220 protein-coding genes, 4 tRNA genes and 1 pseudogene (2 of these 225 only partly in view) are annotated in these 230,686 nt (G+C 44.8%); 110 read left to right on the top strand and 115 right to left on the bottom strand.

Annotated features, from left to right (window positions below):
- The 10 genes from V513_RS07585 to V513_RS07540 form a co-directional block, all read left to right on the top strand.
- Positions 1-104, top strand: the 3' end of a protein-coding gene (locus V513_RS07585; protein WP_257212010.1) for an S-layer homology domain-containing protein. Its footprint begins 1,627 nt before the window's first position; the window shows 104 of its 1,731 coding nt (coding positions 1,628-1,731); its start codon lies off the left edge, out of view; it ends in the stop codon at positions 102-104.
- An 87-nt stretch (positions 105-191) separates the two neighbouring features.
- Positions 192-1,490 carry an asparagine--tRNA ligase gene (gene asnS, locus V513_RS07580; RefSeq protein ID WP_099772223.1) on the top strand — a complete coding sequence of 433 codons (1,299 nt, stop codon included), beginning with the start codon at positions 192-194 and terminating at the stop codon, positions 1,488-1,490.
- An 8-nt stretch (positions 1,491-1,498) separates the two neighbouring features.
- Positions 1,499-2,548: a Holliday junction branch migration DNA helicase RuvB gene (ruvB, locus tag V513_RS07575; protein ID WP_099772222.1), complete on the top strand. Its 1,050-nt coding sequence runs from the start codon at positions 1,499-1,501 to the stop codon at positions 2,546-2,548.
- A gap of 147 nt (positions 2,549-2,695) precedes the next feature.
- On the top strand, positions 2,696-3,514 hold the full coding sequence (locus V513_RS07570; RefSeq protein ID WP_257211995.1) for an NAD(+)/NADH kinase: 819 nt from the start codon (positions 2,696-2,698) through the stop codon (positions 3,512-3,514).
- Complete coding sequence (locus V513_RS07565; protein ID WP_099772220.1) at positions 3,504-4,205, top strand: phosphate signaling complex PhoU family protein; 702 nt, start codon at positions 3,504-3,506, stop codon at positions 4,203-4,205. The genes V513_RS07570 and V513_RS07565 overlap by 11 nt, the downstream gene beginning before the upstream one ends.
- A gap of 9 nt (positions 4,206-4,214) precedes the next feature.
- A complete protein-coding gene (locus V513_RS07560) occupies positions 4,215-8,564 on the top strand; it encodes an LptF/LptG family permease (RefSeq protein WP_257211994.1) in 4,350 nt (1,449 codons plus the stop codon).
- Positions 8,565-8,575: 11 nt separating this feature from the next.
- Positions 8,576-9,193, top strand: a complete 618-nt coding sequence (locus tag V513_RS07555; RefSeq protein WP_099772218.1) for a uracil-DNA glycosylase — start codon at positions 8,576-8,578, stop codon at positions 9,191-9,193.
- A 9-nt stretch (positions 9,194-9,202) separates the two neighbouring features.
- Positions 9,203-10,147, top strand: coding sequence for an SDR family oxidoreductase (locus V513_RS07550; RefSeq protein ID WP_099772217.1), 945 nt, complete (start codon positions 9,203-9,205; stop codon positions 10,145-10,147).
- Positions 10,110-11,423 (top strand): replication-associated recombination protein A, encoded by a 1,314-nt coding sequence (locus V513_RS07545; RefSeq protein WP_099772216.1) that lies wholly within the window; start codon positions 10,110-10,112, stop codon positions 11,421-11,423. Before V513_RS07550 ends, V513_RS07545 begins: the two co-directional genes overlap by 38 nt.
- A complete protein-coding gene (locus V513_RS07540) occupies positions 11,420-11,980 on the top strand; it encodes a macro domain-containing protein (RefSeq protein WP_014730744.1) in 561 nt (186 codons plus the stop codon). The genes V513_RS07545 and V513_RS07540 overlap by 4 nt, the downstream gene beginning before the upstream one ends.
- Here V513_RS07540 and V513_RS07535 read toward each other — a convergent pair.
- The 7 genes from V513_RS07535 to V513_RS07495 form a co-directional block, all read right to left on the bottom strand.
- Positions 11,964-12,638 (bottom strand): thioredoxin family protein, encoded by a 675-nt coding sequence (locus tag V513_RS07535; protein WP_099772215.1) that lies wholly within the window; start codon positions 12,636-12,638, stop codon positions 11,964-11,966. The genes V513_RS07540 and V513_RS07535 overlap by 17 nt on opposite strands.
- 3 nt (positions 12,639-12,641) lie before the next feature.
- The gene (locus V513_RS07530; RefSeq protein ID WP_099772214.1) at positions 12,642-13,376 is read right to left on the bottom strand and encodes a cytochrome c biogenesis CcdA family protein; all 735 of its coding nucleotides are present in this window, start codon (positions 13,374-13,376) and stop codon (positions 12,642-12,644) included.
- A 3,045-nt stretch (positions 13,377-16,421) separates the two neighbouring features.
- Positions 16,422-17,291, bottom strand: a complete 870-nt coding sequence (locus V513_RS07515; RefSeq protein ID WP_014730741.1) for a sugar phosphate isomerase/epimerase family protein — start codon at positions 17,289-17,291, stop codon at positions 16,422-16,424.
- A 15-nt stretch (positions 17,292-17,306) separates the two neighbouring features.
- Complete coding sequence (locus V513_RS07510; RefSeq protein WP_099772211.1) at positions 17,307-18,239, bottom strand: sugar phosphate isomerase/epimerase family protein; 933 nt, start codon at positions 18,237-18,239, stop codon at positions 17,307-17,309.
- Positions 18,236-19,261 carry an ABC transporter permease gene (locus tag V513_RS07505; RefSeq protein WP_099772210.1) on the bottom strand — a complete coding sequence of 342 codons (1,026 nt, stop codon included), beginning with the start codon at positions 19,259-19,261 and terminating at the stop codon, positions 18,236-18,238. Before V513_RS07505 ends, V513_RS07510 begins: the two co-directional genes overlap by 4 nt.
- A gap of 23 nt (positions 19,262-19,284) precedes the next feature.
- On the bottom strand, positions 19,285-20,775 hold the full coding sequence (locus tag V513_RS07500; RefSeq protein WP_099772209.1) for a sugar ABC transporter ATP-binding protein: 1,491 nt from the start codon (positions 20,773-20,775) through the stop codon (positions 19,285-19,287).
- 80 nt (positions 20,776-20,855) lie between these two features.
- On the bottom strand, positions 20,856-21,863 hold the full coding sequence (locus V513_RS07495; protein ID WP_099772208.1) for a sugar ABC transporter substrate-binding protein: 1,008 nt from the start codon (positions 21,861-21,863) through the stop codon (positions 20,856-20,858).
- Between the two features lie 436 nt (positions 21,864-22,299).
- Here V513_RS07495 and V513_RS07490 point away from each other — a divergent pair, with 436 nt between their 5' ends.
- Positions 22,300-23,169, top strand: coding sequence for a proline iminopeptidase-family hydrolase (locus V513_RS07490; protein WP_099772207.1), 870 nt, complete (start codon positions 22,300-22,302; stop codon positions 23,167-23,169).
- A gap of 53 nt (positions 23,170-23,222) precedes the next feature.
- Here V513_RS07490 and V513_RS07485 read toward each other — a convergent pair whose 3' ends face one another.
- Both V513_RS07485 and V513_RS07480 read right to left on the bottom strand, forming a co-directional pair.
- A complete protein-coding gene (locus tag V513_RS07485; RefSeq protein WP_099772206.1) occupies positions 23,223-24,953 on the bottom strand; it encodes a 5'-nucleotidase C-terminal domain-containing protein in 1,731 nt (576 codons plus the stop codon).
- A gap of 77 nt (positions 24,954-25,030) precedes the next feature.
- Positions 25,031-25,516, bottom strand: coding sequence for a ferritin (locus tag V513_RS07480; protein ID WP_014730734.1), 486 nt, complete (start codon positions 25,514-25,516; stop codon positions 25,031-25,033).
- A 244-nt stretch (positions 25,517-25,760) separates the two neighbouring features.
- Between V513_RS07480 and V513_RS07475 the strand changes: the two genes are divergently transcribed.
- The 7 genes from V513_RS07475 (at position 25,761) to V513_RS07445 (ending at position 33,381) form a co-directional block, all read left to right on the top strand.
- Positions 25,761-26,813 carry a BMP family ABC transporter substrate-binding protein gene (locus V513_RS07475; RefSeq protein ID WP_373561607.1) on the top strand — a complete coding sequence of 351 codons (1,053 nt, stop codon included), beginning with the start codon at positions 25,761-25,763 and terminating at the stop codon, positions 26,811-26,813.
- A gap of 53 nt (positions 26,814-26,866) precedes the next feature.
- Positions 26,867-28,393 (top strand): ABC transporter ATP-binding protein, encoded by a 1,527-nt coding sequence (locus V513_RS07470; RefSeq protein ID WP_099772204.1) that lies wholly within the window; start codon positions 26,867-26,869, stop codon positions 28,391-28,393.
- Positions 28,390-29,505 (top strand): ABC transporter permease, encoded by a 1,116-nt coding sequence (locus tag V513_RS07465; RefSeq protein WP_099772203.1) that lies wholly within the window; start codon positions 28,390-28,392, stop codon positions 29,503-29,505. The genes V513_RS07470 and V513_RS07465 overlap by 4 nt, the downstream gene beginning before the upstream one ends.
- Positions 29,498-30,436 (top strand): ABC transporter permease, encoded by a 939-nt coding sequence (locus V513_RS07460; RefSeq protein WP_099772202.1) that lies wholly within the window; start codon positions 29,498-29,500, stop codon positions 30,434-30,436. Before V513_RS07465 ends, V513_RS07460 begins: the two co-directional genes overlap by 8 nt.
- 257 nt (positions 30,437-30,693) lie before the next feature.
- Complete coding sequence (locus V513_RS07455; RefSeq protein WP_099772201.1) at positions 30,694-31,665, top strand: ABC transporter substrate-binding protein; 972 nt, start codon at positions 30,694-30,696, stop codon at positions 31,663-31,665.
- Between the two features lie 4 nt (positions 31,666-31,669).
- Positions 31,670-32,683 (top strand): ABC transporter permease, encoded by a 1,014-nt coding sequence (locus V513_RS07450; protein ID WP_014730729.1) that lies wholly within the window; start codon positions 31,670-31,672, stop codon positions 32,681-32,683.
- Complete coding sequence (locus V513_RS07445; protein ID WP_099772200.1) at positions 32,662-33,381, top strand: ABC transporter ATP-binding protein; 720 nt, start codon at positions 32,662-32,664, stop codon at positions 33,379-33,381. Before V513_RS07450 ends, V513_RS07445 begins: the two co-directional genes overlap by 22 nt.
- Here the strand turns inward: V513_RS07445 and V513_RS07440 are convergent.
- The 4 genes from V513_RS07440 to V513_RS07425 all read right to left on the bottom strand — a co-directional run bounded on the left by V513_RS07440 (position 33,370) and on the right by V513_RS07425 (position 39,892).
- Positions 33,370-34,488 (bottom strand): lycopene cyclase family protein, encoded by a 1,119-nt coding sequence (locus V513_RS07440; RefSeq protein ID WP_099772199.1) that lies wholly within the window; start codon positions 34,486-34,488, stop codon positions 33,370-33,372. The genes V513_RS07445 and V513_RS07440 overlap by 12 nt on opposite strands.
- Positions 34,478-35,644, bottom strand: coding sequence for an MFS transporter (locus V513_RS07435; protein WP_014730726.1), 1,167 nt, complete (start codon positions 35,642-35,644; stop codon positions 34,478-34,480). Before V513_RS07435 ends, V513_RS07440 begins: the two co-directional genes overlap by 11 nt.
- Positions 35,645-35,739: 95 nt before the next feature.
- Positions 35,740-37,887 (bottom strand): sodium-translocating pyrophosphatase, encoded by a 2,148-nt coding sequence (locus tag V513_RS07430; protein WP_099772198.1) that lies wholly within the window; start codon positions 37,885-37,887, stop codon positions 35,740-35,742.
- A 46-nt stretch (positions 37,888-37,933) separates the two neighbouring features.
- Positions 37,934-39,892, bottom strand: a complete 1,959-nt coding sequence (locus tag V513_RS07425) for an ATP-dependent helicase (RefSeq protein WP_099772197.1) — start codon at positions 39,890-39,892, stop codon at positions 37,934-37,936.
- 83 nt (positions 39,893-39,975) lie between these two features.
- On the opposite strand from V513_RS07425, the gene V513_RS07420 reads away from it, so the two are divergent.
- Together V513_RS07420 and V513_RS07415 are read left to right on the top strand one after the other, a co-directional pair.
- Positions 39,976-41,010: a potassium channel family protein gene (locus tag V513_RS07420; RefSeq protein ID WP_257211991.1), complete on the top strand. Its 1,035-nt coding sequence runs from the start codon at positions 39,976-39,978 to the stop codon at positions 41,008-41,010.
- A gap of 133 nt (positions 41,011-41,143) precedes the next feature.
- Positions 41,144-41,503 (top strand): cupin domain-containing protein, encoded by a 360-nt coding sequence (locus tag V513_RS07415; RefSeq protein WP_099772196.1) that lies wholly within the window; start codon positions 41,144-41,146, stop codon positions 41,501-41,503.
- Positions 41,504-41,997: 494 nt separating this feature from the next.
- On the opposite strand, the pseudogene V513_RS14330 reads toward V513_RS07415, so the two are convergent.
- From V513_RS14330 to V513_RS07360, 13 genes and pseudogenes are all read right to left on the bottom strand, one after another.
- Positions 41,998-42,120 (bottom strand): annotated as a pseudogene (locus V513_RS14330) (hypothetical protein); the annotation flags it as partial.
- A 148-nt stretch (positions 42,121-42,268) separates the two neighbouring features.
- Complete coding sequence (locus V513_RS07410; RefSeq protein ID WP_099772195.1) at positions 42,269-43,987, bottom strand: acyl-CoA dehydratase activase; 1,719 nt, start codon at positions 43,985-43,987, stop codon at positions 42,269-42,271.
- Positions 43,984-45,243, bottom strand: coding sequence for a 2-hydroxyacyl-CoA dehydratase subunit D (locus V513_RS07405; protein ID WP_099772194.1), 1,260 nt, complete (start codon positions 45,241-45,243; stop codon positions 43,984-43,986). The genes V513_RS07410 and V513_RS07405 overlap by 4 nt, the downstream gene beginning before the upstream one ends.
- Positions 45,244-45,409: 166 nt before the next feature.
- Positions 45,410-46,924, bottom strand: a complete 1,515-nt coding sequence (locus V513_RS07400) for a B12-binding domain-containing radical SAM protein (RefSeq protein ID WP_099772193.1) — start codon at positions 46,922-46,924, stop codon at positions 45,410-45,412.
- 417 nt (positions 46,925-47,341) lie between these two features.
- On the bottom strand, positions 47,342-49,450 hold the full coding sequence (locus tag V513_RS07395; protein WP_257211990.1) for a glycosyltransferase family 4 protein: 2,109 nt from the start codon (positions 49,448-49,450) through the stop codon (positions 47,342-47,344).
- A gap of 352 nt (positions 49,451-49,802) precedes the next feature.
- Positions 49,803-49,878, bottom strand: a tRNA-Ala gene (locus V513_RS07390).
- A gap of 51 nt (positions 49,879-49,929) precedes the next feature.
- Positions 49,930-50,490 (bottom strand): pyruvate kinase alpha/beta domain-containing protein, encoded by a 561-nt coding sequence (locus V513_RS07385; RefSeq protein ID WP_099772192.1) that lies wholly within the window; start codon positions 50,488-50,490, stop codon positions 49,930-49,932.
- Positions 50,491-50,494: 4 nt separating this feature from the next.
- Positions 50,495-52,501, bottom strand: coding sequence for a urocanate hydratase (locus V513_RS07380; RefSeq protein WP_373561611.1), 2,007 nt, complete (start codon positions 52,499-52,501; stop codon positions 50,495-50,497).
- A 181-nt stretch (positions 52,502-52,682) separates the two neighbouring features.
- Complete coding sequence (locus tag V513_RS14180; protein ID WP_257211989.1) at positions 52,683-52,841, bottom strand: hypothetical protein; 159 nt, start codon at positions 52,839-52,841, stop codon at positions 52,683-52,685.
- Between the two features lie 26 nt (positions 52,842-52,867).
- Positions 52,868-53,125 carry a DUF6512 family protein gene (locus V513_RS14175; RefSeq protein WP_257211988.1) on the bottom strand — a complete coding sequence of 86 codons (258 nt, stop codon included), beginning with the start codon at positions 53,123-53,125 and terminating at the stop codon, positions 52,868-52,870.
- Positions 53,126-53,140: 15 nt separating this feature from the next.
- Positions 53,141-54,244 carry an aldo/keto reductase gene (locus V513_RS07370; protein ID WP_099772190.1) on the bottom strand — a complete coding sequence of 368 codons (1,104 nt, stop codon included), beginning with the start codon at positions 54,242-54,244 and terminating at the stop codon, positions 53,141-53,143.
- A gap of 268 nt (positions 54,245-54,512) precedes the next feature.
- The gene (locus tag V513_RS07365; protein WP_257211987.1) at positions 54,513-54,740 is read right to left on the bottom strand and encodes a hypothetical protein; all 228 of its coding nucleotides are present in this window, start codon (positions 54,738-54,740) and stop codon (positions 54,513-54,515) included.
- Between the two features lie 66 nt (positions 54,741-54,806).
- Positions 54,807-55,643: a DegV family protein gene (locus V513_RS07360; protein WP_099772188.1), complete on the bottom strand. Its 837-nt coding sequence runs from the start codon at positions 55,641-55,643 to the stop codon at positions 54,807-54,809.
- Positions 55,644-55,828: 185 nt separating this feature from the next.
- On the opposite strand from V513_RS07360, the gene V513_RS07355 reads away from it, so the two are divergent.
- Together V513_RS07355 and V513_RS07345 are read left to right on the top strand one after the other, a co-directional pair.
- Complete coding sequence (locus tag V513_RS07355; RefSeq protein ID WP_099772187.1) at positions 55,829-57,205, top strand: protein O-GlcNAcase; 1,377 nt, start codon at positions 55,829-55,831, stop codon at positions 57,203-57,205.
- Positions 57,206-57,761: 556 nt separating this feature from the next.
- Positions 57,762-58,034, top strand: coding sequence for a hypothetical protein (locus V513_RS07345; protein WP_039883013.1), 273 nt, complete (start codon positions 57,762-57,764; stop codon positions 58,032-58,034).
- Positions 58,035-58,036: 2 nt separating this feature from the next.
- Here the strand turns inward: V513_RS07345 and V513_RS07340 are convergent, their stop codons facing one another.
- From V513_RS07340 to murJ, 4 genes are all read right to left on the bottom strand, one after another.
- Positions 58,037-58,567 carry a cob(I)yrinic acid a,c-diamide adenosyltransferase gene (locus tag V513_RS07340; protein WP_099772186.1) on the bottom strand — a complete coding sequence of 177 codons (531 nt, stop codon included), beginning with the start codon at positions 58,565-58,567 and terminating at the stop codon, positions 58,037-58,039.
- 66 nt (positions 58,568-58,633) lie between these two features.
- Entirely contained in the window at positions 58,634-58,822 is a 189-nt protein-coding gene (locus tag V513_RS07335) for a hypothetical protein (protein ID WP_014730711.1), read from the bottom strand.
- A 186-nt stretch (positions 58,823-59,008) separates the two neighbouring features.
- Complete coding sequence (locus V513_RS07330) at positions 59,009-60,244, bottom strand: NAD(P)/FAD-dependent oxidoreductase (protein ID WP_099772185.1); 1,236 nt, start codon at positions 60,242-60,244, stop codon at positions 59,009-59,011.
- A gap of 70 nt (positions 60,245-60,314) precedes the next feature.
- Positions 60,315-61,811: a murein biosynthesis integral membrane protein MurJ gene (gene murJ / locus V513_RS07325; RefSeq protein ID WP_099772184.1), complete on the bottom strand. Its 1,497-nt coding sequence runs from the start codon at positions 61,809-61,811 to the stop codon at positions 60,315-60,317.
- 301 nt (positions 61,812-62,112) lie between these two features.
- Between murJ and V513_RS07320 the strand changes: the two genes are divergently transcribed.
- Positions 62,113-63,252 (top strand): hypothetical protein, encoded by a 1,140-nt coding sequence (locus V513_RS07320; RefSeq protein WP_257211986.1) that lies wholly within the window; start codon positions 62,113-62,115, stop codon positions 63,250-63,252.
- 91 nt (positions 63,253-63,343) lie between these two features.
- Here the strand turns inward: V513_RS07320 and V513_RS07315 are convergent, their stop codons facing one another.
- A complete protein-coding gene (locus V513_RS07315; RefSeq protein WP_099772182.1) occupies positions 63,344-63,682 on the bottom strand; it encodes an MGMT family protein in 339 nt (112 codons plus the stop codon).
- Between the two features lie 128 nt (positions 63,683-63,810).
- Between V513_RS07315 and V513_RS07310 the strand changes: the two genes are divergently transcribed.
- From V513_RS07310 to uvrB, 4 genes are all read left to right on the top strand, one after another.
- A complete protein-coding gene (locus V513_RS07310) occupies positions 63,811-66,414 on the top strand; it encodes a valine--tRNA ligase (protein ID WP_099772181.1) in 2,604 nt (867 codons plus the stop codon).
- A complete protein-coding gene (locus tag V513_RS07305) occupies positions 66,411-67,730 on the top strand; it encodes a bifunctional folylpolyglutamate synthase/dihydrofolate synthase (RefSeq protein ID WP_099772180.1) in 1,320 nt (439 codons plus the stop codon). The genes V513_RS07310 and V513_RS07305 overlap by 4 nt, the downstream gene beginning before the upstream one ends.
- Positions 67,714-68,307, top strand: a complete 594-nt coding sequence (gene ruvA, locus V513_RS07300) for a Holliday junction branch migration protein RuvA (RefSeq protein ID WP_099772179.1) — start codon at positions 67,714-67,716, stop codon at positions 68,305-68,307. Before V513_RS07305 ends, ruvA begins: the two co-directional genes overlap by 17 nt.
- Before the next feature lie 298 nt (positions 68,308-68,605).
- Positions 68,606-70,600 carry an excinuclease ABC subunit UvrB gene (uvrB, locus tag V513_RS07295; RefSeq protein WP_180274850.1) on the top strand — a complete coding sequence of 665 codons (1,995 nt, stop codon included), beginning with the start codon at positions 68,606-68,608 and terminating at the stop codon, positions 70,598-70,600.
- A gap of 578 nt (positions 70,601-71,178) precedes the next feature.
- On the opposite strand, the gene pth is transcribed toward uvrB, so the two are convergent.
- The 8 genes from pth to V513_RS07255 form a co-directional block, all read right to left on the bottom strand.
- Positions 71,179-71,748, bottom strand: a complete 570-nt coding sequence (pth, locus tag V513_RS07290) for an aminoacyl-tRNA hydrolase (RefSeq protein WP_099772177.1) — start codon at positions 71,746-71,748, stop codon at positions 71,179-71,181.
- Positions 71,749-71,750: 2 nt separating this feature from the next.
- Positions 71,751-72,395 (bottom strand): 50S ribosomal protein L25, encoded by a 645-nt coding sequence (locus V513_RS07285; RefSeq protein ID WP_099772176.1) that lies wholly within the window; start codon positions 72,393-72,395, stop codon positions 71,751-71,753.
- Positions 72,396-72,408: 13 nt separating this feature from the next.
- Positions 72,409-73,356, bottom strand: coding sequence for a ribose-phosphate diphosphokinase (locus V513_RS07280; protein ID WP_099772175.1), 948 nt, complete (start codon positions 73,354-73,356; stop codon positions 72,409-72,411).
- Entirely contained in the window at positions 73,356-74,705 is a 1,350-nt protein-coding gene (gene glmU / locus V513_RS07275; protein ID WP_099772174.1) for a bifunctional UDP-N-acetylglucosamine diphosphorylase/glucosamine-1-phosphate N-acetyltransferase GlmU, read from the bottom strand. The genes V513_RS07280 and glmU overlap by 1 nt, the downstream gene beginning before the upstream one ends.
- 113 nt (positions 74,706-74,818) lie before the next feature.
- Positions 74,819-75,946 carry an aldo/keto reductase gene (locus tag V513_RS07270; protein ID WP_099772173.1) on the bottom strand — a complete coding sequence of 376 codons (1,128 nt, stop codon included), beginning with the start codon at positions 75,944-75,946 and terminating at the stop codon, positions 74,819-74,821.
- A 91-nt stretch (positions 75,947-76,037) separates the two neighbouring features.
- The gene (locus V513_RS07265) at positions 76,038-77,228 is read right to left on the bottom strand and encodes a DUF438 domain-containing protein (RefSeq protein ID WP_099772172.1); all 1,191 of its coding nucleotides are present in this window, start codon (positions 77,226-77,228) and stop codon (positions 76,038-76,040) included.
- A 711-nt stretch (positions 77,229-77,939) separates the two neighbouring features.
- Positions 77,940-78,614 (bottom strand): DUF6062 family protein, encoded by a 675-nt coding sequence (locus V513_RS07260; protein ID WP_099772171.1) that lies wholly within the window; start codon positions 78,612-78,614, stop codon positions 77,940-77,942.
- Between the two features lie 15 nt (positions 78,615-78,629).
- Positions 78,630-80,201: a hypothetical protein gene (locus tag V513_RS07255; protein ID WP_099772170.1), complete on the bottom strand. Its 1,572-nt coding sequence runs from the start codon at positions 80,199-80,201 to the stop codon at positions 78,630-78,632.
- 150 nt (positions 80,202-80,351) lie between these two features.
- On the opposite strand from V513_RS07255, the gene V513_RS07250 reads away from it, so the two are divergent.
- The 4 genes from V513_RS07250 to V513_RS07235 all read left to right on the top strand — a co-directional run bounded on the left by V513_RS07250 (position 80,352) and on the right by V513_RS07235 (position 83,955).
- Positions 80,352-80,555, top strand: a complete 204-nt coding sequence (locus tag V513_RS07250; protein ID WP_099772169.1) for a hypothetical protein — start codon at positions 80,352-80,354, stop codon at positions 80,553-80,555.
- Between the two features lie 463 nt (positions 80,556-81,018).
- Positions 81,019-82,182 carry an ABC transporter substrate-binding protein gene (locus V513_RS07245; RefSeq protein ID WP_099772168.1) on the top strand — a complete coding sequence of 388 codons (1,164 nt, stop codon included), beginning with the start codon at positions 81,019-81,021 and terminating at the stop codon, positions 82,180-82,182.
- Between the two features lie 58 nt (positions 82,183-82,240).
- Positions 82,241-83,125, top strand: coding sequence for a carbohydrate ABC transporter permease (locus tag V513_RS07240; protein WP_006492701.1), 885 nt, complete (start codon positions 82,241-82,243; stop codon positions 83,123-83,125).
- Entirely contained in the window at positions 83,122-83,955 is an 834-nt protein-coding gene (locus tag V513_RS07235; RefSeq protein WP_006492700.1) for a carbohydrate ABC transporter permease, read from the top strand. Before V513_RS07240 ends, V513_RS07235 begins: the two co-directional genes overlap by 4 nt.
- A gap of 74 nt (positions 83,956-84,029) precedes the next feature.
- On the opposite strand, the gene V513_RS07230 is transcribed toward V513_RS07235, so the two are convergent.
- The 5 genes from V513_RS07230 to V513_RS07210 form a co-directional block, all read right to left on the bottom strand.
- Entirely contained in the window at positions 84,030-85,271 is a 1,242-nt protein-coding gene (locus V513_RS07230; RefSeq protein WP_006492699.1) for a glycerate kinase type-2 family protein, read from the bottom strand.
- 280 nt (positions 85,272-85,551) lie between these two features.
- Positions 85,552-85,920 carry a hypothetical protein gene (locus V513_RS07225; RefSeq protein WP_006492698.1) on the bottom strand — a complete coding sequence of 123 codons (369 nt, stop codon included), beginning with the start codon at positions 85,918-85,920 and terminating at the stop codon, positions 85,552-85,554.
- Between the two features lie 129 nt (positions 85,921-86,049).
- Complete coding sequence (locus V513_RS07220; RefSeq protein ID WP_006492696.1) at positions 86,050-86,478, bottom strand: hypothetical protein; 429 nt, start codon at positions 86,476-86,478, stop codon at positions 86,050-86,052.
- Positions 86,479-86,518: 40 nt separating this feature from the next.
- Positions 86,519-86,977 (bottom strand): hypothetical protein, encoded by a 459-nt coding sequence (locus V513_RS07215; RefSeq protein WP_006492695.1) that lies wholly within the window; start codon positions 86,975-86,977, stop codon positions 86,519-86,521.
- Positions 86,978-87,069: 92 nt separating this feature from the next.
- On the bottom strand, positions 87,070-88,641 hold the full coding sequence (locus tag V513_RS07210; RefSeq protein WP_006492693.1) for a 4Fe-4S binding protein: 1,572 nt from the start codon (positions 88,639-88,641) through the stop codon (positions 87,070-87,072).
- 106 nt (positions 88,642-88,747) lie between these two features.
- Between V513_RS07210 and V513_RS07205 the strand changes: the two genes are divergently transcribed.
- From V513_RS07205 to V513_RS07185, 5 genes are all read left to right on the top strand, one after another.
- Entirely contained in the window at positions 88,748-89,359 is a 612-nt protein-coding gene (locus V513_RS07205; RefSeq protein ID WP_257211984.1) for a deoxynucleoside kinase, read from the top strand.
- A gap of 255 nt (positions 89,360-89,614) precedes the next feature.
- Positions 89,615-90,382, top strand: a complete 768-nt coding sequence (locus tag V513_RS07200) for a transporter substrate-binding domain-containing protein (protein WP_006492689.1) — start codon at positions 89,615-89,617, stop codon at positions 90,380-90,382.
- Positions 90,383-90,392: 10 nt separating this feature from the next.
- The gene (locus V513_RS07195) at positions 90,393-91,127 is read left to right on the top strand and encodes an amino acid ABC transporter permease (RefSeq protein WP_099772167.1); all 735 of its coding nucleotides are present in this window, start codon (positions 90,393-90,395) and stop codon (positions 91,125-91,127) included.
- Positions 91,124-91,870 carry an amino acid ABC transporter ATP-binding protein gene (locus V513_RS07190; RefSeq protein ID WP_099772166.1) on the top strand — a complete coding sequence of 249 codons (747 nt, stop codon included), beginning with the start codon at positions 91,124-91,126 and terminating at the stop codon, positions 91,868-91,870. The genes V513_RS07195 and V513_RS07190 overlap by 4 nt, the downstream gene beginning before the upstream one ends.
- 155 nt (positions 91,871-92,025) lie before the next feature.
- Entirely contained in the window at positions 92,026-92,970 is a 945-nt protein-coding gene (locus V513_RS07185; protein ID WP_099772165.1) for a S66 peptidase family protein, read from the top strand.
- Positions 92,971-93,027: 57 nt separating this feature from the next.
- On the opposite strand, the gene trxB is transcribed toward V513_RS07185, so the two are convergent.
- From trxB to rpsF, 10 genes are all read right to left on the bottom strand, one after another.
- The gene (trxB, locus tag V513_RS07180) at positions 93,028-93,987 is read right to left on the bottom strand and encodes a thioredoxin-disulfide reductase (RefSeq protein WP_099772164.1); all 960 of its coding nucleotides are present in this window, start codon (positions 93,985-93,987) and stop codon (positions 93,028-93,030) included.
- Between the two features lie 11 nt (positions 93,988-93,998).
- Entirely contained in the window at positions 93,999-94,643 is a 645-nt protein-coding gene (gene pdo / locus V513_RS07175) for a protein disulfide oxidoreductase (RefSeq protein ID WP_099772163.1), read from the bottom strand.
- Positions 94,644-94,704: 61 nt separating this feature from the next.
- The gene (locus tag V513_RS07170; RefSeq protein ID WP_099772162.1) at positions 94,705-95,256 is read right to left on the bottom strand and encodes a hypothetical protein; all 552 of its coding nucleotides are present in this window, start codon (positions 95,254-95,256) and stop codon (positions 94,705-94,707) included.
- A 5-nt stretch (positions 95,257-95,261) separates the two neighbouring features.
- The gene (locus V513_RS07165) at positions 95,262-96,194 is read right to left on the bottom strand and encodes an SPFH domain-containing protein (RefSeq protein WP_099772161.1); all 933 of its coding nucleotides are present in this window, start codon (positions 96,192-96,194) and stop codon (positions 95,262-95,264) included.
- 21 nt (positions 96,195-96,215) lie between these two features.
- Positions 96,216-96,659 (bottom strand): NfeD family protein, encoded by a 444-nt coding sequence (locus V513_RS07160; protein WP_099772160.1) that lies wholly within the window; start codon positions 96,657-96,659, stop codon positions 96,216-96,218.
- 33 nt (positions 96,660-96,692) lie between these two features.
- On the bottom strand, positions 96,693-97,544 hold the full coding sequence (locus V513_RS07155) for an MBL fold metallo-hydrolase (RefSeq protein ID WP_099772159.1): 852 nt from the start codon (positions 97,542-97,544) through the stop codon (positions 96,693-96,695).
- Between the two features lies 1 nt (position 97,545).
- Positions 97,546-98,001 carry a 50S ribosomal protein L9 gene (gene rplI, locus V513_RS07150; protein WP_099772158.1) on the bottom strand — a complete coding sequence of 152 codons (456 nt, stop codon included), beginning with the start codon at positions 97,999-98,001 and terminating at the stop codon, positions 97,546-97,548.
- A 49-nt stretch (positions 98,002-98,050) separates the two neighbouring features.
- On the bottom strand, positions 98,051-98,284 hold the full coding sequence (gene rpsR, locus V513_RS07145; RefSeq protein WP_006492673.1) for a 30S ribosomal protein S18: 234 nt from the start codon (positions 98,282-98,284) through the stop codon (positions 98,051-98,053).
- Positions 98,285-98,299: 15 nt separating this feature from the next.
- Complete coding sequence (locus tag V513_RS07140) at positions 98,300-98,761, bottom strand: single-stranded DNA-binding protein (protein ID WP_099772157.1); 462 nt, start codon at positions 98,759-98,761, stop codon at positions 98,300-98,302.
- A 3-nt stretch (positions 98,762-98,764) separates the two neighbouring features.
- A complete protein-coding gene (rpsF, locus tag V513_RS07135; RefSeq protein WP_099772156.1) occupies positions 98,765-99,238 on the bottom strand; it encodes a 30S ribosomal protein S6 in 474 nt (157 codons plus the stop codon).
- Between the two features lie 199 nt (positions 99,239-99,437).
- On the opposite strand from rpsF, the gene V513_RS07130 reads away from it, so the two are divergent.
- Both V513_RS07130 and V513_RS07125 read left to right on the top strand, forming a co-directional pair.
- Complete coding sequence (locus V513_RS07130; protein WP_306556636.1) at positions 99,438-99,941, top strand: flavodoxin domain-containing protein; 504 nt, start codon at positions 99,438-99,440, stop codon at positions 99,939-99,941.
- A 52-nt stretch (positions 99,942-99,993) separates the two neighbouring features.
- Positions 99,994-100,395: an FMN-binding protein gene (locus V513_RS07125; RefSeq protein ID WP_099772296.1), complete on the top strand. Its 402-nt coding sequence runs from the start codon at positions 99,994-99,996 to the stop codon at positions 100,393-100,395.
- Between the two features lie 15 nt (positions 100,396-100,410).
- On the opposite strand, the gene V513_RS07120 is transcribed toward V513_RS07125, so the two are convergent.
- The 5 genes from V513_RS07120 to V513_RS07105 form a co-directional block, all read right to left on the bottom strand.
- Entirely contained in the window at positions 100,411-101,241 is an 831-nt protein-coding gene (locus V513_RS07120; RefSeq protein ID WP_099772154.1) for a carbohydrate ABC transporter permease, read from the bottom strand.
- Between the two features lie 16 nt (positions 101,242-101,257).
- The gene (locus V513_RS07115; protein ID WP_099772153.1) at positions 101,258-102,139 is read right to left on the bottom strand and encodes a carbohydrate ABC transporter permease; all 882 of its coding nucleotides are present in this window, start codon (positions 102,137-102,139) and stop codon (positions 101,258-101,260) included.
- Positions 102,140-102,202: 63 nt separating this feature from the next.
- The gene (locus V513_RS07110) at positions 102,203-103,153 is read right to left on the bottom strand and encodes an extracellular solute-binding protein (RefSeq protein WP_257212008.1); all 951 of its coding nucleotides are present in this window, start codon (positions 103,151-103,153) and stop codon (positions 102,203-102,205) included.
- Between the two features lie 8 nt (positions 103,154-103,161).
- Positions 103,162-103,497, bottom strand: coding sequence for an extracellular solute-binding protein (locus V513_RS14170; protein ID WP_257211983.1), 336 nt, complete (start codon positions 103,495-103,497; stop codon positions 103,162-103,164).
- Between the two features lie 264 nt (positions 103,498-103,761).
- Complete coding sequence (locus tag V513_RS07105) at positions 103,762-104,892, bottom strand: MFS transporter (protein WP_099772152.1); 1,131 nt, start codon at positions 104,890-104,892, stop codon at positions 103,762-103,764.
- 70 nt (positions 104,893-104,962) lie between these two features.
- Between V513_RS07105 and V513_RS07100 the strand changes: the two genes are divergently transcribed.
- Complete coding sequence (locus tag V513_RS07100) at positions 104,963-105,889, top strand: glycerophosphodiester phosphodiesterase family protein (RefSeq protein WP_099772151.1); 927 nt, start codon at positions 104,963-104,965, stop codon at positions 105,887-105,889.
- A 127-nt stretch (positions 105,890-106,016) separates the two neighbouring features.
- Here the strand turns inward: V513_RS07100 and V513_RS07095 are convergent, their stop codons facing one another.
- Positions 106,017-106,940 carry an ABC transporter ATP-binding protein gene (locus V513_RS07095; protein ID WP_099772150.1) on the bottom strand — a complete coding sequence of 308 codons (924 nt, stop codon included), beginning with the start codon at positions 106,938-106,940 and terminating at the stop codon, positions 106,017-106,019.
- 210 nt (positions 106,941-107,150) lie between these two features.
- Here V513_RS07095 and V513_RS07090 point away from each other — a divergent pair, with 210 nt between their 5' ends.
- The 15 genes from V513_RS07090 to surE all read left to right on the top strand — a co-directional run bounded on the left by V513_RS07090 (position 107,151) and on the right by surE (position 123,916).
- Complete coding sequence (locus V513_RS07090) at positions 107,151-108,356, top strand: YgeY family selenium metabolism-linked hydrolase (protein WP_180274841.1); 1,206 nt, start codon at positions 107,151-107,153, stop codon at positions 108,354-108,356.
- A gap of 16 nt (positions 108,357-108,372) precedes the next feature.
- Positions 108,373-109,362: an ornithine carbamoyltransferase gene (locus tag V513_RS07085; RefSeq protein WP_006492658.1), complete on the top strand. Its 990-nt coding sequence runs from the start codon at positions 108,373-108,375 to the stop codon at positions 109,360-109,362.
- The gene (locus V513_RS07080; RefSeq protein WP_099772148.1) at positions 109,359-110,741 is read left to right on the top strand and encodes a dihydroorotase; all 1,383 of its coding nucleotides are present in this window, start codon (positions 109,359-109,361) and stop codon (positions 110,739-110,741) included. Before V513_RS07085 ends, V513_RS07080 begins: the two co-directional genes overlap by 4 nt.
- Positions 110,732-112,030 carry an amidohydrolase family protein gene (locus V513_RS07075; RefSeq protein WP_099772147.1) on the top strand — a complete coding sequence of 433 codons (1,299 nt, stop codon included), beginning with the start codon at positions 110,732-110,734 and terminating at the stop codon, positions 112,028-112,030. The genes V513_RS07080 and V513_RS07075 overlap by 10 nt, the downstream gene beginning before the upstream one ends.
- A gap of 11 nt (positions 112,031-112,041) precedes the next feature.
- Positions 112,042-113,121, top strand: a complete 1,080-nt coding sequence (locus tag V513_RS07070) for a 4Fe-4S binding protein (protein WP_099772146.1) — start codon at positions 112,042-112,044, stop codon at positions 113,119-113,121.
- On the top strand, positions 113,118-114,374 hold the full coding sequence (thrC, locus tag V513_RS07065) for a threonine synthase (protein WP_099772145.1): 1,257 nt from the start codon (positions 113,118-113,120) through the stop codon (positions 114,372-114,374). The genes V513_RS07070 and thrC overlap by 4 nt, the downstream gene beginning before the upstream one ends.
- A complete protein-coding gene (locus tag V513_RS07060; protein ID WP_014730663.1) occupies positions 114,346-114,822 on the top strand; it encodes a (2Fe-2S)-binding protein in 477 nt (158 codons plus the stop codon). The genes thrC and V513_RS07060 overlap by 29 nt, the downstream gene beginning before the upstream one ends.
- Positions 114,812-115,387, top strand: coding sequence for a nucleotidyltransferase family protein (locus tag V513_RS07055; RefSeq protein ID WP_099772144.1), 576 nt, complete (start codon positions 114,812-114,814; stop codon positions 115,385-115,387). Before V513_RS07060 ends, V513_RS07055 begins: the two co-directional genes overlap by 11 nt.
- 60 nt (positions 115,388-115,447) lie before the next feature.
- Positions 115,448-116,287 (top strand): FAD binding domain-containing protein, encoded by an 840-nt coding sequence (locus tag V513_RS07050; protein ID WP_006492650.1) that lies wholly within the window; start codon positions 115,448-115,450, stop codon positions 116,285-116,287.
- On the top strand, positions 116,277-117,113 hold the full coding sequence (locus tag V513_RS07045) for an FAD binding domain-containing protein (protein ID WP_099772143.1): 837 nt from the start codon (positions 116,277-116,279) through the stop codon (positions 117,111-117,113). The genes V513_RS07050 and V513_RS07045 overlap by 11 nt, the downstream gene beginning before the upstream one ends.
- The gene (locus tag V513_RS07040) at positions 117,110-117,583 is read left to right on the top strand and encodes a (2Fe-2S)-binding protein (protein WP_006492646.1); all 474 of its coding nucleotides are present in this window, start codon (positions 117,110-117,112) and stop codon (positions 117,581-117,583) included. Before V513_RS07045 ends, V513_RS07040 begins: the two co-directional genes overlap by 4 nt.
- A complete protein-coding gene (locus V513_RS07035; protein ID WP_099772142.1) occupies positions 117,576-119,888 on the top strand; it encodes a xanthine dehydrogenase family protein molybdopterin-binding subunit in 2,313 nt (770 codons plus the stop codon). Before V513_RS07040 ends, V513_RS07035 begins: the two co-directional genes overlap by 8 nt.
- 1 nt (position 119,889) lies before the next feature.
- Positions 119,890-120,993 (top strand): sugar ABC transporter substrate-binding protein, encoded by a 1,104-nt coding sequence (locus V513_RS07030; protein WP_006492642.1) that lies wholly within the window; start codon positions 119,890-119,892, stop codon positions 120,991-120,993.
- Between the two features lie 70 nt (positions 120,994-121,063).
- The gene (locus tag V513_RS07025; protein WP_257212007.1) at positions 121,064-123,028 is read left to right on the top strand and encodes an ABC transporter permease; all 1,965 of its coding nucleotides are present in this window, start codon (positions 121,064-121,066) and stop codon (positions 123,026-123,028) included.
- A 69-nt stretch (positions 123,029-123,097) separates the two neighbouring features.
- On the top strand, positions 123,098-123,916 hold the full coding sequence (gene surE / locus V513_RS07020) for a 5'/3'-nucleotidase SurE (RefSeq protein ID WP_099772140.1): 819 nt from the start codon (positions 123,098-123,100) through the stop codon (positions 123,914-123,916).
- A gap of 18 nt (positions 123,917-123,934) precedes the next feature.
- Here the strand turns inward: surE and V513_RS07015 are convergent, their stop codons facing one another.
- From V513_RS07015 to V513_RS06970, 10 genes are all read right to left on the bottom strand, one after another.
- Positions 123,935-125,323, bottom strand: a complete 1,389-nt coding sequence (locus V513_RS07015; protein WP_099772139.1) for a hypothetical protein — start codon at positions 125,321-125,323, stop codon at positions 123,935-123,937.
- Between the two features lie 155 nt (positions 125,324-125,478).
- Positions 125,479-126,768 (bottom strand): hypothetical protein, encoded by a 1,290-nt coding sequence (locus V513_RS07010; protein ID WP_099772138.1) that lies wholly within the window; start codon positions 126,766-126,768, stop codon positions 125,479-125,481.
- A gap of 154 nt (positions 126,769-126,922) precedes the next feature.
- Complete coding sequence (locus tag V513_RS07005) at positions 126,923-128,236, bottom strand: hypothetical protein (protein ID WP_099772137.1); 1,314 nt, start codon at positions 128,234-128,236, stop codon at positions 126,923-126,925.
- 42 nt (positions 128,237-128,278) lie between these two features.
- Positions 128,279-129,361: a DUF362 domain-containing protein gene (locus V513_RS07000; protein WP_099772136.1), complete on the bottom strand. Its 1,083-nt coding sequence runs from the start codon at positions 129,359-129,361 to the stop codon at positions 128,279-128,281.
- A 13-nt stretch (positions 129,362-129,374) separates the two neighbouring features.
- On the bottom strand, positions 129,375-129,746 hold the full coding sequence (locus V513_RS06995) for a DMT family transporter (RefSeq protein WP_006492632.1): 372 nt from the start codon (positions 129,744-129,746) through the stop codon (positions 129,375-129,377).
- Between the two features lie 13 nt (positions 129,747-129,759).
- Positions 129,760-130,644: a decaprenyl-phosphate phosphoribosyltransferase gene (locus V513_RS06990; RefSeq protein ID WP_099772135.1), complete on the bottom strand. Its 885-nt coding sequence runs from the start codon at positions 130,642-130,644 to the stop codon at positions 129,760-129,762.
- Positions 130,645-130,760: 116 nt separating this feature from the next.
- Positions 130,761-133,136: an HD domain-containing phosphohydrolase gene (locus tag V513_RS06985; RefSeq protein ID WP_099772134.1), complete on the bottom strand. Its 2,376-nt coding sequence runs from the start codon at positions 133,134-133,136 to the stop codon at positions 130,761-130,763.
- Between the two features lie 97 nt (positions 133,137-133,233).
- A complete protein-coding gene (locus V513_RS06980; RefSeq protein WP_099772133.1) occupies positions 133,234-134,211 on the bottom strand; it encodes a 2-hydroxyacid dehydrogenase in 978 nt (325 codons plus the stop codon).
- Positions 134,208-134,645 (bottom strand): GNAT family N-acetyltransferase, encoded by a 438-nt coding sequence (locus V513_RS06975; protein ID WP_099772132.1) that lies wholly within the window; start codon positions 134,643-134,645, stop codon positions 134,208-134,210. The genes V513_RS06980 and V513_RS06975 overlap by 4 nt, the downstream gene beginning before the upstream one ends.
- Positions 134,646-135,037: 392 nt before the next feature.
- Complete coding sequence (locus V513_RS06970; RefSeq protein WP_099772131.1) at positions 135,038-136,255, bottom strand: MFS transporter; 1,218 nt, start codon at positions 136,253-136,255, stop codon at positions 135,038-135,040.
- Positions 136,256-136,766: 511 nt separating this feature from the next.
- Between V513_RS06970 and V513_RS06965 the strand changes: the two genes are divergently transcribed.
- Entirely contained in the window at positions 136,767-137,228 is a 462-nt protein-coding gene (locus V513_RS06965) for a GNAT family N-acetyltransferase (protein ID WP_006492621.1), read from the top strand.
- Here V513_RS06965 and V513_RS06960 read toward each other — a convergent pair.
- The 4 genes from V513_RS06960 to mnmA form a co-directional block, all read right to left on the bottom strand.
- Positions 137,225-138,010: a hypothetical protein gene (locus V513_RS06960; protein ID WP_051070386.1), complete on the bottom strand. Its 786-nt coding sequence runs from the start codon at positions 138,008-138,010 to the stop codon at positions 137,225-137,227. The two genes, V513_RS06965 and V513_RS06960, sit on opposite strands and share 4 nt — an antisense overlap.
- Before the next feature lie 31 nt (positions 138,011-138,041).
- Entirely contained in the window at positions 138,042-139,958 is a 1,917-nt protein-coding gene (locus V513_RS06955) for a vWA domain-containing protein (protein ID WP_006492619.1), read from the bottom strand.
- Between the two features lie 160 nt (positions 139,959-140,118).
- Positions 140,119-140,194: transfer RNA gene (locus V513_RS06950), tRNA-Pro, on the bottom strand.
- 14 nt (positions 140,195-140,208) lie between these two features.
- On the bottom strand, positions 140,209-141,282 hold the full coding sequence (mnmA, locus tag V513_RS06945) for a tRNA 2-thiouridine(34) synthase MnmA (RefSeq protein ID WP_006492618.1): 1,074 nt from the start codon (positions 141,280-141,282) through the stop codon (positions 140,209-140,211).
- Positions 141,283-141,555: 273 nt separating this feature from the next.
- Between mnmA and V513_RS06940 the strand changes: the two genes are divergently transcribed.
- The 5 genes from V513_RS06940 to hutH all read left to right on the top strand — a co-directional run bounded on the left by V513_RS06940 (position 141,556) and on the right by hutH (position 145,949).
- A complete protein-coding gene (locus tag V513_RS06940) occupies positions 141,556-142,278 on the top strand; it encodes a basic amino acid ABC transporter substrate-binding protein (RefSeq protein ID WP_014730645.1) in 723 nt (240 codons plus the stop codon).
- A 49-nt stretch (positions 142,279-142,327) separates the two neighbouring features.
- Entirely contained in the window at positions 142,328-142,975 is a 648-nt protein-coding gene (locus V513_RS06935; RefSeq protein ID WP_041928078.1) for an amino acid ABC transporter permease, read from the top strand.
- On the top strand, positions 142,972-143,727 hold the full coding sequence (locus V513_RS06930; protein WP_006492615.1) for an amino acid ABC transporter ATP-binding protein: 756 nt from the start codon (positions 142,972-142,974) through the stop codon (positions 143,725-143,727). The genes V513_RS06935 and V513_RS06930 overlap by 4 nt, the downstream gene beginning before the upstream one ends.
- 1 nt (position 143,728) lies before the next feature.
- Positions 143,729-144,400 (top strand): amino acid ABC transporter permease, encoded by a 672-nt coding sequence (locus V513_RS06925; RefSeq protein ID WP_257211982.1) that lies wholly within the window; start codon positions 143,729-143,731, stop codon positions 144,398-144,400.
- 64 nt (positions 144,401-144,464) lie between these two features.
- Positions 144,465-145,949, top strand: coding sequence for a histidine ammonia-lyase (hutH, locus tag V513_RS06920; RefSeq protein WP_099772130.1), 1,485 nt, complete (start codon positions 144,465-144,467; stop codon positions 145,947-145,949).
- A gap of 125 nt (positions 145,950-146,074) precedes the next feature.
- Here the strand turns inward: hutH and V513_RS06915 are convergent.
- A tRNA-Leu gene (locus V513_RS06915) sits at positions 146,075-146,162 on the bottom strand.
- Between the two features lie 49 nt (positions 146,163-146,211).
- Here V513_RS06915 and V513_RS06910 point away from each other — a divergent pair.
- Positions 146,212-146,955, top strand: coding sequence for a type 1 glutamine amidotransferase (locus tag V513_RS06910; protein ID WP_099772129.1), 744 nt, complete (start codon positions 146,212-146,214; stop codon positions 146,953-146,955).
- Between the two features lie 196 nt (positions 146,956-147,151).
- On the top strand, positions 147,152-147,484 hold the full coding sequence (locus V513_RS06905) for a GNAT family N-acetyltransferase (protein WP_099772128.1): 333 nt from the start codon (positions 147,152-147,154) through the stop codon (positions 147,482-147,484).
- 199 nt (positions 147,485-147,683) lie between these two features.
- On the opposite strand, the gene V513_RS06900 is transcribed toward V513_RS06905, so the two are convergent.
- From V513_RS06900 to obgE, 6 genes are all read right to left on the bottom strand, one after another.
- On the bottom strand, positions 147,684-148,649 hold the full coding sequence (locus V513_RS06900) for a calcium/sodium antiporter (protein WP_257211981.1): 966 nt from the start codon (positions 148,647-148,649) through the stop codon (positions 147,684-147,686).
- A 71-nt stretch (positions 148,650-148,720) separates the two neighbouring features.
- On the bottom strand, positions 148,721-149,905 hold the full coding sequence (locus V513_RS06895; RefSeq protein WP_006492608.1) for a glycine C-acetyltransferase: 1,185 nt from the start codon (positions 149,903-149,905) through the stop codon (positions 148,721-148,723).
- 23 nt (positions 149,906-149,928) lie between these two features.
- Positions 149,929-150,975 (bottom strand): L-threonine 3-dehydrogenase, encoded by a 1,047-nt coding sequence (tdh, locus tag V513_RS06890; protein WP_099772126.1) that lies wholly within the window; start codon positions 150,973-150,975, stop codon positions 149,929-149,931.
- A gap of 115 nt (positions 150,976-151,090) precedes the next feature.
- Positions 151,091-152,029, bottom strand: a complete 939-nt coding sequence (locus tag V513_RS06885; RefSeq protein ID WP_099772125.1) for a tRNA dihydrouridine synthase — start codon at positions 152,027-152,029, stop codon at positions 151,091-151,093.
- On the bottom strand, positions 152,022-152,594 hold the full coding sequence (gene nadD, locus V513_RS06880) for a nicotinate (nicotinamide) nucleotide adenylyltransferase (protein ID WP_173362783.1): 573 nt from the start codon (positions 152,592-152,594) through the stop codon (positions 152,022-152,024). The genes V513_RS06885 and nadD overlap by 8 nt, the downstream gene beginning before the upstream one ends.
- The gene (obgE, locus tag V513_RS06875; protein ID WP_099772124.1) at positions 152,578-153,897 is read right to left on the bottom strand and encodes a GTPase ObgE; all 1,320 of its coding nucleotides are present in this window, start codon (positions 153,895-153,897) and stop codon (positions 152,578-152,580) included. The genes nadD and obgE overlap by 17 nt, the downstream gene beginning before the upstream one ends.
- Before the next feature lie 66 nt (positions 153,898-153,963).
- Here obgE and V513_RS06870 point away from each other — a divergent pair, with 66 nt between their 5' ends.
- The 16 genes from V513_RS06870 to V513_RS06795 all read left to right on the top strand — a co-directional run bounded on the left by V513_RS06870 (position 153,964) and on the right by V513_RS06795 (position 171,507).
- Positions 153,964-154,203 (top strand): DUF370 domain-containing protein, encoded by a 240-nt coding sequence (locus V513_RS06870; RefSeq protein WP_006492598.1) that lies wholly within the window; start codon positions 153,964-153,966, stop codon positions 154,201-154,203.
- Between the two features lie 8 nt (positions 154,204-154,211).
- The gene (gene clpP, locus V513_RS06865) at positions 154,212-154,829 is read left to right on the top strand and encodes an ATP-dependent Clp endopeptidase proteolytic subunit ClpP (RefSeq protein ID WP_006492597.1); all 618 of its coding nucleotides are present in this window, start codon (positions 154,212-154,214) and stop codon (positions 154,827-154,829) included.
- 68 nt (positions 154,830-154,897) lie between these two features.
- A complete protein-coding gene (gene mutS, locus V513_RS06860) occupies positions 154,898-157,351 on the top strand; it encodes a DNA mismatch repair protein MutS (RefSeq protein WP_180274848.1) in 2,454 nt (817 codons plus the stop codon).
- Positions 157,352-157,386: 35 nt separating this feature from the next.
- Positions 157,387-158,463 carry a M24 family metallopeptidase gene (locus V513_RS06855; protein WP_099772122.1) on the top strand — a complete coding sequence of 359 codons (1,077 nt, stop codon included), beginning with the start codon at positions 157,387-157,389 and terminating at the stop codon, positions 158,461-158,463.
- 21 nt (positions 158,464-158,484) lie between these two features.
- Positions 158,485-159,042 carry an elongation factor P gene (gene efp / locus V513_RS06850; protein ID WP_006492591.1) on the top strand — a complete coding sequence of 186 codons (558 nt, stop codon included), beginning with the start codon at positions 158,485-158,487 and terminating at the stop codon, positions 159,040-159,042.
- 19 nt (positions 159,043-159,061) lie between these two features.
- On the top strand, positions 159,062-159,523 hold the full coding sequence (locus tag V513_RS06845) for an Asp23/Gls24 family envelope stress response protein (protein WP_099772121.1): 462 nt from the start codon (positions 159,062-159,064) through the stop codon (positions 159,521-159,523).
- Between the two features lie 37 nt (positions 159,524-159,560).
- Positions 159,561-159,974 carry a transcription antitermination factor NusB gene (gene nusB / locus V513_RS06840; RefSeq protein WP_039882997.1) on the top strand — a complete coding sequence of 138 codons (414 nt, stop codon included), beginning with the start codon at positions 159,561-159,563 and terminating at the stop codon, positions 159,972-159,974.
- A gap of 11 nt (positions 159,975-159,985) precedes the next feature.
- Positions 159,986-161,653, top strand: a complete 1,668-nt coding sequence (locus V513_RS06835) for a formate--tetrahydrofolate ligase (RefSeq protein WP_099772120.1) — start codon at positions 159,986-159,988, stop codon at positions 161,651-161,653.
- Between the two features lie 11 nt (positions 161,654-161,664).
- Positions 161,665-162,486, top strand: coding sequence for a bifunctional 5,10-methylenetetrahydrofolate dehydrogenase/5,10-methenyltetrahydrofolate cyclohydrolase (locus tag V513_RS06830; protein ID WP_006492586.1), 822 nt, complete (start codon positions 161,665-161,667; stop codon positions 162,484-162,486).
- 3 nt (positions 162,487-162,489) lie between these two features.
- Positions 162,490-164,370, top strand: a complete 1,881-nt coding sequence (dxs, locus tag V513_RS06825) for a 1-deoxy-D-xylulose-5-phosphate synthase (protein ID WP_099772119.1) — start codon at positions 162,490-162,492, stop codon at positions 164,368-164,370.
- On the top strand, positions 164,345-164,692 hold the full coding sequence (locus V513_RS06820) for an Asp23/Gls24 family envelope stress response protein (protein WP_006492584.1): 348 nt from the start codon (positions 164,345-164,347) through the stop codon (positions 164,690-164,692). The genes dxs and V513_RS06820 overlap by 26 nt, the downstream gene beginning before the upstream one ends.
- 15 nt (positions 164,693-164,707) lie before the next feature.
- Positions 164,708-166,372 (top strand): DAK2 domain-containing protein, encoded by a 1,665-nt coding sequence (locus tag V513_RS06815; RefSeq protein WP_099772118.1) that lies wholly within the window; start codon positions 164,708-164,710, stop codon positions 166,370-166,372.
- A 24-nt stretch (positions 166,373-166,396) separates the two neighbouring features.
- Positions 166,397-167,251: a glycine--tRNA ligase subunit alpha gene (locus tag V513_RS06810; RefSeq protein ID WP_099772117.1), complete on the top strand. Its 855-nt coding sequence runs from the start codon at positions 166,397-166,399 to the stop codon at positions 167,249-167,251.
- Positions 167,244-169,280, top strand: a complete 2,037-nt coding sequence (gene glyS, locus V513_RS06805) for a glycine--tRNA ligase subunit beta (RefSeq protein WP_099772116.1) — start codon at positions 167,244-167,246, stop codon at positions 169,278-169,280. Before V513_RS06810 ends, glyS begins: the two co-directional genes overlap by 8 nt.
- Before the next feature lie 7 nt (positions 169,281-169,287).
- Positions 169,288-170,184, top strand: coding sequence for a GTPase Era (gene era, locus V513_RS06800; RefSeq protein ID WP_099772294.1), 897 nt, complete (start codon positions 169,288-169,290; stop codon positions 170,182-170,184).
- A 15-nt stretch (positions 170,185-170,199) separates the two neighbouring features.
- The gene (locus V513_RS06795) at positions 170,200-171,507 is read left to right on the top strand and encodes an MFS transporter (protein WP_180274839.1); all 1,308 of its coding nucleotides are present in this window, start codon (positions 170,200-170,202) and stop codon (positions 171,505-171,507) included.
- 199 nt (positions 171,508-171,706) lie between these two features.
- Here V513_RS06795 and V513_RS06790 read toward each other — a convergent pair whose 3' ends face one another.
- Entirely contained in the window at positions 171,707-172,399 is a 693-nt protein-coding gene (locus V513_RS06790) for an N-acetylmuramoyl-L-alanine amidase (protein ID WP_099772115.1), read from the bottom strand.
- A 386-nt stretch (positions 172,400-172,785) separates the two neighbouring features.
- Between V513_RS06790 and rbfA the strand changes: the two genes are divergently transcribed.
- Genes rbfA through ribF form a run of 3 tightly spaced genes read left to right on the top strand, consistent with a single transcriptional unit; the run spans position 172,786 to position 174,971 of the window.
- Complete coding sequence (gene rbfA, locus V513_RS06785; RefSeq protein ID WP_099772114.1) at positions 172,786-173,157, top strand: 30S ribosome-binding factor RbfA; 372 nt, start codon at positions 172,786-172,788, stop codon at positions 173,155-173,157.
- Entirely contained in the window at positions 173,150-174,070 is a 921-nt protein-coding gene (gene truB, locus V513_RS06780; RefSeq protein WP_099772113.1) for a tRNA pseudouridine(55) synthase TruB, read from the top strand. The genes rbfA and truB overlap by 8 nt, the downstream gene beginning before the upstream one ends.
- Before the next feature lies 1 nt (position 174,071).
- Positions 174,072-174,971: a riboflavin biosynthesis protein RibF gene (gene ribF, locus V513_RS06775; RefSeq protein WP_257212005.1), complete on the top strand. Its 900-nt coding sequence runs from the start codon at positions 174,072-174,074 to the stop codon at positions 174,969-174,971.
- On the opposite strand, the gene V513_RS06770 is transcribed toward ribF, so the two are convergent.
- Positions 174,945-175,736: an alpha/beta hydrolase gene (locus tag V513_RS06770; protein ID WP_014730607.1), complete on the bottom strand. Its 792-nt coding sequence runs from the start codon at positions 175,734-175,736 to the stop codon at positions 174,945-174,947. The two genes, ribF and V513_RS06770, sit on opposite strands and share 27 nt — an antisense overlap.
- An 83-nt stretch (positions 175,737-175,819) precedes the next feature.
- On the opposite strand from V513_RS06770, the gene V513_RS06765 reads away from it, so the two are divergent.
- A tRNA-Glu gene (locus V513_RS06765) sits at positions 175,820-175,894 on the top strand.
- A 543-nt stretch (positions 175,895-176,437) separates the two neighbouring features.
- On the opposite strand, the gene V513_RS06760 is transcribed toward V513_RS06765, so the two are convergent.
- Entirely contained in the window at positions 176,438-177,853 is a 1,416-nt protein-coding gene (locus tag V513_RS06760) for an HD domain-containing phosphohydrolase (RefSeq protein WP_099772111.1), read from the bottom strand.
- Between the two features lie 187 nt (positions 177,854-178,040).
- On the opposite strand from V513_RS06760, the gene V513_RS06755 reads away from it, so the two are divergent.
- The 13 genes from V513_RS06755 to V513_RS06695 all read left to right on the top strand — a co-directional run bounded on the left by V513_RS06755 (position 178,041) and on the right by V513_RS06695 (position 189,877).
- Positions 178,041-180,116, top strand: a complete 2,076-nt coding sequence (locus V513_RS06755; RefSeq protein WP_099772110.1) for a PAS domain S-box protein — start codon at positions 178,041-178,043, stop codon at positions 180,114-180,116.
- 2 nt (positions 180,117-180,118) lie between these two features.
- Positions 180,119-180,586: a response regulator gene (locus V513_RS06750; RefSeq protein ID WP_099772109.1), complete on the top strand. Its 468-nt coding sequence runs from the start codon at positions 180,119-180,121 to the stop codon at positions 180,584-180,586.
- A 375-nt stretch (positions 180,587-180,961) separates the two neighbouring features.
- Complete coding sequence (gatA, locus tag V513_RS06745) at positions 180,962-182,362, top strand: Asp-tRNA(Asn)/Glu-tRNA(Gln) amidotransferase subunit GatA (RefSeq protein ID WP_099772108.1); 1,401 nt, start codon at positions 180,962-180,964, stop codon at positions 182,360-182,362.
- Entirely contained in the window at positions 182,362-183,804 is a 1,443-nt protein-coding gene (gene gatB, locus V513_RS06740) for an Asp-tRNA(Asn)/Glu-tRNA(Gln) amidotransferase subunit GatB (protein WP_099772107.1), read from the top strand. Before gatA ends, gatB begins: the two co-directional genes overlap by 1 nt.
- Complete coding sequence (locus V513_RS06735; RefSeq protein ID WP_014730599.1) at positions 183,801-184,622, top strand: hypothetical protein; 822 nt, start codon at positions 183,801-183,803, stop codon at positions 184,620-184,622. The genes gatB and V513_RS06735 overlap by 4 nt, the downstream gene beginning before the upstream one ends.
- On the top strand, positions 184,622-185,761 hold the full coding sequence (hemW, locus tag V513_RS06730; RefSeq protein ID WP_099772106.1) for a radical SAM family heme chaperone HemW: 1,140 nt from the start codon (positions 184,622-184,624) through the stop codon (positions 185,759-185,761). The genes V513_RS06735 and hemW overlap by 1 nt, the downstream gene beginning before the upstream one ends.
- Positions 185,745-186,194: a ferritin-like domain-containing protein gene (locus tag V513_RS06725; RefSeq protein WP_099772105.1), complete on the top strand. Its 450-nt coding sequence runs from the start codon at positions 185,745-185,747 to the stop codon at positions 186,192-186,194. Before hemW ends, V513_RS06725 begins: the two co-directional genes overlap by 17 nt.
- Positions 186,194-186,697, top strand: coding sequence for a deoxycytidylate deaminase (locus V513_RS06720; protein WP_041928414.1), 504 nt, complete (start codon positions 186,194-186,196; stop codon positions 186,695-186,697). Before V513_RS06725 ends, V513_RS06720 begins: the two co-directional genes overlap by 1 nt.
- Before the next feature lie 13 nt (positions 186,698-186,710).
- Positions 186,711-187,547: a 2-oxoacid:ferredoxin oxidoreductase subunit beta gene (locus V513_RS06715; protein WP_014730595.1), complete on the top strand. Its 837-nt coding sequence runs from the start codon at positions 186,711-186,713 to the stop codon at positions 187,545-187,547.
- A complete protein-coding gene (locus tag V513_RS06710; protein ID WP_014730594.1) occupies positions 187,544-188,155 on the top strand; it encodes a 2-oxoacid:acceptor oxidoreductase family protein in 612 nt (203 codons plus the stop codon). Before V513_RS06715 ends, V513_RS06710 begins: the two co-directional genes overlap by 4 nt.
- Entirely contained in the window at positions 188,152-188,583 is a 432-nt protein-coding gene (locus V513_RS06705) for a diacylglycerol kinase family protein (protein WP_014730593.1), read from the top strand. Before V513_RS06710 ends, V513_RS06705 begins: the two co-directional genes overlap by 4 nt.
- Positions 188,580-189,428 (top strand): M23 family metallopeptidase, encoded by an 849-nt coding sequence (locus tag V513_RS06700; protein WP_099772104.1) that lies wholly within the window; start codon positions 188,580-188,582, stop codon positions 189,426-189,428. The genes V513_RS06705 and V513_RS06700 overlap by 4 nt, the downstream gene beginning before the upstream one ends.
- Positions 189,425-189,877, top strand: coding sequence for a DUF523 domain-containing protein (locus V513_RS06695; protein WP_014730591.1), 453 nt, complete (start codon positions 189,425-189,427; stop codon positions 189,875-189,877). The genes V513_RS06700 and V513_RS06695 overlap by 4 nt, the downstream gene beginning before the upstream one ends.
- Here V513_RS06695 and V513_RS06690 read toward each other — a convergent pair.
- From V513_RS06690 to V513_RS06660, 7 genes are read right to left on the bottom strand one after another with little or no spacing between them, the layout of a single operon-like run.
- A complete protein-coding gene (locus V513_RS06690) occupies positions 189,861-190,481 on the bottom strand; it encodes a hypothetical protein (RefSeq protein WP_014730590.1) in 621 nt (206 codons plus the stop codon). The genes V513_RS06695 and V513_RS06690 overlap by 17 nt on opposite strands.
- Before the next feature lie 6 nt (positions 190,482-190,487).
- Complete coding sequence (locus V513_RS06685; RefSeq protein WP_014730589.1) at positions 190,488-190,946, bottom strand: hypothetical protein; 459 nt, start codon at positions 190,944-190,946, stop codon at positions 190,488-190,490.
- 15 nt (positions 190,947-190,961) lie between these two features.
- Positions 190,962-192,062, bottom strand: a complete 1,101-nt coding sequence (locus tag V513_RS06680) for an NADH:ubiquinone reductase (Na(+)-transporting) subunit F (RefSeq protein ID WP_099772103.1) — start codon at positions 192,060-192,062, stop codon at positions 190,962-190,964.
- A 13-nt stretch (positions 192,063-192,075) separates the two neighbouring features.
- On the bottom strand, positions 192,076-192,669 hold the full coding sequence (locus V513_RS06675) for an electron transport complex protein RnfA (protein WP_099772102.1): 594 nt from the start codon (positions 192,667-192,669) through the stop codon (positions 192,076-192,078).
- Between the two features lie 12 nt (positions 192,670-192,681).
- Entirely contained in the window at positions 192,682-193,281 is a 600-nt protein-coding gene (locus tag V513_RS06670; protein ID WP_006492535.1) for an NADH:ubiquinone reductase (Na(+)-transporting) subunit D, read from the bottom strand.
- Position 193,282: 1 nt separating this feature from the next.
- Positions 193,283-193,903, bottom strand: coding sequence for an FMN-binding protein (locus V513_RS06665; protein WP_014730586.1), 621 nt, complete (start codon positions 193,901-193,903; stop codon positions 193,283-193,285).
- Positions 193,900-194,823 carry an RnfABCDGE type electron transport complex subunit D gene (locus tag V513_RS06660; RefSeq protein WP_099772101.1) on the bottom strand — a complete coding sequence of 308 codons (924 nt, stop codon included), beginning with the start codon at positions 194,821-194,823 and terminating at the stop codon, positions 193,900-193,902. Before V513_RS06660 ends, V513_RS06665 begins: the two co-directional genes overlap by 4 nt.
- 66 nt (positions 194,824-194,889) lie before the next feature.
- Between V513_RS06660 and V513_RS06655 the strand changes: the two genes are divergently transcribed.
- Positions 194,890-195,150 (top strand): type II toxin-antitoxin system Phd/YefM family antitoxin, encoded by a 261-nt coding sequence (locus tag V513_RS06655; RefSeq protein WP_006492531.1) that lies wholly within the window; start codon positions 194,890-194,892, stop codon positions 195,148-195,150.
- Positions 195,151-195,162: 12 nt separating this feature from the next.
- Positions 195,163-196,302 carry an ABC transporter ATP-binding protein gene (locus V513_RS06650; RefSeq protein ID WP_099772100.1) on the top strand — a complete coding sequence of 380 codons (1,140 nt, stop codon included), beginning with the start codon at positions 195,163-195,165 and terminating at the stop codon, positions 196,300-196,302.
- 61 nt (positions 196,303-196,363) lie between these two features.
- Here the strand turns inward: V513_RS06650 and rpsT are convergent, their stop codons facing one another.
- From rpsT to speE, 16 genes are all read right to left on the bottom strand, one after another.
- Positions 196,364-196,642 carry a 30S ribosomal protein S20 gene (rpsT, locus tag V513_RS06645; protein ID WP_006492528.1) on the bottom strand — a complete coding sequence of 93 codons (279 nt, stop codon included), beginning with the start codon at positions 196,640-196,642 and terminating at the stop codon, positions 196,364-196,366.
- 44 nt (positions 196,643-196,686) lie between these two features.
- Positions 196,687-197,868, bottom strand: coding sequence for a methionine adenosyltransferase (gene metK, locus V513_RS06640; protein WP_099772099.1), 1,182 nt, complete (start codon positions 197,866-197,868; stop codon positions 196,687-196,689).
- 22 nt (positions 197,869-197,890) lie between these two features.
- A complete protein-coding gene (locus V513_RS06635; protein ID WP_006492526.1) occupies positions 197,891-198,196 on the bottom strand; it encodes a hypothetical protein in 306 nt (101 codons plus the stop codon).
- Between the two features lie 5 nt (positions 198,197-198,201).
- Positions 198,202-199,215 carry a hypothetical protein gene (locus V513_RS06630; protein ID WP_014730582.1) on the bottom strand — a complete coding sequence of 338 codons (1,014 nt, stop codon included), beginning with the start codon at positions 199,213-199,215 and terminating at the stop codon, positions 198,202-198,204.
- Positions 199,212-200,459: a GTPase HflX gene (hflX, locus tag V513_RS06625; RefSeq protein WP_257212004.1), complete on the bottom strand. Its 1,248-nt coding sequence runs from the start codon at positions 200,457-200,459 to the stop codon at positions 199,212-199,214. Before hflX ends, V513_RS06630 begins: the two co-directional genes overlap by 4 nt.
- 7 nt (positions 200,460-200,466) lie before the next feature.
- Positions 200,467-200,709 carry an RNA chaperone Hfq gene (gene hfq / locus V513_RS06620; RefSeq protein ID WP_006492522.1) on the bottom strand — a complete coding sequence of 81 codons (243 nt, stop codon included), beginning with the start codon at positions 200,707-200,709 and terminating at the stop codon, positions 200,467-200,469.
- Positions 200,702-201,622, bottom strand: coding sequence for a tRNA (adenosine(37)-N6)-dimethylallyltransferase MiaA (gene miaA / locus V513_RS06615; protein ID WP_014730580.1), 921 nt, complete (start codon positions 201,620-201,622; stop codon positions 200,702-200,704). The genes hfq and miaA overlap by 8 nt, the downstream gene beginning before the upstream one ends.
- Positions 201,619-202,401 (bottom strand): class I SAM-dependent methyltransferase, encoded by a 783-nt coding sequence (locus V513_RS06610; protein WP_099772097.1) that lies wholly within the window; start codon positions 202,399-202,401, stop codon positions 201,619-201,621. The genes miaA and V513_RS06610 overlap by 4 nt, the downstream gene beginning before the upstream one ends.
- The gene (locus V513_RS06605; protein ID WP_041928075.1) at positions 202,398-202,610 is read right to left on the bottom strand and encodes a hypothetical protein; all 213 of its coding nucleotides are present in this window, start codon (positions 202,608-202,610) and stop codon (positions 202,398-202,400) included. Before V513_RS06605 ends, V513_RS06610 begins: the two co-directional genes overlap by 4 nt.
- A gap of 35 nt (positions 202,611-202,645) precedes the next feature.
- Positions 202,646-205,057, bottom strand: coding sequence for a carbohydrate ABC transporter permease (locus V513_RS06600; protein WP_099772096.1), 2,412 nt, complete (start codon positions 205,055-205,057; stop codon positions 202,646-202,648).
- A gap of 9 nt (positions 205,058-205,066) precedes the next feature.
- Positions 205,067-206,395 carry a carbohydrate ABC transporter permease gene (locus V513_RS06595; RefSeq protein WP_099772095.1) on the bottom strand — a complete coding sequence of 443 codons (1,329 nt, stop codon included), beginning with the start codon at positions 206,393-206,395 and terminating at the stop codon, positions 205,067-205,069.
- A 1-nt stretch (position 206,396) separates the two neighbouring features.
- A complete protein-coding gene (gene folP / locus V513_RS06590; RefSeq protein ID WP_099772094.1) occupies positions 206,397-207,242 on the bottom strand; it encodes a dihydropteroate synthase in 846 nt (281 codons plus the stop codon).
- Positions 207,239-208,822, bottom strand: a complete 1,584-nt coding sequence (locus tag V513_RS06585) for a CTP synthase (protein WP_099772292.1) — start codon at positions 208,820-208,822, stop codon at positions 207,239-207,241. The genes folP and V513_RS06585 overlap by 4 nt, the downstream gene beginning before the upstream one ends.
- A 16-nt stretch (positions 208,823-208,838) precedes the next feature.
- Positions 208,839-209,690: a deoxyribonuclease IV gene (locus V513_RS06580; RefSeq protein WP_180274838.1), complete on the bottom strand. Its 852-nt coding sequence runs from the start codon at positions 209,688-209,690 to the stop codon at positions 208,839-208,841.
- A gap of 13 nt (positions 209,691-209,703) precedes the next feature.
- Complete coding sequence (lepA, locus tag V513_RS06575) at positions 209,704-211,515, bottom strand: translation elongation factor 4 (protein ID WP_099772093.1); 1,812 nt, start codon at positions 211,513-211,515, stop codon at positions 209,704-209,706.
- A gap of 167 nt (positions 211,516-211,682) precedes the next feature.
- Positions 211,683-212,558, bottom strand: a complete 876-nt coding sequence (speE, locus tag V513_RS06570; protein WP_006492510.1) for a polyamine aminopropyltransferase — start codon at positions 212,556-212,558, stop codon at positions 211,683-211,685.
- A 272-nt stretch (positions 212,559-212,830) separates the two neighbouring features.
- On the opposite strand from speE, the gene V513_RS06565 reads away from it, so the two are divergent.
- The 4 genes from V513_RS06565 to V513_RS06550 are packed head-to-tail and all read left to right on the top strand — an operon-like array spanning position 212,831 to position 216,639.
- Complete coding sequence (locus tag V513_RS06565) at positions 212,831-213,850, top strand: rod shape-determining protein (RefSeq protein ID WP_006492509.1); 1,020 nt, start codon at positions 212,831-212,833, stop codon at positions 213,848-213,850.
- A gap of 14 nt (positions 213,851-213,864) precedes the next feature.
- Positions 213,865-214,563, top strand: coding sequence for a hypothetical protein (locus V513_RS06560; RefSeq protein ID WP_099772092.1), 699 nt, complete (start codon positions 213,865-213,867; stop codon positions 214,561-214,563).
- On the top strand, positions 214,560-214,940 hold the full coding sequence (locus tag V513_RS06555; protein ID WP_099772091.1) for a hypothetical protein: 381 nt from the start codon (positions 214,560-214,562) through the stop codon (positions 214,938-214,940). The genes V513_RS06560 and V513_RS06555 overlap by 4 nt, the downstream gene beginning before the upstream one ends.
- On the top strand, positions 214,930-216,639 hold the full coding sequence (locus tag V513_RS06550; protein ID WP_099772090.1) for a penicillin-binding transpeptidase domain-containing protein: 1,710 nt from the start codon (positions 214,930-214,932) through the stop codon (positions 216,637-216,639). Before V513_RS06555 ends, V513_RS06550 begins: the two co-directional genes overlap by 11 nt.
- Here the strand turns inward: V513_RS06550 and V513_RS06545 are convergent.
- From V513_RS06545 to V513_RS06520, 6 genes are read right to left on the bottom strand one after another with little or no spacing between them, the layout of a single operon-like run.
- Positions 216,594-217,223, bottom strand: coding sequence for an IMPACT family protein (locus tag V513_RS06545; RefSeq protein ID WP_099772089.1), 630 nt, complete (start codon positions 217,221-217,223; stop codon positions 216,594-216,596). The genes V513_RS06550 and V513_RS06545 overlap by 46 nt on opposite strands.
- Positions 217,223-218,080, bottom strand: a complete 858-nt coding sequence (hflC, locus tag V513_RS06540) for a protease modulator HflC (protein WP_099772088.1) — start codon at positions 218,078-218,080, stop codon at positions 217,223-217,225. The genes V513_RS06545 and hflC overlap by 1 nt, the downstream gene beginning before the upstream one ends.
- The gene (gene hflK, locus V513_RS06535; protein WP_014730571.1) at positions 218,080-219,057 is read right to left on the bottom strand and encodes an FtsH protease activity modulator HflK; all 978 of its coding nucleotides are present in this window, start codon (positions 219,055-219,057) and stop codon (positions 218,080-218,082) included. Before hflK ends, hflC begins: the two co-directional genes overlap by 1 nt.
- Positions 219,057-219,974 (bottom strand): UDP-N-acetylmuramate dehydrogenase, encoded by a 918-nt coding sequence (murB, locus tag V513_RS06530; protein WP_014730570.1) that lies wholly within the window; start codon positions 219,972-219,974, stop codon positions 219,057-219,059. The genes hflK and murB overlap by 1 nt, the downstream gene beginning before the upstream one ends.
- Positions 219,956-220,573 (bottom strand): HEAT repeat domain-containing protein, encoded by a 618-nt coding sequence (locus tag V513_RS06525; RefSeq protein WP_014730569.1) that lies wholly within the window; start codon positions 220,571-220,573, stop codon positions 219,956-219,958. The genes murB and V513_RS06525 overlap by 19 nt, the downstream gene beginning before the upstream one ends.
- Positions 220,574-220,584: 11 nt before the next feature.
- On the bottom strand, positions 220,585-222,174 hold the full coding sequence (locus V513_RS06520; protein ID WP_099772087.1) for a DNA repair protein RecN: 1,590 nt from the start codon (positions 222,172-222,174) through the stop codon (positions 220,585-220,587).
- A gap of 197 nt (positions 222,175-222,371) precedes the next feature.
- On the opposite strand from V513_RS06520, the gene rpmH reads away from it, so the two are divergent.
- The 7 genes from rpmH to V513_RS06485 are packed head-to-tail and all read left to right on the top strand — an operon-like array spanning position 222,372 to position 225,808.
- A complete protein-coding gene (rpmH, locus tag V513_RS06515; RefSeq protein WP_014730567.1) occupies positions 222,372-222,506 on the top strand; it encodes a 50S ribosomal protein L34 in 135 nt (44 codons plus the stop codon).
- Entirely contained in the window at positions 222,503-222,931 is a 429-nt protein-coding gene (gene rnpA, locus V513_RS06510; protein WP_099772086.1) for a ribonuclease P protein component, read from the top strand. The genes rpmH and rnpA overlap by 4 nt, the downstream gene beginning before the upstream one ends.
- The gene (yidD, locus tag V513_RS06505; RefSeq protein WP_099772085.1) at positions 222,876-223,118 is read left to right on the top strand and encodes a membrane protein insertion efficiency factor YidD; all 243 of its coding nucleotides are present in this window, start codon (positions 222,876-222,878) and stop codon (positions 223,116-223,118) included. The genes rnpA and yidD overlap by 56 nt, the downstream gene beginning before the upstream one ends.
- A complete protein-coding gene (yidC, locus tag V513_RS06500; protein ID WP_099772084.1) occupies positions 223,115-224,461 on the top strand; it encodes a YidC/Oxa1 family membrane protein insertase in 1,347 nt (448 codons plus the stop codon). Before yidD ends, yidC begins: the two co-directional genes overlap by 4 nt.
- 31 nt (positions 224,462-224,492) lie before the next feature.
- Positions 224,493-225,200: an RNA-binding cell elongation regulator Jag/EloR gene (gene jag / locus V513_RS06495; RefSeq protein ID WP_014730563.1), complete on the top strand. Its 708-nt coding sequence runs from the start codon at positions 224,493-224,495 to the stop codon at positions 225,198-225,200.
- Positions 225,166-225,528: a cupin domain-containing protein gene (locus tag V513_RS06490; RefSeq protein WP_099772083.1), complete on the top strand. Its 363-nt coding sequence runs from the start codon at positions 225,166-225,168 to the stop codon at positions 225,526-225,528. The genes jag and V513_RS06490 overlap by 35 nt, the downstream gene beginning before the upstream one ends.
- A 46-nt stretch (positions 225,529-225,574) precedes the next feature.
- Positions 225,575-225,808: an FmdB family zinc ribbon protein gene (locus tag V513_RS06485; RefSeq protein ID WP_014730561.1), complete on the top strand. Its 234-nt coding sequence runs from the start codon at positions 225,575-225,577 to the stop codon at positions 225,806-225,808.
- On the opposite strand, the gene tsaD is transcribed toward V513_RS06485, so the two are convergent.
- Both tsaD and clpX read right to left on the bottom strand, forming a co-directional pair.
- Entirely contained in the window at positions 225,809-226,801 is a 993-nt protein-coding gene (gene tsaD / locus V513_RS06480; RefSeq protein ID WP_099772082.1) for a tRNA (adenosine(37)-N6)-threonylcarbamoyltransferase complex transferase subunit TsaD, read from the bottom strand.
- Positions 226,801-228,027, bottom strand: a complete 1,227-nt coding sequence (gene clpX, locus V513_RS06475; protein WP_180274837.1) for an ATP-dependent Clp protease ATP-binding subunit ClpX — start codon at positions 228,025-228,027, stop codon at positions 226,801-226,803. The genes tsaD and clpX overlap by 1 nt, the downstream gene beginning before the upstream one ends.
- A 56-nt stretch (positions 228,028-228,083) precedes the next feature.
- Here clpX and V513_RS06470 point away from each other — a divergent pair, with 56 nt between their 5' ends.
- Positions 228,084-229,724: a radical SAM protein gene (locus V513_RS06470; RefSeq protein WP_099772080.1), complete on the top strand. Its 1,641-nt coding sequence runs from the start codon at positions 228,084-228,086 to the stop codon at positions 229,722-229,724.
- Positions 229,721-230,686, top strand: partial view of an asparaginase gene (locus V513_RS06465; RefSeq protein WP_014730558.1) — the 5' portion only. It continues 30 nt past the right edge of the window; the window shows 966 of its 996 coding nt (coding positions 1-966); the start codon lies at positions 229,721-229,723; its stop codon lies off the right edge, out of view. Before V513_RS06470 ends, V513_RS06465 begins: the two co-directional genes overlap by 4 nt.

The following is a 230,686-nucleotide window of genomic DNA, read 5'->3' as shown; positions in this document are numbered from 1 at the left end:
AAGCACTTCAGAAAAAGACTTCACCCTGGTTGATTCTTTCAACTTTGAGCGCACTTGCTGCACTAGGTATTTCAATTGCTGTTCTTCTTGGTTTCGAGCTCTAAGAAAAATCGAAGGATAACAGATTTGCCCGGGCTATTGCCCGGGTTTTTGCTATAATTGAAGCTGACTAGTTGTTGCTGGAGGTGCTTATGAAAGTCGCAGAGATTTCTTCACTAGGTAAACATATAAATGAACACGTACAGATCAGGGGTTGGCTGAGAAGAAGAAGATCGAGTGGGAAGATCCAGTTCCTCTTCTTGCGGGATGGTTCCGGATTCGTTCAGGCAATCGTAGAGAAGTCAAGCGTGCCCGAGAGCGTCTTTCAGGTTGCGGCCTCCTTGAAAATGGAGTCAAGCCTTATAGTCACCGGTCTTGTAAAGGCCGAGGAAAGAGCTCCTGGCGGAGTTGAAGTACTGGTGGAAGACCTAGAAATTATTCAGATCCCTGAAAAGGACTTTCCAATTAACAAGCCTGACCACTCGATCGATTTTCTTATGGACAACAGGCATCTTTGGCTGAGGACTCAGCGACAGACTCATGTTCTTAAGATTCGTCATGAGATAATACGTGCCGTCAGAGAGTTCTACAATGATCGAGGCTTTGTCCTGGTAGACACCCCGATATTCACCGGCTCGATTGGAGAAAGCGCCGGGAACACATTCGAAATCGACTACTTCGATTACGGAAAGGCATATCTAGCTCAGACGGGACAGCTTTACCTTGAAGCGGCTGCTATGGCTCTTGGAAAGGTTTATAATCTCGGACCAACCTTCAGAGCCGAAAAATCAAAGACAAGAAGACATCTCATAGAGTTCTGGATGAACGAAGCAGAAGTCGCGTATTACGGACACGACGATAATATCAGGCTTCAGGAGGATCTCGTCACCTATGTCGTTAAGAAAACTCTCGAAAGAGCAGGAGAGTATCTTCGCTCTGTTGGACGAGATACGTCGAGACTAGAGAAGATCGAGACTCCATTCCCTAGAATAACCTATGACGAGGCAATAAGGCTTCTAGTAAAGAAGGGGTTCGATATCAAATGGGGAGACGACATCGGAGGCGATGAAGAAACGGCAATTGCAAATGAGTTCGAAAAACCGGTTGTTGTCGAACGGTACCCAAGAATGATGAAAGCCTTCTACATGCAGCCCGATCCCGAGAGACCGGAAGTAGTCCTATGTGATGACATGCTGGCCCCAGAAGGCTATGGAGAGATAATTGGGGCTTCTGAGAGAATTCACGACCGCGACTTGCTTGTCGAAAGAATACAGGAGTATGGTCTCGACGTCGAATCATACGACTGGTATCTCGACCTGCGAGACTACGGTACGGTTCCACATAGCGGTTTCGGTATGGGAATCGAAAGAATTGTTGCATGGATTGCAGGTCTTGAACACATCAGAGAAGCGATACCCTTTGCAAGAACGCTCTACAGGATTCATCCTTAGGAGGTTATATGGGAGAAGAACGCTTCCTTACGCCCGGCGAGGTGCAAGAGGATAATTCAATTAAGAGTCTTAGACCTAAGACTCTACAGGAGTATATTGGTCAGAACCAGATAAGGCAAAGGCTTCGAGTAGCGATCGAGGCTGCAAAGGTACGGCGTGAAGCCCTTGACCACACACTGCTGGCCGGCCCTCCGGGACTGGGAAAGACTACTCTTGCACATATAATCGCTAACGAGCTGGGATCTGAGATATATGTTACTTCAGGACCTGTAATAGAGAAGCAAGGAGATCTGGCCGCAATTCTAACCGGCCTGGAGCGAGACGATGTGCTTTTCATAGATGAAATTCACAGACTGAACAGAAGCGTTGAAGAGATACTGTATTCGGCTATGGAGGATTTTCAGCTTGACATAATGATAGGCAAGGGACCAAGCGCGAGATCTATACGTCTCGATCTGAATCCCTTCACTCTGGTCGGTGCAACTACGAGAAGCGGTTTCATAGGGGCTCCTCTTCGAAATAGGTTCGGTATGATCCTCGAAATGGAGTTCTATCCGGACAGGGATCTCAAACAGATTATTCTACGCTCTGCTGCCCTTTTGGGGACTTCGATTCGGGACGATGCAGCCCTTCTGCTCGCAAGAAGGTCGCGAGGTACCCCAAGAATCGCAAATAGGTTGTTAAGGAGAGTAAGAGACATCGTCACCGTTGAAGGTGAAAGCGAGATCACCATGGAGACCGTTGAATCGGCAATGACTCTGCTTTCAATAGATTCGGAAGGACTCGATTCAATGGACAAAAAACTCTTATCGATTCTCATCGAAAGCTATAACGGCGGACCTGCCGGTGTAAAGGCCATTGCCGCTTCGCTAGGAATCGAGCCGGAAACAATAAGCGAAGTATATGAACCATTCTTACTTCAGAGTGGATTCCTCGTAAGGACAAGTCGGGGAAGGATGGTTACGGAAAAGGCATACAGGCACCTCGGCCTCCCCCTTGAGGGAAGAAATACTCCGCTCTGGAACTACGCTGATCATAGAGAAGAGGTAGAGGAATAAGATGGCTGTTTCTTCGGACAGGCCCATCAATATCGGAACCTGTAAGTCGACAAGGCCATTTTTGCTGGATAATCTTTTATTTTATAAGAGCCTTTTCAGAGTTTGCTTAGGAGAAAGTTTTCCTTCATTTACCGCGGGGTGAGAGTTATGAAGGCTGCAGTGTTCTACAACAGAACCAGAATCTCCGCCGAGATGCTTGACTGGCTTTCAAGAGAGATAGAATTACATAAGATCGATACTTCCTTCTGTGAAGATCGTGCTTCCTGTTCCGTTCAGGAGCAGGATGTCATCCTTACATTCGGGGGAGACGGAACGGTCCTCGAGGCAGTACAGATGGCTGTTCTCAACAATCTTCCCATCATGAGCTTCAGAGTTGGTAGTGTCGGATTCCTCGCTGCCTTTGAACTCAGCATGCTGCATACGGCCCTCGACCTTTTGCAGGAGGGAAAACTCGATGGTGTCGATAGAAATGTAATGGAGATAAGCCTGGATGGAACCGTAAGATATGCTCTCAACGATTGCGTCGTCGAGCGTTCAACACCAAGCAGGACGGTCTCCTTATCAGTAGAAATATCAGGGCAAAGCAGCTACCAAGTCGTAGGCGATGGAATAATCTTTGCTACAAATACGGGCTCCACTGCTTATACGATGGCGGCGGGCGGCGCACTTGTTGACCCCGAGGCCAATTGCTTCCAGATAACGCCAATATGCCCCCATAATCCCTTCGTTGGATCGATAGTCATAGGCGCCTCTAGAAAAGTGAGAATGGAAGTGAAACAAGACAAGGGTTTTCCTCTAGAAGCCTATGTGGATGGGGAGCTCGTCTCTGAACTGAGGACCGGGGATACCATTGAAGTTTCACTCTCAGATAGAAAGGTGACTCTTCTCAGGGAAGGAAGCTTTGATTTCGTTGCTTTGCTCAAGAGAAGGCTCGCTTTTGGAGGTCGGCTTAAGGATGATATCTAAAGTAGGCCTTGAAAGAATAGGTAATTTGAGAATTGAGATCTTGAGAATGGCCAGATATGTCCAGAGCATCTTCAACAAGACAATGGTCGCAGTACTAGAGCGAAATGAACACCAGGCTAGAGATGTGATTTATTCCGATTCTGTGATAGATTACCATCAGGTGGAGCTGCAGGCAATGATAATTGGTCTAACGGGTATACTGACTCCAACTGGCAAAGAGCTGAGGTTTTTGACGCTCTCAATGAATATTGTCAGTGCCCTGGAGAGAATAGGTGATAAGTGTGTCTTCATTTGCGAGACAAGTCTTTCACTTTCGAAGAGACCGCCTATCGGATACTACGACAAGATGAAGTCTATGTTTGAGTCTGTCTCGATTATGACTAAGGGAGCAATAGACAATCTCGTTGAACCATCTCTGTCTGAAGCAGAGAGGCTCTGTAAGAGCGATGACGCTATTGATCGAATGCAAGAAGAGGTGAAGTCTGATCTGATTCGTTATTGTGAGCAATCGCCTTCGGTTGTTGGTAGGGCGTTTGACCTTATGATGATTTTCTGTGCACTGGAAGAGATTGCCGATCTTTCAACGGAATTGATGGAAGCGGCAGTTTACATAGAAAGCGGAAGACACTATAGATGTGTTAACGACGATTTCAAACCTGTGGATTTTGAAACCCAGAATGATGAGGGGTGATTCTTCTTGATGACTCTTATAAAGTATATAGGAGCTCAAGCATTGGGTTCGATATTTGTTGGTCTCGCGGGGTTCATAATCTTCGTAAGTTTGGAGCTGCTTTACTATCTCTCAGATATGATTATAAGATACAAGGTTGGAATCGATAAACTCTTTCTACTTATTTATTACAATCTTCCCGAGTTTATTGTCCTGGGAATTCCAGTGGGAATACTCCTAGCGATATTCTGGGTACTTTCAAGAATGCGCTCAGACAATGAACTGATTGCCCTTCAAACCCACGGCATATCCTTGAAGAGGTTGGTTATACCCTTTCTTCTCATAGGTATTATTTTCAGTGGCTTTGCTTATCTCTTGAACGACTATCTCGTACCGACAGCTTCGACAAAGGCAAATGAGGCGATGGCGAGATTCGTCTACAAGCAACCGGAAGTTACTCTCAAAGAAAACGTATTTATGCGGGACAGCCAGGGAAGAATGATCTACGTGAGGAGAATCGATCAGGAGACGAAGGAGCTCAAGAACGTCTCCATTTATGAAGTTTCGAGGGGTCAAGTTACGCTTACAACGGCGGAAAGCGCAGTAATCTCTTCGAACAAATGGATTTTGAGCAAAGCTAATATCTATCAGACAGACGAATCGGGCTTTCTCGACGTTGAGATGCAGTTCGGCACTGCCGAGTTCGAAATAGATGAAGATATCGAACGTTATCTGGCCAGCTTCAAATCTCCAAAGGAAAAGACAAGTAAAGAACTGAGGGATGATATCGAAGCCTTCAAGAATACGGGGATCAATACCTCCTCGCTCGAGGTCGCTCTGCAAGAGAAGTACTCGATGTCCATCGCTCCTCTCGTAATTGTTCTTCTTGGCGTTCCGATCTCGTTGATGTTCAATCTTCAGTCAAAATCCTGGTCTGTAATACTTACTTTTCTTCTGGTCGTCATCTATCAGGGATCGGGAGCCTGGTTGAGTGGAATGGGAAAGGAGAACCTTATAAACCCATCTCTGGCACCATGGATACCAAATATTATATTTTCTATGCTTGGTGTGATAATATACTGCCTCATCGATACTAAAGCCAGTTATAGATTATCGGAGCTGTTTACAAGAATAATGAAAGTATCGGCAATTGTTCTTCTTCTTCTCGTTCCCGGTCTCCTCGAAGGATCTAATGTGAAGATCGTCGGAGGCACAATTGCCGGAACCAAGAGTGGCAGGGAGATACTGCTTGGTGGTGGAGTCAAGGTAGAGTATTTCAGCGAGACCATGAACGCTACGATTGAAGCCTCCAATGCTTCGATACTAAATGTGGATTCCACTCCGGAATCGATCTCCTTCTGGGGAAACGTGAAGATGCTCAGTGATGAGACCACTATTCTCTCGGACAGGCTGATTCTAGACTTGACAAATGAGCGCGTCGAAAGTATGCAGGTTTACTCAAGAACGGAACTTGAGGTTCCGGCCGCCAGAGGCGATACTTCAAAAACCGGTTCGAAGGTACCGTTTTATGTCTTCGGTGATTATGTGCAGTCGACTATGGAAGCATCTCCTACCTTTAATATTGGAGAAGGATATGTAACTACATGTGACAAGACCCACCCTCATTACCGCTTCAGAGTCTCCTCCGCCGTAATTACACCTGGCAAGGGAATGTCAGTGCAGAACATGCTCATGTATATCGGCAATGTTCCTGTATTCTATCTTCCAGCTTATTACTTCCCTCTAGACGACCCGGAACGAAGGCCTTTCGACGTTGACCTTAGCGGCATTACCGAAGCCGAAACAAGAATAACTTTACGGTATCTAGAACTGGACTGGTTACTCCTACAGGGAACGTGGTACAGACACTGGATTTCCACCGAAGATGCATTCACGGCGAAGGCTGTCTTATTCACACCCTTGGGTGATTTGGAACTGTTCGGGCAGTTTGGACAGCAGAAGGAAACAAGTTACGGAGCGTACGTTTTGCTAAAACCCGCTTTCGACTGGCTGAGGATTCAGGGAGGAGCCCTCTATCTTAGTGGTCCTTCGTTAAAGGAACTTCAAACTCCCTTCAGTGGAATCAATCTTGGTGAAACCACCTCAGAGAACAAAGTGACTCAGCTCGATCCGTTTGCGGTAAAGGAATCACTGAATGCGACGGAGATGCAGTTAGCATATGTTCAGCTTCTTTCGCCTCAGGACTGGGAGCTTGAACTCGACGTAATTGGAGCCTTCGCAAGATACGATGAAGAGAACCTTTGGATGGTGAATCTTCAAAACCTCACCGTACCATCCGATGGTGGTATTGATGCAGGTTTCTTCAAGTTAAGCACATCGGAGTTCAATGTAAACGGCCTTTTCGGTCAGAGATATGTGAATAATGAGGTGCTGTACTCTTTGAGGACCAAGGCCTCGGTTTTGAAGACGAAAAGCTCCCTTTTTGGTGCCGACGCTTCGGTAGATTCACTGAACTTCACCTTGGCCTCAAATGCGGCAACGGTAACGGAACTATTCGACCCCTCGAACATGGAGGATTTCGTGCTGGAGGTGAACAAATACCTCTTCACTGCTGGCAACCTGAAGATTGGCGGTGATATCAAGAGCACATTTGATGCTTCAACTACTGAACTCAATATCACAATGCCCTCTGACAACAAAGGAATTGGAAGAAACTACTTGACATATGCCTCCGATGACGGGAAACTGAAGGTAAACGGCAGATATGCACTGGATTTCGATTCGCTCCATGAGAAGAACAAAGATAAGCTTTTCTGGATAGATCCTTTCGACATTCTTTATGACGGCTTTGTCTCGGTAGAACTTAAGTTCTATTTTGAATCTAGATACGACAAGTCATTTAAGATTGAAGGAAAGAAGCTTCGTGTGTATAAGGATATTGAGCTTTATAAAGGCGAATGGGGATTGCTTTCGGTGGATGTAATCCTAGAGCCAGCTTATGAAGTTGGTTTCATATATGACTCGGAAGAGGGTTGGGAACTAACCAAAAACGAAATTCCCGTCACTCTCAAGAACGAGGTTACCTTTAGACCTTTCGATTGGTACTATGTTGGCCTTCAGTACAACCCCGTTCTTACCTATGATTTTATAAAGAAGGAATGGAGGCTCGATCATCCAGGAAAACTGTTGACCGGTATCGACTCGGAGATCGTTAAGGCTGACTATACCTTGGAATTGGATTACGAAGAACTAGTGGCAAGTCCAACAGAGATGAACTGGCTCGGCAAGGGAATTCTTACTACTGAGGTTGAATTCGCGTTCTGGGAAGTGACTCTAGGTCAAAAGGCCGAGACTGTTTTTATGCCTGTCACTTCACAGGCATCCGAGACATCATACTCGGTCACATTTGATTCCGAGGTCTTTTCTCACAGTACGGAAAGCAAGGTTTACTGGCAGACCGGCGACAAGCTTGACGACTTTGTCAACAAGGAGAGGTTGACAATCAAAGTCGCCACTGAGACCAGCTTTCAATTCACTCTTGACTGGACTTTCGACGCCTCACCAAGCGTAGCGGACGATGAAAGGATGCTGAAAGATCTTGTTTTTGGCTCCTCGATTAAAGTAAAGGACTTTGCCGAAATCGGCGTCAAGTTCAGATATCCCTATCTGTTCGGTTCGAGAAAGATCTATGATCGACTAAAAATAGAGGTCAACGATCTCTCGATAGGCGAGGTTTCATGGAAAAATGCTTCGATTGACTTCACTACGGGTTTTTCTGAGTTCGACTCGAAATACAAGTATCCGGAGAAGTACTTCACAAAGTCTGAAACGCAGGCACAATTCCTGTTGTGGCAGTCAACCAGGCTGTCAGTTTCCTCACTATCTGTAGGAGAGTATTTCATTGCAACTTCAACGGCATCGGAGACCGGCGATACCGCCTATTCCTTTGGAATATCAAACGTGAAGCTCGGGAACAAGCCTCTGTTGGGTGGGACCAACGCTGAGTTTGATGAATTCGGACTGTCGATGGAGCTTAGAAAGAGCGAGGATCTGTACTTCACAATGCACATTAATGAGCTTTACTTTCCTATGGGTTCGATTTCAGATACCCCAGGCGTCCTGAACAGGCTCTCACTGGGAATTGACGGGAGTGGGAAGAGAAGCTTTGTCGAAATTGGTACATATACGGGCGACATTTCGATGTGGGACGAGTCGATAGCCAAGCTCTCTCCGATGTACTTTGATCTCCACTGTATGGCACTGGAGTTTATCTTGAGATTAAGCTTTGGCAGTGATGTCACAACTATTCAGGATACAGTCGAAAGTATCGCACTAAAATACTACATAAAGGAACTGAAGGATAGATACTTCGTGATTGGCCTTTACAAGGGCGCTCCGTTCTTCAGGTTCAGATTCTGAGGTGAAAACTGTTGACTGACTATGTAAAGAGGAAAGAGCTTCTTCTGGAACTCAATTCAAAGATAAGTGACTGTAGTCTATGTCCTTTGAGCTCATCGAGAACCAACACAGTTCCCGGTGAAGGTTCAATTGAGACTCCCGTTGTTTTTGTGGGTGAAGGTCCCGGGGCCGATGAAGATGCTTCAGGCAGGCCCTTTGTCGGCAGAGCCGGTGAGTTGCTAACAAAGATTCTGGAGTCAGTGAAACTTTCGAGAGAAGACATTTTCATAACAAATATCGTAAAGTGCAGACCTCCTAAGAACAGAGTTCCGACTGCGGAGGAACAGAGAGCCTGTTCGCCATACTTGCTCTCTCAACTAGCAATAATAAGGCCGAAGCTTATCGTTGCCCTCGGAGCCACGGCACTTTCATATTTTGTGAATGAAGAGGGAATTCAGATAACAAAGGTCAGGGGACGGATTTTCGACTGGATCGGCGGAATTAAGGTCTTTGCTATGTTTCACCCTAGTTATCTTCTCAGAAATGCATCGAGGGCTCCTGGATCACCAAAAAGCCTTACCTGGGAGGACATTCAAAATGTTAGAAAGATGTACGATCAATTACTCTCTGGCAAAAATATTGACATTTAGGAGGATAGAATGGCAGAAAATTACCTAGTTACTGGAGGAGCGGGATTCATTGGCTCGCATATCGTTGATCACCTGATTTCATCTGGAAAAGTACCAGTCGTAGTAGACAATCTTTCGAGCGGTAAGATAGAGAACCTTGATCCCAGGGCGCTTTTTTACGAGCAGGACATCACCGATCAGGAGATGATGGAAAGGGTATTTATGCTTCACAAGCCTACAGTTCTCTTTCATCTCGCAGCTCAAATAAGCGTCTCTAGATCTGTGAGAGAACCTGAAGAAGATGCGATGGTAAATATCATCGGTTCTTTGAGGCTTCTGAAAATCGCGGCAAAATACGGTGTGAAAAAAGTGATCTTCTCTTCAACTGGTGGAGCGATTTACGGTGACGATGTGAAAAGAATTCCTACAGATGAAGAGGAACTGCCGAAACCCTTATCACCGTATGGAATTGCAAAGTACGCAACGGAGAACTATCTCAGATTCTTTTCGAGTGAGTTTGGCATCAAATACACTGCTTTGAGATACGCAAATGTATATGGGCCCCGTCAGGATCCCTACGGAGAGGCCGGAGTCGTAGCAATTTTCTCAGAGAAAATGCTCCGTAATCAAGAGGTCGTAATCTTCGGGGATGGAGAATGCGTTAGAGATTATGTGTACGTTGGCGACGTTGCAAGGGCGAATCTTCTGGCGATCGAGAAATGCGAAAACACTGTGATAAACATCGGAACCGGAATTGGCACATCGGTAAACGAGTTGTTTGACATAATGAAGCCGATCGCCGGTTATTCAAGAGAAGCCGTGCATAAGGAACCACGACCGGGTGATGTTAAGAAATCAATTCTCAACATAGAAAGGGCGAGATCCTTGCTTGGATGGGAACCTTCTACTCAGCTTGAAAGGGGGCTTAAGGAGACAATTGAGTATTTCAGAAACGGACTGGACTCCTCTCAGTGAGAGACTGAGACCGAAAGAGTTCGACGACATTGTAGGTCAGGAGCATTTGACGGGAAAAAAGGGAATAATCCGCGGAGCAGTCGACAGCGGCAAGCTCTTTTCAATGATCCTGTATGGGCCTCCCGGCACGGGAAAAACAACGATAGGCGAAATCATCAGATCGAAGCTGGGGAACGATTATCATTTCGAGTTTTTCAGCGCAAGCCTACAGGGAACGGCAGATCTTAAGAAGCATTTTGCCCATGGGGAGAGACTGAAGAGAGTTGGGCAACAGCTGGTGCTTTTTGTTGACGAGATTCATCGACTTAACAAGAGCCAGCAGGATGTCTTTCTTCCCGTAACTGAAAAGGGAATCATTATCCTCATTGGAGCGACTACAGAAAATCCCAGCTTCGAAGTCAATCCCGCCCTTCTATCTCGCTGTAGGCTGGTGATTCTTAAGGGTTTGAAGGACTCAGATATTTCGGCGCTTCTAAATAAGGCACTGGAAAAGGATCTTATCCTCAAGAAGTCCGGAGTTACTGTTGACGGGGAGGTAATTGAAGTAATCGCGCAAAGTAGTGGTGGAGATGCAAGAATTGCCCTCAATCTTCTCGATACCCTTGTCGAGAGTGCCGCTGCTCTAGACAAACCCGTTCTCGACCTTGAAGTCATGAATGAACTGTCTGTCCTGCCTGCGGGTCGTTATACAAAGAAGGGCGAAGAGCATTATGACATCGTCTCTGCATTCATCAAGAGCCTTAGGGGAAGCGATCCCGATGCGGCTCTGTACTACATGTTAAGGATGCTAGAGGGCGGTGAGGATCCTAAGTTCATCGCCAGAAGAATGGTGATCTTCTCCTCAGAAGATATTGGCCTCTCCGATCCCATGGCCCTGGTGATAGCAAACGCGGCCTTTCAGGCAGTGAATAATGTCGGCTTGCCTGAATGCATTCTGAACCTATCTGAAGCGGCAATCTATCTTTCAGTCGCGACCAAAAGCAACAGAACTTATTTGGCCATGGTGAAGGCACAAGAAAAGGTAAAGACTACCCCGAATCTAGAAATCCCTCTAAAACTAAGAAATCCAGTTACTAAGATGATGAAGGAGTTGGGCTATGGTAAAGGCTACAATTATCCGCACAACTCCGGAGGGTTTTCCCGTGAGTATTATCTGCCGGAACCGATAAAGGAGGAAGTATTCTATGTTCCAGGAAACAGTGGCAAAGAGAAATTCCTTTTTGAAAGGCTCAGATCGTTATGGAAGGGCATGAAGAACTATCCGGAGGAAGAATGAAGAGTTTCATTCTTAGAGAAGGTAGAGTCATTCAGCTCGAAATATCCGATATAACGGAACAGGAGGTAGACGTAATCGTCAATGCCGCAAATAGTTATTTGAGGCATGGAGGGGGTGTTGCTGGAGCATTAGTCAGGGCTGGAGGAAAAGAGATTCAGCTCGAGAGCGATGCCTACGTTAGAAAGAATGGCCCTCTGAAGACCTCTGAAGTCGCGGTAACGGGCGCTGGAAATCTGCTCGCAAAGAAGATAATTCACGTTTTTGGTCCTCAGTACGGAGAACTAGATCTTGAATCCAAGCTTTACTGTTCATTTGCAAACGTCCTAAAAAAAGCCGCCGAAATGACTGCTGTTACACTTGCCACTCCGGCGATCTCAACTGGTATTTTTGGTGTTCCGGTGTCTATTTGCGCAGAGCAATTCCTAAAGTCAGTAATGGATCACTTTTCGCAAAACAAGTCTTCATCTCTGAGGCTTATAAAAATGTGCCTTCTCGACAGAAAGGCTTACGACGAGTTTCTGTCAATTGCCCTCGATTTTTTCAGTTCAATAGAATGACTCTGAAGACTCCCTCTTCCAGCAGGGATTCGGCAGTCGACTCATCTTTCGTCAACCAGACCGTGAATTTGTCGACCTCTTGATCCTTGTATTCCCTGGCAATCGGGTCGTTCTGGAGAACATAGTTATAATCCTCTTCACTTACACGCACGATCTTCGGTTCTCCCATGAAAGTAGATTCTTTGCTTCGATAATCTTCAAAGGTTGTTGTCTCGTACGCTCTCTCGCCAAGGAACCGAAGTATAGTCGTGAAGTCCTTCGCGGGAACGTAACCTGGCAGGTTAGTCAATAATGCGTTTTCGCTTGTGAAGAACCAAAATGTAGGTGTGCCCCTGATCTGAAAATAAGCATAGAGCTCACCGTATGACATCTCTCTCCATTCCTCTCCGACAACATAAGAGGCCTTCCCCGGATTGCTTTTGTATATCTGGGAGAAAACGAAACCTGCTTTCAGAAGATCCTGAACGGTTTCATCTGCGAGAGTTTCCTTCACAAACTTCACACAGTAAACGCAGCTGGTATCCGAGAACATTACGATAGCTTCCTTATCTTCTATCTTGGCTAGTTTAAGCGCTGTGTCGAAATCATCTAGCATTCCAACATACGAGAATATTATTCCTGGTAGAAGTAAAACTAGTAGAAAAACAACTTTCTTCATAAATCAACCTCCCGTTGCAAACTGTAGTAAGTTAAGGTTTCCTGTCATTGTCAACAATCCGGCTGCTAGGAGAACAGCGAAGACAGATACTCTGATCACTTTTCTCCATTTGCTTTCTCCTCCAAAAGAGAGCTTTGAAGTTAGCTTTGCCACCAATCCGCTTAGCGTCAGGAAGGGTATACTCAAACCCAACGAATAGACAAGAAGCATAAGCCCGCCCTCGGCAACTGCCGATTGATTGGCTGCAAGAACCAGAATGGAACCAAGGATCGGACCGGCGCAAGGCACCCAAACGAGACCAAGAACTGCTCCAAGTATGAAGCCGCTTACAGCAGAACCGCCAAATTTCCATACGTTCAAGTTTACTCCCTTCATGCCTATCTCAAAGAGATACAGGAAAGCAAACAGGACGAAGAGACCTCCAGATATTATGTTCATCAGCACTTCATTCTGCCTGATGAAGGTTCCGAGTCCGGTCGCTCCTATACCAAGTATGAAGAAAAAGATAGACATCCCAAGAGTGAAGAACACTCCCCTGATAAACCGAGCTTTTGCATCGGCCGCCCCACCCATAAGTACACCGAAGAAAACTGGAATCAGAGGAAGTATGCAGGGCGAGAAGAAAGAAAGTAAACCTCCCAGAAAGGCACTACCGTAAGTGACGCTTGTTGTAACGATTGGACTTATCATTGGTGACACACCTAGAGTTCCGGTTGCTACTGCGGTCAATTCATTCATATTACCCCTCCCGGGTATAGTATAAACTATTTCCCTTGCGCCTGCAAATAACGTCTTTGTGAACTCCTGCTTGCTTGAAGAGCACATTTCCATTTTACGTGAGAGAGTGCAAAAACGTGGCCTTGATTTGTTGGCAAGTCCGATTGCAACTGAAAAGATGCCACTTATTCAGAAAAGCGGTTATCCGTCCACCGTCCACCGTTCTCCGCAGTGGATACGGATAGGGCCTTGAAGAGCGAGATCCTGTACAGGATCCCTGAACGGGTAATTTTCAGGGCAGGCTCTACGGGATGACAACCTCGGCTATTTCCTGAGTCTCCGCTCCGGTCTCGGCCCATGCAGGAGCACTACGGGATGGCGGGAGGGGACACTAAGAACGAAGTCGCTAGATTTTGCCGTGCGTCTCCCAAAGCAAGCCTAAGAAATGACACCCCTTCACGTCATCCTGACAATGCTCTTGGTCAGGATCCTGTCTCTCGCGAAAAAGACCAACAGTTACAAGTTTCACGATGGAAGTTAAAAAAAAGAGTTATCCGTTATCGGTTCTCCGTTCTCCGATAAGAAATATACGATAGGGTCTTGAAGGGTGAGATCTCGTACAGGATCCCTGAACGGGTAATTTTCAGGGCAGGCTCTACGGGATGACAAAGTGAGTGGATTTAGATGGAGACACTACGGGATCACTGTCCAGGTTATTGAAAAAGCGCCACATGTTATTATTCTGACGAAGCTCGTGTCAGAATCCCGGTCTTTGGTCATGAAGAAGGACGCGTCCATGATCTTTGACGCGCAACGAACGACGGCTCTTCCCAGCGATTAGCGGGTCTTCGTTCTTGAGCGTCCGGCAGCTCTTAAATCGTGATGCTAAAACGAGTTCATGACGGAATCTTTTGTATTCGAAATTACCTAACGTGTCATCCTGAATTTATTTCAGGATCTAGGCTTTAGTAAGCCATAAGTATGGATGGCAGGAAGCGGGTTCTATAGAGCTCTAGGAGAAAGATTCTGAAACAAGTTCAGATTACGGAGCCCCAAAAACAGGGTATCGAGTATGGAGTCTCGGGTCTCGTGAAGAGAACCGGCAATCAATTCAGGGTTTCAATGCAACTGAGGAAGTTATCCCAACATCGGCTTTTGGAAGTTCCTCACTCTGTCATCCCGAACTTGTTTCGGGATCCGGGCTTAGAAATACCATGCCTATGGGTTGCAGTTAGCGGGTTCGATAGAACTTCAGGAGAAAGATTCTGAAACAAGTTGAGATTAAGGAGCCCCAAAAAAACAGGGTATCGAGTATGGAGTCTCGGGTCTCGTGAAGAGAACCGGCAATCAATTCAGGGTTTCAATGCAACTGAGGTAGTTATCCTGGCATCGGCTTTGGGAAGTTTCTCACTCTGTCATCCCGAACTTGTTTCGGGATACGGGCTTAGAAATACCATGCCTATGGATTGCAGTTAGCGGGTTCGATAGAACTTCAGGAGAAAGATTCTGAACCAAGTTCAGAATGACGGGATTTTCCGGATTCGAAATTGCCTTATGCTGTCATCTGAATTCATTTCAGGGTCCTGGGTCTTGACGAAACACGGGTCCATGATCTTTGACGGGCAACAAAGGACGACTCTTTGCAGCGAACAGCGGCTCTCAAGACCTAGATGCTGAAACAAGTTCAGACGAAAAATGATGTATTCGCAATACCCTTAGGCGGTCAACCTGACTTGATACTTGTCACGCAAAAAAGGGACTCCTTTTTTCACGAAAGAGCGAGAAGAGGAGAGAAAAAAAGAGAGAAAGAGAGAGATTGAAGATATGCGAGAATTCTCGTCTTCTCGTGAGCGAAGCGAACGTCTCAAATGCGTTCTTTCTCGAGAAGAAAAGAACTCACCGTCTTGGTATCTCCACGTATGATGCTGAGACAGTTATTCAGGTAGCATCTTCAGGAGGTCCCACACACTGTCATCCCGAACTTGTTTCGGGATCCGGGCTTAGAAATACCATGCCTATGGGTTGCAGTTAGCGGGTTCGATAGAACTTCAGGAGAAAGATTCTGAACCAAGTTCAGATTACGGAGCCCCAAAAACAGGGTATCGAGTATGGAGTCTCGGGTCTCGTGAAGAGAACCGGCAATCAATTCAGGGTTTCAATGCAACTGAGGAAGTTATTCCGACATCGGCTTTTGGAAGTTCCTCACTCTGTCATCCCGAACTTGTTTCGGGATCTTGGTTTTGATCTTATCCAAAAAACTAAACAATGAGGCTCCCATTCAGATCGTAAAACCGTGATTCTCTGACCTCTTGTCCAACCATTGGGGGTCGAAGGGCGTTCTGACGAAGTTGGTCTCGCCTCCTGCCGGAGTCATCGCTTCTGCCCTTAATCTCTTAGGACGGGTCTCCGATCTTGGACAAGACAAAGGATGGCTCTTCCCAACGATCAGCGGGTTTTTCCTCTCAGGCGTATAACGGTTTCTAAGTGCAAGGTTTTGCGCAGGATCCTGAAAAGGAGTTCCGAAAAGTAGCCCTTAGCAGGAGCTTCAACCAAATGCATTTTGGGGGAGGCTCAAAAAAATGAGAATATCTCATGTTGCAGGAGCTTTGACGGGTTGGTTTGATGACCAGGAAACGCTCTAATAAGACTTTTAGCTGAGGCGTTTGCATGTGACTGGAATCCGATTTTACAGTTTATGAGACTGTGGTTGAAGGGAAGAAATTGGATCTACATCGTTCCGGGATGGCCATTATCGAAATGTTTTTGACAATGTTTGCTGCTGGTTGAATTGAAACTAGTCTGAAGTCCCAAAAAGAGAACTCTTGAAGCTCCAAATCACAACAGATGGGACTTCATGTAACGAAGCCCCATCTGCTAAGAAACTGAGGCAATTAAGATTTGAGACAGTTATAATTGTAGAATTATAGATAAACAGGTAACTGAATGCTCTCTAAAAGAGAGTTGCATCTTTGCAATAAAATGAAAAACTATCTAGGATTTTCGTATATAAAAGACGAATTCATGGAGACAAACTCGCCCTCCATCAAGATTTAACGGGGGGATGCTTCACTTCTCTTCTTCAATGCCAAGCTCCTCAAGTGTTTTTCTCAACCATTGAAGCGATCTTTCAATCAGTGGTCCACCCATACCCTCGCACTCCATACTTAGAGTTCCATTGTAACCGTAATCTCTTAACATGGCGATGATAGTTTTAATGTTATCGGCGTTGACTCCATCGCCGATTGCAGAGTGACTAATTCCGATTCCAGTATCCTTTCCTCTCATGGCATCTGCGAGGTCTTTCGAGACATCCTTAATATGTACATGTTTGATCTTGTCTATGAATCTACCGCAAAAGGCTACCGGATCTTGACCAGCAATGAAACTGTTCCCTGTATCGAGGTTCAAACCGAGCCTATCGCTTTGAACAAAGTTAAGCATTTTATCGAGGAGATCCGGATTCGTAGTGAAGTAGCCGTGTACTTCGATGTTGATGTTTATTTCATACAATTCCGCTGTCTCAACTATTATGCGGTAGGCCCTCTTCATTAGCTCTAGGGCCTCATCTTCACTGAATCCCAGCGGCTTCTTCAGCCCGTCAGTAGTTGCAATGTTTTCGCAGCCAGCCAGTTTAGCCCAAGGGATCGATTTTAGAACATACGGAACACCGTTGTAGAAGCCCTCATTTCCAGAGAGAGGAAATGCGGAATCTATCTGCGAGAAGCGGACACCGTACTCTTGGAGTTTCAGCTTTGTCTTAAGAGGATCTTCTGAAAGAGAAATATGTGGAAAGTATCCGAGACCGTGAATCCACGATACACCGTCTATTATCCCCGGCTCAATATAGTGAACGTCGTTCTTCTGAGCCCACTGAAGTGCCTTCTCGAAACTAAACACGGCAGAATTGAATGCGTCTGTATGAAATCCGATCTTCATTTTTATTCCTCCTGATCAAAGAGAACGTACTACTTCTTCACGTTCCCTGAAATAGTCTACAGATTCCCTAACCAACCTGTCCATAAGATCGATATCGCATGGCCCAGTTGAGAGAACGTAGGGGTCGGGGTAAGGACCAAGAGGCTCAAATGTTATGAATCTACCCTCTCGGTTCATTCCCACAAGATAGGCAGCCATTATGGCCGTGTCAATATCGATTTGCCCCTTTCCCGGGGCATCCCTGTTACTGTCCGCGATGTGGAGGTTCAGAAGTTTTTCTCCGCACTTCAAAATGGCTTCGCCGACGTGCCGCTCGCCATTTAACATGTGGTAGATATCCCCATTGACAAAGCCAATGGAAGGCTCGTTTACAAATCGAAGATATTCAAGTGCCTCATCAATGGTGTGCACTATACTGACTTCGGCCGACCTTATTGGCTCGATCGCAGGTTTTACGCCAGTCTCCTTGAAGATGATCGCACACTTCTTCAAAGCCGCCGCGCTTCTCTCCATTTCAAAATTGTCAACTGCTTTGGGCCTACCAACAGCTCCAGGAACGACTATCATGTAGGTCCCTCCAATATCTGAAACGTAGCGAGAGACTTCTCGGATATAATCGATGGCGTTCTTCTGGTAATCGGGACTTAGACTTGAAAGATCCCTTTCAGGCGAAAACATCCCGCATGCACCAGAGACTTTTAGTCCGAAGCTCACAAGGGCATGTTTCATTCTCTCTCGAGGAATTGATGTATCACCCTTTATCTCTACATACTCCAAACCATTATTCTGTAGTCTCCTGAGAGAGTCTTCAATCGGCTCGGTGCCGAACATCCAGATGCTCCAAGAGAGTGAGAGCTTGCGTTCGAACCTATCGGGGTTCTTCTTCTTTTCTTCAACAAAGCGTCTTTCGATTTCTCGATTAATCACAACGAAGTTTTGCGGCTTCATCGGTTCTCCTCCTTAGGGGAATGAGGTTTTATCTTTTCCTTCTTCCTGTAAGAACTCAGAACGCTTACCGCAAGCGATGCGATGATCAGTAGGCCAAAAGTCACAGTCTGGAAGTAAGGGTTAACGCGAAGCATATTCAAAGAGTTCGAAATGATACCCATGAGAAGCACACCGAAGAACGTTCCAATTATTCTACCTTTACCTCCTGCGAGCGGTGTGCCCCCAATTACAACGGCGCCGATCGCCTTTAGTTCAATACCGCTGCCGGTTGAAGGTTGGGCCGCCCCAATTCTTGAAAGCAAAACCATCGCAGCAACTCCAATGAACAAGCCATTCAACGCAAAGGCACTGAGTTTGGCTTTGTTGACGGAAATACCTGAAAGATATGCCGCTGAAGGATTGCTTCCAACCGCATAAGTGCGCCTTCCAAGTTTTGTGTATGAAAGCAAGAAATGCATGACGATGTAGGCGGCTATACTGATTAGAAAACTCAACGGGACTATTTCCCAAAGCCTGTATGTCCCAATGAACTCGAATTTTCCATAGATTGTCTGGAAGGTACCTTTGGTTATTGCAAGAGCTACTCCTTGGAAGACGCTTATAAATGCAAGAGAAGTAATAAAAGATGGCGCTTTGAAAGCTCTCGCAGTTATTCCCACCAAAAGGCTATTGAAAACTGCTAGCGCAATGCCCGCAATTATGGCAATCAGATATGGCTGACCGGCTTTTATAATCATTGCCATAACTACAGATGATAACCCTATGTTGGCTCCAACAGAGATATCGATTTCCCCAGAGATTATCAGAAGCGTCATTCCCGATGAAACAACGCCAAGAACTGCTATCTGTTCGAGAACATTCATTATGTTACTCGTCGAGAAAAACCTTGGATTAACCAATCCAGTAATGACAGCAATAACAATTTCTGCAACCAAAAGATAAAACCACTGGCTTTTCAGAATTGAGGTTCTCTTTCTCGTAAGAGTCTTTCTTCCCTCAAATGAAACGTCGCTATTACTCATTCTTTTTATTCCTCCTGCGAGATCTAAACTCCTATGAAGCGCCTTATCATATCTTCTTCTTCAATATTATCGTTCTTTACGATCTCTACCATTCTTCCGTTTCTCATTACACCTATTCTGTCACTCATCGACAGAAGTTCGGGCATATCGGAGGAGATCATGATAATGCATTTGCCCCGTTCTGCAAGCTCAACAATCAATTCATAAATCTGCTCTCTTGCTCCAATATCAACGCCCTTAGTTGGTTCATCAAATATGTAGACATCCGAATCGTCTATCAACCAGCGACCAATAATCACCTTCTGCTGATTTCCACCCGAAAGCTCTTCAATCTTCTGCGATCTGTCTTGGACTGCAACCGAAAGCTTGTTGACAATCTCATCCGTTACATCTTCCTCCTCCTTCAAATTGAGAAGGAAGCCTCTGAAATTCTCACTGTGCACCAAGGCTGTGTTCTCCACAACATCCCTTCCTCCAAGCATTGCCAACTTCTTCCTGTCTTCAGTTATGAGAGCAATTCCCTGTCTTATAGCATCTTGTGGAGACCTGATTCTGAGCTTCTTCCCGTTAAGTAGAATCTCCCCTGAGTCTGCTTTGTCCGCTCCAAAAAGAATGTTAACGAGTTCACTTCTTCCCGATCCCACAAGGCCACCTATACCGAATACCTCTCCTTTTCGCACATCGAAGCTCACATCATTGACGATTCCCCATCTGCTGATGTTCTTAACTTCTAGTGAAACTTCTCCAATATCGACTTTTCTTCTAGTATAGAAAAGCGACGCGTCCCTTCCAACCATTTTTCTAATAATCTCTTCCACAGTTACGCTTTCTAGCGAGGAGGTTCCCATGCTCTTTCCATCCTTGAGAACTGTTACTCTATCGCCGATTTCGAAGATCTCTTCAAGGTAATGAGATATATAGATTATCCCGATTCCCCGTTCTCTCAGATTCCTTACAATATTCATTAGGGCCTTGGTTTCATCCATTCCCAGGGAACTGGTTGGTTCGTCCATTATTAAAACCCTTGCATCTCTATACAGGGCCTTAACTATTTGAAGCATCTGCTTCTGAGAGGCGGAGAGTTCTTCAACAAGAGCGCCAGTTGGCAGATGCATTTTCAACGCCGCTATGATCTCGTTTACTTTTTTCATCTGACTTTTACTGTCGATTACAAAAGGTATTCTTCCGGTGATTTCATTACCGAGATAGACGTTATCAGCAACGGTCAGGGAGTCTACAAGTTCGGCATCCTGATATATTGTAGCAATTCCCATTTCTATAGATTGACGCGGGTTTAGCTCTTCAACTACCTTGCCGTCGATTTTGATGATACCTGCCTCTGGCGAGATTGCTCCTGAGAGGATTTTAATCAATGTTGATTTCCCGGCACCGTTTTCTCCGACAAGGCAATGGACTTCTCCCGGGAAGAGATCGAATGACACTTCATCAAGCGCTCTGTGCATCCCGTATACTTTCGTGACATCTTCCATTTCCACTAACGCTTCACTCTGCATATTTTCTCACCTTTACCATGGAATTAACAGAAAGGGGATGAAGAGTTCCCACTCTCATCCCCTCTTATTGATCTTCGTAATTAATAGAGTGAATTGTACTGCGGGAAATACTCTCTTGTCAGATCGATCCAGACTGGGTCGATATCCCATGGAACTACCTTGGTCTTGTCATCGATAGTCTCGGGGGTTATCGGCGTATTTGGAAGGAGAATCTGCTGGTTCAGATCCGTTATCACTCCCTGCGTATATGCATGAAGAGCGAGGAATGAAACAAATCCTTCCCATCCCGGTGAAGTCGAGATCGAGTAATCGATGCTTCCTTCTTTGATCAGCTCTATTCCGTACGGAGCACCGTTTGTGGTTATTACTCTGATCGGGTTGTTGAGAAGGCCTCTTGTCTTTAGCATTCTAACTACTGCCGCCGCCATCTCTTCGTTGAAGATAAAGAGGTTAGAGAATTCGTAGCCGGACTCGATCAAATCCTGAGCCTGATCGACTGCAACCGTTGGAGTGTACTGCCCGTCCCTGATTGCAACAATTTCATTCTTACCAAGTTCTTTGACCTTTGGTTCAAAAGTGTTTCTGAACATTTGCACCGGAACGTGTTCGAAGAGACCCATTATGCACGCAATATTCTCGCCCGGGTAATTCTCCGCAATGTAGTTTGCAATGTTCACTCCCATTCCTTCCCAGTCGAAGTCAATACAAGCAACAATATCATCATCTGACTGGAGGACCTGACCCACATTATCAGTCACAACTAGAGGTATTCCTGCTCTCGCGGCTTCCCTGGCAGCAATGAAAGCTCCGTTAGGATTGAAAGAGAAAACACACATTCCATCGACACCCATATTGATGAGTGTGTTTATATTGGTAATCTCTTTCTCTGTATCGTAGTCGGAGTTTAGTACAACAACCTGCGCGCCTACTAGACTTGCTGCATACTCGAAGCCTTCAACATCTTTCCGGTACCAAGTGTCCGGTCCCGGTGTTACATAACCATACGTCAATCCTGCAAAAAGAGCTTCTCCTCCCAGGACAATAGCAAGAATGACCAGAAGCATCACCGAACGCCTTACATGTCTCATAGTTCTTCCTCCCTTTTTTGAATCTGAGTTGCGAAATCTGAATCGAAAATCAAAACAATTATACAGTTCCATAGGCTGCAGATAAATTCCATTATAGACTCCTCACATTTGACTTGAGACTATTATGGAAGACTCCAGTCGAATTTTGGTTTCATTGTCTCTCTTTCTGGTTATTTCGAACTGTTTCTGAAGATATTATTTGTTTTCGGCAAGAAATTATTCAGCGTTTTTCTTTTTCGCTTCAGTTCGAAGATTGATTTCTCTCAGATGATATACTTCTTTTGAAAATTGAATGCATGAAGTATAGGCTTGTATGTCGGTGTTTAGCACTGCTTGTTGTGCTTTTGTAGTTCGAGAGTACTGGATTACCAAATAATCGCGACTGGCGTTTGATCCTGAGCAATGTTCTGAACTTTTCTTTCAAGGAGGCGAAGGTGTGGAAGGATATGTAACCGTTCCTGGCGGACGAATCTGGTATGAAGTGCAAGGTAGATACAGTAAGATGAAACCTGTTATAACGATTCATGGTGGCCCAGGTGTTCCGCACAACTACCTTGAGACGATAAGTGCGCTTTCAGATGAGAGGCCCGTTGTCTTTTACGACCAACTGGGTTGCGGTAGATCAGAGCGTCCATCGGATAGGTCGCTCTGGAGAGTTGATCGCTTCGTGGAAGAAATCGAATGTCTGAGAAAAGAGTTAGGGTTTTCGACAATTCATCTTCTCGGCCAGTCCTGGGGAACTATTCTCGCCTGCGAATATTCCGTCAAGTACCCCAGTTTCGTCGAAAGTCTTGTTCTGTCGGGACCGGCAATGAGCATCACGAGATTTGAAAGCGATGCTAGAAAACTGGTTGAGACCTTGTCTGATCATTCACAATCCGCTATCAAAAGGGCCGAATCAATCGGTAACTTCAATGGAGAGAGTTATCACACGGCAATTTCGGAGTTCTATGGGAAATATGTATGTCGAATGGAGCCATGGCCTCAATGTATGAACGAAGCAGTCGCCGGCATGGGGGAAGAGGTCTACAACTATATGTACGGACCAAGCGAATTCACAGTAACAGGCGTTTTGAAAGACTTCGACTGTACACCTCATCTCGAAAACATTACCATACCCGTCCTATTGACTTGCGGTGAATTCGATGAAGCTACACCGGAAACGACCAGATACTACAGCAGCAAATTTCCAAATGTAACTATGAAGATCTTCGAAGGCGCATCTCACGAACACCATCTTGAGAAAGCCGAGGAATACATCGAGGCCGTTCGTAGGTTTCTCAAAGGTGTCGAATCGAGATCTTAGATAAACACTTTTGTTAGTGAATATCAGAATCAGGCATCGAAGTTCCCGGTATTTTACTTGTCTTGAAGAAATGGTCTGTAAACTATCAGTTCAGAACCTGCGGGAATGCTTTTAACCCCTACTAGATCGGGATTGTATTTCATGATTTCAGAATCCTCGATCCCATACATCTGCGAAATTGATCTCAATGTTTCGTTCCATCCAACCGTGTGAATGAACCCTGTCCCTACCGACCAGTTGTTGTCAACCTGGGGACTAATGGCAAATCTCTCCTGAACGAAATCCGTAATTATCTCAAAGATCTGAAGCTTCACATCCCTTACAACCGGCTTATTCTCGAACATGCTGTAACCGCCGCCTCCCGCACGAAAACTGCTCATAGAGACTTCATAAGTCTCTGCCATATCAAGCGGTTTACCATTGTGCCTGACACTGAGGACTCTTTCGCCGACCGGCCTGTCTACGGCGATTATGTATTCAATTCCCTCCCACATATCGTAATTCGAATAATCATCAACAGACCAATCGTCCAAAGTAAGCAATCCATCATCGGTAACGAAGCGTTCTGCACTGAATTCAAGGGCCTCTTTGATGTCTCCGCCGGTAAGCTCAAGAACTTTGAGCGTACTTGGAAGAGGATAAACCTCGTAGATCTCGCCGATGGTTATCGGTCCGGTCTTCCAACCGGTTGTCGCATAATCGAAAACTGAGGTACATGAAATCTCGGCTCCCGTTACTTCCATCTGGACTCTGTTAATGAACTCGGCAAGAGGGTTGTCTCGAAGTCTCACTTTAAAAGCATCTTCAACATAGAAATCACCAACTGCAAAACCAACTCTTGTATCCAGAAGCTTCTGGATTTGATCATTATAACCTCTAAAGATCTCAACAACGGATTCGTCAGGAAGGAAACCAGACATCGAAAACTCATCAACCGATCTATCATGAATCTTCCAGCCTTCACCCGTCTTTTCTAGATAGATATCGATCTTACTCACGGATTCGTCTATATATCCGGGCCCAGAGATCACAACTCCATCAACGATTGCCGATTTAGTTGTAAGTTGTGGGCCTTTCAAGAATACATCTATTTCCCTAAGAGCCTTCACAATCTTACGGGCTTCTTCATTACTCCCACGATATGCCAGAACCAAAACGTCTACCTCTTCTCTAAGCTTGCCGAGATAATCACCAGCCGCATCGACAGGGTCAACGAAGGATAGACCGGCAAAAAACTCGGCCTCTTGCCAGGGCGGAATAACTTCCGTCACGAGACCAACGATGCCAACTCTTAGCTTCTCGCCATCGTCTTGTATCTCGACGACTTCAAAGGGCGAGAAAACCGGTTCTCCTGAAGATTTAAAGACGATATTTGCCGAGAGAAGAGGAAACTCAGAAGCCGAAATAGCTTCTTCAAGGAAACCTGGTCCATAAATGAACTCTTCACTCCCGATGAGTGATGCGTTGATACCGATAGCGTTCATCGCCTCAACAAATGGATTCAAATTGCAGTAATCTATTTTAGCCGAATAGTAAGAGAGAGGCGTTCCCCGAATCAAATTTCCAGTATCTATAAACAACGTGTTTGGATTGAAAAGTCTCATCTGATTGACAAAAGCAGCCAGTCTTGCCGGAAAGACGTCTTCGCTCTTCCCAGAGGAATAATCAAAGGGAGCAGTATTAGCGGGAACAAAGGAGGTGTGGAGAATCGTAAGGCGAAAATAAGAAGCCAGAGCCATTGTCAGAACGGAAACGGTAAGTATCAAAGCAAGAAGCTTTCTCATCTAAATCACCCTCTCAGGTCCGAGAACAAGAATCTCGACAGAAAGGAAAGCGGGATGACAGGTCATCCCGCACAAGATTATCTTTCGCCAAGTTGAGAATCAATCATGAAGATCCCGTTGGCTTGATTTCCAACCATCTTCAGTCTTTTCACAACATCTCTGAAATTCCTTTCCTCTTCGACTTGCTCGGTAACATACCACTGGATGAAGTCGTTCGTTGCGTAATCCCCCTCTTCTTCGGAGATTTTCACAAGGTTGTGGATCCTGGAAGTAATGTACTTCTCATGCTCCAACCCCTTTTCAAAAACGTCCAGCAAAGATTCGTATTCTCCGTTTGGTTTTTCAATGCCCGGGATCTCCGCAGTTGCATCGACGTCTTTAAGATACTGTATAAACTTCATCGCGTGCTCTTCTTCCTCTTTTGCCTGCTTCCACATGAAGTTCTCGGCCCCAAAGTATCCATTCTTGTGAGACCAGGCAGCCATGCTCATGTAGATAAACGCAGATTCGAATTCCGCCTTTATCTGGTTATTGATTTCCTTTTCCATTCTAGCTGTAATCATAGTTACCCTCCTTCAGCTGTATCAATATCAACACTTCTTTCATGATATTTTACCACTATGCAGCGAACTCTAAAATTAACTTAATAAGAAGGATGGCTCAAATGTTGCCAAAAGCTGTTCTAATGAGTTTATACACCCAGTCGTTTTCTAGTTTGGTCGTCTCTTTCAATTTGGATTGGCAAGCTCATAAATGTATAATTTCTACGTCAGGATAACCTATTCCACTACAAAGGGGGTAATGACAGTGAGGAAGATCTTCCTGTTTTTCTCAATGATTCTGATTGCTGCAGCTCTTCTGGCAGCACCACTAAAAGTAGCCTTCGTTTACGTTGCACCGGTGGGCGATGGTGGCTGGAGCACAATGCATAACGAGGGTAGACTACACCTGGAAAGAGTCTTCGGCGATCAAATCGTTACTGATTTCATTGAGAGCGTACCTGAAGGAGCTGAGGCGGAAGTTGTATTTAGAGGTTATGCTCAAAGAGGATACGACCTCATCTTCGGGACCAGCTTTGGCTACATGGACAGTATGGTAAAGGTATCACAGGCCTTCCCGGATTCAACGTTTATGCATTGTTCAGGTTACATGACCACCGATAATCTCGGCACCTATTTTGGAAGAATGTATGAGCCGAGATTCCTTAGCGGTCTGATCGCAGGAGCAATGACGAAAACCAACATTATTGGTTACGTCGCCGCCTATCCAATACCTGAGGTAATACGTGGAATTAACGCCTTTGCGATGGGTGTCCAGTACGTTAACCCCGAGGCAAAGGTCCATGTAGTCTGGTCCAACACCTGGTTTGATCCGGCAAGAGAGAAAGAGGCAGCGGAATCACTTCTGGATATTGGTGCAGACTTGATAACACAGCACCAGGATTCACCGGCTCCCCAGCAGGCAGCAGAAGATAGAGGTGTCTTTTCAATAGGATACAACAGTGACATGAGTGCCTTCGCGCCAAATGCTTTCCTCGCAGCCCCCGTTTGGGACTGGGGTCCATTTTATGAATATGTAGTCAGAAATGTCATGCACGGAACCTGGACCAATGAACAGTACTGGGGAGGGATCAAAGAAGGTGTTGTCGACATCTTCGTATCCGATCTTGTTCCACATGGTGTGGCAAAACTCGTGATGACCATGAGAGAAGCAATAGTTCAGGGTCTGTTCCACCCGTTTGACGGTCCAGTCTACGATCAGTCAGGAGCTCTAAGGTATGCTGAAGGCGAAAGACCAACTGACGCAGAGCTTCTTAGCATGGACTGGTTCGTAAACAATGTAGTTGGAAAGATTCAGTGATAGTTTTGGGGGGCCGCCAGGCCCCTCGATCTCTTTCTTTGGAGTGATATTACTTGGCCGATCTTCCGATCCTAGAAATGAGAAACATCACCAAAGCCTTTCCCGGTGTAATAGCAAATGAAAATATCTCTCTTGACCTAAAAAAAGGCGAAGTTCATGCTCTTCTTGGAGAAAATGGAGCCGGAAAGACCACACTCATGAATATTCTGTTCGGTATATACAAGGCCGATGAGGGAGAGATATTCATGGAGGGCAAGCAGATTTCCATCTCTTCTCCCCACAATGCTCTGAAATACGGGATAGGTATGGTTCAGCAGCACTTCACGGTAGTACCGTCGTTCACGGTCGCCGAAAACATTGTTCTTGGTCTTAAGGGAATGGGCTTCTTTATAAAAACCAAAACGGTCGAATCAAGCATCGAAAAGTTGGGCAAAAGCTATGATCTTCCAGTCAATCCCAGGGCGCGGGTCTGGACTCTTTCGGTGGGAGAGAAACAGAGAATAGAAATTCTTAAACTTCTTTACACTGGAGCTAAAGTGATAATCCTTGATGAGCCGACTGCTGTCTTAACTCCCCAGGAAACGGAGATACTGTTCAAGGCTATGAGGAAGCTAGTGAGTGAGGGCTCATCGGTGATTTTTATAAGTCACAAGCTGGACGAGGTTCTTGAGATTAGCGACAGAGTCACCGTTCTGAGGAGCGGAAAAGTTGTTGGAACAGAGGTAAGGGATTCAATAGACAGGCGGTCCCTCGTTAGAATGATGGTGGGAAGAGACGTGTTGCTAGATTTCGACAAACCCAGGACCGAACCTGGAAAAACAGTACTTAAGGTAGAGAATCTCACCGTTAAGAATGACAAGAATCTTGAAGCAGTAAAAAATCTCAGTCTGAGCATAAAATCGGGCGAAATATTGGGTATTGCAGGGGTCGCCGGAAACGGTCAGAGAGAACTTGCAGAGGCAATTTACGGTCTTAGAAAGCCTGTCCAGGGCAAAGTGGTGTTAAACGACAAAATACTTCGTCACACTGACGTCGCCCAAAGAATAAAGGGTGGTGTAGCTTTCATTCCTCAGGACAGGAGAGCCGTTGCAACTTGCCCTTCGTTATCTATTACAGAAAACGTGTTCATGAAGAACTCTTACTCCATGTATCTCCCTCAATCGCCCTTTAATCTGAACACGAGGGCAATGCAGAGGGCAGCCAAAGAGTTGATCTCAGATTATTCAATATCGACTCCTTCAACGAAAACCCAGGCTAGGTTTCTTTCGGGGGGAAATCTGCAGAAGCTCGTTCTCGCCAGGGAACTTTCAACAAAGCCCTGTCTCATAATCGCGGAGCATCCTACAAGAGGGCTTGACATTGGAGCCATGGAATTCGTCTACAAAACTCTCTTGACTCACAAAAAAAGGGGAGCTGCTATTCTTCTTCTTGCAGGAGAGCTATATGAGATCTTCAGACTTTCAGACAGAGTAGCGGTGATTTACGAGGGCGAAATTATGGGATATACACCTCCCGACCCGTCTTTCACAGAGGAAATAGGGTTTATGATGGCCGGCTCAAAGCGAGGCGAGATATCATGAAAGTGAAGATAGAGAAGAGGCTGGTTATTCCGAAGTATTCGTCGATTCTCGTGCCAATTCTTTCTGTGGTAGTCGCACTGGTCTTAATGGGGATAATCTTGATGGTGTTTTTCTACGGAAGACTAGGGTCTTTTTCACTTGCCTTTCGTGAGACGTTTGATGCATACAAGGAAATGCTTACATGGCCTTTTGCAAATAAGTATGGGATCTTCAGCACGCTGATGAGAATGGTACCGCTAGCCTTCGTGGGGTTGGGACTGTCATTTGCATACAGGATGAAGATCTGGAACATTGGCGGAGAGGGTCAGCTCTATATGGGTGCCCTGGCCGCGACGTGGGGAGCTCTCTTTCTTTTCAAAGATGTCTCCTCTCCTCTGGCAATGATACTGCTTCTATCAATCACGGGGGCAGTCGCCGGTGGCCTGTGGGCCTTGATTCCCGCCCTGATGAAAGCCTTCGCAAAGACTGACGAGATCGTGGTCACTCTGATGCTCAACTACGTTGCGATCTTCTGGGTGGATTATCTTGTTTATGGTCCCTGGAAAGACCCGAAAGGTTATGGATTCCCCGGAACGGCTCCGTTCCCGGATCAAGCTAGGCTTCCAACTCTCTTCAAAGGTGAGTTTCACGTTGGCTTCTTCATCGCTGTTGCTATTGCAGTTGTTCTGTTTTACGTCTATAGGAAGACGAGTTGGGGAATGAATTCCAAAATCGTCGGGGATAACGCACAGGCCGCAAGATATTCTGGAATAAGCATTGTCAGGTACACGATTATTGCTCTCGTAGTAAGTGGAGCGATCGCCGGACTTGGAGGGGCTGTACAGATGATGGGCGTTCAGCATAGACTTCAGCATGGCTTTTCTCCCGGATACGGCTACACGGCGATCATAGTGGCATGGCTGGCCAAACTCAATCCGATTGCGATTCTACTCGTTTCCTTTCTCTTCGGCGGGTTGCTGGTGGGCAACGATCAGCTTCAGATGTTTTATAAGCTTCCCATGGCTCTGATCTCGGTCTTTCAAGGGCTGGTTCTCTTCTCTCTTCTCGGAGGAGAAACAATCTCCAGATACAGGCTGAGAATCGTCAAAGAGGAGGCGGCTCACATTGAATAATATCGAATCGTTTATTCTCTCGACTCTCAACGCCACCATTAGGGCTGGAACACCACTGCTCTTTGCCGTTCTAGGCACAATATTCACCGAGCGATCTGGAGTTATGAATCTTGGACTGGAAGGTCTTATGCTTGTTGGTGCCATTGGTGGCTTTGTCGCTTCATATCAAACATCGAACCTTCTCGCGGCTTTACTTTTGGCAATGCTTGCAGGTGCAACCCTTGGTCTTGTTCATGCCTTCTTCACAGTTACACTGAGAGTCAACCAGATTGTCAGCGGTCTGGCCATTACTATGCTCGGTACCGGCATAAGCGGCCTCTGGGGGAAAGACTATATCGGTGTAATTGCAAGGCGTTTCGAGCCAATTAAGATTCCCTTCCTCTCGGACATTCCTTACATCGGTCAGGTTCTTTTCAATCATGACGTACTCGTTTATATTAGTTTTGTGCTTGTCCCGATTATGTGGTTCTTCATTTATAAAACAAAGCCAGGTCTTACTCTCAGAGCGGTGGGAGAATCCCCCGAGGCTGCCGATGCTAAAGGAATAAATGTCTTCGCGGTGAGGTATTTTTACACGGTTCTCGGTGGATCGATAACGGCCATTGGAGGCGCCTATCTCTCGCTTGCCTACAACTCCATGTGGATAGAAAACATGACTGCGGGCAGAGGGTGGATAGCGATAGCCTTGGTTCTGTTCGCCACCTGGGATCCCGTTAAAGCTTTGATCGGTGCGTATCTCTTTGGGGGGATAACCGCCCTAGGACTACGATTGCAGGCCGTCGGCGCTCATATTTCGCCCGACTTTCTGAAGATGCTTCCTTATTTGCTGACGATTGTCGTTCTCTTCTTTACTTCAACAGACACTTTGAAGCGCAAGGTCGGGGCTCCCGCTTCATCGGGTGTGCCTTACTCGAGGGAAGAGAGAACATAAAGGAAACAAAACGTTCGTCTTTACCGTTGATCCGTAACATTTATTTGTGGTATAAACTTCTTATCAAAGAAATTCGGAGGTAAATGTGATGACTCGAGCAACATTCATAAGCTTTGCATACGCTTATTGGTTTAGGAGGAACGTCCTTTCTTCGGACTCCTCCAGTGTGTGCTTGAGTTAAAATACACTAGAGAGTGAAAAGAGAGAGGACGTTGAGAAGCGTCCTCTCTCTTTTTTTATATCAGGAGGGATGTAGAATGAAGCAGGTTCTTGTGTGTCTATTACTACTGGTAGGGATTCTTGGTTTGTCTGTTCAAACAGTTGGGATTACAGCGATAGTAGAGCACCCGGCTCTTGATGCAGTGAGGGAAGGAATTATCGATGTTCTTGAAGAGAGTGGCTTCAAGGATGGGGACAACATTGTTATTGACTTCCAGAATGCTCAGGGATCGGTTTCCACTGCGGTAGCCATTGCAAAGCAGTTCGTATCATTAAAAGCAGCTGTAATGGTCGGAATAGCAACTCCGTCGGCTCAGGCGCTTGTAAATGCTTCAAAGACAATTCCCGTGGTTTTCAGCGCAGTAACCGATCCGGTCAGCGCAAGCCTTGTACCGGCATTTGGAAAGAACCCTGGAAACGTGGTTGGGATAAGCGACATGACACCTGTAAAAACCCAGCTTCAGCTGCTGAAACTTACTCTTCCGGATGTCGAAAGGGTGGGAGTGATTTACAATTCCGGAGAGGCCAACTCCGTGACAATAAGGGAGTTTGCCAAAGAAGCCTGTGACGCTCTTGGACTAGAACTAATAGATATCACAGGTTCTACGACCGCCGAAATGGTCGCCTCTCTAAATGTTCAGATAAAAGATGTAGACGCGATCTACATCGGTACAGATAACACTGCTGCCTCAAGCATAGAATCGATTTCTACGGTTGCCTTGAGAGAAAAGGTCGCAATTGTCGCGGGAGATATAGATATTGCAAGATCTGGCGGTCTGATCGGTTTTGGATTTAATTACTACCAGGTCGGTAGAGCCACCGGAGAACTGGTTGTTGAAATTCTTAAGGGTACTCCTCCTTCGGAACTCGAAACTAAGATACTGGGACAGGATTCCTTGATTCTTTTCGTCAACACAGACATCGCAGAAGAAATCGGCGTAGAGATTCCACAATCGGTCCTAGATCTGGCTAATCTGATAGTAACCGATGGTGTAGAGACGGAAAGGTAAGTTCATGGCGATTCTGGAACAGGGATTGATAATCGGCCTGATGGCCCTGGGAGTCTACATATCATTCAGAATTGTTGATCTTCCCGATCTTACGACGGACGGTTCCTTTGCCCTCGGAGCAGCCGTTGCCGTAAAAGCACTTGTCTCCGGTCTTCCCGCCTGGATTGCGATAATGCTAGCCGCCTTAACGGGAGCCATTGCCGGAAGCATTACGGGGACTATTCATAGAAAGCTCAAGATCAACGTTCTTCTTGCCGGAATTTTGGTCATGACAATGCTTTACTCAGTCAATCTCAGGGTAATGGGCGGACCCAATCTCCCAGTTCCAAGAGTCGTTCCAGAGGGGACAACTCAAAGCTTCGAGGAGATGAGCGGCGGTACTGGTCTAGATAACCTTTTCGAAGAGCTTGAGATCAACACTGAGAAGCGCCAATCAAGAACAACGGTAGTTGCCAAGAATATCTTTAATAACCAGCTCGATGGTTCTGACTTGTTACTAATAGTTGTCTTAATTTCTGCTGTGGTTGTAGTTCTATCGGTTGCATTGAAATCTGACCCGGGAATGACACTGAGAGCATTTGGCAGTAATCCCTCGGGGGTGGTGTCTTTCGGAATATCCCAGGATGTTCTTGCCATTGCGGGGCTTACCATTGCCAACTGCGTTATAGGGTTGAGTGGCGGACTTTTCGCCCTCTACAGTGGGTTCTCTGACGCAACGATTGGGCAGGGAATGGTTGTAACGGGACTGGCTTCGGTAATAATGGGCGAGATACTTCTCGGGAGAGTAAAGCTTTTCTACGGCCTGCTTTCTCCAATAGTGGGTGGAGTGATATATCAGGCACTTCTCTCCCTAGCGATGAGATACGGATATAGGATCGGCTTTCTTGCAAGCGACATGAAACTACTCACAGCAGTTTTTATTATTACGGTTATTGGATTGCGTCAGCTTTCTTCAAGTGGAGGTAAACGAAAGGTGAAGCAGGAGGTGAAGAGGTTATGGTCGAATTCAAAGATCTGACTGTTACATACAATCCAGGGATGGAAAACGAAAGGGTGGCACTGAAAAATGTGAGTCTCACAGTTCTAGAGGGGCAGTTCGTGACAATCGTGGGGCCAAACGGTGCGGGAAAATCCACCCTTCTTAAGGTGATACTCGGTGAGGTTCAGCCGACATCCGGTCTCTACATGATCGACGGTAAGACAATGAATTACATGAAGCCACACAAACTTGCGGAGTTCATCGGTAGGGTTTACCAGGATCCGAACACAGGCATATTTCCGGCCCTCACCATTGCCGAAAATCTGATAATAGCTTCAAAGAAGGGAAATAGGCCTTTCAAGTTCAGTTCCGTCAAAGAAGAGGCAATATCGTTGCTAAGGGATCTGGGACTGGGGCTCGAAGACAGACTGAATACCAAGGCAGGCGAGCTTTCAGGTGGGCAGAAACAGTCTCTGGCCATGGTGATGGCGATCTTGTCGAAACCGCGGCTTCTCCTTCTCGACGAACACACTGCTTCTCTAGACCCTGACAGCGCTTCCAGAGTCATGGAGTTGACTGAAAGAATAAACAGAGAATATGACATTACGATAATCATGATCACACACAATATGGATATCGCTAATTCTTATGGAGAAAGGCTGATGAGGCTGATAGAAGGTGAAGTGGTTAATGACGGGATGAGAAATATCGTTCCTCGGGTGACTTCAGCAGTGTAGTTGGCGATTTGAAATTCCGCGAGTGAACAGGCTTTTGAATGCGAGTCTGTAAGGACCCTTAACATAGTAGCTCAGATAGTTAGAAAGAAGTTTTCCAGTCATTCTTCCCTTGAGAAGATCTAAATGTTCTTCTAAATTTCTGTTGAACCTTTTTCTGAAGGCGTCTGCGATTTGCAGATGCCTGGCGGCCGGGAAGAGCCTTTCAAGATATCTTTCGTTAACAGTCTTGCCTTTGTAACCATCCTCAATGATCGAAAGTGCAGCCTGTCTGCCAGAATCGAGAGCGAAATCGATACCGGCGCCCGTCCAGTTATCAACAAGTCCCGCGCTGTCTCCTGCAACCAGCAAATTCGTGTATATGTTGTTCAAACTAAGAACTACATCGGTATTGAAAGTAGGGATTGGTGTCCCCCGCAAATCAATCTCTTCACCGAAAGATCTCTTTATCAAGGTACTCATCTCTTCATAAGAGGGAGTCTTCTCCGAATCGGGGTAAATCCCACCTCCAACAGAGTTGAAAGACTCACCAGGGAAACTCCAAAGGTAACCATTGGGGATAAAGGTGACGGAAGCACTTCCCGTGGGAGAGCTGTAACCATAATATGCAACTCCAAAAGAGGGTGGTTCATGTCCAAGGAGTTTTGCCCCAAAAACGCCGGCCGAAACGATTACATAGTCAGAGGTCAACTCTCTTTCATCTGTCTTAACGACAAAACCTTGTTCCTCTTTCACGATCTCTCTCACTCTTGAAGAAAGGAATCTACCGCCTCTCTCAACTATGGATTTGAGAAGAGCATTATCAAATTCCTTCCTGTCAACAGTTTTGAATATTGTCTTCTTTGACATCAGAGTAGTAAGATGCTTCATCTGTCCGTCGATTAACCTGTTTATGCTTAACTCGTGACAGTCGAAGCCCTCGATATCCACTTCGGGAAATATCTCGTGGACCCTCTTCAAAGATCTTGGCGTCAAACCCCCTCCGCAGCCCTTTTCTCGTGGGAAGCTTTTAGAATCAAGAAGAAGGAAATCTATTCCGTCACGGGCAAAGATTCTTGAGGCGGCGAGTCCAGCGGGACCGGCTCCAACAACTATTACCTTACTGTGCATCGACTCTCACCTTCCTGACTCTCATTATTAAAAGCACAACGACCATCTCAAGAAAGATGAGAAACAAGATGAAGATAACACCGGCCATCATACCGAAGTGATGGCCAAGAAGCCCTACGAGGAAATTAGACATTGCGCCGCCAATTGATGCAGCAACTGTGAACATTCCAATTGCGAACCCGATTCCATTTTTCATGGAGGATATGAGGATGGCTTGAAGCGTGGGAAAAGTTCCAGAAAAGCCAAAACCAGCAAATACTACCGCTAACGCAATCGCAATAGCGGATTGGAGAAGCAACGCTGCTCCAAACGAAACAAAAGCTATTATCACCATCATCAAAAGCGACAGCTCGTATCCAAGTTTATCGACGAAGATCCCGGCCAGTAATCTCCCGACGAATATCCCTGCCCAGAGAAGCGCCGGAAAGATGCTCGCGTATCTCATCTCAATACCCTTCGATTCAAACATGAAGCTCGAAAGCCATGAAGTGAAACCAATCTCGTAGCCCACATAAAGAAGAACACCCACCATAATAAGCCAGAAGATCTTCTTGGAAAAAATCTCCTTTCTGAAGTGAGTAGCCTTCTCATCACTTCCTACAAAGGGTATTCCGTAAAGAAACGGAATGAATGATAACAGCAGAAGCGATACAAAGAGAGCTATGAGAAACGGCTTCCACCATGACGTGTAGTCAACAAGAAAGGCCGCCACGATAAGAGGCGAGATAATTGAACCTATCGCAAAGAAAGAATGCATGAGGTTCAAAGCTCCCCCAGGCTTTTTGTAGTTCAGTCCTGAGACTGCTATTCCAATTGAAGTTTCCATACTTCCCGTCCCGAAGCTCACTGTCATGCTTCCTACTAACAAAAGCCAGAATGACCGACCAACAGAGAGGACGGTCAATCCTGCAGCAATGCACACAATTCCTGCGGCAAGCAATTTAAAGGGTCCAAATCGATTAGAGAGAGAACTAACGACAATAGCCGAAGCCATAAAGGCAAGCGTAGGAAGCGAAAGCAAAACGCCTGCGATCTGATGGTCTAAGCCAAAGCTCTTCTCGATAGCCGGCAATGCGCTTCCAAGTATTATTGATGTAAACCCAAAGAGAAAGAAACCATAAGATGAAATCAGGCTAAAAGCTTTCTTTGTGTCCATGAGAGAATTCTAACACGAGGTATTGCAACTTTGACAGAGGTACTTCAAGAAGAAAAAAGCGCGGTCTTGAAGACCGCGCCAACCATATAACTATTTTACATAAAGAATGGTGTTACCGGGAAGAGAGAGCCAAAGACCAGAGAAACTACAGACATCAACTTGATAAGAATATCCATAGAAGGACCAACGGTGTCCTTCAGCGGATCTCCCACTGTATCTCCTACGACTGCAGCTTCGTGAGTCGGCGTACCCTTTCCTCCATACTCACCGGTTTCAATGAATTTCTTCGCATTGTCCCAGGCTCCTCCGGAGTTTGCACTGAATATAGCTATCATGATTGCGCTGGAGAGTCCGCCAACCAGCAAACCGGCAACTGCCGACCTACCAAAAAGGAATCCAACAATGAACGGTGAGGCGATCGCCACAACTCCGGGAGTAAGCATTCTGCTAACCGCACCCTTTGTCGTAATTTCAATGCATCTCCTGTAGTCAGGCACAGCTTCTCCAGTCCTGATCCCAGGAGTTTCCTTGAACTGCCTTCTAATCTCAACTATCATTAGATTTGCTGTATCGGCCACTCCCTTGATCAAAAGTGACGTGAAGAAGAAGGGAAGCATTCCTCCTAAAAGAATTCCGATAAGTGTATAGGGCTCTACCAGATTAATTACTGGATTGTTTATGATTTCTTCCGCTGTCCCAGCCGAACCCCATATGTAAGATACTATTAGTGAAAGAGCAGCAAAAGCTGCAGAGCCTATTGCAAAGCCCTTCCCTATGGCCGCAGTAGTGTTGCCTACAGAATCTAGTCGGTCTGTGAGCTTCCTTACCTTCGGATCCAGATTTGCCATCTGAGCAATACCGCCCGCGTTGTCCGCAACTGGGCCGTAAGAGTCAACAGAAACGATATATCCGACAAAGGAAAGCATTCCAAGGGCCGCTATGGCTATTCCGTAGACCCCTGCAGACAAATATGCCGCAAGTATGGCAATAGCTAAGGTTATCACTGGCCATAGAGTGCTGCCCATTCCAAGAGCGAGACCGCCGGTGATGTTTATCGCGACTCCACTTTGAGTGTCTTTCGCGAGTTTTCTTGTAGGTTTGTAGTCATCGGACGTGTAATACTCGCTGAGCTTTGAGATGATTATTCCTGCAATCAAGCCGGAAGCAATTGCAAAGAAAAGTCTCCACCGTGAAACGAATTCGGGATTGATTAAGAATGCATCTTTGAATGGATAATCGGGCGCTGCGATCCCTATAACTATCGCTACCGATGCCAGGACAAGACCGCCGGTAAATAGATTCCCAAAACTGAGACTCTTGCGGGCATCCTTAGACTTCAAGCTTGCAACTACAAGAACACCAATCAGTGAAGAAAGAACACCGGCGCCGGCTATCAGGACCGGAAGCAATATCAGCCCATAATATTGGGACTCGGTCATAGTTCCATGATCAGCAAACTTCATGAAAATAGCAAGAACTATTGCAGAGACGATCGAAGCCACATAAGACTCGAGAATGTCCGCCCCCAAACCTGCAACGTCGCCAACGTTGTCACCTACGTTATCGGCTATTGTTGCGGGATTTCTTGGGTCGTCCTCTTCGATATGCTCTTCGATCTTTCCCACAAGGTCGGCACTCATGTCAGCCGCCTTAGTGTACATACCTCCGCCTACCCTGTCGAACAGCGCAATGAGACTGGCTCCGAGTGAATAAGAGCTGAGTATCATTACACCGTCTATGTAAGAGATCCTTCCAAAGGCTTTCGAAAGATCGGTAATGCCTTCAAAAACAAAGGAGCTCTTAAAAACCAGCATTACAACTGCCAAACCCGTTAAGGAGAAACCGGCGACGGCGAGCCCCATAACGGATCCGCTTGAAAAAGCAACTTTGAAAGCACTTGACAATCCGCTCTCTGCCCCGGCTGCTACCCTTGCATTCGCTCTCGTGGCCGCATACATTCCGATTACTCCTGCGGCCTCAGAAACAAGGGCTCCAAAGAGAAGGACAATCGGGTACTTGAAAGACTGAAAGATTATTCCCAGAACGGCTGCAAGAATTACCGCAACAAGGAATATCTTTTTTGCTTCTTCCTCCAAAAAAGCAGAGGCACCTTCTTGAACGTACTTAGATAGCTCTTTCATCCTGTCGTTACCCTGCGAAAACCCAAGAGTTCTCCGCAACATGACGAAAGCAAAGATGGTAGATATGATCCCTGCTAAAAGTGGTAAGTACAGTGAGTTCATTTCTTCTCCCTCCTACTTTGCTACTATATTGGAACAATTGTCTCCATTAGGAATCCCAGCTGACATCCCATCTTTCGAAGCAGTTTTTAGGGAGCTTCTCTACGAAATCATGCCCGCTTCTAAAGACGTATCTGTTCCCTATCATAGGTCTCGATCTCCCGCCCTTCTGCCTGAGTATGTAAAGATAATCTTTCGCCCTAGTAACGGCAACATAGAATATTCGTTCTTCTTCGCTGAGAGAACCTTCTAATATTGCCATTGAATTTGGGAAATCGCCGGGATTGGCCGCTAGAATAAACACGACCTCCCATTCAAGACCCTTCGCCTGATGCACAGTGGAAAGTACAACCGACGGCTGTTTTTCAGCCGACTCGCGCTCAATGTCTATCTTTTCGCTGACAGCCAGATCCTCAAGCAGATCGGATATGGAAATGTAGCGGCCCGCGATCTCTATAAGTCTTTCAACATCCATTCTTCTCTCTCTAGCATCCGGAAACTTCTCGTCGAGATAATCACCGTAAAAATCGGCATAAAACCTTCTAACGATTTCCGTTGGAGGCTCCTCTTCATTCGTTGCACCCAAAATACTCACGAGTTTATCGAGTTTTATCCGTTTGCTCACATGGGAGTTTACTACCTCCTCAGCTCTGTGACCGTCGTTGGCAGCTGCTGAGATACCCTGAATTATCCTGAGGGAGGTCGCATTTCCCACGCCGGGAAATAGCCTCAAAATCCTACCCCAGGAAACTTGATCAAGAGGATTCTCTATTACTTTGAGCAACGCGAGAATATCCTTCACGTGGGCCGTCTCTGTAAATCTGGGACCCGAGTAGAGAGTGAAATTCATTTTTCGCTTGTCCATCTCCATCTGTAGCTCAAGGGAGTGATAGTGCGAACGATACAGGACGGCGATGTTTTCGGGATCTACCCCGTCATCTATATGTTCTTGAATTCTCTGGGCAACGAAAGATGCCTCCTCAAGATTGTCCCAGGTCTCGGCAACAACCGGGATCGGCCCGTTCATACGAACGGCTCTCAGCTGTTTTTCAATTGAATCCTGAGGAACTATCGAATTTATCAGTTCGACTATTTGAGGAGTTGAACGGTAGTTCGTCTGTATCTTGTAGATCCTGGCATCTTTAGCCGAAAGAAAATCATAGACATTCTCAAACCTTGCTCCACGGAAAGAGTAGATGGACTGAGCGTCATCACCTACGACAATGAGGTTCCCATGGACCGAGGAAAGCATTTCAACGAGTCTGAACTGAAGAACGTTCGTATCTTGAAACTCATCGACGAGAACCCATCTGAACCTCTCGGCCTCTCTGTTCAAGATCGATGGATTGTCGTTGAAGAGCTTGAGCGCTTTGAGGAGAAGATCGTCGTAGTCGACACAGTTCTGTACAGTCTTCTCCTGAACGTACCGTTTCCAGATCTCTTCAATCTCATCATAAGAACCGAGAAACTTCCTGTTCTTTCTCGCTGTAGACTCTCTGAGAGATGAAAGAACGTTAACCGAATACGAGTAGATGCTCTGCAGCACGCCCGCTGAGGGAAGAGTCGAACTGTTGATACCCTTTCTCTCTTCCAGTAATTCTGTTCTACAGTGTTTTATGAGGTCTTTGGCATCTTCTCTGTCAAGAATCGTGAAGTTTTCCGCCAAGCCAGCGGCCTTAGCATACTTTCTCAAGAAATAATTGCAGACATGGTGAAAAGTACCCGAAAGCATTCCCTTAAGATTCGATCCACTTACACGTCTTGCGCGATCGATCATTTCTCTGGAAGCCGCCCTGGTAAAAGTCACCAGAAGAATGTTTTGCGGATTTATTGAATTTGAGACAAGATGAGCGATTTTGTAAGTTATCACTCTTGTCTTTCCAGAACCCGGTCCCGCAACTATTAAAGAACGGCCGCTTGATTCAATGACAGCCTTCAACTGCTCTTCGTCAAGTCCTTCAGTTAAAAATCCGGGAATTTCTGAACTTCTGAGAGTATATTTCTTCATCGACGACAGCGGCCCCCTTCTGATAAGATTTTACCATAAGGGCGAAGTGGCTTCACTTTGACTCTTTCCACCTGGAGGAAATCATGACGAACGAAACCGGCGGTGCTAAACAGATCGTAGTCTCTCTCATTCTACTGGCAGCAGTGTTTCTGATTGGAATTATCGGGTACTCGATAATCGAAGGGTACAGTCCGATCGATTCAATATTTATGATAATGATAACGATCTCTACTGTCGGTTATGGGACGATTACCGAACTTTCTCAGGCAGGAAAAATCTTTACAAGCTTAGTGATTCTTGCCAGCATCACCATAGTTGTTTACGCTGTATCCAACATAACTGCCTTTCTCGTTGAAGGAAGGGTAAACAAAATGATCAGGAGGAGAAGAATTTTGAAAACCATAGAGAAGCTTGAGAATCATTTTATAGTAATCGGCGGTGGTGATCTGGGGTCGACTATCGCTCAAGAGATGTCAAAGAGAAATAACGATGTGGTGATTGTTGAGAAGAGCGAAGAGAGGCTCAAAGATTTGACTGCAAGAGAGGGAGGAAAGCTGATCTATGTTTCTGGAGACGCCACTGAAGAAGAAACGCTAAAAAGCGCGGGAGTGGAGAAGGCTCAAGGTTTGATGTCATGTTTACCGGACGACGTGGACAACATTTTTGTTGTTCTCACCGCCAGGGGAATGAACAAGAGCATGAAGATAATCTCAAAAGTTGCCCATCGCGAGAACATCAACAAGCTGAACTATGCCGGGGCCGACAAAGTGATTCCCATTCAAGAAATCGGTGCGCATCGAATGGTTACGATGATGCTTAATCCAACTGTAATCGGCTTTCTTGACAGTATATCTCAGTCGGGTTCGCTTCAGCTTCGCTTCGAAGAAGTGAAAGTGCCAGGCAATTTCAGAGCAGAGGGCATGACGCTTGAAGCTTTGAAAATTCCTCAAAGGATTGGGTTGATTGTGATCGCAACGGTCTGCGACGGTGTGAACAAATTCAACCCAAGCGCGTCAACTATTGTGAAGCCAGGAGACAGTCTCATGGTACTTGGTGAGCATGAGCAGGTTGAAAAACTTCAGAGCTTGCTCGGCGGCAATTTGAACGTCCAGCTTTAAGAGAGCAACTCGTTCATCCCACTTATCTGAGAGGGAAACTATCTTTCGACGTCTGTAGCAGGACAGTTTGGAAATTAATAACCAATAGTGTTCAACGACCATAACTATGTTTGATATTAAAAGGAGGACTAAGATGGCAGAAAAGGCGATCAAATACTCGGCAAACAGTCTTGATTTCGCGCAAAAAGTGGCTGGCTTCTCGGCAAAGGCAGTAGAAATCAAAGCTCCGTTTTCAGGAAGACCAGAAGCACACAGGAATCAGCACGATCTTTATGTTGTAATCTCGGGAAAGGCAAAGGTCAAGACCGGTGAACTCACAGGCAAGGTGGATGAGATTTCTGAAGGAGAGTACAGAAGCGACGAAATGATAGTGGATGAAGAACATACGCTTCAAATTGGCGAATCTCTTCTCATTCCAGCCGGCGTAGCACATACTGTGATCGTTGAATCAGGAGTCTTTGCACAGTGGGTATTCAAAATAGATAAAAGGTGACTCAGTTGCAAATGTTCCATTGAAACCTATTAGGGCAGAAGTGAAAACCGCTTTGTTTAAGAAATCTCACGGAGTATAAAACGACTACTCTTATCTCGTTTTTACTCATCGCTTTCGCCCACGGGTCTTTTTTCCTCTCTGAGACGCATTTGTAATTCCAACCAGGCAAGATATGATCTTGTTTAGTTGTTCAGGTAATGTTTTGGTGTTCTAAGATTAACGCCTGGGATCTTGAGGCTGCTTGGTTCTGTTGACTCCTGGACTTCCATACTCGTTTTTCAAATAGATTGAACTTTGCTTTGACAAGATAGCGTGGCCTCATAGCGCAGTTTACTTCTTTCTTCCAAAACAACAGATGTTACGAAATCTTTCAGTGTCTGGACAATCTATTATGAAGTGCCACAGGAATAAACGCTCTCGTAGCCCCAAAGCATTCTTGAAGAGACTTATCAATTCACACGGTTTTGTTTTTCCACGTTTGTTTTCCATTTAAATCATGAATCACAGTCTTTTATCGGGCTGTTCCTGGCCATCTCTGAGGCCGCCTTAACTGCATCGACCTTCTCTTCGAACAAACGAATCACCTTCGCTTCACTTTCATGGTCGACTAGCCATTTGTCCTCGTGGGGTTAGACATGAGAAATATCCTCAATAAACCTTCTCTGATCTCTGGAACTTTCTTCAGTCAATCATCAAAATCCATTAACACACTTCCCAAGTTTTGTGAAGAAGCAGTATTGAGTGAAGCTCACAAGCTCATCAAAGCTAATCTTCAACCACCGAGTCTCTTGCGATCAGCGCAGCTCCAAAGGCCCCCACTATCTCCGGAGCTTCAGGAACTATGATCTCTGTTCCGAAAAGTTCCTTCAAAGCGTCAACAACTCCAGAGTTTCTCGCGACGCCCCCGGTGAAAACAAGGGGAACGGGAGATCCAAGTCTCGAATACATTGCTCCAACTCTCTTGGCAATGGCCCTAAACAGACCAGACGAGATGTTCTCTATCCTCTCTCCCATTCCGATCAAGGAAACGACTTCGGACTCTGCGAAAACTGTGCAGACAGAACTTATAGAGACGTCTTTATTCCGTTTCCTAGCCATAAGGGCCATCTCATCTATTTCAAGTTCAAGTGCAGACGCCGTTACTTCCAGAAACCTTCCCGTTCCAGCTGCGCATTTGTCATTCATGGCGAAGTCATCGACATTACCATCCGGGGATAGTCGAATTACCTTGCTGTCCTGACCACCGATGTCGATTATCCCCCTTGCCTCTGGAAAGAGTGCGAAGACTCCCCTGGCGTGGCATGAGATTTCCGTAATCCTGTCACTTGCAGATGAAACCAGCAACCTTCCGTAACCAGTGGAAACACATTTTCCTATGCGTTTTCCTTCCTTCGAAGCCACTTCAGTCATCTCCGCAATTAGAGCTTCGGCCGTATTTGAAGCTCTTACACCGGTCTTCAATGTCTTCGAGAAAATGATTCTTCCTTCTTTGTCTATCAGAACTCCGTTAGTCGTGGTAGAACCGGAATCAACCCCGGCAAAAAGCATCTTCATTCCCTCCTTGGAAGGTGACACTGATCTTACGCTATTCTTCTCCATTAATGCTCCTATTCTCGTTGACAACTGCCCTTGGGAATTGATAGGATAATCAAGTTCTATTCTGTAGACACTTTTGCCATCATTAGGACGCACAAAATCATAGAAATCACAGAACTTCGGAGCCACAAAGACCGTCGCATCAACTTCCCCATTTGAACGAAATTCTCCTTCCGAGAATCGAGCGCACGGCGATCTCCACTTAAGAAGTCTCTCTGCAACTGCATGAAGCGGATCGGGTTTCTCTTGAGTTTTCTCTGAAAATGGTCTACCTCCCAAACAGGTGTCGTTAGCAACGATCATGCCTCCCGCCTTTTCAACTGCTGCATCTAAAGCTCCAATGTCAGTTATCCCGCCGGTTATTGCAAGCCGGCTCTTGCCAGCAGTTGCTCCGTATTTCGAAGTGTAAGTTGCCTGCATGCCATTAAGTGCCTGAAAATATAGGTCCGTAAGGTCTTCTGCTGCCGATCTCTTTTCATTCGCTTGCACAAAATCGACAAGTTCGTTGAATCTACGAATGCCTTCTCGAAGATCGGTGGAAATACCTGAGCTCTCGAGGAAGTAAACTAACCTTTGAATCTCGGCTGCCAAGAATCTTACTGCTTCTCTATCCCTTTTCCAGGGTAATCTGAGGATGAATACGTTTGCCAAGGAGAGTTCATCGAGAAGGTCTCCAACTCTACGCATTGCATCGCAGGAATCGACTATCAAGAGACAATCATTCGAGTCAAGCTCCATGCCCTTCTGATAGACTGTCTTTGCATATCCGCAAAGGTTGCATCCCAGTTCATGACTTAAGGTCGGAGAAGATGTCATCAGCCTCTGGAAAGCAATATCACTACCCATAAGTACTTCCAAAGGTAAATAGCTACATGTGTAGTAGATCATCTTCTGTTCTCCAGTATTTCGAGGAAGGCTTCCACTCTTGTTCGAAGCTGCCCCGCACCTTGTGATGAATGATCGACACAGTCTCCCGTTAACTCTAGAAATGGAATCTTCTCACTTTCAAACAACCTCTTGAGGAAAGGCACGCCTCCGGAAGACTGCCTGCAACCCCAATGAGAGAAGTGAATAACCCCATCGACATTGAAATCTCTGGCGAGGCCCAAACAGAACTCGCCCCGATCAACGACGCTACCGCAAAGCGGATTGAAAACAAGCTTTTTTGCAAGGCTTTCTAGCGGTCGGTCGGGATCTACTGGATATATCCAGTCCCACATAAGTTCGTTACCTACAACTAGATTTTCACTATTAGGTGAAAATAACTCGAATAACTCATTGTCGTAATAAGGTGGTATGTGTAGCCATAGTATCCTCTTTGAGTTTTCGGGGATTACTTTAAGGCTCTCCGCGATGTTTCTGGAGCCCAATGCAATTCGAGGATCACCGGCAAGAGTATGAAGGACATACAGCGAGTTCATATGTTCGTAGAGATGCTGAGGAAGATACGAGCCGTGCGCTCTGAGCCTAGCCTTTTCGAGGTTATTTATCAGTTCTCTTTCATAAGATAATCTCAACGACAACTCATCCATCTTGAAAGGCTTCCCGGTGATCTCTTGAATTGTGACAATTACATCTTTCAGTTGAGACACGACGTACCCTACCGCTTCCTGCTTCCGACCTCTGGGCACATCGATCAAAATAAAAGGCACGTCATACTCTCCAGCTATTCTTTTGAAGGTCGGGAGGTTTCCGTCGCATAGAATGCTTGTGGTCATCACCAGTTTCGGCGGAGGAAGTAGCTTTCTCAAAGAAACACCGAGAGAAGCCCTATGAAAAGTACAAAGAGAATCGCTTATTCCAGCCTGTGAAGAAACTGAGATTGCCGTGTCCTCAAGATGCATAGACGAAAGTGCGCCCGAAATGCCTTCGGCCGAAACGGGGTTTAGCCCCGCCGAAAGAAGTAGTTCTGAAGGGTTCATCAGATTTACCCACGCGGTATTCTCGCCCTTGACTGCAAAATAGACTTCCTCCAGAGCCAAATGATTGACCGTATTGACAAATCGCGGTCGATCTCTGTCTGGAAAATGCTTTCTTCTGAAGTTCTCAAATGCCATGCCGAGCTGAAGCCATTTCTTGAACCTATCTTTGTCATCTATGTGATTTCTGAGAAAGCTCCCGAATCTAACACTCTTTCTTGACATTAACTATGCCCTCACTCCCGCCATCGAAAATCGCTGACACCACCATTATCCTTATTTAGTCAGGAATGTTAGAAGAGATTCAATTATAACCTCTTGAGAACAGAGAGTTTATCGTTCATCATAATTACTCTTTCCGCTGCCAGTACCAGCCTGACAAGAATCCCTTCTAACTGCTCGGCGGTTGAGCTTCGTTTTCCGCTTGCAACCCAAATGAAAGGGACTTTCTGAAGTGATAGCCGTATATTGCAAATTCGACTGACAAAGGGAAAAGCGACGGCTTGAAGAAAATCGTCCACAAGAGCAACGACCAGTAGTTCATTCTGCCTTTATCCTTAATTCCAAGTACCCATAGGGACTTCAAAAAAGCCTTGATACTATCGGTGAAAGGCCTAACGTGTTTAACTGAATTAGGTTTGTAGTTCTTAAGAAAGGTAATTACTCTCTGGGTGTAAGGCTTCGGCGCGTAGATGCTCTTGAGAATTCTGTAGTATCCGTCTACCAGATTCTTCATTCCCATCTTGGGAACTATGTTAGTCATAGTGCTGGTGTTGTTGCCGGAGAACTCCGATACGATCCTGTTCTCTTTTTTCAGTCTCTGGAAAAGTCTCGTTCCCGTTGGTGCAGTAAGAACACCGACCATCGCCGTCACTATACCGCTCTTCTGAATGAAATCGATCATGTTGCTAAATACCGAGGGTTTGTCATGATCGAAACCCACAATGAATCCTCCCTGAACCTGAAGTCCGAACTCCTGCATCTTTCTCACAGATGAAAGCAAGTCCCTGTTTCGATTTTGGAACTTACCGCACTCAACTAGACTTTCCTCTTCGGTAGTCTCTATCCCAACGAATACGGTTCCAAAACTTGCATCTACCATGAGTCTCATGAGTTCGTCGTCATCTGAAAGATCGATTGAGGTTTCTGTATTCAGCACGAACGGATAGTTCCTTTTTTTCATCCATTCTGCAATGGCTGGAAGAATCTCTCTCTTCAGTTTTACCTTATTGCCGATGAAGTTATCGTCAACTATGAATACTCCTCCACGCCAGCCGGCTTTATATAAAGCTTCCATTTCAGCGACAAGCTTTTCAGCGCTCTTTGTCCTGGGAATGTGCCCGTTGAGCAGAACGATGTCACAGAACTCACAGTTGTAAGGGCAGCCTCTAGAGTACTGGATGTTCATTGAAGAGTACTTTCTCATGTCCAAAAGACTCCAGTCTGGAATGGGACTACTTTCAATATCCGGAAAATCATCGGATTTGTAGATGTGCTTGGCCTGCCCTTTCTCCAAATCAAGGAGAAATGGCTCCAAAGTCTTCTCTGCTTCGCCGAGAACAAGGTGATCGACCTCACTGAACTCCTCGGGTCTTGTTGTAAAAAGCGGCCCGCCCGCTATAGTCTTGACGCCTAAATCTTTACACTTCTGAATAACCTTCTTTGCCGAGTCGAACTGAATATCCATTGAGCTAATCATTACGTAATCTGATTTCTCTATATCTTCATCGCGTAGAGTATCTGTGTTCATATCGATAAGTTTCTTCTCCCATTCTTTAGGCAACATAGCGGCAACGGTCATGAGCCCCAGCGGTGGATATGCAGCCTTTTTGGAGACGAATTTCAAGGCATGTTTGAAACTCCAGAACGTCTCTGGATACTCTGGATAAACCATCAAAACTCTCATATCTCCACTTCCTTTCTCTAACGATGCTCAACACTCTGAAAATTATTTCTTTGTAAATCGATTCCTGCAGGAAAAATTATCGCCCAACGAGTCGCTGATTTTTTTCTGCTGAGTTAACCGGCTTCGTTCACTAGAAGTCTTTATAAGACAAAGATTTGCTAATGTTGGAAAGAGTAGTAATCTGTTGGTGACCGAAACCTGGTTTATCCCGCAGTCCTTCATAAATAATTCTATCACACAGCGCCAATCTTAAAAGTCCATCGGTCCATCCTGTCTTGTCAACACAAGGTCTTCTCAACTAGACTCAAGATCTTCTGATAAAGTTACCTACCACTGAAGACAGTGTCTGTTTACTTGAAAATGAAGTTACTCTTATACATCAATTACCTTCTTACACAAACCAGTTGGAAAACCCCTTCAAGAAGAATAATAAGATGAAAACTGCTTTGCCACTACGGAAATGGAGTACCTCCTATAAATAGTTTTGCTCCCGTTCTCGGCAATCATCTTCATTCTTCTTGCGGAGGGTCTTGCATCTATCAGCAGTCTCCTTAGCTCCTTTTCGAACGAAGCCTCGTCGGTTGTATCAATGAGAAAACCATTGTATCCGTCACGTATATAACTCTTCACTCCCCCGCGCTTTGGCGCGATAGCCACAAAGCCTGCAGCCATGGCTTCAAGTATGGCTATTCCAAACTCCTCTTTGAAGGAAGGAGCAACATACGTCGGAGGCCACGGAGTGGCTTTTACTCGCGAAATACTATTTTCAAGACATCTAATCTCATCGTTGTTCATCGCAGGTAAGTGGCAGAATCTCCCGTGGAGTTCTTTGTTTTGTCTCACGTATTTCCTGATCTCCTCAAGTTCGTTTGCTTCGATTCTATTTGGATGATCCAGATCTCCCCCGACTATAACTAAATTAAACGAATTCCAGAGACCAGAGTTTCCCCAGGCCTTTAGTAGTTTCACCTGGCCCTTTGCAGGATCAAGTCTTCCAACCGTAAGAAGCAGAGGATTGCTTCTGAAAGATCTTTCGAGGTAGAATTCCTTATCTTTCTCGAATAGCATCGAATAGAGAGGCCCATTCACAAAAATCGGGCACTCATTCCGTAATGATATACCTTCCGGCATCATCGTGAGTTTCTTTGAGATACTTTCGTCGAGAAGTGGCGGATAGTATGCAAGTAGCTGATTCCTGCTCTCCTCACTTCCTATTCCGAAAAGCCTGTCGCAGTCCCTAAGCATCTTCCACGATACTTCGACTTTTGAAGTCTCTCTTAATGCATCAACAGCATCCAGTTTGATAAGAGACCCTTTCTGATCTACGAAGCGCCGCTGGGGATCGGGTGTTACCGTAAAAAAGGACCGGACCCCAGTCTTTTTCGATAGATCGAGCATCGCTTGAGAAGCGAAATCCGAAAACCTCAAATGAAATTGTCCCGGGCTAATTCCCGCAATTGAAAGTACGTCTGTAACGTTCGAAATTACAGTAGTTCTATCTTTAAGAAAGTTGTTCGTAATCATCTTTTCGAAGTCTAGAAAAGGAACGTACATGAAGTAGTGATGTTCTCTTTCCGTTCTCCACAATCGGTCCATTCTCGATATTTCCCTCATTTCGAGTGGAACGATTGTAACAACACCCGGTAAGTTCTGAGTCAGTTCATTTCCGAGTGTTCTGAGAAACGTTCCCATTCCACCACTGGAACCCTTTCCTGTCTTCAGAGGATCACCATAGAAACTGAACTGAACAAGAACTGAGTTCACACGAATCTGATCTCTCAGATCTATAAGCAAAGAGTAAATCTTTCTTAAACAAGGATCAGCAGTTAAGACCGGGTGATTATCGGGAAGATTGATTCCATACCTCACCGCTTTCAAGATAATACCGAGGTGAAGTGAAAGATCATCTCCGAAAGACTTACCTATCATTTCCCTTATTAATGGTGTTCTCTCACCTGATAGCAAGAGCAGAAGAGGGCGGACCTTTTCATTCTCTTTCCATAGATCTAGCAGGGCTTCCGGATCGAAGCCATCTCTTCCGTCAAGTACCGCTGACTCGAGAAGGACTGAAGCATGCTTTTTTGCAGCAACTAGATCGGAAGAATCATAGCGGATTACTCTTGAGAGAAGTGAATCGATCTCTTCGGACTTTCCAATAACAGTCAGCAAATCTTTAAATGCAAGTTTTCTTCCACTACGTTGTACTCCTCTGAACAACGATGTGGACAAAAGAATGTCATTCTCCCACTCCCTAAGCTTTGCTTCTAATGCCTCATAGCTAAGAACCTCACCCATCCTGATTGCAGAAAGAATTCTTACTAGATTGCTTTGACGAAGAGATAATTTCTCAAGCTTCTTGGGTTCGTTAAGCTGAGAGATCAAGTGTTGAGAAGCCGAGAAATCATCGTTAATGACAACACCGTCACGAACTTTCTCACAGGCGTCTTCGAAGGCAAGTACTGATTTCTCCACCCTATCTGCGATGTTCCGGACATTTTCGAACAGTCTCGATTCTTTATCTTGCACCTTTTCACCTCAACAACGATGATATCAGTTAGAGTCTCTTCCACCGAAGTGAAGATACACTCTAATCCAGTCTCTAAAAACAGTCTAGTCCGCAGTGCATTGTGATTATAGAGCACGCTTAGTATAGAAATCGGCCAGCAGCAATCTTTTCAAATTACTTTCATGCTGTGCAACAACTGGTAAAGGATCTTTAGAAGATCGAAGGGAGACAAAGAATATTTGATCAATCACTCTTTTCCGAAAAATGGAGTCTTTTCATACGATAGTTCATCTTTTGAAGGCGATGAGGATTTTTAAGCAAGAACAAGAGTAACTGTCCAGACAGAAACAAAAAAGGGGAGATAACTCCCCCTGGTGGAGCCGAGGGGATTCGAACCCCCGGCCTCCGCCTTGCGAAGGCGGCGCGCTCCCAGCTGTGCTACGGCCCCACATAAAATTGATTATAGCCTGAATCAACAAGGAATTCAATCATATGCAGATTAGAGACTAGACGGAATGCCTATTAGCTCCCCGAATTTGAAGATACTCAAATCAGTTGAATGACATGGCTTTAGGACAAAAGCAGTATCTATCCCGTGGTTTGTTCCGCCTGCCGAAATCACCCACTGATCAGTTCTTACAATTCCTGCATCGGCTGCCATTATGGCTATCTCAACGGCTACTTTCGTTCCCTGGCCAAAGAGGCGCAGGGCTGTCGCAAAAATCTGTAAAGGATACACGCCGCCATTCGCTTTGGCAAAAGCTACTTCTATTCCTCTGAAGAGATGGGTCACTGTAAGTAGTGAATGTCGACTTCCAGAATAGAGCTTCCTAACTTGAGGGTCGAATTCATCTTCATCTGGTTCTCGAAAGCCAACACTATGAGTGACGATTATCAACCGGACTGAATCAGGGACAAGATCAAAAGCCATTCTTGCAACTACACCACTCGTAGAAGGCAAGATCACTTTATCGATCTTCTTCTCCTCGGCCCTTTCAAATATTCTCTCAAGGAGTGTTTTAGTTGTCTCTTCGTCACTCTTTGAAAAGTACATCGTCATTGCTTCATTTCTCCTTTTCGGTTTCAGCTTCTTTAATCGCTTTGCTGATGATTCCTTCATCCACCAGATAAGGAAGCGTTATCTGCTCGCTCCCCCTCTTTTGCCTGTTGAATTCAGATGCAACGGACAGGGCGTTTTCGTTTCTCGCCCAGGCTCTTCTGGCCACACCACTCATGACGTCCCAAGATATTGATGTTCTGATAATCCCATCCACTCTCTCGCTTCCATCCAGTACAAGACCAAAGCCACCGTTTATTGCCTTGCCTATTCCAACGCCTCCACCGTTGTGGAGCGAGACCATGCTCATGCCTCTTGCAGCATTGCCAGCGAAGCACTGGGTTGCCATGTCTGCCATAATATTGCTTCCATCTTTTATATTCGATGTCTCCCTGAAAGGCGAATCGGTACCGCCGGTGTCGTGATGATCTCTCCCAATCATTACCGGCCCTATCTCTCCACATCTCACCATCTCGTTGAATTTCAGAGCGATATCGCGTCTTCCGACAGCATCCTGATAAAGTATTCTCGCCTGCGTGCCAACTACAAGTCGGTTCTTATCGGCGTCCCTAATCCAGATGTAATTGTCCCTGTCCAGGCCTCGTCGATCTGGATCAATACAACTCATTGCTGCGGCATCGGTTTTCAACAAGTCCTCCTTTTTGCCGCTCAGGCATACCCATCTGAACGGTCCGTACCCGAAGTCGAAAAGCATCGGCCCCATTATATCTTCTACATAAGAGGGAAAAATGAATCCTTCCGAAGTATCCGTTCCATTCTTCGCAATTTCTTTTGCACCGGCATCGAAAACCGCTTTCATGAAGGAATTACCGTAGTCGAAGAAATAGGTTCCCTTGTCAACAAGCATTCTAATCAGACTGAAATGCCTGACGAGTGATTTATCTACCAGTTCTATAAATCTTTTCCTGTCACTTCTCAGTAGCTCGGTTCTCTCATCGAAAGTCAAACCCTGAGGACAGTAACCTCCATCATAGGGAGCATGACAGGACGTCTGATCCGACAACAACTCAATGTGAACATCATTGTCGACGGCATATTCCAGAAGATCCACTATGTTCCCGTGAAAGGCAATAGCTTGGCTTTCTCTTTTTTCCATCTTCTTGGCCGCGAGAGCGAATGCTTCAGAAGGATCTTCGATCACCTCGTCAACCCATCCCTGTTCGAGTCGCGTCTGGATTCTTGATCGGTCAACTTCGGCAATTATGCCGACACCGCCCGCTATCTTTACAGCCTTTCCCTGAGCTCCGCTCATTCCTCCCAGTCCCGATGAGACAAAGAGATGGCCAGCAAGATCGCCTTCGTCACCAATGCCGAGTTTCAGTCTTCCTGCATTGAGAATCGTGTTGAAGGTTCCATGGACAATTCCTTGAGGCCCTATGTACATCCAGCCACCCGCGGTCATCTGGCCATAATTAGCAACTCCAAGCGCCTGTGCCCTTATCCACTGTTCCTGATTATCAAACATTCCTACCATAAGGGCGTTCGTTATGATTACTCTTGGACTAGATTTGTTTGAACTGAATAATCCGAGCGGGTGTCCAGACATTACAACCAGAGTTTGATCATCAGTCAGTTCCTCAAGGTACCTTTTGATAAGCCTGTACTGCATCCAGTTCTGACAGACCTGTCCCGTCTCACCGTAAGTGACGAGTTCATAAGGGTAAAGAGCAACATCGAAGTCAAGATTGTTATCTATCATTACCTGAAATGCTTTACCTTCAATGCACTTCCCCTTATACATTTCGATAGGCCTGCCCTTTATTTCACCCCGAGGCCTATATCTATATCCGTAGATCCTGCCCATCGTTAGAAGTTCATCTAGGAATTCTGGGGCAAGTTTATCATGAAGCCTTACAGGTATGTAACGCAGTGCATTCACTAGAGCAAGCTCTATCTCCTTTTTAGAGAGATTTAGTTCTCTCTTCGGTGCTCTCCGGATTCCCGGCTTGAATTCTGGATCCGGTGGCAAAGTATCTTCCAGCTTGATTTCCATAGATTTGAAAATCTCTTCTGAAGAAAGCAAGACATTACCTCCTTTTATTCTGATGAGTCATTATTCCTGTAATCAAAAGACCAGCTGCTTTCGACTATGCTAGATCCCGAAAGCTCCCGCTATTGATTCTCTAAAGGGCTCCCAATGGGGCGGCAGAAAGGTGAACACTACGAAGGTGACATCAAGCAAGACCAACATTACAAGTAATGCCTGCAGTCTTCTCTGCAGCAATCCTGGATGAGATCTTGAGCGCCACTAGCTGCCCCAGCGCAACTGCCATTACCATGAGAAGTACATCAAGAATGAGACCGTGGTGAATGACAAGAAAATAGGAATACAAACCTCCATGAATTGTTACGCACATACCTAGATTCCAACTGCCTTTCCAAAGAGAAAAGAAGCGGTTGGCACCTCTCTGCAAAACAGCGGTTCTAGAAAAAGGTGTATCAGTCCCGGCGTAAAAACCATTTTCAAGTGCTTCCAGACAGTTCCATTTACTGGTGTAAAAATACCTGCTATAGTATTGTCCCCGCTCCAGTCATAGGCCATGTGAAGCAAGGTACCGACAATAAATACGAAAGAGAAGCCTACTACTTCACAACTAAGAAAACTGGTCTTTCTCACCGACATCTCCACACACTACCAAATATATCCTTCCGTGAACTTCGATTTGACGATTCTCAATTTTCTGGGAATGTCGATTTCGTACGGGCACCGTTCATTACATACACCGCAATCATAGCAACTATCTACGCCGGGAGACATGGTACTGTACTCTGAAAGACCCTGCTCTTCACTTCCAAACCAGTGAGCCAGTCTGTCCCTCAAGGCATAATCTGCAGCATCCCTTACTTTTCCGTCGAGCATCTGCCTGTCATAGCGACCTTCTGCGAGAAAGAATCCGGGAATATTTATCCCTTGTGGACATGGGAGACACTTCATGCACTGCCTGCAAACATAGTTACCGAGTTCAGGAGCGGTTAGAAGCAATTCGTCAAGTTCTTCAGAAGAAAATGGTTCCTTCTCAATGAGGCGAAGATCTTCTTCAAGCTGCTCAATAGAATTTATCCCACTTACGATACACGAGACGGGAACTGTCAAAGTATACCTGAAAGCGTTTTCAGTGCTCTTCCATAAATAGCCGTCGGCAAGTGGTTTCATCGCAACTATCCCTATGTTGTTAGAGACTGCAAAGGGTATCACCTTTGTTTCTATCTCAGGGAAATTGAATCTGTCATAGTAGTTCATCTGTGTCATGAAGAGATCGAAAGGATATTCCTTGAGCGCTCTCAAGAGTGTTCCACCATAACCATGACTGGTTATTCCCACGTAACTAATAAGTCCTTCCCTCTTGGCCCATTCTATAGTCCTCAGTGCACCATCTGAGGAGGATATCTCTTCCCAGTCGCTATTCTTTGTAACGGCGTGGAGAAAGAGTATGTCTATGTGCTCTCTCCCAAGAGCTTTCAAGGTGGCCAAAAGATCTCTTTCGGAAGACTTTCTGTCTCTTCCTCCAGTCTTTGAAGCAACTATTATTCCTTCTTTAGGTAGAACTAGAGAGAGTTTTCTCTCGGATACTCCATCACCGTAAGACCTTGCGGTCTCAAAATAATTCCCGCCCGCTTCGAGGTATCTTTCGACGATCTCCTTCACAGTCTCAAGCTCTATCTCGAGAAGATGAAACCCTCCCAAGCCCAGAAGAGATACCTCAAGATCAGTCTTCCCAAGTCTGCGATATTCCATATCTTCACCCCCCGGTGAGAATCTTGCTAGGTAGTATGCGGGATGTAAACTTTCTCTTTTAACTTCGAAAGAAACGCATTGTAAAATCAATAACTGCCGAAATTCCTGCAAAGCGCTTTCCGCATTTGAATTCAATAGATGAACAAAGTTCAGTAGCCTTAAGTCATATAAATCGTGAAAAGCTTCTTCTACTACCACCCTGCCCGGACATCTTCCGGGCTTTTTGTTTTCTCGACAATCCCAATAGAGTGCTAGTTCCATTTGACACTCAGAAATCTATTGAAAGTATTATCCCTATTCTTCGATTTGCACGGCTACTCTTTACCCATTCAACGATTTTCCCTACAGGAGCGTAACCCGGGGAAAGCTCAGAGAACCGTTTTGTAAGCCTCTCTTCATTTGTAAGCCTGTACATGCTTTGTAGAAAGTCAAAGACTTTTCCATACCTTGTCTCTATTCTTTCCAGCGCATCCAAAACTCTTTTTCCTCCAGTCACTCCGATCTCTTTAGAAATCCCTCTGCAGTATCCTTATTTTGTCATCGTGAACTTCAGCTGCCGTTATCACTTCATTTCACTGATTACTCCTATGCCTTGAGGACCGAGATGAGTCCCGATAATTGCTTCGATAACTCTCAGTTCTACTTCAGCTCCGGGAGCTTTCTCGCGAAGCATCCTTTCTAAAGTTTTGCCGTCTTCCTTCCTCCATATAGTCAGAACCCTAGCTCTACGCAATCTCTCAGGTGGAATTTCACTGAGCACATGGCTCACAAGAACATCCAGAAGCTTCTTGTTTCCTCTAACATTTTCCACGGGTTTGAGCTCACCTTCGTCAACAATAATCACGGGTTTCATCTTGAGAAGATTTCCCATTAGTGCCTTCGCCTTTCCAATTCTTCCGCCCTTCTGAAGGTAGCTCAAGTCATCTGTCGAACAAAACGTTCTAGTCTTTTCGTGAAAATTCGTTCCGTATTCCACTAGTTCATCAAGGTTGGCACCAGAGTTTATCATGTCGCCAAGGTTCTTCACCAGCATTCCCGTCCCATCGGCGATAAGCTGTGAGTCTATGACATGGATGGGCTTCTCAAAGGCTTTGGCGGCAATGTTGGCAGAAACATTGGTTCCGCTCAGCTTTCCAGACAGCACCGGCACAATCAGCGCATCGTATGTCTCCAAGGCTTCCTTGAAGACAGGAATGAAATCTTGAGGTGAAGGCTGAGACGTCCTGGGCAATTCCGCAGCCGCGGCGAGTTCTTCGTAGTATTCATCGAGATTAAGCTCTGTAGCTTTAGTATAGTTACCGTTTCGGTTTATGTACAGAGAAACGATTCGTACATCGTATTCCTTTATCTCTTCGGCAGTCAGATTACATGTATTGTCAGTTACCAAACCTATTTTCATTCTACCCACCCCCTTCATTAAACTATTCTACAATTATTGCCATTAGATACAAAATCCAGTGGAAATCGAGATGTCGCAAAGGATATTCTTGCGTTACATTGATGATGCTATCCCCAATGGTAGGGAATAATGATAATGTAGAAAGGGTTGCCAAAGCAGTTTGAACGAGAGGAGCTAAAACAATTATGGCTTTTGAGATCAGGGGAGTAGTTGAAGGCTTTTATGGCAAACCGTGGACAATGGATATGAGAAGAGAAGTTATTCAGTATCTTGGAGATCACGGTTTCAACACGTATATCTATGCTCCAAAGGACGATGAGCTACACAGAAAGCGCTGGCGTGAGCAATATGACGAAAACTTCTTCAAAGAGTTCTCTATACTGGTTCAAGAAGCGGAATCCCGTGGAATATCGATAGTATTTGCGGTGAGTCCCGGGTTGAATATAACGTATTCCAGCAATTCAGATGTAAATACCATGGTAGAAAAGCTAATGAGGTTGGCAGATGCGGGTGTCCGTTCCTTTGGACTTTTTTATGATGATATTCCGGAAACCTTAATTTATGAAAAAGATCGGAACACTTTCTCTTCCCTCTCATCGGCACAGGCATATTTCACAAATTCAGTTTTCAAAAGCATTAACGAGAAGCTCAAGACTCTTTCCCGGTTTATGATCTGTCCCACTCAGTACTGCGGTCGCGAAGCAACCGAGTATATGAAGACACTTGGAAGAGAACTTGACAGGAGTATCTCAATCCTCTGGACCGGGCCCGACGTTTGCTCTAATGTTCTCAGTCCAGATAACGCAGAGTTGGCCGAGAATGCCTTCCAAAGGAAGATCCTGTTGTGGGATAATTATCCTGTCAACGATGCTTCTATGGTACCAGAGCTTCATGTAGGTCCTTATGAAGGCAGAGACCCGAACATTGTCAATCACGCGGAGGGTATAGTTTTAAACCCCATGATTCAACCTTTAGCTTCGAAAATCGCAATTTTCTCGGCATCAGAATTCCTTCTAGACCCTTATCACTATGATTCTGACTCATCCTGGAGGAGAGCAATCTCCGAGATTGCACCGGGTTGTGAAGAAGAGATGATCCATTTCTGTGAATACAATCTTCGAAGTACCATACACACTACCCACTCCGAGAGACTTACAGGACTCACAAGTAACTTGAGCAAACTCTTATCGAAAAACAGATGGCCTGAGGTCTATGAAATCCTTTTGGGCGAAGCAACAAAGATCTCAGAATCGGAAAAAGCGCTAAACGAAAGGCTACCCGCTGATCTGATCCGTGAGATCGAACCCTGGATATTTGAGTTCTCTCTTTGGGGAGACGCTCTGACGAAAACAACTGGGATTTTGGCGATGAGAGATCTAATGTTTTCAAGCTCCGTGAGCTATGAGGAACTTTCGGAAACTACTAAACTATGCAGAGAAATCGAAATATCCCTTTGCAAACTGGTAAAGACCGAAACGCTTACGAGTGGTATTCTCTTCAGAGAAATCGTTCAAGAGATTCTCGTCAGAACAAAGGGCTATCTCAAACTCATAATCGATTAGTGTTACAGACCAGGTAACTGTTTTGGGAATTGCAGTTGCCATGCGATAGTTAGATCGAATTGAAAGGAGCTGAAAGAAATGAATCTGCTAAGAAGAGACGACCTGACGCCGAAGTGCCCATATTGCGAGGGAGAGCTCACAGAGCTTTACTACAAAACAAAGGGACCAGGCTTTTAGTTCAGCAAAAATGTGGTATATTTCTGCCCCGTTTGTAAGAAAGTTCTCGGCGTCTGAAGAAGCAATATCGGCTAGGGAGCTCCCGAAGCTCTTGTTAATGTCAAAGAAAGCTTGAACCTTCAGCGCCATATAGCATCAATCTTTTTTTGTTACAAAGGCTGCTGTTTTGGTGGAGTTCCTAAGAGCATTACTTACGATTACGCAATGAAGCTCGTTCGGAATGCTACTCCTCTCTTCCATCGTTCAGTGAAGCGATGCCGAATAGTTTAGTATGCGAATTGTATAGAAGTAATTACCGACCAGATTATTTGTACTAGTTGGAATTGTTTTGTAACATGTTGTATAATATTTCCATCGTATTCGGAGGGAGACTTTAAAGTTGAAGTCTAATCTGGAAGACGCTTATTCAGTCGTAACCGTGAGGGATTTTGGAAAGGCCTGGAGAAGGCGCACCGCAAGAATTCAACTGAAGAAATCAGTTGTAAGCGAAGCCGAGCTCCAGAAAATTACCCGCAAACTGTGGGAGACCTCCGGTCAGGACGTTGACGAAATGATAACGGTTTTTTATCTTCCTGGAATGGACACCAGCTCAGTGGCCTACGGTTTTGGTTCATGCATGAAGGATGGTATTGCCAGGGTAAGCTATCGATAAACTCACTTTATGTCTTTCTTATAAACAATCTTCCCCGCCTTGTATTCTTCATACCTCGCAAAGATGAAGAGAAGATCAGAGAGCCTGTTAATGTACTTAAGCAGCGTGGTATCGATTGTTTCTACTCTAGAAAGCGCAACGATGCGTCTTTCAGCCCTTCTGGCGACTGTTCTGCAAATGTCTATCTTTGAAGAACCTATAGTGCTTCCAGGAATAACAAATCCGTCAAGTTTGACCACCGACTCGAACTCGTGCACAAGTTCAGTGATCGCAACAATATCGTTTTCGACTATCGGTTCGACGTATTGCATGTCTCTCGACGCAAGTTGACCGGCTAGTTTAAAGAGAAATCGCTGGATAGACACGATGTGGCGGCCGATTTCCTCCGACACGAAATGCTTGGCTTCACCAAGAAAAGAGCTCAATTCATCCACTGTCCCGTATGCTTCAACACGTAAGCTGTCTTTGTTCACTCTCTCCCCGCTCCAAAGACTCGTTTCACCTTTATCTCCTGTGCCAGTAGTAATGCTCAAATCACACCCTCCCATCTGTCTAATGAGCCATAAATCCGGTTAATAAAGCTTACGGATTCTAAAGATTCAGCGCTCATGTTTCCATGAATAAGGATAATCATTATTTCCAGTAATTTGCTTCAAAAGTCTCTGATATTCTCTCTTCACTTTTTTTGGAGCATTAGCTTTCAGTCTCCAGCTTGTTCCCGCGACTTTCAAATAACTCTCATCGATCTCTATCCAGCTGTCAAACCATTTTGGCTTTTTTACTTCCAAAATGCACCTCCGAAAGCGAGACATTGAGAACGTAAACAAATCTCTAATTCGAATTACGAGAACTACGTTTCGAGAATTCAAGTCTTCTAGACAACTCCAGACAAAAGCCCTAACAGCATAACCAACAACCTGACATCATACTAACATATCGTTTTCTTCTTCGAGTAGAAAATTGCATGCTCTATTTCATCTGTTTTCTACCCGAGATGTTCTTGCGTTTATTGTCCTCCCGGCAACATATCCGGTTGAAAAGGCTGCTTGAAGGTTGTAACCTCCCGTCTCTCCATCAAAATCGAGAACTTCACCTGCAAAAAAGAGGTTGTTCACAATTCTAGATTCCATTGTCTTTGGATTGACCTCAGACAACGAAACTCCTCCTCTTGTTACCATAGCATTAGTGAAGTCTCCGACCCGTTCTATTTCGAAGTCAAGCTCGCATAATCCAGTAACCAACGATTTTCTTTCATCCTTTCTGACTTCGGAGCATATTCTTTCACCAACTCCGGCAAGATCAATGATCTTCGACAGCAATCTTTCAGGTAGACCATACTCGTCCAAGACATTCTTCACGAGTTTCTTTCCTTCTTTTGAAAGGAGGGAGATGAGATTGGCTTCAAGTTTCTCGCGTAACTGACCGCTCAAGTTCAATCTGATTATGTCACCAGGCGAGGCTTCTCTTGAGAGATGTAAGATAACAGGTCCAGAAAACCCGTCATGAGTAAACAGCAGATCTTCAACCCGGGTCGTAACCTTCTTCAAATTTCTCCATAAAGATACTTCAACATTTCTGAGGGAGATTCCCGACAGATCACCGAAACCAAAATTCCTAATTGTGACTGAAGTCAACGCCGGCCGCTGCTCTGATAGACTGTGTCCAAGTTTCTTAGCAAGAGCAAATCCGTCACCAGTTGACCCAGTTTCCGGATAACTCTTTCCTCCCGTAGCAATAAGAAGATAATCTGCATTAATCGAATCTGATTCCGTCTTTACCAAGAACCCGCCAGAGGGGAATTGAATAACGTCCTTGGCTCTGCAGTTATAGACTATTTTTATTCCCTGCCTGTCACATTCCTTGAGCAGCACTTCAAGTGCATCTCTCGCAGAATAGGTAACTGGGAAGACTTTCCCGTCTTCTCTTGTGTGAAGCCTGAGTCCACGATGCTCAAAGAAATCCATCAGCTTTTGAGAATCAAAAGCCATCAATGAAGGCTTAAGAAATCGTCCAGCACCAAAGTATCTTTTCAGCATAAGAGATGGCGATTCCGCATTTGTCAAGTTACACTGTCCGCCTCCAGAAATCAACAGTTTTTTTCCGGCGGAACTCGTCTTTTCAATGATCGTCACATTTCTTCCTTCTGTTGTGCAATTTATCGCTGCAAAGATGCCGGCTGGTCCGGCTCCAAGTATCACCACTTCTCTCATGATAATTCCTCCGCACACTTAGAAAACCTATGGAAAACATATGAACACAACAGAGCATAGTTCTTTTTGGCTATACTCTCTTGAAGAACAAAGAGATTCTTGACATCATCGCTTTCATTTCGCTCTTTGCACTAACCAAGAACAGGCATAAGAAAAGTCCGTTGCCTACAAGAAGCCAAATCCAAGTACTTACGTTGTTCCTGAGAAACAGAACAATCAGGTACATTGCAACTGACGACCCGAGAAGTCTCACTATCCGTTTCAAAGGCATGAATCTCAGGCCTTCCCTTGCAATCAGCAGAACATATATCAACGTAGCATTCAAAACCACTAATGAAGTACTAGCCGCGATTCCAGCATGACCAAACGGTTCTAGCATAAGCCAGTCGAAGAGTGCGTTCAAGAAAATCGAGAAGACCGCCACTAATGTGATGGACTTCAGTTTCTTTCTTGCCGTGAAATAACTGGAGCATGTATGCGCTATAGGTGATAGAACTATTAGTGCGCCGTAACCGATAAGTGCCATGCTAACGAGATTAGTTGAACCGGCATCGAATTCCCCACGTTGATAAATCACTCTCACAAGAGGTTCGGCCATCATAATAATCCACGCTGTAAGCGGCAAGGAAATATTCAGAGAAGTTGTAACGGTCTTTCTCAGGCGCTCTTCAACTCTCTTTCTTTCACCTGATACTATAAGTTCCGATAGCTCTGTATATGCCGTCATCTGAAAGGCAGAAATCGTAAAGGTAATCAGTCCGAGAAGTGTATGCGCGTACTGTAAAGAGGCAACCCGACCGGGTGGAAGAAGAGATACGAAGGCTTTGTCAACCATGTTGTTTATCACTCCAAGACTTCCCGAAAAGATCAGCGGAAGACTGAGATAAAGCGTCTCGACAATTGACGTTCCCTTGCCGACCCTTAGGGTAAAAAGATCTCTCGATTGTATGAGATATACCAGTACGGTGATCGCATTACCCAGCAACCAAGCCAGTATATACGATGCTTCAGAAAGAAAGGGAGAAGTCAATAGTATTACGGGAATTGCAATCACGTTGAAGAAGAGCTGTGACAAACCGTATTGCACAAACCTTCTATTTGACTTAAGAACTGCCCCCAATATGCTTTCAAGTCCGCCTATAAGAGGATATATCGATAAGTATCTTAGCTTCCTTGAAGCATATGCTACTATCTCGCTCGAAAAACCAGGAGCAAAGAGCCGAATCACAAGATCGGGAATCAATAGAAAGACTATCCCCATTGATAAAAAAACCAGCGAACCGGAGATAAGGACCGCGCCTGCATATCTTTTTGATCTCTCAGTGTCTTCATTCCTTATGGAATGGTAGACGGGGACAAAGATTGCGGCAAGTGCACCCGCGATTATACCTGAAAGCGTGGTCGCCGGAGTCATGGCAACGAAAACGGCATCCAGATTTGCTGAAGTACCGAATAGTCCGGCAACCAGCATCTCCCTGAAGAAACCCATCCCCTTCGATATGATCGAAAAGGTAAGAATCGCTATAGTGCCCGCTGCAACAGATGTTGATCTAGGTAGTCTCTTCATCGCGCCTCCTGTTCTTCACAGTATAATTTACCACACCTTTGATCTCCCATTCGCTCTCTTAATGGTAAACTAAAGAATAAAGATGCTTAGCCGCATTTCGTTTACCGTATTGATTATTTTCATCATCCTGAGTATTTCGGGATGTACCGGTCTGATCCGGTTTGAAACAGAACACTCACACCTCGAGCTTATCCCAGGTGAGAATTGTTTTGAGCTAACAAGAGGTGTCAAGATTTCTTTCAGCAACGTCCAGAAAGAGGTCTCAATTCCCTATGAAATAGAGCGCATATCGGAGAGAACCTTGCTAGTTCTCTTTCGTGAAGGAACCGCAAGCGCTCCAGGACCGATCTTTCATCTCTCTCACGAAGCTCTCGGAATTGAAGCAGATCAGGTCTTGATAGTACAGCCAATCCTGAATCAAACCTCTTATGTACCGACCGAAGAGAGATACGAAGCGCAATTCATTAAGGATTCTCTTTCGACTGTAGTAAGGTTCACCAAACTACCTTATTGCCTTCTTATATCTAGGGCAGATGCACTCTACACGGCCCAACATCTTCCCGGCAAGTTCCTACTTGAAGGAGATCTCCTATACCATATAGGGCCTAACTGGATCCCATCTCACTCTGCCGTATATCTTGGAGTTGATTATGAAACGGCTATGACCGACGAGAAACTTGGCTTCAACAATGAGGTGACCTTCGGAGAATCTTATCCCTTTCTTAGTCATGGGTACAATTTGGTGGAGGAGGGGGTTTTTATCTTTCCAAATGATATTGAAAATCACTCTTATGTCAACCTTTTCAACTACGATACTTATGAGTCTCGTTGGCTAAGATACTGGGCAACGAGTTTTTCTGGAGCCAGAAGGTTCCCGGGAGAAATTTCACCGCAAGACCGAAGGAAGATTTCGAGGTTCATGTACGAGACTGCAGAGAAAGGAGCTCTGTGGTCGGTTGGTTTTGCCTGGTCGGGATTTTGGGATCTTCCCTTCACCGACAGAGATCTTTATTCGTGCGTCGGTGTAGTTGAAAAGGCATATGAAAGTGCCGGAAGAAACATCGTTCCCTTCTGGGAAGATATGTTTTATCTAAACTCCTTTGAGCAATTCTCGAGAACCATTCCCGTACCAGAAATCACCTCCATGGTTGGTGACAAGGTAGAATTCAGGATCAACTCTTTAGTTGCAGAGTGGACATATGTAGGCTTTGACAAGTGGTCTTTCGGTGACCATGCGTGGATCTGGAAGTCAGAAAGTACTGTTGAGCTCCTATCTCCACAGGGATCGCTCGAAGTAAAAAACGACCACTGCATCTTTACGTGGACACCGATCGAGACTGGAGATTATCCGATCATCTTCAGGTTTTTCGGTGAGTTTGAAGGAAAGGAGGTAGAGAAGTATCACACCCTGACAGTTCACGTTACGGGGAAGGATTCCTAGATAACGCAGTGCAAGCACCAGGGGCCACCATAGACTTCTTACATTGTGCTATTAGGTGCAGACAGTTGGCGGGGATGAGACTCGCAAAGAATCACCAGTCTTTCGCAGATTCGGCTTCGGGGCCTTCCCAACCAAATACAGAAAGGTCGATCGTATCGCTTTCGTCGAAATGAACACCCTCTCTCTCAAGGATAGCCTTCTGCAGTGTGTACCCGTTAGGATCCCTAATGCTTATTCTCCCTCTTGAGTTGATAACTCTCTGCCACGGGATTGTCTCGTCTGAAATACCCGCCATGGCGTAGCCGACCATTCTAGCAGAGCACTTGCCCACGAGGGAAGCAATTTGGCCATAGGTCGCCACTCTTCCAACAGGAATCATCCTGACCATTTTGTATATTTTCTTATAGGCCGACAGATCCTCTTCAACCATCTAACTCACCAGTATCATTCTACTACATTAACTCCTAATCCACATCTTAACGCCATCTCCCATTAAGCGGTTTTACTTCGTGATATAATTCGATTTAAATGCCTGAGACCCGTAAGGAGGTAGTTTAGATGAAGGAATTGAGCACCAGGTACAATCCTTCTGATCTTGAAGAAAAGTGGTATTCCTGCTGGAAAGAAGGCGGTTTTTTCGAACCGAAGGGATCGGGTGAGCCGTTCACAATAATGATTCCTCCGCCAAACATCACTGCCCCTCTTCATATGGGGCATGCACTCAATCTGGTTATTCAAGACATAATAATTCGATTCAAGAGAATGAAAGGATACAGGGCGCTGTGGGTTCCCGGCGAAGATCATGCAGGCATTGCAACTCAAAATGCCGTCGAAAAGGATCTGGCGAAAAAAGGAACAAACCGCAAAGAACTCGGACGCGAGAGATTTCTTGAGACTACCTGGAATTGGGCAAAGGAATATAGGCAGAGAATCCGCGAACAGATAGAAGCCATGGGCTGCTCAGTTGACTGGTCTAGAGAGAGGTTCACTATGGACGAAGGCCTGAGTGAAGCCGTAAGGAAGGCTTTTGTAATGCTATACAAGGAAGGGCTGATTTATCGGGGGAAGTATATTGTAAATTGGTGTCCGAGGTGTTCAACGGTCCTCTCCGATGAGGAAGTTGAACATGAAGACGAAAAAGGCGCCTTCTACCACATAAAATACCCAATAAAAGACAGCGATGAGTACGTAATTATAGCAACTACAAGACCTGAGACTATGCTCGCAGATACCGCTGTGGCCGTTTACCCTTCAGATGATAGGTACGAAGGCTTAGTCGGAAAAACAGTAATACTACCTCTAATGAACAGGGAGATTCCCATTATTCAGGATAGATATGTCGATCCGTCGTTTGGGACCGGTGCACTAAAAGTTACCCCAGCACACGATCCAAATGATTTTCAGATTGGATTGAGGCATGGACTTGAAGTAATCGAAGTCCTCGACAAAGATGCAAGAATCAATGAAAATGGCGGTAAGTACAAGGGTCTTGACAGATATGAAGCAAGAAAACAGATAGTTAAAGACCTTGAAGAGCAGGGATTCTTGATCAAGGTGGAACCCATGGTCCACGCCGTCGGCAGATGTTATAGATGCGAGACCGTAGTAGAACCCTGTCTTTCCGACCAGTGGTACGTAAAAGTTGGACCGCTTGCAGAGAAAGCCATAGAAGCCGTGGAAGAGGGTAGTGTAACCTTCTTTCCGGAAACCTGGAAAAAAGTGTACTTGAACTGGATGAACGAGATTCGTGACTGGTGCATTTCTCGTCAATTGTGGTGGGGCCACAGAGTTCCCGTCTGGTATTGTGATGATTGTAATGAAGTAATCGTTGAAGAGCAAGATCCGTCGGTCTGTCCAAAATGTGGTTCAAAGAATATCAGACAGGACGAAGACGTTCTCGATACCTGGTTCTCTTCTCAGCTCTGGCCATTCACTACCCTAGGTTGGCCGGAAAAAACTGAAGATTTGGAGAGCTTTTATCCCACAAGTGTTCTTGTAACCGCGTTTGACATAATATTTTTCTGGGTTGCCCGGATGATAATGGCCGGATATCACTTCATGGGAGAAAAACCCTTCAATCATGTCTACATAACACGCTTAATAAGAGACAAGAATGGCAGAAAAATGTCGAAGTCGCTGGGTAACGGTATAGATCCACTTGACGTTATCAGAGAGCACGGGACAGACGCAATGCGATTCACACTTGCGATTCTGGCTGCTCAAAATCACGACATAAAACTGGACGTTAGGTTTTTCGACATTTACAAGAAATTCGCAAACAAGATTTGGAACGCTGCAAGGTTTGCATTGCTTAATATGGAAGGTTTTGAAAAGGTTAATCTCGATGAGGAAGAGCTCGCCATTGAGGACCGCTGGATTCTGTCAAGACTGGCGAAGTCTGTAAAAGCGGTTGAAGAATCGATTGATGGCTATGATTTTCCCAGTGCTTCAAAAATGATCTACTCGTTTTTCTGGAATGAATTCTGTGACTGGTATATAGAGAGTACTAAGCCAAGATTGAACAGAGAAGGCAGGAGTAGAATCGTTGCTCAGAATGTTCTGGTCAGAACTCTTGACGCTTCTCTAAGAATGCTCCACCCCTTCATGCCTTACATTACTGAAGAGCTCTGGCAGAACCTTCCCGGTTCCGATGGATTGTTGATAACTGCTCGGTGGCCAGAGTTTGATGAATCAAGCTTTGACAATCCTTCCGAAGTGGAGTACTCGAGAATCATGGACATGGTTAGGGGAGTAAGAAACATCAAGGCAGAGATGAACATACCCCCCTCTTCGAAAACCGCTGTCTACTACATCGGTGAAGTCCTGAATCAGGAAGTCGTTGAACTTGTTTCACATCTTTCCAATTCAAACGAAATAGATAGAAGGGCAGAAAAGACCTCCGGAAGCGTCTCGGCCTGGGGAGATGCAGAGAACACGTTGTATGTAGTCCTGGGAGAGATCGATACCGATGCTGAGATCGAGAGGTTAACGGGAAAGTTAGAGAAGGAAAGGGTCGATCTTGCCCGAACTTTGTCGAAGCTCGAAAACGGTGACTTCATTCGAAATGCACCCGAAGAGGTGATTACTGAAAACAGAGAAAGGCTCGCGACAAGCAAGGATAATATTCGCAGAATTGAGAAAATAATAGAAGATCTCAAATGAAAACATACTCGGAAGCAATTCAGTATCTTTACAACTCAAGGCCCTATGGAAAGATCAAGTATGGCCTGTTCAGGATCAGAGAACTGCTTGAACGGCTTGGCAATCCTCAGAAGTTGTATCCGATCATTCATATTACAGGTACAAATGGCAAGGGAAGTGTTGCGGCAATCACGAGGTCAATAATGTCTTCTCATGGGCTGAAGACGGGGCTGAACATTTCTCCGCACATTACAACTTTCAGGGAGAGGATTCAAGTCGATGGCGAGTACATATCGGAAGGTGATGTCTGTAGAATCCTGAAGAACATAGAACCGGCTCTAGAAAAGATGGACAGAAAAGGCGAAGAATACGCGCCGAGTTTTTTCGAAGTGGTAACGGCAATTGCATTTCAGTACTTCAAGGAAGAGAGTTGCGATGTAGTCGTTCTCGAAGTCGGCCTTGGTGGAAGATTTGATGCTAGCAACGTAATTGATTCTTCTCTCGTATCTGTTGTTACAAGCGTAGGTTTGGACCATACGGGAATTCTTGGGGATACTGAAGAAAAAATTGCTATCGAGAAATCAGGCATTATCAAGCTCGAATGTCCAGTCGTTTCAGGTATAACAAGACCCGCAATAAGAAGAGTTGTTTCTGAAAAGGCAAGAAGCATGAATTCACCATACTTCTTCTACAAAAGGGATTTCGACGCGACTGGAAGAGAGTATGCGCTAAATCGCAATATATTTGACTACACTGGAAGTAATAACTTTGAAAACCTACAGATCAATCTAAATGGTGAACATCAGACTGTAAACGCAGCTTTGGCAATCAAGACGTCAGAGATTGCAATGGGAGAGATTCGAAGCGGTTTGAATGAAGAGAAACTGCGGATGGCGCTGAAATCTGTCTCATGGCCGGGAAGATTTGAAGTCTTTTCTCAAGATTCCAAGTCAGTTATACTTGACGGCGCGCATAACCCCGATGCAGCCAGAGTTCTCAGGAGGACTGTCGAGAAGTACTTTCCAGGTGAAAGGCTTACGCTTCTCTTCGGAAGTCTAGACGACAAAGACTACGAAACCAATATCAAAGTGCTTTCAGAAATTGCCGACAGTGTTGTTGTGTGCAGGGTTCCAAACCATCGAAGTATACATCCCGAGAAGGTCGCCGATGTCTGGCGCAAGTATTGTTCATCTGTTCAATTCGTGGAAGAACATGAGATTGCCATGAACAAGGCGCTTGAAATCTCCGATTCGCTTCTTGTTTGCGGGTCTCTATATCTAGTAAGCGAGATAAGAAATCTCTTAACTGGAGTGAGTGAGCATGCTGGAAGGTATTGAGGGTCGCGTAAGAGAAATAAGAGAGACCGAAATTGTCATACAGGTCGGAGGTCTGTTTTTTAAAGTTAACTGCACACCGAACACAATCAGCAAGCTTCCGGTCGAAAAGGACGTTTATCTTCTTACGTTCATGGCCTACTCACAGGATAGGCCGCCTGAGCTGTATGGCTTCTACGATCAAGAAGAGAAAGAGTTGTTCAATATACTGTTGAGGGCAAGCAAGATAGGACCTAAGTCCGCCATGAAGATTCTCTCTTCGGCCTCTCCTTCAAGGATTAAGCATATTATTTCCACCAAGAATGCGGCAGAGCTGTCTTCCCTTCCCGGCATTGGAAAGAAAACTGCGGAAAGAATGATCGTTGAGCTCGCCTCGTTGGTAGACACTTCTGGAATTACAGACGAACAAACCATTCCGGGTGTTGAGAGGTCGCACGGTGAAGAAGCTGTTGCGGCACTTACATCCCTTGGTTTCGACGAAAACCAGTCGAGGAAAGTAGTTATAGAGATTCTGAAGGCTGAAAGGGAAATCGATACTCACGATCTTATAAAGAAAGCACTGAAGGAGATCCGTAAGTAGTCGAGCATTTACATGCTTCTTGAAAACACAAATTTGCCCCTTGCCAATCAAACTGAAAGACTGCAACAGCAAAAGAGAAAAGAATGATCGAAGATATCCCTCCGGAGATTTGCTTATATTTTTCTTGTTGCCCACACAATCCAAAACCATTTCTACCGGATGATTCGCCAGCAGTTTTTTGAACGGGGGACCTTTTGTTGACAGGCAAGAAGTCATCGCATCATTGAAGCAATGGGTTTTGATGGTGTAAAATTGTTTGCCGGTAAGATTGAAAGGAGTTGATCTTTTGCTCTTCGAAATGGATTCCTCGTACAGTCCGCAAGGCGATCAGCCGCAAGCAATCGAAAAGCTTATTGACGGACTCAAGAGTGGGGATAGGTTTCAGACTCTTCTAGGTGTTACTGGTTCTGGGAAGACTTTTACAATGGCGAACGTTATAAGCACTCTCCAGAGACCTGCAATAGTCATTTCACCCAATAAGACCCTCGTGGCTCAGTTGTACAGAGAATTCAAGACCTTCTTTCCCAAGAACAAAGTCGAGCTTTTCATAAGTTATTACGATTATTATATGCCTGAGTCTTATATACCTTCAAAGGACCTATTCATAGAAAAAGAGGCAGAGATCAATGAGACACTGGAGAGAATGAGAATTTCGGCTTTGAAGTCCGTTTTGACCAGAAACGATACGGTTGTACTTGCGAGCGTCTCCGCGATATATGCCAGCGGCGATCCCAAGGATTTTGCAACAATGAATATTTTCCTCGAACGCGGGAAGAGTATCAATCGCAAGGAGCTTGCGCTCAAGCTGGCTAACATTCAGTATAATCGTTCCGAAGATGTATCGGCAGGTGGAGTTTTTCATGTGAAGGGAGAGATTTTTGAAATCTTCCCCCCATACGAAGACTTTGGGATTAGGCTGTACTTCTTTGATGACGAAATAGAACGGATTGTGTCCTTCGATCCTATCAACAGAAAGACGATTGAAGAGCTAGACATGGTAACGGTTTACCCTGCTAAAGAATTCGTCACAACTCAGGATAAGATTCTTGGTGCTATGCGGAACATTGAGAATGAGCTTGAAGAAAGGGTAAAGCAGCTAGAACGGGAAGGAAAGTACCTGGAGGCGCAAAGACTTAGACAGCGAACTACTTACGACATGGAAATGCTTTCCAGTGTCGGTTACTGCTCAGGAATAGAGAATTACTCTAGATTCTTCGATGGGAGAATGCCTGGAGAGAAACCATATACATTGCTTGATTACTTTGACAGAGAAAAGTTTATTACGTTTATCGATGAGTCTCACATTGGGGTTCCACAACTGGGAGCGATGTACAGAGGAGATTATTCCAGGAAGAAAAACCTTGTGGATTACGGATTCAGACTGCCTGCGGCATTTGACAATCGCCCGCTGAAATTCGAAGAATTTCTAAGCACGGTCGGCCAGATTGTCTTCGTCTCTGCAACCCCGGGAAATTTCGAAGCTGAGCATTCGACTAGAATTATAGATCAGGTTATAAGGCCTACCGGTCTTGTAGATCCCGAGGTTATTGTTCATCCAACCGAAAGCCAGGTAGATGACTTCATTGAAAGGATGCGAGAAGTAAAGAAGAGAAATGAAAGAGCATTGGTAACTGTTCTTACAAAGAAGGCTGCAGAAATGCTTTCCGACTACTTGAATGAAGTGGGGATCAGATCGGAGTATCTACACTCTGAACTCGACGCAATCGAGAGAGTGGAAGTACTGAGAAAACTCAGGGATGGAACCGTGGAAGTTGTCGTTGGCGTAAACCTCCTCAGAGAAGGTCTTGACCTACCAGAAGTTTCACTTGTAGCAATAATGGATGCCGACAAGGAGGGTTTCCTTCGTTCTGAGACAACACTGATCCAGACAATCGGTAGAGCCGCGAGGAATGTCAACGGTCAGGTTATCCTTTATGCCGACACCATGACCGGTTCAATGAAAAGAGCAATTGATGAGACAAACAGGAGAAGGCTGAAACAACTGATATTTAACAAAGAACACAATATAACACCCGAGAGCATCGTTAAACCTCTGTATAGAAACATCTTCGAGGAGTTTGCTGGCGAGAATCTTGACAAAGAGAGGGAAGATAAGGCAAGAGCCACTTATCTTGAAGGAGTGATGGCGTTGAAAGAGTCTCTAGACTATGAGGATTACATCGCCTTACTCAACGAAGAGATGATAAGAGCTGCCGGAGAGTTGAGGTTTGAAGACGCTGCAATCCTGCGAGATGAAATGTACAGCCTCAAGAAGAGCAAACAGAATATCTAATCTTTCTGCCTTTAGCTGTGCGTATCTCTCTTTCTTCGTTCTGCTCTTAACTCAGGTACAAGCATCCCGATTGCCACAGTTCAATGGTGACAACCCATAAGTCGCAGCTGAACAGATTCAGTTTTATAATTGTCGCATCTCCTGCAAATGTAGCGGTGAGTTCTTGATAATCTCATATCGCACAAAGGAAGTGGTGCAGACTCACCTTGACGATTTGGGGAATTTCGGGCATCTCATTTGACTCATGTTTCTGAATCAGGAATCTCTTTCACACAGGCAACGCCTGGAAAATCAGCCAACATTTAGTTGTCACTCTACTGAGTCACTTCCAATTTACTCCCTTCAAAACCGTATGGATTCAACTGTAAGCTTGCGGGCTTCTGTTTTATAAAGCGGTTATTCATCTGCAAAGCTCTTTCATCTCGCAAATCTTGAAGGACAAACTTCAACGTACTTCTCCCAGATCGAGAAATGAATTCAGTGTCATAATTCCTTTGAAGCTAAAGACTTTGGAAGGGTATCGCTTAAACCTAGACTAAAAAACGACTTAAGGAGTTTTGGAAGGCTTCAGATGAAAATCAATCTACTTCAGTTCCATTGTAAGCTGTCATGACCTTTCGAATATCACCGGAGATAAGCTCCTTTGCAGCGGAGACAGCTAAGCCGATTACCTTGCTGACTTTCTGGTATTCATCACCACTAAATTTACCGAGAACATAATCTACCATATCTCCGTTCTCTGGAAGGGGTCCCACACCGATTCTGATTCGGGGGAAGCTCTGAGTTCCTATCTCCGAAATCACTGATTTCAGACCATTGTGCCCGCCATCTGAACCGCTTTCTCTTATCCTCATCCTACCAAGAGGTATCCATACATCATCATACACTAGAACCAGCGTATCTTTCTTTTCGAAATTGAGGTCTTTCATGAGAAGTCTTACGGCCACTCCGCTCAAATTCATGAAAGTAAGTGGCTTTGCAATATAGACTTTCCCTTCTCCCTCAAGAAGATGTGCTTCATACAGTCTCTTTTGCACTGTCTTCCTTAGGCCAAGCTTAGCCATCTGATCTATGAAGAGAAAGCCCACGTTATGTCTTGTTAGCGCATAACGTGGGCCAGGATTTCCCAGTCCAACGAAGAGAAACACTCTTACTCCTCTTCTTCCTCTTCCTTCTTACCCTTGTTTATTACCTCGGGCTCAACACCTTCTTCAATCTCTTCGGCTTCTTCCTCTTCGACTTCCTTTGCCGCTCTCGGAAGGGCTATGAGCATGATCGCGTCTTCATCGTCAAGCAAAGGTTTTATTCCTTCGGGAATCTCAAGATCTCCAACTCGCAGAACATGGCCTACATCAAAGGAACTTACATCAACAATGATCTCTTCCACAATATCCTTTGGGAGAACCGAAACGGGTAGTTCATTGATGATATGATCAACTATTCCACCTTTTTCAACGCCTATCGGGGTACCCTTCAATCTTATCGGAATTCGGAGTTCCATCTTGTGACCGCTGGAAGGAACGTAGAAGTCTAGATGAATGACCGAGTCGGTTACTTTATCTCTCTGAACACCCTTGAGAAAGGTATGATATTCCTTTCCATCGATAGAAATAACCACCGAGGTAGTCTCGGCAATCCTGTTCATGATTCTCAAGATCTCTACCCTATCCAGACTAACAGGAACTGTCTCCAGTTCAGGACCATAAACTACCGCGGGAATCTTCCCTTGGTTCAGCAGGCTCCTTGCTTTCATTTCACCGTTGCGAAGTTCAGCAACGAGATTTATTTCGTGCATTTGTTTCCCTCCTCTATCTGAACAAAATACTCACCGAAAGATTTTTTCTTACACGAGTCAATGCCTCCGCCAGAAGCGGCGCGATGGATAACATCATTATGTTGTCGGGAAGGTCATCATGGTAAATCGTGTCTGTTATGAAGACCTTCTCAATCGTTGACTCGGCAATGATCTTTTTAGCATCACCGGAAAAAACTCCATGAGTCGCACACGCAAATATCTTATCGGCGCCGTTGGATTTTAGCATCTTCGCCGCTTCGACTAGTGAACGACCGGTGTCAATTATATCATCAAAGATTATTGCTGTCTTTCCCTCAACATCGCCGATTATGTGAACCATTTCCGCAACGTTGTCTTTGGGTCTCCTCTTGTCCAAAATTGCCAGCGGTACACCCAGCTTTGCAGCAAATTTGCTTGCGCGTTTTACTCCACCAATGTCCGGTGAAATCACCGCCATCTCATTTCGATCAAAGGCACTCTGACTGAAGAACTTCAGAAATGCAGGAAAAGACCAGAGGTTGTCTACGGGAATATCGAAGAACCCCTGTATCTGTTCTGCATGCAAATCGATAGTTATTAAACGGCTTGCTCCTGAAGTCGTGAGAAGATTTGCCACAAGTTTAGCAGTTATAGGATCCCGACCTCTAGCCTTTCTATCTTGTCTCGCATATCCATAGTAGGGGATTACGGCCGAAATAGAATGAGCGGAAGCTCTCCTGAAGGCATCTATCATTATTAGGAGCTCCATCAGATTCTCGTTCGCAGGACTGCATGTGGATTGAATTATGTATACATCATGGCCCCTTACAGTCTCATCGATTTTCAGATTGATCTCTCCGTCCGCAAATCTCTTTGTCCTGCAGTCTCCGAGTCTGATTCCCAAGTAATTTGAGATTTTCTCTGCCAGCGGTAGACTCGCAGAGCCAGCGAATACTTTCATCTCGTTAGTCTGATACGGCATCAGCTGTTCTCCTCCTGCTCTCTATTTTTTGAATACTTCCCCTCTTTGACGACTTGCCTCGCTCTACCGAATGCGAGTGAGTCGGGCGGAACATCCTCGGTTATCGCTGAACCGGCAGCAGTCACAGAGTTTTTTCCAATTCTTACCGGGGCGACAAGCGAAGTATTGCTGCCAATAAATGCCCCATCTCCGATCTCCGTCCTGTGTTTCCTCTTCCCATCATAATTACACGTTATCGTTCCGGCACCGATATTTACACCCTCACCTACATCAGTATCACCAAGATATGTAAGATGCTGTGCTTTTGATCCCCTGCCAAGAATCGTCTTCTTCAGCTCCACAAAGTTGCCAACATGTGCTTCATTCATTACTACAGCTCCGGGTCTTAACCTAGAAAGAGGCCCGACTCTTGCGCCAGAATGAACCTCTGCATTCGATACTTCAGAACGCAATATCTCAACATCGTCTCCGATAACTGAGCTATCAATTCTTGTTAACGGCCCAATAGAACAGCAGTTTCCGATTCGCGTCTTTCCTGAAAGAAAAACCATGGGTTCAATAACAGTGTCAGCACCGATCTCAACTTCTGGGCCAATGTAACAGGTGTCAGGATCGACTATCGTGACCCCGTTTCTCATATGTTCTTCATTGATTCTCTTCTGAGCAATCTTATTTATCTGGGCCAGCTGAATTCTGTCATTAACACCAAGAACTTCCTGAGCATCTTCAACAACTATAGTATCCGCTTTACCGGCAAGCGAAATCGTATCCGTGAGATAGTACTCGTTCTGATCGTTATTGTTGGACAAACTCTTGATTGCTGAACTCAGAAAACTCCCCTTAAAAGCATATATAGCGGAATTTACTTCATTAATCATTCTTGTTTCCGAATCGGCATCCCTGTGTTCCACTATTTTTATCTTTTTGCCGTCTTTAACGACTCTTCCATATCCCGTCGGATCGGCAGGCTTCATAGTAAGAAAGACAACATCGAAATCCCCTTCAATCCTTCTTGAAACAAGCTTTTTCAATGTCGATGGTAGGACAAGCGGCTCATCTCCAGCAATGACAATGATGTCTTCATCGTCGAGATAATCGAGCGCCGTCATTACGGCGTGCCCCGTGCCGAGTTGAGGGGTCTGCCTAACAGAAATGATATCCTTGTCAAGAACGGCTTCAACCATAGCAGCCTCGAAACCGGTGACCACAACGATTTTGTCTGAACCGGCCTGTCTGAGCGCTGAAATGACCCAGTTTACCATTGGCCGATCAAGAATCTTGTGAACCACTTTCGGGAATCTTGATTTCATTCTCTTTCCCTGGCCAGCGGCCAGCACTATTCCAGTCATCCAGTACAACCTCCCCGACAGGTTTTTTTCATTTCGTTCACGGCATTATTATATAGCACTCGAGCTGAAAAAGGCAGAGTACAGACACAAACACAACACTGATCCTTTTGCAGTTATTCAAATAGTGAAGAGACTTCCTTAAGTTGTTCAATTATAGGAATGTTCTGGGGGCAAAGCTCTTCACACCGTCCACACTCGACACAAAGTGAAGCTCTGTTCTCTTTCTTGACAGATCTCAAGTAAGCTTTTTTATGATCCTCTATGCTGTCAAACATGTACGCATCATTGAAGAAATCAAAACAAGTTGGGATCGCTACTCCAGTGGGACAAGGCATGCAGTAGCTGCAACCCGTACAGCTCACTTTTATCCTCTTTTTGTACTCCTCCCTGACTTTATCAACAATAGTCAGTTCAGAAGAGCTCATGGAATACGGACTTGCCTCTCTTGCTGTCTCAATGTTTTCCCTTACCTGGTCCATAGTCGACATCCCGCTCAGAACAACACCTACATCCGGGTCGTTCCACACCCATCTCAACGCCCAGGCGGCCGGCGTCCGATCGATTCCCGAGGAGTTCCAAATCGAAAGAATGTCATCTCTTACATTCGTGGCAAGCTTTCCACCCCGAAGAGGTTCCATAACAGCTACTCCGATTCCCTTACCGGCAGCGTATTTCAAACCCTCTAGACCGGCCTGGTGCTCCGTATCTACGAAATTGTACTGAATCTGGCAGAACTCCCAGCCGTAAGAATCGATGATTTCCTTAAAGACATCAAGAGTATCATGAAAGGAAAACCCTATGTGTCTGATCCTTCCACTGGCAAGAGCAGAATCCATGAACTCGAATATGTCGTGTTCCTTGAGATTCTTCCAGTATCTTCTGTTCAACGCGTGGATTAGATAGAAATCAATTACATCTGTTCTCAATCTCCTGAGTTGCTCATTCAAATAGTAGTCCATATCTTCTCTACTCTTGATAAGCCAGCTGGGCAACTTAGTAGCAAGATTTACCTTATCTCTGTAACCATCTTGAAGAGCACTGCCTACAAAGGGTTCACTTTGTCCGTTGTGATATCCCCACGCAGTATCGACATAGTCAACACCGTTATCTATAGCAAATCTCAACATTCTTGTGGCTTCATCCACGTCTATTGATTGATCGTCACGCGTGGGAAGTCTCATACAACCAAAACCCAAGGCAGATACCTTTTCTCCAGTCTTTCCCATTTCTCTCCGAATCATAACAATACCTCCGAAAGCAAGATGAAGATGATGGTAAGCACATTCTATTCTACAATATCTGCATGGGGTTTTCGATTTAGTCGATTTTTAGCTAATCAAGAGGATCATAAATCCTCTTCTCTCCTTCAAGCGCCTTTATAGAAGAGATCTCCTGAGTCACTTCCAGTGTTCCCGCATATTTTCCTAATGTATCCCGCAGAGCGAAATATCTTATGTGAACAATCTTTGGTCCAAGATTAAGCCAGAATTCTGCAACATCACGTACCCCATTCTTGAAATCTTCAAGGATCCTGTTCACAACGTGAGCGCTTTTCTGCGGATGACAGTTCTGAACCTTTCTACCGATTATTGCTCTAGTTCTAACAAAGATTCTCTCCTTCCCTTCACTGAAATACCGGACAGTGTCGTTTTCATCAACGAAAGTAATATCAAAAGGAAGGCTGTTCAACATCAAGAGTAACTGATCTACCTTCAGAAAACCACTTCCAAGATTTACTAGCCCTTCAACACCGTTGTTTTTTGATACTTCTTCAGAGAAAACGAAGGGCATCGGCTCAAATGAAAAGTACCCTATTTCATCGAACTCCACTCGAATAGATTCCCACTCATTCTTTGAAAGCAGCTTAAGCGCCGAAGGAAAGAGAATCTTGTGTTCCTTGTAGATGTGATTTGTGAAGAGTTCGCTAATTGTTATTGCGAGCTCGTTTACCTTATTTGGGTCTCCATTCTTAAGGTTCTCATATTCGATTTTCATCTTCTTTCGTAGGTTTCTAACTTCGTCATGTTCCTTCCACATGATCGCAGGAGGTTGAACCAGACCGTGCCTTTCAAGATAGGGAAAAAGCACGTTCTCCTCTTTGGAAAAATATGCCTCTAAACTATCGAGATACTGTATTGAAGATTGAAGCCTTCTTATGTCCTCGCTATCGTAATTTCTAGCAATAATCTTCCCGGTCAAATCTCTCAATTCCTTCGTCCTGTTAAGAATGTCGCGGTGTTCTTCAATCAATATGTGAAGAGGATGCCAGGAGTCGACATGAAGACTGTCTTCGTCCAGAGCCTCCTTGAACACATCAAGATGGATGTTGCACATGAGCTGGATGCTCTCGGGAGGCATACCTTCCTCCACAAGTTTCTGCTCGACCTGTGCTATTTCTACAGGTGTCAGCTCTCTTACAACTCTCATGAAATCTTCTCTAATGTTCTCAAGCTTATCGGGCTCTTCATGAAGCTTTCTGATCAATCCTTTAAGAAACTCTTCTTTGTTGAAAAGCTCACTCATCATTTCACCTCCTCATTGTCTTCATAAAGAGCGTATCCCAAATCGTTATTTACAGCAGTAACAAATGTTACGAGGGAAAAGTTGTGATTCACCGACCTTCACGGATAAGATATATATCCAATTCTTGAGAATATGGATCAAGAAATATTTAAATAATTACATAATTTCATTGAATTTGTGACTTGACAAGATCAATTTTTTGGTTATAGTATGAATATAGAGATCATATTTGAAAAGATAGATATAATTATCCCTGAAAACAGAGAATATTTTCGCGATGATAGTAAATATAGAAAGTTCAGCAAAGAGTTCTACTCAAGTCTTTTTAAAGCGTCGTTCGGTTTGTGATTAAGAATTCACCACGGGGGCTCTCAGTAATTCCTGTTGCCACAAGATTAAACGGGAAAAGAGACTTCCAGAGTAAAGAACTGTACTAGAAGGATTCGATAAGAACCTTTGAAAGGCAAAAGCAAAAACTATGCACCGAGTTGCATAAAGTCACCCCGGAGGCTTCCAACGGAAGCGCTTTCCTGCAACTGGCCCCGTGAGGGGCCTTTCCAGTTTACTGAGGAATAATCACCGATACAGAACAGCAAAATAAAGGTGCACACCAGAAGCTCTCAATTCTAAACGATCAAGACAGGCCAGAATAGCTTCACTGCATCATTTAATTGGCAGAGAACTAGTGAGGTTTGACTTTTGTTCTTTTCACTAACTGTTATTTGCATCCCTTTCCCCAATCAACTTAGATGCCTTTAACCACGCATGTCTTTCCTGCCCAACGGGAGTTGTGTTTCTGTAATCATGTTTAGAAATGTAGTTTTCGATCTCTGCTGTGAGGTCCTCATATTTATTTCTTTGGGTTTCAGCTAGCCACTGCCCACATGAATTTCTCATGTTCTTGATGATGTATCTTGAATGATTCACACAAAGGACGGATCTGGAGTTCTCATATGACCTCTGTACTTCATCTCTTTGAAGAAACTTCACGAAGGCAGAAAGATAGATTCTCTCACTATTACTGGCCACGGAACACAGAACGCAGCTCCCAGATTTCGGCTTTTTTCTAGACAAGAATCCGACATCTTTTCCATCGAGCCACGGAATTTGAGCAGCAAGAATCTCTCTAAACATTATCGAGACTGCAAGGGATCCTACTTCGGATCTCTCTTTTGCTACTTCCACAATTCTCTTTAAGTGAACTGTGCAAAGCCCATTTCTCATCAATTCCATTCGAGCATCTTCGTTGTGAAGAAGGTTGGAAAAGGCTCCGACAATCCACCCATCAACTGATTTCTCCATAGATCTGCAGACGGGACATAGTTCCCCTTCTTCAAGAAGGGAAATTATCTCGCTTTCAAGAACATTGTTGGCTTTCAACTGCACACCGGCAAACGGAACTTATCTTCCAAGCCTTAGTAACCACGCATCGGAAGGACCTTGTATCGGGCGTTTTATATCGCGATCTGATGAAGAAGTTGTGCCAATTACTATCAATTCTCTTTTTTCGGTTTCTTTTATTCTTCTCGCAAAATCATTTTCGGACCCGCCAAAAGTAGCTTCCCATTCTAGGTAACCGTCATACCCAAGCTTTATAACCCAAACGTCTCTCATACCTCTATTTTCGTGAAGGATATCGCCATCTGAAGAGTCAGTGTAACCACATATTGCAAATCCACCGTCTGCAGTTTGAACGACGTCAAACCCTTCATCGTCCTCACTGCCACCATATGTCTTGCTCCACTCCAGATCACCGTCAGAAGAGAACTTCAGTACCCAGAGATCTTTCCCACCTTTGTTCTCATTGATGTCGCCTCCGGCAGATTCAGTGAAACCAACTGCTATATATCCATCGTTAACCTCTTTTATCACATTGGCACGTTCATCGTTCTGCCCGCCGAAGAGATCTTGCCATTCAATTTCCAGCTGAGAATCGAGTTTGAGAACCCACAAGTCCTCGCCCGTCGATCTGCTGAGTGAATTTAGATCTCCATCGGAAGAAGTCGAGTATCCGCAGACGATGTATCCACCTTCCTTTGTCTGCATTGCGTAGAGAAGACCGTCTTCCGCGCTGCCACCAAAGACCTTAATGAGGTCTGTGATGAGAGTACCGCTGGAGCTCATCAACGCTACCCAACCATCCTTTGACCCGTGGTAACCGCTGTTTGCGAAATTCGAGTCTGAAGAACCTGTAATCCCCGTGATTATAAGCTTCTCGCCTATAGTGGTATTCACCGAACGAATTTCATCGTCTCCGCTTCCACCTATATAAGTCTGCCATCTGAGTGAGCCATCGTTGCGCATCATAATAACGTATCCGTCAGTACCCCCATGATATGGATAACCGCTTCCGGAATATGCTATATCACTTGAGCCCGACCCGCCGGCCGATACGTAACCGCCAGCGATTCTAACTGTATCCATAAGTGACTCCTCATCGCTTCCTCCATAACACAACTGTGGTTCCACAACATAATTATTTGATTCGTATTGAAGAAAAGGAATCCAAAAGTCACTCTTGCCTTTGTTTTCGAGAATAAGAGAGCTGTCGGTGGAACTTGAAGTGATTCCTATTAAAATCTCATTTGAGTTTTCGACAACCAGGCCGGTCCCATTTTCAAAGCCTGAACCTCCATACGTAATCTCGTGAACAAGTCTTGGGCTGTATATCGCTTTAATTGTTGTGTTTTCTTCTATTTCAACTGCGATCTCCGCCGTTTGTCTCAGTTCATTGTTTATCAACCAACCTTCAAAGTCGTATCCGGGAACGAGCGGTGCCTTTACAACTATGTTCTGTCCCTTTCTGGCAGAAAAACTGTACGGCAGCTCCCTCTCTCTGTTTCCTACTTCGATCTTTTCAATCAACGGTGTACAGCTCACTACAACTGAATACCGTCGAAAAACACATCCCGAAAGTGCAATGATCAAAACCAAACATAAGATCAGTAATAAAGACGACAGCCTTCTGCGCATTAGATCACCCCCGTTTTTTTCATCCTCATAATAAACATTGTATAACGGATACAAAGAATATTACAAAAACTACCAAACTCAGATGGTGGGTATTGCAATTTTCTCGCGTTGTGATAACATAATTGTCGACTACAGAATGGTGGTGATCTGGTGGAGGATGGGTATTGCATCAGTTACTATGAGTGTCCAGTTGTAAGGGCTTACGAAAACGGAAAGATCAACAGGGAATGGATCGAGATGTACTGTGAAAAGGATTGGACAGAATGTGCTAGATTTCGGCTAGATGATTTACTCTCGGTCTCGACGGATTTTGTCCTTCCGGACGGCAGTGTTGAAGAGAGACTAAGCAAGTAAAAATGAATGTGAGCTGACGAAAGTTATCCTTGAGAGAAGTCTAAGAACCAATAACAATTAGCACTGTTTGTCTTCACTGGGCGATACTCGTCAAAAAGCGGCAAGACCGCGTTCTCATTAAGATGGATATGTTTTTCATAATAATAATAATAAAAGCCTATCGCAGCCATCATATACCTTTTGCCATTTTCCAAATGAATTGTATTTTGAATAAGATGGTAACCAGCTTCTGCACATGAATCAAAAAGCGGAATTGATTTTATCGAAAAACTGAGATGTTTCTTCTTTTAAGTCTGATTCCTTACTAAGTCATTGATTTCTGTTGAGCAAACTTCAAATTACTAGAGTCAAACCAAGTAATGGGTGTTTTTGCGGATGAGTGCGTGGATTTTCAGACCACTTAAGCGGTCTCAGGGAGATGTTTACTGAAAAGCAAATCTACATTGAAAAGGGGGTATTTTTGATGAAGAAGCTTTTGGTAACAGTCCTAATAGTTCTCTCCACCGCATTGATCTCTAGCACTGTTTCGGTAATTGGGCCCTGGTCTGGCGTCGAGATGGACGCTTTCCTTCCAGTCCTCGAAGAATTCAAAGCAAAGACAGGCATTGATTACACCTACCAGACATACAGGGCAGAAGACCTGGCAAATGTTCTGCCGGCACAGTTTTCTGCAAAGAAGGCACCTGCAGACGTGATCTTCATGTGGTCGAACTTCATTACAAGCAACACACAACACGTGGTTGATTTATCTGATGTGATTGATACCGATGCGTATATTCCGGGTGCACTCGACAATGTCAAGACTTCAGACGGGAGAGTCTTCGGGATTTCTTACACCGCAAAAGTCAAACCGGGGTTCTGGTACAGAAAATCCTTCTTTGAAAGCCATGGTTTGAAGGCACCTACTACATGGGATGAATTTGTTGCTCTCCTTGAAAAAATCGAGACTATACCAGGAGTGAAGGACGCTATTGCAAGCGGCAATGGAGTAGGGTGGCCTCTTTCAGATGTCACCGAACACTTCCTAATTACCTTTGGCGGCCCCGAACTCCAGAAGGACCTAATCGAAGGAAACACGACCTGGAGGAGTTACGCGGTCAGGAACGCCATGGAAAAGCTAGTCTATCTTCTCGAAAAGGGATACTTCAGTGAACCCACAGAGTGGACAACTATACTCGAGCAGTGGTGGAACGGAGATTACGGTCTTTACTTCATGGGACAGTGGATAACGGGAATGGTAGACGACCCGAATGATCTGGCTGTCTTCAGTCTTCCGGGAAATCGCGGGATGGTTTTCAGTATTGACTATGCATTTGTGCCCGAATACGCAACCAACAAGGCAGAAGCTCTGGAACTTGTGAAATTCCTTTCGAGTGTGGAAGGTCAGAGCATTCAGGTTGCGCAGGGTGGCCATATTGCAACCGTCGGAGTCGACATGTCTAATTATCCTGCGGTCGACAAGGAGATTGCGAAGTTGACAGAGGGTGTTGAGACATTAAATGATCTCGATGATTCCATCGGCGGTCTCTGGCAGACAGCATTCTGGGACCAGCTTAAACTAATCTGGGTAAGACCGGAAAGGCTTGACGACGCGCTGATGGACCTTGATGAAAAAATGCCGAAGTAATCGATTTCTCTAAGTGGGGCCCATCTGGGTCCCACTTCTTTCTTCGGGGGTGATCTAGTTGGCTTTGAGAAAGGCAAAATTCAGGCACTTCAGCTACTTCATTCTGCCGGCGTTGTTGCTTCTAGTGATTTTCGTTTTATATCCTACGTTCAACACGATTTTCCTGAGCTTTGTTGACAGCGAAGGGAACCTTTCACTCTCAAACTACAGAGAAGTGTTTTCCAGCAGGGATATCCTAGATCCCCGGGGACTAGAGAGAGGTTTTCCTTTTGGGTCACTTATTCATAACTTAATGTGGATCGCGATCCATCTGCCATTAACTACCCTTGTGGGTTTATTTCTGGCTATCCTTCTGCGAGACGTAAAGGGAGGGGGAATAGTAAAGTCGATAATATTCCTTGGCATGGTTATGCCAATGATAGTGGGCGGAATAATGATTCGATTCATGTTCGAGGAAAACGTTGGCGTTGTGAATCTAGTTCTGCAGACACTTGGACTGGAAGGTAAGACTTGGACAGCATATCCAGAGACGGCTCTCTTTGCACTGATCTTCGGCTCTGTCTGGTTGTGGACAGGCTTCTCAATGATTCTCTATTCTGCCGGGCTTGAGACTATTCCCAACACATACTATGAAGCAGCCCAGATAGACGGCGCATCAAAGTTCAAAATGCTACTTAAGATAACGATTCCATTGTTGAAACCAATCACCGTTGTCGTACTTACAATGACTCTGCTGTGGGAACTGAAGGTCTTCGATATTGTTTATATTGCAACTATGGGAGGGCCAGGTGGTTCATCAAACGTTCTTGCGCTTCAAATGTATCTTTATGGCTTTCGAGAGTGGGACTTTGGAAAATCTGCAGTAGTTGCGGTTTTAATTACCGCTTCAACTCTACTGGCTGCGATTCCCATGATGAAATCGGCGGGAGATGAGGCAGAATGAGAAAGTCAAGGAGAGAGATTGTTCTAAAAACAGTCATTGCCTGGATTATCGCCCTCATATGGATCCTTCCGTTGATGGGCGTAGTTATGACAGCAATTAGGCCCTTTAGTGAAGTACTGGACGGTTGGTGGAGTCTCAAGCCGTTCACTGCAACTCTATCAAACTTCACCGGGGCACTTAATCATCGTACAGCACCACTTTATAGGGGGATGATCAACTCTCTGTTAATTGCTCTTCCCTCTACGGTAATCCCCTTAATGCTAGCAACATTGGCAGGCTATGGAATTTCCAGATATGGATTCCCGTTCAGGAAGACGTTTATTCTAACCGTTGTGCTCACTCTTGCGCTCCCTCAGCAGATGATTGCTATTCCTATCTTTAAAATAATGAGCACTCTTGGGTTGGTAGACACTTACTTCGGTCTTATTCTTCTTCATACTGCGTGGGGAATACCATGGATAACTTTCTTCATGCGTAATTACTTCAAGACCCTTCCGACCGATATGGAGGAGGCAGCCAGAATCGATGGAGCTGGAGACTTGGGTATCTTCTTCAGGATTGTTCTTCCTAATGCTTTCCCGGCAATTGCTTCGGCCTCTGCTTTGCAGTTTACATGGGTATGGAGCGACTTTTTCCTTGCTCTTATTCTCATCTATTCTCCGGACAAACTTCTGGCAACTCAAAGGATTCCATTAATGCGAGGGGTTTACCATGTCGACTGGGGACTACTCTCCGCTGCATCTTTGATGGTGATGATCGTTCCAATTTTTATCTACATATTGCTTCAAAGATATTACGTCAAAGGAATGGTCGGATGGACAATAAAATAGCGGTCTTCTTCCATCGTAAAGCTGGTTTTGAAGGATTCAAATTTCCTGAATGACTGGCGATCATACTTCTATATTTACTCGCAAAGGAGCACTATCAGATCGTTTACATTTGTACCGGTCGGCCCCGTAATGAATAAGTCGCCTGACTTTTCCAGAGCGTGGTAGGAATCGTTGTCGAGCAGAAATAACTGTGGATCTATGCCAGCATCCAACATTTTTTGAACCGTTCTTCCATCGACAATGGCGCCAGCTGCATCGGTAGGCCCATCGGTACCATCGGTGCCGACACAGGCTAGCGTAACACCACTCATTTCCTCAATCCCTAAAGCGAATGCAAGAGCAAGCTCCTGACATCTTCCTCCCAGACCTCTGCCTCTAACATGCACAACTGTTTCACCGCCAATGATCAGAGCGGCCGGCTTTTCCACTGGTCTGTTGTGTGCTTCTTCTCTTGCGATAGATGCCAGAAAAACACCGGCATCTCTTGCTTCGCAATCTAGCGAAGTTGTCAGGATAGTGGCGTTATATCCAATCTCTCTGGCAAATGTTGCTGCAGATTCACAGACTCTCGCAACACTTCCGATAATCTCAGTTTGAACGTTAAACAGACGGTCAGGAGTCTCTACCATCAGCGCCTCGATGATTCTGGAATCAACATCAATAGCGTACTTTTCAAGGACTGCAAGCGCCTGGTCACTTGTACTGCTATCGGGGTAAGCCGGTCCTGAAGCGATCGAATCAAGACGGTCTCCTAAAACATCGGAAAGAACAAGCGTATAAACCTGAGAGGGAGAGACCAGCTTTGCAAAACGCCCCCCTTTTACTGAAGAAAGGTGTTTTCTCACCGTGTTGATTTCGACGATGCTTGCACCTGAACGTAATAGACGATTGTTGACATCAACAAGATCCTCAAGCATCACCCCCTCCAATGGTTTTTCGAAGAGAGCCGATCCGCCTCCCGAAATAAGAAAGAGAATCTTTTCCGGCTTCAATTCCTCAATTCTTTTAAGAGCATAATCTGTAGCTTCTACGGTCTTTCTGTCAAGTATCGGATGCCCAGCTTCGAAAATCTCTACGCGTTCGATATCTCCCTGACTGTAGCCATATTTCGTTATTACGATTCCCGCGCTTACATCTTCACCAAGTTTGTCCATCGCGGCTTTGGTCATTCTCCAGGCTGCCTTGCCAACCGCCAAAAGAAATATAGGACCTTTCAGCCTAAGCTTCTCAAGAGCATTCTTAACGGAGCTTTCAGGCTGAACCGTTTCAATTGATCTCTCAACAATATACTTCGCTTCCTTTTTAAGTTCTCTCAAAATCGAACCTCCTTGATCAACTATTACGAGTGGAATTCTCTTCTCTGAGGGTAACCTACAAGAAGTTTCTGAATAACAATGCAAACTGAACAATTCTAGATGAATTAATTATCAAGTTAAAGAAGGCCAGAAATCCGAGAAGAAGAAGTCCTTAGAAGCAATTTGCTTGTCACTATTACCTCACATTGCTTACCGGTTCAAAAAAACTGCTTCTTTTTTTGCGCCTTATCAAAAGAAGAAGACGGTGCAGAAACACCGTCTTCTCCCATAAACAGATTGCTCAGAGTAATATTGTCAGACCAAGATACGGCCCGGGGAGGAAGTTATAGAGAAGGCTTAGCCCGGCGGTCAAAATAATATTGTCCACTGGTCTCAGCACGAATTCCCATCCTCTACCAAAAACCGGAATGAAGAACAGGAATTTGCCATCAAAGGTATAGGCATTTAGTTCACCTGGTGTGAGAGCCTTTTCGTAGTAAGTGCTAGCCTGGAAGATATAGAAGTCCATTCCTTCATAACCCGTTATGTTTCCAGCTAGATCATACACTACATCTCCGTAGAGACCCTGGCCGAGAATGAAGTTCTTCGGTGCCGCAACGAAAACCGATGCAACAAGAAGGACTGCCACAAGAATCAGGACTTTTTTCATTCGATTACCCCCTTTTGAGTGATATTGAGCTTGTTCTTACTTAACGATTTTACACTTAATACCCGCATCAAGTCAACGTATTTTCAATCTCAGAATGCAATTTCTGGCCTACAGTGTGCGTGATAACCATCAAGGTTCTAACCAGTTTTCACCATCAGAAGAGTATCCTAAGAGATCCAGGGTATCATCTCGAACTCTGTATTTCCAGAGGGTGTACAGATTCTCGACCCTTTCAGATAAGGCAAATCTAGTCTGAATCTCGTACGTGTACTCGCCCCATTCAACTTCTTCGTAATCGGACGAGACTATTTCCAGAAACCCTACATGCTCATTTCCCTTAACAAGCCTCTGATTTATGAAGAGAAGCAAAGTCTCTTCAATCGTAGAAAGGACACTCTCCGGATTGAACACCTCCACTCTGTCTCTCGTAGAAAAAACCATGAGAAACACAGAGAGTACAATCACGGCAATAATTGAGTACTTTCTGATGACAGCTTTTACTTCGCTGTCTCTTTCTGTCTCTAATCGATTATTATTGATCTGCTCTTCTTCGTTCAAAAAACGACCCCTTTCGGGGTCAATTATACATAGCCTCTAATCAAAAAACTACAGCGACGCTCAGTATCACGGAACTCAAAACTGATGATAGAATAGCTGCCGGCCCCTCAAAGAAGAAACCTAGAACGGTGAAAGGAGATGCCGAAGCTCCTGCTCCAACGAGCAGTGTCTGATTGTTCTGAAGAACGAGAGCATAATCAAATCCGACCCCAATATAGGGGAAAATCACAACATTAGTACCAAACTCGTAATAGAAATTGACCTTCTGAAGCTCGAGAGGGCTGAAATATGTCTTCCAGGTCCATCCTAGACCGAGATTTGGACCCGTCCAGCCGGTGATGTTTCCAAAAACGTCCAGTTTGGCTTCTCCATAAACAGGGGCATATAATCCCGCCACAAGTGGCTTCCCGTGTGTCTTATCTGGCCAAACTATAAGGGGCTCTGAAAATACGGCAATTGCAAGACCAAAAACGACAAGAATCAATAGCAACTTCTTCATGTCTATCCCTCCTCTAAGTGTATGAACTCAACCGGAGTCCTCAGCAATTATACAACAGGAGCAGGTAGAACCGATTGCTATTCATATCAGATTTACTGATTGTTGGAAACATAATCCTTTATATCCGAAATCTCGATCTGGTACTTTGTCTTCAGATCCTTCAACAACGAGCTCTTGGGTTCATCGATCGGCAGGCCAAAATATTCAAGGAATGCTTCAAAATCCGGGACCATCCTTTCGATCTCCAACAAGCTTGTTGTACCCTTGATATCAAATGAAGCGGATTGCCCATGATTTTCACTACCAGTCTCTTTCTCTTCTATGACTGCTTCATCTCCAGATGTTTCAAAAGGCCATCTCCCGCTGAAGAGATATGTGAACAGCCCTGGGGGGCCACTAGCCATAACTTCTGAAACAGTTGTTGATCCGTCCAAACCACTTGACTGGACAAATTCGATAATATCTTCAAAATCCACTTTGCTATGCTCGGCCAAAGATGAAATCGGTTCACCTAATTTTCCGATCAGTACTGAAAGATGTTCTCTGGATATCACTTCTTCTTCACCGATAAAACCCAGAATTCCTGTAAGGTCCTTTACTTTGAGCTCGACAGAAACCATCTCAGGTATTCCGAGGCCATTAAAAAGCTGTTCCTTCGAGATCGGATAGTTCTCGACAATTTCCTCAAAAGATGTTGAACCCTTAATATCATCGGGGACTATGTATACTCTCGTCTTTTCCGTCTCAAATTTACCTGTCAAGACAGATAGGCCTACCGGCACCAAAAATGCTGAGAGAGCCAGTATTATGTATGTTTTCACAGATATTGTCTTGCTAGCTTTTGATGACTTCTCAGAAAGACCAAACCCTATCGTGAGTGTTGAATTTGAGTTAGCTGGACAAATATCGACACACTTCATGCATCTGTTGCAGGCCGGGCTGTTCACACTGGAAACCTTCGAGACATTAATCCCTGCAGGACACACCCTATCGCATAGCCCACAATCGATACATGTTGAAGATTTCCTTCTAATACGAAAAATACTGAAGCGGTTGAAGAGACCGTTGATCGCACCCAGTGGACAGGCATAACGACAGAAAGGTCTTTCGATGAAGAGAGAAGCTCCAAGTGTAAGGAGTACTGCGATATAACCGGACAATGCAATTTCATCCGTCCATATATTAAAAAGATTATAGTAAGGGTCGAAACTACTGAATGAAAGCGTGCCGATTCTAGCTGTTTGAACAATTACGAAGATCAACATGGCATACTTCCCAAGACTTAGGATTTTGTTGAGACCTGCAGGGACCTTATTGTAATGTGATCTGAGGAGTTTTCTACCAGCTTTCCCAATCCACTCCTGAACACTTCCTAGCGGACAAATCCATCCACAGAAGAAAGCTCCCGCAATGAAGAGTGAAATCAGCAATCCACTCAGAACAAAAAGGTTGGAAGGATGTATCTTCTGGACGTAGGTGCCATCAGAGACAAGATTGTATAGCGTAACGACACCGCCGAAGGGACAGACAGCATGGAGACTTGTCGTGCCAGGCAGCTCCGCTATGCCCTTCTCAGAAAGATAGTGACCGACACTTATGTAAAGAACAAGAAGGAGAAACAATAACTGCGTAGCAATTCGTGGCACTCTATGGCGACTTTTCACAGTCTTCACATCCTCAACCAGACGATAAACTATTTGACTTGATTAACCTTAGAGTTAGCTTAGAAGCTGAAATGCTAGAATTGTATTATCAGACCTGGTAGGGGTGATGAAAGTGGGAAGAATAATCGTGCTTGCCGGAAATGTTGGTGCAGGCAAGTCTACTGTAGCAAGCGCCATTGCTGAAGGCCTTGGGTTCAATATTCACTACGAATCGGTCTCCGATAATCCCTTCCTTGAGGATTTCTATTACGACCAGAAGAGATGGTCCTATCATCTTCAGACTTACTTTCTTTATCATAGGTATTGCTCGCTTAAAGAAGCTGAAAAGAACGAGGATACAGTCTTCGATCGTTCGATTTATGAGGACAAGGAAATCTTTGCAAGAAATCTCTTTGCGACGGGCAAAATGTCTGAAAGAGAATTCAGTGCTTATGCAACGATGTTTGACTCAATGATAAAGTATCTTAAGAAGCCGGACCTTCTCGTTTATATCGATGCAGATGTCGACACTATTCTAGCTAGAATAAGGCGCAGAGGAAGACAGATGGAAACTGCGGTCCCAATTGCCTATTGGGAACAGTTAGACAGGCTGTATACTAGCTGGATAAGAGAATACGATCTTTCACCAATCTACACGATAGACGCAAGGTCCGTAGATATAGTGATCAATCCCGAAAAGGCCGAAAGAATTACGAAGGAAATAAAGGGCCTTCTGTAGAAACACTCACCGAGCTGTAATAGATTTGCGAGAAACGTAACTTGACATTTTCTCTAGTTTGCTGGTACCATGAATTATCAAAACACGACAAAGGTGATTTCTGTGAGAATGAGTTTAATTTCGATGTTTGTTACAAAAATGCCTCATCACAGACTGTGGCGCCCGGTTCCGGGAGGCGGCACCTTTTAGTCGTGCTCTCAGGATTTAAACAGACCGGGCTTATAGCCCGGTCTTTTATTTTATTGGAGGTGTATCATGAAAAAGCTACTGCTATTTGCAATTCTGATCGCTATGACCATGTCATTCGGAAGTCTGATCGACGAAGTTAAAGAAAGAGGCGTATTGAGAGTCGGGCAGGACGCTGGCTATATGCCACTTTATGGAACCAATCCCGATGGAGATCGAATCGGTCTCGAAGTAGAAATTCTTGAGAAGATGGCCGAAATCCTAGGTGTAAAACTTGAGTTTGTTATCGTAAACTGGGATGGAATAATCCCCGCTCTTGTTTCAAACAAATTCGATGTCATTTGGTCAGCAATGACCATCACTCCTGAAAGGGCCCTTAGGGTAAACTTCTCCGATCCCTATCTTACTGTCGGCCAGATAATTCTCTACAATTCCGACAAATACTCTACGGCCCCTGATGCTGAATATCTCAATAATCCGGAAGTCAAAATTGCCGTTCAGCTCGGTTCAACTGGAGCAGAGGCAGCAAACAGGCTTCTGCCCGAGGCCGAAATCTACATGTTTGAAACAATCGATGAGGCTGCATTCCAGGTCGCTTCCGGAAGGGCTGATGCAATGATATTCGACTCTATATACGCCAGATTCATGGCCAAAAAGTATGACCAGCTGGAGGTAACCGAGGATCTTCTTACTAGAGAGGATTTCGGCGTGGCTATACCGAAGGGTGACTTCGAGACACTTCAGTGGCTAAACACTTTCATTCAATGGATAAAGACTACCGGAACACTTGCAGAGCTTGAAAACTACTGGTTCGTAGAATACGAACCCGAATTCTAAGGAAAACGACATGTCAAGAGCGATGTCGAAAATAACTCTAGGAATAATGGTTGCCGGTCTTCTCTGGTTTTCCTATTCATCAGTGTCAGCAGTCTATCCCTTCAACTGGAGTAGTCTAACCAAATACTACAAGTTATTTCTGGAGGGCATACTCACTACCTTTCAGCTTAGCGTCATCGCTCTTGCTCTTGCCGTAATTGTTGGAATCATTGTAGCACTTGCTAGAGACTCAAAGGTCAACCTACTAAGAGACGCAGGGACTCTCTATGTTTGGTTCTTTAGGAATATGCCACTTCTGGTTGTAATCCTTCTTGTCTACTACGGATTTGGTTCCGCGGTAAACGTAGACAGATTCTGGGCAGGAGTAATTTCACTTTCACTTTTCGAAGGAGCCTACGTGGGCGAGATCTTCAGAGCAGGGATAGATGCAGTCCCGTCCGGTGAAAAGGAGGCGGGTGAGGCAATGGGCCTATACAGGGGTCAGATAATGTTTTCCATTGTCTTCCCCCAAGCATTCAGAATTTCGATACCGCCACTAATAGGTCAGTTGGTTACATTGATTAAAGATAGTTCGCTAGTCTCGGTGATTGCCCTGGGCGATCTTACAATGAGGGCAAGACAAGTAGGGACTCAGACTCTCGCGGTATTCGAAGCCTATATTGTACTAGCAGGTTGTTATCTGGTAATGACTTCGCTGATATCCCTGGTGGGAAGAGTGCTCGAAAGGAGGCTGGCAATTCCATGAAGGAAAAGAGTGTTATTCTTAGTTTATCGAACCTCACAAAATCATTTGATTCACAGGAAGTTCTCAAGAAGGTCTCCTTTGATGTACGAGAAGGAGATGTGATAGCAGTGCTCGGCCCATCCGGTGCGGGCAAGACCACTCTTCTTCGTTGCATAAACAATCTCATAACTCCCGATGGAGGCGACGTATTTTTCAAGGGAGAACGCGTACAAAGAACAAAGCACGCTATTAGAGCTTTCAGATCGAAAGTTGGATTTGTCTTTCAGAGATTCAACCTGATAAGTCATCTAAAAATCATCGACAATGTTGCCTTACCACTGGTAAAAGTGGGCAGAGTTAAATGGACAGACGCGAGAAAGGTAGCGGAGGTTCGTCTCAAACAGGTCGGACTTGCAGATAAATTGATGAGCTATCCATCGCAGCTCTCCGGAGGTCAACAGCAGAGAGTGGGTATAGCCAGGGCTTTGGTCATGAATCCAGACATTGTTCTTCTGGACGAACCAACTTCTGCGCTTGATCCATCACTAGTTGGCGAGGTAATGAGAGTGATCAGGAGGCTTTCTTCTGAAGGGAGAACAATGATCATAGTAACTCACGAGATTGAGTTTGCAAAGCACATTGCGAATAGGGTAGTCTTCCTTGATGATGGAGAAGTCTTTGCCGACTGTAGTCCGAATGAATTCTTTGAATCTGTTTCAGGAGAAATCGCCGAGTTCCTCACGGACCTCTCCGCAGTCGTCTGAGAATTCCTCCAGACTATTGATTGGTTGCGTTCTAAAAGAATGACAGCACAAAGACAATGAGTACAAAGTTTTGCAACGTCTTCTTACTCTCGACGTGTTGATTTTACCGTCCATGAATGGCAAACTATAGTAGACAGATCAACTTGGAGGATTTCATGAGAAGGGTATGGTTGACAGTTATGATGGTTGTTGGAATGCTTTTAGTTTCACCTGTAATGTTATCTGGAGAGATCCGAACGATTTTCGTCACTGCGCCTGCAAGTTTTCCAGACAGATCAAAGCTGGAGGCGGGCATCACAGCACTTAGGAACGTGGGTTACAGGGTCGTCGTCGGAGATAGTTGCCAGGTTTCACTTTCCCCGAGAGAAAAAGCAAATGAACTCAACAAAGCCTTTGCTAACCCTGATTACGACGCAATCATAACTGCGAGGGGCGGTTACGGTTCATACAACCTTCTCGACTGGCTCGATTGGGAGGTAATAGCTTCGAATCCAAAACCTCTTGTTGGTTACAGCGACATCACAGCACTGCTTCTTTCAGTCTATTTCAAGACAGGCCAGACCACATATCATGGCCCAATGGTTGCGGTTGAACTAGGAACAGATTCTCAATCGGTACAGAACATTGCAGCCATTTTCAACGGTGAAAAAACGATCCGCTTCAACTACCAGTCAATTCCTGTGATCGCCGGGAAGATGACCGGCAGGTTGATCCCGGCCAATCTTTCTCTATTCCAGGCTCTTCAGGGGACAGAGTATTTGGGTTCACTAAAAGATGCAATTCTCGTTCTTGAAGATGTGAGCGAGACCAAAGAGTCGCTGGAAAGAATGATCTGGAATATTGCACACCTTGACGAATTTTCATCTTTAAGAGGTGTGGTATTCGCTGGATTCACAGAAATAAAAAATGGAGACTTCGATGATGTAAAACGAATGATCCACGACTATTTCCTGGGAAAGGAAATACCTGTATGGATTGGTCTACCGAGTTATCATGGGGACTTCCCGAAAGTCGTTCTTCCGGTTGGCCAGTGGGTTGAAATCGACATGGAGAAGGGCACGATCGAAATACTTCCGGTTCCCGAAGCAAAGATCAAATAAAGAGAAGAGCGCCGGAAAACGCTCTTCTCCCTCTATATTTGTTCTAATCCTTACTGATCATTCACTGAAGTAGTGTCTAGCGGCATGATAGATGGCAATTGCTCCATCTGCTGCAGCGGTCACTATCTGTCTGACTTCCTTTTCTCTTACGTCGCCTATGGCGTAAACCCCTTTTGTTTTCGTTTCCATGAAATCGTCCGTCTTGATGTATCCAAAATCATTCATCTCGAGTTTGCCCTTCAGAAACTGTGTGTTTGGAATCAAACCAATGAACACAAAGATTCCATCAACCTCTAGAGAAGTGATCTCGCCACTGTCAACATTCTTAATGTTTATCTTTCTGACCTGTGAATCGCCCTCAATGGAATCCACTACTGAACTGTAGATGTACTCGACCTTTCGCGTATCGTTAAGCTTCTTCTGTAGTAGTTTGTCTGCAGTCAACTTCGGCAGATTTTGAACAATGGTTATTTTACTAACCATTTTGCTCAGATAAAGCGACTCATCCAGAGCGCTGTTCCCGCCTCCGATCACCGCAATGTGCTTGTCTGCGAAGAAGTGACCATCACACGTTGCACAATAGCTAACACCTCTGCCTTTGAAATCTTCTTCACCCATTACTCCAAGCTTTCTGGGATTGGAACCGGTAGCAATAACTATTACTCTGGATTTGATCTTTTTACCATTATCAAGGATAACTTCTTTATTCTGACCTTCGTTATCGATATCTACAACTTCTGCATATGTGAAGGGGACATCAAATTCTCTAGCATGTTCAGCCATCTTCTCACTCAATTCCATGCCACCAATACTTGCGAAACCCGTCCAGTTTTCAACGGTCTGAGTATTGTTAATCTGTCCGCCATCAAGTGCCTTTTCAATAATTAAGGGATTCAAACCTGCCTGGACGGCATATATACCAGCCGTAATGCCCCCAGGACCGGCTCCAATGATCGTCACATCGTAAAAATCCTTCAGTTCGGATTTCTTAGCGCTACCAAGTTCGAAGAATGACATTTTGAACCTCCTCAAACTGCCTTCATTACTTGATCTACAAACTGACCCTCAGGATAGGCTCCCACAAAGGTTACTTTGTCATTTATCACGATTTGCGGGACCGATGAGACCCCATATTTCCTCGACAATTCCTGAAACTCGTTTGCCTCAACCATATAAGCCGTTATGTTCTTGTTCGCCATTGCAATGTTATGAGCTGTAAGAACTGCTTTTGGACAGTAAGGACACGTGGTGGTAACAAAGACCTTTATATCTACCGGAGAGTTTATCTTTTCGATCTTCTGAATCGAATCCTTTGAGAGATCAGAAATCGCACCCTTAGAAAAGGAAACGATATCCTGCAGAAGCGTTCCAAACTCATGTCCTGCAGGTATTCCAAGGAACCTGACACCCTTGTCGTCACCTTCCGGATTGAGAAGTACCATGCTAGGTGCAAGCTCTATACGATATTTCTCCGCCATCTCTGAATCAAGATCATGAACTTCGTAACTAATCTTGCTTTCGATTTCGGAAAGCTCTTGCAGCATCTGTTCTGCAGTTGAACAGTAATCACAATTTTTCTCGCTCTTGAAGAGAAGTGCCTTTACAGAGCCCTCCATACTGCTGAAGATTTCCTTTACTTGCTTGGTTATGTTGTCGGGTAGAAGCTTTGCCACTTATATCCCTCCCAAGGACTAATATTTTTATACCCACTAGGGGTATGGTAACACTTATATATTACTCTTCCTTTGACAGCTTGTTTACATAATTATCTCCAAACCATCTGCTAACACCGACGACCAAACAGATTGTCATGAATAAGAGCATGATACTCAACCACTCGTCAGGGTAGAAATACCTTATGTGATTCGACATGAATTCAATCACAGTAGCTATTGCTGTAAAGGAAAGAATACAGTCGGCGAGTTTCCATTTACCTTGAACGATCAAGTAATTCTTGAAGAACTCCTGCCGTGTGTATCCCATAGAAAGAAAGAGCATTCGAAAGGTGTCATCATATCTGGAAGTATGTCTTCCCAGTGATCCATAGATATACAAGTACGAAATAAGAAAAAGAATTACACTATGAAGTCTATTCTCTCTGACGAAAACAATATTGCAGAGGAAGAGAACGCCACTCGCGAAGGCAACATTCATGAACAGGAGAAGAAAATTAGCTTTTCTGATTTGTCGCTGAAACGCAAAAATTGAGGCCACCGATAGAACGGTGGCCAAACCTGCAATAAGCAATGTGCTGAAGAAGATTCTCAGCGTTTCACTTATCAACAATCAAATCACTTCTTGCTAACCTTCTCGTTTCCGTCAGAAAGATCTTTTCCATCCTTAAAGATCTCGGCCATGGAACCTAAGGAACTAAGCATTGCACTACTCTCGTAGGGTAGGAAGACCTTGTTTGCCTTACCATCGGCTATTTGTTTCAAAGCATCGAGATACCTTATTGCAATAACGTCTCTCGTTGGATCTCCTTCATGAATCGCCTTGAAGACATTTATGATAGCGTTTGCCTCGCCCTCGGCCTCTGCCACAAGTTTGAACTTATTAGCCTCGGCCACTCTCTTTATCGATTCACTCTGACCCTCTGCCTGCAGAATCGCCGACATCTTATCGCCCTCGGCCTTCGTTATTTCTGACTGCTTGTAACCTTCGGCTTCCAGTATAACCGCCCTCTTTGTTCTCTCGGCCTTCATCTGCTTCGACATGGCATCCATGATGTCCTGAGGTGGATCGATCTTCTTGATTTCAACTCTTGTAACCTTGACGCCCCATTTGTCTGTTGCTTCATCAAGGACCTCTCTCAAGGTGACGTTAATCCTCTCCCTCGAGGTCAAGGTCTGGTCAAGCTCCATCTCTCCTATGACGTTTCTGAGGTTCGTCTGTGCAAGCTTTATTGCAGCAATCTCGAAATTAGAAACGTTGTAGACAACTCTGAATGCATCGGTTATCTGGTAGTAAATAATCGCGTCTACAGTAACCACTACGTTATCTTTCGTGATAACTTCCTGAGGTGGAACATCTATTACGGTTTCTCTAAGGTCAACCTTCACCATTCTCTCCATGAAAGGTATTATGAACTGGAGACCGGGCTCGGCATCTCTTCTATACTTTCCCAACCTCTCTACGAGTCCTTTCTCGAAAGGACGAATTATCTTTATCCCTGAAGCCGCAATAATGAAGATTACCACTGCAAGTATTAACCAAAAAACCATCTCTAATCCCCCTTTCTTCTATTACTGATTGTTGTTGTTTTGCCTTTCGACGTAAACTAGAGTACCTTCCAGCCTAACTATTTTAACCACAGTATCTACAGGTATTATCTCTCCATTCGCCGAAGTAGCTCGCCAGTCCTCTCCCTCAATCCGGACCATGCCTTTTTCCATAACCGGATTGATCTCCACTGTCACACGTCCCAGAGAACCGACCATCCCATCGATATACATTTTCTTTGGTGAATCTCCTTTTGATAGCTTTTTGGCAATCGGTCTGGAAAGAAGTACCAGGAACGTACTGCTCGAGGCGAAAATCAGAACTTGCCAACCGAGTCCAAGCGAAAACATTGCTGCAAGGCCTGCCAGGAAAGAACCTATTGAAAACCACAGAGAGAAAAAAGTAGGAGTTAGTATCTCCGCTACCAATAAGACAACACCGAAAATCATCCAGCCTATGTAACCCATTCTTTACCTCCTCCCGGAGTACACAGAAAAGTACTACAGTTCAAAAACATGTTCCGGGTGAACAAGAAAAACATCTATTTCTGTATCTTCAAGCTCCTTCTTAATGATATTATGCCACTTCTTAATCTGAGAGTTATATCGCCCAGATATATGATACAGGATCAATCTCTTTATACCTCTGCTTCTTCTAACTGTATCTATGACTTCATCGATACTGGAATGGTTTTGGTTTCTTCTGTCCTTCGCAACCAGGAAAGTACATTCATGCAAGAGTGTTTCAGAACAGCTCACTGTTTCGGGAGAAAGCGCAAAGGTATCGCCGCTTATCGTGACAATCTTCTTCAGGTAAGTATCGGTAATCTCCTCTCTGCCTTTTTCCTTGACAACACGGGCGATCTCCTTCGATGTCAGTCCTGAATAGGCTTCCTTAAGTTTTCTCCGCTCTTCGTAAATGTGATAACCATAGCTGATTTCACCAATTGTGTGCTTTACCCTGAATGGAGTTACGTGTCTTCTGAAACTTCCTGCTGTCCTTAGAAAGACTTCATCGCCGATGTCAAGCGGGTTTATAATCATATTGTATCTGAGTCTGGGATTCATTCCGATTATGAAATCCAGATACGCTTCAATGGCGCGATTGCCAGACGGGAAATTTATTCTTAGCTGCTTGTTTCGGTCTCCCATAGCAGTGTTTCTAGTATTTATTAGACCCCAAAGCCCCGATATGTGATCAACGTGACCGTGAGTCAAAAAGATATCCTTTATTGCATAGACGCTGTTTCCAAGTATAGTAGAGATCCCTTCACCGACGTCGAAGAGAATCCTTTCAGGCCTATATAAAATCCAAGTTGAATACAGAGCCTTGGAGAATATTTGAAACTCCAATTCACTCTTCCTCCAGGCCTTCTACTTTCAAAGCAATCTTACCCTTTACGTTGCCTGGAAGTTTGATATCAATTCTGTACTCACCGGTCTGTTTTATGTGATCCCCAAGATCTATCTCTTTCTTGTCTATTTCAACACCAAGAGCATTTCTTATGTGATTCGCGATGTCGCCGGATGTAACTGCTCCAAAAAGCTTCCCGCTGGTTCCTGACTTCGCCTTTATTATGAAGTGATGTTTCTGCAGCTCATGCAGTAGATCTTCACTGGATTTCCTTATGCGTTCTTCCTTTTCTTCCTTTTGCTTTTGGATCTGCTTCAGTTTGGCCAGCTCTTTCGCATTGGCTTCAACTGCAAAACCTTTCGGAATAAGGAAGTTTCTACCGTAACCATCCGACACGTTCTTCACTTCACCGGTTTTTCCAATATTACTTACATCCTTAAGAAGAATAACCTTCATCGAGAACCTCCTTAAAAAAGGGAGGCTCTTCGCCTCCCTCAAGATCCGATCACTCTTTTGTATAAGGAAGCAATGCCATGAATCTCGCCCTTTGAATAGCTTCCTTAACCATTCGCTGATGCTTGGCACAATTTCCCGTGATTCTCTTAGGGATGATCTTTCCCTTTTCAGTAACATAATCGCGTAGCAAGGAGATATTCTTATAATCAATGTAAGTTGTCTTTGAACCGCAGAGTCTGCACTTTCTTCTGCTTCTTCCTCTTCGCCTATTGTCTCTTACCATAATATTCCTCCTGATTTAGAACGGGATATCGTCGCTCCCCGAATCTTCAGTTTCACTTCCAAAGAAAGTAATGTCATCGTTTTCAGTGCTTTCAACCACATTAGTATCCTGAACCGATCTATCGAAACCTCCCGAAGACTGTTGGGCTTGAGCTTTGGTTTCCATGAATCTAATATTCGAGGCGGCGACTTCGGCATTTGATCTTGGTTCACCATCCTGCGTTTTCCATTTGTTGATTCTTAGTGAACCCTCGACAAGTATTAGCCGACCTTTAGTTAGATAGTTCCCGGCAAACTCGGCCGTCTTTCCAAATGTTACAATCCTTATAAAATCGGTATTGTCGTTGTTGGATGAAGGTACGTTTCGGTCGACCGCAAGCGTAAACGTCGCTATCTGAGTACCACTGGCAGCAAACTTGATCTCTGGATCGCGAGTGAGTCTGCCTATCAGGACAACATGATTGTAGCTAATTGACATCTCTTAATCCTCCGTCTGCTTTACTTCTTCTGTCTTTTCAGATTCTACATCGACTGCTCCATCAGTAGCAGTTTCTTCAGAATTCTCGGGAACTACTTCATCGTCAAGATTTTCGTCTGGGACTTGAGTTTCATCGACTGCCTCTTCCTGCTTCAAGAGCGCTTTCTTCTCAGCCTTTTCAAGGTCCTCTCTTCTGAACGTCTGCCATCTGAAAACCTCAGGCGTAACCCCGTAGAACCTCTCAAGCGTGTCTACTGATTCGGAATCGGCTTTGAACTGGATAACTGTGTAATCACCTTCACTGAAACCCTTTGAAACTCTGTAAGCGAGTTTCCTCATACCCCATCTGTCGAACTTCTCAACTGTTCCTCCGACTCGTTCGACAATGTAGTCTCTCACCTTCTCAGCCGTCGCATTACGATTCTCTTCATCAAGCTTCGGAGAGACAATGAACATCGTTTCGTAAATCCTCTGCATTAACTTCCTCCTCCCTTGGACTGTGGCCTTGCCTTCTTAAGCAAAGCGGGATTTCAACGCATAGAATTATAACACAATGCGAGAATTCTTCAAGAGCGCGCTGTCTAACAATTCATTCCTCCTCGGAAACGGATCGCAAATGCTTCCTTTTCACATGTGTAATCTCTATAGCTGCAAATAATGTAAACTAAAAAGAAAGCTGGACCGCACTATCGAGAAGGGAGGAGTCTTTATCACGGCAATAGTATATGCAACTAGAAGCGGTACGTCCGAGAAGTGTTCCAAGATTCTCTCAGAAAAGCTTTCAGGTGAAAAGACGATTATCGACATTAAGAAAAACCCAAGCCCAGACCTCACGAAATTCGATGCCGTAATTGTCGGAGCCTCAATAAGAATAGGTAAGGTTCAAGGGACTATCTCCGAATTCGTTCAGAGAAATCTTTCCACACTAACAAAGAAACGGTTAGGCGTCTTTTTGTGCATGGGGTCTGGAGAAGAAAACTTCAGCGAGTACCTTTCTCAAAACTTTCCCGAGAGTTTTCTAAATAACTGCAAAGCAAAGGGCTTTTTCGGGGGAGAGTTTGACCTTGAGAGACTGGGCTTTCTTTCAAGGATGATGGTAAGAACCGCTTCCAAAGGCAAACCTCAGCCTCATGTCGTTTCAAGCAATATTGAGAAATTTGTGAAGGAGTTTGAGAACTAGGAATCGGATTTCTTTTAGGGATATCGAAAGAATTCAGTTTCAGGGGGAAGAGATGAAGCGTAGGATATTGATCAGAATACTTTTGGTAGTAGGAATTGTTGTTGGTTCCTTGATAGTAATAATGGTGGTCTTTGTCGTTTCAAAACTAGAAGCAGATCTAAAGGGACTAGACAATCTTGAATTCGAGCAGCTAAATCTATCTACATTGAAAGATGGAATCTACGAGGGCAGTTTTGAAGCGGGAATCGTAAACGCATCTGTGAGAGTAGAGGTTTCCGGACATGAAGTCAGGTCAGTAGAGATAGTTAAGCATAACCACGGTCGAGGGAAGGCTGCAGAATCGATCACTAACTCGGTTGTAGAAAAACAGTCGGTTCAGATCGATGTAGTTTCAGGTGCTACCTACAGCAGCAAAGTGATTCTGAAAGCGATTGAAAACGCTATCAACAGGTAGAATGTTTATAAACTTCTACTTCTCGTCTTTTAGGCTGAATCCTTCCATGAAGGTCCTCTGGAAGAGTAGCAACATAATTAGAGGGGGTATCATTGCGATTATCGCTCCCGCCATTATTATGTTCCATTCTGCAGCTTGCGCTTCGCTAGCCAAAAGCATTTTAATTCCTATCTGAACTACACGCATATTATTGCTGTTGGTAACGATCATCGGCCATAAGTATTCATTCCACATATAGGTGAACTCAATGAGAAAAAGTGCTCCGACGTTCGTCTTCGATAGTGGAATCAATACGCTGAACAAGAATCTCATTGGTCCCGCCCCGTCAATTCTGGCTGCGTCGGAAAGAGAAGAAGGAACCGTCATGAACAGCTGCCTGAAAAGAAGCGTTCCTGTCGCACTTGCAAAGAAGGGGATCGTTAAAGCCCAATAAGTGTCAACCCAGCCAAATGTCCTCATAAGCTCATAAGTAGGCACGATTCTGATTGGTAGCGGCAGCATGTGTGTTATGAGTATGACTGCGAAGAAAAAGAACTTGCCCCTGAAGTTGCCGAAATACGTGAAAGCGAAAGCTGCAAGCATAGAAAGAAAGATCTTGGCAAGCGCCACAGTGACTGCAATAAAGGCGCTGTTAAATATTAACCTCCCCATGTTGACTGTTTTCCACGCTTTAACATAGTTATCGAAAGCATGAACGCTGGGAAGAAACTTCGGGGGGAACGAGTAGGCTTCCTTATCATTGAAAGTGCTCATGGTGAACGCATAGTATATTGGAAACATTATTGCTACTATTGCTACTGTCAATATTAGGTAGCTCAGGAATACTGAAGACTTTCTTTGCTTCATCTAGTCCACCCCACCATCATCCATAGAAGACCTTGCGCTCAGCAAATCTGAACTGCAAAACGGTCAAAATCGCCACAAAAACAAAGAGAACTATCGATTGAGCAGAAGCAAAGCCCGTATCCAGGTTAATGAAACCATCTCTGTACAGCTTATAAACTAGAACCTGTGTAGCATCGCCGGGCCCTCCTTTAGTCATTATGTCTATCAGCCCAAAGACCTGGAAGAATGCGTAAAGTGTATTCATAATCAGGAGAAAAAAAGTTGTCGGGGACAGCAAAGGTAACGTAATTCTGAAAAATCTACGTACGCTGGATGCGCCATCTATCGCAGCTGCTTCAGTAAGCTCTTGAGGAATTGTCTGAAGACCCGACAAGAAGAATATAATGTTGTAGCCAAGCATTTTCCAGGAGGCAGCGATAATTACTGCAATCAGAGCGACTCTTCCGTCCATCATCCAGTTGACTTCGGCTCCAAAAAACGTCTTTAGTAGATACGTTACCGGCCCGCTCGAAGGACTGAACATCAGTGCCCAAATCGTTCCCGCAATGGCCGGCGAAATAGCGTACGTCCAAATAAAAAGGGTTCTGTAGAACTGTAGTCCCCTTAGTTTCTGGTTTAGAAGTACTGAAAGGAGCATTCCCACAGTCAAACCAATTATCACTACGAAGACCGCGAAGACAAGGGTAATCATCAGACTGTCAACATAGTCGGAAGACTTGAACAATTTCGTGAAATTGTACCAACCCACGAAGATTAGCCTGTCTCCAAATGGGGAAACTCTGAAAAAACTCAAGTAAAGAGACTGAATAGTAGGGATAATCAAGAAAACAATTACCACGACTACCGAAGGTAGAAGTAACAAGTACGGCAATAGCTTGTTGGGGAAACGACTGTTCATGCTTAATCACCATCCGGAAAATACTAAAGATCCCCTGACAAATCTGTCAGGGGATCTTAATCTTCACTTACCGTAAATCAATGTGTATTCTTCAAGAACAGTGTTCGCTTTTTCTGCAGCGTCATCAAGAATCCTCTTTGCCTCTCCCTCGTAATCAGTTCCCGTGTACTGAATTGCGTTTTCGATAGCACCGTCGACAATGTCTCTTATTGCAACGAAATTTCCTAGCCTTACTCCCTGTGCTTCTGGAATTCTGGTTCCAGAAAGTATCTGAAGAAAGGCGGTAAGGTGATTTGGATTTTCAGAGAACCAGCCTTGATCCATGAGTTTCTTTACTGCGCTGTTTGTTGCCGGGAAATAGCCGGTAGATTTATGCCACTCTGCGGTAACTTCTGTTCTCATGAGGTACTGGAAGAATTTCCAGATCGCTTCGTATTCAGCATCTGTATGACCCTTCATCACCCAAAGAGTAGCACCACCGATGACGGAATTCCCTTTCGGATAACCTGGAATTGATGGAAGGAATGTGGTACCCATTTCAAAATCGGCCTTTGACTCGATCGAACTCACAGACGAAGTCGACTGAATCAACATTGCAACCTGCTTGCTCAGGAAGGCCTGATTGGCGTCATACTCCCGGCCCCCATAAAGAAATACCTTCGCCTGAGCCCATTTGATCCATTCTGCAAGAACCTTGACACCAAAATCATCATTGAAAAATACCTCAGTTGCTTTGGCCGCTCTACCGTTTTCGTTGTTTGCGTAGAACTGTCCGTGAACGGAATGCATCTGCTCGAATACCCATGCTGGCCAGCCGAAAGATATTCCTCCCTGAGCAGCTCCCGATTCGACAATCTTTTTTCCCATCTCGTAGACCTCTTCAAAAGTAGAAGGAGGTTCGTTTGGATCAAGTCCTGCGGCTCTGAAGATATCCTTGTTGTAATAGAGGATCGCGCTTGAAGAATTGAAGGGCATAGAGTAAAGTCGATCACCAACAGTGTAATAGTCAAGAATTGGTCCAATTACGTCTCCCCAATCATAGTCCGGGCAGAGAGCTCAAAGACCGGTTTGATCGCGCCACTGTCCAGCATAGTCTGAAGGCCCACTTCGTAGACCTGGACAATGTGAGGTTGATCTCCCGCTCGATACGAAGCTATGGCCTTGGTAAGTGTCTCTGCGTATGAACCTGTGAACTGAGCCACCACTTCAATGTCGGGATTTTCGGCATTGAAACCTTCGACAATTGCTTCGACCGCTCCCAGTCTGCTACCACTCATAGCGTGCCAGAAGTTGATCGTGGTTTTTCCGAAAGCAAAGATCGATAGACACAGAAGAACTAACACAAGAAACTTTTTCATAATACCCCTCCCTTTTCAAAAATTGAAAACGGTGGAACGTCCGCTCAAATTATAGCACCGTGCTCAGGTCCATAGTAAGCTTGTTATGAGCTGACCATGTCCGACTATTGGCTTCTAGAACTGGAAAGACAGTTGTTTCTGCCCGAATCGGAAGAAATAATTGAATGTCTATTTTTCGTGTTGCAGTTTCAATATCACTATTGAGTAGGAGATTTGACAGAGCTGACATTTTTGATGAGCTTCAAAACGAATGTTAAAAGAAGCTCAAATCAACACATTTTTCCGCCTGCTTATTACTATGTAGAAAATAATCATTACTACAGACGAGACAACTCCGACGAATCCGAAAAACCTGAAAGCAAAGGTAACTGACAACAAGTCAATGACAATTCCTCCTCCGATCGATCCCACTATGAAAGTCATCCCCGATCTCACAACCCAGAAAAGACTTTCGGCCTTCACAAGGCTCTTACCGGAAAGCTCGTAGTGTATGAAATGATACAGGGAGTAGTACATGAGAATATACGTCAAGCCGTGTGAAAACTCGACAAGATAGAGCAAAACTTCATTTGTTGCATAAGATATGAGAATCGTCCTCACCCCCATTACGATCATTCCGAACAGCAGAATCTTCATGTTTCCAATCTTCTCGATTATTCTATCGGCAAAAAGAAGGAAGGGTATTTCTGAAAACGCGGTAATGGCAAAGACCGTCCCGACAACGGACGAATCCATACCATTTTCCCTGGCATAGACAGCAATAAAGGTGTTATGAAAGGAATTCAACGTAACACCGACGAACATCCCAACAGTCATCATCGTGAGTTGAAAAGTTGAGCCTGTACCTGAAGGGTGCTGCTGATCTGCCGTTTCCAAATCATCCGTTTTTGGACTAATAAAGAGAGAAGAGATAGCAAGCACTGATGCCGATGCTGCAAACAACCAGAAAAAACTAAGACCCACTAATCTGCTCAAGGCTAGTGAGGTAATCGCAAAACCAATGGTCCCGAAAAGTCTTACGCGATCGAACCGACCACCAGAACTCTTCAACTTATTAATGATTATCGAGTCTCCTAGCGGAACTACAGCAGAGAAAAAGAATGATAGCAAGATCATCATAAATAAAGTAGTCGTGAAACTCTTGATAACGAATATCGGCCATATTAACAATACTGACGAAAGAGATACAATATAATATATTTTGTCATAACCGAATTTACCGCTGAGTTTAAACCATAACGGACTCGAGACCAGAGAGACGACGGGCAGCACCGCCATAAGGATGCCGATTTTCGTTGGAGAAAAACCGGAAATATCAAAGTATTGGCTGAGAAGGTTTTTTGTGGCCAAACTCGAGTAAATCAAGGCTTCAAAGAAGAGAATACCTAGGTTCAATGCGATCTCCTTCCGAATGACTAGTAGATTATACAACCAATAATTCAAAACTGTTAACTGGAGTGTGATTATGAAGATTATTACAAGAATTCTTTTGATTACTGTTTTCCTTGCCGTCTCCACAGCATTTTCTTCAACCGGCAATTTTGATGTTCAGGGTCATCGCGGCTGTAGAGGACTTATGCCGGAGAACACACTGGCAGCTTTCAATTTTGCTATGGAACTGGGCGTGGACACAATCGAGCTAGACACTGTGGTAACGAGAGATGGCGTCGTAGTTATCAATCACGACCCGTACCTAAACCCTGAACGTACTAGAAAGGACGGGCAGTTCATCAGCGAATCTGTTCTTATCAAGAATCTGACCTTTGAGCAGCTAAAAGGATTCGACGTTGGTAGTATCAGAGAACCCGACAAATGGCCTCAACAAAAGCAACTGGATGGAGAAAGAATTCCATCCCTTGAGGAAGTACTTTCTCTGATAAAAGTGCATAACAACAGTCACGCAAAACAAATAAAAGTAAATATTGAAATAAAGCACTACCCTCAGAGGCCCGAAGACACAATAGATCTAACGGAACATGTTCGGAAAGTTCTTGAGATAGTCTACGAAAAAGGGTTCGAACGACTATGTACAATACAGTCCTTTAACTGGGAAGCACTGAAGATCTCCAAGGAGCTTCAACCTTCTGTTGAGACCGCCGCACTTGTATCGAGCACAAACCTTGACAAAACTGTCTGGACAGCAGGTTTGAGATTGAAGAACTTCGGGTTTGATATTGGAAAGATGCTTGCCACCACTGGATGTAATATTATTTCTCCCAACTATAACTTAATGAGTGATGGTTGGGTGAAGAGCGCTCATCAATCTGGAATGAAAATCATTCCCTGGACAGTAAATGAACGGGATGAAATGAAGAGATTGATCGGCCTTGGTGTTGACGGAATCATAACCGATTATCCAGACAGGCTTTTAGAAGTTGTTTCAAACCAATAGAAAAGCCTTTCTCCTTGAGAAAGGCCTCTCATAAAAACGTTTTACACATCACCAATACTGATTATACAACATTTCAAAGGATATTAGCCCTGACTATAGTGAACAAAGGCAAAGCAACACTCTGCGTTTACAGATCAAATGATTTCGTAATTTCAAGTGTAATCGAGTCCATATCTCGACACTCAAGAGGAAGCAACAAGGTCACATACTCACCCCGTATTCTGCCGTTACATATAATGCGCTTTGAATCGTAGGGGCCACAGTGTTCCGGTATGAACTCCTCACCGAACTCTGACAAAATAACATCCTCAGGCCTGAATACATTGTCACCCACTCTGTTGATACCCATTGTAGAGAAGAGTTCCATAACAAAGAGCGAGTTCGGTTCATCATAAACCTCTCTTGGTGGCCCTTGCTGAACTACATTTCCGTTGTCCATCACATATACTATATCTGCGACTGCCAACGCATCTTCGGGATCGTTCAAAACAATTAAAACCGACTCCCCCAGTGCCATCAACAAACGTTTCATTGTGGATCTCAGTTCAGTTCTGATCTTCTTGTCGAGTCTTTCAAAAGGCTCATCAAGCATAATAATATTGAATTTCTTCACCGTCTCTCTCGCAAATGCTGTGAGTTTTTTCATACCTGCAGGTAATTCTTTTGGCCAACGGTCAAGATAATCGGAGAGGCCATCTAGTTCTTTGGCTCTCTTAGCGACTTTAACGTCGGCTTCCTTGTCTCTCGAAATCAAGAGCGGAAAGGCAATGTTGTTGTGTGTGTCCATGTGCGGAAACAGTGCGTTTTCCTGAAACACGAATGCGAGTCCCCGGAGATGGGGCTCCAGAAAAGTGACATCCTCTCCGTTAATAGTCACAGTACCAGAGAAGGGCTCTTGAAGTCCCGCAATCGTTCTCAAAAGAAGCGTCTTACCGCAGCCTGAAGGCCCAATTAGCCCGACTGTCTCCCCTTTTTCTACGAAAAGGTCTATCGGTCCCAAATCAAAAGTTCCAATTCTGCTTCGCAGGTCCTTTACTTCGAGAGTTCTCATTAGATCACCTCCCATCAATGATTATATCTTTGCCTTAAGCAAAGCCGACGGTTTTTTCCTTCAAAGATATTTGGAGCAGGCTTTAATAGATTGGTTATTATGTTTGAGAACTGGCGCTTGTCGAGCTATACTATTATCAAAGCTCTATCAATTCACCTTTTGTTTTTCTCAATGACATTCGGACAGCCATAATTATGAAAATACATCTGTATGGGAGTGAAAATAGTGTCTAGACATCTTCTTAGTAAGGCCGAAGAATACCGGGAAGAACTCACGAGATTTCTTAGCGATCTGGTTAGCATCCAAAGCTTCTCTGCCGGCGAAAAAGAGGTGGTTAAGAGAATCGAAGTGGAAATGAACAAAGTCGGTTTTGACGAAGTGAAGATTGATGGGCTGGGAAATGTTCTAGGAAGGATAGGAAACGGCAAGAAAATCATCGCCATGGATGCCCATATCGACACGGTAGAAGTTGGGAACGAAAGGTTATGGAAGGTAGATCCTTTTGGTGGACTGGTTTCTGACGGAATTATATACGGGAGAGGAGCTTCAGACCAGAAAGCTGGAATGGCAGCAATGGTCTATGGTGCCAAAATCATGAAAGAAGAAGAACTTCTTGGAGACTTCACCCTTTACATTACAGGAACGGTAATGGAAGAAGATTGTGACGGCCTCTGCTGGAGATACATTATTAAAGAGGACGGAATAAGGCCCGATTATGTTGTCATTACTGAACCGACAAATCTGAACATTTATAGAGGTCACAGAGGAAGAATGGAACTTCAAATTAGAACTTCAGGTCTCTCGTGTCACGCTAGCGCTCCCGAACGAGGAATCAATGCTATTTATAAAATGAGCCGAATCATTCAGCAAATCGAGGGTTTGAATGAAAGGTTAAGAGATGACCCCTTCCTCGGAAAGGGAACGATAGCAGTGACTCAGATCTTCTTCAAGTCTCCATCTCAAAACGCCGTCGCTGACGAATGCACCATACAGATTGACAGGAGACTGACAGCAGGCGAAACCAAAGAGACGGTTATAGAGGAACTCAAAGACGCTATAGGAATTTCAGGCGAAGAGGCGGAGATTTTGGAGCTTTTCTACGAAAGACCTTCGTACACTGGACTTGTCTATCCAGTCGAAAAGTACTTTCCGACATGGGTAATGGATGAAAGTAGTGAAATTGTTCAGAAGACAGTAAATACTTACAGGGAGGTCTTTGGAGAAGAGCCCTTTGTCGATAAATGGACTTTCTCCACAAATGGAATCGCAACGGCCGGTGTCTTTGCAATTCCGACAGTCGGATTCGGTCCTGCAAATGAGATTTTCGCTCACAGCCCGGACGATCAGTGCCCTGTGGATCATCTAGTTAAAGCGGCGGCCATGTATGCTCTTCTTCCATTAAGACTTTCTCAGTAGATTAGGAGGTAACATAATGAGTAGCATTTTGAGAGGCAAAGACTTCATTACCACACAAGATTTCGACAGAACTGAAATCGACCTTATGTTAGATTTATCTTCTGATCTCAAAAGAAGGTTTGCAACAAATGACCCCACACCTTTGCTTCCTTACAAAACCGTGTTTTTGATGTTCTTCGATCAATCTACGCGAACTCGAAATTCGATGGAAGCGGGAATTACACAGCTTGGCGGTCACGCGCATTATCTAGATCCATCGACAATGCAGACGGCACATGGAGAGGTTCCGAGGGATACCGCGATGATCCTTTCAAGATACGGTCACGCGATAGCGGTAAGACATTGCAAGTTCAAAGTCGGGAATTCCTACCTTCGATCTCTTGCAGAAAATGCAGATGTACCCATCCTGAATCTCCAGGATGACATCTATCACCCGATGCAGGTCATGGCTGACATAATGACAATGCGCGAGAGATTCGGAGCAAATCTTAGCGGACTGAAAGTTGCCATCACATGGGCTTATGCTGAAAGCCATTTGAAGCCTCTTTCCGTTCCCCAGTCACAGATTCTTCTTTTTACAAGATACGGAATGGACGTCAAACTGGCATATCCCGAAGGGTTTGACTTAATGCCGGATATCGTTGACCTGGCGAAGAAGAATGCAGAAGGAAGCGGTGCCAGGCTGGAGATACTTCACGATATGGATGAAGCCTTCAGAGATGCTGATATTGTGATTCCGAAATCATGGGGTGGTTTCTATGTTTCAGACGATCCCCAGGAAATAATGACGGAAGTGAGAAGAAACAAAGATTGGATATGCACTCCAGAGAGAATGAAGCTGGCTAACAAGAGGGCCATTTACATGCATGCACTCCCCGCCGACAGAGGCAGAGAAGTAGTGGATGAAGTAATAGACGGCCCACAGTCAGTTGTCATAGACGAAGCAGAAAACAGATTGCACACGGCCAAAGCTATCATGGCTCTTACAATGGGTGGAAGATCGTGACTTACGACCTTGCCCTTGAAAATGGAACGGTATGCACGGAGAATGGACTCTTTCCTGCAAACGTTTACGTTGAGGGTGAGGAAATAAGAGTGATTTCCTCGATTAAAGAGAAGTTGCCGGCAAAAGAAAGTATTGACTGCTCCGGTCTCTTCCTGCTTCCCGGATTCATAGATCCCCATGTGCATCTAGGGCTGGCTCTTGGAAGATACACTTCTGCCGATAACTTTGAATCTGGATCGGCTCTTGCTCTGAGTGGTGGAGTAACGACGCTCATCGACTTTCTCGATCCAATCTCCGATCTTGCGCAATTTGAAACTGCTATAAAAGATCGAATGACAGCAGCTAAGGACAGCAGAGTAGATTACTCATTTCACGTAACCTTGGCTGGCAACCCGAGCTTCTCCGCGGAAGAAATCGCTAGATCGTCAATAGCCGCCAAAATGCCTTCGATAAAGGTTTTCACTACGTATAGCTCTTCCGGTAGGCGTTCGAGCGATGGGATGATTTACAGTCTGCTTTCACTTTCAAGAAAGCTTGGATTCGTTTTGATGGCCCATTCGGAGAACGATGAGATAATCAGAGAAAGGGAAAAAGAATTCTCCAGGCCAACTTACAGAGATATCTCATCTCTTAGGCCGACTATTAGCGAGCTTTCCGAAGTTGCAATGCTTTCGCTAATCTCTCTGGAAGAAGAAGGACAGCTTTATATCGTTCATGTTTCAAGCGGTAAAACAGTTGAAGCTCTTTCTTCCCTTGGCCTCGACTGGAGAAGGTTCACAAAACTTGAAACCTGTCCACAGTACCTACTACTTAATAATGATCCACTAAAAACCGATCAAGGATACCTGAACACATACTGCCCGCCACCGAGGACAGATCAAGAGCGCACTCTTCTTCAATCTGCGCTTCGTAAAGGAGAGATATCTTCTATCGGAACAGACCATTGCCCGTTCCTCAACAGGGAAAAATGGGAAAATCGAGACGATTACCCCAAGATACCTAACGGTACTGGCTCGCTGGGTATTTCTTTCGCAACCATCAACACGATCCTCGACGGTGATCTCAAAAGGGTTTCCTCACTTCTCTCGACAAATCCAGCGAGAATTTTCGGCCTCTTTCCAAAGAGGGGAGTTCTGGCCCCAGGAAGCATTGCTAATATTGCCATTGTCGATAGGGATGTGCAAAGCACTGTATCGAGGTCACGGTACACACGGTCAGACCACTCACTGTTTGAGGGTATAAAACTTAGAGGTTCCGTAGAAACCGTAATTCACAGAGGGAAACTCGCCTTTAAGAACGGTGACATCCTTTTACCGAAAGCCTCGGGACGCTTCATTGAAAGAGAGAACATTTACTGGGAGAAAGGCGCATGCAGATAAACAACGTTTCGATTTATACAAATGATGGAGATTATATTCCAAAGGGATTCGTAAGGGTAGAAAATGGAAAGATAGTCAAGGTAGCTACCGGAGAAAGCGCGTATAACGGCGAAAACTTCTATTTCGAAGGTAAGTTGCTCATGCCATCTCTGGTTAATGCCCATACTCACATATATTCAACGTTCGCAAGAGGGTTAAAAGTAGCTCCATTCAACCCTTCGTCTTTCACGAAATTACTCGAGCAACTGTGGTGGAGACTGGATAGAGCAATGACAGTAGAAGATCTCAAGATCTCCGCCTATGTGGCTGCTATAGAATCTCTTAAGAGCGGAGTTACATCTCTCTTTGACCATAATTCCTCTCCAAATGCAATAGAGGGTTCTCTTCGAGGTATCGCTTCTTCCGTGAATTCGGTTGGCCTAAGATACTGTGGAGCTTACGAGGTTTCGGACAGAGACGGAACGGAGCGGCGCGATAAAGGGATAAGGGAGAATTTGGATTTTAGCAGCGAAAGCTCGGCATACAGAAAGGGCATATTCGGACTCCATGCCTCCTTCACTTTATCTAATGAAACGCTTTCCCTTGCTTCAAGAGGGATAGCAGGAAAGATTCCCATACATGTCCATGTCGCGGAGGGGCCTGAAGATCAGGAATACACAGTTAGTGTTCATGACTCGAGAGTTCTGGAAAGATTTCACAGGGCAGGACTGATGACGGAAAACTCGATCTACGCTCACTGCATCCACACTACACCTTCCGAAAGGGCTCTTGTCAAAGATTCAAGAGGATACATCGTCGTAAACTGTCAATCCAACGTGAACAATGGCGTTGGCTTTCCAGAATGGAGAAACTTTGCTAATGAAGGCATAAGAATACTTCTGGGAAATGACGGGTACGGGTTCAACCTGTGTCACGATGTTAGGTTCTTGATCCTTTGCCCTCATTACATTTACCGTGATCCGAAAGTTAGTTCTTCAGGTGATATCGGCCGTTCGCTTTTTGGCTCAAACTACGATCTGGCAACAAGGACCTTTGGCGTAAATCTTGGTACAATCAGGGTAGGGAGCAGCGCAGACTTCATCCTTCTAGATTATAAGAGCCCGACTGAAATTACGGTTGAGAACTTCTTCGACCATTTCTTTTTTGGTATATGCGAAAACATTGCAGTCAGCGACGCTTTCGTAGGTGGTGAACGAGTGCTGGCGGAAGGAAGACCCACAAGAGTTAATGAAGATGAGATATACAAAGAGGCTAGAAAGCTTTACAAAGCTTTTGAAAAAAGGTTCTGAGGAGGTGCCTGGTGAAACTCGCTACTGAGATAGCCGGGATTCATCTAGAGAATCCCCTTATGCCCGCTTCCGGGCCACTAACCGGCGACCAGAGAAAAATGCGCGCAATAGAGGCGATGGGAGTAGGTGCAATGGTAACAAAAACAATATCAACGGTTGCAGCCAAGGTTCCCAGACCATGCATTATCGCAGAAAGGGACTTCGTAATAAACACAGAGCTTTGGAGTGAATTCTCACCTGAAAAATGGCTTAATGAATTTCTTCCAGATTACAGGAAGGAATCAGCGCTTCCTTTAATCGTTAGCCTAGGCTATTCACCAGAGGACTTAAGAAAGCTGGTCCCACGATTCGCCAAATTCGCAGATGCCTTTGAGTTGTCAACTCATTATGTTGCCGATGATCCGTCGCTTATCAGAGAACTTATCTCTGCAGTAAAAGCGGGAACCGAAAAGCCTGTCTTTCTGAAATTTGATCCTTCGGTTCCCGATCCTGCGGAGATGGCGAGAGTTGTTCAGGAATCAGGTGGTGACGGAATCGTCGCTATCAATTCACTGGGTCCGGTTTACCCCATGGATCGGAGAGTAAATCGTTCTTATTTAGGAAGCAGAGATGGTTTCGGTTGGATTAGCGGACCGGTAATAAGGCGGCTATCCCTCTCATCGGTGAGAAGAATTCGTGAAGGTTGTACGCTCCCAATAATTGGAGTAGGCGGGATTGTCAGCGCAGACGATGTCGTAGACTTCTTATGCGCCGGGGCTTCTGCAGTTCAAATGTTGTCGGGAGCCCTGATAAGGGGAAAGGGGATATTCAAGAGAATTCTCGAATCGCTTCCCTCAGCTCTGGAAAAGAGAGGTTTTAAAAGCGTTGAAGAAGCAGTTGGCTCTGCAAAGGGCCAGAAAGAGTCCTTTACCGTAAGAAATCCTATAATTGATCATGATAAGTGCACTAGATGCGGTCTTTGCGTGGAGGTCTGCCCGTATTTTGCACTCAGTCTTCAGGAAAAAGTGGAGGTAGATTCAGCGGAATGCTTTGGTTGCGGACTTTGTGAATCCATTTGCCCAGTGGCTGCAATCGGAGGTGTCCTGGTTTGAGCAAGTTTCTTCTCAAATGTATAACATGCGGAAAGGAGTTTTCAGAAGAGGAAGTGGAATACTATTGTCCAGTTTGCGGCGAGCGTAGAGGAACCCTGGAAGTCGTTTACGACTTTGATCAAGTGAGAGAAAAATACGAGTCTTCTTCGGTCGATCTCAACAACAGGGGTATTTGGGCATTTGATTTTCTTTTGCCATTTGAGAATTGTACCGATACTCCAAGGCTCTTCGTAGGCAATACTCCTCTATATAGAAACCATTCTTTGGAAGAGAAATACAGAGTATCGGAGTTACTCCTTAAAGACGACGGCAGGAATCCGACTGCTTCATTTAAAGATAGAGCAAGCGCTGTTGCAGTCTTAAAGGCGAAAGAAAAGTCTTTTGATACCGTTTTCTGCGCTTCAACGGGAAATGCAGCCAGCTCGCTTTCGGGATTTGCAGCTGTTAGTGGGCTGAAGAGCGTGATTTTCGTCCCTGCTACAGCTCCTGCCGCCAAGATTACTCAGCTACAGGTGTATGGATCAAAAATTCTGGCAATAAATGCGAGCTACGACCGGGTATTCGATTTGTCGATGGAAATCGGTATGTCAAAGGGTTGGTACTGTAGAAATAGCGCAATAAATCCATACCTGCTTGAGGGGAAGAAGACTTGTGCAATGGAAATCGCACTCAAGACGAAAGATAAACTACCGGATTTTGTTTTTGTTTCGGCAGGTGATGGAACTGTCTTATCGAGTTTCTACAAAGGGTTTGAAGATTTGATGAAGCTCGGTGTGATCTCTAAAATTCCAACCATAGTGGGAGTTCAGGCAGAAGGTTCAAACGCAATAATGAGAGCTTATGAAAGAGGATACCCATTTGAGCCAGTAGATATCGAGGCAAGAACGGTTGCGGACAGCATCAGTGTGGGAAAGCCAAGAGACGTTTTTAAGGCTTGCAGGTACACACAGAAGCATAATGGTTTGTTTCTTTCCGTTTCGGACCACGAGATTCTCGGGAGTATAATTGAACTTGCCAGAGAAACCGGTGTGTTCGCCGAGCCGGCAGGCGCTACGGCATTTGCAGGCTTCAAGAAGGCCAGAAGATTGAGTATTGTGAACGAAAGAAGTAGTGTTGTCATCGTGGTAACTGGAAATGGTTTGAAGGACCTTAAGAGCGTTTCATATGTGCTTCCAAAGGTCGAGACTTTGCCACCGGTAAAAGATGCAATTGAGGAGGCTCTAAATGAAGATCAGCTTCACACTCAACAATGAACGGTTATCAATGGATGTTGTCGAAGATATGAGACTTCTGGATTTCTTGCGTGATGAACTGGGCCTAACTGGGACAAAAGAAGGTTGTGGCGAAGGGGAGTGCGGTGCCTGTACCGTTATCATCGACGGGAAGGCGGTCAATTCCTGTCTCGTCCTTCTTCCCGAAATCGATGGTTCCGAGGTAACCACAATTGAAGGTCTCTCAAAGGATGGGGAACTAGACACCATTCAGAAGGCTTTTGTAGACGAAGGAGCTGTCCAATGCGGGTTCTGTACTCCAGGCATGATAATGTCGGCAAAGGCCCTTCTTGATAGAAATGATTCGCCAAGCGATGAAGAGATAATGGAGGCAATCGAAGGCAACCTTTGTAGATGCACAGGTTACTACAAGATTGTCCAGGCAATTAAGACCGCCGCAGAAAACCTCAGGAAAACTAATGGAAAGTAATTCTGTTTCGCTGATTCTTCTGGCGGCAGGGGAATCCAGTCGCTTTGGAGATGAGAAGCTCTGTTCTAATTTTAGGGGAAAGCCTCTCCTGCAATGGTCTCTCGATAATCTGAAGAATGTTGGTGTTCTTAACAAGTTTCTAATTATTAAGCCTGGCTTCGAACTCAATAGATTCGATACGGGAAGCTTCAAAATATTGATAAATGGTGATTACAGAAAGGGAATTTCGACCAGCATAGTTAGAGGACTTCGCGAATGTGCTGAAGAGCGCACTGGGATTGTACTCATGCTTGCCGATATGCCTTTGGTTAGCGGAGAAGATGTCGAATTTCTTCTGGAGTCACTTCTCCCTGAAGATGAGATGGTCTCCTTTGCGTATGACGGAAGAAAGGGTTTCCCGACATTCATAGCAAAGAAGCTATTTCCCGAGCTCTTGAAAATCACTGGAGATAGGGGTGCTTTTCAGCTTGTTAAGAATGGACGAGCGAAGATCCGTGAAATAGAAGGCAGCGAGCGTAATGTATTCGATATAGATTCTCCAGAAGATAGACTGCAAATCTGGTGAGGTGTTCTTGAGATTTTGCTAAAAGCTTCATTTTGCTCGAGAAATCCGGAGGTGAGGTTAGTGTCATTCAACGTTCTAATGCCAACCAGTGAAGAGGAGCTAGTTTCTCTTCTTTCGAAGGAAAGCAGTCACATTCTCGCAGGCGGCACCGACCTTCTCGTAAAGATAAGGTTGAAGAGAGTGATTCCTAAGATTGTAGTTAGCCTTAAACATCTAAAGGGCCTTGACACAATTGAGGATCTCGGCGATAAGATAAGAGTTGGCTGCAGGGTAACGATTTCCGAACTCTTGAAGAGCGAAATAATCGACCGACACGGAAGAATCGTACAGATGGCCTTAAGACAAATAGGGAGTCCACAGATTAGAAACCGCGCCACTCTTGCTGGAAACATTGTTAATGCCTCCCCCGCCGGGGACTCGATAGTTGCGATGGTTCTCACGAACGCCAGTTTGTCAATAGGAAGCGCAAATGGTGAGAGGCATGAAAGAGTGGTGGACTTCATAAAGGGTCCTGGGGAGACAACTCTTTCAAGAGGAGAATTCGTGAAGTCAATAACTTTTGAGAAGACTGACGCTCTCTTTCCGCAGTTCTACAAGGTTGGTCAGAGGAATTCTATGGCCATTTCGGTCGCTTCCGTTGGATCGTTGACTTCTGAGTCGGAAATTAGGCTTGCCTTTGGATCTGTTGCGCCTACCGTTGTCGTACCGATCGAGGCTTGTGAATACTACTCTGCAAAGAACGGGTCATTTGACGAAGAGCGGTTTGTCGAACTAGCTATGAAATGTGTGACACCCATTGATGATGTTAGAGCGACCGCCTGGTATCGGACCACTGTAGTAAGGAATCTGATTCATAGAACTCTAAAAGTCTGGAGAAAGAAGGGATACAATGCTGTCTAATGTAAACGAGTACTTCAGACCTAAGACAGTCGAAGAGGCTTACGAACTTATGCAGAATGACAGAGATCATTCGATTTTCTTGTCTGGAGGGACAATTGTAGCACTTATGGAGTCCTCAAGAATTGAAAAGATAATCGACTTGAAGTCTCTTAGGCTTGACACAATTTCAGTTACGGAGGGTGAAATAGTTGTCGGAGCAACTACGACTATTGAATCCTTTAGAAAGGATCCAGTTATCAGGAAGGAATTCGATGACTTCTTCTACGATGCTTTCTCATTAGTGGGTTCCTGGCAGATCAGGAACATGGCAACAATAGGGGGCTCGGTCGCTCCAAAACTTGGATGGTCGGATGTGAGCACCTGCCTTCTAACAACGGGTTCTAGTCTCATGATCTATGGGGTAGATGGGTATCAGAGGATGCTAGTATCCGATTATTTTGCTTTACCTACAGGAGAAAAGCCTCTAATAACCCATGTAATGTTGAAGAGAGACGGCTGGGTTTCGGCCTTCGAAAAGTTCTCTAAGACTACTTTCGACATTGCAACCGTAAATGTTGGTCTTTCAATTATTCCCGAACGTAACCGAATAAAGGGTGCCAGGGTCGTATGTGGATCGAGACCTCAGTATCCAGCGAGATTCGAGAGCGTCGAAGTGGCAATGGTAGACCTGGAGATAAACGATGTAATGCCTGCGATAGTTAGAAGTCTCGTTTACGAAAGCTTCTCTGGAGGATCTAACATGACCGCTTCTTTCGAGTACAGGAAACATCTCGCGTCCGTCCTTGCCCAGAGAGCTGCTGAAAAGGTTAAGGAGATGATCACATGAAAATAGCTCTTACTGTTAACGGGAAACTTCATGATATCGATATCGATCCAGGAGAATACCTGCTCGATGTACTGAGAAGAATCGGCTACAAAAGTGTCAGAAGAAGCTGTAATTCGGCAAGTTGCGGCACTTGCACAGTTCTCTTGAACGGCAAACCAATACTCTCTTGTTCTACTTTTGCAGCCTCGGTTGACGGTCAAAACATCGAGACTGTCGAAGGAATGGCAGATGGAGAAAAGCTTCACCCAATTCAGGAAGCTATTCTCGAAGAAGGGGGTGCTCAATGTGGATACTGTATCCCTGGACTAATAATGGCAGGAGAAGCTCTGCTAAGAGAGAATAGCGATCCTTCTGACGAAGAGATAAAACTCGCGCTAAACGGCAATATTTGTAGATGTACTGGCTACGAACCGCAGAACAGAGCAATCAAGAAGGCAGCAAAAGTGATGAGAGGTGAACTGGATGACTGATTCCTTCGTGACCGTAGGAAAACCAAAAAGGAAGGTTGATGGTCTTGCAATAGTCAGAGGTAAACCGGTATACACCCCAGACTACGATATGCCAGATGCTCTAGTCGTTAAGTTACTTCGCTCGCCCCATGCCCACGCTTTAATAAAAAATATTGAAACCGAGCAGGCAAAGTTAATTAACGATGTTGTGGATATCTTCACTTTCAGTGATGTCGAGAGGATACCATATACAAGGGCCGGTCAGGGCTATCCCGAACCGTCGCCGTACGACACCTTTCTCCTGGACAGAAAGGTTAGATACGTAGGTGATCCAGTGGCAATCGTAGCTGCGAAGACTGAGAAAGCAGCAAAAGACGCACTGAGAAATATCAAAGTTGAGTATGAAATCCTCGATGCCGTCTTAGAAATGAAAGAAGCTACAAAAGAGGGGGCGCCGATCATTCACGATGAAAGCGAATGTGCTGGAGTCTACGACAAATCCAGAAACATTGCGGCGCATTATGAAATGGATCTCGGAGATGTCGAAGAAACGCTCAAGACTTGTGATGTTGTAATCGAGAGGACTTATCATATCGACACACAGCTTCACGCAGCGCTTGAACCACACAACGCGCTTACATATTTGGACTCCGTCGGGAGGCTCATAGTAATCACTTCAACTCAAGTACCCTTTCACTGCAGGAGAATTCTCTCTCATATATTTAATAAGCCAATTGCAGACATTCGCGTGATCAAACCGAGAATAGGTGGTGGATTCGGCGGAAAGCAGTCTGTGATAGTCGAACCCTACGCAGCGCTAGTTACTATAAAGACAGGTAAACCGGCAAGGATTACTTACACGAGAGAAGAAGTCTCTATGGCAACAAATATCCGCCATGAAATGAGCTTCGATGTTACCGTGGGAGCGATGAGAGATGGAAAGATAAAGGCAATATCCCTCCATGGGATATCAAATACAGGGGCTTATGGAGAACATTCTCTCACAACTTTTATGGTTTCCGGTTCGAAGACCTTGCCACTTTACAACAAAGTGGAAGCCGTTCATTTTGGTGGAGACATAGTTTATACGAACCTTCCTCCAGCTGGAGCATACAGAGGATATGGAGCACCGCAGGGCCTCTTCCCACTCGATTGTGCCATTGATGAGCTCGCACACGAGATCAAGATGGATCCTCTTAAACTCAAAGAAATGAACTCAATAAGAGAAGGGGAAACATCTCCGATTTTCGAGATAATGGGAGAAGGAAGAGAAGGAGTCCCTCAAACTATGAAAAGCTGCAAACTTCAAGAATGCATCGATCTTGGAAAGAACGAAATAGGCTGGGAGAGTAAGAGAGGGAAGAAGATCAGAAATGGAAGTAAAGTTCGAGGAGTTGGTTGTGCCCTCGCAATGCAGGGTTCGGGAATACCAAAAGTAGATATGGGTGCGGCTACAATAAAGATGAACGAAGACGGCTCATTCAACCTTCTCGTCGGGGCAACCGATCTTGGGACAGGAAGTGATACGATTCTTGCACAGATTGCAGCTGAGGTTCTCACGGTTCCGCTGGAAAGAGTCATCGTGTATTCATCCGATACAGATATCACCCCGTTCGATGTAGGGGCGTACGCTTCCAGTACTACTTATGTATCGGGAAACGCAGTTAGGCTAGCCGCCGAAAAAGTCAAGGACAGACTCTTTGAACTAGCAGGTAAGTATCTGGAAAGAAGTGTATCGGAACTGTCGCTCCAGTCGGGGATAATTACTTGTAAGGACGGTCCCTCTGTATCGTTGTCTGAACTCTGCACTGTGCACATGTATACTTTCAATCAACAACAGATCTCGGAGTCGGCTTCCTTCGTGGGCGAAGAATCCCCTCCACCATTTGCAGCGAGTTTTGCGGAGGTTGAAGTTGACACCGATACCGGGAAAATTGCGCTCTTGAATTTCGTGTCATATGCAGATTGCGGGGTAGCTCTAAATCCCATACAAGCGATTGGACAGCTTGAAGGCGCCTCTATGCAAGGAATTGGTTGGGCCCTCTTCGAAGATATCATTTACGGAAAGAACGGAAGGATGCTTACCAACGATTTCTTCACTTATAAAGTCCCTTCCCGGATGGACTATGGAAAGCTTACTTGCAGACTCGTCGACAGCTATGAACCTACAGGTCCCTTCGGGGCAAAAAGCATAGGGGAGATAGGAATCGACACACCGATTCCTGCCATAGCGAACGCGATATTCGATGCCACAGGAATTCGCCTAAGACATGCTCCATTCAAGAGCGAACGAGTTCTATTCGAAATTTTAAACATGGAGGTATGAAATGAAGAAATTCTTTCTATCTGTCCTTGTCATTTTAGTATGCTCTGCAGTGTTTGGCATAACCTTCTGGGTTAGCTGGGAAGGGGAGAAATTCTACAGGGATGCTGCCGCCGCATTCAAAGAAGAGACAGGGATTGATGTTGAGATTGTTTACTTCCCAAAGATTGAAGAAAAACTGAACATAAATCTGAAGACAGGGTACCTTCCCGATGCTGCTATGATAAAGGATACTTATGTGGGTGATGTCGCTGCATCTGGGCGCAGTCTAAGTCTCAATCTTGCCAGTCTTACTGGCTACTCTCAGAAATTTCTGAACGCCTACGTATGGAATGGCGAAATTACCGCCGTTCCCTTTTACGCGGATTGTCAGGTCGCCTTTGTCAATCTCAATGCTTTCGAAGAAGCCGGTATCGTTTTGGGAGAGAAACTTGATTTTGATCAATTCGAAGCTATAAAGGAGAGCCTTACTGGAGTTGTTGATTACCCAATAGCATTTGATTTCACATCTCCTTACGTAATGTTCCCTTATGTCTCTGCTCTCATGTCCGAAGAGGAACTGTACGAACTAAATGTTGGAGCCTCCGGAAGTAGAGAAGTAGTATCTAAAATTAAGGAGTACTTCGACAATGGAGTGATTTCGAGACTGGAGAGAGCCGCAATGAACAAGCTCTTTGCTCAGGGTAAGATAGGTATAATGCTTCAGGGAAGCTACATGGCCTCCAAATTCAGGGAGAAAGGTCCCGACTTCGTGATGTTACCCTTTCCCAATATTGAAGGCGTAGAAGTAAGTGGTATCATTGACTCTAAAGGTTTTGCACTATTCAATAGTGATACCTCTGAGCAGTGCATGAGTTTTATTGGCTTTCTTAATGAGCATAGTCATGACTTCTTTGTAGAGTACGACAAGTATCCACTATTCGGTTCCGACTCTCCTCAAGAGCTGGAATGGGTAGTTAACCAAGGTAAGTTCATGCCGAATCTCCCGGGGTATCAGTCTCTTTTGTTTGAGGCTCTAGAACCCGCATTGCAAGCAATATATAGTGGAGCAATGACTGTTGACCAGGCACTTTCAGGTGCGCAGTCTTACATTGACTCTATAAGATAGTATGTCGGTAGTTTTGCCGATCTTCTTTGCACTGTGCCTGCTCTCTCTTTTACTTAGAAATAAGTGGTCCATGGTTTTGCCAGTGACTTTAATACTGGGAGTAGCTACCATTGTGCCTATACTCTGGGCAATTTACATTTCTTTCACAGAATATGGGGTCTTTCAACAGGCTCCTGTTTTTTCTGGTCTGAAGAACTTCGAAGAGGTACTTGGAGACTCTGGTTTCAAGCTCTCTCTTAGACTTACCGCATTGTGGTCTACTCTCAAGACATCGATTGAGATCTTGCTGTCATTCTTAATTGCATTGAGACTTAGAAAGGCAACTAAGTTAAGTAAGGCCAGTCTTATTCTTCTTGGAGTCGGCTGGTTCATACCTTCATTCATTACAGTCTCGGGTTGGAGGGCTCTTGTCCAAGGATATGGAGGGTATTCGTTATTTAACATTGTCCTTGGAACGGAAATCGACATAACTCTCAACGCCTTTCAAGCATTTACATCCTCTCTTTTCGTAAGCATTTGGCTTTCATTACCTCTGTCTACAATGATAATTCTCGGAATGTTGGGAAGAGTCTCTAAAGAACTTGATGACGTAATGAAGATCGACGGAACAGGCGATATTTATACCTTTAGTATTCTTTTCGGAGAGATACGATTTCTGCTTATTCCTTATTTCTTTTTTCAGCTTGCGAGATCAATGAAGGAATTCACATCTGTCTTTCTCATGACTGGTAACGGTCCTCTTTTGCCGGAGGGGTTCACTCCAAATACCTTAACCGGCTCGACAACTTTTCTTGGTGTTGCTTTGTTCAGGAAGTTTAGCTCTGTTAAAGATTATGGGCTTCTTTCGGCCTACGCGGTGTTTGTTGGGGGTTTTTCGCTAATCTGGATACTGGGTGCCCTCTTTTCAAGAGGGGATGTTCCGAAAAGGCACAGGCATGTACTATTTCTGAGTAGTGCAGCCCATGTATTTCTTGGGCTTTTCACAGGCTTGAATTTGCTTCTGCTCCCCGTCATTTTAGGATACTCAATTCTTCCCCTAATTATCCCACGATTCAGGAAGACTTTCAGACTCCTCGTAGGGGCACTTTTGATATATGAAGCTTTAATAACCGTATTGGGAGTAGTACAGAGGGGAGTAAGTGGAATAGTTCCGGCTACCCTATTAAGCGTACCGCTAATTTTGTTCTCACTAAGATACAGGTTCCCGATTATCGATTTCACTATCCCGGGCTGGCTGAAGAGAACACTGATGGTATTGTGCCTAATACCGACGGTCTTGGTAGTTATTTATATTCTTGTGCTTTCTTTTGCCGCTGACTCAGACATAATGCCTTCACTTAGTGAATTGACTCTAGCAAATTTTGGCAGAGTCATTTCCGACGGACTTATGTCGAATATTCTTAATACAATTATTATCGCCTTCTGGGCCTCCTTAATCCTGCTAATGGCAGGTATACCCTTCTCATACCTTTTCTCACAGAGAAAGTCGATGCTTGTGAAAGGTTTGGCTTCAATAATTCTTTTTGGCAGTCTCTACACTGGAATGCATACTCTGCTTCCGATGTATTTCGTATTCGATAAGCTCCGTCTAACTGACAGTCTCTTTGGGATTGGGATAGTTGTTTGCATTCAGTCCCTTCCCCTTACGATAATCCTTCTTGCTGAATTCTTTTCCTCGGTTCCGAGAGAGCTCCGAGAAGTGTCCCTGTTGGAAGGATTATCTGGAACTGGCTACCTGGTGAGAATTTTAATCCCGCTTTCATTGCCTGTAATCGGAGGTCTTCTGGTGTACGTAATGGTTTCGTCGTTCAGTTCATTCAGCACGCCCCTGATTCTTCTTAACAGCCAGGAGCTGATGCCTTTCTCTCTTAGAATATTTAGCTATGTGGGAGAAGTGAGAAGCTACTACACTTCGTGGAATCTCTTTGGTGCTGCATCGGTAATTGGGGTAGTACCTCTGCTGATTTTCTTTAGAAGTTCTCTCAGGCTAATCTACAGTTCGAATCTCCGTGATCAAGGAATAGAGTATGACTGAACACTTGCCATAATTAGGCTTAGAAAGAATTCGAAATTTACGATAAAATATCAGTGGTGGTGAATTCTTTTGAGAATATTATTGACTAATGATGATGGAATAGAATCAACAGGAATAAGATCGCTTGCAAAAAGGCTTTCAGCAGCTCATGAGGTCACAATAATCGCTCCAGAAAGTAACCGAAGCGGGGTAAGTCATTCAATAACTTGGTTAACTCCGGTAAAAATAAGGGAAAGAAGCACCGTGGAAAATGTTTCCTCCTTCTGCACAAGTGGGACTCCTGCTGACTGTGTAGTGGCAGCTTCGGTAATCAAGGGCCTAGGGAATTTCGACCTGGTAGTGAGTGGGATAAATTGCGGTCAGAATCTAGGAGTGGATATTAGGTATTCGGGTACTCTCTCGGCGGCGCTTGAAGCAAGAATTCATGGGATTCCAGCGATGGCGGTATCGATTGCCAGTGAAGAGAATCCAGATTTTCTCGCAGCGGTTGATTTTTCGGAAAACTTTGTGAGGGAGTACGACTGGAACAAGCTTCCAAAGCATACAGTTCTAAATGTTAACGTTCCGGCAGTTCCTCAAAACAGGATTAAAGGCATAAACTGTACAAGACCCGGCGGTTTGCTTAAGAGGCGCTGGTTTGAGAAGAAAGTCAATGAATGGGGCGAAGAAGAATTCTGGATGAAGAAGGAAATCCTCTACGATTCTCACAAGGAAGATCTTGACTATGTGAGTATAGATAGAGGGTTCATTTCTGTGAGTCCTATCGACTTCTTCGGATCCTGCGAAGAGAGTTTCAGGTTGTCCCTGGAAGAAGATCTGAAGATATTTGAAGCGCACTGGTTGAACAAAGGCAACGAAAGATATTCGGTGGCTTCTTTCGAGAAATAGACTCTAACGGCTAGTGGCTCAGAACTTCAGGAAGGTGAAGAGTTTCCCGTAACCCACTTTTAGAGACAATTCCGGCTTTCCGCTCAGTGCCATGGAAGCAGAGAGGGTGAACTCCTGCTTCTCATCAGGGCTGTAATGGAAGTCAAGAGAAAGCCTCGCTTTTCTGGTGATCGGTTCTGCAAGTTTGTACCAGTCAAATTCAAACGGTTCGCCGTAAAAATCTTCGATCCCATATGAACCCTGCCTTATGTATTCAATACGCAACTCCGTGAAAATCTTACATGTTTCATAAGAAAGACCGAGAAGGTCAAGCGAGATATCGGGACCGTACGGAAACCCGTAGAAGCCGTTTATTACGAGGTAGGCACCCCCCTCGATGTCATCTGCGTTGAAGCGGATCGGGTTTATATATTTTCCTTCCTCAAACCCTCTATTATAGAGATACGGGGTACTATGGTAGTGCTCATACTTCAGTTTCAACCCTCCTGATTCTCTAAAGAGAGTCTTCTCCCTGAGACCGAACTGCCCGTCCCACAACACGGGTCCCACGTAACTCTCTCCATCAATCAAAGCGGCTTCCCCTCCAAGATACCATCCTAACGAAGTGGGGTTTTCAGTTCTATCTCCGGGGATCAATATATCATCGGCATAGAGCATGCCGTATAAATCCAGACTTCCTATCTTGGATTCGACGAACAAGCCCGCGTTAACGTTGGAGTTCTTTGCGTAGTTGTTGTGAAAGACCATGAAGGGGCTCATGTCTTTCAGGTCGGGAAACGTATTGCTGATGAGATTCGTCTCGACGATACCGATTCTTGCTAAACTGCCCTCAAAACCGATGCTGTGGCCGATGAGCGTTCTAGGGCTATCAAAAATTGAACGGTCGGAAGATATGACGAAGAAGCTGTAGAAGTACTTACCGGATAAAACCTCCTCGCCAAGATCGAGCCAGAGATGTTCGAAATAGGGCACTGTCTCCGACAGCACAAAATTGTAAGTCGCGGGACCGAGGTGAAGTTTTCGCTTACCGGCAGAAATTCTCAAGAAGTCATTTTCAAACTCAGCAAAGCCGACCCTGGGAAGATCTGTATCCATATAGAGAGTATAAGCGTTGTGCCTGATCGGGAAGTTCGACCAGCTTCTTCCTCGAAGAAAAGAGGTAATGTCCTGCCTGAAGTCGAGCCTGAACAATGCCCGATAATTGCTTCCCGACAACTCCACGCCGGCCGTCGCAAATGCCGGATAAGAGAAGTAACTGCGCAGGTCATCGAAGTCAGGCTGGTACCCTCTATCGTGTACTGTGTAGTTGTTCAGGGAGAGAACAGGATAAACGCTCAAAAAAAGCCCCGTCTTTGCGCTCAAAACAACGGAAATAACTATCAGGAACGGCAGAAGAAATCGTTTCATGTGAAGCAGCCTCCTCTTTCGATTATACGAGATTATCCCATAAGTTGACCAGAATTCTTCTTTCGAAAGGCAATCGAAACAAAACTTGCAGTTCAGCCCAAAATCAGTTGTATAGAATACGATGCGGCAATCGGGCTCGACAGAGAGCCTCTGGATTATTCAATCGCCGTGTTCTCCATGGATCTGCCGGGGAAAAACCTTTGCAGCCCTATCCCTATGAGCGGCGCGAAAAAAACGATGACTGGAGTGAACAATCTAACTTCAGCGGTTTTTGCTACAAGAAAATTCATAACAATGAACGGAAGAATCCAGAACCATGTCTTCCTGAAAAAGCTGTAGTGCTTCACTTCTCTAAGAAACAGCAGTGGAATCGACGCAAAGATCAGCGGGTAGATCCATGACCAAATATAGGTGATATTGTATCTCAACTGAATTAAGTCCACAGAGTACTCCGCATTCGGATATAAAAAACGACTGACGACAAAAGTTAGAGCAGCTGGAATCACGCCGGCAATTAAACTCTTGGACAGAATTAACGCTCTTTTCGACCAGGATAGGCCTTTATTGAAATTGAAGAGGAGATAGATGAGGGAGAGAAATATCATATGATCCGGCCTGAAAAGCGATCCCAGTACCATCAACAGGCAAAGAAGATAGAATCTGCCCCCTTTGGCTATCAACAGCAGCCCACCGATGAAAAGAGCTGCAGCATGAAAAGTCTCCCAGCCGAAATACATGGTCGTAAGGGGCATTATGGCCTGAAAGACCACGGTCGACAGCAATGATTCGGAAGGCGAAGAGAAGAGTCTGCAGAAGTTGTACAGGAGTAGGAGGGTCAAAACGTTGAAGAAGAATCTTGCCGTGATATGGCCGTTCAGAATCCGGTTCTCATAACTCGATAGATCCACGGCTCTTTTGATGTCCTCGGGCAACCTTTCACCAATAAGGAGAGCGGTCGTTGCAGGGTCCGTCAAGTAGACCTGCCAGTTAAGACTGCTTGCAAATGTCTTGAGTGCATTGTTGAAAAGAAGATTCTTGCCGGTTACAGAATCGACAAGCTCTTCGATGACCTTCTCTAAATCCGAGACGAGTTTCTCTCTTTCGACCAGCGGAAAGTAGGAGTCTATCATACCCTTTTTCTCTTCTGTCCAGTAGTCTCCTGATAATAACATCATTGAAAGCTCTTCACTGTTTTCATCGAGCCACTCGATGGGAATGAATTTGAAGAGGTTTTCCACAAGGTAGTAACTTCCAAATCTGTACTGATCAGGCGCGAAATTCTCTCCGGAAAGTACTCTTTTATGCTGATTTATTCTCAGGTATCTTGATACAAAGAGATACTTTCCATCCGTAGTCCACACAGTCATCGATGTAAATATGTAGGAAAGCAAGACAAAAATGATAAGGAGAAGAACCCCCCGTCCCATGCTAAATTTTTTATCCACGGTTCACCTCCAGATTTCTGCGGATTACTGCAGTTCGCGCTTGAACGTAGAGATAATACCATTGCATTTTTCAAATCATGAAATTCTGATCTTTCATGTGCGATGCCTGCTGCAAAGCTTGTGCAACATATTGGATCGAAAGCAGACTTATCGCTCACGCCTCCCGGCTGTTCGCCAAATTCTTCTCTCCTTCGAGAGACCTGATTACACCTCCTATGACAAGAGGAATGGAATAAATAACTAGAGGAAGGAACAACCTGACTTCGGCTGTCTTTCCAAGGACGAAATTTGTCCCTACGAACAGAGGAATCCACGTCCATGTCTTTCTGTAGAATTCGAAATGCTTGATTTGTGAGAAAAAGACAATCGGTAACAGAAGAAGAATCGAAGGGAAGATCCAGCTCCATATATGAGTAATGTTGAACTCAAACTGAATTAGATCGACATAGTACTCGGCTTCAGGAAAGAGAAAACCGCTGATAAGAGCCGTCGCAACCACAGGTATTATCAGAAGCAGCGCAGAGAATAGCGCTCTTGACCATTGTCTTCTTCTAAGAGACTCAGTTCCGTGTATCAGACCATAAATCAACGCGCCAAACAGCGCATGATCCGTTCTTGCCGTGCAACAGAGAATCGTTACGAGAAATAAAATTAGCCTACTTCCGTCCCTCTTTGTTAGCAAGAGCATTGAGGAAAACAGCAGCAATGAAAGGACTGTCTCGGCCTGCAAGAAATCTTGAAGGGCGATTGGAACCAAAGCGGCGAAGAGAACCACTCCAAACAGCGACTGTACAGGGTTCAGGAACTCTCTGCACAGAAAGTAGATTATCGTCAGAAGAATCATGAAGAGGAAGAATCTCGATGTGAAATATCCGTTCACGAGTCTTGTCTCTTCGCTGTCCTCTAGCAGATGATTCCTGATATTTTCCGGTATCATCTCTCCAAGAGTGAGCAGGGTCTCTTCGATATTCGTCAAATAGCTCTGCCATTGCAGACCGTCTATCATGCCCCGCAGAAGATTTTGAACCAGAGCGTTGCCCGGGAAGAATGATTCTAAAGTCTCATCAATTACCCTCTGAACTTCGCCAATCATCTCTTCCCTGTCGTCCTGGGGGAAGAACTTGTCGACGTTTTTCTGCATCTCGTCTGTCCAGGCTTCCTCACTAGTAAGCAAACCGGAAAGGTTGCTGTTATATACGTCATACCATTTTAAAGGGATGTACTTGAAGAAGTTCTCAACAAGGTAGAATCCACCGAAGCGATATTGCTCCGGAGCATACCCCGTGCCTCTGATTAAGTTCTCGTGCCCATATACTCTAATAAATCTCGACACCGTCAGAAATCTGCTGTCTGTCGTCCAGACACTGACAGAGGTGAAGACGTATGACAGAACAAAGACAAACAAAAAGACAACTGCGGCGCGTCTCGCTTTCGCACTCAGGGCAAATTTCAAGTGATGATCGGCCATGATTTCCCCACCCAAGCTTTCATTCGCACAATGAATTGTCTATCAATAGCTCTCCCATAAACGGCCCCAGGGACTCTCTTTCTTCCACTCTTCGAATATCTTGACACCGTGCTTCTTCCACCAGTACTTGTCATGATAAGTGTCCGAAGCGGCAACAAAGATTTTCACAAGCGGTGTGTGGAAGAAGAGTTTCTGAAAGACCTTCAACGGACTGAACCAGAGCAGATCTCCGACTCTGCTCGCAAAGTTGTCTCCAACATGGAATTTAAAGTTGACACCGGAAATGTCGTCTCCGACAAGTTCTATGTTCTCTGGTCTTCCATTTCCGAGTTCCTCTTCATCGGCCAGCCTAATGTATTTCAGGTCCATCGGGTTGAAACCCATCATTTTCGCTGCGACGGCATCTATTGCGACCTGATCTTCGCTGGCAAGTATGTAGTCTGCCTTCACGGGAATCACTGTCCGCGGTCCCGGCCCATTCCCTGCGGTCGTGCCGTCCATGAAAGCGAACAGACCCGAGTGTATCTCCTTCTGTATCTTCAGCAAGTCAACCAGTGTCTCGTGTATCCATGAGTGGGTGTAATGCCTCTTAACGTTGAGCAGGCCACCAAACGCATTTTTCATCGCACCAGTAGTTGTCGTATATATGTGGCACTTCATCGTTGGGAGCTGGATTATATTTTTCCCGAAAAAGTAGTCTGGCAGTTTTATTCCCTCTGGAAAGATCTTTGGAAGTACCATCAGTTTGCTTTTCGGTGTGTACTCAATCCAGGTCATATCTTTCGATTCGAAGTTGTACAGAACACGGATATCGAACTTATCGTAGACGATGTCATACTTGTTCTGTTTCTCTCCATACTTCGGTCTCGTAACGACGGTTTTATTCTCAACCGATACGATGTCGTTCATTCCCTCATCCTTTAATGCCAGTACGACTCCTTCTAGCTGCCATGGTGTACTGTTGGCACCAGGCATAGGAAGATGCCAGGATATGTTGTCCTTCAAGATTGTAGTTGCGGTCTTATCTAACGCTTCACCCATTCCAGCTAGCTTGGCCAGTCTTCTGTAATCATCTAATACGGTTTCAGGTTTGGTCTTAATTATAGCTACTCTCGTCTTTTTCATCGAAATACCTCCATCATTTTGCAACTGAAACAAGCCAGATTCCTAAAGCAATAACAGCGATTCCGACAATTTTCATTGCACTGAGTCTTTCATCGAACAGGAAAACTGCTGCAACGGTAACGATCGCAAATCCTGCACTTGTCATTATCGGGTATGCAACTCCCAAACGCATCTTTGTCAGAACCACACTATAGAAGATAAATGCAACACCAAATGAGATCAGTCCAAGCCATACGCTGATGTTAGTAACAGAGTTTATCAGCATCCCTTTAAGTCCAACGCTTCCTATATCAGGCGCGTTCTGCATCCCATGTTTCAGCAAGATGTTTGCTACAGCATTAAAAACTATTGCTATAACAAGAATCAAGGCTTCAGTCAGATTCATTCAACATCCCCCTTCACAGAAAACTTGGTAAATAGATTACCAGCATAACAGATACTATCCAAAACAGAACGGTAAGCACGATCCCAGTATCTCTTGTCACAACCTCCGTTGGATCTCCTTCGCCGTTTCTGAAAAGGAGAAGCAGATATCTAAAAACCCCGTATGTCACAAATGGAACGGTGTATACAAATTTATCCGTGTTGAACTTCAGAATTGTCGATGGGTCCAAGCAGTAAAGCGTATATGCGATTATCGTTATAGATGCCGTTGCAATCATCAAATAATCAAGATATCTGTCATTATAAAGGCTAAGCACCTTTCGATGATCATTGCTACCTTCTTTCAGAGAAAGCAGTTCGTTCCTTCTTTTGCCGAACCCAAGGAAAAGTGAGAGGAAGAATGTGGTCACCACAATCCATCCGGTTGGAGTCGTTTCAATAGCGTATGCACCAGCCATTACTCTTATCACAAAACCGGCAGAAATACAAAAGGCGTCTATCAGTACCAGCTCTTTACCCTTCAAGGTATAGAAAAGATTCACAACGATATATAGCAGCAAGAAGAGCGATGACAAAAAAGGGAGTAAAGAACTAGTCACTGCCGCTGATCCAAAAAGCAATAAAGAAACAATCACAGCGCTTGAAACCCTGACTTGACCAGAGGCTATTGGTCGTTCCTTTTTCCTTGAGTGATGACTGTCACTCTCTCGATCTCTTATGTCATTCAAAATATAAACGCCGCTAGAAGCAAGACAAAAAGCAAAGAAGATCAGTATGGCTCTTAAAACCGATACCGTGTCGGTAAGGCTTGAAGAGAAAATCAAGGGAGCGAACACAAAGAGATTCTTGAGCCACTGTTTCACCCTTATTAACCTTAGAAATATCGAAAAGGCCATCATTTTCAACTCCTACGGCGACAAGACTTCACCATTCGCGTTATATTCATCTTTCCTCACAGTGTAGCAGTTCTCACTAGAATACATAGTATTCAAATAATCTGACCGGAAGCAGTAAATCAGTCTGAAAAGGAAAATCCTTCATCGAACAATTCAAGGCAGGCATCTACTACTTCTGGATCGAAGAGCCTGCCTTTGCCCTTTCTGATCTCGTCTAAGGCCGCATCGATACCTAACGAAGGCCTGTAAGGTCTGTGCGATGAAATTGCTTCTACAACATCGGCCACGGCAATTATTCTCGCTTCCAAAATGATTTTTTCTCCTGTGATGCCTTCAGGGTATCCGCTGCCATCGAGTCGCTCATGATGCTGGTAAATCGCATCTGCAACAGGCCAAGGAAATTTGATATCTTTGAAAAGCTCACGACCCGCTGCGGGATGAAGTTTTATTAGATCGAACTCCAGATCCGTGAGCCTTCTTGGTGTACTCAGAATCTCCGCGGGCACCTGAATCTTCCCCACATCGTGAATCATCGCAGAAAGCCGAAGTCCCCTTATTCTATCCTCTTCAAGTCCAAGTTTCTTTCCAATGGCGACGGACAACTCCGCAACCCTTCTCTGATGACCCGCTGTATAAGGATCTCTGAGATCTACGGCAGAAGCGAGAACGTTTATCGATGCCTCCATTGTCTGAGAGAGAATACCAAGGCTTTCTCTCAGCTCTTCGGTCCTTTCTCTGACTTCTCTTTCAAGATGGAATCTTCTGTTAGTTAGATAACCTACTAAGAGAGAGAGTGAAAACGTCAAAGTAAATCCAAAAGCAAGAACGAAGATCCAGTTGTCCAAAGGATAAACGGCACTGAAGTCGGGTCCAGGGTGCGCCACAACAGCAAAGACTCTACCAAATACAAAAAAAGGAATTACTAGATTGAGTTCGCCGACATCATAGTGCCAAAGGGAAGAATGTGCGGAAGGGTTGACTGAGAATGCATAATCATGACCCAAAGAAAAGAGTAAGTAGGGTGACCCGTCTTCCAGTATCTGATACAGTCCAAGAATAACCTTTGGATCCCCTTCGCTATCAAGCACGGGTAATGTCTTCACAAAAGATTCTGGGTGAACGAGAGCGCCAACAAGCCCGATAAAATCCTTAAAATTCCCCAAAACCGGCTTGAAAACTAAGAAATGTGGTCTCGAGTCATCATGATTAGGAATAATAAATGGCTCAGTAGCCGTAATGAGTCCACAAGAGATGGCTTTATCTATTGTAGCTCTAATTATCAGATTGGAGCCCAAATCCAATCCTGCAAGAGTACCATACTCTTCAAATGGCTCAACATACTTTATGGGGTACCGAAACTCTTCAGAACTATTAAAGGTATCAACGTTTTCATCTTCAAATTCAAAGTTCCAAATGGAGAACTGCTCAAAATCACTTTGTCCAGATCTTGACTCGGACGAAGGGGATTCGGAAACCTTAACTCTCTCTACCCAGAACCAAGTATTCATAAGCCCATTTGAAGTCAGAGACTGCGTGTAGTTCCGAAACTCGTCTTTTTCAACCACACTGCTTGATTCGAAAAAACGCGAAAGTCCCTCAAGTTCATAGTCCCTCAGATTAGCTATCTTCTCGATCACATAATGAGCCCGACCTTCAGCCAGGGTAATGAAAGCACTGTTTCTCAGCTCCTTTTGCTGTTCATGTACAATAAAAGTGGAAAACAAAGTCACTGTTACTCCAACTACAAGAAATATCAGACTGTCTAAATACCTTACAAACCTTTTCTCCAATTTTTCGGACGGAAGTCGTTCTCTCCACCTAACCAAGAAGTAATAAATGAAAGCTATCAAAACTAAAGTAAGTGAAAATATTATCGGTAATAATGCATAGGACAGATTAAGGCCGCCCCAGTCTTCTGAATCGATATCGATGCCTAAAACCGCAAAAACTGCATCAGAATAAGGATCAACTACTGGGACAGCTACAGTAATCATCGTTCCCAATTTGTCAGGCATTAGGGGCATTACGGCACCCCGACCTGTTTCGAAAACCGTGAGAAGATCTTTATCTTCGCAGAGCTCTCCGGGTAGCGACTCATCTTCCGAACCTGCGATGGCAGAATCAACCAGAAAAACCATGTTTCCATCACTATTAATGCTCATTAGATAAACATACTGAAAATCAGGAAAGATTTCACTGATATTAATTAATTGCTGCTTAAGCCTTGAGTACTCGGGTTTGCTCATATCATCGGCATTACCGTCCAGTTTAGAAAGTTCCTTCATGTCAAGCCCGTTCTCGAGGAATCTTGCCTGTCTAAGAAGTTTTCTGGAAAACTCTTTTCTTCCGCGATTTATTTCGGCAAGAGAAAGAGAAATCCCTAGTGCTAAAACAATAACTATAGAAAGCAGAATAAGAGAGCGCGCAGAGAGGCTTCTTGTAAAGCCTGATAATCTGTTGGGGAAAAAACGTCTTCGTCCTTTGATAAGCGGCATTACAGCACCTCTCCTGAAAACTCTCTCAAATGATTCTAGCACAACGGACCGCTAGAACCTCTGCAGCAAACATTTTCTGGAATCTCTGAGTCGGATTCTAATACATTTCATTAAGATCTACATACTCTTCAGGTCTCCCATTGCGAAGAAAGCCTTCTATGTTCTTTATGGTACCATCTACCATTGACTGCATACTTTCTACCGACCAGCTTCCGACGTGCGGAGACATGACTACATTGGAAAACCTATGAATTGGATATCTCGATGGAAGTGTTGCAGGCCTATCGCTCGAGGGATACTCGTACCAGACATCTATTGCCGCGCCGGCGAGAGTTCCGCTTTTCAAAGCATCGTACAGCGCCTGCTCATCGATTACTCTTCCCCTGCTCACATTTACCAGATATTTGCCCTTCATCTGACTTAGCAGATCGGAACCGATGATCCCCGCTGTCTTTTTCGTCAGCGGAAGAGCAACGAAGACGAGATCACCGGCCCGAATGGCATCGTGAATATCGTCTGTCACTCTCTTCACGTAAGGGAACTCGCCGCCGGAGGTTCTTTTGAATCCCGTTATTTCACATTCAAAGCCGCTGATCAGTTTTGCTATCGCCTGCCCGATCTTGCCCAGGCCGAGAACAGAGCACCGCTTCCCGATGATGGAATACCAGGTCGCCTCCTTATTGGATGGCCGACCCAACCATACCCCCTGCGCAAGATCGTTATGAAGTTCGACAACTCTTCCCGTAACAGCTAAGGCTAGAGCTACGGCCCTTTCGGCAACGACCTCGGCATTCTCATGGGTGTTTGAAACGATGACGCCACGTTCTCTTAACCGTTCAAGTGGAAGACCATCAACACCGGTCCAGGGAACGACGACCATTCTGAGATTTCTGGCCTTATCGAGGTCGGCTTGCGAAAGATTTCCCTTTACTATTACCTCGGCATCGGAAATATGGGCTTTCGGATCGCTGTCGCTGGAGTACGAGATGAAAGAGTGTTCGGGAAATGCTCTTGCAAGCTCTTCAACCTTTCCTTCCCAGTATCTGTCAAGTCTATTCAGGAATAAGATCTTCACGTTTCTAACCTCCCACGGGATTTTGCGCGAGAAAATCGGAGTTTGTAGCGAACCAAACCGTTCTGAGTCTGGACTTCGTTCACAACGATGAACCCTATCTTCTCATAAAAACCGACGGCATCTTCATCTGTCCACACTGCAAGAGTATCTATCATGAAGGAATTTATCATTGTCTTTATCAGTGTGCTGCCGAAGCCGCTCCTTCGCTTGTCTTTCCTGACGGCAAGATGCAGAAGCTCGGGCTCTTCACGCTCATGGAGCTTCAAACCGGCTACAGCAACTATGCTTCCTCCCTGTCTCATCACAAAGAGCCTTCTCTCCGGAGCCTGATACATCTTCAATACTTCGTCGGACTGCTCCGGTCTTCCCAGACAACCAGAAAAAATCTCTATGAACCTTCCGGGAAGATTATCGAACTCGACTTCCTTAATCATTTTTCAACTCCTTGCTTTCTGAATCTGCCGCCCGAGATCGGAAGCATTCTCAAGCGATATCTCGGTTGGCCTCAGCTCAATCTCTCAGACCTTCGCGAAGACAAAGCAGAACCAGCTTCACTTTCAAATTCAATTGTATCTCATCTACAATTCTAACATTTGGCCAAACAGGTGAAGCGAGTCGATGCTCTTCAAAATGATTTAACCGAGCTTCCCTAGCGCAAAATAGGGCAGCCAACACAACCCTGCCTCGATAGTTTTTCTTCTGATTCTTCTCATTTCGTAATCTCTAAGCTCCTGGACAGCAAGAAAATTGAAGTTCTGCTAAGGTGAAAGGCCAGCCATTGGGAAGCCTCTAACGAGGATTTGAGCCGCGTAAAGCAGCGGTTACCTCATCCCAGGTCATCGGTGATGTCGATCTTCCTTATGAAATACACTCCCGAGGCGATCGCGATGCTGGAGACAACCAGAACGACCGGAAAGCCCAGAAGTCGCAGCACACTGCCCAGAATCAGAGGAAGAAGAGCGGTCACAAGACTGAGCGCGCCCGATACACCTGTATACAAAGGTCTGTTCGTATCGTTGGAGATTTCTATAAGAAGCCACTCAAATCCGATCTTTCGTGCGCTCAGGGTTATACCTGAAAGGAAAAAGACTATAAGATAGAAGTCAGGAGAAGAGGCAGATAGAAGATATGCAATTAGTGGAATAAAGCTGCCAATCGTTGCGCAGGTTATAAGCAGTCTTTTCAAACCTCTCCTCTTAAGAAAGCGATTCCATAGAACCCCGGCTCCAAGCATACCTATCATCTGAAACAGGAGAAAACTGCCCACATCGCTTCCGTTCAACCCGAAGCTGTCCTTCGCCAGGAGAACATAAAACGGGATCAAGACCAATCCGAAGCCTGTCACGTTGTTGAAGACGATGTAGTTAAGCAGGTTCGCATCGTTCTTCAGTGTTTTTGGAATGCTCTTCATGATCTTCCAGAAGCCGGGAATTTCACTTCCTTGAACCTCCCTCTCCCGTACTCCCGCGAATCCAAGCGAAGCAACGAACAGCGAACTCCCTCCAATGAAGAACATCAGCGAATAGTTGACCGGATAACTCACGTTTCCAACTATGTACTTTGCGACAAAGCCTCCGAGAAGTGACAAAGCGCTCCCGGCAATCTGTCTGTACGACATGAAACCGCGTCTATCCTGCTTCAATATTGACTGACCGAGCAGATGAGTGTAACTGATTCCCGCAAAGACTCCTCCAAAGGAAAAGACGGAGATTACGGAAAAAAGGAGTACGAGAAGAGCGGTGCCTCCGACAGGCGAAAGCAAGAGAAAGCCTATGGAGAAGAGGGCGCCGACTCTCAAATAGATGCCGAGAAGCAAATACGGTTTCTTCATCCGTTTCGACATAAGGTATCCAGCGAATGTCAATTGAGCCAGAAGAGGAATCCCCGTCGAAATTGCGGTAACGAGGCCTATTGCAAAGCTCCCTCCTCCTGCCGCCAGGATCATCGATGGAAGGACCGTGTTCACCTCAACAAAGGCCATTGTCAGCGCAAGAAACGAGGCGTGCCAAATAAAGCCCAAATAATGTCCTCTATCGCTTTCCAACTCTCACCTCAGCATTTGGTTAGCAACTTCCCGCTCAATCCGATAATAAGAAGTATACCATCCGATAATTCTACTATAAGCGAACCGTTACCCGCAGAGATCTGAATCACCCCGGTTCGAAGCAATGAAAAACGGATCGAGATCTGCCAGGATTATTGAGCCGACTAAATACTTTTCATGTGAGGATGAAACGATTAGAAAGACCGGAAGCCTGCATAAACCACTGGAGGATGTCTGCAGCGCTAACCCAGTTACGAAGCGCTCTGTGAATGTGGCCGGATGTTCCTTCTAAATGTTCAGGGATACAAGAAGTGGAACCCAAAAGCAGCTGCTGAGAGAAAACAATTTGTGCAGGGGCATGATGTGGCTTGATTGCAGCTCAATGATATAATGCAGCAAGGAAGAGTGTTTTCGGAAAGGCCAACCTGCCAAGAATGTTTTCGGCGCGGCTCCAATATTTGGTCTTTGTTTCGACTAGAGCGAAATATATCGCTAGAAATCAGGAGGAGTCATGGAACATATAGTTAGATTCGAAGAGATAACAGAGGAGACGGTACTCGACGCTATCCGTTTGAGTGGTACCTTACTCAAAGGACAGGAAAGAGCCGTGGCCTCAAATGCAGTTTCGATCGCTCAAGCCCACTTTGCAAAGAATGCCTGGTTCCGTGCAATCTATGCAGGAGATGACATGGTGGGCTTCATTATGCTGGACTTCACACCCGATCCGAGAATGAAAGATGTTAAGCACGCCTCCATGTGGCGCTTCATGATCGGCGGCAAGTATCAGAAGATGGGATATGGAAGAGACGCTATCCTCTTGTTGATTGAGTATCTCAAGGCCCAGGGTTACGAGAAGCTCTTCACCTCTTGCATAGTCAATGATCCTTCCCCGCTCCACTTCTACCTGAAGCTGGGCTTCGTCGATACTGGGGAGTGGGACGATGATGAAAAGATACTGATGAGAGACCTCTAGTAACCGGCCTCGAGAAAGAGATAGTCGTTGACTCTATCAAGCTTTCCTGCCATCGTTGTGAGCTGATCGGCTTTCAATGACACTTCATATGCCAGAGTAAGGAGACCTACGGCATCCAGCACATAAGAGAGCTTCGACAGCTCCTCTGCAATATCGCCTAGAACGGGGTTTTTGTACTCCATGAGCCTCAGAAGCTCCACAATCAGAGGAACCGTCTCTTCGAAGATCTCGAGGATCGTTTCCCAGTTGTCGATTCTCTCATGCTCTCCGAGAACCTCGAACGACCAGTCTTGCAGAGGCCCCATCACTTCACTTCTCATGCTTGCGAAATCCCTGTTCATACTCCAGCTCGCAGCGTAGAGATCGAGATCTGAAATTGACAGCGAAGCCAGGCGAGCCGCCCCCGACAGAGACTCCTCAAGCTCTCTTATTACCGGTTTTGTGAAATTGCGGTAAGTGAGGTCGGTATAGACTACCTGCCGGATTTCATCCCTGACGCTTCCTTCATCCGAGTCTTCGCCGTCTTTTACCCATCCGAGCATGTCACCCTTTACTAGACTCAGAAGCTCCTCGGCCTTTGAAGGATCGGAAAGGTATGCCCTGAGCTTATCTTTCACGGCCTCAAGCACATCGTCGAGCAGGTCGTTTTTCACATAATCTACGAACTCATCCAGCAGTGCTTCGATTGATATCTGCTGTGCCACGCCGCTCCAGTTACCCGAGATAATGTCGGCGATAATCGAAGCGGTGGAGAGTATTATGTTCTTTGCAGAAGATATCATTGCGGCCACTTCCTCTGCATCTGAACTTGTTTCAGCATCCCCTTCTAAGAGCAGCTGCACGCTTAAGAACGAAGACCCGCTGATCGCTGCTGAAGGCTACGTTGTCCGTCAGCGGTCCACCGTCCTCAGAGAGGATCAAACCCGGATCCCGAAACGAGTTCGGGATGACAAAGTGAGGGAGTTTCAAAAAGTCATGCCGGGATAACTTCCTCAGTTGCATTGAAACCTGAATTGATTGCCGGTTCTCTTCACGAGACCCCATACCCTGTAATCGATGCCCTGCCTTTCGCGTCATGCTCCTCGTATCACGCACCATCTGCAGCAGATCACTCTCTACCCGTTCGGATTCTATTGCTGCGTAAGCCATTCCATTTAAAAACGCCCCAACTGAAACGTAAACTCTCTTAAGGGCTTCCATTTCCCTTAGGTTCAGTCCGTCAGAAGCGACCGCATCTATCCATTTCAACGACTTTTCTGCAAACTCTTTAGATTCATTCACGGCGATCTTGTTGCTTACAAATTCATCCATGAGGCCTCTGATCTTAACCGACTCGAGAAATGCATCGCCCGTACGGGCAACAACAAAATCCGGTATCACTTCTCCCTGAACGAATGAAATTTTCCCTGTACCTTTTAGCCGAAGTGTGGAATAGCTGTAAGAACTTCTTCCATATGCATAGAGTCTGTATAGGTAATCCCCCGGATCAACCGACCGCAACTGCAGAACTCCATCTTTCGTAGCATAGTTCCCGCTGAATGCTTTCAGGTCACCCAACTCTCTCAGCAAACCCATTTCTACGGCTTTGTCGGGCAACTGATTACCCTCTTCATCGAGAACGGGAAGGTGGTAGTCCTCTGAACTCTGAAGATAGCCTTCTTCATCGAAAAATGGCGAATACGATAAAGAGACATGCTCATCACCACATTTTACGTCCACTTCAACTTTGAAACCTTCTTTCCGATAGTAATCTGTAATCTCATCAAGACCAGAATTCCAGGAGAGGTAATAAATCGATTCAGAAACGGGCAGCGCATCGACTTTGATGAGATCCTGTTTGAATGGCCAGCCGAGAGAAACGGCTCCTACCAGATGGTCAAAATTCGACTCGCTCAATGCGGGGTTTATGAGCCTGTTATAATTCTCCATGTGCGCCAGTTCAGACTCCTCGGGCTGGAAGTATTCCAGCTCAATGCCCCTTTCTTCCAGCGCGATTTCCACGGCTCTTTTCGTTGCAACACTGCCTCCGGAAAAGTACCAGAATGGTCCGTGAACGGTCTCCGGAAGAGTGTCTGTAATGACTACTAAAACTGCTCTGGAGTCTTCACGGAATTCAAGCTGACTGCTGAAGAGGATTGCATCATAACTCCAGGTGTTTATATGCCATTCGCCTGCCGTTTCGATTTCCTCGATAGCGAGGAGAAGTTCGTCCATTTCCATAGCTCCATAAAACGGATAATCGGGTGATTTTCTTCCGGGCTCTTCCAGTAACGCTGCTTCAAATAGCAGAACCGCCACCCTGAAGTCACATCCATCAGCTTCGAGTCGATTCACAAATTTCTTCAGTTCTGACTTAACCGACTCGATTTGATCCGCCATTGAGCCAGTCTTATCTATGAGAAAGACCAGATCGATTTTTGAGGAAGATACAGACCTTTCCCAGAATCCAATGCCATCAAACTGGTCTTCTCTCTGCTCCGGAGCAATTTTGGCCTTTGACAAAACCTCCCCGTACCCGTCCACGAGAGTCTCGGTTATGGTGAAGTCTTCAAATGAGAGTCCCGTGACGGGGATCTCTCCGTCCTTGACGCTGACGGCGCAGCAAACCCCATGAATGCCGTTGTAGCTGAAATCCCATATTTGCCAGCTTTTCAGTTCAAGCGTTTTCGAATAAACAGTTGTGATCAGAAAAAGTGAGAATAATAAAAATAGGAAGCCTATCCTTTTCATAAGATCCACCTCCAGATCGATCGATCAGAGGAGAAGACAAAGAGAACAAAACTCTGTGAGCAAATTTTAGCAGATCAACTCAAACAAACGATCATCTGGAGAGTCAAGTAATTTCCCTAGGTCCCAAAAAAAAAAGAAACAGACCCTGATGGGCCTGCTCTGGTCAGGAAGCGGGGACTCGAACCCCGGACCTCTGGTTCCCGAAACCAGCGTTCTTCCAACTGAACTACTTCCTGTCTGCAAAATTCTATCACGTGTTCCCTTCACTTTCAAGAATACAGTTTTCCTCAATGAACGCGCTTCCTACTACCAGATCGTCGATATAGAAGACGGCAAGTTGTCCAGGAGTAACCGCCCACACTTTCTCTTGAAAATCTACTCTAATTTTCTCACCACTTACGATGGTCACTTTGGCAGAAACAGGTTTCATGGAGCTCCTTATTTTGCAGAGGCAATCGAATTCTTCTCCAGGGTCTATATACCAGTTAGGATCTTTAGCAACCAAGGCTTCTGACATTAAACTCTGCCTTTGGGCGAGAATGAGTTTGTTGTTCTTCAAATCAAGCCTCTTTACATAGTAGCGATCTCTCCCAGAAAAACCTATTCCCTTACGTTGCCCGATGGTGTATCCCGAAAGTCCGGTATGTCTTCCCAATAGAATTCCGCTTTCATCCGTTATAGGTCCCGGATTACCCTCTATCCCCCGCGACTTCAGAAAGCTTCTGTAGTCTCCGTCGGGAATGAAACAGATCTCCTGAGAGTCTTTCTTCGAGTGGACGGGAAGATCAATCCCCGAAGCCTCTTGCCTGACTTCTTCCTTCGTCATTTCACCCAGAGGAAAGAGAATGTCGTGCAATTTGTGCTTCCCGATTCTCGAAAGGAAATACGACTGATCCTTCGCTCTGTCAAGTGCTCTTGCCAAAAAAACATTTTCATCCAGGGAGACAAGTCTTGCGTAATGGCCTGTGGCTATCTTCTCCTCTCCGAAAGAGAACATACGCTCGAGTAGCAATCCGAATTTTATCGAATCGTTGCATACGACGCAAGGATTTGGCGTCTCCCCACTCATGTAAGAAGTGGTGAAGTAATTGAGTATCCTTCTAAACTCCTCGCGCAAATCTACAATCTTCAGCTCTATACCGAGATGGTCGGCAACGGCTTTTGCATCATCGGCAGCCGCATTTGCTAGCGGGTTGCCCTCAAGAACTATCATGTGATAACCAATTACGTCGTTTCCCTGTCTAATCAATCGAGCGGCCGCTACGGCACTGTCGACACCGCCACTCAATGCAATACCGATTTTCATCTCCATCACCATCACCATGTTAACAGTTGTTTTTGGCTCAAGTGTTTCTAAAGGGTATAATGTCTATGAGTAGTCATAACTCAAGAAGGTGTATATCTTGAACACCGGACTGGCAACTTGGACAGCTTTTTCATTTCATTTTTCGAATCAAAGAAGAGAGGTCATGGCTACACTGTAACTCATTGTTGCCAAACCTTTCTTGATTCTTTTCGAAAGCTGCACGCACAGTTCGTTCTAATGAAAGCATGTTGATATACAATCACTTCATCTTTGAGCATAAGGAGGGGTATCATGAAAAAGGCTTTACTAGTGTTACTAGCTCTACTGGTTTCGACTGGGTTCGGATTTGGAGCAAAGTACGTGGTTGGAACAAGCGCTGACTTTCCACCATTTGAGTACGTAGAGAATGGTGAATTTGTGGGATTCGACATCGATCTGATCAAAGCTATCGCTGAAGAAATGGATTTCGAAATTGAAATCAGAGATATGAGTTTTGATTCGCTAATCGCTGCTCTAGCTTCCGGAAATATCGACATAGTTATTTCAGGAATGACGATTACACCAGAAAGAGAAGAAGTAGTGTCATTCTCGAAACCATACTGGACAGCTGATCAGAGTGTTGTTGTAAGGGATGACAGCGAATTGACTGTGACAGTTCTGTTTGGGAAACATAACATCGGTGTCCAGACGGGCACGACCGGTGATCTCTGGGTTGAAGACAATCTAGTCAAAACCAAGATTCTTACCGGTGATTTTAAGAGATACGACACTTATGTTCTTGCCATGACAGATCTTGTAAACAAGAACATCGATGCCATTGTTCTCGACGCGCCAGTAGCAGAGAGTTTTGCAAAGGTCAGACCGGTAAAGATCGTTGGGGTCATCAAGACATACGAAGACTATGGGATTGCGGTAAACAAGTCTAACAAAGACCTTTTGAATTTGATAAATGAGGGTATTGCTCGACTCGAAGAGTCCGGTAGATTGAACGAACTGAATCTCAAGCACTTCTAAGTGAAGGGCGGGGGTAATCATAGATAAACTCGCACTCATTGCAGATTCTATGCCCGCACTCCTCTCAGGAATGTGGGTGACACTTCAAATCACTTTCTTAACTTTGGGGTTGGGCCTGGTTCTGGCCCTCCCCATTTCTTTTGGCCAGGTCTACGGAAACAAGTGGATCAAAGCCCTCATTGCAGGCTATGAAAAAATCCTCAGAAGTATTCCGGAACTGGTAATTCTCTTTCTAATATTCTATGGATTTCCAAAGATCGGAATAAGATTCTCCCCCTTCGCTGCGGTGATAATTGGGTTAGGTTTCAGATCCTCGGCATATCAGTCTCAGATTTTCAGGGGAGCAATAAACTCGGTCAGTTCGGCTCAAATGAGAGCTGCAAGATCTCTGGGAATGACTAATCTAAAAGGTTTCATCAATATTGTTCTTCCTCAGGCAATAAGAATAGCCCTTCCACCATGGACAAACGAATTCACTATCGTACTGAAGGATTCTTCACTTGCGTACGCACTTGGAGTAACTGAGCTTCTCCGCCAGGGAGGATACATAATCGCCACCAAATATGAGCCTATGCTGATCTACCTCACGGTTGCAGTAATGTATTTCATAGTAACAATCGCTATCAACAAGACTCTGGGAAGCGTTGAAAAACGACTTGCAATTCCTGGATTCGATGTAAAGGAGACGGTAAGATGAGTAAGGAAAGAGTCGTACTAAGAGTCGAGAATCTCAAGAAGGCCTTCGGTGACAAAGAAGTCTTGAAAGGCGTATCCTTTGACATGAAGGAGGGAGAGACTAAAGTAATTATCGGTCCTAGTGGAACCGGCAAGAGTACGCTTCTTTCCTGTATAAATATGCTTGTTACTCCCGACAGTGGCCAGATCTGGCTCGAAGAGGAAGAGGTTACATCTGCTAAAAATATAAACAAGATTCGTCAGGAGATAGGCTTTGTCTTCCAGGATTTCGGGCTTTTCAACCATCTTACGGCTCTAAAAAACGTCATGGTAGGCCTCACCAAGGTGAAGAAAATCGAGAAGGATTTCGCAAAAGAGATTGCAATGAAAGAGCTTACAAGAGTTGGGCTGGAGCGAGAAGCGAATATGTATCCCGCTCAGCTATCAGGTGGTCAGAAGCAAAGGGTCGGAATCGCTCGTGCGTTAGCAATGAGCCCAAAAATCATTCTTTTTGATGAACCCACATCGGCTTTAGATCCAGAACTGATTGGAGAAGTACTGTCAGTGATGAAGAACCTGGCTGAAAGTGGCATGACAATGCTTGTTGTGACTCATGAAATGGGGTTTGCAAGAACTGTATCTGATGAGATCATCTTTATGGAACACGGTCATATTGTTGAACAGAGTTCCCCTGAAGAAATGTTCAAGAATCCAAAGAATCCTCGAACGAAGGAATTCCTCTTCAAGCTCAGTGAGCTTTACGGGAGTGAATGAAGTGGATAGGATCTGGAAAATTGTCGTTAACTACTGGCCCAAATTTCTGGAAGGCCTTGGGGTTACTCTCGAAATGACTTTGATTGCAGTGGTAATCGGATTTATTATTGGAGTCATCCTCGCAATAGCAAGAGTTTATGGAAACAAACTCTTCTATGGTGTTGCGACAGCAATTATTGAAATAATAAGAGGTACACCACTTCTCGTACAGTTGTTCATTCTGTATTATGGGCTTCCACCTCTCGGAATGAATCTCTCCCCGTTCGCGGCCGCAATCATTGGTTTTGCCATCAACAGCGGTTGTTATCAGGCGGAGTATTTGAGAGGATCTATTCAGTCCATTTCAGGTAACCAGATGAAGGCGGCCAGATCTCTCGGAATGACAAAATGGCAAGCGATTCTGCAGATCATTATGCCCCAGGCGTTCAGAAGAGTAATTCCAGCATGGACAAATGAGTTCATATACCTCTTGAAGTATACTTCTCTTGCTTATATTGTAGGCGCACCGGAACTAATGGCTCAGGCAAAGTTTATTGCCTCACGAAACTTTCAGTTTTTCGAAGTGTATCTCGTCGTTGCTGTGATCTATCTAGTTGTGGTTCTCTTCTTCACTAAAATATTCAGCATACTCGAGAAGAAGGTTGAGATACCCGGACTAGAATGGGTAAGATAATAAGAAATGCTGATAATGACTGAAATCTGTTTGAAAACAATCAAACGATTCTGGAGGTGGGTCAGTGCTGATTGACGGACAACATCTTACACTGTCGGATATCTTTGAAGTGGCCTTCAAGAAGGAATTCTGCAGTATTGAAGAAAGCGCTGCCCGGCTTCTAGACGAAAGACGAAGATCCCTAGAGCTCATCAGCAAGGAAAAAACGATCTATGGGGTTAATACGGGATTCGGGGTTCTTGCAGATCACCGAATTTCTTCTAAAGATCTAGATGCTCTCCAGAAGAATATCGTTCTTTCTCATGCGGCCGGTGTGGGAGAACCCCTTCGTCAAGAACTAGTAAGAGCAATAATGTTGGTTAGAGCAAATTCTCTTTTGAAAGGGTTTTCAGGAGTTAGAAAATGCTTGGTACAAAGAATTCTCGACCTTCTCAATGAAGACATTGTTCCTGTCGTACCTTCAAAAGGATCGGTCGGAGCCAGCGGAGATCTTGCACCATTGGCACATGTTGCCATGTCACTTATTGGAGAAGGATATTGCACTCTCGAAGGAAGTGTTGTTCCTTCTCTTCAAGCTCTTAAGAGTAGAAATCTTGAACCTATTATTTTGAAATCTAAAGAGGGGCTAAGTCTCCTTAACGGCACCGCCTTTATGGCAGGAATAGGGGGCTGCTCAACATATATTGCTTTAAAGCTTTTTGAACAGGCAATTCTCGTTTCGGCAATGTCGGTTGATGCCCTTATGGGCAGTACGTCTCCCTTTGACGAAAGGGTTCATAGTGCTCGACCACATAGAGGACAGGGCTACGTCGCCGGAAGAATGAAAAGTTTGCTAGAAGGAAGCGAGATTAGAACCTCTCATTTGGACTGCGACCGTGTTCAAGACGCTTACACACTCAGAACCATTCCGCAGGTCTACGGCGCGATCAAGGATACGTTAGACTATGTCAAATCGGTCCTGGAAATAGAGATCAATTCAGCGACTGATAATCCGCTCATCTTTGAGAATGGCGATGCTATATCCGGAGGTAACTTTCATGGTGAGCCAATAGCTCTTGCAATGGACTTTCTGTCGATTGCACTCACCGATATGGGTAACATGATAGAGAGACGAGTAGACAGACTTGTAAATCCAAAGCTTAACGATCTGCCCGCCTTCCTGACAAATGGTGACGAGGGACTGAATTCCGGTTACATGCTGTGGCAGTATACCGCAGCGGCACTTGCCTCGGAAAACAAGACACTTGCACATCCCGCTTCCGCCGACTCTATTCCGACTTCTGGTTTTCAGGAAGATCATGTAAGTATGGGCGCATGGGGAGCACGCAAGCTCTGGATGATAGTTGACAATCTCGCGACAATGATTTCTATTGAAGCACTTCTTGCCTTTAGAGCCCTGTCGTTCAGGCATCCAAAAAAGTCAAGTATTGCTGTTGAGGAGCTGTTTGAAGATATCAGAAGAATCGTTCCCGATCACATAAAAGACAGGTATTTTGGGAACGAGTTTATGGAAGTTCGAAAGCTTCTCTTCAGGAGAGCAGGATTATGAAAATCCGAAAAAACTAAAATAAAATAGAAGAGTAGTCACAGACTTTAAGAAACACAGAAGGCAGAAAGCTTGAGTTCAATATAAGAATGAAAAAGAGGAAATATTGCATCCTCTCAGAGAAAATATGGTGCCGGGGGCGGGACTTGAACCCGCACAGGCGGTATGCCCACATGAACCTGAATCATGCGTGTCTGCCAATTTCACCACCCCGGCATCGCACAAATAGTAGTTTATCATTCGCTGTATGAGGTGTCAAGAGTCAATGAAAGAAAAAACGGTAATTCTGAAGGTTAGCGCGACAATCATGATTCTACTAGCGATTTGCTTCCCGGCAAGTTTTGTTTCTGCTTCTGAAAACTGTGGACCTGTTGCTCTCTTCCTGAATGACCCGGCGTACGAAACAAAGCTCTCACCCATTGAACGTTCACTTGCTGAACAGGGCATAGAATACAGGATTTACAATATTTTCAATGATGAACTCCCGCAAGATGAAAATCTGTACTCCGCAGTGATAATTGCAGGCGGCGATTCGATGCGAAACTACATAGACTGGAACAACAGAATCTACCAGGGTGGAGAGATGATCCTTAGAGGGGAAGTCCCCATTCTGGGAATATGTCTTGGACATCAGATAATTTCGAGAGTATTTGGTTCCGTTCTGTATTACAGTGAGGAGCGACGTTGGCATGAAATCACCTTTGTAAAACAGGACGAGATATTTGACGGATTCGAGGATGGACTTCTTGTTTGGGAGAACCATGCCTATGCGGTGGCGTCTTTACCAGAGGAATTCGAAATCTTTGCAAAAGGGAATGTTACCCCTATACAAATGATGAAGCATAAGGACAAACCAATTTATGGGGTTCAGTTTCACCCGGAAACACAGGGGCGATTTCTGAGCAACCCTCCTGGTTGGAAACTAATAATGAACTTCGCGAAGATTGCTGGCGTCACGATGAGTGATCCGCCTCTGCCCAAAGACGGGCGCAAGGTCTTCCCTTACTGATCAGTAAACTTCTTGATGATAGATCCATTAAACCTGAGCTTCAAGTTCTGCTATTTCAGTGAGAACACCCGGTGTTGCGCATGGTGAAGAAGATGGAAATGATCGAGCTCAGTAAAGAATCGCTTTTGGACAGAAAAGTCAGATACTCCTATACATGCGATAAATTCTGCGATCTTAAAATGATACGGAAAGATGATTGCTATACATCGAAGTACCTCTAAAAGAATCTCCTGTTCAGTTAAGTAAAGATGCAGAATATATCTTGTTAGAACCGGTCGAGCAGAAACCTGTAGCATGGGGTGCATTCGAGAGTAAAATCGGTCTGATCCTCGCTGAAAGGGAATGGAATGACTCTTTTCGGGTTTGGGATATTCTAGTCTGGAAGAAGTACCGAAGAAGGGGACTAGGAAGTAAGCTAATGGGTACAGCAAGAAATTATACAACTAATGTTATAGTGAGACGTCTCGTTGTTGAAACACAGAGCTCCAACTATCCCGCAATCTCTTTGTCCCTTAATTACGGATTTTAACTAGCTGGATTCGATACGGCCTGTTATTCGAACACAGTTATCGAAAGACACAAGGTCCGTCTCGAGTTTCACTATCTTCTCTAGGTTGAACGCAGGCATTCAGAAAGTCTCTGTTCTCAACATCCGCCAGTCTGCAAAAAGACATCTTTAGATCAGTTCACAAACAGAAAATTGCTTTGATTCTATTGAGCCAGAATTGTCAACCTCTAAATATGCTTGAAACTAAGAAGGAGGCGTAGATTATCAGGAGTAGAGCCCCCCTTGTCCTATCCAACTTCTTCTTTCTAAGCAGAAGTAAGGGCAGAACTATCGCGAGAAGCAATGCAAAGATTATTTCCGCGGCAAGCGATCTCTGTGCCGTGATAGGCGAGATGGTGGCCGAAATCCCTAGAACCAGGAGTAGATTGAAGATGTTCGACCCTACCACGTTGCCTATGGCAAGATCGCTGCGATTTTTTCTTCCTGCCGAAATTGTGGTCACTAACTCCGGAAGAGAAGTTCCGATCGCGACAATAGTTGTCCCTATAAGCATGTCGCTCACGCCGAATATCTGTGCAATCGAAGAACCTCCGTCGACCACGAAATTTCCTCCGAGAATGACGGCTGCGGTCCCTCCGATTGTGGCTACCCAGGCAAGCACAGGACTCTTTTCGAGAATCTCGACATCTCTCTTTCCCTCCACCTTCACAATGTCTGTAATGCTCCTGTCTCTCTTCGCCATGGTAAAAACATACATCATGTATATCAAGAAGAAAGTAATCAACACAATGCCATCGCTTCGATGAAGCCCATTGTTTCCTAGAATCAAAGCGCTGCTGGCGATAGTGATTATTATGACGAAGGGGATTTCATAACTCATAGTAGTTTTGTTCACTCCCAGGGGCGTTAGAATGGCTGTAATTCCCAGGATAAGACCAATGTTCGCGATATTTGATCCCAACACGTTTCCCAGAGCAATGTCAGAACCTTTGAAAGCTGCTTGCACACTCACTGCGAGCTCAGGCGCCGAAGTCCCAATAGCTACTATCGTAAGTCCTATGAGCAATTCCGAGATTCCCAGGTTTTTAGCTATAGCGACGGAACCCTCAATCAAATAATCGGCACCCTTTATTAGCAAAGCAAATCCAGCGGCCAGCATCAGCAACGAAACTAACAAGCGCTTCACCTCCACAAAAAGCAGCGGCCATTGCCGCTGCAACAACAAGATTATATTCAATTGAAGTTAAAGCCGTGTTTTTACTTTATAACGCCAAGTTCCTTACCGATCAGTTCGAACTTGGAGACCGCAAAGTCCAGATCCTTCCTCGAGTGAGAAGCGCTTATCATAACTCTTATTCTGGCCTTTCCCTTGGGAACGGTCGGAAATCCAATTGAGCTTGCGAAAATCCCCTCTTCAAAGAGTCTCTTTGAAAAAGCCGCAGAAAGCTTTGCATCATAGAGCATCACAGGAGTAATCGGGGTCTCCGAGTGGCCAGTATCAAAGCCAAGTGCCTTCAGTTGCTCTTTAAAGTAATCGGAGTTGCTCCAGAGGGTCTTAACCAGTTCATCGGAAGAGGAGAGCTTCCTTACCGCGGCTATCGCCGCTGCCGTTTCGGCCGGTGAAAGTGATGAACTGAAGAGAAATGGACGGGCCTTTTGCTTGAGATAGTCAATGAGAACTCTCTTCCCAGCGACAAATCCTCCAACTATTCCGAAGGCTTTGGAAAGTGTTCCAACTTCAATGTCTACACTTCCGTGCAAACCATAATGATCGACAATTCCTCTTCCATGACTTCCAAGAACTCCTTCGCCGTGGGCATCGTCAACCATTAGAATTGCTCCGTACTTGTTAGTCTTTTCAACAATCTGTGGAAGCGGCGCAAGATCACCGTCCATAGAGAAAACACCATCGGTTATCACCAGTTTTCTCCTTGCTCCATCGGTTTCAGCCTTCTGAAGCTGAGCCTCAAGATCATCCACATCCTTGTGCTTCCAGACATATCTCATCGCTTTTGTCAGCCTGACTCCGTCAATAATGCTTGCATGGTTGAGTTCATCGGAGAGAATCGCATCCTCTTCAGAAACGATCGGAGGAATGACGGACTGGTTTGCATTGAAGCCCGACTGAACGACTAGAGTTGATTCAACTTTTTTGAATCTGGCAAGTTCAGTCTCAAGCTCATTGTGTAATTCAAGTGTCCCGGCAATAGACCTAACTGCACCCGGTCCAACTCCCCACTTTCTTATTCCGTCTATAGCAGCTTCTTTAAGCTCTTCATCAAAGCAAAGACCTAGATAGTTATTAGAGCACATGTTTAGCACCTTCTTGCCTTCAATGTTCAACCATGCCCCCTGAGCCGATTCAAGCGTTCTTATTTTTACGAGCAAACCCTTTTCTTCAAGTTCCTCCATTTCCTTCTTAAGAACATCAAAATCAAACATCAAAACACCTCCGAAATGTCAGATCAAAATTCGAGAATGACTTTTCCGGAAACTCCTCTAATCATGACATCAAATCCCTCTTCGAATTTCTCCGCAGGAAGGATGTGCGTAACAACTGGAGAAAGATCAATCCTCTTGTTCTTTAGAAGCTGAGTGGCCACTTGCCAGGTCTCAAACATCTTTCTTCCTGTAATCCCGTACATTGTCAGTCCCTTGAAGGTAAACAGATCGTTTATGTCGAACGAAAGTTCACCGGGAAAGACCCCTAGAAGAGAGACGACAGCTCCATTGGTGAGACTATCCAAACCTTGCTTAAAGGCAGTAGTGTTTCCCGACATTTCCAGCAGAACATCGGCCCCATTATCTTCTGTCATTGCCTTGACCTTCTTTGTTAGATCTTCTTTAGTTGGATCGATTATTACATCGGCGCCCATCTTCCTTGCGAGTTCCTTTCTGAATTCCTTTATCTCAGACACAATCACCTGAGCGGCGCCAGATACCTTTGCTACCGCAACTGCCATCGCACCAATCGGCCCAGCACCGGTGATCAACACATTCTTTCCTGTAAGATCAGTTACAAGTGCCGTATGAATTGCATTTCCAAAAGGCTCCATAATCGAAGCATATTCCAGAGGTATAGAAGGGTCAACCTTCCACAAGACAACTTCGGGAACTCTCACATACTCTGCAAACACTCCGTCTCTGTGAACTCCGAGAATTTGCATATTCTTACAAATGTGCATCTTACCGGTTCTACACTGAAGACACTTCTGGCACGGTATGTGTGTTTCGGATACAACTGAATCTCCCACTTTAACGGAGGAAACATCTCCACCGATGCTTACAACCTCTCCAGTGAATTCGTGGCCATCAATCTGAGGTGGACGAATCCTCTCCTGTGACCACGCATCCCAGTTATAGATGTGAACATCTGTGCCACATATCGACGCTCTCTTCACTTTCACCAGTACATCATGAGGACCAAGCTCCCTTGGAACAGGAACTCTTTTTAGAGTCAATCCCGGCGCGGGTCTTTCCTTAACTATTGCAATCATAGTTTCTGATTCCAATCAAATTCCCTCCTTGACACAACATTCGTTATAACCAGTCTAGAATAGCTTTCTGCCTTTTTGAAGTTGATTCTGAGGCGTCTATGAGCAAATGGAAGTGCTGGAAAGGCCATAATTATCTTATACTGCTGTTAACGTTCCCGTAGACTGTGAGAAAATCTCGTACATCTTCCATCGAACTACATTTCATGTATTCTGTTCTTAGTCTAGCTCCGTTGCGCATATTTCTCGTATATCCGGCGAATGACTTTCGAAGCTCTCTAATTGCCTGTTCTTCACCAACTATCTTTCCAAGCAACTCAAGATGCGTCGAAAAGTAACCGAGTCTCTCTGATAGACCAGGGTCTTCATAAAAGCCCTTCTGTATGAGATCCTTACTCTGTCTGAAAATCCAGGGATTGCCGATAGCACCCCTTGCAATAACTACGCCATCAACAGAGTAGCGTCTTAACGCGTTCACAATCGCCTCAGGGCTGAACATGTCTCCCGAACCGTAAGAGAGTATGCCTTCTCCATGAAGTAAACGAGCTATCCTGTCGATCTCCTCCCAGTTAGAAGTTCCCGAATAAGCTTGAGCTACGGTCCTTCCATGGACAAAAACCGCCTCCGGCTTTGCCTTCATAATCGGATAGATTATCTTTTCACTCTCGATGCAGTCATAGCCCAGTCTGATCTTAACGGAGACGGGTACTTTAACGGTGTTCTTTAGAGCGGTGATCATTTCCGCAATTTTCTCGGGCGTTCTTAATAGGGCGCTTCCGGCGCCTTTTCGTGTAACCTTCTTTACCGGACACCCTGCGTTTATATCTATCCAGGTTGCAACTTCCGAAAGCCTCATCGCTGCCTTAGCCATTCTAGAAGCGCTCGAGCCGAATAGTTGAATTCGCGTTGGAGTTACCGGAACGATCTCCTCTGTTCTTCCCGACGCCCTAAGCACACCTTCTACACTAATCATCTCGCTGAAGACAAAATCCGCTCCCCATTCAGCTGAAAGCTCTCTCATAACGGCATCAGTGTAACCGGCCATGGGAGAAAGCCCAATCTGTTTATCCATAGAAGTCCTCTACCTCGTCAAGTATTGAATCGGGAACCATTCCCCTAACAGACTTACCTTCTGAAAGTCTTCTCCTGATTTCAGTGGATGATATTTCAAAACGCGGAGCATCTAACCAAACTATTTCTGCTTTCAAAGCAGTTTCTACCTCTATCGAATTTCTGGGGTAAACAGCGATCGTTGCTTCGCGAAGTAGTGATTCGTATTCATACCAGCTGTCAAGCGAAGCAAGGCTATCCTCGCCAATAACTAGAAAGGGTTTGCAGTTGTGAACTCTAGAGAAATGCCTAACTGTGAAAAGAGAATACGAGACCCCGCCTCGATCTCTTTCGTAGTCCGAAACGTGGGCGCATTCAACACCTTCAAACGCTATTTCAAGCCACTTCATTCTCTTTTCGTAAGGGGCAATCGTTGAAGATACCTTATGAGGAGGTATGTAAGCAGGAGTTACATACAGCCTTTCAAGCTCCAGCTGTTCTATGGCTAGTATTGCAACAATGATGTGTCCATTGTGCACTGGATCGAAAGAACCCCCAAAGATCCCAATCCTATTCCCTGAACACATACTCTCTATCATCTATTACGACAGTATCTCCTTCCATGATTCCTGCGTCTCTAAGTTTTGAAGACAATCCTCCTTTTTCCAATTTATCCATAATAAAACGATCCCTATACTTGAACGCCCGGATCTTTCTCACGTAGAAATCGACTGCCGGCCCCAGAACCACATACCTTCCAGAAGAGTCCTTCTCCACTCTGAAATCCTCGGGGTAGGGTGCCGTGAGGACGACTGGCTCGACCTGCGGTAGAGGGGTATCTTCATCCCCTTTCATTGACGATAGGTATGAACTGTCTCCTTCAATCGTTCTCCATATCACTTCTTTCAAAGCCTGAGTACCCTCATGAGTAGCGGCAGAAACAGGAATTATTTCTTTGCCGGTGCTTTCTTTGAATAGTTGAAGCCTCTTCTGCCTCTCTGCTTGTGTAATGAGATCGCATTTGTTTGCAACTACAATCTCAGGCTTATCAGCAAGCTCCCTCTTATAGAATTCGAGCTCGTAACGGATATCTATGTAATCCTGAATGAAGTCTCTTTCTTCACTCTCTGAGATATCCAGAAGATGAACGATTGTTTTGCACCTTTCGATGTGCCTAAGGAATGTATGCCCAAGTCCAATGCCCTCGTGAGCTCCTTTGATTAACCCGGGAACATCCGCCACAATATATCCCTGCGAGTCGCTCACCATTACAACACCAAGATTAGGGGAAAGCGTAGTGAAATGATAATTGGCAATTTTAGGTCTTGCATTGGAAATCGTGGAGATGAGAGTCGACTTGCCCACGTTTGGAAATCCAACAAGCGCGACATCGGCAAGAATTTTAAGTTCCAGTTTGACGAAGAGCTCCTCTCCGGGCTCGCCATTTTCAGCAGCTTTAGGGGCCTGATTTGTCGAAGAGACAAATCTTGCATTTCCCCTACCGCCTTTTCCTCCTCTAGCTATCACGATCGTCTGCCCAGGGTTGCAAAGATCTGCTATGATCTCTCCAGAATCAGCATTATACGCAATAGTCCCTACCGGTACTCTAATAACCAGATCTTTCCCCTTCTTCCCGGCCATATTTGAACCCTGACCACTCTCACCACTCTGTGCGAGGAATCTCTTCTTGTGCTTGAAGCCGTAAAGTGTGTTTATTGAATTGCTGGCTCTCAAGAAGACATGGCCACCTCTTCCTCCGTCTCCACCGTCGGGACCACCATAGGGAATGTATTTCTCTCTCCTAAAGGAGACAGATCCGTTACCGCCATCTCCCGCTTTAACATAAATTCGCCCCGTATCAACGAGGCTTTCCTGATCGTTAGCTAGCATTGGGACACCTCCGCCGTATCTCCATTATGTTATAATAACATTGATATTGGAAGGGGGAAAGTAGAAGTGGATCGTGTTGTGAACGTCGGTTTCGAGTCTTTTGTGGTAAAGGATAGGATTCTTGCTGTGCTCCCTGTAGAAAGCTCGGCCGTTCGAAGGCTCAAACAGCTAGGTATGGAAACTGGAAAGATAGTTAACCTAACCTTTGGTAAGAGAACAAAGGCCATACTGATAACAAACAGTGGTCATGTCATCTTCTCCTTTCTTCCACCAAAGAGAATTATAGAAAAACTCTTCAGAAATTAGGAGGCATTATGGGCATAAACATGGCGCCTTTCGTCCCTTACGTAGTTGAAGACAGGGGCAGGGGAGAGAGGATTTTTGATATCTACACAAAACTGCTTTCTGAAAGAATAGTCTTTCTTGGCTGGCCGATTGATGATGAAGTATCCAATATTGTAGTTGCTCAGCTGCTCTTCCTGGAATCCCAGGACCCTGAGAAGGATATCAATCTCTACATAAACAGCCCCGGTGGTTCTATTACTTCTGGGCTGGCAATTTATGATACGATGCAGTATATTAAACCTGATATTTCGACAATCTGTATCGGGATGGCTGCCTCTATGGGTGCGATCCTTCTGGCCGGTGGAACGAAAGGAAAGAGGTTTGCACTGCCAAATTCAAGGGTGATGATTCATCAGCCCTTTGGCGGTGCCGAAGGTGTAGCAAAAGACATCGAGATAAGAGCAAGGGAGATTCTTTATCTCCGAGACGAACTCAATAAGATTCTTGCCAAGCATACGGGGCAGTCAATCAAGAAAATCGAAAAAGATGCCGACAGAGATTTCTTCATGAGTTCGACAGAAGCAGTAGAATACGGAATGATAGATAAGGTAATTGAGCAGAAGGCAAAAGTAAAGACGAAAGAATAAGAGAGAAAACAACCGGCCGGCGCTGAGCGCCGGCTTTTGATGTGTCCGGAGTGAACGAAGTGGCGGAAATGACACCGATGATGAAGCAATATCTGGAAGTCAAGAACAACTACAAAGACTGTCTCGTTCTTTTCAGACTTGGAGACTTCTACGAGACGTTCCTAGACGATGCAAAACTTGTTTCAAACGAACTGCAGATTGTTCTTACTTCGAGAAATGGCGTGCCCATGGCGGGAGTGCCTTACCATTCAATCAATGGCTATTTGAAAAAGCTCGTAGATGCTGGCCATAAAGTTGCCATCTGTGAACAAACAGAGGATCCAGCCCTTGCAAAAGGACTCGTTAAGAGAGAAGTGACGAGAGTAGTTACGCCGGGAACGATAGTCGAAGATGAACTGCTCCCCGAAGCCGAAAACAACTACATAATCGCTATTGGCAAGTCTGGAGAGTTTTTCATAATCGTATTGGCCGACGTATCGACAGGTGAAGTCATAATTTCCGAAGCAGAGGACCTAATTTCGCTCAAGGACTTTATTGTGGCGAGCCAACCTTCTCAGGTTCTCTTAAGAGAAAGCTTGAAAGATCTGAAGAAGGAAATCGCCGGCGTTACATCATCAATGGTTGAACTTATTGAGGATTGGCATTTTGCGTTATCTTCAGGCATTAACTATGTCAAGGAGTTTTATTCGATTGCCTCTATCGACCATCTCGAACTTGATGATAAGCAAGTTGAGGTTCTAGGTGCTTTGTTTAAGTACCTTGAAACGATAAATTTCTCTCCCTTGAAGCATCTTTCACTCCCAAGAATTCTCAAAAAAACGGATTCGATGCAGCTAGACGCTTCTACTGTTGAAAATCTCAACCTCTTTCGTCTCGAGAGAAAGGGTTCTCTTTTCGAAATACTTGATGAAACGACCACAGGGATGGGAAAAAGACGGCTGAGGCAGTGGCTGCTTTCGCCCTTGACTGACAGGCATAAAATCGATGAAAGGCTAGACGTAGTTCAAGCCCTTTATTCCGATCGTCACCTTCTCGATGAGCTGAGAGAATACTTCCATAGTGTTTATGACATCGAAAGGATAACAAGTCGCCTCTCGACGGATAGAATAACACCGAGAGACCTTCAATCTCTCAGAACCTCTCTTACTGTTCTGCCATACATAAAAGAGTTGATTTCTAACGAAACAGCATTTGATAGATTACGCGAAAGATTGGAGCTTTTTCCCAGTGAGCTGGAATTGCTGCGGCGCAGTATTGTTGATGAACCCTCTTCCTCCATAGGAGATGGAAATGTTATCCGAAAGGGGTTCGACGCCCAGCTGGACTCTCTCCGTGATCTTCTCGATAACTCCGTTGAAAAGATTAGGGCAATTGAAACTAGCGAAAAGAAATCTACAGGAATCCCTTCGTTGAAGGTGAAATTCAACAAGGTTTTCGGATACTTTCTCGAAGTTCCAAAAAGCCAGTCCGGAAAGGTCCCTGAAAGCTACACCAGAAAGCAAACGTTGGTCAATTCAGAGAGATACATAACTCCGGAGCTCAAGGAATTCGAAGACAAAATACTAAGTGCAAACGAGAAAATACAATCTCTTGAGAAAGCACTTTTTCTTTGTGTCTGCTCGCAGCTTATGAATTCGTTGCAAAGGCTCAAAGATGCAGCTATAGTTCTGTCTGAGATCGACGCACTGCAATCACTATCGCTTGTTGCCAGAAAATACAATTACTGCCGGCCGCGCTTTTCCGCTGACGGAAGTGCAAGGATTTCGAATTCTAGACATCCCATAGTTGAGAGGTTTGTGCCTGATTTCACTCCAAATGATATATCAATGGATAGCTCCGAGAACTTCTTCATCGTAACTGGGCCAAATATGAGCGGTAAGTCCACTTTCATTAGACAAGTAGCCTTGCTTTCAATAATGGCTCAAATGGGTTCATTCATACCGGCAAAAGATGCGATGCTACCGATTTACGACAGGGTCTTCACCAGAATTGGCGCCAGAGACGAACTTGCCAGCGGCAAATCAACTTTTCTTGTTGAAATGATGGAGACAGCAACAATTCTATCTAAGGCCACTGAAGATAGCCTAGTAATCCTGGATGAAGTTGGTAGAGGCACAAGCACGTTTGATGGGATTTCAATCGCATGGGCAGTTTCAGAATTCATATATGAAGCGATTGGTTGCCACACGATATTTGCAACTCATTTCACAGAACTGACTGAACTCTCTAGCATGTATCCTGGTATAAAGAACAAGACAGCTCGCATAGTTGAGACGGAAAAGGGAATTATCTTTCTCCATAAGGTGATCAACGGTGTAGCGAATAGTTCTCATGGAATAGAAGTGGCGAAGCTGGCCGGTGTTCCCGAGACCGTCCTTTCGAGAGCTAAAGAGATTCTAAGGGTAATTTCCAAACAATCGGCATTGGACAAAGCAGTGCGAGTGCTAACCGCCGAAGATCTCAGGGAAATCAGACAATCGAAGAAAGGGAAAATGAACAGGAACCAAATCAGTTTGTTTTAGGGCACACAAAGAATTTGGCAATCCGGAGGTTGATCATGTCGAGAATTGAGCAATTTCGTGAAAAGCTTAAGGAGAGAAATCTTGACGGTTTTGTGCTGTACAACATGGAGTCTAGCAACCGTTCCAGTTCATGGTATCTATCTGGCTTTTCGGGCTCCTTTTCAGTTCTGATCATAACACCTAAGAGTGAGTACATAGTGACCGACTCCAGGTATTTCACTCAAGTTGAAATGGAATCAAAGTTCAAGCTTATTCCTTACAAAAACGGAGACGAGCTTAAGGATATAATTAAGGCCGCTTTACTCGACGATGGAGCCAATCACGTCGGATTCGAGGAAGAGACTATTAGTTTTGGCCTATACAAAAGGGTTTTCTCTCAGCTTGGAGTGGAGTTGGAACCCGCAGACTCTGTTCTCAAAGATATGAGAATGGTTAAAACTGCCGATGAAGTAGAGAAGATAAAGGCCGCTGTCAAAGTCGCAGAAGATGCACTAACTGAAACTCTCAACTTCGTTCGTGCGGGAAGGACGGAAGAAGAGATTTGTGCCACCCTCGAATATGAAATCAGAAAACGCGGAGGTTATCTGGCCTTTGAAACTATTGTAGGTAGCGGTCCGAGAAGCGCCATAGTGCATGGGCGACCTTCCAAGAGAAAACTTCAAACGGGAGAGTTTCTCTTGATTGACTACGGTGCAAGGGTAGACGGTTACAACTCAGACATAACAAGAACCTACAGTATAGGCAATGCGACGGATGAAATGATAAAGGTTTACGAGACAGTCCTTAAGGCTCAAACAGAAGCCAAAAGAGCCGCTAAGGCAGGCGTAATTGGCAGTTACCTGCATGAGTTAGCGGCAAGTATAATTGAAGAGGCTGGTTACGGAGATTACTTTGGACACGGTCTTGGGCACAGCCTGGGAATGGACACTCACGATGGTCAAGGTCTGTCTCCAAAGAACTCTGCTCCTATTCCTGCGGGAGCAGTCATAACAGTTGAGCCGGGTATCTATCTTCCCGGAAAATTTGGGGTTAGAATAGAAGACGATTGTTATTTTCGTGAAAATGGAATTGATGTTTTGACTAATCTAGATAGAGAGTTGAAGATTCTTTAGCGATCCGGAGGTGGCTTCTAGATGATAGAAGTTGGAAAGATTAGAAAGGGAATGCCCCTAATAATTGAAGAAGAGATCTACATTGTAACAGAAGCTAACAAACATTCAATGGGAAGAGGGGACGGTATAATAAGGACCAGGATGAAAAATCTGAAAACTGGTCTTGTTAGGCAGTTCACGTTTCAAGCAAGCGAAAAAGTTGAAGAAGCTGCGCTTTCATTCAGACATGTTCAGTATCTTTACTCGGAGGATGAGCTCTTTCATTTCATGGACCTTGAGACCTACGAGCAGTATACAATTGGTGTAGATGAGATGGGAGATGCTCTGGACTACATCAAGGAAAACGAGGAAGTGGACCTTCAGTTCCATGAAGATAGACCTATAGGCGTTATACTTCCAAACACTGTCGTCCTCAAAGTAACGGATACCGCACCTGCCTATAAAGGTGATACAGTTTCTGGAAGCGGCAAACCGGCTGTTCTCGAAACGGGATTGAAGGTTTCTGTTCCATTCTTCGTCGAGAACGGAGAGCTGATTCGTGTAGATACAAGAACAGGCGAATATATCGAAAGAGCATAGGTGGAAAGGAGGGAGAATGATGGATTTTGAAGAGACCGATCTCGGAAGAATCGAAATCTCGGAGGCTGTAATCCGGGATATTGCTATTCACTCCTACATGGAATTCCTCAAGTTCGATCCAAAGGAAGGGAAAGCAAGAAAAGAAGCCAAGTCGACAGTTGACATTGATCTTGACGAAAAGGTCGATGGGACCAAGACCGTCAAGATTAACGTAAACACAAAAATCAAGTATGGTGTCTCGATACCCTCGTACGCCAGAAAAATGCAGGAGAAACTTAAGAACGACGTAGAAAGCTTCAGCGGCATAAAGGTTGAAGACGTGTCGATTACAATTGAAGATGTTTACGAAGAAGCCCAGAAGCCTGCTGTCATCGAGGAAGAAGAGGAGTTTGAAAGCGTAGAAGCCAAACCTGAGTTAGAAGAAATGGCTTCACAAGATTCTACCGTAGAAGAAGAAGAAGATAGAGAAAAAGAGGGTTGAAAAGGTGACGGCAGGCCCAAACAAAAGCAGACGAAAAATGAGGGAGATTGTTTTCAGCGCGATCTATCAGTTTGACTTCAATGAAGATATGGAGACTTCGTCTGAATATCTCGAGAGAGAGCTCAGTTTCTTCTCAATGGAAACCGAGATGAAGCTTAGGACAAGGAAGTATTTTGATAGCATTTTGAGGTATCGTGATGAGATAGATAGCGTTATTAGAAAACACCTCACGAACTGGACTTTTGAGAGACTTGCCTCGACCGATAAGAACGTCCTCAGACTCGGAGCATACGAGATAATTTATGAACCTGACATTCCAATTGAAGTAACTCTTAATGAAGCGATAGACATCGCAAAAAAGTATGGTTCAGAGCAAGGTGGTAAGTTCGTAAATGGCGTTCTCGACAGAATTGCTCGAGAGTGCGCATCAACGGAGAAAAAGAATCTATAAGGAGGTCGTACATGCTGACTGATCTGGACATAGCACAGAAGGCGGAGCTTAGGAAGATTGATGAGATCGCTTCATCTTTATCGATCCCTGAAAAGTATCTTAGAAGCTATGGAAAATATGTTGCGAAGATATCCCACCAGTATCTTAAGGAGCTGCAGGACAGACCAGACGGAAAACTCGTTCTGGTTACCGCCATAAGTCCAACAAGTGCAGGTGAAGGGAAGACCACCACCTCCGTTGGTCTCGCTATGGCCCTCAACAGAATCGGCAAAAGGGCCTTCGTGACTCTTAGGGAACCCTCTGTTGGGCCAATTATGGGAATCAAGGGAGGAGCGGCTGGTGGTGGCTATTCTCAAGTGCTCCCGATGGAAGAGATAAATCTTCATTTCACTGGCGATTTTCACGCCATCTCACTCGCTCACAATCTTCTTTCTGCAGTTATCGATGCGCATATTAACTTCAAGAATGAACTGGGAATCGATCCTACCCAGATATACTGGCCAAGAACCATGGACATGAATGACAGAGCCTTGAGACAAATCATCGTGGGCCTGGGCGGGTCTGCAAACGGTTATCCCAGAGAGGACAGTTTCGTAATAACTGCGGCATCTGAGATAATGGCAATTATCTGTCTGTCCAAAGACCTTGTCGACCTCAAGGAACGACTGTCCAGAATTGTTGTTGGAAGAAGTTACGACGGAGAATTCGTAACGGTAAAAGACCTGAGTGTTCAAGGAGCTATGGCAACTTTGTTGAAAGATGTTCTAGATCCAAATCTAGTTCAGACACTAGAAGGCACGCCTGCCTTTGTTCACGGAGGACCATTTGCCAACATCGCGCACGGCACGAACTCATTGACTGCAACAAAGATGGCTCTTAAACTCTCCGACTACGTTGTTACTGAGGCTGGTTTTGGAGCCGATCTAGGTGCGCAGAAATTCCTTGACTTTGTTTCTCCTATAGGCGGTTTCAAGCCGAGCGCGGTAGTACTCGTGGCGTCTATAAGGGCACTTAAACTTAATGGTGGAGCGCCTAAGAAGTATATCGAGGAAGAGGATGTCAAGGCTCTTGAACTCGGATTTGATAACTTGAAAGTTCATTATGAAAACCTTCGCAAGTATGGTATCCCTGTGGTTGTTGCTCTCAATGAATTCCCGCAAGATACTCGGAATGAGAGAGATAAGTTCGACAGTCTCTGCGTTATGAATTCTATTCCTTACGAGCTGTCAAGGGTTTGGGCAGAAGGTGGAGCCGGTGGAGTCGAGCTTGCAAATAAGCTCATAGAACTAGTAGAAGACTCAAACGATTACAAACCCCTACTATCAGCGGATCTCTCCTTTGAAGAAAAACTGGAAAAACTCGCAAAAGAGATATATAGAGCAGGAAAAGTCGAGCTCGAACCGGCTGCGAAGAGCAAACTGAGCCTTTTTAAGAAGCAGGGAGTAGATCGCCTTCCGATAATCGTTGCAAAGACCCAGTACTCAATCTCGGATGACGAAAAGAAACTTGGAGCTCCCGAGGGTTACACATTCAAGGTACGGGATCTGAACCTTTCTGCCGGAGCGGGATTTATAGTTGTAGTTGCCGGTAAGATAATGTTGATGCCCGGTCTTGGTAAAGACCCTAATGCAAAGCATATTGATGTCGATGCGAACGGAAAGATAAGCGGGCTCTTTTGAGGTGTTGACTTATGATACTTGACGGAAAGATAGTTGCTGAAAGCATCTATTCAGAAATTAGGGAAGCTCTAAAGAGCAGAGAGAAAGGGCTACCCTCCCTTGTTTTGTTCTGCGATGAACCGGATTCATCCAACAGAACTTACATGAAATCGATAAACAGACAGGGAGATAAGCTCGGTATAGATGTCATAGTAAGAAATAGCGGCAGCAGTCCTGTCAAAGAAATCTTACAAATAAATGAAGACAAAACCGTCGCGGGGATCATGGTTATGCACCCATTGAAGAATGCTGATGAAAAGGCCGTGCTAGCTGCTCTAAGTCCCGAAAAGGATCTGGAAGGGAGAACTGTATCGAACCTCGGGGGAATTATCAACGATGAGGAGTTCTTTGCCCCTCCCACAGCTGAAGCAGTAATGGAAATTCTCAACTACTACGGAATCGAGATTAGGGGTCGGGACATTACTATTGTGGGAAGATCTAACACAGTGGGAAAGCCGTTGGCCCTTCTATTCCTGAAAAAAGGAGTGGACGGAACCGTAACCGTCTGCCATTCAAGAAGCAGAGACATATCCGAGAAGACTTTCAACGCGGACATAGTAGTCAGTGCAGTTGGCATAGCCGGTTTCGTTAAACGAGAGATGGTAAGGCCAGGTGGAGTTGTAGTAGATGTGGGAATCAACTTCGTAGATGGCAGACTAGTAGGCGATGTGGATTTCGACGAGGTAAGCCAGATTGCCGCTGCGATAACCCCCGTACCCGGAGGGGTGGGTAGTGTTACGACGGCTCTTCTCTTCAAACACTATATGAAGTCTCTTGAAAGAATGGAGTCATAACAAATGAATGAACAGCCACTCTACAGAAGACTTAAGGAATACTCCTATACACAGCTGGAAGTGTTCGCAAGTGAAGTGAGAGAAACGATTACAAGAGTTGTATCATCGAATACCGGTCATCTAGCCTCTAATCTGGGCACGGTGGAACTGACGATAGCACTTTATCGCGTGTTCGACCCAGATGAGGACATCATAATTTGGGATACCGGGCATCAGGCATACACTCACAAGCTACTTACCGGTCGTTATGGGTGCTTCGAATCTCTAAGAAAGAAAGGCGGGATCAGTGGCTTTCTGAGTAGAAACGAGAGTCCTTACGATTTTTTTGGTGCGGGCCATGTGGGCACATCACTACCAGCAGCCTTAGGTATGGAGCAAGCCGAGAACATCTTCCAAAATTCAAAGAACATAATAGTTGTAGCCGGAGACGGAGCACTGACTTCTGGAATGGCACTCGAAGCACTTAATCAGATGAAAGACATCGGATCGAAGATAAAAGTGATTGTCAACGATAATGGAATGAGCATTGGAAAGAATGTTGGAAGTCTCTCCACTTCTCTGGCAGAGCTGAGACTCAATCCAGTTTACAGAGAGATGAAAGGCGATCTGAAAAACGCACTGGAAGCAATGAAGCTCGGCAGTCTCGAGCAATTTCTTTCGAAGATCAAGAGTGGCTTGAAAGCCTCTATTCTCGGAGGCAACTTATTCGAGGATATGGGACTGAACTACGTTGGTCCAGTGAAGGGACATGACTTTCAAGAAATGGAAGCTGTCTTCTCTGCAGTTAAGAATCTTAAGGAACCCTTCTTAGTACACGTCGTTACGAAGAAGGGTAAGGGTCTTGAGTATGCCGAAAGTAATCCTACAAGGTTTCACAGTGTGAGTAGAATAGATCCGGAGAATGGAGAAAAGATCTCGCAATATGGAGAAGTGACATACAGCGAGGTTTTTGGAAAGGTCCTAACCGATCTGGCAAAAAAGGATCCCTCGATAACGGCTATCACTGCAGCGATGCCCGACGGGACAGGACTTACCGAATTCTCAGAAAAACACCCGGCAAGGTTTTTCGATCTTGGAATAACCGAACAGCTGTGTACTACTTTTGCAGGTGGAATGGCTGCGGCAGGTGTAAAACCCGTCTTCGCTGTCTACTCGACTTTTCTACAGAGGGCTCTTGACCAGCTAATTCATGACATAGCTCTTCAAGATCTCCCCGTCTTATTTACTATTGATCGGGCCGGCATAGTCGGGCAGGACGGTGCGACTCACAACGGGATCTTCGACATTTCTTTTCTTTCGATGATTCCGAATATGCGTGTTCTTGCTCCCGCTTCACTGAAAGAGCTTGCCAACATGCTATTCACCATATTTGACCAGAATTGGTTGACTCACCCGACTGCCATCAGGTACCCCAGGGAAACAGAACTCGCAGACATTGATGAGATAACGTCCAGCTTGAAGAAGATAGAAATCTTTAAGTGGGAAAAGCTTATTGACGGAAATGAAATCGCAATTCTCGCTACAGGATCTATGGTTTCCAGAAGCAGAGAGGCTGCTTACATCAACGGATGTACCCTTTTCAACTGTCGTTCAATAAAACCGCTGGATATAGAAACTTTAAGGCAAATCTTTTCGGATTACGAGACAATAATCACAGTAGAAGAAGGAATAAAGAGCGGAGGCTTCGGATCAAATGTGGCACTTGAAGCTATCAGACATAATTACAATGGTAGAATCGATTTAATTGCAATTGATGATGCCTTTTCTTCTCACGGTACAAGAGAAGAAGTGTTGAACGAGCTGGGGTTGGATGCCAAGGGAATAGAGAATAGAATCTCTAGACTGAGAGGTGAAAAGAATGCAAGTAACTACAGAATTCGGTAAGATCGATATTTCTCTTCAGGCCATTTCTTCAATAGTCAAGAAGGTTGTATCGGAATCTTACGGACCGGTCAACGTAGGGTCCCCTCAAACGGGTTTTTTGGCAAAGTTATTTGGTACGACAGAAGACTCGAAAAAGGGTATCAAAGTGACCGAAGAAATCGATGGCACCCTTGAAATCGATATTGATCTCATTCTTGAGTATGGCGTAAGAATACCGACGGTTGTAGAGAATATTCAGGAGAACGTATTTCACAAACTGAAGGAGCTTACTGAAGCTACCAATATAAAAGTGAACATTCATGTTGTCGGCTTGCAGGACTGATGGGAGGCTCAAGAGATGAAACGTATCAACGGCAAGTTTTTTGTCGCTGCCTTCCGGAAAGCCGCTGAACGACTTCTTGCAAATAAAGATGAGATCAACGCGCTGAATGTCTTTCCTGTTCCAGACGGAGACACAGGATCTAATATGGCCGCTGCAATGATAGAGGCCTGTGAATATCTGGATAGATTGAAGAAAGATGATCTGGTGAGCATTCTGGAAGCAGTCAAGACCGGAATGCTTATGGGCGCCCGCGGCAATTCCGGCGTTATCCTCTCACAGATATTCAGAGGATTTGCTGAGGGAATTGGAAACAGAAAATTCGTAAACACCAAAGCCTTCACTGAAGGGCTAGTTAAAGCAAAGGAAATCGCTTATAGATCCGTAATGAAACCCGTCGAAGGCACCATGCTCACCGTAATGAGAGTAACGGCCGACACCGCAAACGAACAGTTCGGAGATATTGAGGATTTTGAAGAATACTTCGAAAGCCTACTTCATGTCGCTTTCGATACAGTAGAAAAGACTCCATCTTTACTTCCCAAACTTAAAGAAGCTGGCGTTGTTGACTCTGGAGCAAAGGGCCTGGCTTATATACTTGAAGGTTTTGTGCTTGCAGTGAAGGGCGATCTAGAACTTGAAGGCCCCATTCAGCAGATACCTCAAGCGATGGGGTCTTCAACGGAACGGATAGTTGAAATAGTCAGGGAAGAACTGAAATTCACGTACTGCACGGAACTAATCGTTGGCCTCAACGACTCAGAAAACTCGGAAGAAGTATCGGAAGTAATGAAGAATTATCTCGATGAAATGGGAGATTCGATTGTTATGGTTCATCAAGATGATATTATTAAGATCCACGTCCACACTGACCACCCTGGAGATGTGATCGAGAAGTTCTTAGGGGTGGGATTCCTTCAAAAGGTTAAGATTGACAACATGAAGGTCCAACATGAGCACATAATTGATATTCAGTCTAAGGGACCAGAAATGTATGGTAAAGGTAAGCGTCATGGGGTAATTGTAGTCTCACCAGGTGAAGGTCTTGCCGACGTTCTAAAGAGCCTTGGTGTAGATTACGCAGTTAAGGGCGGTCAGACAATGAATCCGAGCCTAAAGGACCTTTACGAAGCCATTAATCGAATCGCTGCAGATAAAGTGATTGTGCTCCCCAACAACCCAAATATCATTTTAACCGCCAAAGAGGCAGCGAACGCCATTAAGGACGACAATCCCGGGAAAGAGGTTTATATAATCCCAACTCGTACTGTGCAAGAAGGCATTGCGGCAATGACTGTATATAACGATGAAATGGACAGTGAAACACTGGTTGCGGAAATGAAAGAGGCTGCCGATTCCGTTTCACCGATTTCGATTACCTATGCTGTCCGAGATTCTAGCATGAAAGGAAAGAAGATCAGAAAAGGCGAATACATTGCGATAGGAAGAGACGGCCTGATAAGCTCTGGCAGGAAACTTGAGAAGCTCGTTCACGATTCAATCAGGGCGACTATTGGTAAGGACAGTGAGAAGGAAGTCGTAACGATATTTTATGGATCGGAAGTAACTGAGGAAAGTGCCGGAAAGCTTCTCGAATCTCTTTCAGGAAGTTTCTCAGATCTTGAATTCGAAATTCATAGCGGTGGACAGCCCTATTATTACTACTTAATCTCCATTGAATAGACTAGTAGAGCTCAGGAGGGAAGAATGTACTTACAGGACGTGATAGGGAAACTAAACTCATACTGGTCTATGCAGGGATGTATCATAGATCAGCCTTATGATCTAGAGATGGGGGCTGGAACCTTCCATCCTTCGACCTTTCTTAGGTCACTTGGGAAGAAACCCTGGAAGGTAGCTTTCATTCAACCCAGTAGAAGACCAACAGATGGAAGATATGGCGAGAATCCAATGAGAGTTCAAAGATACTTCCAGTACCAGGTAATAATAAAACCAAATCCCGAAGACTCGCAAGAACTTTATCTCGGTTCTTTAGAAGCACTGGGCATAAATCCTCAGGAACATGACATTAGATTTGTTGAAGACAACTGGGAATCTCCGACTCTCGGCGCCTGGGGAGTAGGCTGGGAAGTCTGGCTAGACGGAATGGAGGTCAGTCAGTTTACTTATTTCCAGCAGGTAGGTGGCATAGACGTTGATTTAGTTTCTCTGGAAGTCACCTATGGACTGGAAAGAATCACCATGTATCTTCAAAAAAAAGCGAACATATTTGATATAGACTGGAACGGGGAATTCAAGTATGGAGATGTCTTTCTCGAAAACGAGAAAGAGTTCTCCGCTTACAATTTCGATGTGGCCGAGAGTTCAAGGCTTTTTGAGCTGTACAGATTATATCGCGAAGAATTCGACCTCTGCCTTAAGAGTGGTCTTGTCAGACCTTCTTACGACTACATGATTAAATGTTCTCACGTCTTCAATTTGCTTGACGCGAGAAATGCAATCAGCGTTTCACAGCGTCAGAGCTACATAAAATCCATTAGAGAGATGGCAAAGGCAGTTGCAGAAGCATACGTAGCAAAGGAGAGCGATTCAGATGAGTGATCACAAAGCTCTGCTAGAAGTCGGAATTGAAGAACTGCCATCAAGTGAAGTGACTGGCATCAGAGACCAACTTAATGATAAGATCGGAGAGGCTCTTGAAAACTATCATCTGCGGTTTGACAGATTGGAAGTATTCGTTGCGAGCAGAAGATTCGGAGTGCTGATTCACGGTATCGATGGAAAACAAGCCGATTTCCTAGAGCAGAGGAAAGGACCGTCTGAGAAGATCGCATATAAGGACGGCGTGCCGACAAAGGCGCTTCTAGGTTTTTTAAGAGGAAGCAATGCGAAGCTAGAGGACGTAATAGTAAAGGACGGCTATGTTTACATTGAGAGAGAAATAACTGGCGAGACTGCTGAAGCTCTTTTGCCTCAGATCTTCTCCGACTCGTTGAAGTCCATGGATTTCAAGAAACCGATGCGTTGGGGAGATGGGATTTACAGATTCGTGAGACCTGTAAGATGGATAGTAGCAATGCTTGATTCCAAAACGCTTGAGATGGAACTGTTTAGAAAGAAGTCATCGAACAAGTCAAGGGGCCACAGGTTCTTCTTTGACGAAGTTGAAGTATCACCTTGCAATTACTTCGAGAAATTGAGTGAAGCTCTGGTAATCGCTCGGGAAAGCGATAGGGAAGAGAGAGTTCTCTCAGAAATCAGAAGAATTGAATCGAATCTTCAAAGCAAAATTCCTGTCGATAAAGAACTGGTTGCCGAAGTAGTCTCCTTGACGGAATATCCCTCTGCTGTTCTTGGGCGTTTCTTGGAGAAGTACCTCCAGCTCCCGCCTGAAGTAATAATCGTAACCATAAAGCATCATCAGAGAACTTTCCCGGTTGACAAGGATGGGAAGTTGACGAATAACTTCGTGGCTTTTCAGGATGGTCCAGATGATCCGATGGGTAATATTAGACTGGGTTATGAAGAGGTCATCAATGCAAGGCTGGAAGATGCTTTTTTCTACTTCATCAAGGACAAAGAGAAACCTTTCGAAGCGTACGTCAATGCGCTGGAAGGCATTATGTTTCAGCGTGGTCTTGGCTCGCTGAAGGACAAAACCGATAGAACAGTTAAGCTTTCCACAGAGATTTCCAGGATGCTCGGAGCAAATAATGACGAACTTCTGGAGGTTCAGAGAACGGCTCTTCTTGCTAAAGCGGATCAAACCACCAGAGTCGTTCAGGAGTTCCCCGAGCTCCAAGGCATAATGGGAAGGATATATGCGTTGGATTCCAAAGAGAGTCATGATGTTGCTATGGGAATTGAAGAGCACTATCTAGACGGCTCCATTCCCACAACATTGACTGGCGCAGTCGTAGGGGTTGCAGATAGGCTAGATACGCTTGTAGGCAACTTCATGATAGGAAATATACCTTCCGCTTCGAAGGATCCATATGCGCTGAGGAGAAAAGCTAGCTTCATCTTCCGGACTATGCACCATCTCGGCTGGAAGATCTCTCTGGATAGTCTAATAAGCAAAGCCATGGAAAATCTCGGAACGATTTCTAAAGAATCCGTTGAATTGATTCAGGACTTCTTTTCATCTAGATTCGAAGCATTTCTTATTGAGAAAGGCTTTTCAATCAATGTATCTCGATCCGTGAACAAGTGGTGGAACGTTCCATATCTAGGGGTAAGAGCGGCAGAAGCAATCAAAGAGTACATAAAAAAGGAAGATTTCAATAATCTTCTTATTGCTTATCAGAGGGTTCACAACATAAGCAAAAATCACCTGGAGAATATATTCGACGGCTCAAAGTTTGTGGAACAGGCCGAACGTGATCTCTTGAACGACTATCTGAGGTGTTATGACGATGTAATGGATGCCTTAGAGCGAGATAATTTCGAGAAGTCTCTTGAGCTTCTCACATCTCTCAAGCCACAAATAGATAGATATTTCGACGATGTCTTTGTAATGGCTGACCAGGAGGACATTCGCCTTAACAGACTGGGCTTTCTTAAATCGTTGGATCTGCTCTTCCTGAAGATAGGCGACCTTTCGCTTCTTCTTGAAGAAGAAAGAACGTGAACCGTCAATGAAGTCCGGGACCGTTGCCCTTGTTGGAAAACCCAATGTGGGGAAGTCAACCCTCATAAACACCATCATCGGCGAGAAGATCGCTATTGTTTCTGATAAACCTCAGACAACTAGAAATCGAATCGGGGGGATCCTGACATCAGATGACGGCCAGATAGTCTTCTACGACACACCTGGAATTCACAAACCGCTTCACAGACTCGGGCAATACATACTGAAAGTTGCAACTTCATCGCTAGTAGGATCTGATCTACTGCTGGTCATTGTTGACCCAACCGACGGCCTTCGAGAATCGGACAGGCTGGTTTCAAATCATGTGAACCAAAGTCACATTCCTGTCTTCCTCGCCATAAACAAGATCGATGAGTACGAAGACAAGAGACTCATAGAGGAGTTCAGCCAAAAGGCCGAACAGCTCTTCGAAAATATCAGCCGTACGTTCTTCATTTCAGCGATAAAGGCTATGGGAGTCGATGAGCTGATTTCAGCAATATTCGATTTCCTTCCGGAGGGAGAGTTGCTATTTCCCGAGGATGTCATAACTGACCGGTCTTCGAGATTTATGGCATCGGAGGTCGTTCGCGAAAAGATCCTTGAGAATACCCGGCAGGAGATCCCGCACTCTATTGGCGTTGTGGTTCAGGAGTTCAAAGACGACGGCACCATACTGAAAATCAGGGCAGATATAATTGTTGAGAGAAGCAGTCAGAAGCCGATAATCCTTGGTAAGGCAGGATCGATGATAAAAAAAATCGGTACCGATGCGAGGAAAGATCTTGAGTATATTTTCGATCAAAAGATTTTCCTGGATTTGTTTGTCAAAGTTAGAGAAAAATGGAGAGACAAAGATTCCATGATACAGGAGTTTACTAACCTCAAAGACGAACTTCATTAAATCGGGGTGATGCAGATGAAAAAGGGAAAGGCGGCTTTTGTCCTCTTTCTTTTGCTCTTCATGATGGTCTTTCTTAATGCTGATCAGATGGTGATGTCTCCCAACATCGGCGAAATCGAGGCGGAATTCGGAATAACTAAGGCAGATATCGGCCTTATACAAGGTTCTTTCACTATAGTAGGCGCACTGATTTCTCTTCTCTGGGGTTTTCTGGCAGACAAGTACAGCAGAAAGCTTCTGCTTCTTTTCAGTGTTCTGGTCGGTGAAATACCCTGCTTTCTCTCCGCCTTCGTACAGACTTTTCCGCAGCTCTTTCTTGCTAGGGCCTTAACTGGTATAGGCGTAGGAGCGCTCTTCCCAGTCGTTTTTTCTTACGCCGGAGATGCTTTCAAAGAATCTCAGAGAGCAAAGGTCAATTCCTTTCTTTCTACGGCAATATCCCTTGGAGCCATTGTGGGAATGGTAATCGCCGGATTCACAGGAACATCACTTGGCTGGAGAATACCGTTCATCATCGTATCTCTTCCAAACATTGTTCTAGCATTTTTATTCTTTGCATTTGCCGAAGAACCGAAAAGAGGAGCCGCCGAAATTGCAGTCGGCGAACTCGTGGATCAAGGGATAAACTACATTGGAAAAGTCAGACTGTCTGACTACAAGAATCTCTTCAAGGTGAAGACCAATCTCATTCTCTTCATTCAGGGAATTCTCGGAACGATTCCCTGGGGAGCAATACCGTACTACCTTGTAAACTTCTTCGAAACCTCTAAGAATCTTTCAAAGGAATCGGCCACGTTAATATTCATTTTCTTCGGAGTCGGAAACGTACTCGGGATATTCTTCGGTGGTCTCATCGGCGGTTTGCTTTACAAGAAGAAACCTGCCTACATGCCGCTCTTCAGCGGGATAATGACCGTCATAGGGACATTTGTTGCTCTATTGGCTCTGAACTTCCCACCCATCGAGGGAGCAGGCGGATTTGTGATGCTGGGAGCCCTGGGCATGGTAGCCGCAGCCTCCGCTTCAATGACAGGACCAAACATGAAGACAATGCTGATGAATGTCAATCCTCCTGAGAATAGAGGAAGGATATTCTCGATTTTCAACTTGACAGATTCTCTTGGAACGGGATTTGGACAGTTCTTTGCTGGAACTTTAGCCACGGCAGTAGGATCTCTTGGAGTTGCAATGAATGTTTCCGCGCTATTCTGGCTGCCTTGCGGGCTTGTACTGCTTACTGCAGCATTGGCTTTCCCAAGAGACATCGATCACCTTCATAGAAAGATGAAGGAAGCTGCTCAAACAATGGAGAAAGAAAAGTAAAGGCCTGTCAAGAGGTGAAAGATGATTTCAGGAGTGGCTTTGATTTGGAATATCGAGGAGAAAGTTGTATAATCTAATTGCTGAAGTAACCCTCAGACCGCTTCGCTGCCCTCGAAAAGGGCAGCAATTTTTATTTATTGAGGAACAACCACAAAAGAACCATGACAAAAGATCCTTTCTGTTCGACCTTTGAATCACATTACTTCGTCAGAAAGTAATCCTCAATTCCTGTGACGAGAGCTTCCACGAGCTTTTCCCTGTAATCTCTGGTAGAGAGAAGGACATCTTCTTCGGGATTTGACATAAAGCCCGCTTCGAAGATTAGTACGGGAACTTCTGACCAGTTGAATCCAGTAATATCGTCGCGTGGCCTAATTCCAAGTGAATCTATACCATCGATCTGCAATAGACTGGCCATGATCTTTTCCGCGGCCTTTTTGCTGTCCGAATAGATCAATGGACTTTGAGCAGAGGTTTCAGATGGAATTAGTAACATGAATCCTTTGAGGCTGCTATCGGAGCTATAGTCAGCATGGACTCGAATACAAAGATCTGCATTCGCCTCGTTTGCTATCTTCGCCCTTTCAACATTGCTTATGTTGACATCGTGACTATCTCTGGTCATGACAACTTCATACCCTTCCTGAAGAAGCCTATCCCTCAACATGAAAGAGAACTCCAAATTAAAAACGTATTCTGGAATACCGGTCGATGAGCCGCGTGTCCCAGTGGAAACCCTTGCCTTAGTCGTTTCCGAACCTGGAGCTATAGGTTCAAGAGTCAGGTCCGCTTCCTTCTGATGACCGGGGTCGATGCAGATAGTAAGCGAAAAAGCAAATGTGGAAAAAAAGAGAGCAAGAATAACGACAAACTTTCTTCTTTCTGAACGCATAGAATCACTCCTAACTGTTGATCACTACAGATTGTAACTTATTTACAGATTAATCGGGTTAAACTATCGGCAAGTAGTTCCGCTTACGCTAGCTTAGGGAGGCACAATCACTCTCTCCAATTATCGGAATCATATTTTTGATCTAACAGCAGAACGAGCTCTGTGTCATGCTCGCCCAATAAATATCAATTGAGTCTTATACATTGTTCATTCAAAATCATCCGATTTCTTGGCGGATTCTTGTCCTTCAGTCAACAAGCTACTGAAAACCGTTTCTAAGTAAAATTGCATCTACTAATGGATGTACATTTCGCTAAAACCGCTACTTCCCATGGAACTCCCTCTTAGCTCCGTTGTAGGTTATAATTATCCCGGAGGTGAGAGCCATGGCAAGCAGTTACAGGAAAGAGATGTTGGAGTCTGAGATAAAGAAGGTTCTCACGGTAGCTCTATCATCTTACACAAGTTACAACGACTCGCTAGGAATGGTTTCAATAGTCAGGGTAGAACTTACCAAAGATAAGCGTTTTGCAACGGTTTTTGTAAGTCTTATGGGACCGGATGAAAGCAAGAAAAAGCTGGTTAAAAGGCTGAATGAAGATAAGGGAATCTTCAGGACTGCAATTGCAAAGAACATTCGCCTGTTCAAAGCCCCTGAAATCCGTTTCAAAGAAGACATTGGAATAGAAGCAAGCTTGAGAGTAGCCCAGTTGCTGAAGAAGATCGAAAGGGAGAGGGCAAACACGAAAGATGAGTGATGGGATTATACTTGTAGACAAACCGGTCGGAATTACCTCACACGATCTTGTCAACCTCCTTCGACGTCGACTGGGGACAAAGAAGATAGGCCATGCGGGAACACTGGACCCTTTTGCCAGTGGGCTCGTTATCTCTGGGGTAAACAAGGGAACTCGGATTCTCGAGTACTTTCTTGAAATGGACAAAACATATAGGGCCGAGCTCGTGCTAGGAAGAATTACAGATACATTTGACATTACGGGCAGAACTGTTGAAGAGCGGAAGGTGCCGGATTTCTCTTTCGATGAGGTTTTTAATGCACTCAAGTCATTTGAAGGAGAGTATCTTCAAGTTCCTCCCGCATACTCTGCAAAGAAGTACAACGGAGAGAGGCTTTACAAACTCGCTAGAGAGGGCAAAGTAATCAATCTTCCGCCAAAACCGGTTAAAATCTATTCTATCGATGACATTGGCATTTCTTATGAGAAAGTCACCTTTACAGCTAAGGTCTCAAAGGGAACTTATATCAGATCCTTGGTTATGGATATTGGGTACAAACTTGGCTGCGGCGCAACGGCTACTAAACTACGAAGGATTTCCCAGGGTAATTTCTCCGTTGATTCTGCACACCAGATCGACGATGTATCTGATTTCTCAATAATTTCACTCGAAGAATCGATTGACTTCCTTCCAGGTCTTCTGCTAAACGATTCTGAGAGCAGCAATGTCCTCCTTGGCAAACAGATCTATGCCAGCGGAGTGGCAGGTGTTATGGGAAAGTTTGCGAAGAACGACTTGATCAGAATAATCGGCAGCGACGAACGACTATTGGCAGTCGCAAGATCAGAGCGCACTTCTTCATTCATCAAGACACTCCTAGCTAAGAATTCGCTCCAGAGAGTGGCAAAACTGGAAAAGGTTCTTGGTGCTTGATATGTATGTTGCCTGCATAGGAAATTTCGACGGCGTCCATTTGGGTCACAGAGCGATCATGCAAAAGACGGTAAGCATGGCAGCCAATCTAGATTTGCAGAGTACAGCAATCTCAATTGTCTATCCCTGGGGATACTACTTCCCAAACTTCCCGGGGATAATCTATCCTGTTGCACAGAGACTTGAACAGATTCTGACTACCGGAATTGAAAGGGTAGTAACTGTCAACATGTCAGAAATCAGATATCTTGAACCGGAAGATTACATCTCCAGGCTGATGAGTGAAGGCATGAGAGCAATTGTAGTCGGAAGAGATTTCACCTTTGGAAACGGCGCAAAGGGAAATATCGAGCTACTGGAGAGGATCTCAAAAGAAGGAGACTTGAGAGTTGAGATCGTACCCGACGCGCTATATGACGGGCGCAGAATTAGCAGCAGCTGGATAAGGGAATCTATAGCTAAAGGGGACATCGGCCTCACGAATTCCCTTCTAGGAAAGAGATACTCGATACGAGGCAAGGTTTACAAAGACAAACAGCTCGGCGCCAAGATTGGCTTTCCGACTGCAAACATACATCGGGGAGATGAAAGGCTAGTAATACCGAGATCGGGTGTTTACATAATTATGTCGACGATTGACTCTAGAGATTACTTTGGTTTGCTAAATGTTGGTTTCAGACCCACGGTAAACACATCGGAAGAAGTCAAGTATGAAGTATACTTTTTTGACTATTCCGGCAATCTCTACAATAGAAACCTTGAACTGGAGTTTCTTGAATTTATTAGGCCCGAGTTGAAATTCGACTCACTGGGCGAGCTAATAGAACAGATAAAACATGATGAAAGAGTTGCCCGTCGCTGGCTGGAGATACACCTAAATATGCTCAAGAAAGAACGATGAAATCGCCCCGAAGAATTGAGACCTTCTTTCTTCGTCGGCAAACAGTTCGTGCTTTCCCCCCGGGATTTCCAGCATTTTCTTCTCCACGTTAATCTTTTCGTAGAGCTCCTTTCCTCCTACTGGATCAACAACCCTGTCGGCGGAACCATAGACTATTAGAGTAGGTGTCATTATTCTATCCGCCTCTTTCAGCGCCTGCTCGATACTATCTTCAAGACCGAAAAAGAGATTCGGTGATACTCGATCATGCACATAAGGATCTGCAATGTATCGTTGTACAGCTCTCTCATTATTTGACAAGTCAGCGGGAGTGAAACGAGAAGAACTACTGAATGTAGTTTTTGGTGCAACTCGTCTGATAATCGAAATCAACGGAAGCAGATTCTTGACGGACTCCTTTGCTGAAAAAAGATGGGGAGCGCTAAGGGCGGCGGCATTGAAAAGATCTGGATGCACCTCTATGACTCTTGTAGCTATAAGTCCTCCCATACTGTGCCCGAAAAGGAAGAGGGGAAGCTCGGGCTGAATCTTCTTCACTCGATCGGCAACTTCCTTTACAAGCGACGTGAAGTCGTCAAATGACTTAATGAAACCCCGAGTTCCCGAATGCATGCCGTGACCTGGAAAATCTGCCGCAAACACATCGAATCCCTTTCCGTTAAGATAAGTAGCAAAACCGTCGTATCTTCCACTGTGTTCGCCAATTCCGTGACAAATCACGACGCTTGCCCTTTTGCGCGAAGAAAACCATCGTCTAACAAACACCGCAACACCTCCTCAAACTGATTATATCTCTTCAACAGGGGTGTTTACAAAAGCCAGAGAGCATGATAATATTATTTCTGTTCGGCCCCATAGGATAACGGCTAGTCCACCGGATTCTCAGTCCGAAGGTCGGGGTTCGATTCCCCGTGGGGCTGCCAACATTTTAGTTCTCCATCGGCGTAAGTTCCATTGAAAATCTCCCAGTTGGGAGATTTTCGCTTTTTCAGCTCTTTTTTGTTCTGAGTTCCTTTGATGTCTTTCAACCCTCTGCTTTAACAGCTGATCGCAAAGAACTCTATTCTCGCTCGCGTTGTTTTGATTGTGAGCCTTCTTTAGACACTTTTATAACCTAGCACAACTGATCTCCATGTGAACCGGCTCGTAAAATACAGTCAGCACATCATCCTAAACCTTGCAAGAAAAAACAAACGCGACGCAGAGCATAACCAATTCTTATCGATTTATTAATATGTCGGTCTCTATAGGATATGAGTTTTCGCAGATGCTATGCTATCATAATTCAATGCCTATTATTTTCACTTTAGCACTTCCTATTCTTTGCCGCCCATTAGAGGCGGCTTCTATTTTTTCGTCTTTGCTTCTTAATTAAACAACGGTCGAGGAATTATTTCCCCTTCCTAAGCATCTAGAAAATGATCGGTTTTGAAATTGCGTGGATTTTTGAAGAGTACAGAGGTCTTCTACTGATCAGATTCTAAAAAGGTAAATCCTCCTTCTATTATCGAAGCACAAATCTCAACGATCTTCGGGTCGTAAAGCCTTCCAGCATTCGATCTGATTTCTTCTAGTGCGGCATCAAGACCAAGTGCGGCTCTATATGGTCTATGGGAGCTCATCGCTTCGACAACATCGGCAACCATAATTATCTTGGCTTCGAAAAGAATCTCCTTCTCCTTCAAGTGTCTAGGATAACCGGAACCGTCGAGACGCTCATGATGCTGATAAACGATTTCTGCAACGGGCCAGGGCAGTTTGACTTTTTTAAGAATCTCGTATCCTGTCACGGGATGCCTCTTTATTATTTCAAACTCTATATCGCTCAGTTTTCCGGGCTTCGACAATATCTCGGTGGGAATCATAATCTTTCCTATGTCGTGAACCATTGCCGAAACTCTCAAAGCTTCGATCGTTGATTCGTCAAGATCCATTTTTCTTCCAATTTCGACGGCAAGTTTAGCGACGTTCTTCTCATGGAATTCAGTGTATGGATCCTTCAGATTCAGCACATCAGACAACACAGTAACAACTGAATTGAAGGCTGCCTTCAGTGCTTCGCTGGTTTTTTGGCGTTCAGTAACGTCTCTGGCGATTCCTTCTATTGCAATAAGATTTCCTTCATCGTCATAAACGGGCACATTCATCTGCTCGGTCCAGATGATCTCTCCATTTTTCTTGATCCATCTCAAAAGAATCGGCGATTGATTCACTTGCTCTGAAAGCCCGTCAAGTTTCCATCTGTCATCAGGATGGACCAGTTCGAAACCAAGATTTGGATTTGAGTAGTGCTCCTCCGGTGTATAGCCTGTAATCTTTGTGGCAGAAGGGCTGACATACGAGAATTTTTTCTCGGGGAATAATTCATATCTATATACCAGATCATTCGCCTTTTCTGCAATAAGCCGAAACTTCCTCTCGCTTTCTTCAAGAGCCTCTTCAGCTGCGGCCCTGAGTCTTTCTTCCTTCTTTCTTTTTATTGCCTCCTTGACTGCGAACGGGAGCCTAGCCATATGTTCCTTTATGACATAATCTGAGGCGCCCGCCTTCATACATTCAACGGCAGTCTCCTCGTTCATGGAACCAGTAAGAATGACTATAGGCGTACTGGGAGAGAACTTCAAAGCAAGATCTATTACTTCCATCCCGCTGAAGTGAGGCATCATGTAATCGGAAATGATTATGTCGGGCTTGTAATTAGAGATCGACTGGAGAAAATCTTCACGATTATCTACCCTCAAGAAACCAACAGAATCGCACCATCCCGAAAGCCCTTTTGTGATTTCTAATTCCGCTAGCTCCGCATCACTTTTCAAATCTTCTACGAGAAGTATCTTTATCGACGAACAATCAGAGAAATTTCCATCAACGGTCTTGTCCATAAACACCTCCCGATAACTCAACAATAATATCATGCAGGACTGTCATGATCGAACGAGCAGATACTGTTCTTTTCAGCGTAATTTGAAAACCTGTGAGTGATACACTCTCGCAGATAGATTCTTTTGGAAAGAGCGCAGATTATACTTTCTCTAGAGCTTCATCATTCAACCCTCAAAAGGAGCCAATATGGGAAAAGAAGCACTGCTTGCGCTTGTCAATAACGCAGCTTTACTTATTACTTTTGTGGTTTTGTACACCGTCTTCTATGTTAAATCAACAACAAGTAGACAAATACCAAGGCAAATCATCTCTGGCTTCCTTCTTGGAATGGTTACAGTTGGCGTCATGCTCAACTCTTGGCAGCTCTCTCCCGGAGTAGTTTTCGATACTAGATCGGTTGCACTCGGTCTAATAGGTCTCTTTTTCGGATTTATTCCCTCCATGATTTCGGCCTCGATGGCCGTTGGCTTGAGGATATTGATGGGCGGCGAGGGAACGATTCCAGGAATAAGCACAATACTCAGTTCGGTTTCTGTGGGTCTCATCTGGCAACATCATAAACGAAGAGATTCCTGTGATCGCTCACTACTAGAGCTGTATCTATTTGGAATCGTAGTGCATGTATTTATGCTTCTGTGCATGCTTCTTCTTCCTTCTCAAAGTAGAGAAACTTTTTTTGAGATAGCAGCGTTGCCCGTGATGATAGTTTATCCGGCGGCAACAATGATAGTAGGCTGGGCAATGACGGGCCAAATAGCGCGCAAGCGGGGGGAAGCAGCAGAAAGCGAACTTGCTTCCACGAGCGAAAGGCTCGCGGTGATTGTGAAGAATTCTCCGGTAGCTATTATAAGTCTTGATCTCGACTATAAGGTTACATCATGGAATGAGGCGGCCGAAGAGATATTTGGATGGAAATGCTCAGAGGTCCTCGGCAAACCTCTGCCTTACATTCTAGAAACCCAAAAGGAAGATTACGAGAGAATGAACGTCGAAACTCTGAAAGGCCTTCCCGTTAGAGGCGAGCGCTTTGCGCAGAGGACGAAGGATGGAAGAGAAATCATCATAAAGGTTTACAACGCCCCAATTCGTGATGAAAACGGAAATCTTGAAGGAATCTTCGGAATACTTGAGGATGTGACAGAACAACACAAGGCAGAACTTGCTCTCAAAGAAAGTGAACTTCGCTTCAGAAAGTTATATATGAACATGAACATTGGAGTGGCCATATACAGAGTAATCAATGAAGGTGACGATGTCGTATTCTTGGATATGAATCCATCTGGCTGCAGAATTACTGGAGTAAATCGAGAGGAGATACTTGGTAGAAGTGTCAAGGCAATCTTCCCATCAGTTGTAGAGCTAGGTCTTTACCAGAGGCTTATCGAGGTATGGAAGACCAGCCGACCAATGCACCATCCAGTGAGGCGCTACAAAGATGAAAGAATAGACTTCTGGGCCGATAATTATATCTATCCCGATAGATCAAATGAAGTCGTAGCGATATTTGAAGATGTAACTCAAAGAGAACTAATGCTCGAGGAACTAGAAAGGAGAGTCAAAAATAGAACAGAAGAGCTCGAAGCGGCTAATAAAGAGCTGGAATCTTTCGCCTACTCGGTTTCACATGACTTGAGAGCTCCTCTAAGGGCTATTAACGGCTTTTCAAAGATCATTTCAGATCGTTATATGTCCTCCCTTCCCGAAGAGGGACAAAGGTATCTCGGATTTATATCGAAAGCAGGAGGAGATATGTCCGATCTCATAGACGGCCTTCTAGAATACTCCCGAATCGGTAGATCATCGATTCACCTGAACGAACTACCTTTGAAGAGTATCGTTGACGACTGCATTGCTACGTTGAACCGGAGAATTGAAGAGGAAGGGGCAGAGGTAAGCATAATTACGGATTTGCCAACGGTCTATGCAGACGAATCTCTTCTAAAAAGAGCAGTAACTAATCTCCTTCAGAATGCGTTGACTTATCACAATGTCGGGTCGCGCCCCATAGTAAAAATATCCTCCAAACATCACAAAGGTTGGGTCTTTCTAACGATAGAAGACAATGGGATCGGAATAGAAGACAGGTATCACGAAAGAATTTTCAATGTGTTTCAGAGACTACACACTGATGAGGAGTTTCCAGGCACTGGTATTGGACTCTCGATTGTAAAGAAATCGGTTTTGCTAATGGGAGGAGACGTGTCTCTGGAATCTATACCCGGGGAAGGCTCGAAATTCACTTTGAAGATTAAGGGGGTTTAGCCATGAAAAATGCGATCATACTTCTGGTTGAAGATAAGATGATGGACATTGAGTTGACTCTTGATTCCTTCAGGCAGGTGGGGCTCACGAATCACGTCGAAATCGCAAAGACTGGGGAAAGAGCGCTCGATTATGTATTCGGTAACGGACCCTTCAGTGATAGAGAGGCTTTTCCACTGCCTGATCTTGTTCTGCTAGATCTCAAACTACCCGGCATTTCCGGGCATGAGGTTCTTCAAGAGATGAAGAAAAGCGAACTAACGAAAAGAATACCGGTTGTCGTTCTTACTTCTTCCCGAGAAGAAGGAGACAGAGCTATCTGTTATGACAGTGGAGTAAACTCCTTCCTAGTCAAGCCAGTTAATTTCAAGGAATTCCTCGTTGTAGCCAGGGCCATTGGTGATTACTGGCTCACGATCAACGTTGGTCCTCCGGTGGAATGCGAGAATCCTCTTGATTCGGTCATCTGAACTTGTTTCAGCATCTCTTTTCGATAATATCAACCGAGTAAGATCCTTTCCGAGGAGTTAGGTTCGCTAATGGAATGGCAAAAAATGGAAGCCAGATGCTTATGCTTACCACAGCCATTACCAGAGATAGTCGTCTACGGAAAATGCGCCGAAAAATGGCATCGCTCTTGTCAGGACAACCGAGAACCATTATTCCCTTTTCGAGCGCAACTAACAGAGTTTCGTTAAAGCGTGCACATAGCAGCTGATAACTTCTCACTATTGGTAGATGTAATAAGATTCAGCTTCCGGCCTTCAGTATATTCGAGTTGCTCTCTTCTGTTAGAAGTGTCCTGAAAATGTTAGAATTGTCATGAATATCTGGAGGTGGCTTTTGTGACAAAGAACCCGCTAAATCTGAGGCTCTCGGAAATCATTTCTCTCGGAGACACTTACAAGTTCTACAGAGAGAGAATTGACAAATACAACAATGAACTCAATGCATTCCTTCAGGTAAGAACCTTTTCAGAAGAAAGACAGGGCTTTCCCTACGCCATAAAGGATAATATTCTTGCGGTAGGGACAAGGACGACTTGTGCGAGCAGAATACTCGAAAACTACGATTCACCATACGACGCAACAGTAACTCAGAAATTGAATTCCAAAGGTGGACAGCTTTTAGGCAAGACGAACATGGATGAGTTCGCAATGGGTTCATCAACCGAGAACTCAGCGTTTGGACCGTCGAGAAATCCCTGGGATCTGAATCGTATACCGGGTGGTAGTAGTGGAGGAAGTGCCGCAGCAGTTGCGGCAGGTCTCGCACCTTTTGCGCTTGGAAGCGATACGGGCGGTTCAGTCCGGCAACCGGCCTCCATGTGTGGAATCGTCGGCTTTAAACCTACTTACGGACTTGTATCGAGATATGGCCTGGTTGCATTTGCCTCTTCCCTTGATCAGATAGGCCCAATGACAAGATGTTCGCAAGACGCCGCAGACGTGATGTCGATGATCTCTGGACATGATTCTCGTGACTCAAATACAATAAGACACGCTCTGTCCTTCGATACTTCGCTTGGAGGAAATTTGAAGGGCCTGAAGTTCGCTGTCCCTTCGGAAATGCTTAGCTATCCCGGTCTAGATGAAGAGGTGAAGGAAAAATTTCTTTCCATAACAAGAGATATAGAGAGATCGGGTGCCGATGTTGAAGTAATATCCGTACCTTCTGTCGAATACGCCGTTGCCACATATTATCTGATTGCTCCTGCAGAGGCCAGTTCAAACCTCTCACGCTATGATGGAATAAGGTTTGGGCCGAGGCAGCAGTCGGAGGATTATGAAGGTCTGACAAGCAAGAGCAGAGATAGGGGTTTTGGGAAGGAAGTTAAGAGAAGAATCCTGCTTGGTACATTCACCTTGAGTGCGACTTATTATGATGCTTACTATAGAAAGGCTTTGAAGACTAGAAGAGTAATGGCCGGTGAACTTAGCAAAGTGCTAGATGAGTATGATTTCATCTTGAATCCTTCTTCTCCTGTAGTCGCTCCTAGGATAGGCGAAATAACCGACCCACTGGCGTATTACTTGATGGACATCTATACGATTCCAGCAAATGTCGCTGGATTGCCTTCGATCTCAGTTCCTGCAGGTCTTGTTAATGGAATGCCAGTAGGTGTTTTGATAACGGGCAAGAGATTCAGTGATGTCTCCATACTTGATGCCGCCAAAGGAATTGAGGATTTGTCTCCCTCTTTTAGTAATGGATTGGCGATCATAGCAGAAAGGTGGACAGAGTAATGCTCAGAACTGTTATCGGACTGGAGATTCATGCTCAACTGAAAACAGAAACGAAGGCCTTTTGCAGCTGTAGAGCCGATGTTTTCGATCTCGAACCTAACACTGCAATTTGCCCAGTGTGCACAGGGCAGCCAGGTACTCTACCGGTGCTTAACAAGAAAGTAGTAGAATTCGCAGTTTTGGCGGGAATCGCTATGAACTGCACTATAAACAAACGTTCTGTCTTTGATAGAAAGAATTACTTCTATCCTGACCTACCAAAAGGTTACCAGATAACACAGTATTTCTTTCCGATTGCAGAACACGGTTATCTCTATCTGGAGAACGAGGAAGAGAAAAGAAAAGTGAGGATTCGCAGGATACACATTGAAGAAGATGCTGGCAAAATGGTGCATCAGGGAACGGATTCTATAACCGGATCATCGGGAAGCTTCGTGGATCTCAATAGATGCGGTGTTCCTTTGATAGAAATCGTAACCGAGCCCGACCTCCGTAGTCCCGCCGAAGCCAGAATCTTTATGGAGCTTCTTAGAGACACTCTGAGGGCGCTGGAGGTATGCTCTGGAGATATGGAGAAGGGAGCATTACGCTGTGATGCTAATATCTCGATGGTAGATGAAACGGGACGAAGCTCTAACAGAGTAGAGGTAAAGAATATCAATTCATTCAAGTTTGTTGAGAAGGCGCTTGAATTCGAGCAGGAGAGAATCTCAAAGGCGCTCGCTTCTGGGGAAGATGTTGCAAAAGAAACAAGATCCTGGAGCTTTTCGTCCAAAGAGACTTTTTCAATGAGATCGAAGGAGGAAGAAAACGATTATCGCTACTTCCCTGAACCGGATCTTCCAGTTCTGGTAGTCAGTGATGAAGTCATCGAAAGGATCAAGGGGAGTCTTCCCGAGCTACCATGGGAGAAGATCGACAGATTTGTTGAGCAATACTCGCTCCCGAGGTACGACGCAAGTGTACTCTCTTCAGACGGGGACATCGCTTCATACTTCGAAGAAGTCGCTCAGGTCACTGGAAAGCCGAAAGAGAGTTCGAACTGGATAATGGGAGAGGTAATGCGACTCATGAATGACAAGGGACTTACCATCGAAGAGGTTAAGGTAAGTCCGGAGCATTTCAAAGAGCTTTTCGATTTAATGGATAAAGGAAAGATCTCCAACAAGATCGCCAAAGATATCTTCCCGACAGTTGTTGAAGAAAAGAAGTCGCCCAAAGAGATAGTAAAAGAGAAGGGGCTTGAACAAATAGACGATGTTGAGGTAATCGAAGATGCCCTTCAAAAGGCCATGGCTAACAACCCCGCTGCCGTGAAGCAGTTTAGAGAGGGGAAGGAAGGTGTTCTTGGTTACTTCGTAGGAGCTGTAATGAAGGCAACGAGAGGTAAGGCAAATCCATCAAAAGTCAATGAAATCGCAAGGAGGGTGCTCAAAGGTTGAAGAGAGTTTTATGTTTGTCACTTGTATTGCTTTCTGGGATTCTTCTTCTTTCCGAAACCCAGTTAAAGCTCAACAACGCAGGATGGAGTGTTTCAGCAGATATCAGGGCTTACGAGGACATCTATTTGACTCTAGCATTGGCTACGGGAATTCCCTACGTTGGTGTCACGTATGTTGACAGTTGGGAGGAGTACTCTACCGGATTTTTGAAGTTGAAAATCCAGGACGGCGTTTTCAGAGGATCGTTGTTGGCCAGTCACGAAGGTTTATTTATGGGAGTCAGGTATGTGTCTAACACTAATCAGATTCCTATCTTCTCTCACACAGCTCTTGAACTGGAACTTTCGACGGTTAGTAAGATGAAGTATCTTGTAAGAAACTGGGTTCGACTCCCTTTAGGTCAGCTTAACGGAGGATTAAGTGTCTTTCTTCACGGAGAGGATTCTTTTTCATTCAACGATGTTGGTCTATACCTTTATGCAAAAGAATATGAGCGAAGTCTTAGAATTAGAAACATGGAAAGCAATGTTGTCGCAACTGTTGACCTTAAAACAAACGACTCGCTAGGCGAGGTTGGATATGGTATAGGTATAGGAATGAACTACTTGTCCTTCGATCCCGGACTGGCCTTCGCAGGCAGCTTTATTGTTCCCGCAGGCGATTTGAGGCTTATGCTTTCTCCTACCGTAATGGTGAGCATGCGTGGAATTGACGCTCAAATACTTATCTCGAAACTCGGGAGTGATGATTCAATCTTTGCTGGAATCTCGGTAACAAACTTCAATCTCAACGGGATCTTCATGAGGCTTATTTTCTGATGGGTATGGGACTCTATATCCATATTCCTTTTTGCGCGAGGAGATGCTCATACTGCGACTTTTGCACGGTTGAGTATGATGGTAATCTCGTACGACAATACCACGACTTGCTGAAGAAGGAAGTAGAAATGTATCCAGCTTCAGAGAGGGTTGAGACTCTTTACTTTGGAGGAGGTTCGCCTTCCTTATATCCTGTTGAGCTTCTTAGGGATTTGATGTCGTTCATTTCCTGCTCATTTGATGCCGCGCCAGTGGAGGTTACAATAGAAGCCAACCCTTGGGAACTCAATCTAAAAAACCTTAAGCAGTGGAGGGATATTGGATTCAACAGGCTCTCGATCGGTATACAATCATCGGAAAGGGAGATCCTCGAACGATGCGATAGACCGGTCCCTAAGAATCTCAGAGACAGACTGATGGCCAGCAGAGATACCTTTGAAAACCTTAATCTCGATTTCATTCTAGGGTTGCCTGGAGAAAACGAAAGCAACGTTGCCGGAAACCTTGAAATGATTAGCGCCATAAATCCGGATCATGTATCGTACTATGTTTTTGATTCTGACCACGAAACTAAATTGATGCGGCTTGTCCATGATGATATCATTGATTTACCGAGACAAGAAATAGTAGAAGGCCTTCACGATATTATTCTTGATTCTTTAAGCAAAATGGGGTTCAGTAGATATGAGATCTCATCATGGGAGAGAGGACGTCGTGAGTGTCTTCATAATCTCAAGTATTGGCGAAACGAGCAATATATGGGCTTTGGCGTTTCAGCCGGTAGTCACTTCGATAGAAAGAGGTACGTGAATACTTCCGATCTCCTTGAGTATCGATATCTTGTTAATCTTCGAAGGAGACCGGTTTTTGAATTGAGGGAGAACTCAGTTATTCAAGAGGTTTTTGAAACGCTTTTTATGGGACTAAGACTGATGGAAGGCGTTGATTTATCAAAGCTGGAACTTCCTGATGAGTTGAATAATACTTTGGTCTCCGAGCTTAGAGCTCATCTTGGTGACTACCTTTCGCCAGATAACAGTCGAATAAGATTGAACAATAATGGAATGGACTTTTCTAGAAGCGTTCTGGAGAAGCTTATCGATATCAAGGAGGAGATGGTGATTGCTTTCTCCACATGAAATACTTGAGTTGGCAATGAAAATCGAAGAAGTCGGGGTAAGCTTTTACAGGGAACTTGCAGAAAACGTTGAGGATGAAAGTAAGCGTTCACTCTTTAGATATCTTTCGAAGCAAGAAGAAGGACATGCAGAAACATTCAAGTTTCTGCTAAGGAAATTTGAAGAGGATTCCCTCGAACTCATAAACTGGGATGATTCAGGGGCATACGTTGAAGACCTGGCAAATGGTAGTGTTTTCTCCAGAAGTCTTCATGATTCTATGAGCAGTTCCGATTATCAGAAGATAATTTCTCTTGCAATTGAAGCTGAGAAGAAAAGCATAGCATTCTACGAAAGCATTCAAAAAAACGCAAGATTTACCACAGCAGATGCCCTTAAGAGGATTATCAAAGAAGAGAATAACCATATTGAACTTCTGAAGGGAATGATATGATGTCTGCAGAAGATCTGTCGGATTTTCTTAAGGGTTTCTCCACACACAAACCGGAAAGTAAAACGGAGAGCTGGGATTCATATTTCATGAGACTTGCCTACCAGGTTCGGGAAAGGTCCAGCTGCCACCACAGGAAGGTCGGAGCTTTGATTGTTAGAGAGAACAGGATACTATCTACGGGTTATAACCAGCCACCTTCGGGATTTCCACACTGCGATGAAACCGAGTGCATTCGAGACGCTCTTGGAATACCTTCCGGTCAAAACCAGGAAATTTGCTATGCGGCCCATGCCGAGCAAAACGCGATTGCACAAGCAGCGAAATTTGGAATAGCGACCAATGGATCAACTATTTATGTAACTCATCGTCCGTGTTCGGTTTGCGCTAGACTTATCATAAATGCTGGAATAAAGAGGGTCGTTTTTTCTGAGGGATATCCTGACCCATTGACCGAGTTCATGTTTGAAAAAACAAATGTCACGATGACACAATTTACGAAATGAATGGGAGGAAATCATGGCTATCGCAAGGCTAACTAAGTATTTGAGGCAGGATAGAATGCCTCACGTTTGGTGTCCCGGTTGTGGGAACGGTGTCATTATGAAAGCATTCATAGATGCTGTCGACAAAAATGCCCTCGATCCAGACAGAGTCTCTGTTGTCTCGGGAATTGGTTGTTCTTCAAGGGTAACGGGCTATCTTAACTTCAATACTATGCATACTCTTCACGGTAGAGCAATTGCGTTCGCAACGGGAGTAAAGCTTGCTAGACCTGAGTTTAAAGTTGTTGTGATGGGTGGGGACGGAGATATTCTCGCAATTGGCGGAAATCACTTCATTCATGCTTGCAGACGGAATATGGATATAACGGTGATAATATTCAACAACAATATATATGGAATGACCGGAGGGCAGTACTCTCCAACCACACCTCATGAGAAAATCGCATCGACTTCTCCGTACGGCAATGTAGAGAACTCATTTGACATTGTCAATCTGGCACTTGCCTCGGGAGCGACATACGTCGCAAGATCAACCGTCTTTCACTATGCACAGATGGTTCAACTCATCCAGAAAGCCCTCGATCACAAAGGTATGGCAGTAATAGAAATAATGACCAACTGTCACACATACTACGGTAGATATAACGCCATGTCACAACCTGAAGACATGCTTGCCTATTTCAAGAAGAACACAGTACAAATTAACAAGGCTAGGACAATGTCTCCTGAGGAATTGGCCGATAAAATCGTGGCCGGTGAATTCGTAAACAAGAATGCTGATACATACAGCGATAGCTACAGAAAAAAGATCGAGGAATTGATGAAGGCAGAAAGAGGTGACAATGGATGAAACAAGCGTTCACACAACCTCATTCAGTAAGGATTTCGGGTATTGGAGGCCAAGGCAACGTATTGATGGGAATAATTCTTGCCGAAGCCCTTATTATTCAAGGAAATTGGGTAGTTCAAACCCAATCCTACGGGGCTCAGGTGAGGGGCGGACTCTCGTATTGTGATGTGCTTTTTAACAGTGAACCAATCGACTATCCCAAAGCTCATTCCTTCGAACTAATTTACTCGATGCATCAGACGGCTGTAAACGCTCATGTCCCTCTCTTACATGTGAACGGAGTACTGATAGTCGACTCCACCCTGGTCAGTTCTATTCCAAAAGAAGGAGTAAGAATGACCAGAAAGATTATTCAGAAACCAGTCACCGAGCTTACTGAAAAAAAATTTGGCAGCACTCTTCCAGCAAACATGGTCGGATTGGGCCTAATAGCCAGAGCGGGAAGTTTCGTGACTACTCAGTCCCTTAAAGAGGCCATGACGAAACATATTAAAGCGAAATATGTTGAAATGAATGCCCAGGCGATTGATTTCGGTTACTCACTAATAGAGAAGTCTTACAGTATTAGAAGAGAAAGAATCGATTCTGTCGGCCGGGGATTCGAATGAGAAAGTTTGTTAGAAGCCTTGGGAACGCTACTAACGGTATAAAACATCTTCTAAGAGAGAGGAACTTCAGGATCCAGCTTGTGATTGGGGCCGTTATTCTCTCTCTTGGTGCGCTGATCCAAGTAGATAAGAATGATTATTATTGGCTGCTTTTCTGTACGTTTATGGTATTACTACTGGAAGGAATTAACACTCTAATAGAGAAGCTTGCAGACATTTTGCGACCGTACTATGACGAAAGAGTACGAGTATTGAAGGACACAGCGGCTTCCGTGGTACTCTTAGGAAGTGCGGTCTCAGTACTGATAGGTTTATCCATTATTTTACAAACGATTTTTGGTTCGCATTTTGCCGTTGGACTGCTTTTTGGTATAATCATTTTGGTTGTCTTCTTTTCTTTAGGGCTTTTTGGAGGTGGCAGGGAATGAACCGTCGGGTCATTCTGTTATTCTTATTTATGTCTTCGCTGTTGATGACTCGCAGTTTCGCGTATTTTCTTGTTACATACGTGGTTAGAGCGGGAGATTCGATTCATACTATTTCGAGAGACTTGGACGTTAGCATCTCAACTATTATTGATTTCAACAGTCTTAAAAATCCCAACAGTATAAAGGCCGGGGATACGCTTCGAATACCCCAGCCGGATGGTTTGATCTATGAAGTTCAGTCGGGCGACACCTTTGACTATATCGCCAAACTTTTCTTTTCTCCCGTTGATGAACTAATTGCAGCCAACAATCTTAGGCCTGATTCCGTTATCAATCCGGGACAAAGAATCTTCATTCCTATGTCGTTGGTCAATCTATACCAATATATTCCCCAAAGCTCGCCTTTCAGGTGGCCAATATACGGAGTCATTTCATCAGACTACGGCTGGAGAACCCACCCTGTTACCGGGCAACCTTCTTTCCATTCAGGACTTGATATCGCCGCACCAGAAGGGACGCCGATATTTGCGGGTTCTGGAGGTACGGTTGTTTTTGCTGGTGTAAATGGCGGCTACGGAAACATGGTTGAGATTCAACATGATAACGGTTACTTGACACGTTACGGTCATATGAGCAAAATCAGCGTTTATGTTGGTCAGAGGGTTGATGCGGGATCACTGATCGGTCGGGTAGGAAGCACTGGGGTCTCTACGGGGCCTCACGTTCACTTCGAAGTAAGAGATCCAAGAGCCAACACAATGAATCCATTATCAATGCTTCCCACACGTGATCTGATGTACGTAATTAGAAGAGAGGACGATGGAACTGCCGCCGGTGGTAAATGACAAAGATACTTGTTAGTGCTTGCCTGATTGGTGTGAACTGCACATACCGTGGAGATAATAACCTATCCTTAAAGCTTTTAGAGCTTGTTGACAGGTTTGTTTTTTTGCCAGTATGCCCGGAACAGCTTGGAGGACTTCCGACACCTCGTCCAAGAGCGGAAGTCACAACCTCTGCTGATTGGAGGGCAGCGAAGTTGGTGTTAGATCAGTTTGGAAATGATGTCACTCAAAACTATTTACGGGGGGCGGAAGAGGTGCTAAAAATAGCCAAACTATCTGGAGTTAACATAGCTATACTGAAATCAAGAAGCCCCTCTTGTGGATGCAGGGGCATTTATGACGGAACCTTTAGTGGAGTAATGGTTGACGGTATGGGAATCACTGCGGAACTTCTTCTAAAGAACGGTATCGAAGTCTACTCTGAAGATGAGACTAACTTCTTATACTAGAATCGAAAAGCTCCGTTAGAATTAGCCGCTCTTCATCTTCTTCAAGCGTAAATCCTGGACTCTTTACCAGCACGACCCATTTCCCTTTCTGCCAGATGAGAGTTTGATCCCGTCCCCCAAATCTGACGATTTTTGCGTAATAGTAGTCTGGTTTTTTTATCCTTCCGAGATCCCTGGTTAGCACAGACGCTTCCACGAGGAACAACGTGTCCCAAACGCTTCTTGCAGAATCAACTGAAAATGTCTTCCAAATATACACATTGATATTTCTGGAATTCAGCTCAAACTGAAGGCAGACAACCGAATTATCCTCAGGTGGGTAAAATACGCGTATGCTCTCCCCGTCTTCTCGGTCCACAGAGACTCCGTTTGCGAGACCCTGGTCAGGCGGAAACGGCGCTTCTCCAAGAAGAGAGAAAACATCGTCATTGAAGGTCAAATCGGAAAGGTTCACTTCTTCAGAAGGAACTACAACTTCTATCTTGTATCCAAAGGCATAATACGATACAAAGGCAATAAGCAATACCACAAAGAAGACTGTAAACAGGGCTCTGTTTCTCGAGGAATATTTCTTACCGTTCTTGCCCGAATTCAAAATTCCCATCTGCAGTCAAACCAGCTCTAGAATCTTCGCAATTCTTGTGGGATCAAGTCTATAAGGTGAACCTTTGCCCTGAAAAAATCCATGTTCTCGTATTAAGTGAATGGAGATCGGTGAATAATCGATCTCTTCCTTCAGAGCGATATTTCTCACATTGACGTTTACCTTTTTTGAAAGATGACCATGGCGAAATGGACATGGAATGTAACCTCTGCTTTCCTCCACAATCACTACAAAACGATCGTCGACCTTCACGGGGGAGCCGAATCCTCTTTCACCCTCCTTCATCAGCATTTCCAGCTTGTCTGCGATAATCTCGTTTGTAAGGCCAAGTTCTTTGACGGTTATCTGGTCTTCACTGATTATATCAACAAGATTCCTGTCATCATCACCCAAAAAACCAGGACCGGTGATATTTCCCGCTCTCATATTTTCTTGAATTCTGTCGAAATCCGGAGTTTGTTTCATTTTCTCACCTCCACCCTATCCGAATTTGTCGTAGAATATTTTTTCTTCGAGTACTTTGTGTCTAGTCAAGACACGTATGCAGGCATTTATCATTCCCGGACTGCCACAGAGATACGCTTCTCTGTCAATCTCGTCTCCTTGCTCGGAGAGATACCTGTCCACAACATCTGTTATCAATCCAGTTTCCCCTTCCCAATTATCTTCTGGCAGTGGATCAGACAGTGCTGGAATGAAATGAAAACTGGGCATCTTTCTTTCAACCTCTTTCATCTCCTCAAGGTAGAACAGATCTCTCTTGCTTCTTGCTCCAAAGAAATAATAGGCATTTCTTTTCACTTCTCTTTCCATCATGTCATAAATTATTGATTTGATGGGAGCCATTCCAGAGCCACCCGCAATGAATATTATATCTGAATCGGTGTCTCTCAAGTAAAAATCACCAAAAGGCCCAAGAATCCTAATTCTGTCTCCAACTTTTAGCATTTTGTGAACGTAAGTTGTGACAATCCCGTTCGGGACAAGTCTTATCAGCAATTCAACACCGCTCTTAACCGAGGGTTGCGAGGACATCGAATATGCCCTCATTGTCTCACCCTTGATATCTCCATAAGCTGGAACTATTAGCTGCACATACTGACCTGCCTTGAATTCGATCTCATCTTCCAAATCAAAGAAGACTTCCTTGATGTCGTGTGTCACATCCGTTATCGATGAAACACTAGCGATGTATTCCCTTATATTGAACAATTCTTCAGGGATCTCGATTGATATATCACTCTTAACCTTAATCTGACACGAAAGCCTAATGTTGTTTTTCTTCTCTTTCTCGGAAAGATATGGTAGTTCTGTCGGGAGAATGGGCCCGACGTCTGTCAAAACCTTTACCCTGCAAAGTCCGCAGCTGCCTTTTCCTCCGCATGCAGAGGGAATGAAGATCTTCTCACTTGCAAGCGTAGACAGAAGCGTCGCTCCGCCTTTCACTTTCAAGTCTTTCGAATCATTTACTCTTATACTAACTTCTCCATAGTTGTTCACAAGGGCATCCGCAATAGTGAGAATTGCAGCAAGCAGCGCCGAAATTCCTCCGATCAAAAGAGCTGATATGACTATTTGCAATCAAAACACCACCTTATTGAACGGGCAACATGCCCGAAAAACCCATAAAGGCAAGTGCCATGATTCCGATAATTATCATTGTAATGCCTGGGCCAACCAATTGAGGAGGTAGATCATTCTCTCTCATTCTCATGCGCATTGCAGACAGTGCGACTATCGCAAGCCACCAGCCAGCACCAGAACCGAACCCAAAGAACAGAGACTGGATGAGGCTGTACTCTCTGATTATCATGAAGAGAACTCCACCGAGAATTGCGCAATTGACTGTGATGAGGGGCAAGAAGATTCCCAAGTTGATGTAGAGAGCCGGAGAGAATCTTTCAATGATCATTTCCAGGAACTGCACAAAAGCAGCGATTACAACAATGAACACTATGTACCTAAGATAATCGAGATTCAGAGGAACTAATATGTAATAGTAGACTATGTAGTTGAGAACAGAAGTAAGCGTAAGAACGAATGTCACTGCCATACCAAGCCCATTGGCAGTTTTTATGTCTTTAGAAACCGATATGAAAGAGCACATCCCCAGGAAATTGCTCAGCACCATATTACTTGTCAATGCCGCCGCTATCATTATTACAAATGGATTAAGTGGAACTCCCATCTAAACCCCCCCTTACTTCTTCTTGACGATCGGCGTTCTCGCGATCCAGATTATCGCACCTAAAATAAAGAAGGCGCTGGGAGCCATTATCATTATCACCCAAGGAGTGAAACTTTCCGGCATAACTCTCACTCCAAAAATCGTGCCAAAACCCAGAAGCTCTCTTATAAAGGCTACGGCAAGAAGAATCAGCGAGTAGCCAATTCCCGCGGAGACGCCGTCGAGAAAGGAAAGAATCGGACCGTGAGACTGGGCAAAGGCTTCTGCTCGTCCCATAATGATACAGTTCGTTATTATCAACCCAACATAAGGACCAAGAGCCTTGCTGATAGAGGGTAGATATGCTTTGAGGACAATATCGAGAATTATCACGTAAGTTGCAATAATAAGAACCTGAATCATCATCCGCACGTTTCTTGGAATCAGTTTTCTGAGAGCGGAGATGGTCAGTGAAGAGAAAGCGGTAACGAAGATTAGACCTACTCCCATAATCAGAGTGTTTGTCAGGTTGTTTGTGACTGCTAGAGCAGAACAGATCCCCAGAATCTGCACTATTACCGGATTATTCTTCCAGATGTTTGCAAGAAAGACCGTCTTCTTGGAATCAGCCATTTTATTTCACCACCTCGCGAACGACGGGTAATACAGAATTAATCGCCTTGTTCAAGAGGATCTGTATTGATTCAGATGTTCTGGTGGCTCCCGTAATTGCGTCAACTCGAGCATCTTCTTTAGAGACAGTATCCTGTCCCGTAACCACAGCCACTCTTGCAGAGGGATCTGAAGAGATCTGCTCTCCTCTGAACTGCTCCTTGAACCGACTTTCGTCAATTCTACCTCCAAGACCGGGCGTCTCCGAGTGGCTGACGAAATCTATTCCGGTAATCCTCGTTCCCTCCTCATTGAATGCAATAAGTGCCGTAATTGTCCCCCACAAACCCGGACTCTGTACTGTAAAGGCTAACTCCTTTGAGCCATCTTTGTTGACAATGTAAACTGTCTGATCCCCGGTGATCTCTTCAATCCTGTTGCCATAAAGCCCTAGAATTTCCTCATCTGAGACTGAGTCGATGTCTTCTGCGAGATTAAACACGTAAACGAGAGATCTTTGGAACTCGAGTTGTTCATTCTTCTCGATCGTGCCGGAAGCCAAAGCGTTAATGCCAGCAAGACATAAAACGAAGATCGTCGTGAGAACAAAGGTAAATACTACTGAGTACAATCTGCCACTCATGCCCTCACCTTCTTCGGGGTGTTAAGGTAATCTAGAAGAGACGCAAATGTGTTTGCAATGAGAACAGCAAACATGAGACCCGCACCGAAAAGAGAGAAAGACCCTATTATCACCGCTAGTGAACCGATCATAGCTCCATATATCCATTTCGACTTTTCTTTCTTCGGAGCGCTTACAGGGTCGGTGGCCATGAATACTGCCCCAAACAATATACTACCTCCAATAATCCAGTGAAACGGGCTCATTTTAGAAGGGTCGAATATATAGACAATCCCTGACATGACAAATGCTGACACAAGCGTCGAGACAATTATCTTCCACGAAGCAACTTTGGTGATAATAAGGTACACAGCTGCAGCTGCTATCAACCACTTTGCTGTTTCACCTGATGAGCCGGAGATATTGCCAAATATCATTCTCCACGCACTTACACTTCCTCCACTTCTGATGACATTCGCTGGAGTAGCCATGGTAATGATATCGGAGCTGATCCAGCGAACGAATCCCTGTCCCCAGCTTTGAACCGCCGGCGTCCAGCTCTGTTGAACGGCTGCGGGAAAGCTAATATAGACAAAGGCCCTTCCTACCAAGGCCGGATTGTAGAGATTCTTCGCGAAACCCCCGAAGGCCATTTTCGCAAAGATTATCGCAAATGAAGAGGCAACAATTACAATCCAGAAGGGCACTGCCGGTGGAAGAATCAGGCCAATCAGAAAGCCGGTGACTATTGAGGCCTCGCTGACGGGTTTTCCCTTTTTCTTTTCGAATAACCATTCGACAAAAACCGAGATGAGAATGGACAGAAACACCTTGGAAAACACTACCCAGCCGAAATTACCGACAGCGAAGATCAGAATTGGAAGGAGAGCGTAGATTACCTTTCTCATCATTGGTTGTTTCAAGAAAAACTTCTTCGCCATCTCTGGCACCTCCAAAGCTTGACTATAATTATGGTCATGCTGTATAATGGTCCCGAGGTGGTTCCTTTGTCAAGATTACATGAGCTCTCTTTTTTTTCTCTGGCCGAAGCAAAAACACACTTTTCAAAGGTCGTTGACGATTGTGAGAAGGCCGATATAATTATAACAAAAAACGGTCTTCCCAAGGCTGTAGTGATGGACTATCGTAAGTACGTGCTCTTCAACAGGTTTCTTGAGAGGGTTTATGATCTCTATTTAATGGACGCTGGCGATGAAGCGATGGATGTTGAAATAAAGGATCTTATTGTTCAAGTCGATGATGATTGACGGAGGTGTAAGATGGCAGAAGTTATCCTCGAGAAGGTAGGTAAGACTTATCCAAATGGAGTCAAAGCTGTTTTGGATGCAAATCTGGAAGTAAAAGACAAAGAGTTCCTTGTTTTACTGGGCCCTTCCGGCTGTGGAAAGACAACGACATTGAGAATGATAGCCGGATTGGAAGAAATCACCGAGGGAACAATAAAAATCGGTGGTAAAGTCGTTAACGATGTCGAACCTAAGGATAGAGACATCGCTATGGTTTTCCAGAATTATGCTCTTTACCCACACATGTCTGTTTATGAGAATATGGCATTCGGATTGAAACTTAGGAAGACACCCAAGCCCGAGATTGAGGAAAGAGTCAGGGAAGCTGCCAGAATCCTTGGAATAGAGCAGCTACTTGATCGAAAGCCAAAGCAGCTTTCCGGTGGTCAGAGACAGAGGGTTGCCGTTGGAAGAGCGATAGTTAGAAAGCCAAAAGTCTTCCTCTTTGACGAACCTCTATCCAACCTGGATGCGAAGCTGAGGGTGCAGATGAGGGCGGAACTGAAGAGGCTCCACCAGAATCTACAGGCAACGATCATCTACGTCACTCACGACCAGGTTGAAGCAATGACAATGGCAGACAAGATTGTCATAATGAAAGATGGCATTATTCAGCAGATAGGTGATCCTTATTCGGTCTACTTTGAACCAAGAAATAAGTTTGTCGCGGGGTTTATAGGAACTCCAGCAATGAACTTCATAAGCGCAAAGCTTGTATCCGAAAACGGTAGTGTTTGGGTCGTCAAAGAAGACATGAAACTTCTGGTCCCTGAAGACAAGGTTGACAAAGTTAAAGGTTTGGTCGGTAAGGACATCACATTCGGCATAAGACCGGAGGATATATACGACAAGATGTACGCCGTCGCGCCAAAGGATGAGTATACAGTCAAGGGCAGTGTAGACGTTGTTGAACCTCTAGGTAGCGAAACGCTTATCCATGCTAACATTCACGGAGATGACATTGTGGCGAAAGTAGATCCAAAGAGCAGAGCGGCTGCCGGTGACAAGATGGATCTTGTTTTCGATATGTCGATGATGCATTTGTTCGATCCTGAGACTGAAGAGAACGTCCTCGCAGGGACACATCAGGACGCAGCTCCAGAGAATCTTTGATTGCTGCTGTTGACAGCAAAAAAAGGTGGCTAAAGCCACCTTTTTTCATTTTTTGACTGTATTATCCTCTCGTCTCGACGTATGTTTTCACTTTTGAGGTCAATCTAGCCTTTTTACGGGAAGCCGTATTCTTGTGTATCGTCCCGGACTTAGCCGCCTTATCGAGAGTAGAATATACTTCACTGAGCATGGACGAAACGAGCTTTGGATCTTCACCCTCTTCTATAGCTTTATACAGCTTCTTTGAAGCATTCCTAAATTTCGTTCTGACAGCCTTGTTCATCATTGTTTTCTTGGCGGTCTGTCTTACTCTCTTCTTTGCTGATGCATTGTTAGGCACTTATCACTTCTCCTCCTTTCGAGATTTACCTGTTTATTGTATCATCAATCCAGTGCTTTCTTCAATTGGTCTACCGCATCGGTTTCTTCCCAGGGAAGATCAACGTCAATCCTGCCGAAATGACCAAATGCGGCTATCTGTCTGTAGATTGGTCTTCTGAGATTCAAACGGTCTATAATGGCGGCGGGCCTGAAGTCAAAAACCTTTAGAACGGCCTTTCTTAATTTCTCGAGATCCACCTTCTCCGTATTGTGAGCATCTATCATGAACGACACGGGTTTTGCAACTCCAATTGCATAAGCCAACTGAAGTGTTACTCGTTCCGCCAATCCGGCGGCTACGATGTTCTTCGCGGTGTATCTGGCCATGTAATGGGCCGACCTATCGACTTTCGTCGGATCCTTACCGCTAAAGGCGCCTCCGCCATGAGGTATCCAGCCTCCATAGGTATCGACAATAATCTTTCTCCCGGTCAAACCAGTATCGGCCGAAGGTCCACCCTTGACAAAACGCCCGGTTGGATTCACGAAGATTTCGACGCCCTCAAGCAATTGATCATGCTCGATTACCGGAGCTACCACATTGTCAACGACAAGTCTTTCGATTTCGTGACTGGTCAGATCGGGATCATGTTGTGTTGAAACTACAATAGCAGTCACACCAACCGGTTTTCCGTCTTGATACTTAACGGTAACTTGGGTCTTTCCATCAGGCCTGAAGCCTTGGACGGTTCCATCCCTTCTAACCTGACTGAGTCTTCTGGCAAGTCTATGGGCGAGAACGATAGGCAAAGGCATCATTTCCGGCGTCTCGTTCGTTGCGTAACCAAACATCATACCCTGATCACCGGCTCCAATAAGTGCGTATCTATCTACATCATTCTTCTTTGCCTCATAGGACCTGTCAACTCCAAGAGCTATATCCGGTGACTGCTCGTCTATACTTGTGAGAACTGCACAGGTTTCCCCATCGAAACCAAACTTAGCCCTGTTGTATCCAATATCGAGAATTGTGTCTCTGACAACTCTCGGAATATCGACATAGGCTTTTGTACTTACCTCTCCAGCAACTACTGCAACCCCTGTAGCAAGAAGAGTCTCAACTGCGACCCTCGAGTTCTCATCCTGAGTTAACATTGCATCCAAAATTGCATCGGAAATCTGATCGGCCATCTTATCGGGATGGCCTTCCGTAACACTTTCACTGGTGAACAACCAAGTCTTCATAACTGCCTCCTACAAAATGAATCTATTCTTCATATTCTTCTTTGGAAATGAATCTACCGCCAACAATTTCGAAAGACAAAGGTTTGAAAGCTCTATTGAATTCAGCAGTGATCTGAATCCTGTTCTGACAATTGCTGCCAATGAACTCTTTGTCGAGCCTGTAAGCACCCTTACCCTTTCCATAGTTTACACTGACATCGTAATACTTTCTAAGATGGCTTCTGAATTTCTCTCCGCACTTGTTGCACTGAAAGTGCACAACCACAGTGTTCCCGTTGTCGTAAAAGGGATTCCTGCCAATATCGCGCGGCTTCTTCTTGAAAAACATCTGAATTACCTCCTCATTTCAATTCTGAAGTCTTTCGAAGCCTCGTTCCCCCAGTGATCTCGAACTACCACTCTCGCATCTCTAGGATTTGTCCAGTCGATGTCATCCCAGATGTTTATTGGCAGGACACTGAGCGAAATCCTCGAGTTTAAGTTGAACCAATAATCCGATTCCGTTGATGGTGATGAATATATTTCGCGAACCTTATCGACTTCGTCCAATTCAAATGATACGAAATCTATCTGGTAGATCAAACTGTTCTCTACGTACAGCTCAATAGTCTTGGGACTTATCGGATGCCTCAGCTGCACCTTTGCGTGAAGATCCAGTGGAGTGTTCGGAGTCATTTCTATCGTTGGTTTACCTTCCGAAAATGAGTACGTTTTTCCGCCCGCTCTTATGTCAAGTATTTCAATTGCTGGAGTTGGAGAACCTGTATCGAAAAAGAATCCCGGATTGATTATCGTCTGCATTGTTGAATCCCTAACCTCCAGATGAAGATGAGGAGGAACATTACCGCTGTTTCCTGACTTTGCGACAACATCGCTCTTTCTGAAAAGAAGCTCTCTAGGGTCAAAGGTTACTTCGACATACTGATCTCCAAACTCAGAAATTAGCTGGTGATAAAGATCATTTAGTTTTCTTCCCGTTAACGTAGAAGTGTCCCCGACTTCATTAACGTGCGCAAAGATCACATTGATACCTTCCTCATTAGTAAGAATATTCGTGACTTCAGGAAGCGTAAGGGCTATCCCAATGCCATATATAGGATGGTTTATATAGATCTGGTGCACATACGAATCGTCTGGAGAACGAAGATCAAGTCCCACAATACTTCCAGTTGAGTAATCCATTCCCATGTGGAAATGCTCGGGATAGTTGATATTTTTGGAATTCCCCCTAAACTCGCCAAAATAGCCCGTTATCTCCGGTGCCCTCTTCAAAGGAAAAAGAAGTGTCGCCGAAAACAACATTCCAGTAGTCAGAATTACCAGTATGACCGATAATAACCTCTTCATTTTCTTCCCTCCTCACATATAGAAGAAATGAGCCGTTCATTTATCTCATCGGAGGACAAATATTCGATCTCGATGAGCTCTCTGTCAAAGCTCTCAGAAAGCACTTCCACGGAGTTTCTAAATCTCATGAAATTCGAAAACTCGGCAGGAGTCAATCTCAACGTTCTTCTGGACTTCTCACCAAAGAGTTTCCTTGTGATTTCATTAAGTATGCCCTCAATGTTGTAGCTTCTCAGTGCACTTACCATTACTGAATCTGGAAAGAATCCTTCCAGTTCGGCCAGTCTTTCATTCGTACAGAGATCAATCTTGTTCAGAACGTGAATTCTTCTGATCTCTCCCGCACCTATTTCACGTAGAGTACGGTCTACTACGGAGTACTTGTCTTTGATTGCCATGTCAGATGCATCGGAAACTACCACGAGGATATCGGAGTACTTCACTTCGTCCAACGTGGATTTGAAGCTCTCCATCAACTCGTGTGGCAATTCTCTTATGAATCCAACGGTGTCGGAAACCAGTAAGTGCATTCCAGCCGGCAACTTCGCTTTCCTGACTCGGGTATCGAGCGTTGCGAAAAGCTTATCCTCTATGATTAGATCCTCGCTGCTAATCTCGGAGACTAACGATGATTTCCCAACATTTGTATAGCCAACAAAAGAAACAAGAGGTACCGAAGATGACTGTCTCTTCTTGCGTGATATTTCTCTCCGTTTCGCGAGTTCTTCGATCTCTTTTCTGAGGCGAGAGATTCTGTCCTGAGCCTGCCGTCTATCTATCTCAAGTTTCTTCTCCCCAGGCCCTCTTGTACCTATACCTGCTCCGGTTTGTGAAAGCATCCTGCCAAATCCCTTCAGTCTCGGAAGTTGATACTTAAGGCTGGCGAGCTCTACTTCGAGTTTTCCCTCTTTGGTTGTTGCATGTTCAGCGAAGATTTCAAGAATCAGCTGCGTTCTGTCTATGACATGTATCCCCAGCAGTCTTTCAAGATTCATCGCCTGAGACGGCGATAACTCATGTCGCGTTATCGCAAGAGATACACCAAAGGCTTCAATCATTCTCTTCGCAAAGCCAACCTTTCCTTTTCCAAGGTAGTGTCTTGGATCGGGATAATCAAGATTCTGAACGACGCTTTCCGTTACATAATAACCGGCAGTTCGGGCCAGCTCTTGAAGCTCGCCCAGTATTTCTGTTTTCATATCCTGTTCTTCAGACGAAAAAACAGCGACAAGTAAAGTGTCTATACTCTCTTCAGTCCTCCTTCTTGCCCGAAGTATTCGTTAACTTCACATACTTCTGAGGAACCATCATCTTGATAGCATGCTTGTAAACAAGAGTCTGTTCCTGACCATCTTCAAGCAGCACAGTGAAATTGTCGAAAGACTTGACCATCCCCTTCGTCTGGAACCCACCTTCGAGATAGATCTTGACTTCGATCCGGTTAACCCTTAAAAGATTCAAGAAACGATCCTGCAAATTGAACTTTTCAGCCATTCTTACCCCCCCAAACTGAGAGAATCGTATTTTCAAGAACCTGAGCCGCCTCATTTCCGAGAGTGGACAGGTCAATTCTCAAAGCTTCTCTGTATCTTCTGAACCAAATAATCTGACGACGAGCGTATCTTCTAGAGTTTACGATAATCCGCTCACTGGTATCCGTAAGGGATACTCCACACTTTATATATTGTACCATCTCAGCGTAACCTATTGTCTTCAGTGCGTTGAGTTCCGGAGCATAACCCATCTCGAGAAGCCTCTCCGTCTCTTCTGCAAGACCAGAGTCAATCATCCTGTGGACACGTGCCTCGATTCTTCTGTGCAGCTCGTCCCTTTCTCTCTGTAAAATCACTATACCAAACTCTCCCGACATCTCGCTCTCTTTATGGAATTCAGTTAACGGTTTCCCTGTTCTGAGAAAAACCTCAAGATATCTGACAGTACGTTTCAAATCATTTTCGTGTATCGTTTCAAAGGCTTTGGGATCGACTTTCCGGAGCAGCTCTCTTAAGAACCCCTTTTTTTGTGATTCGATTTGTAGCAGGGCTTCACGAATATTTTCATCTCTCGCCGGAACATCCGCCAATCCTCTGATCAGGGCGTCAGCATACAGGCCCGTCCCACCGGCCAAAACAGGGATTTTACCCCTTGATTTAATCTCCGCGATGAATTCGAGAGAGAGCTTCCTGAATTCCATCACGTCGAAACTCTCATCGGGATTTCGAATGTCTATCAGCCAATGCTTAAGCAGAGATAGTTCTGTACGTGTTGGTTTTGCAGTACCAATATCCATGAAGCGATAAATCTGACGAGAATCCACGGAAATCACTTCTATTGGAAGTCTTCCAGCGATTTCCAGCAGAAGTGAAGTCTTCCCTACGGCAGTTGGACCTAATACTAAAGGGATCATTTCTTTTCAATCACCCCATATAATACTCCACTTTTCTTACTTCCCCAGAGTCTATCGAAGTGAAGACCAAGCTCCTCGAAAAGCGTGTCTCTCGTTCTGCTCTTAATTATGAATCTCTTCGAAGCAACCCGTATCATTTCATCCACATCAGGCCTTATTATTCTCTCATATACGGCAAAGGGTCTTAGCGGATTGATTGAATGGGAACTCAACTGGGGTCTGTCAAACATAGGGTCACAGTAAACAATATCGTAAGAGTTGTCTGCACAAGACTTTACGAACTCCCGCAGATTAATATTATGAAGTTCGATTCTTGTTGATGCCTCTCTTATCCATTCATCAGTGTAAGGGTAGTTTCGAAGGCCATGGGCGACTACTCTGAATATGTGTTCGGACGCTTCAAGGCCAACAACTTTGCCCCGAGGCAAGAAGTGTGCAATGAGAAGCGCCTCGTTTCCCAGTCCAAAAGTAGTGTCTAGGACTACTTCTTCCCCTGAAAGCTCCATGCTGTTTATCAGGTAGTCAGAATTTTGAAGCTTGATGTTCTTGTATCTGACCTTCGACATTCCCGGGTGAAAGAAGAAAACAGATTGTCCAGCCTTTATGGAAAGCTGACCATTCTTATCAAACACGTAATAGAAATCAACGGGACTCTCTTTCTCAAATTCCCTAAGTCGGCCTCTCGAAACATACTTCACTCCCAGTTCCTCTGCCAGAGTTCTGGCATTCACGACTTCTTCTCTAGTAGGCTTATGAGAGGTTGTTACTACGAATCTCATCTATTTCCTCCAGTGTCATTTTGCGGCATTCCCGGAGCCAGTTGCCTTAAGAGCTCCAGTTCAGATTCCTTGATTTCGATTTCTTTCTCGAGAGCATCATACTCCCTCTGGAGGTTCTCGAGTTTTCTCTGAGCCTGCTTGTAACGTGCTATTGCGTTATAGTTGTTGATTAACAGGAGCGAAAAAAGCAGCGCCAGAAAGATGAACAATCCAAGCGGAAATCTCGCCCTATTCTTCTTGCTTTTTATTTGAGACCACTCCTGGCAATTCCGGCAATGAAGTACTTCTGGGTAATCAGAAAGAGAATTACGACCGGAATTATGGAAAATGTAGCGGCCGCCATCAGTAGATGGTAATCACTTCCCGTTGCAGAACTGAAATTCTGAAGTCCAACCGGTAAAGTCCTGATCTCGGGACTCTTCGTAACTATAAGGACCCAAAGGAAGGAATTCCAACTACCGACGAATTTCAGAAGCGCAGCGGTTATGACAGCGGGTTTAGAAAGCGGAACTAGAATTGTCCATAGAAAGCGCCACTTAGAAAGGCCGTCAATCATAGCCGCATCGTATAGTTCGTTCGGGATAGTCATGAAATGTTGTCTCAACAAGAATATGGCAAAAACGGAAACTACCCACGGAACAATTAGGGCGTAATACGAGTCAATCCAACCAAGGGCAGTAAGCGTGATGTAGTTGGGCACAAGGAGTACTTCTCCGGGGACCATCATTGTCGCCAGGAAGAGAGTGAACAAGAGATTTTTCCCGAAGAACTCCATCTTTGCAAATGCAAAGGCCGCCATAGCTGCAAAGATTATCTCAACAAATGTTGTCACGGTAGCTACGAACACAGTGTTGAAGTAATACCTGCCGAAAGGGGCAGCGTTCCATGCTGTGACATAATTTTGAAAGAAGTTGCTAATAGTCTCTCCCAGAGTAAAATTCGCCTTGCCGGCGCATTGGTCGTCTTTGAGCCAGACCGCAGGAATTCCTTTCAGCTTTATGTCGAAAGATTTCGCACCGGACGGGGAAATGATACCCCTGTAGTAAACTCTTTCAACTTCATCGGGTTTACTTGAGAGATCAAGTTCGCTGAATATATCGGAATGGACTCTGGAGAAAGTACCTATTAAGTCGGTCTCTCTCCATCTTCGTCTTATCAATTCTGCAAACGGTTCGTGGCCACTGATGTTTGCCTGCCTATCCAGGCTCGCTACAACGCCCCCGACTCCAATCGTCTGACCTGCCTCTGAGGCCACTTCCTTAATCAGTGTGATGAGACTCGAATAAGGTGTCTCTTCATCCATCGCGCTATTGACTTTCTCATCGAGGACTGGATCAGAAGCAACCAGAAGCGAAGTTCTCAGGAAATTCATGGCATCATTGATTGCTTCGAGTGGTGTCTGCACATCCGAGAAGTATTTTGAAAGACTCTCCTTAAAATTGCTATCAAGATAGTTCAGGAGGATTGCAACTGCGTTCCGTACATTAGACGGATTAACCTTGGTAAGCAAGTGGGTTCTCATTTCCTCATCAATATCCCACCGATTCACAAAGTCGGACAGCAAGGAGTGCACTTCAGAATCGGTCCGTATCTTTCCCACTATTGAAGCGCTTGAAAGACTCTCATTCTGTGATTCGTCGTAGAAAATTCTCAAGTCGGAATACAGATTCAACAAGTCCATCCACTGAATCAGTCCAGAAGGTGCGGCTTCAAGAGATCTTTCGAGCTGCCTCACCGAAAGAGAGACTCTGGAATCTCCAGCAGAGATTTCTTGAGAAAGCGTGACCACTTCAGAAGCAACATTCCTGATAGTATTAATGCTGTCTCTCAAATCTTCAACCACTTTCTCCAGTTCGGTCAAATCGGTGACCCCAGTACTCCCAGTTCTATAAGGCTCGAGATTCTCTATTGAACGCGTAAGCTCAACTACCGGGTTTTCGAAAAGTCTGGCCGACTCTTCCCGGATTCTCTTTTTGATCGCTTTGCTTTCATCAGTATCTATTGGCAACTCTTTCATTGTAGTTTCAACGCTTTGCGCCAGTCTTTCGATTGCTTTCGAATACTCCGTTTTGAGCGACGTTACGAGAACAACTCGCCTAACAAAACCATTATCTCCATACACAGCCACGTTAAAGAAGCTGTCCAAAAAACGGCCAACGTCATCTACAGGAAGATCTTTCAAATCTCTCGAAACTGAGTCCGGGAAACTGGTAGCAAGTGTATGATACCGTTCAACTAGAGATTCGAATCTCTGCCGATCAACCTCCGTCGAATAGTCGGCAGGAGAACCGTTTGTCTCCAAGAGCTGGATCTCGATTTCGCCTCTTCTAATCGGGTCATCGTCAAGATTAACGGTCACTGTATCAAAACTTGCAGACTCCTCCATAAGGGCGGCGAAGTTTCTGAATTCGCTGAGACTCAAAGCCGAGAGATCTACCGAAGCACTTGCGCTCTTCTGCTTGATTTGTGTCTTGAACGTGAAGGAACTTGCTGCGTTCTTTGTCGTCCATACAGGGGGCCAACTCGAAACTTCACTGGGCGCCTTGAAGGAGGTCGCAACCATCCAGGCAAATGGAATCAGCATCAGAAAGGCTCCACCGACAATTACTACGTAGAGTAGAATTTTCGAGATAATCTTAGTCGACGATGTAGTCATCTGAACACCTCAACCTTCGTAGTGAACGCGCTTCTTACCCACATTTAGCTGCACCATTGTCAAGACCAGAATAATCATAAAGAGCACATATGCTGCCGCGCTCGCTACTCCCATTCTCTGCTGATTGTAGAATGCATCAAATACGTAGTATACAAGGGTCAATCCGCTTTTATTGACCGGCCCAGGTAGCCCCTGGTAAAGAATAAAGATCTGAGAGAATACCTTGAACGAACCTATCATCGTGATTATCATTATGAAGAAAGTGGTGCCCGAGAGGAGCGGCCAGGTAATGAACTTGAATTTCTGCCACCCGCTTGCGCCATCAACATCGGCGGCCTCGTAATAGGACCTATCGATATTCTGAAGACCGGCAAGAAAGATCACGGTAGTGTATCCAACATGCTGCCATACAGAGACTATAGCTATCGTTGGAATTGTCCAAACTTCATCTTTTAGCCAGGCAATTCTCGGCAGGTTGAAGATTGAAAGAATGTAGTTGAGCAATCCAAACTGGTCGTTGAACATCCACTGCCACACAAGTGAAACGGCAACAACAGATGTAACAAAAGGGATGAAATAAGCAGTCCTGAAAAGGGATCTCAGCTTTATGTTCTTGTTTAAAAGCATAGCAATAATCAGAGCCAGGCCTATCTGAGTTGGAACTGACAGCAGAACATAATAGACCGTATTGTAGATAGACTTAAGAAAGTCCGAGCTTTCTTTTGCCAGAGTGAAATACTGAACAAAGTCAGCGCTCTGAGTGAGGATTTGGTAGGCAAAAACGTAATAGACGACAATAAACAGGATAAGGGTTGACCACTGGCTCGATTTCATCCTTCTGCTCTGAATGCTACTCTTCCTGCGAAGAAGTACATAGAGTCCAAAACCCATCAAGCCCAATCCTGCAAACAGCCCGATAGTTGTGAGACCAATACTGGTATTACGCAAAAGAACATATCCGGAAAGCAAAACAATGAAAATGACATATAAAAACGAATGACTCTTGTCTGTCTTATCATACTTACTCATAAGTCCAAGAAGATAGTAGATGAGTTGAACTACTACAAGGACGATAACAACATAAACAACAGTGTTCATTAGCGAGTTCACAAAACTTAGGGAAACGGGATAGGTTAGCCTGAAGAGCTCCTTGTAATTGTCAAAACCTATGAAATAACGAGTAGTCGATGTGTAGTCCCATTTAAAGAAACTGAGAACAAGCGAGAAACCGATTGGCCAGAAGACAAACACTCCCAGAATTATGATCGAAGGCAGCAGAAAAAGATACGCCTTCCAGGTTTCCTTCCAGTATTTCTTTGAGCGTCTACTATAGGGCAAATCACTCCCCCCAATACTCTCCGCATGGGTTCAATGTCTTAAGTATACCAAAGATTCGACCGTGCTCCTGTACATCATGAACGCGAATTATGTTTACCTTTTTAAGGTATAAGTATGTTGAAATGCTAATAGTCTCTTCCAATCTCTCTTCAACCGGTGTTCCAGTAATCTTCGATATGAAGCTTTTTCTGGAATGCCCTACAAGAATAGGGAAACCCATCTTCTTAAACTTCTCTATATTTTTCAGAATCTCAATACTTTGTTCAGCGGACTTGGCGAAACCTATACCGGGATCAAGTATTATCCTGTCAGGATCTACTCCGAAATCAATTGCCCGCCTGGCCCTTTCAAGTAGCCAGGATGAAACTTCTCCAACTACGTCTCGGTAATCTGTCATTCGACTCATGGTAGAAGGATCGCCTCTCATGTGCATAATAACAACAGCTGCATGGTTTTCAGAGACTGCCTTTATCATCTTCATCGACCTGAGCCCGGTGATATCGTTGATCATGTCAGCCCCTTCAGAAAGTGCAGCACTCGCAGTCTCACTGTTATAAGTGTCTACTGAGATGACTGCATCAGGTCTTTTGCTTCGCAGCTGCCTTATTAAAGGTAGAACCCTTGCGATTTCCTCTTTTGACTCTACCTTTTCAGCTCCCGGTCTTGAGGATTCTCCACCTATGTCTATTATTGCTGCACCATTTTCAAGCATTTCGAGAGCTTTATCCAGAGCAACCGGTATGTCAATGAATCTGCTTCCCGGAAAAAAGGAGTCGGGGGTAATGTTGAGTATTCCCATAATTTGCGGTTCCGAAAGATCTAGTACTCTCCCGTTTTCGAATGTCACTGTTGAATCCTTCTCTTCTCTCTTACTCTCGTCAGGAAGAGTTCAAATATCGGATTGGGCCTACCCACCTTCGACCTGAATTCAGGATGATATTGAATACCGACGAAGAATCTCTTTTCAGGAAGTTCTATCGCCTCAACGAATGTCGCTCTAGAGGATATTCTCAGTTTACTTTCATCCGTTTCTTCTGGCGTCCTGAAAAGATCGGGAAAACGCTCGAGGTTGACCTCATATCTATGCCTGTGTCTTTCATAGACTAGACGCTCGTTATACGCCTCGTAAAGAGTTGTACCTTCTTCTATTGGAGTCTCCTGAGCGCCAAGTCTCATCGTACCGCCAAGTTTCAATATTGCTTTCTGCTCTTCCATTAGATCGATGACTGGATATGGAGTAGAAGGATCGAACTCCGTCGAGTTGGCATTCTCTAACTTGCAAATATTCCTTGCGAACTCGATAACCATAAGCTGCATTCCCAAACAAATACCGAGAATCGGGATGTCCTCTTCTCTGGCCGCCTTTATCACGGCAATCTTTCCTTCAATACCTCGTTTGCCAAAACCGCCGGGTATGATTATTCCGTCGTATTTGCGAAGCTCGGCCTTTATCTGTGCTTCCGTCATATCCTCAAAGCACTGTGAATCAATGACTTCCGGCTTGCTTGCTCCGCAGAGAGTAATGCTTTCAGAAATGCTCTTGTAAGCATCGTCTGTCCCAAGGTACTTGCCTACTATTACTACCCTGGTTGGAGCAAACGACTTGGGATAGTTCCATTCGAACCGTTCTTCGATTTCAATGTTTAGCCAGGATGCGATCTTTCTGTGAATCCCATGGGAGTAAACAATTCTGGGAACATCATACACGTTTTCTGAATCGGGTAGGTTGTAAACCATCTGCCTTTCTACTCCGCCAAAAAGGGCAATCTTTCCGAGTTCGTTTTCTTCAATTGGAAGCTCTGATCTAACAACAATCATTTGAGGCTGAATTCCAATTCTTCTTAGGAGTTGAACTGACTGCTGTGTTGGTTTCGTCTTAAACTCGTTCGTGACACGCAAATAGGGAACATAGGTTACATGTATGAAGAGGAAGTTCTCCGGCCCCTCCTCGACCCACAGTTCGCGTACCGCTTCGAGGAATATCTCTCCTTCAATGTCGCCAACAGTACCTCCAATTTCTATCATTATGAGATCACCCGGCACTTTTCTGATTCTAGACTTGATCTCATCAGTTACATGCGGAACCATCTGAACGGTGGCTCCTAAAAAGTCACCTTTCCTCTCTTTGTCGATTATTGACTTGAAGACCTGCCCCGCCGTCATGTTGTTCTCTCTTCTCATGTTCTTGCCAAGAAATCTCTCATAGTGGCCGAGATCAAGATCCGCTTCATAACCGTCTTCGGTAACGAAAACCTCACCATGCTGGTTTGGGTTCATTGTACCTGCATCGAGGTTCAAATACGGGTCTATCTTCAGAGTATTCACCTCTACTCCGCACTCCTTCATAACTCTAGCAATTGAGGCGGAAAGGATCCCCTTACCAATTCCACTGATTACGCCTCCTGTTACCACAACATACTTCTTCATCGATTGCTTTCCTCCGCTATCCAATTAGCTCCCTCACATACTTAATTTCTAAAGCATGATCTGCATCGTCTCCAGGCGTCTCCAGAAGCCACGGGATTTCCTGTATCTTTTCGTTTGAAAGAAACTCCTTGAATCCGCCATTCATACCTATGTAACCCTTGCCAATCATTTCATGACGGTCCTTGCCAGCTCCGAGCGGATATTTACTGTCGTTGAGATGCATCATCTTCAGCTTTTCGTAGCCCACCGTCGAATCGATTTTGTCAATAAGCTTCAAGGTTCCCTCTAAGTCCCTTATGTCGAAACCCGAGTCAAACCCGTGACAGGTATCGTATGTTATCCCAATCCTTTCAGGCTGAACAGAACCGTCAATTATCGCTGCAAGCTCCTCAAAACTGCTGCCAATGTGATTGCCTTTTGCAGAAACGTTTTCCAGAAGAAGCATCACATCGTTGTCCTGATTCTCACCTAGAACGATTTCCATTCCTTTAAGAATCCTTTCTAGTCCTTCACTAAGACCTTCGCCCAGGTGACTTCCGGGATGAAAATTCAAATACTTCAAACCCAAAGCAGCTGTGATTTTCATCTCTAGAGAGAGAAGATTCACAGACTTCTCCCATACCTCGTCATTAGGAGAAGCAATGTTCACGAGATAACCTGAATGAACCATACAATTGAAAGGATCTAGAGATTTGTCTTTCATTTCAGATATGAAGCTTGCTGACATTTCACTCTTAGGAGGAGAGGCCTTCCACATCCTTGGACTGTGAGGAAAGATCTGAAAAGTGTTTCCGCCGATTCCTACAGTGTCCCCGGGAACTTTATCGAACCCTTTAGAAATGGACATATGTGCCCCAAGTCTTATCAATGTTCTCACCTCGTCACTCTTCGTCACCGATTCTCAGAATCGCCAGGAAGGCATTCTGTGGAATGGTTACCTGACCGATTTCTCTCATTCTCTTCTTTCCTTCTTTCTGCTTCTCAAGGAGCTTCATCTTCCTTGTAACATCTCCTCCATAGCATTTGGCCAAAACATCTTTTCGTAATGCCTTTATATCGCTTCTAGCAATTATCCTACCTCTTGATTTCGCCTGTATCGGAATCTGAAATTGATGCTGCGGTATTAGTTCGCTCAACTTGTCCACTACCTTTTTTGCTACAGGATATTCCTTGTCTACATGAACTATGAATGAAAGCGAATCTACAGTCTCCTTATTGACAAGGATTGTCACTTTCACCAAATCCGACTCACGATAGCCGAGAATTTCATAATCCATTGATGCGTAACCTCTCGAAATTGCCTTCATCCTATCGAAGAAGTCAAACATTATCTCCGACAACGGAGCCTCAAAACGCAGAACAACCCGATTCTTTCCAGCGTTTTCCACTGCTTTGAAGTCGCCTCTCTTTTCGGAAGTTATGAACCCTATTAGGTTGCCCATATATTCCGAAGGCGTGATTATAGATAGGTCGACAAACGGTTCTTCAACTCTCAGGAACTCACCGGGCTCTGGAAAGCTCGCGGGATTTGTTATTTCTGCAACTTCACCGTTCTGTAAAGTGACCCGATAAACAACATTAGGGGCGGTAAGAATACAGGCTATTTCGAATTCTCTTTCGAGCCTCTCTCTAACTACATCCATATGAAGTAGACCGAGGAACCCCACCCTGAAGCCAAAGCCCAAAGCGGGAGAGTTCTCCGGTTCAAAAACGAGCGAGGCATCGTTCAGTTTGAACTTATCCAGCGCCTTTCTCAGTTCGTCGTAGTACTCGGGCATTCCCGGAAACATCCCAGCGTAGACCATAGGTTTCGCCTCTTTGTAACCGGGAAGAGCAGTATCAGTAGGATTATTGGCAGAAGTAACGGTATCTCCTATCTTGGCACTCGATACGTCTTTTATTACGGCAATGATATAACCAACCTCACCTGCATCCAGAGAATCGGTGATTTCCATCTGAGGAAGAAAGTATCCCACTTCGACTACTTCAAAGATTTCACCGGAAGCCATCATCTGAATTCTGTCTCCCGCTTTTACACTTCCTTCAAAGATTCTTACGTGAATAACTACGCCTCTATACTTATCGTAAATCGCATCGAAAATCAATGCCTTCAATGGTGCTTCTAGCATTCCCGACGGGGGTGAGACTCTCTTGACAACTGCTTCCAGAATCTCCTTAACCCCCTGACCAGTCTTTGCACTCGCCTGAAGGCAGTCTTCAGGAGAATAGCCTATCAAATCGACTATTTCCGCAAGTGTTTCCTCGATATTTGCATTTGGAATATCTATCTTGTTCAGTACAGGTATCAACTCAAGATCATTCTCGATTGCTAGATATGTGTTGCCAACCGTTTGAGCTTCAACACCCTGAGAAGCGTCAACAAGCAAAATCGCTCCCTCACAGGCAGCCAAGCTCCTGGAAACCTCATAGTTGAAGTCAACATGACCAGGTGTATCAATAATGTTGATCTCGTATGTAATCCCATCATCAGCAAGGTAATTCAGCTTCAAGGGCTTAGACTTTATGGTAATTCCCCTTTCTCTCTCAATATCCATGGAATCCATGAACTGATCCTTTTTGTTTCTTCTGTCCACAGTATCGGTGATATCTAAGAATCTGTCGACGAGAGTCGTCTTCCCGTGATCAATGTGAGCAATTATAGATATGTTCCTAATACGATCTCTCTTATACATTAATACTCCCTCCTGCCGATCAAGGATGATTCTATCACGGCACGGGTAAACCGGGTTAAATTCAACAAAAGAAGGGAGAACAACTCCAGCAAAATGCTGTAGGTCATTCTCTCAACTATAGAAATCCTATTCACAATACATCAAATGTAAAACTTCGCAGCCATGTATCAAAACTGACCGGTCAGCTCTTTAAGGAACGTAGGAAGAGCAAACGAGGCCCTGTGTATTTCAGTATTATAGTATCTAAGGGGCGCTCCAAAATCAAGAACCCTTTCTTCATCGTAATCCTCGAGTGGATCCAGTTCTTTAGATCCAATTGTATAAGTCCACATACCAGAGGGATAAGTCGTCATGAAACCAGTGTACATCTTTGAAATGGGAAATACGGAGGAAATCCTGTTATAAGCAATCGCAACCCACCCCTTATCATAGAAAGGGTCTTCAGTTTCCGCACAGAATATTCCGTCCTTTCTTAGAGCTTTGTAGCAATTTGAATAGAACTCCTTGGTAAAGAGATGCCCTCCTTCGCCTGCCGTTGGGTCAGTAGAGTCCACAATTATTACATCAAAATAGTCCTTGTTCTTCCTCACAAAGTCCGCTCCATTTTCATTAAAAATAGATGCCTTAGGATTGTCTAGTTCCACCGACATTTCCTTCAGATGGAGCTTCGCCGCATCGATTACATATGGATCTACTTCACATAGAATCGCTTCCTCGACAGAGGGGTGTTTTAGGACCTCTCTCAAGCTACCACCGTCGCCACCACCAATTATCAAAACCCGTTTTGGGTTCGGATGTGTAAAAAGTGGAACATGGACCAACATTTCATGATACATAAATTCATCGGCTTCAGTAAACATTGTTATCCCATCTAGCACAAGAACCATTCCAAACTCAGGGTGTTCGAAAATATCTATTCTCTGAAAAGGACTCTGGAATGAATACACGAGCTGCTTCATCTTCATGAAGAGTCCTGCATTTCCTCCTGTGTAGTATTCCATGTACATGAGATGGTTCAACGTTCTTAACTCTCTATCTTCCATGTCTTCACCTCCGTGTTTTCATCACAATCATCTCATCGAACTTCATCAAAAAATAGTTCATCTAGCTCTAGAATAGTGAAAAATAGGCCCTTACTTTGTCGTTGGCGAGGCCACATGGATTCTATCACTTTGATTAAGGCATAGTCAAACTTGTATAATACCTTCTCCAGAAGGTTATTGAACAATGACGTGGAATTTCAAACGCTTCGTCATTCGGCCTCATCCTGATGGTAGAATTGAGAATAAAGACTTTCCCGACAGGAGGCCTTCGAATGTTCTTAAGGCAAGACATGGGTATAGATTTGGGAACTGCCAACACTCTGGTCTATGTAAAAGGCCAAGGAGTAGTAACTAATGAACCCTCGGTTGTTGCAATCGATGTGAATTCAGGAAAGATCCTTCAAGTTGGCCTGGAAGCAAAAAGAATGGTGGGTAAAACGCCCGCCAGTATAGTTGCTACTCGCCCCTTGAAAGATGGTGTAATTGCAGATTACGACATTGCCCTCGCGATGCTGAAGTATTTTATGGGAAGAGCTATTGGCAGACGAACTTTTGTTAAACCAAGAATTGTGATTGGCGTTCCTTCCGGGGCGACCGAAGTGGAGAGAAAGGCAATTGTGGATGCCGCAATAGAAGCTGGAGCAAAGAAGGTCTTCCTAATTGAAGAACCAATGGCTAGTTCAATCGGCGCCGGCCTGAATGTGGAAGAACCTACGGGGAATATGATAGTTGATATCGGCGGAGGAACAACTGAAATTGCGGTGATTTCCCTCGGCAGCATTGTCTTGAGCCAATCTATAAGAGTTGGCGGAGACGAAATGGACGATTATATCGTTCAGTACATCAAAGAAAAGTACAGACTGATGATTGGCGAGAAAACAGCGGAACGTGTCAAAATGGAAATTGGAAATGTGGTCGAAACAGAAGAAGCCGACGGTTCCTATGCGGAAATTGTTGGTCTAGACTTGAATTCAGGTCTCCCGCGTAAGATTTCCATCTCCGGTTCAGAGATTCGAGAGGCGATTGCAGAACCGGTTTCTAGAATTGTTGAGGCAGTCAAACTCACTGTGGAAAACACACCTCCCGAACTCATTTCCGATATCGTGCAGAGCGGTATTGTTATTGCGGGCGGAGGTTCCCTCTTAAACGGAATGCAGGAACTGATTCAAAGAGAAACTGGAATCATGGTTGTCATAGCCGATGATCCCTTGACTTGTGTGGCGAGAGGAGCTGGTCAGGTTCTGGAGAGAGTCTCCATACTTGAAAGAATTGAAAAAGGCAACTTGAGATAGAGGAGACTTCTCTAGTGAAGTTTGCTGAAGTGGCGGTTGTAATCTTAATGATCTTTCTTGTCCTGTCATCGATTCTAGAAGTGACGGGTACCAACAGAAGAGCGAGTGAGTTTTTTGATGATATGGCATTACCCCTTATAAATCTGAGAGTGGATATCGAGAACTTTTTCAGGGCGCTCTTTCAAACAAGAAGCATAGATCGTGTAATAAGAGATCTGAATAGATACGCCGATTCATTCAGTGACAAGTTTGAGTTTCCAATTCCAATGAGAGTTGCGTTTTTCAGTTTTGAAAGAAACAATACAGCCGTTATGACCACAAACAGACCGGCTTTGCCAGGAACTCCCGTTGCTTCGTTCTTTTCATCGACCATCTATGGTGTGGTTAAGAGCTCGAATGAACGCTACTTACTTGTTTCTCCGCTCACATCTCCGGGAACTAGAATTTCGGCCGCTGTTCACAGAGAGGAGACAGTTATTGAAGGCGTGGTCTATTCAGACGCGGGAAAACTGTATTTCTCAACATTTGATCCGTATTATCTAGAGGCGGGTGATTCAGTCAGAATTGCTTCGACGGTTCCAGGGTACGGATACTACAAAGCAATGAAGCTCGATCTAATAGGCGAAATCGCAGGTCGCCATGGAAGCGATTACCTGGTAAAGAATCCGAACGTATTTGGTGACTACTTTCTCTTTCTGGAGTTGCAGGAATGATTTGGCTGCTTCTGATAGTACCGGCTCTATTCTTTGATCTCGGATTCGGAGACTTGATCCCTTTATATCCCATATATCTAACGCTCCTGGTATTTCTACCGACGAGAAACGTCGCATTTGCGCTTTCACTTGCATTACTGCTTTCATGGATAGTTGGAATTGCACTTTCCGGAATCGGTATGGTAATCGCCCTTGCAATAATACTTGTTATTTCTGCAGTTGCTTTTCAGGACCGTTATCGAACACCAAGTTTTGGTGCTCTCGTTGCGGCGGCAATAGGAATCACAGGAGTCTGTTTTGCCGGTACCGGCTTCGGTGTACTCTTTTCGTTCTTCGCAACATTTCTCATATTGAGGAGGTTGAGCGTTGAAGATTAAGAGATTCGACCTCTTCTTCGTACTTTTCATTCTAACAGTGGGACTCTTCATTTATAAATTGTACGATTACCAAATTGTGAGCTCTGATAAATACGCGGCACAAGTAGAAAGCATTAGCCATCGATCGATCTCTTTGCTTCCTCAAAGAGGTATGATTTTGGATCGAAATGGAATTCCGCTTGCGTGGGATGCACCCTACTACAATATTGAAAAGAGGGTGGTGTTTCTCCCTGATGACCTGAAGAGAATGATAATTGATGCCTTCGACGACAAACAGAAAGCAGAAACACTTATAAAAAACCTTGAAATGTTTGGAAGTGTTGAGGCGAGTCTTCCAGCGGCTCTCGCAGAAAGGCTCAACGACTTCCCGGAGCTGGAAGTTTCTGAAAGAGTTATCAGATACTATCAAAACAATCCCGGTGTTGCGCACGTTGTGGGATACATAAAAGCTGACGGAGAACCGGTAATGGGAATAGAAAAGCAGTACAATGACTTGTTGAGAGGAACTCCAGGGGAGCAGTTAATAAGAGTCGATGCGCTAGGACGCCAGATAAGTCTTGAAGGTGAAAGGCCGCCTGTAGGGGGAAAAGACCTTACTATAACCATAGACTCTCAAATGTCAAAATACATTTATGAATTAATCAACGAAACCGGCAAGAGCGGCGCAGCAGTAGTGATGACAACAAGCGGAGAGATCCTTGCCCTGGTATCGGTCCCCGGCTTTGAAAACATGTCTTTCACAAAGGGAATCTCCAATAGAGATTGGGAAAGATTGAATCTCGATCCCTCCAGACCGCTTGTCAATAGAGCGTTAACTCCTTTTACGCCAGGATCTGTGATTAAGCCGTTCATTGCAATGGTAGCTTTGGCAGAAGGAAAGGATGCAACTGAACAAATAGATTGTCGAGGAAGTTTCCAGTACAAAGACAGTCAGGGCATAGTTCAAGGGGTTTACAGAGACTGGAATCTTTACGGCCATGGCATGACAGATCTGTCTAAGGCCATAACCGTTTCATGTAACGTATACTTCTATCAGCTGGGGCTTGAGTTGGGAATTGACACGATCAGCAATTATGCCGAAATATGGGAGGTTTTCGAGCCAACAAACATAGATCTACCTGAGGAATCAACAGGTCTAATGCCTTGTCCCTCATGGAAACAAGAAAAACTCGAAGAAAACTGGTTTCCCGGGGATACTATTCAGATTTCAATAGGCCAGGGTTATCTAAGCATCACTCCCTTGCAGCTGGCAAAGATGACCGGTGAAATTGCTACTAAAGGCCGCGAAATACTTCCCTATATTGGTACAGAGAGAGTGAGTGACAGGGCAGTAATTGAGCTTGGTGAAAGTGACTGGAACTTGCTTACAGAGGCTTTGAGAAATGTCATAAGCAAGGGGGGTGGAGCTGCCGAGGCGGGAACCGCCTATTCGGCCTTCAGGAATTTCGAAGGAACGGCAGCCGGCAAAACTGGTACAGCGGAACAGGGAGGCTCAAAACCTACCCATTCCTGGTTTACCGGCTTCATGCCACTTGAGGAGCCCGAAATAGTGGTAACCGTCTTCGTTCATGAAGGAGGCTATGGGTCCGGACTGGCATCACAGATATCCAGGAAGATAATGGACTATTACTTGCAGGAATACATGCAGCAGAATCACTCGACCGGGCTGACAAAGCTCAGTTCTTCCCCCGATTTGTGAAAGATTCTTCTGTCTTCAAGAAACCCCATAATTCTTTCTATGTTCTTTTCCTGAACAGCAAGTGATGCAAAAACCCTTTCTGAATAGTCGACTTTTCGGACCGAATAGTCTTTATCTTCACCGAAGAGCCTGATAAAATCGTTCCACTGACTATAAGTCATTTCTACAACCAACTCTAGCCCAGGGCAGTACAGGGCCAGTTTCCCGGCCCTGAGCGCTCCTGCAGCAGTCTCTCCGTAGGCATCAATCAAACCTCTCACTCCTAGTTTTGTTCCGCCAAAATACCTGGTAACTACCACGACAACGTCCGTAAGTTCAAGACTTTCGATAGCTCCGAGAATAGGCTTACCGGCAGATCCATGAGGTTCTCCCGCATCTGAGTAATTAGCGATTTCCCTTCCCTGAAGGGAAATCCGGTATGCCCAGCAACAATGGTCGGCGTTCGCATACCTTTGAGAGAGCGACTTGATAAAGGACTTTGCTTCTTCTTCACATTCGCATCTTGCGCCGTCACCTACGAACCTGGATCTTCTGACATTGATTTCAAAGTGTCCAGGTTCAAGAAGAGACTTCTTACAGCTCATTATTCTCCTTTGGATAGTTTGTCAATGAAATCCATGGCAGGACCCAAAATGTAGTTCGCATCCTCTAGAGTGCTCTCGTAGACTTCGAGTCTCTTCATGAATTCATAGAAATCGGGGTCTCTGTTGAAGGCTTCGGCATAGATTGAAAGCGCTCGAGCATCTCCTGTTCCGATTATTATGTCTGCTTCCTTCTGGGCTTTGGCGATCGTAATCTGCGCCTCTTTATCCGCCTCGGCTCTCAACTTCTGTGCCTCTCTATTCCCTTCGGCCCTTATCAGCGAAGCCTCCTGTATTCTCTCCGACTTCATTCTCTCGAAGACGGCGTTCCTATTTTCGTCAGGCAAATCGGCTCTCTTAACGCGAACAGATATTATTTGAATTCCAAAGTCCTTCATATCATTTGCAGCGAGAGCGGTAATTTCATCAAGGACATCCGTTCTATTTCCGGAAATGATCTCGTCGTAATCGAGTTTTCCAAATGTGTTTCGCACGTGAGAGTACACTACATCATCAATTCGTGTAAGAGCAGTAAGTTCTGATTTCATTGTCTCTATGAATTTCCTCGGATCTACTATTCTCCATAAAGCAAAAGTATCGGCCAGAATCGTCTTCTTGTCCTTCGAATATATCCTTTCGGCATCTACGTCGTATATCTGTATACGTTTGTCAAATTTTCTCACGTTGTCGATGAAAGGTGTCTTAGTATAAAGGCCGGCCTCGGTGATGGATTTCTGAATCTCGCCAAATCTCAAAACAACGGCCTGTTCAGTTTCATCGATGATGAAGAAGAAACTCGGCAGAAGTATGATCGCAATTACCACGATGATCGCAACGGAAATTATGACTTTGTATTTCATCACCTCACGCTCCCTTCAAGATCAAGGAGTTTCAGAACACTGCTCTGATCGAGCACAACTGTCTTGCTTGCTTCAGAAAGAATCTTGTTAAGGGTCTCAAGATACATTCTCGTTCTTGTTACGTCTGGAGCCTTTTCATATTCCTCGAGAATTTCGAGGAATCTTTCGGCCTCTCCTTCGGCATTTAGGATTCTCTCCTGGGCATAGCCTTCGGCGTCCTTAATTATCTGGGCAGCTTCTCCTTCGGCCTTTGGAATAATGTCGTTAGTGTATTTCTCAGCCTCGTAGATTAGCTTTTCCTTGTCCTGCTTGGCACTATTCACATCGTCGAAGGCTGTGATAACCTGCTGCGGCGGAGCGACCTCCTGAAGGAAAACATTTTTCACAATAATTCCTGTATCAAGTCTATCAAGTTCTTCCTGAACCCTCTCCGCAGTCCTTATAGAAATAGTGTCCCTCTCTGTTGTCAATATCGAGTCAATGGTGCTCGAAGCAACTTCCTCCCTGAGAACCGATTCGGTCGTGAATCTTACGATATCTCCGTCGTCAACAATAGTGAAAGCCAACTTCGCAGGATCACCCACGTAGTACTGTACAACCAGCTCGACCGAGACGATATTTCCATCTCCGGTAAGCATTAGGGACTCGTTTGCATAGGTCTGATAGGTCCCAGTTCTGATCGTCCTGAACCCAATCTCCTGTTTTCTCAAATTCGAAGTGTCGATAACGACTACACTTTCAATGGGAAAGGGCAGGTGATACCCAAGTCCTGGCCCTACGCTGTTCGTAAATTTGCCGAACCGCTTTATCAGCCCCACTTGATCGGGACCAACCAGAAAGAAGCCGCTCAAGAAATACACGGCAACGATTGCGACAATAACCAGCAATACAAAGAGGCCGGACCAGAAAAAGCTTTTCTTTGGTCCTCCGTTCCCGGTAAAATTATCTTCAGGTTCCTCGATTCTTACATCAACCATTATTCAACCTCCTTCCAAATTTCTATCTCGGTATTGAGAATAACGCCTGTGGCCCCTTCAACTTTCTTTCTAATTATCTCTACCAGAGTCAGAATGTCCTTCTGACAGGCGCCTCCTCTATTCACAATGAATCCTGCATGTTTTTCCGAAACTTCAGCTCCTCCCACTCTTAAGGACTTCAATCCCAAGCGTTCTATAGTTGAACCAACGTAGAAATCCGATTTAGGTCTCACGAAGACACTGCCGGCACTAGGGTATTCCAGTGGTTGCTTCTGAATTCTCTTTGCAAGGATTTCTTTCATCTTACTTTCGATCTCGGATCTTTCACCCCTCTTCAGCAAGAATTCAGCACCGACAACGATTCCATCTGCTGATTTGAATATGCTGTTTCTATACGAAAACCCGGCGTTCCTGGAGTCAACATCTATTACTTTACCCCTCCCGTCAAGATAAGAGACTCTAGTCACCCGATCGCCGATTTCCCCCCCAAAGGCTCCTGCGTTCATCAATACGGCACCACCAACTGAACCTGGGAGTCCCGTCAAGAACTCAATGCCCGTTAACCCTTCTGCCAAACAATGCCAGATGAGAGAGTTGATACTCGTTCCCGCCTGAACAAAAACCTTGTCCCCATCGCTTCTGAGTAAATTCAGATTCCTAGTCGAAACAACAACACCCTCATATTTATCAGGGCAGATCACATTTGAACCGCCTCCGATGACTTTGTACGGAAGTTTTTCCCGCTTCAACAAGGATAGGATCTCGCTCAGAGACTCTACAGAATACGGTGAAACGAATACTCTGGCTGGACCACCAATCCTTATTGTCGTGTGCCATTCAAGCGGCTCTTCGAGCCTTACATCCGCTCCAGCCAAATAGAGTGAATTAAAGTAATCAGTTAGATTTCTTTCTGCCATTGATAAAGCCTTTCAGCAATTTCCTTACCATTATGAAGGCTCAGGAGATAGTTTTTCAGTTCATGTCTTCTGGCAAGTATCGAATGGATCCCCTCCAGCGCAAAGGCTTTTGCAGATTTATCGGCCAACTTGTTTCCATAAAATCCTGCGAGAGCCTTAACGGCAACCGAAGAATCGGTGTTGCTCAGTGCCATGATTAGTTGATCTTGCAGTTCAGCGTCATAGTTTTCCTCAAGCATCAGGGCCAAAACATCTACCACTTTCTCGCCTTCCCCCAATCGAGCAAGAGCTTCGTAGATTACTATCTGTGATCTTTCATCACTGTACTTACTCAGAAGCTCGTAAAGATGTGTCACGGCTCTTATATCACCGATCTCCCCTGCCAAATCTGCTAGATAAAGTCTTGATACGGGGTCGATATCCTCTGATCTCATCTTTTCGATAAGAAAAGGAACCACGTCCTTACCCATTTGAATTAAAGCATCAAAACATATTTGGGCTGTCTCGCTGTCTTCGCTAACCAGCAGACTGAGAAGCACTGGAGCGGCCTCCACTCCTTTTTCTTCGACAATCCTGTTTATCAATTCTTCTCTTTCCATTACCCATACTCCTAATCTGGAATTTGACCACTCATTTCTTCGATTTCCCGTTCCTTGGAGCTGCCATGAAGCTCCTCGATAATGGAAATCGTTTCGTTATAGACTTGCTGCTTTCTAACAACAAAATGCCGATCTGAACTCAATGCGATTTGCGGAAGATGAGTTATTACAATAGTCTGAATCTCCCTTGAGATTTCCTCTAATTTCCCTGACACTACTGTTCCAAGTCGTTGACCAACTCCAGAGTCTACTTCATCAAAGACTATTGTTTTGAGATCGAGCTGATTCTTTAAGGCGGATTCAAGAGCCAATAAGAACCTGGAAAGCTCACCTCCCGACGCAACACTACCAATCTCCATTAAATCCATACCGGGATTTGTCTTAACAACCATCGTGACTTTGGATGTCCCGTAGCTTCTGGGCATTAATTCAGGCTCTAGATGAAACCTCAACTCCGCTCCCTTCATTCTGAGGTCCTCAAGGTGTACCCTGATCTGCTCCTCGATCTCTTTTGCTCTAACCAACCTTTTCTGATCAAGGATTCTTCCCGTTTCCTTCAAAGACGAGAGAAGCTCTTCTTCGTTCTTCTTCAAGCGTTCCTTTCTACCTTCCAGCTCCTTAAGAGTTCCTAGCTCTTTCTTGAACTCCTCTAGTCTCACAAGTATCTTTTCAACAGAGTCTCCGTATTTCCTCTTCAGACCCTGGATAATGGTAATACGACTTTCAATTGCATTGAATTCCTCATCATCGATCTCAAGAGTGCTTCTCTCTTCCTCAATCTTAGTGTAAAGCGAATCGAGTTCTTCTAGAGCAATCTGAAGGTTATCCAGCCAGTCCTTGTAACCAAAGTTCCTTATTTTTTCGACAGTTGCTCGCGCGTCATTGAGAGAATTATAAATTGATAGTTCGCCATCCTTAAGAAGATCAGTGAGTTCTTGAAATGTCTCAAGTAGCATCTGGGCGTTTCTGTATCTCGTATATTTCATTTCAATGGCTTCGTCTTCATGAGGTTGAAGATCTGCCTGTTCAATCTCCCTGATCTGGAACTCCAGAAAGTCCTTTTCCCTTTCAATCTGAGAAGGATCTACAATAAAGGAATCCAGTTCGCGTCTTACTTTGATGTACTCTGCATACAGCTCTGAATAACGGGTAAGGATTGTGTCTCCTCCAAGCGCGTGATCCAGAATTATATGGTGTTTGGATTCGTCCAACAGGCTTATACTACTATGCTGAGAATGAATCTCGACTCTGTCACGAAAAGCTGACTGAACAATCTGTTTGGGTACCATTTTTCCATTCATCCTGTATATGGTTCGCTGTCCTGTGAAGCTTACACTTACAAGAAGCTGATCACCATTGATCTCTACTCCCATGTCTGCCAGTTTAGAAAGCAATGAACCATCAACCGCAAAGTTACCTTCAACACTGCCCGAGCCGTCATTATCCCATAGCGGGGGAAAGCCCAACACCGCCCATAGGGCCTTAAGGAAGACAGTCTTTCCAGCCCCCGATTCACCGGTTATGGCATTCATACCGCCTGAGAACTCAACATAGAAATCCTTAAAAGTCAGAAAGTCTTTCCCTGCCAGCGAAAGCAGCATATCTCCCTCCATCAACAGCAAAAAAGGTAACTTTCATCTATCCAGTCCCTCAATCCATTATACTATTCATCAGCAGCTGCATAAGAAATTCTTTCGGGAACGCTTGTAGTTAATTTCACATCCTTTTATCGCCTTGACAGTGAAGGTTGCACTCCGTATAATGTTCACTGTGATGCATTTACTGGAGGTTATTAATCATGAAAAGAACATACCAACCATCAAGAGTCAAAAGAAACAGAACACACGGCTTTCTTGTGCGATCCCGCACAGTCGGAGGCCGAAGAGTGCTGGCAAGTAGAAGAAGAAAGGGAAGAAAGAGACTTTCTGTGTGAACCTCAGAGATCAGTCCCTTAGTAAAACCGAAAGGCTAAGACGAAAGGCAGACTTCGACAGAGTCTTCAAAAAGGGAAAATCAATTGTTGACCCTTTTTTTGTTGTATTGTATGTTAAGAATGGTCTGCCTTTTTCTCGTATAGGGATATCTATAAGACGGAAATTTGGAAAGGCTCACCTGAGAAACCGCCTCAGAAGATTGGTTAAAGAGGTTTACCGAACTAATAAACAAGTCTTTCCCAAAGGGTATGATATACTTTTCATTGCAAGAAAGGATCTATCCGACCTGTTTAAGAAGAGAAAAGTTGGATATTTTGATATTGTACAGATCATTAAACGAATCGCTGAGAAAATTGGAGAAACGTCCGATGAAAAAGATACTACTGTTTCTGATAGATTTCTACAGAAAAAAGATCTCCCCTAGAACCCGCCCAAGATGCAGGTTTTCTCCCACTTGTTCAACATACACATATGAGGCAATAGAAAGATTTGGAGCTCTGAAAGGGCTAATTCTAGGCATCTGGAGAATAATCAGATGCAATCCCTTCAATCCAGGGGGGTTCGACGAAGTACCAGATCATTTCACGCTATTGAGGAGGCACGAAAAATGAAAAGAGCGATAATTCTGACTTTGATCTTCGTGACATTATTCACGCTCTCGGTATCGGGCAAGGAACTTACCACTCAGGAAGGTACCAGTACGCTCATAGTTTCAGGTAAAACTCTAAAGGTAACTCTGGACACCAAAAATGGCTTGGTATTAGGAGTAACAAGTTATGCCGATAATAAGACGGTTGAGTTTTATGTGTACAATGAAAGCCTTGGAAAAGATGGATTCAACGTTTTTGACGTAGAGGGTACCGAGCTTCTGCCTACCTCCTTTTCATACGACAAAGATGAAGAAGGCAATGTAATAGTTAGCTTCAACTATGAGCAAGGTAGCAAGTCGTTTATTATCCTGAACAGTCCTTACTATGATTTCAGAGTTGAACTGAATTTCAATCAGAAGATTGAGGTCGCTCTGCCTTTTATTTCTTACCAGAATCAGACGATAGGACCCGACTCCTCATACTATTTGATATATGATAAGTTCAGCGGTCAGAAGACGCTCTTCGCAATTACTGCAATGCAAGGAACATTCAAATTCCAGAGATACGAATCTGAAACCGGTAGGGGAATTCTTGAATCTTTTGCTGGCCCTATGAGGTTGATCCACATGAGACAAGCTCTTCCGGAGCATTATGATGCTATTGTGAAGGACTTGCAAGACTTTGGAGGAGTTACCTTCTTTTCCTGGATCTATCATGGAATAGTTTACTTCCTGTTCTGGCTATATCAGTGGTCTGGAAACTTCGGTTGGGCACTGATTCTCTTCACAATTGTTACCCGATTCATCCTCTACCCCTTATATCACATTCAAACTAAGTCAATGCTAATGATGAGGATGCTTCAACCCGAAGTAGAGAAGATCAAGAAAAAGTATAAGGACCCCAGAAAGCAACAGGAGGCAATGATGGCTCTGTATAAGGAGAAGGGATACAATCCCGCTTCCGGATGTCTTCCAATACTCCTTCAGCTGCCAGTACTGATACTTCTATACAATGCCATTCGATACTTCAGCGAAGTAATGGCATATACGCCTGGTTTTCTTATTTGGAAGGATCTTTCAGTAGGTAACTTCGTACTGAACATACCGTTCATAATAATCACGGTAGTTGTAGGAATCTTCAGTTCATTGCTCACAGCTCAGGACGCAAGATCTGCGAGATCGGGAGTAATCATGCAAGTAATCTTTCCGATCCTTTTCGCCACATTCCCATCTGGATTGCTACTTTACTGGACAACCCAGAGTGTCCTTCAGTTCTTCATAAGCTGGGTAGTATACAAGCGCAACGGCATAAAGGGGCTGACTTTAAGACAGATGCTAGGTTTACAGGAAAAACCTGTGAAGTAGATTTAGACCAGCTCAGGAGGTGTTAAACAAAATGAATCCAGTTGAATACAAAGCCGAGACCGTTGAAGAAGCCATCAGGCTAGCTCAAGCAGATCTTGGTGCTTATGACGATGAAATGCAAGTCACAGTGAAAGAGAAAGGCTCCAAGGGCTTCCTAGGGATATTTGGATCCAGGGAGTCGATAATTGAAGTTTCCTTGTTGGACAAACACTGGGAAAGAAAGCTTCACGACTTCCTCAAGGGTATACTTAAGAATTTCGATGAAGAGACCTTTTCCGAAGTAAAGCTTGTTGGAAGAACGTATAGAGTCAGGATCGAAGGTGAAGAGGTTGCCAGACTTATCGGGAAGCATGGTAAAACTGTTGCCGCTTTACAGCACATATTAAACATTTACGCAAACAGGATGGCGCCTACCAAAGTCAACGTAACCGTTGATATCGGTGATTACAGACTTGAAAGAAAGAAACTGGTGGAAGAGATAGCACATAGGACGGCAAAGTCCGCAATATCCAGGAGAAGCAAGATCGTAATGGAACCGATGTTCGCCTTTGAGCGAAGGCTCGTTCACGAAGTAATTTCCCAGTATGAAGATCTGAAGAGCTATTCAGTAGGACTCGAACCTTACAGAAAAGTTGTGGTCGAATACAGAGACAGAAAATACTCATACGATAAAGCGTTTGATTCGAAAAGGAGGCGCTATGAAAATGTCAGAACGAATTCTGGTAGGCAAAGCGCTTGATGTCGAGCCTCAGTTTTTCGACAACGAAAATGTAAAGAGCGTTACAAAGCGAGTCCTTATTGGTAAAAAGAAGGGCGCTACGAATTTTGTGATGAGACTGTTTACTGTCGGAGAAGGAGGATATAGTCCTCACCATAGCCATCCATGGGAACATGAAGTCTTTATCATCTCCGGGGAAGCGGCCGTTGTTACTGACCAGGGCGTGATTAATGCTGGTAAGGGGAGCTATGTTTTTGTTCCCTCCGGCGTAAAGCACCAGTTCAGGAACACGGGAAACGGAGATCTGGAATTTCTCTGTGTGATTCCATCTTCGGCCGATGAGGAATAGAATAGATACAGCTAATAGAAAAATTCGATGCGAAGGAGGGACTCACGTGCCGTTTTACAGGTATAAGTGCGAGGATTGTGGAGAAGAAATCGAAGCCTTCCAGAAGATGTCCGATGAACCCCTTACGATCTGCCCAGCATGCGGGGGACATCTTAAGAAACTGGTTAATAATGTGGGAGTTGTTTTTAAAGGCGGGGGCTACTACAGTACCGACTCGAAGAAGTCATCAGCTTCTAAAAGTAGTAGCAAACCTTCAACTTCTACCAGCAAGTCTGAATAGTTAGAAGAAATCCAAAGTTAGGTAAGGTACGGCATTTGTCGAAAGAGGGGAGAATAGCCCCCTCTTAGCTTTTTCATGTGCCACTAATGCAATCATTGCAGCATTGTCTGTGCACAGGTCTACCGGTGGGAAGTAAGCCTTGATCCCGCTAACTTCAGATTGCACTCTTGCCCATTCTCGAAGAAGTGAGTTCGAAGCGACGCCTCCCGCAAAGGCTATTTCATCTAGATGTAAACTTTCAGCTGCGTCGAATGCCTTGGTAACGAGAGAGTCGACAATTGCTTCCTGAGCTGACGCGGCAACATCACTAACTGAAGCCAGAGGATTTTTTTTCATGAAGTACAGCACCGAAGTCTTTAGACCACTGAAGGAGAAATCGAAATTCCCCTTTTCACGAAGTGGCCTAGGAAAATGATACCTAGCTTGTCCTTTCTCAGCGGCCTCTTGAATTGCCGGCCCTCCAGGATACCCAAGTCCAAGCAGCCTTGCAATTTTGTCAAATGCTTCTCCTGCAGCGTCGTCGCGAGTCTTCCCCACAAGTTCGATCCTATCCCAATCTTTAAGAACTAGGATCTCGGTATGCCCACCAGAAACGAGAAGAACCATAAAGGGAGGTTTGAGAAGCGGATATCTAAGGAAATTTGCATAGACATGACCGAATAAGTGGTTAACACCGACAAATGGTTTATTCATCGCGATCGCCATTCCTTTAGCAAAAGAAAGACCAATCAGCAAAGATCCCACAAGTCCGGGACCCATAGTTGAAGCAAATACATCTATCTCTTTGATATCCAGATCGGCTTCTTCGAGCGAACGGGAAACCATTCTATCTATGATTTCAAGATGCTTTCTGGCAGCTATTTCGGGAACCACCCCACCAAATCTCTTGTGGATATCTATTTGCGAAGAAATCTGTGAAGATAAAAGACGGCCATCTTCGATGATGGCCACCGCCGTTTCATCACATGAGCTCTCTAGAGCCAGAACTTTCATCAGGCAGATTCTCTAGAGATTATTTCGGGAGAAGAGTTTTTGCTTATCACATCCTCGTTGATAACAACCTTCTCAACATTATTCATGGTAGGAATATCGAACATTATGTCAAGCATGACCTGCTCAATTACGCTTTTCAACGCTCTTGCGCCTGTCCCTCTTTTCATAGCCCTTTCTGCGATCGCGGTCATGGCATCATCCGAAAACTCAAGTTCTACACCGTCCAGTCCCAGAAGCCTCTGGTATTGCTTGAGAATCGCATTTCTCGGCTCACTCATAATCCTCTTCAGATCCTCCACATCAAGATCATTCAGAGCCGCCAAAACCGGGAATCTGCCAACGAACTCCGGAATCAAGCCGTACTGAATCAGATCATCCGGTACTACTTGCTGAAGGACTTCTCCAAGCCTAAGCTGATTCTTACCCTTTACCTTTGCTCCAAAACCCATTGAGGAATCAAGAACTCTCTGTTTTATTACGCTGTCAAGGCCATCAAAAGCGCCCCCCACTATGAACAAAATGTTGCTTGTATCTACCTTTATGAATTCCTGGTAGGGATGCTTCCTGCCTCCTTGAGGTGGCACATTTGCAGTAGTTCCCTCGACAATCTTGAGAAGGGCTTGCTGAACCCCTTCTCCCGATACGTCTCTCGTGATCGATGGATTCGGAGATTTCCTTGCTATCTTATCTATCTCATCGATATAAATGATTCCTAGCTGAGCTTTCTCAACATCGTAATTCGCAGACTGAAGAAGTCTTAGAACAATATTCTCTACATCCTCACCAACGTATCCGGCTTCCGTAAGAGGGGTAGCGTCGGCGATTGCAAACGGAACATCCAGAATACGGGCCAGCACTCTAGCAATGAGAGTCTTTCCCGAACCGGTAGGCCCAACTAGCATTATATTGGATTTCTCAATTTCAACGTCATCTACATCATTGAAAACTCTCTTGTAGTGATTGTACACGGAGACAGAGATCGTTTTCTTTGCGTTCTCCTGACCAATCACATACTTATCAAGTTCTTTCTTGATATCTGCTGGGGTGGGCAGCTTTCTGCCAGGCTCCTTCTTAGCTTTCTGGTCCTGCTGAATAATGTCGTGAAACAGATCAACACATTCATTGCAAATGTACCCTTCTGTTCCTGAAATAAGCTTCTTCACCTGTGCAGCAGATCTTCCACAAAATGAGCAATGTCTTTCAAAAGGCAAAACTTTCCCTCCCATTAATCGCTATTTTTATTATACACTGGAAAGGGATAGCTCGCACGTGGAGGTAATCGATGAATGCTCTTATTATAGACGGATACACCGATGAACCGGCAGCTTTCGGTGTGCCACCCTATATTTCTCCAAGGATCCGCGCTATTGCAGGAGCCTTTCTGTTGAAAGGTATCGAAACGGATTATCTCACTATCGACTCTGTAAGGCAAGAAGGACTCTGGGAGAAAGGCAATGATTATAACTTCCTAATCGTGTTTGGGGGAGTCACTACTTCAGGAAGGTATATTGGAGGAACTCCGATTTCAAGTTCCGAGATATCTCTTCTGCTCAAATCAAATTCCGATCCCACGAAAATCGTCAGCGGTCCAGTGGTGTCTGTTGGGTACACTTTGAGAGGTGGAACCACGGCCTTCACCCCTGATTTTGGAGAAGCAGATTACCTCTTGAGAGATGAGTTTGAAATTGCAGACTTTTTGGGCCTAGACTCGGGAGGGTCTCGTTACTCTCTTCTTAACAGACTTTATCCGGCCGGCGCCGATGTAATCAGGCTTCATCCTTGTTTCCCGGATCTGATGGTTGAAATCGATATTTCCTCTGGTTGCGAGAGGTTGGATGGATACTGCTCGTTTTGTACTGAATCCATTCTCTATGGCCCCTATGAATGGAGAAGTATAAAAGGAATTGTCGCTGAATTCGAGAAGCTTAAGCAAGTTGGAGTTAAGGCAATAAGATTCGGAAGGAGTGCAAATGTAATTGCATATGGGTATGACCGTAGACGAGACACTCTTGATCCATCCTTGAGTGAAGAGCTCTTCAAATCAGCAAGGAGTATCATCCAACCTGAAGTCTTTCATATTGACAATGGAAATCCAATCTTTATTGCTCATCATCCGTCAGAATCAAGATCGGTCATAGAATCCGTAGTTAGGTATAATACAGTCGGCGACACCATATCATTCGGGGTTGAGAGCTTCGACGACGAAGTCCGTTCCTTGAACAATCTTGGTGGCAGCGTACAAGACATAATGTTTTCAATCGAGTTGGTGAACGAAATCGGCAAAGAAAGAGTTGAAGGAGTGCCGAAGCTCTTGCCGGGAATCAATTTACTTTACGGCCTTCCAGGACAGAGCAGAAAGAGTTTCGACATTGACTACGATGAGCTTGTCAGAATTCAAGAAAGGGGTCTTCTTTTGAGAAGAATCAACATCAGACAGACAATGATCTTTCCTGGCGCCCGGATATTCAATATGACTAGACCAAGAATCGACCACAGACTATTCGAAAAACACAAACATCGTATAAGAAGGGAAATAGACGCCGAAATGCTGAAGAAAACCTTCCCACTGGGAGCGATCATCCGTGGTGTAATCCCTGAATTTAGCGAGGGGATGATCTACTTTGGCAGACCGCTCGGTACATATCCTATTCTTGTCGGCAGCCCCGTCCGGTTTGAGGATAGAACCGATTTTGTAGTCATAGGCCACGGGATGAGATCCGTTACAGGTCTTCCAGTTGGAACAGAACTCAACAACCTAGGTGAAAGAGAAATGAGGTTCATCCCTGGAATTGGAAGGGATAGGGCAAAGTCCCTCGTGATAAAGAGACCAAGAACAAGAGAAGAGCTAATCAAGATTGTTGGCCCAGAAACTCACAAGACACTGTCATTAATAAAGACAAAACTAGGAGGAAAGTGGCTATGAAACAGAGGGTCGTTATAGTCACAACAGGTGGTACGATCGCAATGATTACGGATCCTGCGACTGGTGCTTCTGTACCGGCTCAGGGATTGAACAAACACGTGGCGGACGTCGACGGACTTAAAGATGTGGCCTGTACCGAGCACTACGAGTTTTCAAACATTCCAAGCCCATACATAAATCCCGAGACGATGTGGGCGCTTTCCAAGGTAGTTCAGAAGCTTCTCGATAGAGAGGAAGTTTGTGGAGTAGTTATTACACACGGCACTGACACGCTAGAGGAAACTGCGTATTTTCTAGATCTGACAGTCAGAAGCGAGAAACCAATTATCTGTACTGCTGCAATGAGAAACATCGACGAAATGGGAACCGATGGTCCGAGAAATGTATTGTCCTCAGTTAGAGTTGCAGTTAGTCCCCTTGCGATTGGAATGGGGACAATGGTGTGCCTTAACGATGAAATCCACGCCGCCAGAGAAGTCACAAAGACATACACTAGCAATGTTGCTACTTTTGACTCTCCCGGTCATGGACCACTGGGAATCGTGGATGAAGACACGGTGATTTTCTTTAGAAAGCCTTTGTTGAGGGCAGTATTCAATGTAGAAAAGATCGAATCGAGAATAGCCCTTGTAAAGACCTTTACAGGAGACGACGGTTCGATCCTGCGGATACTTCCCGATCTTGGATTCAAAGGGGTAGTTCTTGAAACATTTGGAAGGGGAAATGTACCTGTAGAAGTCTATCACGTAGTAAAATACCTAATAGAGGAGAAAGGGGTTCCGGTAATCATTACTTCAAGGTGCTTCAAAGGCCGTGTTCTTGGAGTTTACGGATATGTTGGTGGAGGAAAGAGTCTGGCCGATATTGGTGCAATCTTCGCTCAGGAACTATCCCCGATTAAAGCAAGAATAAAACTCATAGTGCTTATGGGGATCACAAAGGAGATTTCGGAGATTGAAAGA

The organism is Mesotoga sp. H07.pep.5.3, assembly GCF_002752615.1.
Taxonomy (GTDB): domain Bacteria; phylum Thermotogota; class Thermotogae; order Petrotogales; family Kosmotogaceae; genus Mesotoga; species Mesotoga prima.
Note: the sequence above shows the minus strand (reverse complement) of the source record. Positions and strands in the feature narration are given on the sequence as shown.

What these genes read in the sequence shown, in the direction of transcription:
- asnS (WP_099772223.1), top strand. Translation starts at nt 192, where the DNA reads ATGAAAGTCGCAGAGATTTCTTCACTAGGTAAACATATAAATGAACAC.
- ruvB (WP_099772222.1), top strand. Translation starts at nt 1,499, where the DNA reads ATGGGAGAAGAACGCTTCCTTACGCCCGGCGAGGTGCAAGAGGATAAT.
- V513_RS07570 (WP_257211995.1), top strand. Translation starts at nt 2,696, where the DNA reads ATGAAGGCTGCAGTGTTCTACAACAGAACCAGAATCTCCGCCGAGATG.
- V513_RS07565 (WP_099772220.1), top strand. Translation starts at nt 3,504, where the DNA reads ATGATATCTAAAGTAGGCCTTGAAAGAATAGGTAATTTGAGAATTGAG.
- V513_RS07560 (WP_257211994.1), top strand. Translation starts at nt 4,215, where the DNA reads ATGACTCTTATAAAGTATATAGGAGCTCAAGCATTGGGTTCGATATTT.
- V513_RS07550 (WP_099772217.1), top strand. Translation starts at nt 9,203, where the DNA reads ATGGCAGAAAATTACCTAGTTACTGGAGGAGCGGGATTCATTGGCTCG.
- V513_RS07540 (WP_014730744.1), top strand. Translation starts at nt 11,420, where the DNA reads ATGAAGAGTTTCATTCTTAGAGAAGGTAGAGTCATTCAGCTCGAAATA.
- V513_RS07535 (WP_099772215.1), bottom strand. Translation starts at nt 12,638, where the DNA reads ATGAAGAAAGTTGTTTTTCTACTAGTTTTACTTCTACCAGGAATAATA.
- V513_RS07530 (WP_099772214.1), bottom strand. Translation starts at nt 13,376, where the DNA reads ATGAATGAATTGACCGCAGTAGCAACCGGAACTCTAGGTGTGTCACCA.
- V513_RS07515 (WP_014730741.1), bottom strand. Translation starts at nt 17,291, where the DNA reads ATGAAGATCGGATTTCATACAGACGCATTCAATTCTGCCGTGTTTAGT.
- V513_RS07510 (WP_099772211.1), bottom strand. Translation starts at nt 18,239, where the DNA reads ATGAAGCCGCAAAACTTCGTTGTGATTAATCGAGAAATCGAAAGACGC.
- V513_RS07505 (WP_099772210.1), bottom strand. Translation starts at nt 19,261, where the DNA reads ATGAGTAATAGCGACGTTTCATTTGAGGGAAGAAAGACTCTTACGAGA.
- V513_RS07500 (WP_099772209.1), bottom strand. Translation starts at nt 20,775, where the DNA reads ATGCAGAGTGAAGCGTTAGTGGAAATGGAAGATGTCACGAAAGTATAC.
- V513_RS07495 (WP_099772208.1), bottom strand. Translation starts at nt 21,863, where the DNA reads ATGAGACATGTAAGGCGTTCGGTGATGCTTCTGGTCATTCTTGCTATT.
- V513_RS07485 (WP_099772206.1), bottom strand. Translation starts at nt 24,953, where the DNA reads ATGAGAAAGCTTCTTGCTTTGATACTTACCGTTTCCGTTCTGACAATG.
- V513_RS07480 (WP_014730734.1), bottom strand. Translation starts at nt 25,516, where the DNA reads ATGATTACAGCTAGAATGGAAAAGGAAATCAATAACCAGATAAAGGCG.
- V513_RS07465 (WP_099772203.1), top strand. Translation starts at nt 28,390, where the DNA reads ATGAAAGTGAAGATAGAGAAGAGGCTGGTTATTCCGAAGTATTCGTCG.
- V513_RS07455 (WP_099772201.1), top strand. Translation starts at nt 30,694, where the DNA reads ATGAAGCAGGTTCTTGTGTGTCTATTACTACTGGTAGGGATTCTTGGT.
- V513_RS07450 (WP_014730729.1), top strand. Translation starts at nt 31,670, where the DNA reads ATGGCGATTCTGGAACAGGGATTGATAATCGGCCTGATGGCCCTGGGA.
- V513_RS07445 (WP_099772200.1), top strand. Translation starts at nt 32,662, where the DNA reads ATGGTCGAATTCAAAGATCTGACTGTTACATACAATCCAGGGATGGAA.
- V513_RS07440 (WP_099772199.1), bottom strand. Translation starts at nt 34,488, where the DNA reads ATGCACAGTAAGGTAATAGTTGTTGGAGCCGGTCCCGCTGGACTCGCC.
- V513_RS07435 (WP_014730726.1), bottom strand. Translation starts at nt 35,644, where the DNA reads ATGGACACAAAGAAAGCTTTTAGCCTGATTTCATCTTATGGTTTCTTT.
- V513_RS07430 (WP_099772198.1), bottom strand. Translation starts at nt 37,887, where the DNA reads ATGAACTCACTGTACTTACCACTTTTAGCAGGGATCATATCTACCATC.
- V513_RS07425 (WP_099772197.1), bottom strand. Translation starts at nt 39,892, where the DNA reads ATGAAGAAATATACTCTCAGAAGTTCAGAAATTCCCGGATTTTTAACT.
- V513_RS07420 (WP_257211991.1), top strand. Translation starts at nt 39,976, where the DNA reads ATGACGAACGAAACCGGCGGTGCTAAACAGATCGTAGTCTCTCTCATT.
- V513_RS07415 (WP_099772196.1), top strand. Translation starts at nt 41,144, where the DNA reads ATGGCAGAAAAGGCGATCAAATACTCGGCAAACAGTCTTGATTTCGCG.
- V513_RS07410 (WP_099772195.1), bottom strand. Translation starts at nt 43,987, where the DNA reads ATGATCTACTACACATGTAGCTATTTACCTTTGGAAGTACTTATGGGT.
- V513_RS07405 (WP_099772194.1), bottom strand. Translation starts at nt 45,243, where the DNA reads ATGTCAAGAAAGAGTGTTAGATTCGGGAGCTTTCTCAGAAATCACATA.
- V513_RS07400 (WP_099772193.1), bottom strand. Translation starts at nt 46,924, where the DNA reads ATGAGAGTTTTGATGGTTTATCCAGAGTATCCAGAGACGTTCTGGAGT.
- V513_RS07385 (WP_099772192.1), bottom strand. Translation starts at nt 50,490, where the DNA reads ATGACGATGTACTTTTCAAAGAGTGACGAAGAGACAACTAAAACACTC.
- V513_RS07380 (WP_373561611.1), bottom strand. Translation starts at nt 52,501, where the DNA reads ATGGAAATCAAGCTGGAAGATACTTTGCCACCGGATCCAGAATTCAAG.
- V513_RS07370 (WP_099772190.1), bottom strand. Translation starts at nt 54,244, where the DNA reads ATGGAATATCGCAGACTTGGGAAGACTGATCTTGAGGTATCTCTTCTG.
- V513_RS07360 (WP_099772188.1), bottom strand. Translation starts at nt 55,643, where the DNA reads ATGAAAATAGGTTTGGTAACTGACAATACATGTAATCTGACTGCCGAA.
- V513_RS07355 (WP_099772187.1), top strand. Translation starts at nt 55,829, where the DNA reads ATGGCTTTTGAGATCAGGGGAGTAGTTGAAGGCTTTTATGGCAAACCG.
- V513_RS07330 (WP_099772185.1), bottom strand. Translation starts at nt 60,244, where the DNA reads ATGAGAGAAGTGGTGATACTTGGAGCCGGACCAGCCGGCATCTTTGCA.
- murJ (WP_099772184.1), bottom strand. Translation starts at nt 61,811, where the DNA reads ATGAAGAGACTACCTAGATCAACATCTGTTGCAGCGGGCACTATAGCG.
- V513_RS07315 (WP_099772182.1), bottom strand. Translation starts at nt 63,682, where the DNA reads ATGGTTGAAGAGGATCTGTCGGCCTATAAGAAAATATACAAAATGGTC.
- V513_RS07310 (WP_099772181.1), top strand. Translation starts at nt 63,811, where the DNA reads ATGAAGGAATTGAGCACCAGGTACAATCCTTCTGATCTTGAAGAAAAG.
- V513_RS07305 (WP_099772180.1), top strand. Translation starts at nt 66,411, where the DNA reads ATGAAAACATACTCGGAAGCAATTCAGTATCTTTACAACTCAAGGCCC.
- ruvA (WP_099772179.1), top strand. Translation starts at nt 67,714, where the DNA reads ATGCTGGAAGGTATTGAGGGTCGCGTAAGAGAAATAAGAGAGACCGAA.
- uvrB (WP_180274850.1), top strand. Translation starts at nt 68,606, where the DNA reads ATGGATTCCTCGTACAGTCCGCAAGGCGATCAGCCGCAAGCAATCGAA.
- V513_RS07285 (WP_099772176.1), bottom strand. Translation starts at nt 72,395, where the DNA reads ATGCACGAAATAAATCTCGTTGCTGAACTTCGCAACGGTGAAATGAAA.
- V513_RS07280 (WP_099772175.1), bottom strand. Translation starts at nt 73,356, where the DNA reads ATGCCGTATCAGACTAACGAGATGAAAGTATTCGCTGGCTCTGCGAGT.
- glmU (WP_099772174.1), bottom strand. Translation starts at nt 74,705, where the DNA reads ATGACTGGAATAGTGCTGGCCGCTGGCCAGGGAAAGAGAATGAAATCA.
- V513_RS07270 (WP_099772173.1), bottom strand. Translation starts at nt 75,946, where the DNA reads ATGATTCGGAGAGAAATGGGAAAGACTGGAGAAAAGGTATCTGCCTTG.
- V513_RS07265 (WP_099772172.1), bottom strand. Translation starts at nt 77,228, where the DNA reads ATGAGTGAGCTTTTCAACAAAGAAGAGTTTCTTAAAGGATTGATCAGA.
- V513_RS07255 (WP_099772170.1), bottom strand. Translation starts at nt 80,201, where the DNA reads ATGCGCAGAAGGCTGTCGTCTTTATTACTGATCTTATGTTTGGTTTTG.
- V513_RS07245 (WP_099772168.1), top strand. Translation starts at nt 81,019, where the DNA reads ATGAAGAAGCTTTTGGTAACAGTCCTAATAGTTCTCTCCACCGCATTG.
- V513_RS07235 (WP_006492700.1), top strand. Translation starts at nt 83,122, where the DNA reads ATGAGAAAGTCAAGGAGAGAGATTGTTCTAAAAACAGTCATTGCCTGG.
- V513_RS07225 (WP_006492698.1), bottom strand. Translation starts at nt 85,920, where the DNA reads ATGAAAAAAGTCCTGATTCTTGTGGCAGTCCTTCTTGTTGCATCGGTT.
- V513_RS07215 (WP_006492695.1), bottom strand. Translation starts at nt 86,977, where the DNA reads ATGAAGAAGTTGCTATTGATTCTTGTCGTTTTTGGTCTTGCAATTGCC.
- V513_RS07205 (WP_257211984.1), top strand. Translation starts at nt 88,748, where the DNA reads ATGAAAGTGGGAAGAATAATCGTGCTTGCCGGAAATGTTGGTGCAGGC.
- V513_RS07200 (WP_006492689.1), top strand. Translation starts at nt 89,615, where the DNA reads ATGAAAAAGCTACTGCTATTTGCAATTCTGATCGCTATGACCATGTCA.
- V513_RS07195 (WP_099772167.1), top strand. Translation starts at nt 90,393, where the DNA reads ATGTCAAGAGCGATGTCGAAAATAACTCTAGGAATAATGGTTGCCGGT.
- V513_RS07190 (WP_099772166.1), top strand. Translation starts at nt 91,124, where the DNA reads ATGAAGGAAAAGAGTGTTATTCTTAGTTTATCGAACCTCACAAAATCA.
- V513_RS07185 (WP_099772165.1), top strand. Translation starts at nt 92,026, where the DNA reads ATGAGAAGGGTATGGTTGACAGTTATGATGGTTGTTGGAATGCTTTTA.
- trxB (WP_099772164.1), bottom strand. Translation starts at nt 93,987, where the DNA reads ATGTCATTCTTCGAACTTGGTAGCGCTAAGAAATCCGAACTGAAGGAT.
- V513_RS07165 (WP_099772161.1), bottom strand. Translation starts at nt 96,194, where the DNA reads ATGGTTTTTTGGTTAATACTTGCAGTGGTAATCTTCATTATTGCGGCT.
- V513_RS07160 (WP_099772160.1), bottom strand. Translation starts at nt 96,659, where the DNA reads ATGGGTTACATAGGCTGGATGATTTTCGGTGTTGTCTTATTGGTAGCG.
- rplI (WP_099772158.1), bottom strand. Translation starts at nt 98,001, where the DNA reads ATGAAGGTTATTCTTCTTAAGGATGTAAGTAATATTGGAAAAACCGGT.
- rpsR (WP_006492673.1), bottom strand. Translation starts at nt 98,284, where the DNA reads ATGGTAAGAGACAATAGGCGAAGAGGAAGAAGCAGAAGAAAGTGCAGA.
- V513_RS07140 (WP_099772157.1), bottom strand. Translation starts at nt 98,761, where the DNA reads ATGTCAATTAGCTACAATCATGTTGTCCTGATAGGCAGACTCACTCGC.
- rpsF (WP_099772156.1), bottom strand. Translation starts at nt 99,238, where the DNA reads ATGCAGAGGATTTACGAAACGATGTTCATTGTCTCTCCGAAGCTTGAT.
- V513_RS07125 (WP_099772296.1), top strand. Translation starts at nt 99,994, where the DNA reads ATGAAGCGTAGGATATTGATCAGAATACTTTTGGTAGTAGGAATTGTT.
- V513_RS07120 (WP_099772154.1), bottom strand. Translation starts at nt 101,241, where the DNA reads ATGAAGCAAAGAAAGTCTTCAGTATTCCTGAGCTACCTAATATTGACA.
- V513_RS07115 (WP_099772153.1), bottom strand. Translation starts at nt 102,139, where the DNA reads ATGAACAGTCGTTTCCCCAACAAGCTATTGCCGTACTTGTTACTTCTA.
- V513_RS14170 (WP_257211983.1), bottom strand. Translation starts at nt 103,497, where the DNA reads ATGAAAAAGTTTCTTGTGTTAGTTCTTCTGTGTCTATCGATCTTTGCT.
- V513_RS07100 (WP_099772151.1), top strand. Translation starts at nt 104,963, where the DNA reads ATGAAGATTATTACAAGAATTCTTTTGATTACTGTTTTCCTTGCCGTC.
- V513_RS07095 (WP_099772150.1), bottom strand. Translation starts at nt 106,940, where the DNA reads ATGAGAACTCTCGAAGTAAAGGACCTGCGAAGCAGAATTGGAACTTTT.
- V513_RS07090 (WP_180274841.1), top strand. Translation starts at nt 107,151, where the DNA reads ATGGGAGTGAAAATAGTGTCTAGACATCTTCTTAGTAAGGCCGAAGAA.
- V513_RS07085 (WP_006492658.1), top strand. Translation starts at nt 108,373, where the DNA reads ATGAGTAGCATTTTGAGAGGCAAAGACTTCATTACCACACAAGATTTC.
- V513_RS07075 (WP_099772147.1), top strand. Translation starts at nt 110,732, where the DNA reads ATGCAGATAAACAACGTTTCGATTTATACAAATGATGGAGATTATATT.
- V513_RS07060 (WP_014730663.1), top strand. Translation starts at nt 114,346, where the DNA reads ATGAAGATCAGCTTCACACTCAACAATGAACGGTTATCAATGGATGTT.
- V513_RS07055 (WP_099772144.1), top strand. Translation starts at nt 114,812, where the DNA reads ATGGAAAGTAATTCTGTTTCGCTGATTCTTCTGGCGGCAGGGGAATCC.
- V513_RS07045 (WP_099772143.1), top strand. Translation starts at nt 116,277, where the DNA reads ATGCTGTCTAATGTAAACGAGTACTTCAGACCTAAGACAGTCGAAGAG.
- V513_RS07040 (WP_006492646.1), top strand. Translation starts at nt 117,110, where the DNA reads ATGAAAATAGCTCTTACTGTTAACGGGAAACTTCATGATATCGATATC.
- V513_RS07035 (WP_099772142.1), top strand. Translation starts at nt 117,576, where the DNA reads ATGACTGATTCCTTCGTGACCGTAGGAAAACCAAAAAGGAAGGTTGAT.
- V513_RS07030 (WP_006492642.1), top strand. Translation starts at nt 119,890, where the DNA reads ATGAAGAAATTCTTTCTATCTGTCCTTGTCATTTTAGTATGCTCTGCA.
- V513_RS07025 (WP_257212007.1), top strand. Translation starts at nt 121,064, where the DNA reads ATGGTTTTGCCAGTGACTTTAATACTGGGAGTAGCTACCATTGTGCCT.
- V513_RS07015 (WP_099772139.1), bottom strand. Translation starts at nt 125,323, where the DNA reads ATGAAACGATTTCTTCTGCCGTTCCTGATAGTTATTTCCGTTGTTTTG.
- V513_RS07005 (WP_099772137.1), bottom strand. Translation starts at nt 128,236, where the DNA reads ATGGCCGATCATCACTTGAAATTTGCCCTGAGTGCGAAAGCGAGACGC.
- V513_RS07000 (WP_099772136.1), bottom strand. Translation starts at nt 129,361, where the DNA reads ATGAAAAAGACGAGAGTAGCTATAATTAAGACCAAACCTGAAACCGTA.
- V513_RS06995 (WP_006492632.1), bottom strand. Translation starts at nt 129,746, where the DNA reads ATGAATCTGACTGAAGCCTTGATTCTTGTTATAGCAATAGTTTTTAAT.
- V513_RS06990 (WP_099772135.1), bottom strand. Translation starts at nt 130,644, where the DNA reads ATGATGGCCTTTTCGATATTTCTAAGGTTAATAAGGGTGAAACAGTGG.
- V513_RS06985 (WP_099772134.1), bottom strand. Translation starts at nt 133,136, where the DNA reads ATGCCGCTTATCAAAGGACGAAGACGTTTTTTCCCCAACAGATTATCA.
- V513_RS06975 (WP_099772132.1), bottom strand. Translation starts at nt 134,645, where the DNA reads ATGATTAAGGAAGTCGAGTTCGATAATCTTCCCGGAAGGTTCATAGAG.
- V513_RS06965 (WP_006492621.1), top strand. Translation starts at nt 136,767, where the DNA reads ATGGAACATATAGTTAGATTCGAAGAGATAACAGAGGAGACGGTACTC.
- V513_RS06960 (WP_051070386.1), bottom strand. Translation starts at nt 138,010, where the DNA reads ATGATATCTTCTGCAAAGAACATAATACTCTCCACCGCTTCGATTATC.
- V513_RS06955 (WP_006492619.1), bottom strand. Translation starts at nt 139,958, where the DNA reads ATGAAAAGGATAGGCTTCCTATTTTTATTATTCTCACTTTTTCTGATC.
- mnmA (WP_006492618.1), bottom strand. Translation starts at nt 141,282, where the DNA reads ATGGTGATGGTGATGGAGATGAAAATCGGTATTGCATTGAGTGGCGGT.
- V513_RS06940 (WP_014730645.1), top strand. Translation starts at nt 141,556, where the DNA reads ATGAAAAAGGCTTTACTAGTGTTACTAGCTCTACTGGTTTCGACTGGG.
- V513_RS06935 (WP_041928078.1), top strand. Translation starts at nt 142,328, where the DNA reads ATGCCCGCACTCCTCTCAGGAATGTGGGTGACACTTCAAATCACTTTC.
- V513_RS06930 (WP_006492615.1), top strand. Translation starts at nt 142,972, where the DNA reads ATGAGTAAGGAAAGAGTCGTACTAAGAGTCGAGAATCTCAAGAAGGCC.
- V513_RS06910 (WP_099772129.1), top strand. Translation starts at nt 146,212, where the DNA reads ATGAAAGAAAAAACGGTAATTCTGAAGGTTAGCGCGACAATCATGATT.
- V513_RS06895 (WP_006492608.1), bottom strand. Translation starts at nt 149,905, where the DNA reads ATGTTTGATTTTGATGTTCTTAAGAAGGAAATGGAGGAACTTGAAGAA.
- V513_RS06885 (WP_099772125.1), bottom strand. Translation starts at nt 152,029, where the DNA reads ATGGATAAACAGATTGGGCTTTCTCCCATGGCCGGTTACACTGATGCC.
- nadD (WP_173362783.1), bottom strand. Translation starts at nt 152,594, where the DNA reads ATGTGTTCAGGGAATAGGATTGGGATCTTTGGGGGTTCTTTCGATCCA.
- obgE (WP_099772124.1), bottom strand. Translation starts at nt 153,897, where the DNA reads ATGCTAGCTAACGATCAGGAAAGCCTCGTTGATACGGGGCGAATTTAT.
- clpP (WP_006492597.1), top strand. Translation starts at nt 154,212, where the DNA reads ATGGGCATAAACATGGCGCCTTTCGTCCCTTACGTAGTTGAAGACAGG.
- mutS (WP_180274848.1), top strand. Translation starts at nt 154,898, where the DNA reads ATGACACCGATGATGAAGCAATATCTGGAAGTCAAGAACAACTACAAA.
- V513_RS06855 (WP_099772122.1), top strand. Translation starts at nt 157,387, where the DNA reads ATGTCGAGAATTGAGCAATTTCGTGAAAAGCTTAAGGAGAGAAATCTT.
- efp (WP_006492591.1), top strand. Translation starts at nt 158,485, where the DNA reads ATGATAGAAGTTGGAAAGATTAGAAAGGGAATGCCCCTAATAATTGAA.
- V513_RS06845 (WP_099772121.1), top strand. Translation starts at nt 159,062, where the DNA reads ATGGATTTTGAAGAGACCGATCTCGGAAGAATCGAAATCTCGGAGGCT.
- nusB (WP_039882997.1), top strand. Translation starts at nt 159,561, where the DNA reads ATGAGGGAGATTGTTTTCAGCGCGATCTATCAGTTTGACTTCAATGAA.
- V513_RS06835 (WP_099772120.1), top strand. Translation starts at nt 159,986, where the DNA reads ATGCTGACTGATCTGGACATAGCACAGAAGGCGGAGCTTAGGAAGATT.
- V513_RS06830 (WP_006492586.1), top strand. Translation starts at nt 161,665, where the DNA reads ATGATACTTGACGGAAAGATAGTTGCTGAAAGCATCTATTCAGAAATT.
- dxs (WP_099772119.1), top strand. Translation starts at nt 162,490, where the DNA reads ATGAATGAACAGCCACTCTACAGAAGACTTAAGGAATACTCCTATACA.
- V513_RS06820 (WP_006492584.1), top strand. Translation starts at nt 164,345, where the DNA reads ATGCAAGTAACTACAGAATTCGGTAAGATCGATATTTCTCTTCAGGCC.
- V513_RS06815 (WP_099772118.1), top strand. Translation starts at nt 164,708, where the DNA reads ATGAAACGTATCAACGGCAAGTTTTTTGTCGCTGCCTTCCGGAAAGCC.
- V513_RS06810 (WP_099772117.1), top strand. Translation starts at nt 166,397, where the DNA reads ATGTACTTACAGGACGTGATAGGGAAACTAAACTCATACTGGTCTATG.
- glyS (WP_099772116.1), top strand. Translation starts at nt 167,244, where the DNA reads ATGAGTGATCACAAAGCTCTGCTAGAAGTCGGAATTGAAGAACTGCCA.
- era (WP_099772294.1), top strand. Translation starts at nt 169,288, where the DNA reads ATGAAGTCCGGGACCGTTGCCCTTGTTGGAAAACCCAATGTGGGGAAG.
- V513_RS06795 (WP_180274839.1), top strand. Translation starts at nt 170,200, where the DNA reads ATGAAAAAGGGAAAGGCGGCTTTTGTCCTCTTTCTTTTGCTCTTCATG.
- V513_RS06790 (WP_099772115.1), bottom strand. Translation starts at nt 172,399, where the DNA reads ATGCGTTCAGAAAGAAGAAAGTTTGTCGTTATTCTTGCTCTCTTTTTT.
- rbfA (WP_099772114.1), top strand. Translation starts at nt 172,786, where the DNA reads ATGGCAAGCAGTTACAGGAAAGAGATGTTGGAGTCTGAGATAAAGAAG.
- truB (WP_099772113.1), top strand. Translation starts at nt 173,150, where the DNA reads ATGAGTGATGGGATTATACTTGTAGACAAACCGGTCGGAATTACCTCA.
- ribF (WP_257212005.1), top strand. Translation starts at nt 174,072, where the DNA reads ATGTATGTTGCCTGCATAGGAAATTTCGACGGCGTCCATTTGGGTCAC.
- V513_RS06760 (WP_099772111.1), bottom strand. Translation starts at nt 177,853, where the DNA reads ATGGACAAGACCGTTGATGGAAATTTCTCTGATTGTTCGTCGATAAAG.
- V513_RS06755 (WP_099772110.1), top strand. Translation starts at nt 178,041, where the DNA reads ATGGGAAAAGAAGCACTGCTTGCGCTTGTCAATAACGCAGCTTTACTT.
- V513_RS06750 (WP_099772109.1), top strand. Translation starts at nt 180,119, where the DNA reads ATGAAAAATGCGATCATACTTCTGGTTGAAGATAAGATGATGGACATT.
- gatB (WP_099772107.1), top strand. Translation starts at nt 182,362, where the DNA reads ATGCTCAGAACTGTTATCGGACTGGAGATTCATGCTCAACTGAAAACA.
- hemW (WP_099772106.1), top strand. Translation starts at nt 184,622, where the DNA reads ATGGGTATGGGACTCTATATCCATATTCCTTTTTGCGCGAGGAGATGC.
- V513_RS06720 (WP_041928414.1), top strand. Translation starts at nt 186,194, where the DNA reads ATGTCTGCAGAAGATCTGTCGGATTTTCTTAAGGGTTTCTCCACACAC.
- V513_RS06715 (WP_014730595.1), top strand. Translation starts at nt 186,711, where the DNA reads ATGGCTATCGCAAGGCTAACTAAGTATTTGAGGCAGGATAGAATGCCT.
- V513_RS06710 (WP_014730594.1), top strand. Translation starts at nt 187,544, where the DNA reads ATGAAACAAGCGTTCACACAACCTCATTCAGTAAGGATTTCGGGTATT.
- V513_RS06705 (WP_014730593.1), top strand. Translation starts at nt 188,152, where the DNA reads ATGAGAAAGTTTGTTAGAAGCCTTGGGAACGCTACTAACGGTATAAAA.
- V513_RS06700 (WP_099772104.1), top strand. Translation starts at nt 188,580, where the DNA reads ATGAACCGTCGGGTCATTCTGTTATTCTTATTTATGTCTTCGCTGTTG.
- V513_RS06695 (WP_014730591.1), top strand. Translation starts at nt 189,425, where the DNA reads ATGACAAAGATACTTGTTAGTGCTTGCCTGATTGGTGTGAACTGCACA.
- V513_RS06690 (WP_014730590.1), bottom strand. Translation starts at nt 190,481, where the DNA reads ATGGGAATTTTGAATTCGGGCAAGAACGGTAAGAAATATTCCTCGAGA.
- V513_RS06685 (WP_014730589.1), bottom strand. Translation starts at nt 190,946, where the DNA reads ATGAAACAAACTCCGGATTTCGACAGAATTCAAGAAAATATGAGAGCG.
- V513_RS06675 (WP_099772102.1), bottom strand. Translation starts at nt 192,669, where the DNA reads ATGGGAGTTCCACTTAATCCATTTGTAATAATGATAGCGGCGGCATTG.
- V513_RS06670 (WP_006492535.1), bottom strand. Translation starts at nt 193,281, where the DNA reads ATGGCTGATTCCAAGAAGACGGTCTTTCTTGCAAACATCTGGAAGAAT.
- V513_RS06665 (WP_014730586.1), bottom strand. Translation starts at nt 193,903, where the DNA reads ATGAGTGGCAGATTGTACTCAGTAGTATTTACCTTTGTTCTCACGACG.
- V513_RS06660 (WP_099772101.1), bottom strand. Translation starts at nt 194,823, where the DNA reads ATGGCGAAGAAGTTTTTCTTGAAACAACCAATGATGAGAAAGGTAATC.
- V513_RS06650 (WP_099772100.1), top strand. Translation starts at nt 195,163, where the DNA reads ATGGCAGAAGTTATCCTCGAGAAGGTAGGTAAGACTTATCCAAATGGA.
- metK (WP_099772099.1), bottom strand. Translation starts at nt 197,868, where the DNA reads ATGAAGACTTGGTTGTTCACCAGTGAAAGTGTTACGGAAGGCCATCCC.
- V513_RS06635 (WP_006492526.1), bottom strand. Translation starts at nt 198,196, where the DNA reads ATGTTTTTCAAGAAGAAGCCGCGCGATATTGGCAGGAATCCCTTTTAC.
- V513_RS06630 (WP_014730582.1), bottom strand. Translation starts at nt 199,215, where the DNA reads ATGAAGAGGTTATTATCGGTCATACTGGTAATTCTGACTACTGGAATG.
- hfq (WP_006492522.1), bottom strand. Translation starts at nt 200,709, where the DNA reads ATGGCTGAAAAGTTCAATTTGCAGGATCGTTTCTTGAATCTTTTAAGG.
- miaA (WP_014730580.1), bottom strand. Translation starts at nt 201,622, where the DNA reads ATGATCCCTTTAGTATTAGGTCCAACTGCCGTAGGGAAGACTTCACTT.
- V513_RS06610 (WP_099772097.1), bottom strand. Translation starts at nt 202,401, where the DNA reads ATGAGATTCGTAGTAACAACCTCTCATAAGCCTACTAGAGAAGAAGTC.
- V513_RS06600 (WP_099772096.1), bottom strand. Translation starts at nt 205,057, where the DNA reads ATGACTACATCGTCGACTAAGATTATCTCGAAAATTCTACTCTACGTA.
- V513_RS06585 (WP_099772292.1), bottom strand. Translation starts at nt 208,822, where the DNA reads ATGAAGAAGTATGTTGTGGTAACAGGAGGCGTAATCAGTGGAATTGGT.
- lepA (WP_099772093.1), bottom strand. Translation starts at nt 211,515, where the DNA reads ATGTATAAGAGAGATCGTATTAGGAACATATCTATAATTGCTCACATT.
- speE (WP_006492510.1), bottom strand. Translation starts at nt 212,558, where the DNA reads ATGGAAGATAGAGAGTTAAGAACGTTGAACCATCTCATGTACATGGAA.
- V513_RS06565 (WP_006492509.1), top strand. Translation starts at nt 212,831, where the DNA reads ATGTTCTTAAGGCAAGACATGGGTATAGATTTGGGAACTGCCAACACT.
- V513_RS06555 (WP_099772091.1), top strand. Translation starts at nt 214,560, where the DNA reads ATGATTTGGCTGCTTCTGATAGTACCGGCTCTATTCTTTGATCTCGGA.
- V513_RS06545 (WP_099772089.1), bottom strand. Translation starts at nt 217,223, where the DNA reads ATGAGCTGTAAGAAGTCTCTTCTTGAACCTGGACACTTTGAAATCAAT.
- hflC (WP_099772088.1), bottom strand. Translation starts at nt 218,080, where the DNA reads ATGAAATACAAAGTCATAATTTCCGTTGCGATCATCGTGGTAATTGCG.
- hflK (WP_014730571.1), bottom strand. Translation starts at nt 219,057, where the DNA reads ATGGTTGATGTAAGAATCGAGGAACCTGAAGATAATTTTACCGGGAAC.
- murB (WP_014730570.1), bottom strand. Translation starts at nt 219,974, where the DNA reads ATGGCAGAAAGAAATCTAACTGATTACTTTAATTCACTCTATTTGGCT.
- V513_RS06525 (WP_014730569.1), bottom strand. Translation starts at nt 220,573, where the DNA reads ATGGAAAGAGAAGAATTGATAAACAGGATTGTCGAAGAAAAAGGAGTG.
- V513_RS06520 (WP_099772087.1), bottom strand. Translation starts at nt 222,174, where the DNA reads ATGCTGCTTTCGCTGGCAGGGAAAGACTTTCTGACTTTTAAGGATTTC.
- rpmH (WP_014730567.1), top strand. Translation starts at nt 222,372, where the DNA reads ATGAAAAGAACATACCAACCATCAAGAGTCAAAAGAAACAGAACACAC.
- yidD (WP_099772085.1), top strand. Translation starts at nt 222,876, where the DNA reads ATGAAAAAGATACTACTGTTTCTGATAGATTTCTACAGAAAAAAGATC.
- yidC (WP_099772084.1), top strand. Translation starts at nt 223,115, where the DNA reads ATGAAAAGAGCGATAATTCTGACTTTGATCTTCGTGACATTATTCACG.
- jag (WP_014730563.1), top strand. Translation starts at nt 224,493, where the DNA reads ATGAATCCAGTTGAATACAAAGCCGAGACCGTTGAAGAAGCCATCAGG.
- V513_RS06490 (WP_099772083.1), top strand. Translation starts at nt 225,166, where the DNA reads ATGTCAGAACGAATTCTGGTAGGCAAAGCGCTTGATGTCGAGCCTCAG.
- tsaD (WP_099772082.1), bottom strand. Translation starts at nt 226,801, where the DNA reads ATGAAAGTTCTGGCTCTAGAGAGCTCATGTGATGAAACGGCGGTGGCC.
- clpX (WP_180274837.1), bottom strand. Translation starts at nt 228,027, where the DNA reads ATGGGAGGGAAAGTTTTGCCTTTTGAAAGACATTGCTCATTTTGTGGA.
- V513_RS06470 (WP_099772080.1), top strand. Translation starts at nt 228,084, where the DNA reads ATGAATGCTCTTATTATAGACGGATACACCGATGAACCGGCAGCTTTC.